This is a genomic window from Pseudomonas cistanchae (assembly GCF_054483635.1).
Map to the genome: position 1 here is coordinate 1 of NZ_JBTLWN010000005.1, position 230686 is coordinate 230686.

Here is a 230686-nt window from a genome sequence, read left to right on the forward strand (position 1 = left end):
GCCGCGTTCCTTGAGGACAGCAAAGCGAGCATCGAAGCGCGCAATTTCTATTTCAACCGTGATTTCCGCGAAGACGCCGGCCAGTCCAAGCAGGAAGAATGGGCGCAGGGCTTTCTGCTGCGTCTGGAATCCGGCTACACCGAAGGCACCGTCGGTTTTGGCGTCGATGCCCTGGGCACCCTGGGCTTCAAGCTGGACTCCGGTGACGGCACCTCCGGCAGCGGCCTGCTCAACCCGGATCGCTCCGGCGGTTCGCAGGACTACTACGGCGGCCTGGGCCTGACGGCCAAGGCGAAGATCTCCGAAAGCGTGCTCAAAGTCGGCTCGCTGCAGCTGAAGAACCAGGCCATCGGTTCCAGCGACAGCCGCCTGCTGCCGCAGGTGTTCCGCGGCGGCAACATCGTCTCCAAGGACATCGCCGGGCTGACCCTCGACGCCGGTTACCTCGACGAGGTCAACAACCGCAACTCCGCCGATTACGAAGACATGACGCTGAATCAGTTCACCCTGAGCGGAATTACCTTCGGCGGCAATCCCAACCAGTCGAACGAGTTCATCTTCGCCGGCGGCAACTACAAGCTCACCGACAGCCTCACCGGCGGTTACTACTACAGCAACCTGGAGGACATGTATAAGCAGCATTCCTTCAACCTGGTGCACGTGCTGCCACTGGGCGACAAGCAGTCGCTGAAAACCGACCTGCGCTACGCCCGCTCCACCGATGACGGGGTGAGCAATGTCGACAACAAGGCCTTCGGTGCGATGGTTACCTACGCGCTGAGCGGCCACAGCCTCGGCCTCGGCTACCAGAAGATGAGCGGCGACACCGGCTTCGCCTACGTCGGCGGTACTGACCCGTTCCTGGTCAACTACGTGCAGATCGGCAACTTCGCGGCCAAGGACGAAACTTCCTGGCAGGCGCGTTACGACTTCAACTTCGCCTCCATCGGCATTCCCGGCCTGACCTTCATGACCCGCTACCTGACGGGCGACAACATCGACCGCGGCGCGCTGGCGGATGGCAAGGAATGGGAACGCAACATGGACATCGCCTATGTGGTTCAGGAAGGCACCTTCAAGAACCTCGGCCTGAAATGGCGTAACGCGACCATGCGCAACAACTTCGGTCGCGATATCGACGAGAACCGTCTGATCGTCAGCTACACCCTGCCGCTGCTGTGACAGGCTGGCGGTGATGAAAAAAAGCCCGGCACTGCGCCGGGCTTTTTATTGCTTGCGCGGTGCCTAGTCCTGGCTGACCGCACCGATCTTGTGCACCGACAGGTCAGCGCCGTAGTACTCCTCTTCCTGGCTCAGGCGAATGCCGATCAGCGCCTTCAGCACGCCGTACACCAGAAAGCCGCCGATCAAAGCGATCAGCACACCCAGGCCGGTGCCGACGAACTGACTGGCCAGGCTCACGCCACCCAGGCCACCCAATGCCTGCTGACCGAAAATGCCACAGGCGATACCGCCCCAGACACCGCAGATACCATGCAGCGGCCAGACTCCGAGCACGTCGTCGATTTTCCACTTCACCTGGGTTGCGGTGAATGCCCAGACAAACAGCGCACCGGCGATCGCGCCAGTTACCAGCGCGCCGACCGGATGCATCAGGTCAGAACCGGCACATACCGCTACCAAGCCAGCCAATGGACCGTTGTGCAGGAAACCTGGGTCGTTGCGACCGACCACCAGGGCGGCCACGGTGCCGCCGACCATGGCCATCAGGGTATTGACCGCCACCAGGCCACTGACGCTGCCCAGGGTTTGCGCGCTCATTACGTTAAAGCCAAACCAGCCGATGATCAGAATCCAGGAGCCAAGGGCAAGGAACGGAATATTCGACGGCGCGAACGCGACTAGACGTCCCTCACGGTAACGGCCATCGCGACGGCCTAGCAGAATCACCGCGCCAAAGGCCAGCCAGCCGCCCATGGCATGCACTACCACCGAGCCGGCGAAGTCATGGAAAGTCGCGCCGAACTGCGCCTCCAGCCAGCTTTGCACGCCGTAATTGCCGTTCCAGATCATGCCTTCGAAAAATGGGTAGATGAACGCGACGATCAACACGGTGGCGCATAACTGCGGGCCGAACCTGGCGCGCTCGGCGATACCGCCGGAGATGATTGCCGGTATGGCAGCCGCGAACGTCAGCAGAAAGAAGAACTTCACCAGCGCATAGCCATTACCCTCAGTCAGCACGCTGGCAGGCGCAAGGAAGGTGACGCCGTAGGCGATCCAGTAGCCGACGAAGAAGTAGGCCAACGCCGACACGGCAAAGTCCGAGATGATCTTCGACAGGGCGTTGACCTGATTCTTTTGCCGCACGGTGCCTACCTCGAGGAAGGCAAACCCTGCGTGCATCGCCAGCACCATGACGGCGCCCATCAGGATAAAAAGGGTGTTGGACCCATGAATCAGGGTCTCCACGGCACTGTTGATGTTTTCCATCAGCATGAGGCTCCGTAAGCGGAATAAGCACCAAAGAAGAACAGCGCTAACGGTAAGCGCACCATAAGGCAGCACAAGCACGAGGATCACCCCGCCGCGCCCGCCCCAAAACGGCTCACCCGCACTGCGGATCTGAAATACTTATCTCTTGTTGATCAGTGAGTTATGGATGCACCACCTCAACGGGCGGGGCGCTTTAAAGGCTCTATTACAGGGCGACGCTAGATGTGTACGCACCAGGTTAATGCAAGCGCTATACCAGCAGCGTGCCATCACGTGATATCAAATCAAGCGGAACCGCGTGCCAGTGATGGCACTCGAACAGGTGTCGGTTCATCAATATGCCGAAGGGCTGAAGCCGTCGCTTCCCGCGCCACATGTAGCCTCCCCGTTCACCGGGTACCGCGCTGCCTAGGATTAACTGCAACGGCATCGCGCTAAGCCCGGTAGACTCACACCGACTCATGGAGAGAAACCTTATGTCCCGTAGCAAAGCCACCCCGTCCAGCCAGGAACAACTGATTCAGGAATTTCAGGCGCTGGTGAGTGACACCGAAAAGCTCCTGCAAACCTCGACCACCCTCGTAGGCGAACATGCGGAAGAACTGCGCGAACAGATTCGCGGCAGCCTGGGTCGTGCTCGCGGCACCCTGCACAATGCCGAGAACAACCTGCGCGAACGCGGTCAGGCGGCGGTCAACGCCACCACCGACTATGTGCAGACCCATCCTTGGCATTCCCTCGGCATAGCGGCAGCCATCGGCCTGTTACTTGGCATGCTGATCACGCGACGTTAAGAGAACGACATGGACGACGCGACACCTGACTCCAGCATCGGCCGCGGCCCCTCGCCGCGGCGTTTTGCAGCTGCCCTGCTAGGCCTCGCCCACGGCCATATCGCCTTGCTTGGCGAGGAGCTAAAGGAACAGCAGGGCGCTACCCTGCGGCTGCTTGCGCTTGCCAGCCTCAGTCTGTTTTTCGCCTTGCTGCTGATCATCGGATTGTCCGCAGCGTTATTGATCAGTCTTTGGGACAGCTACCGGCTGGCGGCAATTGGCGGCCTGTGCCTGGTCTATGGCCTCGGACTGCTGTGCTGCCTGATGGCACTGCTGTCGCAGCTGCGCAACGCAACCCCGCCCTTCAGTGCCAGCCTTGAAGAACTGGCCCGTGACCGTGAGCAACTGCTGCCATGAACCTGCCTGATAACGCCAGCCGGCGCGACATGCGCAAGGCACTGCTGCGCATGCGCCTGGAACTCAGTCGCCAGGAACTCCGCCACGAAGCATTGGTGATGCTGCAGCCGTTGCGACAGGCGCAACAGTTCAGTCATCGCTGGCGTGAGGAGCTTGGCAACAGTACTGCGCCATTCTGGGTTGCTGGCGGCGCGTTAGCGCTCGCGGCCTGGGGAATCAAGCAGGGCAAGTGGCGCAGCTGGGTGCGGGTTGCCTTGATCGCCTTTCCGCTGCTTAGACGCAATCAACCCAGACGCTCCAGCCCGCCAGCGACCGCTGCGCCTGATCCCATGACTGGTGATAACGGCTAAACGCGGTTGAGCGGCGCGACTTCCATGCGGTTGCGGCCGCTGCGCTTGGCCTGGTAAAGGGCCTTATCGACTCGCTCGATCAACGCAGGAATTTCTTCCTGCAGGTCGTAATGCGCCAGGCCAATGGAGGCAGTAATCCGCAAGTCAGCGGGCAAACCCGCATAGGTCGCGGTCGAGATCGCCGCCTGAATCCGCTGAACGCAGCGCCTGGCCATTTCCAGCGTGGTGTGCGGCAGAAACAGCAAAAACTCTTCGCCGCCGAAGCGCGCGAACAGATCAGTACTGCGCAGTACCGACTCGATGGTACTGGCGAACACTTTCAACACCTGGTCTCCCGCCTGATGGCCAAGGGTGTCGTTAACATTCTTGAAGTGATCGAGATCGAACAGGCAGATGCAGAAACTTCCACCACCGCGGTCAGCCCGATTCTTCTCGTGCTTGAGCATTTCCAGAAGGTAGCGCCGGTTGTACGCGCCGGTCAGCTCGTCGTGGGTGGCAAGTTCGGTGACCTGTTGCAGGGCGACCTGCAATTTCGTGTTGCTCATTACCAGGCGCTTGCGCAATGCACTGATGCTGCCGCCAAGCACCGACACGAAGGGCAGGAAGGCCGAAAAGCTGCACCAGAGCGTCGCCTCCACTGCCAGGTTGAAGCGGTCGCCTTCGACGATGCGCACCAGTGGCAGCGTCAGACCGTACGTCAGCACCGCCAACACGCTGATAAGGAGCAGCTGCCGCGTATGCAGCTTGAAACTGCCGAAAACCATGATGATGACCAGTACCACCAGATAAGCCCCACGCGCCTGGCCCGCATAGATCTGCGTCAACAACACCATGACGATCGCCACCAGCATCTGGGCGATCGTCAGGCTGGGGTCCTTGAAGCGCAAATTGAGGTTGAACCGAAACGCCAGGTAAAAGCCAAACTGGATCAGCGCAGCGGCGCACGCCCAGCTGACCAGCACCCAGCCGGGAAAAATGCCGCCGTAATAGGAAATGATCTGGGGCACGCTGGCGAGCACATACATCGCCACACTCATCAGAAATCGACGGATACGCAGCTGCTGCTGGTCGTCTTTGGGCATGCCGGTCAGTACCACTAGACTCACCTTGTTCTTATTGTAATTAGCCTGACCTTAGCACCGGGCCTGGTTCTCGCCACCGCCCCCTCATCGCAACGGCCGCTTGCAGGCAATGGCGCGAACCCGGAAGCTAAGCGCAACGGCCACTGAATGGCGAGGAACAGCTTTGGATTGGCAGACCCTACTCACCCGCGAACGGCTTGGCAAACCGACCCACAGTGCCGATGAACTTGGCCGCAGCCCCTTTCACAAGGATCACGACCGGATCATCTTCTCCGGCGCTTTTCGCCGGCTGGGCCGCAAGACCCAGGTGCACCCGGTGTCGAGCAACGACCACATCCATACCCGCCTTACCCACTCGCTGGAAGTCAGCTGCGTGGGTCGCTCGCTCGGCATGCGCGTCGGCGAAATGATTCGCGACGACTTGCCGGCCTGGTGTGAACCGAGCGACCTGGGCATGGTGGTGCAGTCCGCCTGCCTGGCCCACGACATCGGCAACCCGCCTTTCGGCCATTCCGGCGAAGACGCGATCCGCCACTGGTTTCAACAGGCGGCCGGCCGCGGTTGGCTCGACGCCATGAGCGAGGCGGAGCGCGGTGACTTCCTCAGCTTCGAAGGCAACGCCCAGGGCTTTCGCGTGCTCACCCAGCTGGAATATCACCAGTTCGATGGCGGCACCCGGTTGACCTACGCAACGCTCGGCACCTACCTGAAATACCCCTGGACGGCCCGCCACGCCGAAGCACTCGGCTACAAGAAGCACAAGTTCGGTTGCTACCAGAGCGAACTGCCGTTGCTGGAACAGATCGCCCAGAAGCTCGGCTTGCCGCAGCTGGAAGCGCAGCGCTGGGGTCGCCATCCGTTGGTCTACCTGATGGAGGCGGCGGACGACATCTGCTACGGCCTGATCGACTTGGAAGACGGTCTGGAAATGGAGCTGTTGGACTACAGCGAGGTGGAGGCACTGTTGCTCGATCTAGTCGGCGACGACATACCCGAAACCTATCGCCAGCTTGGTCCGCAGGACTCGCGGCGGCGCAAGCTGGCGATCCTGCGCGGCAAGGCGATCGAGCACCTGACCAACGCCGCGGCCCACGCCTTCGTCGAACAGCAGACCGCCCTGCTGGCCGGCACGCTGCCGGGCGATCTGGTCGAACACATGCACGGCCCGGCGAAACGCTGCGTGCAAAGCGCCAAGGCCATGGCCCGGCAGAAGATCTTTCAGGACAAACGCAAAACCCTGCATGAAATCGGTGCCTACACCACCCTGGAAATCCTCTTGAACGCGTTCTGCGGTGCGGCATTGGAACAGCAAGGCGGGCGAACCCCGTCGTTCAAGAACAGGCGCATCCTGGATTTGCTCGGCAACAACGCACCGGACCCGAGCTGGCCGCTGTACACCTCGTTTCTGCGCATGATCGATTTCATTGCCGGCATGACCGACAGCTATGCAACTGAAATGGCACGGGAGATGACCGGCCGTTCGAGCCCGGTCTGACGATGAAAGCGATCCTCAAACAAGCCTTCAGCTGGCATGCAGGGCCGCCCGCCTGGGGGCCGGCGATAGTCGCCGGTTTTGGTTGCGCCTTGCCGCTGCTGCTGGGCCTGTTCAGCGCCCACCCGGGGTTTCTCTGGGCATCGGCAGGTGCGTTCCAGGCGGCACAGGCCAACCCGCTGCACCGCCTCGGCATGTTGCGCATGCTCATGCTGTGCGGCCTGGGTGCCTGCAGTGCGGGATTGGGATTCTGGTCGGCCAGTCACCCGCTGATCAGCTTCTGGCTGTTCGCCGCGTTCGGCTTCCTGCTCGCCTGGCTGCAGCGCTTCGGCAGCGAAGCGGGCAAGCTGGGATTGGGGCTCGCCATCTGCCTGTGCCTGGGTCAGGGCCAGTATGGCCTGGGGGCGCTCAACAACTCTTATGCCATCGCGATGCTGTTCATTCTCGGCGGGCTCTGGGTCATGCTGCTGGCATTTGGGCTGCGCGGCATGCACGGACTACGCATGTGGCCGTACATGCCGCGCTTCATCAGTATTCTCAAGGTCCTCAGGCGCCACGCCAAACGCATGCCGCGGCGGCAATGGCGTCTGCATGCGCTGGGTTGCACGCTGGCGATGGCGCTCGCCGGTTTGGTGGTCAACCTGGCGGGGCTGGAGCGCGGCTATTGGCTGACGCTGACACTGGTTACCACCCTGCACCTGGAATTTCAGGGCAGCCTGGTGCGCGCCTTGCAAACCAGCCTGGCAAGTCTCGCCGCCGCAGGTTTGCTGATTCTGCTCGGCCACAGCCTGCAGAGCCCGGGGATGATGGTGGCGACCCTGCTGCCCCTGATCGCCCTCAGTCGCGCCTTGCAGGCCAATCACTACGGCCTGTTCGTGATGCAGACCACCGTGTGCTTCGTGCTGCTCGCCGAAAGCCTGGCCAAGGATTGGCACCTAGCCGAGGTCCGTTTGCTCAATGCACTGTTCGGCGTGGTACTCGCCCTGCTGGTTGCGCTGCTGGTTCACGGCATTCGCCAGTTGCTTGAGCGCCGCTCCGCCAGCGTTCACCGCGCCGGGTAAAGCCTGGCAAGCAGCCGTTAAACACGGCTGCTTCGGTAATTCGCGCGGCGGGACTTCATCCGTCGGCAAATCCCCCACCGTTCACTATGCTTTTCGGGTTCGCAGCGCAATTCAAGGAGTAACCGCGCTATGCCCTCGCCCCGTCGCCTTCCCCTGCAACGCCGCTTCCCCTTGCATGTGCATATCAGCGTGCTGTTCACCTTGCTGTTGCTGCTTACAGGTGTGGTACTGGGGCTGTTCAACTACCGGCAAACCAGCGAGATCATCTTTGCCAGCAGCGCGCAGCTGTTCGCGCGGATTCAGCTGGATGTTCAACAGGACCTCGATTACACCTATCAGCCGATTCGCCATTTGCTCAGCCTGATCGCCCTGAACGAGGCCACCCAGGCGAGCGATCTGGAAACCCGCGTGCAGTTGCTCAAGCCCTTCGCCCAGGCGCTGCGCGACAACCCCAAGCTGGCCTCGCTGTACCTGGGCTACGCCGATGGCGATTTTTTCATGGTCAGGCCGCTGCGCAGCGATGCCCTCAAGCAGCGTTTCGATGCGCCCGCCAACGCGGTGTTCCACGTCTGGTCGATCGACCGCAGCGACACCAGGGTCGCTGCGGATTACCTGTTTTACGATGGCTCGCTGAACCTGATCAGCAGGCGCCAGCGGCTCAATGAAGACTACGACCCGCGCAGCCGCAACTGGTACCAGAGCGCGCGCAGCGACGGCGGCCAGATCACCACGGCGCCCTACGTATTTTTCTCCAGCGCCGAAGTCGGCACCACCCTGGCCCGCCGCGCCGGACTGACCCATGTGCTGGCGGCCGACCTGACCCTGGGCGACCTGTCGGCCACACTGGCGGAACATCAGATTTCCCCCAGCAGCGAAGTAGTGCTGATCGACCCCCAGGGCAATGCTGTCGCCTATCCCGACAACGACCGTCTGATCAGTCCCGCGGCCCCGGATCGCTTGATCAAGGCCCGCGACCTCAGTCCAACGCTTTCGGCGCTGCTGGCCGAGGGCTCCGACTACAAGACGGCCAGCGTGATGCAGCTCAACGGCCGGCGCTGGGTCGTTTCGCACCGTCACCTGCCCGAAGGCGGACCCCAGGGCCTCGATCTGGCGCTACTGGTGCCGGAAGACGAGTTGCTCGCCAAGGCGTATCAAATACGCTGGCAAGGCGCGCTGCTGACGCTGACGACCCTGCTGCTATGCATACCGGTTGGCTGGGCGACCTCGCGCATCATCGTCAAACCGCTGCGGGCATTGGTGCTGGAAGCCGAAGCGATTCGCCGCTTCGACTTCGCCTACCCAGCCAGCGGTCGCTCGCCCGTGCTGGAGGTCGACCAGTTGGCCGTATCCATGGCGCGAATGAAGGAGACCATCTCCAGTTTTCTGGAAATCGCCGCCAGCCTGTCCGGCGAAACCCGTTTCGACACCCTGCTCAAGCGCGTGCTGGAAGAAACCATCGAGATCGGCGACGCCCACGGCGGCCTGCTCTACCTGATCGACAATGACCGCCTCGAGCCCCATGCGCTGTTTATCGGCGGTGAGCAGCACAACCTGGAGCGTCATGCGATTCCCGGCTATGCCCGTGGCAGCGAACAACTGCCACCCTGGCTGCATCAACCCGCAGAGGGCGGCCCGAGTGCCGTGGCGTCCATCGGCTTCGATCAGGCGGGCGACTACAAAAGCCTGCTGCGAACGCTCGACAGCCCGCGCGTGCACCTGGTGGCAACCGGACTGCACAATCGCCAGGGCGCAACGCTGGGTGTGCTGGTATTACTGCATTGCGACCACGGCGACGAGTCCGATCGCCTTATGCAACGCCCGGAGCGGGTGGCCTTTATCGAAGCGGTCTCCGGCGTCGCCGCACTGTGCATCGAAAGTCAGCGTCTGCTTGAACGACAAAAGCACCTGCTGAACGCATTCATCCAGTTGCTCGCCGGCGCCATCGATGCGAAAAGTCCCTATACCGGCGGCCATTGCCAACGCGTACCAGAACTGACCCTGATGCTCGCCAAGGCAGCAGCGGCGAGCAATGCGCCGGCGTTCAGCGCATTCCAGCCCAGCGAAGACGACTGGGAAGCCATGCACATCGCCGCCTGGCTGCACGATTGCGGCAAAATCACCACGCCCGAATACGTGGTGGATAAAGCCACCAAGCTTGAAACGCTGTACGACCGCATCCACGAAGTCCGCACCCGCTTCGAAGTGCTCAAGCGCGATTGCTGGGTGAGCTACTGGCAGGGCTGCGCCGAAGGCGGCGACGCACAGAGCCTGGCGGTGCAACGTGAGCAGGCGCTCGCCGCCCTGGATGACGACTTCGCCTTCATCGCCCACTGCAACCTGGGCAGCGAGGCCATGGCGGAGCCTGATCTGGAGCGCCTGCAGCGGATCGCGCAGCGCACCTGGACCCGCACCCTGGATGACCGGCTCGGGGTTTCCTGGGAGGAGTCCAGACGCCAGGCGCGTCACCCGCCCACGGTTCTGCCGGTGCAGGAACCGCTGCTTGCGGACCGCCCCGAACACCTTATCGAGCGGGCAGCGTCTGATGTCATTGCCCAGGACAATCCCTGGGGAATCAAACTCGAAGCGCCCGCCCACAAATTCAACCGCGGCGAGTTGTACAACCTCGGCATCAAGCGCGGCACCTTGACGAGCGAGGAGCGCTACATCATCAACGACCACATCGTGCAAACCATCCTGATGCTCGACAAACTGCCCTTCCCCGCGCATCTGCAACAGGTGCCCGAAATCGCGGGCGGTCATCACGAAAAGATGGATGGCAGCGGCTACCCCAAACGCCTGCTGCGCGAGCAGATGAGCCTACCGGCGCGGATGATGGCGATTGCCGACATCTTCGAGGCACTGACGGCGGTGGACCGGCCCTACAAGAAAGGCAAGTTGCTGTCCGAGTCGCTGGAGATCATGGCGGGCATGTGCAAGCACGCACATATCGACCAAGAGCTGTTCGCGCTCTTTGTGCGTGAGAAGATCTATCAAGTTTATGCGGAGAAATTCCTACAGCCTGGGCAGATCGACGCGGTCGATGAGGCAGCAGTGATGGTGAAGGCGGGGTTGGCGTTGTAAAGGTTCGGGCGGGAAAACAGCGGCCGGCTGCGCGATGCAGACCGGCCAGCGTAACGTCAGGCCGGGTTGATTGCGTTTTCCGGGTACCAGACGTCCATCAGCGGGCTGGCGGTGAAATCGACCACCTCGCTGCGGCCTTTCAGCCAGGCTTCAACCAGGCTGCGCTGCTCTTCGCTCACGGAGCCGCGCTTGCTCAGGCAGACCAGACCGAAGTCGTCGCCACCTACATAGCCCAGACCGTTGGCGGTCATGGCGTCGCGCAGGAATGCCTCGAGGAAGGCGTCGACCGCCTTTTCGCTCAGGTCTTCCTTCAGATTCAGATTCAGCTCAAAACCCAGCTCTTGGAATTCATCCACGCAAAGTTTTTTACGCAGACGGCGGGAACGGTTAGTAGCCATGGAACAATCCTCAAGAGTGATAACGCGCGGCACTCTAGCAGCTTGGCGCCGGATTTGCTTGGCTGCGCGCGGCTACTCCGCCTCTGCGGCCGAAAAAAGCCCGTGCCGGCTTATCCGAAACGGTCCTGGCAGCGCGGGCTTGGGGCATAATGCGGGCAACTTTCAAACGCCCCAGCGCTCATAAATCTATCCACGCTCAAAGCGCCCGCCTCAAGGTTGTCCGTCCAATGTTAAAAACCCTGCGTCATCTTGCGATCGCCACGTTATTGATTCCTTCCGCACTGCCTCTCCACGCTGCCGTCAGCACCACCTTACCGACCAAGGTGCAGCAGGCGCTGAAAGCCAACAAGATCAGCCCGCAATCCATTTCCGTGGTTACTCTGCCGCTCAACGCGCGGGGCAACGGGACGGTGTTCAATGCCGATGTGTCAGTCAATCCGGCCTCGACGATGAAGCTGGTCACCACCTACGCCGCGCTGGAACTATTGGGCCCGACGCACCAGTGGAAAACCGAGTTCTATGCCGACGGTCCGCTCAAGGATGGGGTATTGAACGGCAACCTGTTCCTCAAGGGTGGCGGCGACCCAAAGTTGAACATGGAGAAACTCTGGCTGCTGCTGCGCGACCTGCGTGCCAATGGCGTGCGTCAGGTCAGCGGCGACCTGGTGCTTGATCGCAGCCATTTCAATCAGCCGGCGCTACCGACATTCAACGACGACGGCGGCGACGCCAACAAGCCGTTTCTGGTCAAGCCGGACTCGCTGCTGGTCAACCTCAAGGCGCTGCGTTTCATCGCCCGCACCGAGGGCGGCAAGGTCCAGGTCGCGATCGAGCCGCCGATCGCCGATATCCGTATCGATAATCGCGTCAAAGCCCTGCCCGCCGCCAAGTGCCCGGGCTGGCCGGATGTGCGCTACAACCCGGTCACTGAATTCGACGGCACCACGGTCATCGTCACCGGCAAGCTGGCCGAAGGCTGCAGCTCGCAGACGTACCTGTCGCTGCTCGACCATCCCAGCTACGCCGCCGGCGCCATCCGCGCCATCTGGCAGGAACTGGGTGGTAGCATCATCGGCGCCGACCGCCTGGCCGAAGTGCCGAAGGACGCACGACTGCTCGCACGCACTTTTTCGCCGGACCTGAGCGAGATCATTCGCGACATCAACAAGTACAGCAACAACACCATGGCTCGTCAGTTGTTCCTCAGCATCGGCGCGCAGTTCCGCAACGAGACCGATGCGGACGACGCGATCGCGGCGCAGCGGGTGATCCGCAGTTGGCTGGCGCGCAAAAACATCATCGCGCCGCACTTGGTCATGGAGAACGGCTCTGGCCTGTCGCGGGCCGAGCGAGTCAGCGCCAACGAGCTGGCGAAAATGCTGCAGGCCGCCTGGAAAAGCCCCTACGCTGCCGAATTCATGAGTTCGCTGCCGCTGGTAGGCATGGACGGGACAATGCGCAAACGCCTGCGCAACACACCGCTGCTCGGTGAGGCGCGGATCAAGACCGGCACACTGAACAACGTACGCGCGATTGCCGGTTACAGCCGCGACAGCAACGGCAACAGCTGGGCGGTGGTGGCCATTCTCAACGACCCCCGGCCATGGGGCGCGTCCTCGATTCTCGACCAGGTGCTGGTCGACCTGTATCGCCAGCCCAAAGTTAAATAGCCACCAGGCGTCATTCGCGGTTTGCGCGGATGACGCCGCTGCTACGGTTTAGTGCTGCGCGCTGATGCGCCAGGCCCGGTGGATTTTCGGGTTGCGGATGAAGTCCTGATCAATGGTCGATGCGCTGATGTCCTCGACCACGTAGCGAGTGGCCAGCCCCTCATCGAGCTGGAACTTGCGGAAGTTGTTGGAGAAATACAGCACGCCGCCCGGCGCCAAACGGGCCATGGCCAGGTCGAGCATCTGCACGTGGTCACGCTGGATATCAAAGATGCCTTCCATGCGCTTGGAGTTGGAGAAGGTCGGCGGGTCGATGAAGATCAATTCGTACTCACCACGATCCTCTGCCAGCCAGGCCATCACGTCGCCCTGCTCCAGCCGATTCTTGTCTGAATAACCGTTGAGCGACAGATTGCGCCGCGCCCAGTCCAGGTAGGTTTTCGACAGATCGACACTGGTGGTGGTCCGCGCACCGCCCTTGGCCGCATGCACGGTCGCCGTGGCGGTGTAGCAGAACAGGTTGAGGAAGCGCTTGCCGGCGGCCTCCTTTTGAATGCGCAGGCGCAGCGGACGGTGATCGAGAAACAGCCCGGTATCCAGGTAGTCGGTGAGGTTGACCAGCAACTTCACCCCGCCCTCGCTGACTTCCATGAACTGGCCCTGGGCACTCTGCCGCTGGTACTGCTTGGCGCCGCTCTGGCGCTCACGGCGCTTGATCACCACTTTGCTCTTGTCGACGCCCAGGGTTTGCGGAAGCGCTGCGATGGCGTCAAACATGCGGGCCTTGGCTTTTTCAGGATCAATTGACTTGGGCGCGGCATATTCCTGCACATGCACCCAATCGCCATACAAATCGACTGCCATGGAGTATTCCGGCATATCAGCGTCATACAGGCGGTAGCACTGGATGTCCTCGCGGCGCGCCCACTTGCTCAGCAGCTTGAGGTTCTTCTGCAAGCGATTGGCAAACATCTGCCCGCCTTCGCTCAAGCGCGCTTGCTCGACCACAGGTTCGGGGACGGGTTTGATCGGGTTGCCGTTCTTGTTGTACTGGCGCTCCAGGGGCTCCAACGGCGCCTTGTCGGCTTGGGCCTGTTCGCGCTCGCGTTCACGCTGCTCGGGGGTGCGGCGCTCGCCGGTGACGAATTGCTCGGGCTGCACCTTGATCAGCAGCAACTTGCACGGCAGAGCGCCGTTCCAGAAGGCGTACTGCTTGTGGCTGCGAATGCCCATGCGCTTGCCCAGGTCCGGCGCGCCGGTAAACACCGCCGCTTCCCAGCCCATGCAGGCCTGACGTAGACGCTCGCCGAGGTTCTGATAGAGGTAGAGCAAGCTGGCTTCATCACCCAGACGCTCGCCGTACGGCGGATTGCAGATCACCAGACCTTTCTGATTCTGATCCGGGCGCGGCTCAAAGGTCGCCACTTCGCCCTGATAGACCTTGATCCAATGGCTTAGGCCAGCACGCTCGATGTTATTGCGCGCGGGTTGAATCAGCCGCGGATCGGCCTCGTAACCGCGAATCCACAGCGGCGGCTTCGCCATGCCCTCGGCCGCACGCTGCTCGGCTTCGGCCTGGAGTTTTTTCCACAGCGCCGGCACATGCCCCAGCCACTTGCTGAAGCCCCACTGCTCGCGGGTCAGGTTGGGGGCGATGTCGGCGGCGATCATCGCGGCCTCGACCAGGAAGGTGCCGACACCGCACATCGGGTCAGCCAGTGCGCCGCCTTCGGCCGCAATACGTGGCCAGCCCGCGCGGATCAATACCGCGGCGGCAAGGTTCTCCTTCAGCGGCGCAGCGCCTTGCTGCAAGCGATAGCCGCGCTGATGCAGGCTGTGGCCGGATAGATCAAGCGACAGAATCGCCTCGCCGCGATCCAGACGCAGGTGCACGCGCATGTCCGGATTGAGCTTGTCGACCGAGGGCCGGGTGCCATCGGCCTGGCGAAGCTTGTCGACAATTGCATCTTTGACCTTGAGGGCGCCGAAATGGGTGTTGTCGATGCCCGAACCATTACCGCTGAACTCCACCGCCAGACTGCCGTGAGGCTCCAGGTGTTCGAACCAGTCGACTTCCAACACGCCTTCGTAAAGAGTTTCGGCGTCCTTTATCGGGAAACGCTTGAGTACCAGCAGCACGCGGTTGGCCAGCCGCGACCATAGGCACAGGCGATAGGCAATTTCCAGGGTCGCAAAACCGCGGATGGCCGAGGTGTGTTCGCGCGCCTCTTGCAGCCCCAGCGTGCCCGCTTCTTCAAGCAACAGGCCTTCGAGCCCCTTGGGGCAGGTGAGAAAGAGTTCGTAATGATCCGACATGGTGATCCAGTGCCTATGGGCAAAAAAGCGTGCTGCTGATCGAGCACGGGCAAAAATAGGTGACAAAGGCGCACATTGCGACATTTCGTCTGAATAAATAACACTCGCAACTGCGAGCGATTCGCGATGGCGAATTACCAGCATGCGCTGCAGGCCCCGGCTCATCTAGCTTGGCCCGAATCAGCAGAGGCGTAGGGCATGGCCTTATGGTCCTACCGGCAAAAGCATTACGTCCTTATTACAAAACGATCATTCACAGCGACCCGAGCATTCGTTAGAAATCAACTCAGGCCGTCACCGCAACGGTGACGGCACTGGAGGCTCGCGACGCCGGCAGCGGACTCCAACGGCAGAATTTCTGCCTGACCTTGCTAAAGGTCTAAGGGAATCAACAGTCCACATTGAGGGCAACACCCTATGAGAAGACTTAAGCGTGATCCGTTAGAAAGAGCTTTTTTGCGCGGTTATCAATACGGCATCCATGGAAAATCCCGCGAGCTTTGTCCATTTACTCTTCCGTCTGTACGGCATGCCTGGCTAAACGGCTGGCGCGAAGGCCGCGGCGACAACTGGGACGGACTGACCGGCACCGCTGGTATCCATCGACTTAACGAACTTCACGCAGTCAGCTAATTCGCAACTCAACGACTCAATCGAGACCGCTCCATTCGAGCGGCGGGCGCAAGCCCAGGGGCTCCTTATGGAGCCCTTTTTATTGCCCGCACAGTAGGCGATCAAACCCCAGTTGAGTTGGCAAGCGGCGCAATTCAGCGAGGTAAACCGGCAATTGCATCCACTGCCTCGCGAATCAGCGCCGGCCCTTTGTAGATAAACCCGGAGTAGATCTGCACCAGGCTGGCACCAGCGGCGATTTTCTCAGCCGCATGCTTGCCTTCGGTAATCCCGCCCGCGGCGATGATCGGCAAGCGCCCGGCCAGTTCGCCAGCCAGCACCTTGACGATATGAGTGCTCTTGTCGCGCACCGGGGCACCGGACAAACCACCGGCCTCGTCGGCACATTCAAGGCCCTTAACGCCGTCGCGGCCCAGGGTGGTGTTGGTGGCGATCACCGCGTCCATACCTGCCTGCACCAACGCATTGGCCACCTCCAGGGTTTCCTCATCACTCATGTCAGGGGCAATCTTGATTGCCAGGGGCACCCGCTTGCCGTGCCGCTGGGTCAAATCCTCCTGACGCAGACGCAAGGCTTCGAGCAGTTGCTTGAGTGAGTCACCGAACTGCAAGCTGCGCAGCCCCGGCGTGTTGGGCGAGCTGACGTTGACGGTCACATAGCTGGCGTGCTGATAGACCTTGTCCAGACACAGCAGGTAGTCATCCACGGCTTGCTCGACCGGCGTATCGAAGTTCTTGCCGATATTAATGCCCAGCACGCCGTTGTACTTGGCTGCCTGTACCCGTGAGAGCAGATGATCGACACCGTGATTGTTGAAGCCCATGCGGTTGATGATCGCCTCCGCTTCGGGCAGACGGAACAACCGGGGCTTGGAATTGCCCGGCTGAGGCCGCGGCGTCACGGTGCCAATTTCAATGAAACCGAAGCCCAGCTGGGCAAACCCGTCGATAGCGTCGCCATTCTTGTCCAACCCTGCGGCCAGGCCTACCGGGTTGGCGAACTCCAGTCCCATGACCTTGACCGGCAAACTGGCAGGCGCCTTGTTCAGCAGCGCATTCAAGCCCAGTCGGCCGCCGGCACCGATCAAGTCGATCGACAGCTCGTGGGAGGTTTCCGGGGAAAGTTTGAAAAGCAGCTCGCGGGCCAGGTTGTACATGGGCAGGCTTAGCTCGAGTAGTCGAAGGCGGAAGGCCGGCGATTATACAGGCGCAGCAGCCTTGCAGGCGAGGCGCGTGGTCCGCTCAGGACAGTCGCCGCAGGTTTATTAATTCACCAGCCACGCTAAATTCCATCTCGAAGGAACCGTAGACGCCTTCACGAGTCAAAAAGGGCCGAAAATGGTAGGCCGGCACGCTGACCTTCCGACCATCGCGACTGCGCGCTAGGATGCGGTTGGCCCGACCTTGATAGACCGCCATAAATCGTTCGGCCGATACAGCGACATCCAGTACTAGACTGGGCATGGAGGCACCTTTGCAGAGGAATGCGATAATTTTGCCACACGCGCTATTTTATACTCGCAAAACCCCGCTCAAGTTGGCCGGCAAAGCCTGTGCACCGGCTACCATGCTCTGCCACACTTGTGACGATCACCCTAGAGTGCTCATTTGGCCATGAGTCTGTCCGAACAGTCGTCCACGTTAAGCTCGCGCCTCGCTGGCCTGGCACAGCGCCTGGGCATCATCGGTCGTGCGCCGAAACAGATCCTGGCGCGCGCCAGCGCCCTGCGTCTGCCGTTCAGCGCCCTGCCTGCCGCCACGGAAAGTATCTGCTGGCTCGACGGTGCCCCGCTTCACCGCCTGGTTGACCTGCCGCGCAACGCGCTATCCGGCCCCGTGCAGGAAGACAAGGCCCAGGCCCATGCCGCACTGGCCAATGTCGTCGAGCAGCAACAACAACGACTGACCTCATTCGACCTGCGTCTTATCAACGGCTTATCCCACTGCGCTTCAGACCATGCAGGTTTTGCCAGTTTCGAAGACTATGCCGCCTGCGAAAATTGCCGGCAGGTGCGCATCATCAGCTACAAGGATTTCGTCAAGACCATCAGCCTGGCACTGCCTCGTTTCATGGCTGGCGAGGCAATCGAGCTGCGGCAGGCCAGCTGGCGCGGTGATCGAGTGTTCTGGGCGGGAGAACACCACAGCGAAGCGTTTGCCTGCGCGGTCGCCTATGCCCGACGCCGCGAACTGGAAGTGACGCTTCCCGCTGAATTCACCCGCTATCAACTGAGTCGCGCCGGCCTGGCCGAGCTGGAGCAGCGCTACCATGTGCTGGCGATGCCCGCCGCGGCCTGGAGCGATCCGACCTTCATGGGCTTGCTGCTGGATAACGGCCTGCCTTACGCACGTCTGGCGCTGCTGCGTAAACCAGGCGCACCGGAAGCCCTGCTGCTGCCCAAGCATTCCAGCGAGGCCAACGCGCTGGGCGAGGGCCTGCGGCTGGCTGGCGCGCCGGACGTGATCGCCTACATCGAGCACTTGGCTCCGCTGCACTGAAATTAGCGAATCACTGCATCGCCGCTCTTACCTCTCTGGCTGCTGCCAATGAAAAACTATTTCTCCCTACTCTGTTGCGCTTAGGTATCGGCGCCCAGGTATAAGGGGCTAATTCGTAGGGTGCGAAATCGAGGATGCACGCCGCCTGTGCAGTGCGCACAAACGTCAATACCAGCAGACGCTGGTGCGCACAGCGCACCCTACCGATGGCGAGCGCTGTACTTCCCTGGGCGCCCCGTGTAACCCGCAAGGGTACATAGCAATAAAAAGCCCCGCACTAGGCGGGGCTCAGGTGTAGCTCGATCAGCCGTTCAGGAACCACCTACCCCGCGCTGAGCACTCTGGGCCAGGTCCATCAACTCCCGGTTCGCCACCGCATACATGGCGTAATCGGTCCCTGTGGCAGCACGCAACTCGGCGAGCATGGTTTTCCAGCGCTCAACCAGGCGACGATGCTGCTCCAGCCAGCCCACCACACGCACTTCGATATCCGCGGGGCTGTCGACCATCTGCAGCAGCGATACGGTAATCGCCCGCTGCTGCCAGTCCAGGTCATCGCGGAAGGCTTCGCGCGCCAGCGCCTGCCAGTTGCTTTCCACCGGCAAGTTGGTGATCTGCTGCAGGTACCAGGACAACTCCAGCGCACTGCCTACCGCAAAGTAGGCGGCAGCTACACGGGCAGGATCCTGACCGGTAACGTCCGAGGCTTCGATGATGGGCAGCAGCGTATACAGATGGCTGGTACCCGCCACCACCCGCGCCAGTTCCTCAGGCACACCGGCCTCGACATAACCCTGGTAGCGCGCCTGCCATTGCTCACGGGCCGGGCCTTCGAGCAACTCGTCCAGCCGCAGCGCCAATGCTTCGATACGCGGGCTGAAATGTGCAACGTCGTGGGCCGCATCCAGCTCGTTGCGGCGGCTGCGCAGGAACCAGCGGGTGGCACGGCGCCCCAGGCGCATCAGCTCATCCATCAGCGCCAGTTGCAGCTCGGCCGGCACCTTGTAGTCCAGCGCCTCGATCTGCTTCCACCAGTGCGGCAGACGGAACACATCACGCACGATGACATAGGCACCTGCCACGTTGGCAGCGCTCATGCCGGTGGACTCCTTCAGCCGCTGAACGAAGGTAATGCCCATATGGTTGACCAGATCGTTGGCGATCTGGGTGCTGACGATTTCGCGCTTCAGCCGGTGGCGGCGCATGGCATCACCGAACTTCTCCGCCAGCAGCGGCGGAAACGCAGTCTCCATCTCGCGCGCCAGGTAATCGTCGTCCGGCACCAGGGATTTGAGCAGCGACTCCTTCAGGTCGATCTTGCTGTAGGAAATCAGCACCGACAGCTCCGGCCGCGTCAGGCCCTGACCATTGGCAGCACGCTCGTTCAGCTCCTCGTCTGACGGCAGGAATTCCAGCGCACGGTCCAGCTTGCCGGCCGACTCCAACGCCGACATCAGCCGCTTGTATTCGCCCAAACGCTCGCGAGCGCGGCGTTCGGCCAGCGACAGTGCCTGGGTCTGCTTGTAGTTGTTGCCGAGTACCAGGCCGCCGACCGCATCGGTCATCTGGGCCAGCAGGACATTGCGCTGCTTGCCGGTCATGTCGCCCGCGGCCACGATCTCGTTGAGCAGGATCTTGATGTTGACCTCGTGGTCCGAGCAGTCCACGCCGCCGGCGTTGTCGATGAAGTCGGTGAAGCTGGCGCCGCCGTTGAGGCCGTATTCGATCCGCCCCAGCTGGCTCATGCCGAGGTTGCCGCCCTCGCCGACCACCTTGGCGCGCAGCTCGCGACCGTCGACCCGCAGGGCATCGTTGGCCTTGTCGCCCACATCCGCGTGGCTTTCCTTGCTCGACTTGACGTAAGTGCCGATGCCGCCGTTCCAGATCAGGTCGACCGGCGCCTTGAGCAGCGCGTTGAGCAACTCATTCGGTGCCAGCTTGTCGGCGCTGATGTCGAAGCGCGCTTTCATCTCTGGGCTGATCGCGATGCTTTTCGCGCTGCGCTGGAAAATTCCGCCGCCAGCGGAGATCAACGCGCTGTCATAGTCGGCCCAGCTGGAGCGCGGCAGGTTGAACAGGCGCTTGCGCTCGACGAAGCTCTTCGCCGCGTCCGGGTTCGGGTCGATGAAGATGTGCAGGTGGTTGAACGCTGCCACCAGTTGCAGGCTTTCCGACAGCAGCAGGCCGTTGCCGAAAACGTCGCCGGCCATGTCGCCGATGCCGACCACGGTGATGCTGTCCTTCTGCACATCGATACCGCGCTCGCGGAAGTGCCGCTGCACGCTGACCCAGCCGCCCTTGGCGGTGATGCCCATGCCTTTGTGGTCGTAACCGGCAGAACCACCGGAGGCGAACGCATCGCCCAGCCAGAAGCCGTATTCGCCGGCAATTCCGTTGGCGATGTCGGAGAAGGTCGCGGTGCCCTTATCGGCCGCAACCACCAGATACGGGTCGTCCTGATCATGACGAACCACGTTGGCCGGCGGCACGACGCTGCCTTCCTTGAGGTTGTCGGTGATATCGAGCAGGCCGCTGATGAAAATCCGGTAGCAGGCAATACCTTCGGCCAGCACCTCGTCGCGGCTCGCGCCCACCGGCATGCGCCGCGGAATGAACCCGCCCTTCGCGCCCATCGGCACGATGACGGCGTTTTTCACCTGCTGCGCCTTAACCAGGCCGAGCACTTCGGTACGGAAATCCTCTTCCCGATCCGACCAGCGCAGGCCGCCGCGAGCAACGTCGCCGAAGCGCAGGTGCACGCCCTCGACCCGCGGCGAGTAGACGAATATTTCGAATTTCGGCACCGGCTTGGGAATTTCGGGAATGGCCCGCGGATTGAGCTTGAAGCTGAAGTAGGACTTGCTCTGCCCGGCTGCGTCGGTCTGGTAGAAGTTGGTGCGCAGGGTGGCCTTGATCAGGTCCAGGTAGCGGCGCAGGATACGGTCTTCGTTGAGCACCGCGACGTTGTCCAGGGCGTTGAGAATCGCCTGCTCAAGCTTCTGCTGCTTGTCTTCCAGATCATCCGCACTGAGCTTGCGCGCCAGGTAAAAACGGGTCTTGAACAGGCGCACCAGTTCCTTGGCGATATCGGCGTGGTTGACGAGGGTGCCGGCAATGTAGCTCAGGTCGAAACCCAGGCGAATCTGCTTGAGGTAGCGGGCATAGGCCCGCAGCAACGCCACGTCGCGCCACGGCATCGCCGCGGTCAGCACCAGGCGGTTGAAGGCATCGTTCTCGGCCTCACCGCCGACGATATTGACGAAGGCGTCCTGCAGCGTGTCGTTGAGCTGCTGGATATCCACGTCCAGGCCTTCGGCATAGGTGAAGGCGAAATCGTGAATCCAGAACTCGCGGCCGTTCAGCTGGTGCAGGCGATACGGGAACTCGCCCAGCACGCGCAGGCCCAGGTTCTCCAGGATCGGCAGCACGTCCGACAGCGGCAGCGGCGTGTCGGCGTGGTAGAGCTTGCAGTGCAGCTGCTGGCCATCTGGCGACAGCGGTTGGTAGAAACTCATCACCAGCGGGCGCTTGGCGCTCAGGTTGAGCAGGTGCTGCATGTCCACCACCGCCGAATGCGGGGCGAAACGTTCGCGGTAACCAGCCGGGAAACCCGTCGGGAAATCGGCCAGCACATTGGTGCCCTGGGCTTCGCCGAAGGTTTCCACCACTAGGCTCGCGTAATCGTCCTTCCATGAACGGCACGCCTGAATCACTTCTTTTTCCAGACGCGCCGGATCGATCTGCAGCTTGTTCTTCGGATCGACCCGCAGAATGAACTGCACCCGCGCCAGCACCGACTCGGAGAAGAACGTCCAGAACTCGCAGTCGGTCGCTAGCAGGCGCTCCATCAGCACCTGCTGGATCTTCAGGCGTGTTTCGGTGGAGTACACATCGCGCGGCACGTAGGCCAGGCAATAGCAGAACCTGCCGTAAGGATCGCGGCGCAGGAATACCCGAATCTTGTTGCGTTCCTGAATCTGCACGATCGCCAGCGCGGTGTCGCACAGGTCGTCGACCGGCGTCTGGAACAGGTCATCGCGTGGCAACACTTCCAGAACCTGAGCCAGTTCCTTGCCCAGGTGCGCCTTGCTGTCGAAACCGGCGCGCTGCTCGATGACTGCCACCTTGCGACGGATATAAGGGATATTCCACACGCTTTCGGCGTACACCGCCGAGGTGTAAAGGCCCATGAACCGGCATTCCTTGACGACCCGTCCCTTGCTGTCGAGTTCGCGAATCGACACGAAATCCGGGTAGGCCGGACGGTGCACACGGCTTGGCACCGCAGCCTTGGCGAACGACAGCAATAGGGGTTCGCGCAGGTAATTCAGGGCTTCCGGTTCGATATGCAGGTCGTCGCTGCTCAAACCGCTACGTAGGCGTTTGGACAGACCGAGCAGGGATTTCTCGTCGTAAACGATAGCGCCGCCGCCCGGGGCTTCGGTCACCGTGAATTCTTCATAGCCAAGGAAGGTGAAGTGGTCGTCCAGCAACCAATTGACGAACACCTTGATTTCTTCCAGTTCGGCGGCGTCAACATTGAGTCCGGCCTGACCTGGCTTGACCTTGGCCAACCAGGTCAGCAGTTCCTGGGCCTTGGCCTTCATGGGCCGGAAGTCAGCCACGCTCTGGCGTACCTCGGCGAAGACGTCATGCAGCGCCTTCTCAATGGTTTTCATCTCGCTGGTGCTGGCGCAACGGTCGATTTCGAGGAACATCAGCGCTTCTTGCTTGACGTCTTCACCCTGCGAGCCCTTAGGCAGGATCTCCAGCAGCTCGCCCTTGGGATTGCGGCGAACGCTGAACACGCTGTTTTGCAGGGTGTGGATGCTGTAACCGTGACGGTTCAGTTCCATGCGCACCGAGTCGACGAGAAACGGGATGTCGGCGTGGAGAATCTCGACGGCGGTGTGAGTCGACTGCCAGCCGTGCTTTTCGTAATCGGGGTTGAAGACGCGGACTTCGGTCTTGGCGGGGTCGAACCGCTCGAGCAGACGCCAGGATGACAGGGTGCAGCCAACCAGATCGGAAAGCCGGCGTTGGGTCAGTTCGTCGAGGGCGATGATGCCGAAGAAATGCTCGGCGAACAGGGCAATTTGTGGCAATGCCTGTTCACTAACGTGCTGCGCCAGTGCCGCTTGCAGATGGTGCTGAAAGTCGGCTTTGCTGGCCGCCGTAAAGAACGCCATGTTTTTTATGCTCCGTTTGGCTGGGGATTCGACTAGGGGCTGTCATGAGTTGCAACTGACGGCGCAATGTCTCGGTTCAACGTTAGTTCAGCGGGCAGCGATTGCATAAAAGCGGCTGCCTCGGAACGTTGGCGACATCAGCGACTCACCGGTCACAATTTGCTGGTCGAGCTTAACGAGGGAACGCCGTCAAGCGCTTGCCGCGCTGCGACATTTTCTTTCAACTGCGCCACCCCAGCCGCTGAAACCGGGCAAAACCTCGGCGCGGGTCTCACTAACAGAGCTGCCAGCACGGCAAACCCGGCTCATTACCCTGCTCACCCGTTGCGCCTGCGCGCTATCCTTGCGAACCCGGTTCCAGGCGCGCTGCGGTAACCCCTGATGCGCGCTTGATGACATTCACTGCCATGGACCCTGCATGAGCGCACCCGTTCCGACACTCGAAATAGCCGGGATCGACAGCCTGATCCTGCGCCTGTTCGACAGCATTGATGAATGCAACATGCCCTGGATACTGGCCGCCAGCGAGCGGCTGCGTGCCGCCTTCGGCGCTGCGCTGATCGACCTGGTGCCGTCCTACACCACGCTGCTGCTGCACTATGATCTTCAACGCGTCACGGCGGCACAGGTTCGCGAGCTGATCGCCGAGGCATTTATCGACCTGCAACCGGCCAGTGCTGAAGGCGGCCGCTGCCATGACCTACCGACCTGGTATGACCGCAGCGTCGGCCCTGAGCTGACGCTAGTGGCCCAGCGCTCGGGGCTCAGCGAGGCGCAGGTGATTCAGCGCCACAGCGGTCGCACTTATCAGGTGTTCGCCTTGGGTTTTGCGCCCGGTTTCGCCTTTATGGGATTGGTGGAAGACGCTCTGACAGCACCGCGCCTGAGCACACCGCGTAAGCGCATCGCACCGGGCAGCGTCGGTATCGCCGAGCGCCAGACCGCGGTCTATCCAGCCGCGTCGCCGGGCGGCTGGAACCTGTTGGGCCGCTGCCCGACCACCCTCTTCGATCACTCGATTGATGGCTACAGCCTGCTGCAGCCGGGCGACCGGGTGCGTTTCGTGCCTATCGACCATGCCGAATTTATCCACCTGGGCGGCGACGACAGCCCGCTGGAGGCGCTATGAACAGTCCCGTTCGCGGTGCCGGTTTGCAGGTCGAACGCAGCAGCCCGTTTATCCTGCTGCAGGATACGGGACGCTTCGGCGTACGCCATCTGGGGGTCACCCAGAGCGGCGCGCTGGACTGGATTTCCATGTACTGGGCCAACTGGCTGCTGGGCAATCCGCTTGACGCGGCCGTGGTGGAAATCACCCTGGGCAACTTCGAACTGCTGTGTCAGCAGGACGGTGTCCTTGCAGTCGCCGGTGCAGACCTGGGCGCCACCCTGGACGGCGCACCGCTGCCACCCTGGAGTGCTTTCAGCGTTCGACAAGGCCAACGCCTGCGCTTCGCGCAGCCACGGCTGGGTGCCCGCGCCTATCTCGCCGCACCTGGCGGCTTCGATGCGCCGCCGGTACTTGGCAGCTGTTCAAGCATGACGCGGGAAACACTCGGCGGGCTCGACGGCACCGGCAAGGCGCTGGCGGCGGGCGATCAGCTGAACTGGTGCGCCGACATACGGGTGCAACGCAGCATGGCCACGTCGCTGATTCCGCGGTTCTCGCCTGCGCCCTGCCTAGAGCTGATCATGGGCGCCCAGCTTGGCGACTTCAGCGGGCAGAGCCTGTTTGACGTGTTCAACAGCAACTGGAAAATCGACTCGCGCGCTGATCGGATGGGCATGCGCCTGCTTGGCCCGAGCCTTTGCAGCAAACGCCCGGCGATGATTTCCGAAGGCATTCCGCTGGGAGCGGTGCAGGTACCGCCGGATGGCCAGCCGATCATCCTGCTGAATGACCGGCAGACCATCGGCGGCTACCCCCGCCTCGGCGCGCTGACTCCCCAGGCCGTGGCGCGGCTGGCGCAATGCATGCCGGGCGAAACGCTGCGCTTCAAGCCAGTCCTGCAGGAAACCGCCCAGCACGCCCATCTGCGCCTGCTCAAGCAATGGCAGCCAGACTAGGGGCGCCATACGCTCGCCTATTTGCTGTGCTCGGGCGAGCTCGGCCCTTCGACCACACCGCGCGGCCCAGCAATACCCCAGGCAATCAAGCCGATGACCGGCAACAGGCTAATGCCGATCGCCCATAAGGCCTTGGTATTCACATTCTTATTGCTGCGAAACACGCTCAGAATTGCCCACAGGTCGAGCAGGATGACGATCACCGCCACCGCGATGGCAAACAGCATTGCGAAGTCAGACATGGCCTTGCTCCTCGTGAGTACCTATAGGTCTGGCCATCCCGGCTCACCACAGGTTCCAACCATTTACTGGAAGCACGGCCCGATAGCCGAGTCGCTCAGGGCGCTCGCCCCATATAAAATTCGTGCGCGCCGTCAGTACGACGCGCCCCGCAGTTATGCGACCATGGCGCCTCACGCCGCCCCGCGGCTGGAGTTCAACACGACGGTCAGGCCAAACCAGCGGCAGGACCTCTGTTCGGCGACGCGGACTCTCCGGGGCGAATCGGTATACACAGGGTGTCGGGAACATGACTGAAGAGACAAAAGGCGCACAGCATCGCGGCGCGCTGCTTGAGTTGCGGCAATTTCTTTCAACCCAGATTCTTGGTCAGGAAAAACTCATCGAACGGCTGCTGATCGCCCTGCTCGCCGATGGCCACATGCTGGTCGAGGGCGCGCCGGGGCTGGCCAAGACCAAGGCGATCAAGGAACTGGCCGAGGGCATCGAAGCCGAGTTCCACCGCATTCAGTTCACGCCCGACCTGCTTCCGGCGGATATCACCGGCACCGAAATCTATCGGCCCGAGACCGGCAGCTTCGTGTTCCAGCAAGGGCCGATTTTCCACAATCTGGTGCTGGCGGACGAAATCAATCGCGCTCCGGCCAAGGTGCAGTCGGCGCTGCTCGAAGCCATGGCCGAACGCCAGGTCAGCATCGGGCGCAGCACCTACAACCTGTCGCCGCTGTTTCTGGTGATGGCGACGCAGAACCCGATCGAACAGGAAGGCACCTATCCGTTGCCGGAAGCCCAGCTCGATCGCTTCCTGATGCACGTGAAGATCGGCTTCCCGGACGCCAGCGTCGAGCGCAAGATCCTCGCCCAGGCCCGCGGCGAAGCGCTCAATGGCGAAGCCAAGCCCGAGCACCGGGTCAGCCAGCAGGCGATCTTTGCTGCTCGCAAGGAAATTCTCGGCCTGTACATGGCCGATGCGGTGGAGGAATACCTGGTGCAGCTGGTGATGGCGTCACGCACGCCAGGCAAGTTCGACCCTGAGCTGGCCGAGTGGATCGCCTACGGCGCCAGCCCGCGCGGCTCGATTGCACTGGATCGCTGCGCACGCGCGCATGCCTGGCTCGCCGGACGCGACTTCGTCAGCCCGGAAGACATCCAGGCCGTGCTGTTTGACGTGTTGCGCCACCGCATCATCCTGTCGTTCGAAGCGGAAGCTGCCGGCATCGACCAGGACCGCGTGGTGCAACGCATTCTCGATGTGGTTGCCGTCGCCTGACTTCTATGCACGCCCTTCCCACGCAACCCGGTATTCGCGTCAATCTCGCCGAGCTGATCGAGATGCGCCACCGCGTGCGCGAGGTCCAGCTGTTCTCCACCCCGGCCCAGCGCAGCCCGCTGATCGGCCTGCACCATTCCAAGCTGCGCGGGCGGGGTGTGGACTTCGACCAGGTGCGTGTCTATCAGGCGGGCGACGATGTGCGCACCATCGACTGGCGCGTTACCGCACGCACCCAGGAGCCGCACACCAAGCTGTTTCATGAAGAGCGCGAACGGCCCATCTACATCCTGGTGGAGCAGAGCCAGCGACTGTTCTTCGGCTCCGGACTGATGTTCAAGTCGGTGCTCGCGGCGCAGGCGGCCAGCCTGATCGGCTGGGCGGCGCTGGGCCACAACGATCGCATCGGCGGGCTGGTGTTCGGCGACCTGGAGCATCACGAAATCAAGCCGCGGCGCAGCAAGCAGAGCCTGCTGCAACTGCTCAATCGCCTGGCGCGGGCCAACCAGGCGCTGTCCAGCGAAGCCCAGCCAGCGCGCGACAGCTTTGGCCTGGCGCTGCGACGCGCACGAGAGGTGCTGCGCCCCGGCAGCCTGGTGGTGGTGATTTGCGACGAACGCACCCTCAGCGACGGCGGTGAGCAGCAACTGATTCTGCTGGCGCGGCATACCGACCTGTTATTGCTGCCGGTGTCTGACCCGCTGGACCACGCCCTGCCCGCCGCTGGCTTGCTGCGTTTTGCCGAGCGCGGCGCGCAGTTGGAGCTCGACACCCACAATGCCGAGCTGCGGCAGGCCTATCGCAACCAGGCCGATGCGCGTCAGGCCCGCTGGCAGCGCCTGGCACAGAAGCTCGGCGTACCGCTGTTGTCTCTGAGCACCCAACGGGAAATGATCGAGCAACTGCGTGATCACCTCAACGCACGGCCGGGGAAGAAGCCATGAACCCGCTCGACCAGCTCGAACCGCTGATCGCGCCCGCCGCCATTGGCTGGTGGCCGCCGGCGCCTGGCTGGTGGCTGCTCGCGATGCTGCTGCCACTGCTGCTGTGGGGGTTGGTTCGCCTGCTCAAGCGCCTGCCGGGTAAACGCCAGACGGTGGTGGACGAGCAGAGCCTCGATCCGCTGCGGCTGGCCGCCCTGAGCGAACTCGAGCGGCTGAGCAAGCCCTACGACGGTGCGCCCGCCGGACCTTGGCTGCAGCAGCTAAACGGCGTGCTCAAGCGTTTGTGCCGCGAGCGGTATCCCGACAGCCACAGCCATATCCTCAGCAGCCGTGCCTGGCTGGCCTTCCTCGACAGCCGCTGCCCGGCCGCCGGTCTGACCCGCTGGATGATTCTGGTGGAAGGCGCCTACCGTCCGCGCTGCACGCTGCAGGACAAGGCTGTCGACGAGCTCAATCAGGCCGTCGCGATCTGGATACGCAAACATGTTTGAGTTCACCTGGGCCTGGGTCTTCCTCCTTGCGCCGCTGCCCTGGGTGCTGCGCCTGCTGCTGCCTGCGGCGGACAGCGGTGAAGCGGCGCTGAACGTCAGTTTTCTCGCCGAACTGGAAGGCCTGGCCGGGCGTCGTGCCAAAGCCAGCCTGCCGGGCTGGCGCCAGCAATTGCCGTTTCTGCTGGTCTGGCTGCTACTGCTGTGCGCGGCGGCCCGCCCCGAATGGGTCGGCGAGCCGCTGCCCTTGCCCGCCAGCGGTCGCGATCTGCTGGTCGCGGTCGACGTGTCGGGCTCGATGAGTTACGCCGACATGCGCTGGAACGATGAGGAAGTCGACCGCCTGACCCTGGTCAAGCACCTGCTCGGCGATTTCATCGAAGGCCGCCATGGCGACCGCGTCGGCCTGATCCTGTTCGGCAGCCAGGCCTATCTGCAGGCGCCGCTGACGTTTGACCGGCTGACCGTGCGCACCTGGCTCGACGAAGCGGTGATCGGCATCGCCGGCAAGAACACGGCCATCGGCGACGCCATTGGCCTGGGGGTGAAACGCCTGCGCCAGCGGCCTGCACAGAGTCGCGTGCTGGTACTGGTCACCGACGGCGCGAACACCGGCGGCGAGATCGATCCCATGACCGCTGCGCGCCTGGCGGCGGAGGAAGGCGTCACCATCTACCCGATCGGTATCGGCGCGGACCCGGAACAAGGCGGCGTCCTTGGCATGTTCGGGCTCAACCCCGGGCTTGACCTGGACGAACCGACCTTGCGCGGGATCGCCGAAATGACCGGCGGCGAATACTTCCGCGCGCGCGACAGCGAAGAGTTGCGCGCCATCGAGGCGACCCTCGACCGACTCGAACCTGTGGCCCAGCAATCGACCCTCGCGCGACCGGCGCTGGCGCTGTATTGCTGGCCGCTGGGCGGCGCCTTGCTGCTCAGCGTGCTGCTGGTGCTCCGCTCGCTGTGGCCGCAACTGCAACAGCAGCGCAGCCGGATCTACCAGCGCCTGCGCCGGAGGTCGGCATGATTGAAGACGTCGTGCAGATGCTCTGGCCTCACTGGCTGCGGCCCTATTGGCTGCTGCTGGTGCCCGTGCTGGCCTGGCTGCTCTGGCAACTGTGGCACCGCGAAAAACGCATCGGCCGCTGGCAGACCCTGCTGCCGTCAGCCTTTCATGCCGTGCTGCTGAGTGGCGGCAGCGGCAAGACCAGCCGCCTGCCCTGGATCGCCCTCGGCCTGGGCTGGTTGCTCGCGGTACTGGCGCTGCTTGGGCCGAGCTGGCAGCGGATCGAGCACAACAACCTGAAACCGGCCGATCCGCTGGTGGTGCTGCTCGAAGTGACGCCGCAGATGCTCGCCAGCGACGCTGCGCCCAACCGGCTGGCACAGGCCAAGCGCAAACTGCTCGACCTGCTGGAAGCACGCCGCGATGCGCAAACTGCAATCGTGGTGTACGCCGGCAGCGCCCATACCCTGGTGCCGCTGTCCGACGACCTGGCGACCAGCCGCAACCTGCTTGAGTCGCTGAAACCCGCGATCATGCCCGAACCGGGGCGGCGCGCTGAACTTGCCGTGATCCAGGCGCTGACCCTGCTCGAACAGGGCGCCCAGGGTAAAGGCCGGCTGTTGCTGATCGGCAGTGCGTTGGACGAGCAGGAACGCGCAGGCATTCGCCAGGCCTTGGGCGAAGACGGCAAGCGCCTGCAGATACTGGGCATCGGCACGCCCCAGGGCGCGCCAATCCTTCAGGAAGACGGCAGTTTTCTCAAGGACAAACAAGGCGCGATTCTGCTTCCGCAACTCGACAGTGTCGGGCTCAGCCGCTTCGCCAAGGAGATTGGCGGGCGCTACCGCCAGGCCCGGCTGGATGATCGCGACCTGCGCAGCCTCGGCCTGCTCGATGGCCCATCACAACTGCGTGAAGACGGTGAGCAGATGAGCCTGCAGGCATGGGCCGACCAGGGTCACTGGCTGCTGCTGCCGCTGTTATTGCTCGCGGCCTGCGCCGGCCGCCGCGGGTGGCTGCTGTGCCTGCCGTTGCTGCTGTTGGGCACACCGCAACCCAGCTACGCGCTCGAGTTCGACGACCTGTGGCTGCGCGCCGATCAACAAGGCCAGCGCCTGTTGCAGGACGGCCAACCCGCCGAGGCTGCGAAGCGTTTCGTCGACCCTCAGTGGCAAGGCCAGGCGCTCTATCAGGCCGGCGATTACGCAGCGGCAGCGGAGCGTTTTGCCCGTGGTGACAGCGCCGCGGCGCACTATAACCGTGGCAATGCCCTGGCCCACAGCAACGAGCTGGAAGCCGCGCTCGAAGCCTATCAACAGGCGCTCGAGCTGCAACCTGACCTCGCCCCCGCGCTCAGCAACAAGGCGCTGGTGGAGGAGCTGCTGCGTCAACGCGAGCAACAACAGAACCAACCCTCACAAGACGACGAAGCCGAGCAGCAGCCGCAGGAAGGCCAGCAGCCTCAGCAACAGGGGCAAAGCGCGCCAGGCGAGCAGAACGCCGATAGCCAGCAGCCGTCAACGCCCGCGCCACCGGGCGAAAACCCGCAACCACCGGAAAGTCCCGAGCCCGGCGATGCGGAACAAACGCCAGCCGAGCCGAGCCCGCCCGACGATACCCAGGAAGGCGAACAGCAGATCGCCAACGCCGGCGAAGCCCTTAGCGGCGAGCGCAAACAGGCCCTGGAACAATGGCTGCGGCAAATCCCCGACGACCCGGGCGAGCTGTTGCGGCGCAAATTCTGGTACGAACAGCAACAGCGTCAGGAACAACGCCAATGACTCGCCTGCTCTGCACTTTTTTCCTGCTTCTGCTGGCCTTTTCGAACAACGCACAGGCGGTTAGCGCGAGCGTCGACCGCACGCGCTTGAGCCTCGACGAAACGGTCGAGCTGACGCTCGAATCCGACGATGTCGCCTCGTTCGACATGCCGGACCTGAGCCCGCTCCACACACTGTTCACCGTCGTCGACACGCGACAGGTCAAACAGCTGAGCACGTTCAACGGCAAGGCCCGCGCCACCAGCCGCTGGATCGTAATCCTGCAGCCCAAACAGAGCGGCGGCGTGGTGATTCCGCCCTTGCAAGTAGGCGACCGGCAGACCGTCCCCATTACCCTGCATGTTCAGGAAAGTGGCAGCGCCAGCTCGCTTGCGGCGGTTTTCATCGATGCCAGCGTGGATCAGGAAAGCCTTTACGTACAGGCACAGACCGTGCTGACGCTGCGCATCTACCACTCCGTTTCGCTGTACGACGACAGCAGCCTGACGCCGCTGCAAATGCCCGAAGCGCGAATCGAGGCGCTTGGCGAGCCGCGCACCTACGAGAAGGAAATCAATGGCGTGCTGCATGGCGTCATCGAGTTGCGTTATGCGATTTTTCCGCAGCAGAGCGGCGAGTTGATCATCCCCAGCCAGACGTTCAGCGCGACCTTGGTCGACCGGTCGCGAAGCAACGATTACCTGCCGTTTGGCCCACCACCAGGCAAGGTCACCCGGGTGGAATCGCCGCAGATTCCGTTGACCGTCAAGGCCAAGCCCGCCAGCTATCCAAGCGATGCGCCCTGGCTGCCGGCCAAGGCCCTGAGCCTCGCCGAAGCCTGGAGCCCGGAGCCGGAAAACGTCAAGGTTGGCGACTCGCTGACGCGCAGCCTGATGCTCAAGGTCGACGGGTTATCCAGCGCCCAGCTGCCCCCGCTGCCGGCCACCGAAGCGCAAGGCTTGCGCCGGTATCCTGACCAGCCGCAGCTGGCCAATCAGTTCAGTGAAAACGGTGTGATCGGCAGCCGCGAGGAGCGCGAAGCGCTGGTGCCCAACCGTGACGGAGAGTTCACGCTCAAGCCCGTGGAAGTGGTCTGGTGGAATACCCATGAGGACCGCCTCGAGCGCACCAGCCTGCCCGCTCGCACGCTCAAGGTGGCGCCTAACCCCAGTCTGATGATCGAGACGCCGGTCGAACAGAGCCAGCCTGCCGCTCTGGCCCAGGCCGACGAACTCTGGCCTTGGCAACTGAGCACCGTACTGCTGACGCTGACCACCGCGCTGGGTTTCGGTCTGTGGTGGCGCGCCCGGCGCCAACCCGCCGTACAGCGAGCGGCACAGACGGGGCCGAGCCCCCGTACGCTGCTCGACGACCTGAAGCGGGCCTGCCTGGCCAACGACACCCAGGGCACGCGCCAGGCGCTGGACGCCTGGGCGCGCCAACAACCGGAAACCCTGGCCGATATGGCGGCACGCTTCGCGCCCCTGTCCGACGCGCTCGATGGGCTCAACGGCGCGCTGTACAGCGAAACCGGGCAACAGTGGCAAGGTCAGGACCTCTGGCAAGCGATCCGCAGCCTGCCTGCCATCGAAGCCACTGACAGTACCTCCGCCCAGGAAGCAAGCCCGCTGCCACCGCTGTATCCGCGGTAACAAGCAAGCGGCATAGATGACTGCGGCGATAAACGCGGTGCACAGCAACCAACGCATGCTGGCAATCTCGCCATAGAAGCATGGGTTACGCGGTGGTCACGCTTGTAGCCGCCACGATCGAACTTGCTGTCCGTGTTCCCAAGCTCGTACGCACTGACGCAAGCGTTGACGACGCTTCGTCGCTGAAGCAATTGCAATACAAGCCGGTGCGCATGGCGCACCCTAACGCCAGGCGCATCAACCCGTAGGGTGCGCTGTGCGCACCGATGATTACCGCCTGCAAAATCGCAGGCAAAAAAAACCGCAGCCTAGGCTGCGGTTTTTTATTGCTCCCGATTTAGTGGGAGAACAGCGAGTTGCCGACCTTGCCCGCCAGTTTCTCGGGCTTGATCAGGAAGCGTGCCAGGGCTGGCAGCAGCCAGAGCGCGCCGAACATGTTGACGATAAACATGAAGGTCAGCATCAGACCCATATCGGCCTGGAACTTGATCGCCGAGAAGATCCAGGTGGCAACGCCGATCGCCAGGCACAGCCCGGTGAACAGCACAGCTTTACCGGTGGACTTGAGCGTCTGGTAATAGGCTTCCTGCAACGGCAGCCCGGCGCGCAGGAAGGTTTCCAGGCGGCTGTAGATATAGATGCCGTAGTCGACCCCGATACCGACACCCAGCGCGATTACCGGCAGGGTCGCGACCTTGACGCCGATGCCGAGGAACGCCATCAGCGCATTGCCCAGAATCGAGGTCAGGATCAGCGGCAGCACGATGCAGATCGTCGCAGCAAACGAGCGGAACGTGATCATGCACATCACGCCAACGCAGATGTAGACCAGCACCAGAATCAGCAGCTCGGATTTGGCGATGACTTCATTGGTGGCCGCTTCGATGCCGGCGTTGCCGGAAGCAAGCAGGAACTCGAGACCGTCCTTGTTGTTTTCCTCGGCGAAGGCCTGCACGGCCGAAACGGCGCGCTTGAGGGTTTCGGCCTTGTGGTCCTGGAGGAATACCAGCACCGGTGCGACCGAACAGTCGGCGTTATACAGACCATCGGCACGGGCGATCGAGTTGTTCAGAACGTCCTGGTTGCGCGACAGGGTCTCCCACTTCAGGTTGCCCTCGTTCATGCCCTTGATGAGCTGACGCGAAACGGAAACCATGGAAATGGCCGACTGCACGCCCGGCGTGTTTTCCATCTTCCACATCAGCTCGTCCATCGCGGCCAGGGCCTCGTAGGTGGAGCATCCTTCCGACGAGGTCTTGACCATCACCACCAGTACGTCGGAGCTGGTGGAGTAGTTCCTGATGACGAAGTCATTGTCCTGGTTGTAGCGCGAATCCGGACGCAGCTCCGGCGCACCCTGATCGAGGTCGCCGATCTGCAGGTTCTGCTGCTGGTACCAGAAGCCGCCAATGCCCGCTGCCAGTGCAATGACCACCGAAATCGGCGCCACCACCGGATGGGCGAAGTTGGACAGCAGCCGCCAGAATGGCTGGTCGCGTACCGCATCGCGCTTGCTGCGCTCCACCGCCTTCTTGCTGATACCGACGTAGGAAATCGCCACCGGCAGCAGAATCAGGTTGGTGAAGACGATAACCGCCACACCGATGGATGCGCCAATCGCCAGTTCGCGGATCACGCCGATATCGATCAGCAGCAGCGTGATAAAGCCCACGGCGTCAGCCAGAATCGCGATCATCCCCGGAAGGAACAGCTGACGGAACGTGCGTCGCGCGGCCATCAGGGAGTTCTCGGCCTCGCTCGACTGCAGCGCGATACCGTTGATCTTCTGTACGCCGTGGGAAATGCCGATGGCGAAGATCAGAAACGGCACGAGCATCGAGTACGGATCGAGCCCGAAGCCGACGGTGTGCATCAGACCCAGCTGCCAGCCCACTGCGATCAGCGTGGTGAACAATACGGCGACGGTGCTGCGGATACACCAGGTGAACCAGTACAGCAGCACGAAGGTGACCAGCAGCGCGACGCCGAAGAACAGCACGACCATCAGCAGGCCATCGATCAGGTCGCCCACTTTCTTGGCGAAACCGATGATGTGGACTTCAACGTTGGGGTTCTGGGCCTGGTATTTCTCGCGAATCTTTTCTTCAAGCTGGTGGGAAAACTCCTGGTAGTTGAGTTTGACCTGCTTGCCCTGGTCATTAGGGTCCGGATAGGACTCCAGCAGGGGAACGTCGACGATGCTCGACTTGAAGTTGTTCGCCACCAGGCGGCCAATCTGGCCGGACTTGAGCACGTTGTTGCGCAGCTCATCGAGGCTTTCCGGGCCACCGTCGTAGGTTTGCGGAATCACCTCGCCACCGGCAAAGCCTTCTTCAGTCACTTCGGTCCAGCGCACACTGGGGCTCCAGAGCGACTTGAGGCCTGAGCGATCGACACCCGGAATGTAGAACACTTCGTCGTTTATCTGACGCAGCGTCTCCATGTACTCCTTGGTGAAGATGTCGCCCTCTTTGGCTTCGACCGAGATACGTACGGTATTGCCGAGGTTGGCCAGATCATTGCGGTGCTCCATCATCTTCTGAATGAAGGGATGGGACAGCGGAATCATCTTCTCGAAGCTGGTGGAAGGCCGGACCTGCGTGGCCTGATAGAACAGAAAAATGCTAACCAGCAGGCAGATCAGGATGACCGCGGGCCGGTTGTTGAAAATCAGGCGCTCGAGAAAGCTCGCCTTGTCCTGGTGATGGTTACTCATCAAACACTACCCCAGCTTATTATTGTTGGCCCAGATTGGCGCCGGTCGGCGAGGAAACATGCACACCGCCCTGCCCTACAAGAATCAAACGCCCTTCGCTGTCGGCGGTCACGGCCGCCAACGATAGGCGATCGGGACGATTCAACACGCTGAAGCTGCGCCCGTTGTCGGTGCTCTTGAGAACGCTGCCACCATGGCCCACGACGACAATGGTGCCGTCTGCGAGCAAGGTGCCATTGGCCAGACCGAACTCGAGCGGACCACCGTTGGCGGCCTTGAGCGGGATCTCTTCCCAGGTGGTGCCAAAATCGCTTGAACGGAACAAGTGACCGCGCAGACCGTACACCAGCAGCGTGCCGCTTTCGCCTGTTGCCAGGGCGCCGAACAGCGAGCCTTCGTATGGGCCCTGGACGGTTTCCCAGGTTTCGCCCATGTCCGCGGAACGGAACATGCCGCCCAGTTCGCCAACGGCAAACAGGCCTGCGTCCTTGACTTCGATAATGCCGTTGAGGTGGTAACCGTCTTCGCTGTCCAGGCGGTCGCCGACATCGTTCCAGGTCTTGCCGCCATCGCTGGTGGTGAACAGCGCGCCATACGCGCCGACCACGAAACCGGTGTTCTGGTCCTTGAACCAGACGTCCAGGAACGGAGCTCCTTCCTCACGCTCCCGGTCTTCGAACTGCTTGACCCAGGTCGAGCCGCCGTCGACGCTGGCGAGAATCTGCGCGTCATGGCCAACGGCCCAGCCATGGCTGTCGTCGACAAAATAGACGGCCGTCAGCATCTGCTTGGTCGGCACCTTGGCCTGGGTCCAGGTGGCTGCATTGTCGTCGGAGTAGAGGATATGACCGCGATCGCCCACGGCAACCAGGCGTTTGCCCACCTGAACGACATCCAGAAGCAGCGAGGTCTGTGCTTTGGCCGACTCGATGGAATAGCTGGATGCAGGATCGCCCGCTGTTTGCGCATGCAAGGGCGCAGCGAAACTGACGATAGACAGTAGACCGCACAGCGAAAGCGTTTTAGCCAGCTGCGAGTGGACACGTAGCGCCGGCGTGCAGAGCAATCCTGCAGCAAGACCGGTCTGGGTGCGCCGCATAACGGGCTCACTCATATACCTTCCCCCTTATTCTTATAGGTGGTACTGCCTGATGGCAGACAGTCTATGCTATCGGGCTTTCGGAAGAGCTGACAATCAACATGCGGTTATGTTTTGTTAAAGCCAACCGGCATGGTTGACGGCTTGCGCGCGAAATTGGCGAGCCGCTACCACGGTAGCGGCCTTTGGCCAGCCTCTGGTAAAGCATAGCGACGTCAGACGACCCCGCCACACTTCGCCTGCCCCTCAAACAAAACTGGCGCTGACCTGCCGGTCACGCCGCCAGTCGCTTTATCAGAGTCGCTAGGCGAGGCTTTTGCTGACTACTTCATACACATCACTGGACAGCTCACCGGACGCCAGAATGCGCTCCAATTCGGCCTTCATCAGCGCCTGGCGGGCGCTGTCGTACTTGCGCCAGCGGGTCAATGGCGCCAGCAGGCGGGACGCGATCTGCGGATTGAGCGCATTCAAGACGATCACCTGATCTGCCAGGAAGCGATAGCCACTGCCATCGGCCTGGTGAAAGCCGATCAGATTCTGCCCGGCAAAGGCGCCGATAAGCGCACGAACCTTGTTCGGATTCTTCAGCGTGAACGCTGGATGCTTCATCAGCTGCTCGACCCGCTGCAGCGCGCCCGGCAACCCGCTCGCCGCCTGCACGCTAAACCACTGGTCCATCACCAGCGGGTTGTCCTTGAAGAACTCGGCGAAACTTGCCAACGCCCTGGCCTTGGCGTCCTCGAACGGCGAGTTGACCAGCACCGCCAGCGCCGCCAGACGCTCGGTCATGTTGTCACTGGCGTCGAACTGATCGAGACAGGCGGCGAGCACATGTTCCTTGCCGCTGAGCATCAGATAAGACAGGGCAATGTTCTGCAAGCTGCGGCGGGCGAAATGCTCGGCCTCGGCAACGTAAGGGGTCTTGAGTGAGACCTCGCGGTTGCGCTGATATCGCCGCCATAGCGGCTCGTACAGCGCTTCGGCCAACTGGGCACGGGCAAATTCGCGAGCAGCGTGGATCGCATCGACATCGGCGACTTCACTGATCTCGGTCAGGTAGGCCTCCCCCGGCAAGGACAGCATTTCAGCGACCATGGCCTGGTCCAGTTGCTCGTTCTCCACCACGCTTTGCAACGCCACGACCAGGCGCTGATCCAGCTGCAGAGGTTCGCCGCGCTGGTGCTGGCCGATCAGTTCCTGCAGTACCTGGACCGACAGCTGCTGACCTGCATCCCAGCGGTTGAAGCCATCGCTGTCATGCTGCATGAGGAACATCAGCTGATCGCGGCTGTACGGAAAGCTCAGTTTGACCGGTGCCGAGAAGCCGCGCAGCAGTGACGGCAAGGGCTGCTCGGGCACATCAACGAACGTCACCACCTGCTCGGCTTCGGTGATTGCGATCACCCGTGACAGCGCATCGCTCGCCGCCTCGCCCTGCAGGCGTACCGGCAATGCCTGACCCTGGGCGCCGAGCAGGCCAAGTTCGACGGGAATCACGAACGGCTGCTTCTCGCTCTGCCCCGGGGTGGCCGGGCAGCTCTGCCTGAAGGTCAATCGATAGGTCTGGCTTGCGCCGTCGTACGCTTCGCTGACGACCAGGCGCGGCGTGCCGGCCTGACTGTACCAGCGCTTGAACTGGGTCAGGTCCGTGCCGTTGGCATCTTCCATCGCCTTGACGAAATCATCCACGGTGACGGCCTGGCCATCGTGGCGCTCGAAGTACAGGTCGGAGCCCCTGCGAAAACCCTCATCGCCCACCAGGGTCTGGATCATCCGCACCACTTCCGCGCCCTTTTCGTACACGGTCAGGGTGTAGAAATTGGAGATTTCGATAAAGGCATCGGGCCTGACCGAATGGGCCATGGGCCCGGCATCCTCAGCAAACTGGTGGGTGCGCAGGTAGGCCACATCCTCGATGCGCTTGACCGTGGCCGAATTCATGTCGGCGCTGAACTGCGCATCGCGGAATACCGTGAAACCTTCCTTGAGCGACAGCTGGAACCAATCGCGGCAGGTCACCCGATTGCCCGACCAGTTATGGAAGTATTCATGGGCGACGATCGCTTCGACGCGCTGGTGGGCGGCATCGGTCGCGGTTTCGGCGCGGGCCAGCACGGCGCTGGAATTGAAAATATTGAGGCCCTTGTTTTCCATGGCGCCCATGTTGAAATCGTTGACCGCAACGATCATGAAGATATCCAGATCGTATTCGCGGCCGTACGCCTCTTCATCCCACCGCATAGACTTCTTCAGGCTGTCCATTGCGTGCTGGCACTTGTCGATATTTTCCGGCTCGGTGTAGATGCGCAGGGCTACTTCGCGCTGGCTCATGGTGGTGAAGCTGTCCTCCACGCACCAGAGATCACCCGCCACCAGGGCGAACAGATACGCCGGCTTCATGAACGGGTCTTCCCAGGTCGCCCAGTGGCGGAGCCCATTTCCTGATTCGCTCTGCTCGCTGCCACTGGCAATCGGGTTGCCGTTGGACAGCAGCACCGGGTAGCGGTGTTGCTCCGCGCTCAGCGTCGTGGTGAAGCGGCTCATCACGTCCGGCCGATCGAGGTAGTAGGTGATCTTGCGAAACCCTTCGGCTTCACACTGGGTGCAGAACATGCTGCCGGACTTGTACAGGCCTTCCAGCGCGGTATTGCTCTCCGGATGGATGCGTACGCTGCTGTCGATGACAAAGCGGGTCTGGGTCGGCTGCAGGGTTAGGTGGCTGTCGCTCAACTGATAGTCGCCGGCACCCAGGACGCGATCGTCGAGCGCCAGCGACAGCAGCTCCAGCTGCTGGCCATCCAGCTGCAAGGGCGGCAAGCCTGCGCCCGCGTCTGGGTTGCGCCGCATCATCAGCTGCGCATGGACCAGGGTGTGGTCTTCGAACAACTCGAATGTCAGGTGCGTCTCGTCGATCAGATAGTCCGGCGCCTGATAGTCCTTGAGGTAGATCATTTTCGGTTGTTCGGTACGCATGGCTTATGGCCCTTCAGGTTCAGGCCCGGTCGGCCTGTTGGCGAAATGGGATGTGCGCTTACTGATGCACCGCCAACTGGTAGGCGGTGTATTTGCGGATATTGATCACGCCGGTGTCGAACATCAGGTACTGGCCCTTGATTCCCAGCAACGTGCCCTCGGCGATTGGGTTCTTGTCCAGGTTGAAGCTGTTGATCTTGGCCGGGTAAGCCTCGATCGGGTAGGCAATCTCGACAACCGGCTGGTCGTTCAACGGCTGGATCGCCTGGATACCAAAACGCTGCTGCAGCTCCGTCAGCCCGGCGCCGCAGCTGGCGAGCAACTGATCGCGCACGGCGAGCAGGTCAACCGGCGCGGCGTGGCCCTTGAGCAGGGCTCGCCAGTTGGTTTTATCCGCCACCTGGCTGCGCAGCAGGTCTTCGACGAAACCGGACTGCTGGCGCGTCGCGACCCGCAAAATCGGCAGGGCCTGGGTCGCGCCCTGGTCGATCCAGCGAGTTGGAATCTGCGTCGCTCGGGTGATGCCGACCTTTACCCCGGAAGAATTCGCCAGGTAGACCACATGATCGGTCATGCAGAACTGCTCGCCCCAGCTCGGCTCGCGACAGGTGCCAGCCTCATAGTGGCAGCGCTCGGGACTCATGATGCACAGGTCGCATTGCGCCAGCTTCTGCATGCACGGGTAGCAGTAGCCCTGACTGAAACTGCTCTTCGTGCGGCGGCCGCAATGGTTGCAGTGAATGGCGCCGAGAAACTCCAGCCGCAGTGTTTTGCCGACCAGCGGGTTGACGGGAATTTCCTCGTCGCCCAGGCGAAAGCTATAGTGCACGGGCAAGTCCAGACGCGTCTTCATCTTGCTCAGGGTGCCGCGAGCCAACTCGATCATCAGTGCAGAGTATCCGAGGACTTGAACAACAGATTAGCAATCGGCTCGGACTTGGAGCTGCATTCCTGCGGGCCCATGTAGCCGATGCGTTGATCTTCCGGCAGGTTCTGGATCTCCCAGGCGATAAGCGCCTGCAGGGTCAGCTCCTTCTGCTCCTGGGTCAGCTTGCGGCCGTCCGGCCATTTGCCGATTTCGACCGCAAGCTTGAGGCTCTGGTAGATCTCGGGGGTGATGTTGTCGATAGCGGCGAGAAAGGACGACATGGTGACTCCGAATGGTTACCGTCGAATGCGATGGGTCAGTTTACCGGTGCCGGCGCGCCAGCGCACCGCCAAGCAGCCCCGTCAGGCAGCCGGCGAGCAAGCCGCCGACATGGGCAGCGTTGGCAATGGCGCCAAATTGCAGCAATTCGAAAATCCCGGTCATGCAGATCAGCAGCCAGGCCAGCATCATCACCAGGACGCCAGTGGGCAAGCGGTAAACCGCCGTCGGTGCGAGGCGCTGGAAAATCCAGCAGTGGCCGAGCAACCCATAGAGCACCCCGGACAACCCGCCGAACAACGAAGGGCCGCTCCACAGGTATTGGGCGAAGTTCGACGCAAGGCTGAACAACAGGGTCAAGGCCAGCAGCGCCAACGCACCCTGACGCGCCTCGATACGCCGGCCCAGTTCCCAGTACCAGAGCGCATTCATCGCCAGATGAAGAATGCCGAAGTGGATCAGCATCGGCGTGACCAGCCGCCACCACTGGCCTAGCGCCAGGGTTTCGTCCAGCTCGCTGAAATAGATGTACTGACCCTGAATGCGAAAATCGATAAAGCTCAGCCAGCGAATGGTGACGAAGTTGTCGCCCAGCATGGTCACCGCCGCAGCCAGCAAGGTGGTTACCAGCAGCGCGGCGGTCAGCGGGCTCGTCCGCAATTGCCGGGCGAAGCCGCCGCCCTGACCCTGGCTCTCTGGGCTTTCCGACACCTGCAACGAGGCGTCGCCCAGCGGATAGCGCGCATACAGGTCGCGAACCTGTTCGGCCAGCGCATCGCCTGGCACCCACAGCACCTGCTCCCCGGCCTCTTCCGCGACACGGTGCGGAACCTGCCCGCGCTGGAGCATGGCGATAAACCCGCTCAGGTTGATGTGCGCCGGCACGCGCAATGCCGCCACCGGGCTCATTGCAAGAACTCCGGGCTCAGCTCCACCCAGACGAACTTGCCCGGGTCCAGACGTTTCTCCTGATCCAGACGGTATGCCACCAGCTTGCCGTTCAACACCGCACTGTAATCCAGGCAAGCAAGGTTGGGACGGATCGGCGCTGGCTTGCCGCTGCGCCAGTAATGCCCCACAAACAGCAGCGGTTCGTCTGCCGCATATTTCAGCAGTTCGACTTTCTGCACCTCGCTGAGCGGCATCTGGGCGGCGAGCTCTGGCAGGGCGTCGGGCTGAAACACGATATCGCCATAGGTCTGCGGGTCTTCCTCCCAGAATTTGGTGCGGAAATGCGCGCGGGTGAAACCGTCGCCGCCAGTCACGGTCAAGCCATGCGGCAGGCGCATGTCGGTACCGCGCAACAGTCGGTCCAGCGCGGTATTGGCAAAGCTGCCGGGCACAGCGGACGCCTGGAGAAAATGCTCATCAATGCAACCGTCAGGAAATTGCGCACGCAGCGACTCGATCAGGCCCGCATCCCAGCACGCGTGCACCACGCGAAAATGGCCCGCGTCGATAAACAGCGGCAGCTCGTAGAACCAGTCGAGAAAAGCGCGCCACTCCGCCGGGTAAGTGGCGAACTGCTCAAGGGTTTGCTTGTTCAGGCGGGCATGCCGGGCGCTGTGCTCGCGCACGAACTGGCGACCACTGCCGGGCGGTGCGGGCGTGCTCCAGCCGAGCGCATTGAATTCATGATTGCCCATGATGCACAGCGCTTCGCCCGCCGCGACCATATCGCGTACCAGGTGCAGCGTTTCGCGAATCTGCGGGCCGCGGTCGACCAGATCGCCGAGAAAAACTACCTGGCGCCGCGGATGACGCCAGACGCCGCCATGGATCCGGTAACCGAGCCGGTCCAGCAACTGCTCGAGGGCAGCGGTACAGCCGTGAATGTCACCAATCAGGTCATAGCCGCGGGAAGGATCGAGCTGCATCAATCGCCTCCGCCACCGAGGCGACTGCCCCACCCCAGCTTGGTGCGGCACACCTCGTAGTAATTGTGATCCAGCGGATGAATCAGGCAGAGCTTCTGCGGCTTTTTACCGATGGTGATGGTGTCGCCGGGCGCACAAGTGAAATGGTTCTGCCCATCGCAGGACACCAGCGGGTAGATCTGCAGGTCCTGCGACACGACGATTTTCAGCTCACTGTTGCCGTCGACCACGATTGGCCGGCTGGACAATGTATGCGGGTACATCGGCACCACCACGATGGCGTCGAGCTTGGGGTGCATGATCGGCCCACCCGCCGACAGCGCATAGGCGGTAGAGCCCGTTGGGGTAGCCACGATCAAGCCGTCGGCCTTCTGGCTGCAGACAAACTGCCCATCAATGAATAACTCAAACTCGATCATCCGCGTCGATTTGCCAGGGTGCAGCACCACATCGTTGAGCGCATCACCCTGACCGATGGCCTCACCGCTGCGGCGCACTTCCGCTTCCAGCAGAAAACGGTTCTCGGTGAGGTAGTTGCCTTCGAGCACCTGGGCCACTTTGAGTTCCAGCTCATCCGGCCGAATGTCGGTAAGAAAGCCCAGGCTGCCGCGGTTGATGCCCAGGACCGGGACCTTGTGTCTGGCCAGCGCCCGGGCGGCGCCAAGCATGCTGCCGTCGCCGCCCACGACTATCACCAGGTCGCAGACTTCACCAAGGATCTTGCGCGACGAGGTCTGCAGGCCATGGCCAGGCAGCACTTCGGCGATGGTGTCCTCGAGAATCACATGCAGATGACGGTCGATCAGGAACGTTTTCAGCCGGCGAATGGTGTCGAGCACCTGGGGACTGCCCAACCGACCGATGATGCCGATGTTACGAAACTGCTCCATGGTGCACTCGCAAGCTCTGCTCTAGAGCGTCCGATTATGGGCGAAAGCCAGCAGCAGCGGCAAACTTGCAGCTACAGCAGTCCCCGCGCGCTAATCCTGCTTCCGTCAGTCAGGCTGTTTGACGCTATGCTCGCAGCATGAAGCCCTTCCCTTCGCTCGCTGAGCTGCCTGACCAACTGCATACCGCTGCGGTTCGCGACCTGGCCTGGGTGCTGCTTTCGCCGCCCCTGCTGAGCGTCACGCCACAACCACAGCGCCATCCCTTGCAGGCCAGCCGGTGGTCACACACGCCCGGGTTGCTGGCTGACTGGCTGCTGCAGCTCGATGGCGACAGCGGCGAGCTGGACACTTGGCTGGCGCAACGCTCGGTGCGCCGTCTGGGGCTGTATTACGAGCGCCTCTGGCAGTTCGCCCTGCGGGCGGCGCCGGACGTGCACATCCTCGCCGCTAATCTGCCAGTGCGCCGTGGCGGTCATACGCTTGGCGAACTGGACTTGTTGCTGCGCGACGAACAAGGCGTGCACCACCTCGAACTGGCGATCAAGCTCTACCTCGGACCGGCGCAGGGCGGCGGCGAGCAACCAGCACGCTGGCTCGGCCCCGGCAGTCATGACCGTCTCGATATCAAGCTCGCCCACCTCGATCAGCATCAGCTGCCCTTGTCGGCCAGCGTCGACGCACGCCCGCTGCTGGCTGAGCTGGACATCCATTCGGCGCAACCGGCGCTGTGGCTGGGTGGTTATCTGTTCTATCCGTGGGCTTGCGGTAGCGCCGCCCCGCATGGCGCCAATCCGCAGCACTTGCGCGGGCACTGGCTGCACCGGCGTGATTGGCCGCTGTTCGCGGCACAGCGTGGCGAGGGTTACTGGCAGCCGCTGCAACGCCACGCCTGGTTGGCCGCGGCGCGAATCGAGCCGCAGGACCTGTGGCCCACCGCGCAGTTGGACGCCTGGCTGACTACGCTGCCGGCGCATGCCAATGCTCAGTTATTAGTGAGGCTGGTCGAGGGGCCTGCTGGGAAATGGTTCGAGACAGAGCGCGTGTTTCTGGTCAGCGACCTGTGGCCGGCACAACCTGAAAACAAGGAATAAGGTCGTTGCAACAGCGAGCCGCCTGAGGCGGCACGCTTGCTTCAGCGGCTGCGTTCGGTGCGACCGCCCGAACGGGCCAGATAGCCTGAGCCACTTTCACACAGCAGGCCATCGCGCTGCACGGCAGGCAAAGCATCCAGACCATCACGCAGCACGTAAGCATTGAAGCCCAGCTGGGACAACAGGAAAACTGCGCTGGCACTGCGTTTACCGCTGTCGCAATAACACAGGTAGGCACGGTCCTTGTCCAGCAGGCGCGCCTTCAAACGCAGCAGTTGCAGCGGCATGTTCAAAGACTCCAGAGCATGGCCGCGCTCGTACTCTTCCTGCAAGCGCACGTCCAGCCACTGCGCGCCGGCGCTCAACAGGCGCGCGGCTTCACCCAGCGATACCTCGTTGACCACCGGCGCCTTGAGCAGGGAGAAAAAGTCCTGGCGATCAAGCCGCAGCACCACGCCGTCTTCGAGCAAGGTCACGGTGGCATTGCGCGGGCGATCCGCCAGCAAGGCTTCCTCGCCAAAGCAGGCGCCAACGTCGAGTTCGGCCAAGACCTGATGCGCGCTGTCGGCATTGCGGATCACCTCCAGCCGACCGCTCTTGAGAAAGTAGCAGCAGTCGCCGACATCGCCTTCATGCAGGACAGTGCTACCGGCTGGCAATTCGATGCGCTGCAGGCGCGTCAACATGGCGCGCACGTTGGAGGGCGGCACCTTGGCAAACAGCGGGTTGGCCAGCAGCCGCTCCAGCCACTCGACTTCTTCGTGGTTCTGCCCGAGCTCAAGAAGCAGATCTTGGTATGCCAATCGCCAGGTGACCAGCCGATTGAGGGTGGCACTGTCGAGCGCAAGCACGCTGACATCGCTAACTGCGCGGGCTTCGTGCAAACGAGGCAGGCTCGGCGACAACGGATGACAACTGGCCTCGCTACCGGCACGCAGGATGCGCTGCTGCCCGTCCGCATCGTGCAGTGCCAGGTCGCCGGCCAGCAGGTAGTAGGTCAGGCGCGCCTGGTCACCCTGGCGAAACAGCAACTGCCCGGCCAGCAGCGGTTGCGGGACCAACTGGCTGCGCAGCTCCCGCCACTGCTGTTCAGAGAGCACATTCAGCGGCGTCAGGCTGCGCAGTTGCTCGGGATTAAGAGGTTCACTCATCGCAATTTCCAGGTCCCGCGGATCGAGGTTCAGTGTAGCCGGCCAATGAAGTCGGTGGGCTTAACCCCGCCGTGCTTGCGCAGTGCAGTGTCACGCCCTTGTAATCCACCGGTGTGTAAGAACACCAGACGATAACCGCGGGCAAAGGTACCGGCCGCCACTTGCTGGCGCAATGCCATTAACGCTTTGCCGGTATACAGCGGCTCCAACGCGAAACCCAATGCGGCCTCGCTCTCCTCGATAAAAGCCAGCAACTGCGCGTCCACCTTGGCAAACCCACCGCGGCTCGCCTCGATCAGAGAATAGTTTTCATCCGCCAGCCCCGCCTCGGCCAACACCGTACGCAGCAGTTCAGCAACTCCATAATCAGCCGGTACCGCCAGCGCGCCATACACCGGGTGAGCGCCAGCCTCGCCCATCAGCAAGCCCGCCATGGTGGTGCCCGTACCGGCGGCAACCCAGATACCGTCGTAGTCAGCCCAGCCCAGGGCAGGAAGCTGTTCGCGCACCCGCGCTACCAGTTCGGCGCAGCCGCTTGCACCCAGCAAGCCACCACCGCCTTCAGGCACTACCGCAAAATCAGCATAGCGCTCACGCCACGGCGTCCAGAATCCAGCCTCATGCCGGGCCCGATAGCCCGCGTATCCAAGCCAGTGCAGCTGCATGCCGAATCGCTCGAGATCGCGAACGGTGGGGGTATCCTGCGCATTCCCGCGAACCAGACCAACGGTTGGAAAGTCGAATCGGCGGCCCGCTGCCGCCAGCGCGTGCAGGTGATTGGAATAAGCACCGCCAAGGCTGATGACACCTTCAGCGCCTGTGGCCGCAGCAGCGCGCAGGTGCGGCGCAAGCTTGAACCACTTGTTGCCGCTGATCAGCGGATCGATCAGGTCCAGACGAAGAACGGCAAGTTCGATTCCTGCCTGGCTCAGCCAATCCAGGTGCACGGGCTGGAGCGGCACATCGCCGGCCCAGTCGGCGAATGCAAGCGGCAAGATCAGCTGACGGTGCGGAGGCGGCTGCTTGCTTTGTGTCGCGCGCAGCAATTGGAATCACCCAGGGTAAAACGGCTGGGTGTATCGATGCGGTCAATCGGGATGGCGCAGCGCTCGCCGCTGGGGAGCTTGGCCTCGCAGCTTGGCTGTTGATAGTGGCCCAGCCACTGACGGTACTGCTCTTCGGAGACGAAGCATTTGGCCGACACGTAGGCCATCGGGTTGTCCTGATAGCGGGCAATGTCCTGCAGCGCGATGGTCAGATGACCGGCGCCTGGGTGGTAGACCACGAACACCACGCCCAGCTTGGCCAGCCGCTCCAGAATCTGGTCGCCGCTCTGCCCAGCCAATTCATTGCGCTCACGCTTGAGACGTTCGATCTCCTGCAACAGCTGGCTGTCCTGCTCCTTGCGGTAGGCCAGCTCCACATCACGAATGGCGATCTGTTCCTTGTACTCCACCACTGCCGAGGCGATTTTCGCCTGCAGTTCGGACTCCAGCTGGGCCCGCACCAGGTCACTTTCGCTCCGGCCCTGGCGCTCCAGGGTGCGCAATTGCTCGGTCATTTCCTCGCGCGATGTCTGGATGCTCGCCGCTTGCGCCGCCAGTTGCGCCTTGAGGCTGGAATTCAGTTCTTCCTGCTGGCGCAGCGCCTGGTGCAGCCCGTGAATCTGCGCCTGGAGATTCTTGCTCTGTTCATCATTGAGCAGTTTCAGCTTGGCCAGCTCTTCTTCGTGCTGCTGACTCAGGCTGGCGATGCGCAGGCGCTGCTGTTTGATCAGTTGGGCGGCCTTCTGCCGCTGTTCCTGATCGACCTTTTCGGCGGCCTGCTCAGCAGCCTTGTCGGCACTTTCCTGGGCAGGATCGGCGGCGTACCACTTGTCCTCCGAGGCCATTTGCAGCCGCTCGGGCGCCAGGGCCTGGGACGCATCGTCTTCGATCAGCAAACCAAGCAGATTGCGTTTGACCACGTCCCGCAGCAGAACCAGATCATTCTGCCCCGGCGCCAGGCTTGGGTCCCACAGGTGCATTTGGTGCCAGGACACCGGGCACTGGCTGCGGCAGGCCAGACGAATGGGGCCGGCACCCAGGTCAGGACCACGCCCGGCACGTTCGGCGAGGTGTTGCAACGGGATATTCCAGCCAGTATCCGGCGCGCCGTTTTCATCGAAATCGAGGTAGAAGAATACGGCGGATTTGATCAGCAAACGGGGATTGATCAGGACGAATGCGACACGCATCTGCTGATCGGCGAACTCCGGCATATTCACTACGCCATCAAGCAACGCCTCAAATTCGGGAAAGAGCATTTCCTTGCAGATACCGCCGCGTTCCGAAAAGAACATCACGGCCTCAACCATCTGCGGTTTGTTCTGCATGCTCATCGGTTCCCCTCTAGGCCAAAACGGTGGAATCCGCTCAAGCGGGTGCGCCCAGCGATCTGGACTGACCCTGTAATTCAGGGGCATTGCCCACGTGGAAGCAAGTCTAGGGGAAAAACCAACGCCAGCAATGTGACTGGGTTGGCAGTCGCCTCTGCCGCCAAACCTGGGCAGGCCGGCGACAGCGCGAAAGTGTGATGGGATTAGTGCAACGAATCAGCGCTTTGCGGCCGCCAGGAACGGCCCTAGGCGCGCGCCCATTTCCTCGCCAAGCGCCTGCAAACCGCTCATGGGGCGGATCATCACCTCGAACTCGACGATCTTTCCCTGCTCGTCGAACCGAATCATATCGATGCCCTTAAGCTCGCGGCCATTGACCTCGGCGCTGAATTCCAGCACCACACTCAGGCCATCTTCGCTGACAAGCTCACGGTAGTAGGTGAACCCTTCAAACACCTTGCTCACGGTGTTGAGGATCATCGACACCACCGGCGCCCCGGCATAAGGCTTGAAGGCCATCGGCGAGCGAAACACCACCTGCGGATGCAGGAGGCCCGGCAAGGCACTCAGGTCATTCTTGGCGATCAGGTCATGCCATTGCGCAAGCGTAACGGCAGCCTGAGGTTGCACGGCTAGAGCGGACATACACGGCACCTCTTATGGTTATGAACCTTTTTGTTGTTGTGAGCGGTGCAAAAGCTCGGTGCCAGCCAGCGTTAAACCTGATCAGGATCTCGCACGCCAGCACCGGGCAGGATTTAAAGCGCCGCCGCCAAGCGCGAGCCCTGATTGATGGCGCGCTTGGCATCGAGCTCGGCCGCTACATCGGCGCCGCCAATCAGGTGCACGTTCTGCCCCGCCGCGACCAGCCCGTCCTGCAGCTCGCGCAGCGGGTCCTGGCCAGCGCAGATGATCACCGTATCCACCGGCAACAGCTGCGGCTCGCCTTCACCGACACGGATATGCAAACCGTCGTTGTCGACCTTCACGTACTCGACGCTGTTGAGCATCTGCACGTTCTTGTTCTTCAGGCCGGTACGGTGAATCCAGCCAGTGGTCTTGCCCAGGCCGTCGCCGACCTTGGACTTCTTGCGTTGCAGCAGATACACCTGGCGTGCCGGCGCGTGCACGTCAGCCTGAATGCCGGCGACGCCGCCACGGGCTTCGAGCTGGGTGTCGATCCCCCACTCTTTCCAGAAAGCTTCACGGTTGAGGCTGGTGGCTTCTCCCTGGTGGGTGATGAACTCGGACACATCGAAGCCGATGCCGCCGGCACCGATCACGGCGACCGTCTGCCCCACGGGCTTACGCTGCAGGATGGCGTCCAGGTAGCTGATGACTTTTGGGTTGTCGACCCCTGGAATTTCCGGCGTGCGCGGAGCGATACCGGTGGCCAGGATGATCTCGTCAAAGCCGCCCTTGGCCAGGTCATCTGCCGAGACGCGGGTGTTCAAGCGCACATCGACACCAGTGGTTTCCAGCTTGCGCTTGAAGTAGCGCAGGGTCTCAAAGAACTCTTCCTTGCCCGGCACGCGCTTGGCCACGTTGAACTGGCCGCCGATTTCGCTGGCCGAATCGAACAGGGTCACGCTATGGCCACGCTCGGCGGCCACAGTAGCCGCGGACAGGCCCGCCGGACCGGCGCCGACCACGGCGATCTTCTTCACCGCGGTGGTGGGGATGTAGTTCAGCTCGGTCTCGTGGCAGGCGCGCGGGTTGACCAGGCAGCTGGTCAGCTTGCCACCGAAGGTGTGATCCAGGCAGGCCTGGTTGCAGCCGATGCAGGTGTTGATCTCATCGCTACGGCCTGCGGCAGCTTTGTTGACGAAATCCGGGTCAGCGAGAAACGGCCGGGCCATGGAGACCATGTCGGCGTCGCCTTCAGCCAAGACTTGTTCGGCCACTTCCGGCGTGTTGATGCGGTTGGTGGTAATCAGCGGAATGTTCACCTCACCGCGCAACTTGGCGGTGACCTTGGTGAAGGCCGCGCGCGGCACCTTGGTGGCGATGGTCGGGATACGCGCTTCGTGCCAGCCGATACCGGTGTTGATGATGGTCGCGCCGGCCTTTTCGATGGCCTTGGCCAGCAGGACGATCTCGTCCCAGGTGCTGCCGCCTTCGACCAAGTCGAGCATCGACAAACGATAAATGATGATGAAGTTCGGGCCGACGGCCTCGCGCACGCGGCGGACGATTTCCACCGGCAGGCGCATGCGGTTTTCGTAGCTGCCGCCCCAACGGTCGGTACGATGGTTGGTGTGGGCCGCCAGGAACTGGTTGATGAAGTAGCCTTCCGAACCCATGATCTCGACGCCATCGTACTCAGCCTGTTGGGCCAGCAGCGAACAGTTGATGAAGTCCTTAATCTGCTTCTCGATGCCTTCCTCGTCCAGCTCTTTGGGCTTGAACGGGTTGATCGGCGCCTGAATCGCGCTCGGCCCTACGGATTTCGGGCTGTAGGCGTAACGACCCGCATGCAGGATCTGCATGCAGATCTTGCCGTCTGCTTCATGCACGGCGCGGGTGACGATCTTGTGTTTCTCGGCTTCCTCGACGGTGGTCAGTTTCGCCGCGCCGGAATAAACCCCCCCCTCCTCGTTAGGGCCGATACCACCCGTGACCATCAGGCCAACCCCACCACGCGCACGCTCGGCAAAATAGGCCGCCATCCGCTCGAAGCCGTCGGGCTTCTCTTCCAGGCCGGTATGCATGGAGCCCATCAGTGTGCGGTTCTTCAGGGTGGTGAAACCAAGGTCCAGCGGAGCAAGCAGGTGCGGGTAATGGGCGGTGGTCATAGGACTCTCCACATCGATCGGCATATTTCACGGAAGTGCCGTGACCTCCAAGGGCCACAGTCGGTATGCGCTAGACGATAAAGAGCCATGCGAAACGGCTCAATGACCCAAAGTGACAACTTATTGATCTTAAGTTACAGCCCGCCTTGGCAATCCCCTGCGAAATACTTACCCTGAGAACGCAGCGCGTAAGGCGCCGATATTGACTCGAGGCGGCACCCCACCATGAAAACTCCACGGGTTCGCCTGGGCGATCTTTCCGTTGGCTTTATCCATAGCCTGGCCGATGCGATGACCCAGCTTGGCCAGGACCCTCAGCCGCTGCTGGAGCGCTATGGCTTCGACGCCGCGCGGATGGCCGAGGCGCGCGCACGCTTATCGATCCCGCGGTACATGCGCCTGGGTTACAACGCCATTCAGCAAACCGGCGAACCCGCCCTGGGTCTGCTGATGGGCCAGCTGACCCGACTGAGTCAGGCGGGCCTGGCCGGACTCAGCGCCGCGCAAGCGCCCACGGTGAGGGACGCGGCCTGGGCACTGACCCGCTTCGAACCTTTGTACGCTTCTAACTACCGCGGCCAATCCAGCCTGAGCGAAGACAGCCAAGGCGCCTGGCTGCGGTTCTATTCGATCAGCCCCTACAACGCCTACAACCGGTTCGTGGTCGATTCGGTGCTGAGCAGCTGGATGCAGCAGTTGGGGAGTCTCACCGGCCAGCGCCTGCCAGTGGAGAAAGTGCAGATCGAATTCGCTCAGCCCAGCTACAGCGAACGCTACGCGGAAGCGTTCGGTTGCGCCGTCGAATTCGGCTGCGCCGACAACCGTCTGCGCCTGAGCAAAACCACCCTCAACCTGCGCAACCCCGAACACTGCCCAAGCACTTGGAAACACATGATCGAAATCTGCGAACGCGAGCTGGAACAGCTGACGCGCACCCGCAGCCTGCGCGAGCGCATCACTCAATTGCTGGGCCCACTGCTGCATGGGCGCGAGCCGGACCTGTCGGAAGTCGCTGCGCGTCTGCAGCTGCCAAGCTGGACGCTGCGCCGCAAGCTGGCCGAAGAAGGCACGCAGTTTCGCACCATCCTCAACGAAACCCGCCGCGACCTGGCCATGGCCTATATCCGCGACACCGAACTGGCGTTCGGCGAGATCGCCTATCTGCTCGGCTTCGCATCCGCCGAGGCGTTCCAGCGCGCGTTCAAACGCTGGAATCAACAGACCCCAGGCGAGTTCCGCCGTACTCAGCGTAAGAACGCCTGAGAACACGCGGCAGCTGCACGAGCCCACCAGCGCGAACATCCGGAACGGCTGCGCAACGGGCGCTAAAGCTCGGTAGCGTCTTCCACCGGTTCGAGCCCATCCTCATCGAACGGGCGCGACTCCAGCAGCTCTTCCTGATAATCGTCCATAGAAAACTCTCAGATAATTAACGTGGCAAACAATGACCACCTGATAAGTTTAAAAGTCCCGGATGAATAAGCGATGACGATAAATCGCACGCAATAAAAAACCCTCAGGTATCGCTACCTGAGGGCTTCATATATGGCGCAGCGGACGGGACTCGAACCCGCGACCCCCGGCGTGACAGGCCGGTATTCTAACCGACTGAACTACCGCTGCGTGTCGGTGGACTTGCGTCCGTAGAACTCTTGCTTCTGGCCAGGCAACCATCCGGTTGTTTGACCTCATACCGAGCGAACTCGACATGGAAAATATGGCGCAGCGGACGGGACTCGAACCCGCGACCCCCGGCGTGACAGGCCGGTATTCTAACCGACTGAACTACCGCTGCGCGTCGGTCGGACTTGCGTCCGAAATTTTCGATCTTAAATCCGCAAAGAGTGGTGGGTGATGACGGGATCGAACCGCCGACCCTCTGCTTGTAAGGCAGATGCTCTCCCAGCTGAGCTAATCACCCATCGCTTTGCGAGGCGCGCAATCTACTTGGCGGCCTCACCTAAGTCAACACTCGGCTTAAGTTTTTTCTCGTATCGCGAGATAAAAAAGCCAGCGAAAACAACCATGCCGCTACGGCAGTCGCTGCCATCGCAGGCGGATTCATCCTTAGCCGCCCACGCCGGATTCAGGGCGCAACGCGCAGGTTGAGGCGCGCCGCTACCTGATTTTCTTCACCGCGATCCAGACCCGCCTCGGCAATCTGCACGCCCTGCTCTTCAAGCACGGCGAACCAGCGCAGCAGTTGAGCGAAAGGCGCTGCCTGCAAACTGACCTGCACCGCACCATCACCGTCGCTGTCCATTCGCTCGATGGAAAGACCTTGTTCGGCAGCGCTGGCGGTGACCAGACCCTGCAGCCTCGCCGGATCGACGCTAACCTTCGGCTTGCTGACCAGGTTGCGCGCCTGCGGCGCCTTGGCCTGCAGATAGGCATACAGGTCGCGCTGCTGTTCGAACGCGCTTTGCGCGGCAGCCACCCGCTGCTGAACCGGCTGCCAGAGCAGCAGGTACAGCACCACCAACCCGAGAAACAACCCCAGCAAACCGAGCGACATTCGGTCTCGCGGCGCCAGGCCACGCCAGCGTTGCGCCAGCTGAGAATTTTCCAGCTGTGCCGTGAATGGCGATGTCAACGCATCCAGTCCCATGTTCATCCTCCTATCACCAGGCGCGCGCTGACACCGGACTCTTCCTGACTGGCCGACCCCATCTGCACCGCCAACCCGGTTTCTTGCAGGCGCTCACGCAAACGCTCGAGCTCGGCAAAACCCGGCGCACGAACCTGCATGGCGAGATCGCCGCGGATGTCACTGAAATCCAGCTGCTCGATCTGCACAGGTGCACCTTCAGCACCCAGCGCCTGATTGACTTCCGCCAGCAGGCCGAGCAAGCGACCCTGGCCGCTGCCACTGGCAGCCTCCAGGTGCTGATCCAGCTGCGCACGCAGGTTGATCAGCTTGCTGTCCTGTGGAAACAACTCACGGTAGAGGTCGGTACTGGCCTGGGCATAGCTGTCGGCCTGGCGCTGCAGATGCCAGCCCTGGGCCAGGTTGAAGCCCCATTGCAAAACCAGCCACAGACCAAGCAAGCCGACCAGCGGCCGCCAGCGCTGCCAGTCGCCGCTGCTTTGCTGGGTAGCGAAATCGCCCTGCGCCAAGTTGTTGGTGACTTTCTGCTGCGCCAGAAACCGGTACGCGTCCTCGATAACCGGGGCCTCATCGACTGCCGCCAGTTCTTCCTGCTGCGCCGCTCGGTAGGCGATATGCGGATGTGGGCAGATGCCCGCCAGCCCAGCCCACTCCTCGCCCGCGATAGCCATACGGGCAACATCGACGCCGCCAAGCAGCCAGCGCGACTCCGCCTGCAACAACTGGGTTCCTTCATGGGGCAGCAGATCGGCATCCACGGCAATCGACTGTGGTGATGTCGGGCATAGCGCCAGCCAATCCGCGAGCCAGGCGCGGCGCACGGCAAACACCCGGTGACGGCCGTCCTCCAGCACATCGCCCAACGCCAGGTGCAACTGATCGACGTCCTCGGCGAGCAGCTCTTCTACTGCGAACGGCAGGGCCTGGCGTAACCAACGGGCCTTCTGTGTCGGCAGACGCACGGCGCAGGCGGTGACCGCCTCAACTGGCAGCACCAGGGTCCAGGCGCTGTCGAGTTCGGCAACCGCCTCGGCAAATGACAACCGCTCACTGATGTCCGCCTGAACCCGCTGCACGGGTAGCTCGGCGTCCGCACCAAGACTGGCAATGGGCGGCAAAAATACACACGATTGACTCATTGCTCGACTTCCTCGATGGGCGTGGGCGTAATGCCGCCCTGCCCCAGATCACGGGCTATAACAAACACTTTGCCATCGCTGGCGCGTTGCAGGGTGCTGCGTAAAATCTGCCGGCGATCCCCAACGGTGACCTCGCTGATCACTTGAAAATATTGGCTGCCGAGTGCAATCGCCTGCCCTTGCAGATCAAGCCCCTGCAGTTGCCGTTTAAAAGCCTCCAGGTCCCGGTAACCCTGCTTGCCGCGGTTTGCCACCACTGCCTCGGCGGTGCTCAGGGGAATGCCATCCGCCAGGCTGGCGATCACCCGCGCCGGCGCGGTGTTGACGTTCAGGCTCGTATCAGCCGGCAATGCGCTGACGAAAGGCAACAGACGCCGGTAATCGACTTCGCTCATTTCCAGCAGCAGGCGCAATTCCGACACGTCAGCCAGGGCCCGGTTTGCGGCCCGGTATGGCGGCTTGGCCAATAGGTATTGGTTATCTTCCGCGCCGTAGCCACCGTTTGGCTCCTGATCGGCATCCAGCCAGTCCACCAGGCGGTCGGCGTAAGGTTGCTCGATCTGCAACCCCAGCAGCAGACGGCGGAACTGCGCCACCGCCGCATCGTTGCTCGGCGCGTCCTCACGCACCAGGCTATTGAGATTGAATCGCCCACTGGGGTCTTCGATGCGAACACTCAGCTCGCCGCCTTCATCCAGGCTGAAAGACGCCAAGGGCCTGGCCCACAGTTCACCGAGATGATCGATCGGCGGCCGCGATTCATCCTCGCGCAGGTCGCGCTTCAGCACCGCTTTCGCCAGGGTTTCACCACCCAGGGCGTAATGCCAGGCCTGGCGCACGTGCAGCTGATTCGCGCTGCTGCGAATCGACAGCTGCTGACGCGCAATGATGCCGGCGCACACCACAGTCACCACCGCCACCACCAGCATTACCGTGATCAGGGCCATGCCCCGCTGGGTTCTCATGGCGCCGGATCCCGGGGCGGTTCATCGACCGGTTCGCCTGTTCCAGGCTGCTCATCCGAGGGTGGCTGCTCAGTTTGTTTCGGCAACACATCGGGCAACCGCAGAACCCGGCGCAGCTCGCCATAACGCCGGTGTTCCAGTATCAGCTCCACGGCGATGGGCAGCTGAGCGAGCTGTTCGTCGCCGCTTTGCTCGTTGGACGGCCACCCCGTTTGCCAGTTGCCGTCGTCGTCCAGGTAGCGCAGCTCGAGTCGGGTGACGCCATCGAGCACCTGCTGCACCTGGGGCTCGCTGTCCTGGGCCTGATCGAGCACGTTCCAATAGCGCCGCTGCAACTGCTCGCCGCTCAGCTGCCAACGGACCCGCTGCAACGTCGCACGCGGTTGCCCCAGCGGGTTACGCCAGCCAGTACGGGTCAGCTCGATCGCGACGTTTTCGCCTTCTTCGCCCAACAGCGCGGGACGCGACTCGCCGAATGGATCCCGTGCGGGACGGGTGATGACTTGCAGAATGTCGCGCTCGAACGCCGCGATCCCGCGCACCAGCTCACGCAGCTGCAACTCATGGGCGCGGGTAGTGGCGTCGGTGCCCAGCACGCTGTCGAGCATGCGGTAAGTGGCCAACCCGAGCAGGGCAAAGATGGCGATCGCTATCAGCAGCTCAAGTAGGGTGAATCCGGCGGAGCGCTTCATTGCGGCGCCCCAAGAAAGCCGCTCAGGCTGACTACCGAACGCTCGCGCAGATCGCCGCCAGTCGCACCGCGCTCGGGCCGTGGCGCCACCCACAAGGTAACCCGGCGCATGCTCGGCTCGCTGGTTGCCTGTATTTCGCTTTGCCACTGCCAACGACGGCCGGCGAATTCCAGCTCACCTTGATCCCTGCCATCATCAGCCGGCGATTCGGCCAACTGCAGCTCGGTGAGACGGTTATCGGCGATCCACATCGCCAGGGTTTTATCTTCCAGTTTGGCGGCGGTTTGCAGGCTGCGCCCGCTGGCCGTCAGCACGCTGGCGGCGACCAAGGCAAAGATTGCCAGGGCGACCAGCACTTCAAGCAGGGTGAACCCGCGGCACGATTTCATCCGGCACGGCCCTGCTGGCCTTCCACTTCGACGGTGGGCAGACGAAAGCCATCGCTGGACAGCACCAGGCGCATGCCATCCTTACGCCGCTCGCTCAGGCGCAAGCTGAACGGGCTGATTTCGCCGCTCGAGAGCATCAACAGCTGAGGCGTTTTCGCCGCTTTTTCATCCTCCTCGCCGGCGGGCTGAGGCAGTTGCAGCGCGTCCCCCTCCAACTCGACCCGCAGCTCGGCCCAGGCGGGAATGCTGTGGGGCTCGTCATCGAGCGCACGCCACTTCGCGGTTTGCGGGTCGTATTGCAGTACCTGGTAGCTTTTGTCGGTCAGGTACACGCCGTACTCGCGGTTATCCAGCACCGCTTCCTCCGCCAGTACGCCAATCAGGCCGGCCAGCCGTTCGGCTTCATTGCGCAGTTCGCGAGACGGCCCGGCTATGCCCATGCTGAGCGTAGCCAGGCCGATCAGCGCGCCGATAATCACCAGCACGACCAGCAGCTCGATCAGGGTGAATCCGCGGGTCGCGCGCATGCCGCTTAGAGGTCCCAGTTACCGATGTCGCTATCCTGCTCGCTACCGCCTTCCTTGCCGTCGGCACCGAGCGAGTAGAGGTCGAACGCGCCCTTGGTACCGGGTGCCAGGTATTGATAAACGTTGCCCCACGGGTCGACCGGCAGACGCTTGAGGTAACCGTCGCGGTTCCAGTTCTTCGGTTGCGGGTTGCCGGACGGCTTCTTCACCAGCGCTTCGAGACCCTGTTGGGTGCTTGGGTAGGCATGGTTGTCCAGCTTATACATGTCCAACGCCGCGGCCACGGCCTTGATGTCGCCCTTGGCCACGGTGATCTTGGCCTGGTCTGGCCGGCTCATTACCTGCGGCACCACCAGGGCGGCGAGGATACCGAGAATGACCACGACGACCATGATTTCGATAAGTGTGAAACCCGTTTGACGCTTATTCACCCTAATTACCCCACCAGTTGATTGAGAGACAGAATTGGCATCAGGATGGCCAGAACGATGACCAACACCACTGCGCCCATGAACACCAGCATGAAAGGCTCGAACAGCCCCACCAGTAGAGACACCTGGGCACCCAAGTCGTTTTCCTGATTGCGCGCCGTACGCGCCAACATTTGATCCAGTTCACCTGAACGTTCGCCGCTGGCGATCATGTGCATCATCATTGGCGGGAACTGTCCGCTGGCCTCCAGCGCGCGAGTCAGGCTGCCACCCTCGCGGACCTTCTGCGCGGCGATCACTACTTCGGCGCGGATCACCCGGTTGACGATCACCTCAGCGCCGATGCCCAGGGCCTCGACCAACGGCACCCCGCTTTGGGTCAGAATCGCCAGGGTAGAGGCGAAGCGCGCGCAATCGGTAGCGCGAATAAGCTTGCCGACCAGCGGGACGCGTAACAGGAAGCGGTGCCAACGCAGCTTCACCGCGTCGTCACGCAGGGCGAAGCGCATGGCGAAAAAGCTCAGCACGGCGACAATCACCGCCAGCCAGCCCCAGTTCTTCACCCATTCGCTGAGGGCGATCAGGCCGCGGGTAAGTCCCGGCAGGGTTTGTCCGGAATCGACGAATACCCGCACGATATCTGGCACCACGTACCCGAGCAGGAAGCCGACGATCAGCAGCGAGGCGCACATCAGGATCATCGGATAAAGCAGCGCCAGTTGAACTTTCTGCCGCGACTGCTGGCGCTGTTCGGTGTAATCGGCCAGCTGTTCCAGCACCGGGCCCAGGTGGCCCGCATGCTCGCCGGCCGCTACGGTGGCGCGATACAACTCGGGGAAGGCTGCGGGAAACTCCTTGAGACTACTGGCCAAGTCATGGCCTTCCAGCACCCGCGCGCGCACCGCCAGGAGCATGCCCTGGATGCGCGGCGTACCGGCCTGGGCCGCCGCGGCACGCAGCGCTTCCTCGATCGGCAGAGCCGCCTGCACCAAAGTCGCCAACTGCCGGGTGAGCAGCGCCAGGTCCCGTGCAGACAACCCGCGGGTAAAACTGAAATGGCTGCCACCGGCCGCGTTCCCGCGGGTGCGCGTGGCTTTGACGTCGAGCGGCGCGAGCTGCCGTTCGCGCAAGATCTGCCGCACCTGACGGGCACTATCGGCTTCCAGCACGCCTTTCTGCTGACGGCCTTTGCCGTCGAGGGCGAGGTATTCGAACGCGGCCACGCGCTAGTCCTCCCGCGTCACGCGCAATACTTCCTCGATCGTGGTCGCGCCTTCGAGCACCTTGCGCCGGCCATCATCGCGGATGCTCGGCCCCAGTGCACGGGCGTGGCGGGTCATGTCCTGCTCGGAAGCCGCGTTGTGGATCAACGTGCGCAGGCGGTCGTCGAACACCACCAATTCATAGATACCGGTCCGGCCGCGGTACCCCTGCTGGTGGCATTCGCTGCAGCCACGGGCGTGATAGAGCGTCGGCGGCTGATCGGGCGACACCGCCAGCACCGCGCACTCGGCCGCATCAGCCTGATAAGCCTCTTTACACTGTGGGCACAGCACACGTACCAACCGCTGCGCGAGCACCCCCAGCAACGAGGAGGACAGCAGGAACGGCTCAATACCCATGTCCACCAGACGGGTGATGGCGCCGATCGCGCTGTTGGTGTGCAGCGTCGATAGCACCAGGTGACCAGTCAAGGACGCCTGCACGGCGATCTCGGCGGTTTCCTTGTCGCGAATCTCGCCGACCATCACCACGTCCGGGTCCTGACGCAAAATGGCGCGCAGCCCGCGAGCGAAGGTCATGTCGACCTTGGGGTTGACCTGGGTCTGGCCGATGCCTTCGAGGTGGTATTCGATCGGGTCTTCAACGGTAAGAATATTGCGCGTGCGGTCGTTCAGACTGACCAGGCTCGCGTAGAGCGTGGTGGTTTTACCAGAGCCCGTGGGACCGGTGACCAGCAGGATGCCGTGGGGCTTGCGTACGGTCTCCTCCATCACCTGACGGTCCCGCGCGCTCATGCCCAGATGCTGCAGATTCAGGCGCCCGGCCTGCTTGTCGAGCAAACGCAGCACTACCCGCTCGCCGTTGGCCGACGGCAAGGTGGACACGCGAATATCCACCTCGCGCCCACCGACCTTCAGGGAAATGCGGCCGTCCTGGGGGATACGCTTCTCGGCGATATCCAGGCGCGCCATAACCTTGATCCGCGATACCAGCAACGCGGCCAACTCGCGCTTCGGCTCAAGCACTTCACGCAGCACACCATCGACACGGAAACGCACGACCAGGCGCTTCTCGAAGGTTTCCAGGTGAATGTCCGATGCATCCTCTTTGATCGCTTCGCCGAGGATGGCGTTGATCAGACGAATGATCGGCGCGTCGTCTTCCTGCTCAAGCAGATCTTCGGTTTCCGGCACCTGCTCAGCCAACGCGGCGAGGTCCAGACTGCCCCCTAGCCCTTCGGCCAGTTGCATGGCGCCAGACTCATGCTGATACGCCCTTGCCAACGCCTGCTCGAATGCCTCGATGGGCAGCATGCGCAACGGTAACTGGCGACCAACGAAACGCTGTGCCTCGGCCAAGGCGACCAACTCGACCTGAGGACGGTGCGCTAAACAGGGGGGAGTGGCATCGATCAGCAGAACTACGCCGTGGCGTTTGGCAAAGCTGAACGGCAGGCGGCGCAGAGGAGTCTGATAGAGCGAAGCATTCATCCAGGAAGGCCTTAAGACTAAAAAGTGAACACCATACCGGGCTGCAGACCCGATAACGGTGATGTACCGCCGTTAATGATTGATGAGAGTTGTAGTCATTTAACGCAAATGCGGCACTATCTTTAGCACAACAGTGTCGCAGGTTACACCACCCCGACAGGGGGGCTGTCAAATGCGCGCCAAGTGTCTATCATCGGCGCGCGATACACACCACACAAGAAATCTAACGGAGTGACGCCCTTGCCTCTTTTGGCTACTCAGCGCTGGATAAAGTTGCACGCCACCAGTCTGGTAGCGATAGCGCTGATCCTGGCCATGAGTATCAGCTTGGCCTGGCAGACGGCTAACTGGTTGCGCGTGCTACGCGCACCGACAGTTGCCGACGAACAAGGCCTGCAGCAGCAACCCGAGGTTGCCGCCTACCAGAACCTCGACCAGTTGTTCGGCAGTAGTAGCCAGAGCAGCGATGGTGCGGCGCCCGCCACCCAGATGAACCTGACCCTGCTTGGCAGCTTCGTGCATGCCGATCCAGCGCGCTCCACCGCTATTATTCGCCGCGAAGGCAGTGATCCACAGCGCTATGGCATTGATGCCGAAGTCACTGGCGGCGTTCGCCTGTCTGCGGTTTTCACGGACCGTGTCGAACTGATGCGCAACGGCCGCAGAGAAAGTCTGGCGTTCCCTCAGCGTCAGGCCAGCGATGACAGCATGATTTACGTCCCCGCCGATGAGACCCGCAGTTCGGTCGAGGAACTTGACGAAATGGAAGCCGAAGACATGTCCCTACTGCGTGAACGCATGGATGCCTTGCGTCAGCAGATGGAGGCTTCTGGTACCTTGCCGACCGATGTCGAGCCCACCGATCAGCCTACGGAAAGCGACTGAACCCATGCTCCCGATCTTTTCACGCCTCTCCTTCGCCCTGCTTGCTGCAGGTCTTGTCATCACCCCGCTGCCACTGAGCGCCGCCATCACGCCAGCGCCGCAAAGCACCAATCAGCAGGAGGAATCCTGGACGATCAACCTCAAGGGTGCGGATATTCGTGAATTCATCGACCAGATCGCTCAGATCAGCGGGGAGACCTTTGTCGTCGACCCGCGGGTAAAGGGCCAGGTCAGTGTGATCTCCAGCACACCGCTGAACTTGAGCGAGGTGTATCAGCTGTTTCTTTCGGTCATGGCAACCCACGGTTTCAGCGTGATCACCCAGGGCGACCAGGCGCGCATCGTGCCGAACGCGGAAGCCAAGGCCGACGCCGGTAGCGGCAATCCTGCACCTGACCGCCTGGAAACCCGCCTGATCCAGGTTCAGCACGGCTCGGCGACCGAGCTGATTCCCCTGCTGCGCCCGCTGGTTCCGCAATATGGCCACCTCGCCGCGGTGACCTCTGCCAACGCCATCATCATCAGCGACCGCAGCGCCAACATCGAACGAATCGAAGACCTGCTCAGGCAGCTCGATCAGAAGGGGCAGAACGATTACAGCGTCCTGGACCTCAAGCACGCTTGGGTCATGGACACCGCTGAAGTGGTGAGAAATGCCCTGGAACGAGGCCAGGCCAAAGGCGCGACGGGCACCCAGGTCATCGCCGATGCCCGCACCAACCGCCTGATATTGCTCGGGCCGCCTGCAGCCAGGGCGAAGATGCTGGCACTGGCGCAGTCCCTCGACACGCCGACCAGTCGCTCGGCCAACACTCGGGTGATTCGCCTACGGCACAACGACGCCAAGGCACTCGCGGAAACCCTGGGCGAGATATCGGAAGGATTGACCACGCCAGAAGGCGGCGAGGCCGCAACTGCGCCTACCCAGAACATCCTGATTCGTGCGGACGAAAGCCTCAACGCACTGGTGCTGCTGGCGCCACCAGACCTGGTCGCGACGCTGGAGGACATCGTTCGCCAGCTCGACGTACCACGCGCTCAGGTCATGGTGGAAGCAGCCATCGTCGAGGTGTCCGGCGACGTCACTGATGCGCTGGGTGTGCAATGGGCGGTGGACGCGCGCGGCAGCACCGGCGGCCTGGGCGGGGTCAATTTCGGCAACACCGGGCTGTCGGTAGGTACGGTGCTGCAGGCCATTCAGGACCGCGGTAACGATACCGATAGCGCCGATGGCACATCGTTGAACCTGCCCGACGGCGCGATCATCGGCCTTGGCACCGACAGCTTTGGCGTGCTGATCACCGCGCTCTCCTCCAACACCAAGAGCAACCTGCTGTCGACACCTAGTCTGCTGACGCTGGACCATCAGAAGGCGGAGATTCTGGTGGGGCAGAACGTCCCGTTTCAGACCGGCTCGTTCACCACCAGTGCCTCTGGCGCGGACAACCCCTTTACCACCATCGAACGCCAGGACATTGGCGTGACGCTCAAGGTCACCCCGCACATCAATGACGGCGCAAGCCTGCGGCTGGAGATCGAGCAGGAAATTTCGTCGATTGCGCCAACCACTCAGGGCGTCAATGCAGTTGACCTGATTACCAACAAGCGCTCGATTAAAAGCACCATCCTAGCCGAGAACGGCCAGGTCATCGTGCTGGGCGGACTGATTCAGGATGACGTCACCCAGACCCACTCGAAGGTCCCACTGCTGGGGGATATTCCGCTGCTGGGCAAGCTGTTCCGCTCGACCCGTGACACCCGGATCAAACGCAACCTCATGGTCTTCCTGCGGCCAACGGTAATTCGCGATGCGGCGGGCATGGCGGCGCTTTCCGGGCAGAAATACAGCGACATTCGCGTCCTTGGCGACATCCGCGAGGACTACAAGCCGGGAGTTCTGCCCGTCGAAGCGGAAACACTGTTCGATTCGAGCGGCTCGACGTCGAATGGCTCGCAAGCGCCGACCATCGATTTGCGCCAGTAGTCGGCAGGCATAAAAAAGCCTCGGTCACTGCCGAGGCTTTTTTGTCTGCGCTGCGGCTTACAACGCCGCCAGACCACGTGCCAGATCCGCTTTCAAGTCCGCAAGGTCTTCCAACCCAACCGCCACTCGAATCAGGTTGTCGCGAATCCCGGCATTGGCGCGCTCAGCCGGTGACAAGCGGCCATGGGAGGTTGTAGCCGGATGGGCGATGGTGGTTTTTGTGTCGCCCAGGTTGGTGGTGATGGAAATCACCCGGGTCGCGTCGATGAAACGCCACGCCGCTTCCTTGCCCCCCTTGACCTCGAAACTGACGACCGCGCCAAACGCCGATTGCTGCCGCTTGGCCAGCTCGTGCTGCGGATGGCTGGGCAGCCCGGCATAGTAGACGTGCTCAACACCCGGCTGCTGCTCGAGCCACTCGGCCAACTGCTGCGCACTGGCGCAATGGGCTTGCATGCGCACGCGCAACGTTTCCAGGCCCTTGAGGAAAATCCAGGCATTGAACGGACTGAGCGTCGGCCCGGCGGTCCGCAGGAAACCGACCACTTCCTTCATCAGCTCCGCGCGGCCCGCCACCACACCACCCATGCTGCGGCCCTGCCCGTCGATGTACTTGGTCGCCGAATGCATGATGATGTCCGCACCCAGCTTGATCGGCTGTTGCAACGCAGGCGTGCAGAAGCAGTTGTCCACGGCTAGCAGCGCGCCTTTGCCATGGGCGATCTCGGCCAGCGCGGCGATATCGACCAACTCGGCCAATGGGTTCGACGGCGACTCGACGAACAGCAATTTGGTATTGGGTTTGAAGGCTTGTGCCCAGGCGGTTAAATCCGCCAAGGGGACATAATCGACCTGTACACCAAAGCGCTTGAGGTACTTCTCGAACAGGCTGATGGTCGAGCCGAACACACTGCGTGAGACCAGCACATGGTCGCCCGCACTGCACAGACTCATGACCATGGCGAGAATGGCGGACATGCCAGACGATGTGGCGACTGCCTGTTCAGCGCCTTCCAGCGCAGCGATGCGCTCTTCGAAGGCCCTTACGGTGGGGTTGGTGTAACGCGAGTACACGTTGCCGGGGACTTCGCCCGCAAAGCGCGCCGCAGCGTCGGCAGCGGTACGAAACACATAACTCGAGGTCGGAAACAGGGCCTCGCTGTGCTCCCCTTCGGCTGTGCGATGTTGCCCTGCGCGCACGGCCAGGGTGTCGAAACCGACCCCTTCCAGGTCGCTGTCGAGGCGGCCTGCATCCCACTCTTGCGTCATAGCACTACCTCACCCAAAGCGAAGCCCGGGCAGATCCGGGCACCTGCAGCGCCAGCCTCTATCGAGCCTGGCGTGCGCATTCAGTTGTTATACAGATCAATGATCGCACTGACCGCCTGAGACTTGACCTTGGTCGCGTCGTTGCGCGCCTGCTCGATCTTGTTCAGGTAATGCTCGTCGACATCACCGGTGACGTACTTGCCATCGAACACCGCGCAGTCGAACTGTTCGATCTTGACCTTGCCGCCACCGACCGCTTCGACCAGATCGTTGAGGTCCTGGTACACCAGCCAATCGGCGCCGATCAGCTCGGCCACCTCTTCGGTGCTGCGATTGTGGGCGATCAGCTCGTGGGCACTCGGCATGTCGATACCATAGACATTCGGGTAACGCACTGCCGGCGCCGCCGAACAGAAATACACGTTCTTCGCGCCTGCTTCGCGGGCCATCTGAATGATCTGCTTGCAGGTGGTGCCGCGCACGATGGAATCGTCCACCAGCATCACATTCTTGCCGCGGAACTCCAGCTCGATGGCGTTGAGCTTCTGCCGCACCGACTTCTTGCGCGCAGCCTGCCCCGGCATGATGAAGGTGCGGCCGATGTAGCGGTTCTTGACGAAGCCTTCACGGAACTTCACGCCCAGGTGATTGGCCAGCTCAAGTGCCGAGGTCCGGCTGGTATCGGGAATCGGGATGACCACATCGATATCGTGGTCCGGCCGCTCGCGAAGTATCTTCTCGGCGAGCTTTTCGCCCATCCGCAGGCGCGCCTTGTACACCGAGACGCCGTCCATGATCGAGTCGGGACGCGCGAGGTAGACGTGCTCGAAGATGCAGGGCGAGAAATGCGGATTGCTTGCGCACTGACGGGTCGAAAGCTTGCCGTCCTCGGTGATGTACACCGCCTCGCCCGGCGCCAGGTCGCGGATCAGGGTAAAGCCGAGTACGTCCAGCGAAACGCTTTCCGAGGCGATCATGTACTCCACGCCTTCATCGGTATGACGCTGGCCGAAAACGATCGGACGGATACCGTTGGGGTCGCGGAAACCGACGATGCCGTAACCGGTAATCATCGCCACCACTGCATAACCGCCGCGGCAACGCTCATGCACGTCGGTGACAGCAGCGAACACGTCTTCCTCGGTGGGTTGCAGCTTGCCGCGCTGAGCCAATTCGTGGGCGAACACATTGAGGAGCACTTCCGAATCGGAATTGGTGTTCACGTGGCGCAGGTCGGACTCGTAAATTTCCTTGGCCAACTGCTCGACGTTGGTCAGGTTGCCGTTGTGCGCCAGGGTGATGCCGTAGGGCGAGTTGACATAGAACGGCTGCGCTTCGGCCGAGCTGGAGCTGCCGGCTGTCGGGTAGCGCACGTGGCCGATGCCCATGTGCCCAACCAGACGCTGCATGTGACGCTGATGGAAGACATCCCGCACCAGGCCGTTGTCTTTGCGCAAGAACAACCGGCCGTCATGGCTAGTAACGATACCGGCAGCGTCCTGGCCGCGATGCTGGAGGACGGTCAGGCCGTCGTACAGCGCCTGATTGACGTTCGATTTACCGACGATGCCGACAATGCCACACATGCGACGCAACCCCTACTTGAGTGAAACAGGCGAAATCCGACGCGCTTATGGCTGTTTAGGCTGCATAAGTGCGTCTGTGAACGGCAGCTCAGCAGGTGCACTGATGCCGCTAGCAAGCCACTGACTGGACATCCCCAAAATGAGGTTCTTCGACCAGTCCGCAACCATTAAAAAGTGCGGCAACAGCGTGGACTGCTGCCACCAGGGATCTTCCTGTACCGGCGCCAGGCTGAGCAGCCCCACCAGCACTACAACCAGCAAACCGCCCCGCGCGGCGCCGAACACCATGCCGAGAAAGCGATCCGTGCCGGATAAGCCCGTGACACGAATCAGCTCGCCGATCAGATAGTTGATCAGCGCACCCACCAGCAGGGTGACGATAAAGAGTATGGCGCAGGCGGCGATGACTCGAGCCGAAGGCGTCTCGATCAACCCGCTGAGATGATGCGACAGTGCGCCGCCGAACATCCAGGCAACCACCCCGGCGATGATCCAGGTGAGCAGGGACAGGGCTTCTTTAACGAAACCACGACTCAGACTGATCAGACTCGATACGGCGATGATGGCGATAATCGCCCAATCGACCCAGGTGAATGCCACGATGCAGGTTACCGACGGAAAAGGCGCTGCATTTTATCAGAGCCCCTGCCCGGGGGTAAGCAAAGGATTGGCTAGCCGTCGAAAAGCGACCCAGGTGGATGACGGGCCTGCTAGCCGTGCTCAGGCTGAAAGCGCACGACAAACCCGTTGAGCTTGTGCTGACGATTCAGTTGGTCACGCAACCGATCGGCTTCGACGCGCTCAATCAAAGGCCCGACAAAAACCCGGTTCATTCCATCGACCGAACGGATGTAGGCGTTGTAGCCCTGGCTACGCAGCGTCTTCTGCAAGCTTTGCGCACCTTCCTTGCTGGAAAGGCTGGCCAGCTGCACCGACCAGCTCACCGGCAGGCTGTTGGCATCCAGACGACTCGCCGGCGGTGCTACCGGCGCGCTTGGCTGCGCGGTTTCGGCGACGGGCGCAGGCGTCTCGACCGGTGCGGCGACGGCAATAGCCGGGTCCGCAGGAACGGGTTCGTCCGGTAATACTTGCGGCTCGGGCACGATAACCGGCTGCATTTCAACCTCAGGCATGCTCGGAGCCTGCGGCATTGCAGGCGCATCAACTGCCACACGACGCAACTCGTCTTCACGCGAAAGCAGCATCGGCAGAAAAATGACCGCCAGCGCCACGAGCACCAGTGCCCCGACCATGCGCTGTTTCAACCCTTTATCCAGCAAAGCCATCCTGCACATCCCCATTGGCGTGACGGGCCAACCATTCCAAGGCCTCGGCAACGCAGTAAAAAGATCCGAACAGCAGAATTTCATCGTCCGCCGAAGCGCGCTCGCATTGTGCCTCCAATGCCGCCAGAACGGAGACATGAGCACTCGCCTGCGCGCGTTTATTCTGCAGGTGCACCAGCAATTCGGCGGCTGAACGGGTGCGGCTGGTCAGAAGAGGCGCTACGGCCCATTCCGCCACCTCGCTTAAAAGCGGCTGCAGCACGCCTGCCAAATCCTTGTCGGCCAGCAAGCCGAACACCGCCAGACGCCTGCCAGGGATGACCCGCGACGCTAGGCGCTGTGCCAGAAAATCAGCAGCGTGGGGATTATGCCCAACATCAAGCAGCAGTGTGAGCTGCTTGCCGTGCCAGTTGATCTGTCTGCGATCTAGCCGGCCAGTTACCCGCGTGCGCCGCAAGGCTTCGACAATGGACTCTTGCCGCCAGGGCAACCCCAGCAATGCATACGCCTGAATGGCAAGGGCAGCGTTTTCCATGGGCAAATCAAGCAATGGCAGCGCGTCCAGACGCAGAACCTGCCCATCTGCGGATAATCCGTACCAGTGCCAGGCATTCTCGCTGATGCTCAGGTCGTAGTCGCGCCCGCGTAGAAACAGGGGCGAATCCAGAAGCGCAACCTGTTCCAGCAGCGGTAACGGCGGATCGAGGTCGCCACATAATGCAGGCAGACCAGGGCGAAAGATCCCGGCCTTCTCGTAAGCAACTGATTCACGGGTATCGCCCAGCCACTCGGCATGGTCCAGGCCAATGCTGGTCACCAGCGCCAGGTCCGCATCAATCAGATTGACCGCATCCAGCCGCCCGCCCAGACCGACCTCCAGAACGACTACATCCAGCGCTGCTCGCTGGAATAGCCAGAAAGCTGCCAGGGTGCCCATCTCAAAGTAGGTCAACGAGGTGTCGGCGCGGGCGGCCTCGACTGCGCAGAACGCTTCGCATAATTCGTCGTCGCTGGCCTCACGACCTGCAACCTGCACGCGCTCGTTGTATCGCAACAAATGGGGCGAACTGTAGACGCCCACCTGGAGTCCCTGCTCACGCAGCAGCTCAGCCAGGAATGCGCAGGTCGAACCCTTGCCGTTGGTACCAGTAACAGTGATCACCCGAGGCGCAGGCTTGCCGAGACCCAAGCGCTGCGCCACCGCCCTGCAGCGCTCCAACCCCATCTCAATCGTTGTTGGGTGCAGGTGCTCCAGGTACGCCAGCCAATCGGCCAGGGATCTTTCGATCATGCAGTGACCGGCAGCGTGACGGGTGATGGTAGGTGCATCAGTTGTGCGAGCAGCCGGGCAAGACGCGGGCGCAATTCTTCACGGTGGATGATCATGTCGATCGCCCCATGCTCCAGGAGAAACTCGCTGCGCTGGAAACCTTCCGGCAGTTTTTCACGCACGGTTTGCTCGATCACGCGCGGACCGGCAAAGCCGATCAGGGCGCGCGGCTCCGCAACAATCACATCGCCCAGCATGGCCAGGCTGGCAGAAACGCCGCCGTATACCGGATCGGTAAGCACAGAGATAAAAGGAATCCCCTCTTCACGCAAACGCGCCAGCACCGCGGACGTCTTGGCCATCTGCATCAAGGAGATCAACGCCTCCTGCATGCGTGCGCCGCCCGAGGCGGAAAAACATACCAAGGGGCACCGCTGCTCCAGGGCTACATTGGCGGCACGCACAAAGCGCTCGCCAACGACAGCACCCATCGAGCCGCCCATAAACGAAAACTCGAAAGCACAGGCGACTACCGGCATGGACTCCAGGGTGCCGCGCATGGCGATCAGCGCATCCTTTTCACCCGTCTGCTTCTGCGCACCGACTAAACGATCCTTGTACTTCTTGCTATCACGGAACTTCAGCCGGTCAACCGGCTCGAGCTCAGCGCCGATTTCCTCCCGCCCATCGGCGTCAAGGAATATATCCAGACGGGCGCGGGCATCAATACGCATGTGGTGATTGCATTTCGGGCAGACATCCAGAGTCTTTTCCAACTCCGGTTTATATAGCACGGCATCACAGGATGGACATTTATGCCATAGCCCTTCAGGAACCGAGCTCTTCTTGACCTCGGATCGCATGATCGATGGAATCAGCTTATCTACCAACCAGTTGCTCATGCTCTCGATTCTCCAAAACAGTAGCTGGCATATACGTTCGGCAACGAGGCCAAACATATGCAAGCGAATTCACGGGCAGTCTCAGCAGGGGCCGGTATGAAACCCGCCACCCAGGACCACAAAAAAAGCGCTGCTGCAGCGTTCTACAACTGGGTTATGGACGGCAATGCCTGGAATGCCGTCACATCTCATCAGACCTTAAACGGAGTTGACGGCGTGCAGGAATGCTTTGATTTTTGCGGGGTCCTTGAGCCCTTTGCCAGCCTCGACTCCCCCGCTGACATCCACAGCATACGGCCGCACCTGTTCGATAGCGGCGGCAACATTCGCTGGCGTCAAGCCCCCCGCGAGAATGATCGCGCGCTTCGAACCGCGCGGCACCAACGCCCAATCGAACGCCTCACCAGTACCGCCAGGCACTCCCGGAACGAACGTATCGAGCAGGATTCCCGAGGCACCGGAATACCGGGCAATTTCTGCGTCTAGATCACCATCCGGCTTGACCCGTAACGCTTTGATATACGGGCGGTTGAAGCTTTCGCAGAACGTTGGCGACTCATCACCATGAAACTGCAGAAGGTCCAGCGGTACCGCTGCAAGCACCTCGTCCAGCTCAGCGCGGCTGGCATCTACAAAAAGCCCGACTGTGGTGACGAAAGGTGGCAGCGCGGCAATTATTTCCTGCGCTTGTCGAATAGTCACCGCACGCGGGCTGGCCGGGTAAAACACCAACCCAATGGCGTCTGCGCCGGCCTGGGCAGCGACGAGTGCATCTTGTATGCGGGTAATCCCACAGATCTTGCTACGAACGGCTGACAACTGGCGACAACTCCAGCTAAAGGATGGTCGGATGGTAGCAAATGACGCCCTACCCGTCAGCCGCTACATCCGGTAACCCGGAAAGGAAGTGAGGACCCAGATAGCGTTTGGGCAAATCGAACTCGGCTGGGTAGTCGACTTGCACCAGGTAGAGCCCGTAGGGGTGCGCCGTCACCCCGCCAGTGCGCCTTATGCGAGTCTCCAGCACTTCCCGCGCCCACTCCACGGGGCGCTCGCCCGCGCCGATCGTCATCAGAACACCCGCAATATTACGTACCATGTGATGCAGGAACGCGTTGGCGCGAATGTCCAGAACGATAAAACGGCCGTGCTGAAGCAGCTTGAGGTGATGGACTGTCTTGACCGGAGACTTCGCCTGGCATTGCCGGGCGCGAAACGCGCTGAAGTCATGGGTACCGACAAGGGCCTCGGCCGCTTCGCGCATCCGCTCGATATCCAGCGGACGATGATTCCAGGTAACCTCTTCGGCCATATGCGCAGGGCGGATCTGATCGTTGTAGATCACATAGCGATAACGTCGCGCCATGGCGCAAAAGCGCGCATCGAAGTGCGCAGGCATGAGCTTGGCCCAGGTCACGCTGATGTCGGCAGGTAAATTCATATTGGCGCCCATCACCCATGCATGGGTGGAGCGCTCGACCGGTGTGGTGAAATGCACCACTTGAGCGCTGGCATGCACCAACGCATCGGTGCGACCGGCGCAACTCAAGGTTACCGAAGCGCCTCCAGCAACTTTGCTGAGTGCTTTTTCCAGCGACTCCTGAATTGAAGGCACACCCGCCCGCTGGCGCTGAAAGCCACGGTAGCGCGAGCCTTTGTATTCAACACCGAGGGCGACTTTATAAACGCCAACGGCAGCCGATTCGGCTGCCGTTGTAGGAGTTGCATCAGACATGTATCAAACCAGTTTGCCAATCAACTCGCGTGCTTCCTGCTGCTGACCATCATTGCCTTCGGCAATCACCTCATCAAGGATATCGCGGGCACCTTCGGTATCACCCATGTCGATATAGGCACGTGCGAGGTCGAGCTTGGTAGCGGTTTCATCCGTACCGGAAAGGAAGTCGAAATCGTCGTCGCTTTCGTCAAGGCTGACCGGCTGCGGCGAACTGGCGACCGGCTCGTCGAAGGCATCGGCAGCAAATGGCTGGTCCAGGCTTTCGGACAGCTGATCAAGGTCTGCGGTTACTTCATCGAGCTGAGCGGCGAAGCTGTCGGCGCTTGGCTGCGCTGGCGCTTCTTCGTTCAAGGACAGATCGAAATCGGCAGGCAGATCGAACTCGTTGTCTGCGGCAACGGTGCTTGGCGCATCCGAACCCAGCCCGGCGAAGTCATGGCCTGCATCTGGCTCATCCAGGCTGAGCAGGAACTCGTCTTCGGGAGCCGCGGCTGCAGGCTTGCTTTCAGCATCCAGGTCCAGGCTGAAGTCAGCCAGATCGGAACTGAATTCGTTGCTGTCACTAGTGGCCGGCGCATCCAGCATGAAATCGAGGTCGTTTGTCTTGTCGGCAGCAGGCGCAGCCGGGGTATTGAAATCCAGGTCGCTGTCGAGAGAGAAGCTATCCAGATCGGCCAAGGAATTGTCGCCAGAGGCCTGCAGGTCACGGTCTAGCTCGGATTCGAGATCATCCAGGCTTAAGTCAAACTCGTCATCAAGGTCGCTAGCAGCAGTAGGCTGACTTGGCGCTGGCTCGTCCAAAGTCAGGTCATCCAAGCTGAACGCGTCGATATCGTCAGCAACTGAGGCGCCAGCAAATCCCGCTCCAGCAGCCGCAAGTGCCATTGCCGGATAACGGCCTTTAAGCTGCTCGATTTCCGGATTCACCCCACCGATTTCGCGCAGCTCGCTTTCCTGGCGGGCGAATCCGTCGCGATCGCCCAGTTCGGCATGAACCTCCATGAGTTTCAGCCGCAGGTCGCTGCGCTGAGGCTCATCATTGATGGCGTTCTGCAACAGCTCGGCAGCCTGATTGAAACGGCCATAGGCAATGTAGATATCGGCTTCGCCCAGAGCGTCGCCAGTTTGCGCGGTTACCCGCTCTTCACCGGCCTCACGGTCGAACTCACTCTCGCCCAGCTCATCTGGAAAGCTCTCAAAGCTATCGGCCGGCAGCGTGGAGTCAGCGGTGTAATCAATATCGTTGCTGCCAGCAGCCAGCTGCTCCTGCAGCTCAGCTTCCTTCATGGCGTTGCGACGCGACAGCATCATCAACCCAACCAACAGCAAAAGCAGGGCCCCGCCACCCGCGACGCCCAAGATCATTGGGTTGGCAAGAATATCATCGAAGGGGCCCGCTACCGGCTCATCAGCTACTGGAGTCACTGCCGGGGCAGCTGGGGCCGGAGTTGCGGGTGTCACTACTGGAGGAGCAGCAGGCTCTGCCGTGACAGGCTCCACAACTTCAGCAGGTGGGGTAGTGGAATCTACAGGGGACTCAGTTTTTTTTTCTACTGGCTCTTCGCTGTAGTTGAAATCGGTCGCCTCGCCCTCGGGCGCAGCAGCCGGCGGCGCAACTGGAGCCTCCGGCGCTGTAGGCGTGGTCGCGCTTGCAGGAACAGCAGGTGCGACCTCGGCAGCAGGTGGCGTGACTGCAGCCGGAACCTCTGCCGGCTTGCCAAGTTCGGCTTGCAGCTTGGCGAGCTGGTCATCCTTGAGCTGAATCAGACGCTGCAGTTTTTCCAGCTGACCCTGAAGATCATCCATCCGACCTTTCAATTCGTCGTTTTCACGGCGGGTCGAATCCAGGCTCTCCTGGGTAACAGCCAGTTTGTCGGTCAGCGCCTTGCTATCCGCCGCACCGGTATCGCTGCCGGCTGTGGATTTACCGCTGTCCGGCGAGACCAGTTTCAGGCTGTCCTGGGCTTTGGCCTCGGCAGGAGCCGCGCCAGCCGTGGTGCGCTTGGTTGCATCCAGTTGACGCGTGCCTGCGGCGACGCTGCGACCTTCGCGCCAGGCATTGTTTTGCTCGGTAACCTGAGCAATGGCTTCAGCCCGGCTGCGGCTCTGAACCTGCTGACCTTCCGGCAAGCGCAGCACCTGGCCATTTTTCATGCGGTTGATGTTGCCGCCAATAAAGGCATTCGGATTCAGATCCTGGATTGCCAGCATGGTCTGATGAACGCTACCGCCGCCTACACGCTGGGCAATCTCCCAAAGCGTGTCGTTCGACGTAGTTTTGTACTCACCACCTTGTAGCGCGCTTGGCGCGGCAACAGGCGCGCGCGGAGCAGGAGCATTGACCGGAGCGGCTGGACGCGGAGCGGGGCTAGCCGCCTGCGGCCGCGGCGCTGGAGCGGCAATCGGCAGTTGTGGCGCGGCTGCAATGACGGTTTGTGGCGAGTAGAGCGGCGGGTCTAGCAACAGGGTGTATTCGCGCAACAAACGACCGTTGGGCCAAAGGACTTCCACCAGGAAGTTCACATAAGGCTCACGCACCGGTTTGCTGGAGGTCACTCGAATGACGCTTTTGCCATTCGGCTTAAGTACGGGAGTGAACTTGAGATCGGTCAAAAAGAACTGACGGTCAACCCCCGCCTTGTTGAATTCTTCAGGAGACGCCAGGTTCGGCAGCACCTCGTTGGAGGCAAGATCGCGCACTTCCAACAATTCTATTTCAGCCACCAACGGCTGATTAAGCGCGGACTGCAGAGTTACCTCACCCAGCCCAAGCGCGTGCGCCATACCGGAGGACAGCGCCGAAGCAGCTGCGATTGCCAGCACCAGTTTGCGAACCCGAACCATAGCGTTATCCCTTGTTTTATCTTTTTTTCTCGGCATGCGAGAGGGCCTTGATGATCACTGCCTGCTGCGTCCGCAGACGTGTCCCCATTCAGCGATCAACTTAGACAGTATTGCCAAGCTCGAAAGATTCTTCAAATTTCTAGGTAAGTATCTTTTACAGATAGTGTTTTATCAATAACTCAGCTAATTGCACAGCGTTCAACGCAGCGCCTTTTCTTACATTATCAGACGCAATCCACAAATTGAGTTCTGCTGGGTCGTCCAACCCGCCGCGAACTCGGCCGACATACACGCAATCCTGTCCGACTGCGTCGCCTACCACGGTCGGATAGTCGCCCGCCTCGACGTATTCCAATACAGCAGAGGATTGCAATGCCGTCTTAACCGCAGCCACATCAACAGCCTGCGTTGTTTGCAACGACACGCTCAGGCTATCGCCAAAAAACACTGGTGCTTGAATGCAACTTGCCGAAACCTTCAATTGAGCGTCGCCCAACAACTCCTTCAACTCGCTGCTCAGGCGCTTTTCCAGCACGCCGTGCCCCTCGTCGTCAGGCGTATCCACCTGAGGAAGCAGATTGAAAGCGATCTGCTGATCAAACAGACGCGGCTCCAGCGGACGCGCATTGAGCAGCTCGGCAGACTGTCGCGCCAGTTCTGAAACGCCCTCGCGACCACGGCTGGAAACCGCCATACAGGCAGTAACGGTGACGCGCTGCAGCTGCACATGCTCGCAGATCGCTGCCAGAACCAGGGAAACGGCAACCGCTGATGCACTAGGGCTGGTCAGCAGATAAGGCGGCGCTAGCCTCTTGATGACCTCCGGGTTGACTTCCGGAACGACGCGCGGCGCAAGTGCTGCCGGAAACGCCGCTGACAGATCGATGATCGCGCAACCAGCAGCCTGCGCCTGCTCGATATAGAGACGGGAGGTGGTCTCGGCCACGGCAAAGAACACCAGCTGAACGGTGGAAAAATCGAACCCTTCAGCCGTGCGCACTCGCAGATTCTTGCCCTTGAAGGTCAGCGAGCGTCCAGCTGACTCGCCGCTGGCCAACACGTGCAGCGTTGCCACCGGCAGCTCACGCTCTTCCAGCAACTGCACCAGGGTTTCACCGACACTGCCTGTGGCGCCGATCACGGCAATATCAAAGGAACGGGTCATGGTCAGGCTCTAGCAAAATAAGTCAGGCACTGTATAGAGCGGCGGCGCAAAAGCATAGAAGCGAACCCGCGAGCACCTGAAGAACATGTTCAGATACCCGCGAAGTTCGCTTCCTATGAGTTCATCAGCGCAGCCGCCGAGTGGCGACCGCTGGTTGATTACCGCTCGAGCAGGATTCGCAGCATGCGCCGCAGCGGCTCAGCAGCGCCCCACAGCAACTGATCGCCGACAGTGAAGGCGCCCAGGTACTGCGAGCCCATGTTCAGTTTGCGCAGACGACCGACCGGGACGTTGAGCGTACCGGTGACGGCAGTCGGACCCAGTTCGCGGATACTCGCTTCACGCTGGTTCAGCACCAGCTTGACCCAGGGGTTGTGCTGGCTGATCAGCCCTTCGATGTCCGACAGCGGTACATCCTTGTTCAGCTTGATGGTCAATGCCTGGCTGTGGCACCGCATGGCACCGATGCGCACGCACAAGCCATCGACCGGGATCGGGTTCTTGAAGCGACCAAGAATCTTATTGGTTTCCGCCTGGCCTTTCCATTCCTCGCGGCTCTGGCCGTTTGGCAATTCCTTGTCGATATACGGAATCAGGCTGCCGGCCAGAGGCACGCCGAAGTTGTCCACCGGGAACGACTCGCCGCGCATGGCTTCGGCGACCTTGCGGTCAATATCCAGAATGGCGCTGGCCGGGTCAGCCAGGTCATCGGCGACCGATGCGTTGATCGCACCCATCTGCCTGATCAGCTCGCGCATGTTCTGCGCACCGGCGCCGGATGCTGCCTGGTAGGTCATGGCGCTCATCCACTCGACCAGGCCAGCCTCATACAGGCCACCCAGCGCCATCAGCATTAGGCTGACGGTGCAGTTGCCGCCGATGTAGTTTTTTACGCCACCTTCGAGCGACTGATCGATCACCTTGCGGTTGACCGGATCGAGCACGATCACCGCGTCATCTGCCATGCGCAGGGACGAGGCAGCGTCGATCCAGTAACCCTGCCAGCCCGCCTCACGCAGCTTGGGAAAGACTTCGCTGGTGTAGTCACCGCCCTGACAGGTGAGGATTACATCGAGGCTTTTCAGCTCGTCAATGCTGTAGGCATCCTTCAGCGCAGCCGTGTCCTTGCCAATGGCAGGACCCTGGCCGCCGACATTGGAGGTGGTGAAAAACACGGGCTCGATCAAGTCGAAGTCCCGTTCTTCCAACATGCGCTGCATCAGCACGGAACCCACCATGCCACGCCAACCGATCAAACCTACACGCTTCATAACCACTACACCTTTATAAACAAGCAGACCGCCGGGTTTAGCGCCGGCGGGCGAAAAAGATTACAGACTGCGCAGTGCTTCGACTACCGCATCGCCCATCGCAGCCGTGCCGACCTTGGTCATGCCTGGCGAATAAATGTCGCCAGTGCGCAGCCCCTGGTCGAGCACCTTGCTGACCGCCTGCTCAATGGCCGCGGCTGCCGCGTGCTGGGCGAAGCTGTAACGCAGCATCATCGACACCGAAAGGATGGTCGCCAACGGATTGGCAATGCCCTGCCCTGCGATATCCGGCGCACTGCCATGGCACGGCTCGTACATGCCCTTGTTGTTGGAATCCAGGGACGCCGACGGCAGCATGCCGATGGAACCAGTGAGCATGGAAGCCTCATCCGACAGAATGTCGCCGAACATGTTGTCGGTAACCATCACATCGAACTGCTTGGGCGCGCGAACCAGCTGCATGGCAGCGTTATCCACGTACATGTGGCTGAGTTCGACGTCCGGATAGTCCTTGGCCACCTCCTCCACCACTTCCCGCCAGAGCTGGCTGGACGCCAAGACGTTGGCCTTGTCCACCGAGCAGAGCTTCTTGCCGCGCACCCGCGCCATGTCGAAACCGACCCTGGCGATCCGGCGGATCTCGCTCTCACTGTACGGCAGAGTGTCGTAAGCCTGACGCTCGCCGTTCGCCAGCACGCGAGTCTCGCGGGGCTGGCCGAAGTAGATACCGCCGGTCAGCTCGCGGACGATCAAGATATCCAGACCGGCGACGACTTCTGGCTTCAGCGAAGAGGCATCGGCCAATTGCGGATAGAGAATCGCCGGACGCAGGTTAGCGAACAGGCCGAGCTGCGAGCGGATCTTCAGCAGGCCGCGCTCCGGGCGGATATCGCGCTCGAGCTTGTCCCATTTCGGTCCACCCACTGCGCCGAGCAGCACGGCATCGGCCGCCTTGGCGCGTTCGAGGGTTTCGTCAGCCAGGGGCACGCCATGTTTGTCGATGGCCGCGCCACCGATCACGTCGTGGCTGAACTCGAAGCCCAGAGCGAACTTATCGTTGGCCAACTCCAGCACCTTGACCGCTTCGGCCATGATTTCCGGGCCGATACCGTCGCCGGGGAGAATCAGAATCTGTTTGCTCATTGCATTCCTCAATTTTCCGTAGGGTGGATGACGCTGTTTTCATCCACCGACACTACGCAAGGTGGATGGATGAAGCGTCATCCACCCTACGCCTCATGTATTACTTGATCGCGCCGAACAGCCAGGGGCTCTTCTGCTGATAACCGGCCTCGAAGGCCTTGATCGCGTCACTGTCCTGCAGGGTCAGACCGATGTCATCTAAACCATTGAGCAGACAATGCTTGCGGAAGGCATCAACCTCGAACGCGTATTGCTTGCCGTCGGGGCAAGTGACCGTTTGCGCTGCGAGGTCGACGGTCAGTTGATAGCCCTCACAGGCTTCGGCCTGCTCGAACAACGCATCGACGTCCGCTTCGGCGAGAACAATCGGCAACAGGCCGTTCTTGAAGCTGTTGTTGTAGAAGATATCGGCATAGCTCGGCGCAATGATCGCGCGGAAACCATACTCTTCCAGCGCCCAGGGCGCGTGTTCTCGGCTGGAGCCGCAACCGAAGTTTTCCCGCGCCAGCAGTACGCTGGCGCCCTGGTAGCGTGGCGCATTCAGCACGAAATCATGATTGAGCGGGCGCTTGGAGTTGTCCTGATTTGGCTGACCGACATCCAGATAGCGCCACTCATCGAACAGGTTCGGGCCGAAGCCGGTGCGCTTGATCGACTTGAGAAACTGCTTGGGAATGATCTGATCGGTATCGACATTGGCGCGATCCAAGGGCGCAACCAGGCCGGTGTGTTGAGTAAACGCTTTCATTTTCGAACTCCTCAGACCTGGATCAATTCGCGCACATCGATAAAGCGACCGGTTACCGCTGCCGCCGCCGCCATGGCCGGGCTGACCAGGTGAGTACGACCACCGGCGCCCTGGCGGCCTTCAAAGTTGCGGTTGGAGGTGGACGCGCAATGCTCGCCACTGCCCAGCTTGTCCGGATTCATCGCCAGGCACATGGAGCAGCCCGGCTCGCGCCATTCAAAACCGGCTTCGACAAAAATCTTGTCCAGCCCTTCCGCCTCGGCTTGCTGTTTCACCAGGCCGGAGCCCGGCACCACCATCGCCTGCTTGATAGTCGCGGCCACCTTGCGGCCCTTGGCGACTTCGGCGGCAGCGCGCAGGTCTTCGATCCGCGAGTTGGTGCAGGAGCCAATAAACACGCGGTCCAGCTGAATGTCGGTGATCGCCTGATTGGCGCTCAGCCCCATGTACTTCAACGCGCGGACGATAGAGTCGCGCTTGACCGGATCGGCTTCGGCGGCCGGGTCCGGCACGTTCTGGTCGACGGCCAATACCATTTCCGGCGAAGTGCCCCAGCTGACCTGCGGCTTGATCTCTTCGGCCTTCAGCTCGACCACCGTATCGAAATGCGCATCGGCATCGGAGACCAGTTGCCGCCACTGCGCCACCGCCTCGTCCCAATCGGCGCCCTTGGGCGCGAACGGCCGGCCTTCGACATAGGCGATGGTCTTTTCGTCCACCGCCACCAGGCCGACGCGAGCGCCCGCCTCGATCGACATGTTGCAGATGGTCATGCGCCCTTCCAGCGACAGGTCGCGAATCGCGCTGCCGGCGAATTCCAGTGCATGGCCATTACCGCCAGCGGTGCCGATCTTGCCAATCACCGCCAGCACGATGTCCTTGGCCGTCACGCCGAACGGCAATTTGCCTTCCACGCGCACCTGCATGTTCTTCATTTTCTTCGCCACCAGGCACTGGGTCGCGAGCACATGCTCGACCTCCGAGGTGCCGATGCCGTGGGCCAGCGCGCCGAATGCGCCGTGGGTTGAGGTGTGCGAGTCGCCGCAGACCACGGTCATGCCTGGCAAGGTCGCACCCTGCTCCGGGCCAACCACGTGAACGATGCCCTGGCGGATGTCGTTCATCTTGAACTCGAGGATGCCGAAATCATCGCAGTTCTCATCCAGGGTCTGCACCTGGATTCGCGACACCTCGTCGGCGATGGCTTCCAGCCCACCCTGACGCTCGGCTTTGGTGGTTGGCACGTTGTGGTCAGGGGTGGCGATATTGGCGTCGATGCGCCACGGCTTGCGACCGGCCAGACGCAGCCCTTCGAAGGCCTGGGGCGAGGTCACTTCGTGAAGAATATGCCGATCGATATAGATCAGTGACGAGCCGTCGTCGCGGCGCTTCACTTCATGCATTTCCCAGAGCTTGTCGTACAGCGTTTTGCCGGCCATCAGCTTTCCCTCGTCAGCGTTTATATGCCTGGGCGAATAGCCCTTTGGCTTATGGGGTAATCCTATGGGCTCACTTCGAATTACTCAAATTCATATTTTTTATTTGAAGGATTCCAGCTAGGAATACAAATAGGGTATTAACGCTGTGAAGAATTTGCCGGAGCACGGACATGGACCTCGCCACTCTCAACGCGTTTATCGCCATTGCCGAGCTCGGCAGCTTTTCCGATGCCGCGGAACGCCTGCACCTGACCCAACCGGCCGTCAGCAAGCGCATCGCAAGCCTCGAACAGCAGCTGAACGTGCGCCTGTTCGATCGCCTCGGGCGCGAGGTCAGCCTGACGGAAGCGGGCCGCGCGTTGTTGCCTCGTGCCTATCAGATTCTCAACGTTCTGGATGACACCCGCCGCGCCCTTACCAACCTGAACGGCGAAATCAGTGGCCGCCTGACGCTCGCGACCAGCCATCACATCGGCCTGCACCGCTTGCCGCCGCTGCTGCGCGCCTTCACCCGCGCCCATCCCCAAGTCGCCCTGGACATCCAGTTTCTCGACTCCGAAGTGGCCTATGAAGAAGTGCTGCACGGTCGCGCCGAGTTGGCGGTCATCACGCTTGCGCCCGACACGCGGGAGCCGGTGCATGCGGTCCCGGTGTGGGACGACCCGCTGGATTTCGTCGCTGCGCCGGAACACCCGCTCGCCCGCAATGACAGGGTCAACCTCAGTGAAGTGGCGCTGCACCCTGCGGTATTTCCGGGCGGCAACACCTTTACCCATCACATCGTCCGGCGTCTGTTCGAAGCCCAGGGTCTGACCCCGAACATCGCCATGAGCACCAATTACCTGGAGACGATCAAAATGATGGTGTCCATCGGACTGGCCTGGAGTGTGCTGCCGCGCACCATGCTCGACGAGCAGGTCGCTCGCCTGCCGATTCCGGGCATTCAGCTGAGCCGGCAACTGGGCTACATCTCCCATACCGAGCGCACGCTCTCCAACGCGGCACGGGCATTTATGCAACTGCTAGACGGCCATCGCGACAGCCTTGCGCTGGCCCACACTCAAAGGCTAACGTGAAGCCAATAACGATAAGAAGGCCGCTGCATGACGCATTCCAGCCGAGTTTTCGCAGAAGTTCCGCGTTTACCTGTCACAGGTAGGGCCGCCAATGGCCAAATCCGATAATCCTCTCCCGCCACTGCCGTTCATCCCGGCGCTGGATCCCGCAGAATTCGAGAAAGCCTGGAGCGATGCCCCACGCCTGCTGGCGGCACTCAACGGTGCGCGGCTGGGCGCCTGGTACTGGGACATCGAGAGCGGCCGGGTCAATTGGTCGCGCGGTGCACAAGCACTATTCGGCCTGGACCCGAAGCATCCGCTGCCCAAGCAGGTCAACTACATCGATTTCATTCCCGACGAAGACCGCGGCGACATCATCCGTCTGTTCAAGCGCGTGCTCGACGGCAACCCCACCACCAGTGCCTTTCGCCACCGCATCCACTGGCCGGACGGCAGCCTGCACTGGCTGGAAATAAGCGGCAGCCTGCAGCACGACGCCGATGGCAAACAGCGGGTCATGGGGGTTATTCGCGACATTACGCAACAGCAGGCCCGAGAGCAGGCGCTGATCAATTCCGAACAGCGTTTCTCCAATCTTTTTCATCTGAGCCCCGAAGTCATCATCCTGGTGCGCTTTGCCGACAGCGTCATCACCGAAGCCAACCATCACTTCACCACCACCTTTGGCTGGCCCATCGAAGAAGCCATCGGCCGCTCGACCCTCGACCTCAACATATGGGTCCATCCGCATCAACGCGCCGTGCTGCGCAGCACCGAAGGCAACAGCCACGAACCGCGGGTACAGGAAGTTCAGATGCGCACCCGCGACGGGCGCGTGCTCGACGGGGTGATTTCCAGCCAGCACATCGAACTGGATGGCCAGGCTTTTCTTCTCACCTCGTTTCTCGACACCACCGAGCGCAAGCGGGCGGAAGCGGCGCTGCGCAGCAGCGAGGAGAAGTTCTCGCAAGCCTTTCGTCATACCCCTGACGCGGTGGTGATAACGGAAAAGGACAGTGGCCGCTTCATCGAGGTGAATCCCAGTTTCGAACGGCAGTTCGGCTGGACCGCCGCCGAAGCCATTGGCCGGACCTCGGTCGAACTCGGCGTCTGGGCCAACCCCGATGACCGCAACAGAATGGTCGAGGCGCTGCAGAAAGGCAGCCTCGATGCTCTGGAAGTGCAGCTCTACGGCCGTGATGGCGCAATCAGCGACAACCTGTTGTTTGGTGGCGAAATCCAGCACGACGGCCGCAGCTGCCTGGTGCTTACGGTGCGCGACATCACCAAGCAACGTGCCCAGGAAATGGCACTCAAAGACAGCCAGGAGCGCCTGAACCTGGCGCTCGAATCCGCCGATCTCGGCACCTGGGACTGGCACATTCCCAGCAACATCCTGTTTGGCTCAGCCCGCGCGTCCATGCTCCACGGCCTGCCACTGGAGCCCTTCAACGATGACTTCCGCAAGTTCTTCAGCAACGTCCCGCTGGAGGATCGCCATGCCATGCGCAACATCTACAACGAGCTGGTCAAGGGCAGCCGGCACGATTACCAGGTCACCTACCGGGCCGTCTACGCCAATGAACAGGTGCACTACCTGGAAAGCACCGCCAAGCTCTACCGCGATGAACGCGGCGAACCGTTGCGCATGGCCGGCACCCTGATCGACATCAGCGAACGGGTGCTGCGTGAGCAACGGCTGAAAGCATCCGAAGAGAAGTTTTCCACCCTGTTCCAGGCCAGCCCCGACCCAGTCGCCTTGACCACCTTGCCTGATGGCATAGCGGTGGAAATCAATTCCAGCTTTAGCCAGGCCTTTGGCTGGCAGCCTGAAGAAATCGTCGGCCGAAGAATGGTCGACATCAATCTATGGGTTGACCTGGAAGAGCGCGCCCGGCTGTTGAGCAAGCTCGAAGAGCACCAAGGGGTGACTAACGAGATTGCCGATTTTCGTGACAAACAGGGGCACACCATCACCTGCGTGGTTTCATCAAGACCCATCAATGTCAGCAACCAGCGCTGCATCCTCACCACTTTTCGCGACATCAGCGAACGGCAACGCGCGCAAGCGGCGCTTCAGGCCAGCCAGGAGAAGTTCTACAAGGCGTTCCAGTCGAGCCCGGACGCCATCACTATCACCGTGCGCAATACCGGCCGGCACATCGAGGTCAACGAGGGTTTCAGCCGGCTGACTGGCTACAGTGCCGAGGAAGTCATCGGTCGCACCTCCAGCGAACTGAACATCTGGGCCGATGACGGTCAGCGCCAGATACTTCTCGACACGCTAAAAGCCCAGGGGCGCGTGCACCGCCTCGAATTGCTGGCCAGAGACCGACATGGCAAACGTCTGCAGGTCGAGGTCTCGGTCGAGCAGATCGAACTGGACAACGAAGCCTGTCTGTTGCTGACTGCCCGCGATATCGGCGAACTGAAAGAGGCCCAGGCCCAGGTGCAACACCTGGCGTACCACGACCCCCTGACCAACCTGCCCAACCGCGCGCTGCTGATGGACCGTCTGACCCAGCAGATTTCCCTGCTCAAGCGCCATCAGCTGCGCAGCGCCCTGCTGTTTCTCGACCTGGACCACTTCAAGCACATCAACGATTCCCTTGGCCATCCCGTTGGTGACTCCGTGTTGAAGATGGTCACCGCGCGCCTGGAAGCCAGCGTGCGCCTCGAGGACACCGTGGCCCGCCTGGGCGGCGACGAGTTCGTCGTGCTGTTATCAGGGCTGGAAGGCAAGCGTTCCGAGGTGACCCGCCAGGCGCGAACGATCGCCGAAAAGCTTCGCCAATTGCTTGCCGAACCGATGCTGCTGGATGGACATCACCTGCAGATCACCCCGAGCATCGGCATCGCCTTGATCCCCGATCATGGCAACACCCCGGCGGACCTGCTCAAGCGCGCCGATATCGCCCTGTACCGGGCGAAGGACTCCGGGCGCAACGCCATTCAACTGTTTCGCAGCAGCATGCAGGAAGCCGCCAGCGAGCGCCTGCGCCTTGAAAGCGACCTGCGCATGGCGCTTGCTCGCGAAGAATTCGAGCTGTACTTCCAGCCCCAGGTCGACGCCCGCAGTGGGCAGATCATCGGTGCCGAAACCTTGCTGCGCTGGTTCCACCCGACCCTCGGCGCGCAGTCGCCGGCGGTATTCATCCAGGTGCTCGAAGAAACCGGACTGATTCTGGACGTCGGCGGCTGGGTGCTGACACAAGCCTGCCATGCCTGCGCCCAGCTGCTCAGCGACGACCTGATCAACGCCGACGACTTCAGCCTGTGCGTCAATATCAGCCCGCGGCAATTCCGTCAGAACAATTTCGTTGAGCGGGTCGAGAACAGCCTGGTCGATAGCCACCTGCCCAAGCCCATGCTCAAGCTGGAAATCACCGAAGGCATCGTCATCCAGAATATCGAGGACACCATCGCCAAGATGAACCGGCTGAAAAGGCTCGGCATCAGCTTCGCCATGGATGACTTCGGCACCGGTTACTCGTCGCTGACCTACCTCAAGCGGCTGCCAGTGGATGTGCTGAAGATCGACCAATCCTTCGTGCGCGACGCCACCCACGACCCGAACGGCGCGGAAATCATTCGCGCCATCGTCGCCATGGCCCGCAGCCTGGGCCTGGAGATGATCGCCGAAGGCGTGGAACAGCAGGATCAGCTGGATTTCCTGCAACAGCAGGGATGCCACCAGTACCAGGGCTACCTGTTCAGCAAGCCGTTACCCCTGGACGAATTCCGCGCCCTGCTGCTGCGCTGTCAGCAGCCATAAGAAACGCCAAGGGCGCCCTGAAAGCGCCCTTGGCGAACCATCGATCAGCACTTCGACGGTCTTCCTCAGCTGTTCAGAGCCGGATGCACGCCGCTGATCGGAATACGCTTGGGCTTGGCCTCTTCCGGCACCAGACGCACCAGATCGATATTGAGCAGGCCGTTGACCAGATTGGCGGCCCGAACCTCGATATGATCGGCCAAGCGGAACGACAGCTTGAATGCGCGCTGGGCGATGCCCTGATACAGGTAGGTGACGTTCCCGGCAGAGGTGTCACGCTTGCCACCCGACACGGTCAATACGCCGCGCTCGACCTGCAGCTCGAGGTCTTCCTCCTGAAAACCGGCGGCCGCAACGACGATGCGGTACTGGTCGTCGGCGTACTTCTCGACGTTGTAGGGTGGGTAGCTGCTGCCCGACTCGTTGCGCATCGCCGACTCGAACAAATCGTTGAAGCGGTCGAAGCCGATCGACTGACGGAACAGCGGGGTCATGGAAAATGCAGTGCTCATAACAATCTCCTGATTTCAGCGAGTGGTGTAAGTCGCGGGACCCGCTTTCGGCATCCCACATGACCGAAAATGTGGATGCCCAGGTGTATTTCAAGTGTCTGAAAAATTTTCTTACAGGGATACCGGCCATGAACAAAGTGATGCTGATCACAGGCGCCAGCCGCGGCATTGGCGCCGCCACCGCGCGGCTCGCAGCCGCTCGCGGTTATGCGTTGTGCCTCAACTATCATCAGCGCCGGACGGCCGCCGATGCGCTGGTCGCGGATATCGTCCGAGCCGGCGGGCGCGCCATCGCGGTGCAGGCCGACGTGGCCGATGAGGCTCAGGTCGCGCGGCTGTTCGCAGAACTGGACCGAGAGTTCGGACGTCTGGATGTGCTGGTCAACAATGCCGGCATGCTGGAACAGCAAATGCGCCTGGAACAGATGGACCTCGGCCGCTGGCAGCGTGTATTCGCCGCTAACGTATTCGGCAGCTTTCTCTGCGCGCGGGCGGCGATAACGCGCATGTCCACCGCCAACGGCGGAGGTGGTGGTGCAATCGTCAACGTCTCCTCGGTGGCCGCCAGGCTGGGCGCGCCGGGCGAGTACATCGACTACGCAGCGGCCAAAGGCGCCATCGACAGCATGACCCTGGGCCTGGCGAAGGAAGTCGCGGCCGAGGGAATTCGGGTGAACGCGGTACGCCCAGGCGTGATAGATACCGACATTCACGCCAGCGGCGGCGAGCCGGGGCGCGTTGCCCGGGTCAGCCAGAGCGTGCCCATGGGCCGCGGCGGACAGGCGCAGGAAGTGGCCGAAGCCATCCTCTGGCTGGCCAGCGATCAGGCGTCTTACACCAGCGGCGCGTTGCTGGACGTTGCGGGCGGCCGCTGAGCCCGGCGTTGCGTTGCCTGTAGGCGCCGTTAAGCGTCTCGCTCAGGCGGGTTGGGTACCACCCCGAGCAGGGCATCGATACGCAGGCAGTCGGTTTCCCGGCGCAGCAGATTGAACACCTCGACCGCCTCCGGGTAGCTGCGGGTCAGCATCGCCAGCCACTGTTTCAGTCGACCGGGAGCGTAGCGCGGCGACATCTTGCGCCGCGCCTGCAGCCAGAAGTCCGCCAGCAATGGCTGCAGCTCCACCCAGGTCATTGCCGCTACTTCGCGCCCGGCCCGCGCAGTTGCGATCTGCCTGGCCAGGTCCGGTCGCGCCACCAGGCCACGGCCCAGCATGATGTCCTCTACGCCGCTGACTTCGCGACAGCGTTGCCAATCCTGCAACGTCCAGATCTCACCGTTGGCGTAGACCGGCACCTTGACCCGCTCCTGCACGCGCGCCACCCACTCCCAATGGGCCGGCGGCTTATAGCCTTCGACCTTGGTCCGTGCATGCACGACCAGTTGCGCGGCGCCGCCTTCGGCCAGGGCCTGGGCGCACTCCAGGGCGTCGTCCTTGTGCGCAAAGCCCAGCCGCATCTTTGCAGTAACCGGGATATGCGCGGGCACCGTGCGGCGCACTTCGCGAACGATGGCGTGCAGCAGTTCCGGCTCCTTGAGCAGCACGGCACCACCTCGGGACTTGTTCACGGTCTTGGCCGGGCAACCGAAGTTGAGGTCGATGACCGGCGCACCCAGGGTGCAGGCGAAGGCCGCGTTGTCCGCCAGGCACTGTGGATCCGAACCGAGAAACTGCACCCGCAACGGCGTACCGGCACGGGTCTGGGCAGCACTGAATAGCTCAGGCGCGAGTTTCGCGTAGGTCGAGGCTGGCAACACGCGCTCGGTTACCCGGATGAATTCGGTCACGCACCAGTCGATGCCGCCCACACGGGTGAGCACGTCGCGGAGAATCTCGTCGACCAGGCCTTCCATCGGCGCGAGTGCAATGTTCATTCGGCGGGTTTCCCGGAAAAAAGCGGCGCAGTGTAAGCGGCGCGCTGGCCGCTGAGAACTACCGCAGGGCAAACACGGCCAGGTAATGCAGGGAACATGGCCAGCTTCAGGTAGTCCACATCGGACAGTTCGACGGATTGGAGCAGAAAATGCGAATACTCATGGTGCTTGGCAGCCTTTATCTTTGCCTGGGGCTTGGCGTGAGCCACGCGGAACCAATGACCGAAGCCGACACCTCGGCTCCGGCAAAGATGGCGCAACTGGTGATCGGGCGCGACGCCAAGGTTCCCGACACCTGCTCGGTGGAGCTGTCACTGGAAGAAAAACCGGTTGCCGAATTGCCCGCTGGCGAATCGGTGAAACTCGATGTGCCGGCCGGGACGCATTACCTGCGGGCCAAGCTGGCGCCTGCGGAGGACTGCAACGCCGTTGGCCTGGCCAGTGGCCAGTCGATTCTGCTGGCGCCGGGGGAGACCCGTGAGTACCAGCTGATGCTGGACAACGACGCGCTATTTCTGGCGCCCCAGCACCAATAACGCGTGATCACAGCTCCGCAGCAAGCGAGGGTTGCAGCGCTCGGCCGTAGCCTTCGACGAATTCAGGCGGCATCCGCTTAGGCCTGCCGCTGGACAGCTCGATACAGACGAACGTGGTTCTGGCGCGCAACAGCGTCACCCCGTCCTCAGGTCGCACGAGCTGGAAGCAGCGATCCATCTTCAGGCGCTGATCCGACTCGACGATCCAGGTCGCCATCTGCAGCGACTGCTCTTCGTATGCGCTGGCCAGGTAGTCGATTTCATGGCGCACCACGGCCATGGCGCGGTCGAGCCGACGGTACTCGCTCAGATCAAGGCCGAGAAACTGCGAATGGCGCCAGGCGCAACGCTCCAGCCAGCTGACATAGACCGCATTGTTGGCATGCCCGAGGCCGTCGATGTCATCGGCGCCCACCACAATATCGATAACGAACGGATTGGCGAGATCCCAACTCATGCGCGCTGCTCCAGGGTAGCCGGCGGACGAATCGTCGCCGGCGAGATGACTGTGATCGCCGGCGCGCATGCGCCGGTTATTCGCTGCAACCTTACAGTTGCCAGGTGCGCCTTGGAAGCCAGGACGCTCGATCAAGCCACGTTGTAACCCGAGACGCCTAACGACTGGCGACATCCGCTGGCGCTTGTCGGGTAGTCGCCAGCAGCTGCAGGACGGCCTCGTGCAGCCTTGGATCGGCCAAGACTCGCTGATGCCCTCCGCTCTCCACACGCAACAGGCGGCTGTCGAACCAGGCCTCGTGGATCGCTTCCGCCTCGCTGAAAGGTACTTTCTGGTCATCCAGCGCATGCACGATCAGCCCAGGGAAATCCAGCCGATAGCGATTCACGTCGAGCTGACCGGCCGGCATTCCGGCTTTCTCCTCGACCAAGCGGATAAAGTGCGCCCGCGCTTGAGCCGGCAAGCGGACGAAACGCGAGAATTGCCGCAGCATCGTGAGTATCCGGCTCGGTGCGGCAATGCTGACCACCACCTCGGCGCGCAACCCCAGCTGGGTGGCAAGCAGCGCGCTCGCACCCCCCATGGAATGACCGATCAGGGCTTTCAATGGCGGAAGCTCGCCGGCCGCCTCGAGCAATGCCCGGGCGAACAGCACAACATTGGCCTCGTGGCCCGGCGAGCGCCCATGGGCGGGTGCATCCAGCGCAACAACGCCGTAACCGGCGTCGACCAGTGCCTTGATCAAGCCTGCGAATTGCGTCGGCCGCCCTTCCCAACCGTGCATCAGCAGCACCGCCGGACCACTGCCCCAGCGCAGCGCCGACAACCCGAAGCGCAGCGTGATGCGCTCGGCTTGGGCCAGCAGCGGTAGCTCCCACTCACGGGGCGGCAACTCGCGCGGGGTCATGAACTCTCGGCGCATTCTGTTGGCCACCGTACGCGGCGCCAGCAAACCGACCGACGCATTGAAACCACGAATCCACTGCAAGCTGCTCATTGCATTCTCCTCAGACGATCGCCGACTTGGCGGCACGCAAAACCCGGTCGGACAACTCGCCAGGCCCCAATGCCCGCGCCAAAGCCAGACCACCAACCATCAACGCCATGTCGGCGAGTACCTTGTCTGCGTCCTCGGCGCTCGCCGCCATCTGCGCCACCATCAGTTCAAGGTGCTCGGCCAAAGCCGCACGGAAGTCCTCCGGCAGGCGCGTCAGCTCGCCCAGCGAGCTGGGCAGCGGGCACCCCTGATCCTGCGTGTCGCGGTGCTTGCGCGACAGGTAGAAAGCCGCCAGCAACACCCGGCGGTCCTCGGCCGGCAGCGTGTTGTCTATTTCCGCGATCAACGCCCGACGCTGACCGAGCAACTGGGTGAAGGCCTCCAGCATCAGCGCATCCTTGCTGCCGAAATGCGCATAGAAGCCGCCAACCGTCAGCCCCGCGGCGCCCATGACCTCACCGACGCTCGGCTCTGCAGGCCCTCGACTGATGAGTGCGGAACTGGCAGCAGCAAGAATTCGTTCGCGGGTTTGCGCTTTTTTGTCGTTCATAACGGCCTCCATATATTACGAACGTAATATTACATCCGTAATTAATAATGCCAAGGCGAACAGCTGACCGCCGGTCGGTAATAGGAAGAAGGGAATAATTCGGATGCGGAAAAACAAAAGGGCCACTCCGTTAGGAATGACCCTTCAAAATCCCGCAGAGCGGGCAAAAATGGCGTCCCCTAGGGGACTCGAACCCCTGTTACCGCCGTGAAAGGGCGGTGTCCTAGGCCACTAGACGAAGGGGACGAAACCTTCGATGAACAAGGCCAGCACTAGGCTGGCCTGTCGTGGATTGGTGGAGCTAGACGGGATCGAACCGTCGACCTCTTGCATGCCATGCAAGCGCTCTCCCAGCTGAGCTATAGCCCCGGATTTAACGTCTCTCGACACACAATGCCGAAGCACTGCGGCTGGAAATAGTGGCGTCCCCTAGGGGACTCGAACCCCTGTTACCGCCGTGAAAGGGCGGTGTCCTAGGCCACTAGACGAAGGGGACGCAGATACCCTTCAAAAACTCAGCCAACTCCGGGAGTCAGCTGTGGCAAGCCTTTACGGCTTTGAGATTGGTGGAGCTAGACGGGATCGAACCGTCGACCTCTTGCATGCCATGCAAGCGCTCTCCCAGCTGAGCTATAGCCCCATCTCAAGGACGGGGCGCATCTTAAGTGCGCCCCTGGGCACTGTCAACAACATTTTGCCCGACAGACGGATTCTTTATGCTGACAGAACAATCACTTACCCCGCCCTGCGTGAATCGCGACGAGACGCGTCTCAGGCAATCGCGGTGAGCAGTTTTTCCCACTCCTTGTTTTCCTTCTTCGACACGCCACCGAGCAACTCAATGGCCTGACGCAGACGGAAACGGGTGAGGTCCGGGCCGAGAATCTCCATGGCATCAAGCACCGACACCGAGCTGGCGTGGCCGGTAATGGCGGCAAACATCAGCGGCATGGCATCCCGCAGTTTGAGTTCCAGGTGCTCGACAACCGCCTGGATGCAGCCAGTGATCCTGTCCTTTTCCCACTGACGCAACGCTTCGAGCCTCCACAGGATCAGCTGCATGACCTGGCGCACCTGATCGGTCGAGAGCTTCTTGTGCTCGAACAATGCGGCATCCGGCGCAACGCCACCGGCGAAGAAGAAACTGGCCAGCGGTGCGATCTGGCTGAAGGTTTCCACCCTGCCCTGCACGTGCGGCGCGATACGCATCAGGTAGTCGCTGTTGAATGCCCACTTCTGCGCGCCCGCGGCGAACTCCTCGACGCTCAGCTCGCGCATCCACTGGCCGTTGAGCCAGGAAAGCTTTTCCAGATCGAAAATCGGCCCGCCGAGGGAGACACGCTGGATATCGAAGTGCTCAATCATCTCGTCCAGGGTGAATTTCTCGCGTTCATCCGGCATCGACCAGCCCATGCGGCCGAGGTAGTTGAGCATCGCCTGGGGCAGGAAGCCCATGCGCTCGTAGAACGTGATGGAAGTCGGGTTCTTGCGCTTAGACAGCTTGCTCTTGTCCGGGTTACGCAGCAGCGGCATGTAGCACAGCTGCGGCTGCTCCCAGCCGAAGTACTCGTAGAGCTTGATCAGCTTGGGCGCCGACGGCAGCCATTCTTCGCCGCGCAGCACGTGGGTGATGCCCATCAGGTGATCGTCGACCACGTTGGCGAGAAAATAGGTCGGCAGGCCATCGGTCTTCATCAGCACCTGCATGTCCATCCGATCCCACGGGATCTCGACATCGCCACGCAGCATGTCCGGGACCACGCAAACGCCTTCGCTCGGCACCTTCATGCGCACCACGTTCGGCTCGCCCGCGGCCAGACGTTGCTGCACGGCATCAGCCGTCAGGTGCATGCAGTGGCCGTCGTAACGCGGGGTCTGCTTGGCCTCCGTCTGCTCGGCGCGCAGCTTGTCCAGGCGTTCCGCGCTGCAGAAGCAATGGAAGGCGTGGCCTTTATCGACCAGTTCAGCGGTGTACTGCTTATAGATGTGGCCCCGCTCGCTTTGCCGATACGGACCGTGCGGACCGCCCACATCGGGGCCTTCGCTCCACTCGATACCGAGCCAGCGCAGAGCGTCGTATATCTGCTGTTCCGACTCGCGGGTCGAGCGCACCTGATCGGTATCCTCGATCCGCAGGATGAATTCACCCCCATGCTGACGGGCAAAACACAGGTTGAACAGGGCGATATAGGCGGTGCCTACGTGCGGGTCACCGGTGGGCGACGGCGCGATGCGGGTACGGACGGTGGTCATGGCAATTCTCGGACAAGCGAAGCAGGTGGACGGGCAGATACCGGCGCTGGCGAAACAGCGCCTTGGCCCATGATCAGGGGCGCGATATTAACAGCCCAACCGCTGCGCCCTCCAGCCCGCACGCGCCAGCGGCAATTAAGCGACGATCACACCTGCAACAGGCGATCTCGCAGCTTCTGGATCTCGTCGCGCATCTGCGCCGCAGCCTCGAACTCCAGGTCGCGGGCCAGTTGATACATCTTCTCTTCGAGCTGGCGGATGCGCTTGGTGATCTCGCTGGGCGAACGCAGTTCGTTCTCGTAGCGCGCGCTTTCCTCAGCGGCCTGCGCCATGCCCTTGCGCTTCTTGCTCCGCGACCCAGGTACCACGGCGCCTTCGAGAATGTCCTGAACATCCTTGAATACGCCACGGGGGGTGATGCCATTGGCTTCGTTGAAAGCGATCTGCTTGTTGCGCCGCCGCTCGGTTTCGCCAATCGCGCGCTCCATCGAGCCGGTCATGCGGTCGGCATACAGAATCGCCCGGCCGTTGAGGTTGCGCGCGGCGCGGCCGATGGTCTGAATCAGCGAGCGCTCGGAGCGCAGGAAACCTTCCTTGTCCGCATCGAGAATCGCCACCAGCGACACTTCCGGCATATCCAGACCTTCACGCAGCAGGTTGATGCCGACCAGCACGTCGAAGGCACCGATGCGCAGGTCGCGGATGATCTCGACCCGCTCCACGGTGTCGATATCCGAGTGCAGGTAACGCACCTTGACGCCGTGATCACCCAGGTAATCGGTCAGGTCCTCGGCCATGCGCTTGGTCAAAGTCGTTACCAGCACGCGCTCTTCGAGGGCCACGCGCTTGGCGATTTCCGAGAGCAGGTCGTCGACCTGGGTGCGCGCCGGGCGCACTTCGATCTGCGGATCGACCAGCCCTGTAGGACGCACCACTTGCTCGACCGTTCGCCCGGCGTGGTCCGCCTCATAAGGGCCCGGCGTGGCCGATACGAAGATGGTCTGCGGGCTGGCGGCCTCCCATTCCTCGAATCGCATCGGCCGGTTGTCTAGTGCCGAGGGCAGACGGAAACCGTATTCGACCAGGGTTTCCTTGCGCGAACGGTCGCCCTTGTACATGGCGCCGACCTGCGGCACCGAAACGTGGGACTCGTCGATCACCAGCAGGGCATGATCCGGCAGGTAGTCATAGAGCGTCGGGGGCGGCTCGCCCGGCCCGCGCCCGGAGAGGTAGCGCGAGTAGTTCTCGATGCCGTTACAGTAGCCGAGCTCAAGAATCATCTCCAGGTCGAAGCGGGTGCGCTGCTCCAGACGCTGGGCTTCCACCAGCTTGTTGGCGCCGCGCAGGTACTCGAGGCGTTCGGCCAGCTCCACCTTGATCTTCTCGATCGCCTCCAGCAGCGTGTCGCGCGGCGTGACGTAATGGCTCTTGGGGTAAAAAGTGAAGCGCGGCAGCTTGCGAATGACCTCGCCGGTCAGCGGATCGAAGGCCGACAGGCTCTCGACCTCGTCATCGAACAGCTCGATGCGGATCGCTTCCAGGTCCGACTCCGCCGGGAAGATGTCGATCACATCGCCGCGCACGCGAAAGGTCGCGCGGGCGAAATCCATGTCGTTGCGGGTGTACTGCAGGTCGGCCAGGCGACGTAGCAAGGCGCGCTGGTCCATTTTGTCGCCGCGGTCGACGTGCAGCACCATCTTCAGATAGGACTCGGGGCTGCCCAGACCGTAGATGCAGGAAACGGTGGTGACGATGATCGCGTCTGGCCGTTCGAGCAGCGCCTTGGTTGCGGACAGGCGCATCTGCTCGATGTGGTCGTTGATCGAAGCGTCCTTCTCGATAAAGGTATCCGACGACGGCACGTAGGCTTCGGGCTGGTAGTAGTCGTAATAGGAGACGAAATACTCCACCGCATTGTTCGGAAAGAAGCTCTTGAACTCGCCGTACAGCTGCGCCGCCAGGGTCTTGTTCGGCGCCAGCACCAGGGTGGGCCGCTGTACCTGGGCGATCACGTTGGCGATGCTGAAGGTCTTGCCGGAGCCGGTCACGCCAAGCAGCGTCTGGTGGGAAAGCCCAGCCTCGATGCCTTCGACCATCTGCCGAATCGCCTCCGGTTGATCGCCGGCAGGCTGGAAACGGGTGACCAGTTCGAACTTGGACATGAAGAACCTCGACAAACGGCTGTGACGCGGCGGAAAAGCCTACGTCAAACCAGGCGAAAAGCGTGAGCCTGCTGTCGCGGCGCACGATCCGGGTCGTTATACTACCGGGCCATTTACGCAACCCCTAGCAAGCATTGAAAACTCCTGCGTCGGGCCGCGCGCAGATCAAAACAAATGCCGCACGCTGGCGCGCAGCAGCTGTTTTTATCGAGCCTCACGGCCGCTTTGTTTTCGATGTTGTTCTAGCCCCATAGTTGCAGGGGATTGCTCGCCAACCACCTCACTCTCCGAGCTGCCGCATCCATGAGTCTGTTCTCCGCCGTCGAAATGGCTCCGCGCGATCCCATCCTGGGCCTCAATGAAGCATTCAACGCTGACAGCCGTCCTACCAAGGTCAACTTGGGCGTTGGTGTCTACACCAACGAAGAAGGCCGCATTCCGCTGATGCGTGCAGTCGCCGAAGCCGAGCAGCAGCGGATTGCTGCCCACGCCCCGCGCGGTTATCTGCCGATTGACGGCATCGCCGCCTATGACCAGGCCGTCCAGACCCTGCTGCTTGGCCGTGACTCGCAACTGATCCGCGAAGGCCGGGTACTGACCACCCAGGCGCTTGGCGGTACCGGCGCGCTGAAGATAGGCGCCGATTTTCTCAAGCGCATGCTGCCCGATGCCGTGGTTGCCATCAGCGACCCAAGCTGGGAAAACCACCGCGCATTGTTCGAATCCGCCGGCTTCGCCGTGCACAACTACCGTTATTACGATGCGGCCAGCAACGGCGTAAACCGCGCAGGCATGCTCGACGACCTGAAAAACCTTCCCGCCCGTTCGATCGTGGTGCTGCACGCCTGCTGTCACAACCCGACCGGCGTGGACTTGAGCATGGAAGAATGGAAGGCAGTGCTTGAGGTACTGCGCGAGCGCGAGCACGTGCCCTTCCTCGATATTGCCTACCAGGGCTTTGGCGATGGCATCGAAGAAGACGCACATGCCGTGCGCCTGTTCGCCGAATCCGGGCTGACGTTCTTCGTTTCCAGCTCGTTCTCCAAATCGTTCTCGCTGTACGGCGAGCGGGTCGGCGCCCTGTCGATCATCACCGGCTCCCAGGAAGAAGCTGGCCGCGTGCTGTCGCAGGTCAAGCGGGTGATTCGCACCAACTACTCCAACCCGCCAACCCACGGCGCCAGCGTGGTCGCCAGCATCCTCAACAGCCCTGAGCTGCGGGCGATGTGGGAAGCCGAACTGGGCGAAATGCGCGAGCGTATCCGCAGCATGCGCATGGCGATGGTCGAGCAGCTGGCGGCCCTCGACTGCAAGCGCGACTTCGGCTTCGTGGCCGAACAACGCGGCATGTTCTCCTATTCGGGGCTCACCGCCGAACAGGTCGAACGCTTGAAGAGCGAGTTCGCCATCTACGCCGTTGGCACCGGCCGGATATGTGTCGCCGCGCTGAACACGCGCAACCTGCCTGTGGTTACCCGGGCCATCGCCCAGGTCCTGTGATGCGCATGGGGAGTCGGGCGCACCGGCTCCCCATTCGATCAGTTCTAACGCCATCCCCCGGCAGCGCGATGAAGTGGATCGCTGGTTGATCAGCGCGAATCGCCCACGCTAATCCGCTAAGATGCGCAGCTCGCTCACCACCCGCACCTGACCATGACCGCCATCTCCCGCGTTTCTCTGCTGCCCTACGTTCTCGCCTGCTGCCTCGGATTACTGGCGTTGTCGGCCCTCTGGTACGGCATCGGCAAACCTGTGCAGCTGGCCGATGCGGCGACACCCACGCACAAGCTGCAATGCGCGTCCTACACACCGTTCGACAAGCATCAATCACCGTTCGATCAGCCTCTGCAACTGAGCGAAGCGCGCATGGACGCTGACCTTGCCCTGCTCAGCCAGCGTTTCGACTGCCTGCGAACCTACTCGGTGACCGGCCTGGAAGCGCTGCCCGACCTGGCCCGCAAGCACGGCCTGAAATTGATCATCGGCGCCTGGGTCAGCCGCGATGCCCACGCCACCGCGATCGAGATCGACGGGCTGATCGCCACCGCCAATCGCCACCCGGACGTGGTCCAGGCGCTGATCGTCGGCAATGAAGCCTTGCTGCGCAAAGAGGTAACGCCGGGCCAGCTGGTCGCGCTGATCGACCAGGTCAAGGCACGGGTCGAGCAGCCGGTCACCTACGCCGACGTTTGGGAATTCTGGCTGAAGCACCCGGAGGTGGCGCCGGCGGTGGACTTCATCACCATTCACCTGCTGCCTTACTGGGAAGACGACCCGGCCGGTATCGACAGCGCACTGGCAGAGGTGGCGGAAGTTCGCCAGCAGTTCGGCCGCGCATTTGCGCCCAAGGACATTCTGATCGGCGAAACAGGCTGGCCCAGCGAGGGCCGGCAACGGGAAACGGCATTGCCGAGCCAGGTGAACCAGGCCCGATTCATTCGCGGCTTCGTCGAAATGGCCGAACAGAACGGCTGGCGCTACAACCTGATCGAAGCGTTCGATCAACCCTGGAAGCGCATCAGCGAAGGCGCAGTGGGCGGTTACTGGGGACTTTACGACGCCGACCGCCAGGACAAATCGATCCTCGCAGGTCCGGTTTCCAACCTGCCGCACTGGCCGATGTGGCTGGCTGGCAGCGTTCTGGTGTTCGCGGGCGCCCTGCTTCTGGCCGGGCGCCCCTGCTCGCGTCGTGCTGCGCTGGTGATGCCGCTGCTGGCGGCGCTGGGCGCGGCCTGCATGGCGCTGTGGCTGGAACTGGCCCTGATCACCAGCCGCTACGTCGGCGAATGGCTGTGGGCCGGCGCGCTGCTGGGGTTGAATCTGCTCGTGCTTGCCCATGGGTTGCTGGCGTTGGCCGCCAAGGGCGGCTGGCGCACGCGGTTGTTCGACTGGCTGCAAGCGCGCGGCGGCTGGTGGCTCGCTGCCGCAGGTTTTGCCGGTGCGGTGATGATGCTGGCGCTGCTGATGGATGCCCGTTATCGCAGCTTCCCCAGCGTCGCTCTGCTGCTGCCGGCGCTGGTGTACCTGTGCCGCCCGGTGCATGGGCCGCGCCGGGAGCTTGCCCTGCTCGCCCTGTTGATTGGCGCGGCAATCGCACCGCAGCTGTATCAGGAAACCCTAGGCAACCTGCAGGCGATCGGCTGGGCGCTGGTCAGCAGTCTGCTCGTCGCGGCGCTGTGGCGCAGTCTGCGCTGGCGCCCGGCTTAAACGGTGCGCGCGCGCGGTGCCCGCACGAGTCGCAACAAGGCCAGCACCAACGCGAACACGGCGAGGCTCGCCGAGTAAAGCACCATGGCCGGCAGCGCGAGCAGCAGCGCCGGCACTGCCAGCCAGGTGCCCCATGCGCCTGGCAGCACGAACGCGGCGACCGCCAGCAGCACGGCCGCCCACGCCATCAGCCGCATGTGAATCAACCAACCCAGGCCCGCCCTGAGTTCACAGGCCCACTGCTCGGGGCTTTCCACGCAACGCCCGACCCATTGATCACTCTCCATCAGGCTGAAACGCAGCCCGTAGCTTGCCGCCAGGCAAACGACCACGGCGATCAACAGCAGGCCCAGCGGGAGAAAGCGGCGCATATGCGGCTCCAGTCAGAAAATGGCGCCCAGCATAATGCCGTACCGGTCGGATTCAAACGACAGAGTTGCCGTTTATCGCCTCGCCCGGCATGCTCGATGCAATTCACAGGTAAGGGAATGACGATGCCGCAGACACAGGTTCGCAGCGCTGAGCGCGGGGATATCGAGTTGATTCTGGGTCTTGTTCGGGAGCTCGCCGAGTACGAAAAACTCAGCGATCAGGTTGTCGCCGACCCCGAGCAGATGGCCGAGCACCTATTCGGGCATCGTCCCTACGCAGAAGTGCTGGTCGGCGAAGTGGATGGCCGACCCGAAGGCTTCGCGCTGTTCTTCCACAATTACTCCACTTTTCTCGGCAAGCCCGGTATCTATCTCGAAGATCTCTATGTACGCTCCCATGCCCGCGGTTTCGGCCTGGGCAAGGCGTTGCTGGCCGCACTGGCGCAGCTTGCGGTGACTCGCAAGTGTGGACGGCTGGAATGGTCGGTACTGGACTGGAACGCCCCCGCCATTGGCTTCTACGAGCAACTCGGCGCCAAGCCACTGGATGCATGGACGGTGTACCGCCTGACTGGCGCGGCATTGGAAGATATAGCAGAAAAATCGCGATGAACGGCACCTGTTTGCCAAACCGTGGTCACATTGCCACTACACCCATAGCCTGCGTTCTTCCTGAGAGACTTAGTTATGCTGTTTTTTTCGCGCCTTGCCGCACTTGTTGGCACGCTACTGCTGTGCCTGCCGCTGTCGGCGGCAGATATAGATGCACAGAGTTACGGCTACCCACTGACCAATCCATTCGAGGCGACCATCGCCACGACGCCGCCGGAGCTACGCCCCGAGTTGCCCGCCGATGAGGACATCGACCAGGACGACTACCAGGTCAAGCTGCGCCCGGAACGTGAGTTCGAGCTGCCCGACAACTTCTGGCCGGTCAAGAACCTGCGTTATCGACTGGCCGAACAGGACGGCGAGGCGCCGCTGATCTTCATCATCGCCGGTACCGGTGCGCACTACTCCAGCAGCACGCCGGAATACCTGAAGAAGCTGTTCTACGGCGCCGGCTATCACGTCGTCCAGATGTCCTCGCCGACCAGCTACGACTTCATGGTATCGGCGTCGCGCTTCGCTACGCCGGGCTACACCAGCGACGATGCGGACGATCTGTACCGCGCCATGCAGGCCGTGCGCGCGCAACACCCGCGCCTCAAGGTCAGCGACTATCACCTCACCGGCTACAGCCTGGGTGCCCTGCACGCGGCGTTCGTCAGCCAGCTCGATGAAACCCGCCGCAGCTTCAACTTCAAGCGGGTGCTGCTGCTCAACCCACCGGTCAACCTCTACACCTCGATCACCAACCTCGATCGTCTGGTGCAAACCAAGGTCGAGGGCGTCACCAACAGCACCACCTTCTATGAACTGGTGCTGGCCAAGCTCACCCGCTACTTCGAAGAAAAGGGCTACGTCGACATCAACGACGCACTGCTCTATGACTTCCAGCAATCGGACGAGCAGCTGACGGACGAGCAGATGGCCATGCTGATTGGCACCTCGTTCCGCTTCTCCGCGGCCGACATCAGCTTCACCTCGGACCTGATCAACCGCCGTGGCCTGATCACACCGATCGATTACCCGATCGAACAGAGCACCAGCCTGACGCCGTTCTTCAGGCGCTCGCTGCAATGCGACTTCGACTGTTACATCACCGAGCAGCTGATCCCGATGTGGCGAGCGCGCTATGGCGGCGGCAGCCTCAGCCAGCTGATCGATCAGGTCAGCCTCTACGCCGTCGAGGACTACCTGAAGAACACCAGTAAGATTGCCGTGATGCACAACGCCGACGATGTGATCCTCGGCCCTGGCGACCTCGGCTTCCTGCGCCGCACCCTCGGCGACCGTTTGACCGTCTACCCGCTGGGCGGGCATTGCGGCAACCTTAACTACCGCGTCAACAGCGACGCCATGCTGGAGTTCTTCCGTGGCTAAGCCTTTCCATATCGCCTTACTGGCTGCTCTGCTGCTTGGCAGCGGCACGGTTCACGCCCAGCATCCCATCGATGAAGATGGGTTCAAGCAACCGATGCAGCACCTGGAGTTCAACCCAGGTCTGGACCAGCGCGAGTTCGAGCGCTCCAGCCTCAACGCGCTGCAGGTCTATGATCCGCTGGAGTCGTGGAACCGCCGGGTGTACCACTTCAACTACCGCTTCGACGAGTGGGTGTTTCTGCCGATCGTCGATGGCTATCGCTACGTGACGCCGACGCTGGTGCAGAAAGGCGTGAGCAATTTCTTCAGCAACCTGGGCGACGTGCCCAACCTGGTCAACAGCCTGCTGCAATTCAAGGGCAAGCGCTCGCTGCAGACCACCGGGCGGCTGTTGCTCAATACCACGGTTGGCATCGCCGGCCTCTGGGACCCCGCCACACGCATGGGCCTGCCCAAGCAGAACGAGGACTTTGGCCAGACCCTGGGCTTTTATGGCACCCCGGCCGGGCCTTATCTGATGTTGCCGCTGTTGGGCCCGTCGAACCTGCGCGACACCGGCGGGCTGGTGGTGGACTTCAATGTGGAGTTCCACGCCAACCTGCTTAACGTGGCCGAGGCCAGCCGCAGCCACCCTGAGATCAGCCTGCTGGAAGTGGTCGACCAACGCTCCACGGTCAACTTCCGCTACGGCCAGCTCAATTCGCCGTTCGAATACGAGAAACTGCGGTTCTTCTACAACGAGTCGCGCAAGCTGCAAATCGCCGAATAGCGGTCGGGCTTGACCCAAGGGCCGCCCCAGGGTTTTAACCTGGCGCGGCCTTTTTGTTTGAGAGGGATCACCTATGCGTGTCGCGCAACTGGCCAAAGCTGCGGGCGTCAGTGCTGAAACCGTCCGCCATTACACCGACCTGAGCCTGCTGCGCCCTTCGCGCGATCCAGGCAACGGCTATCAGCTGTTCAGCCACGACGACCTCCAGCGCCTGCGCTTTATCAGCCGTGCGCGGCGCCTTGGCTTCAGCCTGAAGGATGTTCAGGCCATCCTCGCCCGCGCCGAAAGCGGTGCAGCACCCTGCACCGAGGTGCGCGACCTGTTGAGCGGTCGCCTGCTGGCGCTGCAAGCGCATATCGACGAATGCCAGCGCCTCGCGCGGGTTATGCAGGACGCGCTGAGCGACTGGGCGCGACGCCCCGAATGCGCCCCAGACGCGACGGCGATCTGCCGCCTGATCGAGGACTTCGAACTGGGTGATGAAGTGCGTCCGGCACAGCCTTGCCCCGCCCATTAAACATCGACAAAATCGATGCTTATCTCTGATATTTTGCGACCATCAATCTAATTGACAGGCATAGGATAGCTTCATCACCTGTGGAGGTATCCGATGAATCTACGTCATGTCCTTGCCGTTCAACCTGGCCAACCGGCTTCCGATGGTGCTGGCGTGCGCCTGAACCGAGTGATCGGCGGCCCCGGAATCGAACGGTTCGACCCCTTTCTGATGCTCGATGAATTCGCTTCCGACGACCCGGACGACTACATTGCCGGTTTTCCACCTCACCCCCACCGCGGTTTCGAGACCATCACCTACATGCTTGAAGGCCGCATGCGCCATGAAGACCACCTGGGCAATGTCGGCCTGCTGCAAAGCGGCGACGTGCAGTGGATGACTGCCGCACGCGGCATCATCCACAGCGAAATGCCTGAGCAGGAACAGGGCACCATGCGCGGCTTCCAGTTGTGGCTGAACCTGCCCGCGCAGGACAAGCTGGGCGAGCCTGGTTATCGCGACATTCCCGCAAGCGCGATCCCACGGCTGAAAACTGCCGCGGGCATCGAGGCGGTGGTGATCGCCGGCCTGTTTGACGATGGCGAAGTGCAGCAGCCGGGCGCCGTGCACAAACCGCATACCGAACCGCAGCTGTTCGACCTGCGCATGCCCGCCGGCAGCCGGTTAGCCCCGCGCCTGGCGGATGGTCACCGGGTGATGCTGTATGTCTACGAGGGCGAGCTGGAAATAGCCGGCGCGAAGGGTCAACCGATCAAGGCCGGGCGACTGGTGCGCCTGTCCGACCTGGGCGAGCTGCAGCTTGAGAGCAACACAGGCGCCAGCTTGCTGTTGATTGCCGGCAAGCCGCTCGGCGAGCCCATCGTGCAATACGGCCCGTTCGTGATGAATACCCGTGAGGAGATCGAACAGGCACTGCGGGACTTTCGTGACGGCGCACTGGCTTGAACATGTCGCCGCTGGGCTCGGCCCACCGGCCTGCACAACCACCCGCCAGGTACCAATCCGTACCGCGCCTACTGGGCGTAACGGCGATACAACCCTGGCGGCACGCCGCTGCTGTCGGTCGGCTGCCACGGGCCCTGCGGGTTGTTGGCCCAGCTCCAGCCACCGTCCCAGCGGTAGTAGGTGCGCTCGCGGTAGTACAGGTCGCGGGTGCCGCCCACGACGTACACGCTCAGGCCCGCGTCCCAGTGGCTTGCCACACCGGGCGGCGGTGCATAGCGCGGGTGCGACTTGCTCGTCGTTGGGCTTGGCGGAGTAACTGGCGCACTGCTCTGCACCGCACAACCGGCGAGGCTGAACAGCATCATGGCCAGGGCTATCTTCATCGTCGAATTCATTGTGCTTGGCCATCCGCCGTATCGATGATCAGCTGTTGCGGCTCGCGCGTACTGCTGGCCAAGGGTTGGCTACGGCCGACCCACTCCCCCGCCGTCGCGTCGCCGCTGCGGGAAATCCGCGCCACCAGTTGCACCTGCTCGAAGCCCGAAAGTTTCAGTTGCGGCATCATTGCGTCGCTGTCCGAAAGGCTCACCTGCGTCGGCAAGTCGGCAACGCTCAGGCGCTTTACCGCCAGCGGCATCGGCGGCCCGGTCACGGCGCGGGCGAAGACGAACACCGCATCGCCTGGCTGCACCTGGTCCCGCAGCGCAGCAGCCAGCTCGACCTTGACGGTCAGTTGCGCCTCGACCGCCACCGGGTTGGCCGCACTCTGCGGATCAAGACGCTGTTTAGCTCGGTCAATGCCGCCCTGGATCGCCAGGCGCGAAGGGTCCTGCTCCGGCAATACTGCCACCAGCCGTTGCCAATGATCGATGGCCTGCTGGAAGCGCTCGTCTTCATAGGCGGCAATTCCCAGCAAACCGAGGCTGGTGACTTCTGCCGGATCGCCCTGCAAGGCCTCGTCGGTCAGTGTCTGCAACTGCTCGGTCCACTGTTTGTCGCCGGCGAAGTACAAAGCCTGGGCCCACTGGCCGAGCAACTCAGGCTGGCGACCGGCAAGGGCTACCGACTTTTCGAACGCGTTGGCGGCGTCACCTGCACGCTCCTGCGCCATGTAGGTCCGACCGAGGAAGTACCAGCTTTCAGCGGATTTCGGGTCGCTCTTCACCGATGCCTCGAGGCGTGCCGTCATTTCCTCAAGGGTCTTCGGCTGCTGTGCGGCCATCGTCTGCGCCCGCTCGAGGTCGTCGATCGCGCCCCAGTTCAGGTACAGGCCGTAGCCCAGCAGTGGCATCATCAGGGCCGCGATCAGCGGGATCTTGCCGCCGAGCCGGCGCGAGTCGGCACCGACCTGCGCACCTTCGGTATCGGCGAGCAGCTCGCGGGCAGCCTCGTCGCGGCCCAGCTGCAGTTGCTGATCATCCAGCGCGCCTGCCGCGTGCTGCGCCTGCAGCTCGTGCAGGCGCTCCTGATAAAGGGTCACGTTGAGTGCAGTGCGATCTTCTTCCGCCTGGGCCTTGCGCCCGCGCACCACCGGAATCAGCAGAAAAGCCAGGGCTGCGAGCAACAACAGACCGGCGCATAACCAGAATTCATTCATCAGTCGTTCTTATCCACAGGCGTTTGGGTGAGCAGGACGGTCAGTCGGCGTTGCTCGTCATCGGATAGCCCGCTGGGCGCGACACGCTGCTTGCCGCGGCGGCGCAACACGATGACGCCCAGCAGGACGAAGCCGCTGACCAGCAAGCCGGCCGGGCCGTACCACAGCAGCAGCGTGCGCGCGGTGACCGGAGGCTTGTAGAGCACGAAGTCGCCATAACGGCTGACCAGAAAATCGATGATCTGCTCGTTGCTCTGGCCTTCTTCCAGCATGCGGAAGATCTGCGCACGCAGGTCCATGGCGATCGGCGCATCGGAATCGGCGATGTTCTGATTCTGGCACTTGGGGCAACGCAGCTCTTCCACCAGATTGCGGTAACGCTCGCGCTCGGCTTCGCTGGCAAATTCGTAGGTATCGATAGCCGCTTGCGCGCTGCCTAACAACGCCATGCCCAATACAGCGGCAACCAGCAAGCGCTTCATGGCTGCACCTCATCGACTAACTCTTGATAAAGCGGTGCCAGTTTCTCGCGCCAGACCTTGTCATCGATCACGCCCACGTACTTGTGGCGGATGATGCCGGCCTTGTCGATAAAGAAGGTTTCGGGCGCCCCGTATACGCCCAGATCCAGGCCCAGGGTGCCGCGCGCATCGTTGATGTTGAGCTGGTAGGGATCGTGGAACTCGACCAGCCACTTCTGCGCGGCAGGGTTGTCGTCCTTGTAATTGACCCCGTGGATGGTCACGCCCATCTCGGCCAGCTTGTTCAGCACCGGGTGTTCGATGCGGCAGGCCACACACCAGGTCGCCCAGACATTGACCAGCGCCGGCCTGCCCTTGAGCTGCGCCTCGGTGATGGTCGCGCCGTCCGCGACGGCAGGCAGGGAAAACGCCGGAAACGGCTTGCCGATCAGTGCGGAAGGCAATTCGGTCGGGTCGAGAAACAGGCCCCGATAAAGCAGCACGGCGATCGCGAGAAACAGTGCCAGCGGTAACAGCAGCAACAGACGCTTCATGCCGTTGCCCCCGCCATGCCGAGCGCATCGCGCACACGGGTTTTCACCTTCATGCGGTAGCGCTTGTCACTTGCGGCGAGAAACCCGCCGAGGCCCATCAGCAATGCGCCGAACCAGATCCAGCGGACGAAGGGCTTGATGTGCACGCGTACCGCCCAGGCGCCGTTTTCCAGCGGCTCGCCGAGGGCGACGAACAGATCGCGAGTGATCCCGGCGTCGATGCCGGCCTCGGTCATCACCGACTGTTGCACGGTATACAGGCGCTTTTCCGGGTGCAGCAAGGCGATTTGTTCACCGTCCTCGAGGATGCGCACCGTGCCTTTGTCCGAGGTGAAGTTCGGCCCCTCGAAATGCTCGGCCCCCTCAAAGACGAAGCGATAACCGCCCATCTCCATCGACTCGCCCGGCGCCATGCGCATGTCGCGTTCAAAGCTGCCCATGCTGGTGAGCACCACGCCCAGGGCGCACACGGCCATACCCAGGTGCGCGGTCTGCATGCCCCAGTAACTGCGGGTCAGGCTTGGCAGACCGCGGAAAAAGCCCTTGTGCCGGGTCTTCTCGACGATGTCGCGCAGCCCGGCCAGCACCACCCAGGCAGACAGTAGGCAAACGCCGAGCACCGCCCAGTTGAAGTCGCCGACCAGCAGGGTCGCCACCACCGCCAATACCACGCTACCGATCAGCACCGGCGTCAGCATGTTCAGCAGCCATTGGAGCGGCGTCTCTTTCCAGCGCACGATCACGCCGACCGCGATCATCGCCATCAGCAAGCCCATCAAGGGGACGAACAGCGCGTTGAAGTACGGCGGCCCGACCGACAGCTTGGCGCCGGTCATGGCATCCAGTACCAGCGGATAGAGGGTGCCGAGCAGAATCATCGCGGCGGCTACCACCAGAATCAGGTTATTCACCAGCAGCAGGGTTTCCCGCGACCACAGGCCGAAGCCGACCTGGCTTTTGACCACAGGCGCGCGAACGGCGAACAACGCCAGCGAGCTGCCCACCACCAGCAGCAGGAAGGCCAGGATAAATACCCCGCGCTCAGGGTCGCTGGCGAAGGCATGCACCGAGGTCAGCACCCCGGAGCGCACCAGGAAGGTACCGAGCAGACTGAGGGAAAACGCGGCGATGGCCAGCAGCACGGTCCAGCTCTTGAACACGCCGCGTTTCTCCGTCACGGCCAGGGAGTGGATCAGTGCCGTGCCGACCAACCAGGGCATGAATGAGGCGTTCTCCACCGGGTCCCAGAACCACCAGCCGCCCCAACCGAGTTCGTAATAGGCCCACCAGGAACCCAAGGCAATACCGATACCGAGGAAGGCCCAGGCAACGATGGTCCACGGCCGCGACCAGCGCGCCCAGGCGGCATCCAGCTTGCCGCCGAGCAAGGCGGCGATGGCGAAGGCGAAGGCCACGGAGAAGCCGACGTAGCCCATGTAGAGCATCGGCGGGTGGATAATCAGGCCGAAGTCCTGCAGCAGCGGGTTGAGGTCACGGCCATTGGTCGGGGTATCGAACAGCAGCCGTTCGAAGGGGTTGGAGGTGACAATCAGGAACAGCAGAAAGCCGATGCTGATGATCCCCATCACGCCCAGCACCCGCGCAAGCATTTCCTCGGGCAGCTGCCGCGAAAAGATCGACACGGCAAAGGTCCAGCCGGCGAGAATCAGCCCCCACAGCAGCAGCGACCCTTCGTGGGCGCCCCACACGGCGCTGAACTTGTAGTACCAGGGCAGCGCGCTGTTGGAATTGTTGGCCACATAGGCAACGCTGAAGTCGTCGACCATAAAGGCGTAGGTCAGGCAGATAAACGAGAACAGCAGAAAGGCAAACTGGCCCCAGGCCGCCGGCTGCGCCAGGCTCATCCACTGCCGGTCGCCGCGCCAGGCGCCGATCAATGGCAGCGTCGCCTGCACCAGCGCCATGCACAGCGCCAGGATCATGGCCAGATGGCCGAGCTCGGGAATCATTGCCCGCCCTCCTGTTGGTAGGCCTTCTTGGTGGCCTGCGCCGCGTCGTGCTGCTGCTTCATTCCGCTTTGCTCCAAGGCCTGCATGACTTCCGGCGGCATGTAGTTTTCGTCGTGCTTGGCCAGCACTTCATCGGCGATCAGCACGCCACTTGCATCAAGCTTGCCCATGGCGACGATGCCCTGCCCTTCGCGGAACAGGTCCGGCAGGATGCCGCTGTAACGGATGGTCACGCGCTTGGCGCCATCGGTGACCACGAAATCGGTGTCCAGGGAATCGCTGGAGCGCTTTACGGAACCCTCCTCGACCAGGCCGCCGGCGCGGATGCGGGTGTCCTGCGGAGCTTCGCCATGGGCGATCTGCGTGGGGGTGTAGAACAGGTTGATGTTCTGCTGCAACGCGCTCAGGGCCAGGGCCACGGCAATGCCGACACCGGCGATGATCGCCAGGACGATATACAGGCGCTTCTTACGCACGGGGTTCACTTCGACTCCTCCCGGCGCAGACGACGCGCCTCGTCTTGCAAGTATCGGCGGCGCGCTAGGATTGGCAGCGCCACGTTCAGCCCGAGCACGGCCAGGCTGATGGCATAACAGGACCAGACATAAGGGCCGTGGGTGCCCATCGCGATGAAGTCGCTGAAGCTGGCAAAACTCATCGGCCTTTCTCCCCCAATGCTTTAGCGGCAACCTCGATTTCAGCTTTTGCCCAACTGCTACGCGCCTCGCGCTTGAGCACTTCCAGACGCATGCGCATCAGCAGTACCGCGCCGAAGAAGCAGTAGAAGCCCAGCACCATGATCAGCAGCGGCATCCACATTTCGAACGGCATGGCCGGCTTGGCCACCACACTGAAGGTGGCGGGCTGGTGCAGGGTGTTCCACCACTCCACCGAGTATTTGATGATCGGGATATTCACCACGCCCACGATGGCCAGCACCGCACAGGCTTTGGCCGCGCTGTCGCGGTTGGTGATGGCCTGACCCAGGGCGATCACGCCGAAGTAGAGAAACAGCAGGATCAGCATCGAGGTCAGCCGCGCATCCCACACCCAGTAAGTGCCCCAGGTCGGCTTGCCCCAAATAGCGCCTGTCACCAGCGCGATCACGGTCATCCAGGCGCCGATGGGCGCCGCCTGCTGCAGGGCGACGTCGGCCAGCTTCATCTTCCACACCAGGCCGACGATACCGGCAACCGCCAGCATCACGTAAATCGACTGGGCCAGAAACGCCGCAGGTACATGGATGTAGATGATCCGGAAGCTATTGCCCTGCTGGTAATCCGGCGGCGCAAACGCCAGGCCCCAGACCAGGCCAACCACCAGCAGCGACGCCGCGGCGACCGCCAGCCAAGGCAGCCAGCGCGCGCTGATCTGGTAAAACCACTTGGGCGAGCCCAGCTTGTGAAACCACGTCCAGTTCATCAACTCACTCATCGGTCGTCGGGACGATGTCAGGTAGCGCTGGCCTCAGCTGGCCAATCCCGGGAACCTCCCGGCTACCTCCATCGTCCTCAGTGTTACGGTTGCTGCTCACTCGGCGACACTGATGGTCAGACCGGCGGCAATGGCAAAAGGCGTCAGGGTCACCGCCAGGGCGGCAAGGCTGGCCAGCCACAGCAGGTGGCCAACTGCCGGCAATCCCTGCAGACTCGCTTGCAAGGCACCGCTGCCCAGAATCAGTACCGGGATGTACAGCGGCAGTATCAGCAGCGCCAGCAACAGGCCGCCACGCTTTAGACCTACCGTCAGCGCCGCGCCCACTGCACCCAGCAGGCTCAATACGGGCGTACCCAGCAGCAGCGACAGCATCAGCACCGGGATGCAGCGGCCCGGCAAGCCCAGCATCACTGCCAGCAGGGGCGCGACTATGACCAGCGCCAGCCCGGAGAACAGCCAGTGTGCCAGCACCTTGGCCAGAACCAGAAGAGCCAGGGGGTGCGGCGAAAGGACCCACTGCTCCAGCGAGCCGTCTTCGAAATCACTGCGAAACAGCCCGTCGAGCGAGAGCAGCACGGCCAATAGCGCCGCCACCCAGATCAAGCCTGGCGAAAGGCTTTGTAACAACTGGGATTGCGGACCGACGGCGAGCGGGAACAGAGCGATCACGATGGCGAAAAACACCAGCGGATTGGCCAGCTCTGCCGGGCGGCGATACAGCAGACGTGCTTCACGGGCGAGCAGCAAGGTGAATACGCCGCTCATGACGCGCGCTGCCCAAGGTCGAGTTCGCGGTAGCCGGCAGGTTTGGTCGTCAGCGTATGGTGAGTCGTGAGCACTACTAGACCGCCCTGCTCGCAATGCTGGCTGAGATGATTTTCCAGCTGTGCCACGGCCTCTTTATCCAGGGCGGTAAAAGGTTCATCCAAGACCCACAGCGGCGGCCCCGGCAGGTACAGGCGCGCCAGCGCAACACGACGCTGCTGGCCTGCAGACAGGGTATGACAGGGAACGTCCTCGAAACCACGCAGGCCCACGGCCTCCAGCGCTTGCCAGATGGCCGCTCGCGCCGCCGGATGATGCAGGGCGCAAAGCCAGGTCAGATTTTCTTCGGCGGTGAGCAAGCCCTTGATGCCGGCGGCGTGGCCGATCCACAGCAGCGTGCGGGCCAACTCGGCGCGCTGGGCCTGCAGTGGCTTGCCATTCAAGCGTATCTCCCCGCCAGTCGGCTGCATCAGGCCAGCCAGCAATCGCAGCAGGCTGGTTTTACCGCTGCCGTTGGGGCCGCAGACCTGCAGCATCTCCCCCGGAACCAAGCGCAGCTCGAGCCCCTCGAAAAGTACACGCCAGTCTCGCTCGCAGGTGAGCGCCTCGGCTTCGAGATGGGGACTGGTCAAGAGCATGGGTACCGACGGTTGGTGGATGTTGCGGCATTTGCCAATTGTGGCGCCGGAGTATCGACAGGCGCTCGGCCTATTCAAGTCGGCAGCGTCTTGGCCGCTATACTGACGCGAGTTGAATGCGCAGCCGAACCCAGACGGGGCGCGATTATACATGCCATGCCCCACCTCCCGCAGCGGGCATTTTCGACAGGGTGTAACCCCGCCAAATGAGCGAAATCAGTAGTCCCCGGCCTATTCCTCCAGCCCCTATGGCGACCCGACCCAACGCGGTGGCCAATGAGCTAGCGCTTAAGCTGCTGCAGCCCCTGCAAGGGCTTCTGGCCAGCGGCGAGACGGCCCAGGCGGAAGTGGTAACCGTCAAGGAGGTGGCGCAAAGCTTCCAGCTACTGCTGAAGCTGACCCTCGACAACGGGCGCCAGGCAACCCTGCAGGCCAACAGCCCTCGCCTGCTGGCCCAAGGAACCGCGCTGGCCGTGACCGCCCTCTCGGAAACCCAGCTGGCGGTGGGATTGCAGGCGGGCGGCAACAAGGCGATGACCAGCCTCGACCTTGAGTTGCTACCCGTCGGCACTCTGCTCCAGGGCAAGGTGGTGGCCAGCGAGCAGCTGGCCCAGAACAAATCTCAGCAAGTCATCTACAAAGTGCTGGTCAGCCTGCTCAATACGCCCCTGGCCGGCAGCAAACTGTCACTGGAAACGCCACTGGCGTTGCCGCTGGGCAGCCTGCTCAGTGCCCAGGTGCAAGGCAGCCAGGCGTTGAATTTCCTGCCGTTGAGCGGCCGCCTTGATCAACTTGCCCTTGCTCAGCAGTTGGGCAACCAGCAGAGCCGGCAAGGCTCGCTGGAAGGCCTGTTCAAAGCACTGCAAGGATTGAGCGGTAAAGAGGGCCTGCCTGACAGCTTGCGCACCAGCATCGACAAGCTGTTCGGCGCCATGCCCGACGCGACCCAGTTGAGCACCGCCAAAGGGCTGGGTACGGCTTTGGAAAACAGCGGGCTGTTTCTCGAAAGCAAGCTGCTGGCCGGTCAGGCCAGCGCGCTGCCCGCGGACATGAAAGCCAACCTGCTGCGGCTGATCACCCAGTTGCTGCCTCACCTGCCCGGCAGCGCGCCACTCAATGCCGCCAATGCGGGCGCGGCCATGGCCCAGGCGCTCCCAGCGTTTGCGCGAAATCTGCTGGGTTCGCTCGGGCAACCCAATGCGCGCCAGCAAGCGCTGACCTTTCCCCTGCCGTCGCGCCTGCTACAGGGAATGGATGGCGAAGCCGACCTGGAAATGCTGCTGAAGATGGCGGCTGCAGCCGTTTCGCGCCTGCAAACCCATCAGCTCTCAAGCCTGGCGCAGAGCCAGGTCGGCCCCGACGGCAACCTGGTGACCACCTGGCAGATGGAAATCCCCATGCGCAACCAGCAGGAGCTGGTGCCATTGCAGGTCAAGATCCAGCACGAGGAGCCACAGAAATCGCCGGCTAAGGAACAGAAAGAAACCCTGTGGAAAGTCGAGCTGGCGTTCGACCTGGAACCGCTGGGGCCGCTGCAGGTGCAGGCGCAACTGCTGCGTGGCAGCCTGTCCAGCCAGCTATGGGCGGAGCGCTCGGATACCGTCGACCTGATTGCCGCGGAAATGAGCACCTTGCGCGAACGCCTGAATGCCGCCGGACTGGAGGTTGGCGAACTGGCCTGCAATCAGGGCACACCGCCCCAAGGCCCGAAAACCTCGCTGGAACAACGCTGGGTGGACGAAACCGCATGAAAAAAACAGCCCCCCGCCAGGCCATCGCGCTGAACTACGACGGCAAGAACACCCCCCACGTCAGCGCCAAGGGCGATGATGAGCTGGCGGAAGCGATCCTGGCGATCGCCCGCGAATACGAAGTGCCCATCTATGAAAATGCGGAATTGGTGCGGCTGCTGGCGCGACTGGAACTGGGCGATGCGATTCCCGAGCAGCTATACCGCTGCATTGCCGAAATCATCGCATTCGCCTGGTACCTGAAGGGGAAGTGCCCGGATGGTTTCAATCAGGAGCGCGATCGCGACATAACCCCGCCTCTAGCGTTGCTGGAAGGGCCTCGCCGCTAGCGTCCGTTAACGACCCCTGGGTTGATTCAGTTTGCTGACCAGCTCGGCTTCGGCCTTGGTCAGACCACAGGACTGGGTCAGGTCATCGACACTGGCACCCAACCCAACCAGGCGCGCGGCCTGGGTGAAGGAAACGCTGCTGGGGTCGCGCTGCTCGATCTGGGTGAGTTTGTCAGGCAGTGGCGTGACGATCCGGCGCAACTCCTGTAATTCCTCTCCCATGCGAATGCTGCCGGTCAGGTACGCATCCAGGCGCTTACGCAACTCGCCAATGCGCGTATCGCGGGCAGCATCGCGCTCGGCTTGCAGCACGGCCATGTGCCGCTGCTGCATCACCAGCCACACACAGGTGCCGACCAGCCCCAGGCTGATCAAGGCAAGTACGACAAGGGCTACCTCGAGTATCAATCAGATGCTCTCCAGCTCTGACCACTCTTCTTCGCTCATCATCTTGTCCAGCTCGACCAGAATCAGCAGTTCACCGTTCTTGTTGCACACGCCCTGGATAAACTTGGCCGACTCGTCGTTGCCGACATTCGGTGCGGTTTCCACTTCCGACTGGCGCAGATACACCACCTCGGCAACGCTGTCGACCATGATGCCGACCACCTGCTTGTCCGCCTCGATGATGACGATACGGGTGTTATCCGACACCGGCGCTGAGTCCAGGCCAAACCGCTGACGGGTGTCGATGACGGTGACGACGTTGCCGCGCAGGTTGATGATCCCCAGCACGTAACTCGGCGCGCCCGGCACCGGAGCGATCTCGGTGTAGCGCAACACTTCCTGGACCTGCATCACGTTGATGCCGTAGGTCTCGTTGTCCAGACGGAAAGTCACCCATTGCAGAATGGGATCTTCAGAACCTTGTGCAGAGCTTTTCTTCATGTCCCTAGCCTCGTCGTAAACCGCGCGGTGCGGCGTGGCGGTCAACCCGCCTGTAAAACCCGGAAGGGTGCCGCTGGAGCACCCGATGTTGAATCATGAATCAGTGAATCTGGCCGTTGACCATCCGCTTGGTTGCACCGCTGGCGATCAACTCCGCCAGCGCGGCGATATCCAGCAGCGCACACATGTGTTCAATGACGGTGCCCGCCAGCCAGGGTCGCTGGCTACGCTGAGTACGCCATTTGATTTCCGCGGGGTCGAGACGGATCGAACGGTTGACTTGATGCACCGCCAGGCCCCACTCGTAGCCTTCCACAGAAATCACGTATTGCAAACCTTGACGAAAGTCGTCGCGATACCGCTCGGGCATGACCCAGCGCGCGGTATCCAGCACCTTCAGATTGCCGCCCTGGCTCGGCAGGATACCGAGAAACCAGTCGGGCTGACCGAACAGCGGCGTCAGCTCCTGCCCGGCCAAGGGATAGATCGAGCCCAGGCACACCAGCGGCACGGCCAGGGTTAGCCCGGCCACATCGAACAACAGACACTCGAAAGGCTCTTCTGCCCACGCAGGGCGCCCTTCCAGGGGCTGCCTGGACGGCTCGGGCGTCGGCACCAGTGCAACCTCGACCTGTGCAACCGGCACCTCTACTACCGCTGGCACCTCCGGCATGCGCAACTCGATGGTCGGCAGCACCTTCGCTTTGGCCTCGGCCACCACGGTGGTCTGCACCATCACTGGCGCGGCCACAGGCATCGTCACGCGGGCATCGCGCGCCTGCTCTTCACGAACCGCCGCCTCGAACTCATCAATGCTGATGCTATCGGCCAATTCGACGGCAGCTTCCTGCAGCAAGCTGTCCAGATAGGACTGCAAGGCCAGTTGCGGACGTGAGGCAGTGGCAACGATACGACTCATAAAGCAAACCTGCAGAAATTACCTTCATAGCTTATCGGCCGCAGCAACGGCAGACTTGAGCACTTACGCTCAGCATAGACGCTCATATCAGGCGACCTTGGTTGCCGACGGATTGGCAAGCAGATGTTTGAGCAACGCGCGATAGGCAATGACCCCTCGGCTGTTGGCATCGAACTGCGACGGAGTAAGCCCGGCCCGGCTGGCATCACGCAGGCGCGTGTCGACTGGCACATAGGCTTGCCAAAGGTGTTCGGGGTAACTGTTGCGCAATACGCGCAGCGTGCTCATCGACGCCTGGGTACGACGGTCGAACAGGGTCGGCACTATCGTGTAAGGCAGGGCCTGCTTGCGCGAGCGATTGATCATCACCAGGGTGTTGACCATCCGCTCAAGCCCCTTCACTGCAAGAAACTCCGTTTGCACCGGAATCACCAGCTGCTGACTCGCCGCCAGTGCGTTGACCATCAGCACGCCCAGCAAGGGTGGGCTGTCGATCAATGCATAGTCGAAGTCCTGCCACAACTGCGCCAGACTCTTGGCGATCACCAGACCCAGGCCGCTCTGCCCCGGCGATTGACGCTCCAGAATGGCCAAGGCGGTGCTCGATGGCAGCAGCGAAATACGTTCATTGCTGGTCGCCAACAACAGCTGCCTGGGCAGGCCTTCGGGGACATTGCCCTGATTCTGGAACAGGTCGAAGTTGCTGCGCTCGAGGGTGTCGGGATCATGGCCGAAATAACTGGTCATCGAACCATGGGGATCGAGATCGACCACGACCACGCGTTTGCCGGCATCGGCCAGCAGGCCCGCCAACGCGATGGTGGTGGTGGTCTTGCCGACGCCACCTTTCTGATTTGCTACTGCCCAGACTCTCATCTTCTTTAATCCTGCCGGTACGGGCTAGGCCTGACCGAGAACAAGCGCCGCCTCATGGGGTTGGCGACGGTGGATTGACGGCACCTGCTTGCGGTACCTGCACCGCAGGCGCCGCTGCAGGTTGCGTGCCAGCGCGCTGCAAGGCGTCATCGGGCTTGGCATTGGCACTGCCGACGCCGCTGACACTGCGGCGCACATCGAGGTTGCGCGACACCACCAACACCACCCGCCGATTGCGCGCGCGCCCCTCGGCAGTAGCGTTATCGGCGACCGGTTGAAACTCGCCGTACCCCACCGCCGCCAGTCGGCCCTGGTCGACGCCGTCCATTGCCAACATGCGCACGATACTCGCGGCGCGAGCAGTGGAAAGCTCCCAGTTGGTCGGGAACTGCGAAGTCTGGATTGGCAGGTTGTCAGTAAAACCTTCCACGTGAACGGGGTTTTCGTATGGTGCCAGGATTTTGGCGATCTTCTCGATGATGTCGAACGCCGCGTTGTTCGGCAGCGCATCGCCACTGGGGAACAGCAAACTGGAGCTGAGCTCGATCTCAATCCACAGCTCGTTGCCACTGACCTTCAACTGGTTGCTTTCGATCAGTTCGCCAAACGCCTCGCGCACCCGCGCGGCTATGCCCTCGAGCGACTCGGCGGAACCCTGGCTGACTTCCTCATCGACCTGGGAAAGATCAGGCTCTGTGGTGCGCGGCCGCTCTTCGCCCACCGGGATCGGCTTGATCGCACGGTCCTGCTGGCTGAATACGCCGGTCAGGCTGTCGGAGAGAATCTTGTATTTGCCCTCGTTGATCGAGGAGATCGAATACATGACCACGAAAAACGCGAACAACAGGGTAATGAAGTCGGCATAGGAGACCAGCCAACGCTCATGGTTTTCATGTTCTTCGTGATGACGACGACGGGCCATAGCTCACTCCATCAGTCCATGAAGCCTTGCAGCTTCAACTCGATGGAGCGCGGGTTTTCACCCTCGGCGATGGACAATATGCCCTCCAGCAACATCTCGCGGTAACGCGACTGACGCTGGGCAATCGCCTTGAGCTTGTTACCGATGGGCAGCAGCAGCAGGTTGGCGAACCCGACGCCGTAGATGGTCGCCACGAAGGCAACGGCAATGCCACTGCCCAACATGCTCGGGTCGGCCAGGTTGCCCATGACATGGATCAAGCCCATTACGGCGCCGATGATGCCGATGGTCGGCGCGTAGCCACCCATGCTTTCGAAAACCTTGGCGGCCTGGATATCGCGACCTTCCTGGGTGTACAGATCGACTTCCAGAATACTGCGGATGGCTTCCGGCTCGGCTCCGTCGACCAGCAGCTGCAGGCCCTTGCGGGCATACGGATCTGACTCGGCGTCGGCCACTGTTTCCAGGCCCAGCAGACCTTCCTTGCGCGCGACCATGCTCCAGCCGACGACCCGGTTCACGCCGCCGGCCAGGTCGATATGCGGCGGAAAGAATATCCAGCGGATGATCATCAACGCACGCTTGAACACATTGACGGGGGCCTGCAGAAACGCAGCGCCCAAGGTACCGCCGATGACGATCAAGGCTGCCGGACCGTTCAACAGCGCCGCCGCATGGCCGCCCTCGAGGTAGTTGCCGCCGAGAATGGCGACGAATGCCAGGATGACGCCAATCAGGCTTAGTACATCCATTACACGCAGGTCTCCGCCAGATGCTTGCCGATCTCATCCAGCGAATACACCGCGTCGGCCAGGTTAGCCTTCACCACCGCCATGGGCATCCCGTAGATCACGCAGCTGGCTTCATCCTGAGCCCACACCTGGCTGCCGCTCTGCTTGAGCAATCGCGCACCTTCGCGACCGTCGGCGCCCATACCGGTAAGCACCACAGCGAGAACCTTGTCGTGATAGGACTTGGCTACCGAGCCGAAGGTGATGTCGACGCAGGGCTTGTAATTCAGGCGCTCATCGCCCGGCAGAATCCTTACCGTGCCCCGCGCGTCAATCATCATCTGCTTGCCGCCAGGTGCCAGCAACGCAAGGCCGGGACGCAGCAGGTCCCCATCCGCCGCTTCCTTGACGCTGATCTGGCACAGCTTGTCGAGACGCTCGGCAAACGCTTTGGTAAAGGCCGCCGGCATATGCTGAATCAGCACCAGCGGCGCCGGGAAGGACGCGGGCAGCTGGGTCAGCACACGCTGTAGCGCCACCGGGCCGCCGGTCGACGTACCGATCGCCACCAGTTTGTAGGCCTTGCGCTTAGGCGGTGTGAAACTTGGCGACGCACTGGGAGCTGCAGCGGGCGCTGATGCCACCGGCCGCGGCGCTGCAGTGCGCGGCATCGCCGGCCTGGACAACCCAGCGGGAGCGGCTGGCGGCGCCGCGACGATACTGTGGCGATTGGTGCGCGCTATGGTGTGCACCTTCTCGCAGAGCATCTGCTTCACCTTTTCCGGGTTGCGCGAGATGTCCTCGAAATTCTTCGGCAGGAAATCAACCGCACCGGCATCCAGCGCGTCGAGCGTCACCCGAGCGCCTTCATGGGTCAGCGAGGAAAACATCAATACCGGGGTGGGACAGCGCTGCATGATGTTTCGTACAGCGGTGATGCCGTCCATCATCGGCATCTCGTAATCCATGGTGATCACATCCGGCTTCAGCGCCAGCGCCTGATCAATGGCTTCACGTCCATTGGTGGCCGTGCCGACCACTTTGATATTCGGATCGGTAGCAAGAATTTCCGAGACACGCCGGCGAAAGAAGCCGGAGTCGTCCACTACCAACACCTTAACAACCATAAACACTCCCAAGTAGCCGGGTTCTGCCCGGCTACTAACAATCACATCCGCCGTGCGTAACGCTTAAGCATGCTGGGCACATCAAGGATCAGGGCAATCCGCCCATCCCCGGTAATGGTGGCGCCCGACATGCCGGGAGTACCTTGCAGCATTTTCCCCAGCGGCTTGATCACGACCTCTTCCTGACCGACCAACTGATCGACGACAAAGCCGATACGCTGGCTGCCCACCGTGAGAATCACCACGTGACCCTCGCCCTGCTCCACATGAGCCGCTTTGCTGACCAGCCAGCGCTTGAGGTAGAACAGCGGCAGGGCCTTGTCCCGCACGATCACCACTTCCTGGCCGTCGACCACATTGGTACGGGAAAGATCGAGGTGGAAGATTTCGTTCACGTTGACCAGAGGGAACGCGAACGCCTGATCGCCCAGCATGACCATCAAGGTCGGCATGATCGCCAGCGTCAGCGGTACCTTGATGATGATCTTCGAGCCCTGGCCCTTGACCGAGAACACGTTGACGGTGCCGTTGAGCTGGGAAATCTTGGTTTTCACCACGTCCATGCCCACGCCGCGGCCGGACACATCGGAAATCTCGGTTTTGGTCGAAAACCCCGGCGCGAAAATCAGGTTGTAGCATTCGAATTCGTTCAGTCGATCGGCAGCGTCCTTGTCCAGCAGGCCTTTTTCCACGGCCTTGGCCCGCAGCTGATCGGCATCCATGCCTTTGCCGTCATCGGATATCGACAGCAGAATATGGTCACCTTCCTGTTCCGCTGACAGCACCACCTTGCCGCCGCGCTGCTTGCCCGCCGCTTCGCGCTCTTCAGGGGTCTCGATGCCATGGTCGACCGCGTTGCGCACCAGGTGCACCAGCGGATCGGCCAGCGCCTCGACCAGGTTCTTGTCGAGATCGGTCTCTTCCCCGACCAGCTCCAGATTGATCTCTTTCTTCAGGCTGCGCGCCAGATCGCGAACCAGGCGGGGAAAACGCCCGAAGACTTTCTTGATGGGCTGCATGCGCGTTTTCATGACGGCCGTCTGCAGATCGGCAGTAACTACGTCCAGGTTGGAGACTGCCTTGGACATGGCTTCGTCGCCGCTATTGGAACCCAGACGCACCAGGCGGTTACGCACCAATACCAGTTCGCCGACCATGTTCATGATCTCGTCCAGGCGCGCGGTATCCACTCGTACAGTGGTTTCGGCCTCGCTAGGCGGTGGTGCTTTTTCCGCTGCAGCCGCAGGCGCCGGGCTTGCGGCAGCTGGCTTGGCCACTTCCTTCGCAGCGGGTTTGGCTACAGGTTTTGCAGCTGGCTTGGCGGGCTCGACTGCAGCAGCGGCCGGCGCTTGGATCGCCGCAGGCTCGACGAACTTGCCTTTGCCATGCAGTTGGTCAAGCAGCGCTTCGAATTCGTCATCGGTGATTTCATCGCCAGCGCGGGGCGCACTTGGCTCAGCCGCCGCTGGCGCAGCCGGTTCAGGCGCCGAGAACTGGCCTTTGCCGTGCAACTGATCCAGCAGAGACTCGAATTCGTCATCGGTAATTTCGTTGCTTGCACTGGCAGCGGGAGCCGCAGGCGTAGCCGCCTGTGCAGGTGCTTCGGCGGCAAACTGGCCCTTGCCGTGCAACTGATCCAGCAACGACTCGAACTCGTCGTCGGTGATTTCATCAGACGCGGCGGCTGCAGCCGGGGCAGCGCTGCGCTCTTCGTCCATCGCATCGAGCAACTGGTCGAATTCGCTGTCGGTGATATCTGCTGCGGGAGGGGCGACGTTCGTCTCGACCACAGGAGCTACCGGTTCAGCACCGGCAGGCTCGGCCAGACGGGCAAGTGCGGCCAGCAGTTCAGGAGTCGCGGGAGTCGGCTCGACCCGCTCACGTACCTGCGAGAACATTCCGTTGACCGCGTCCAGCGCTTCCAACACAACGTCCATAAGCTCGGAATCGACGCGCCGCTCACCCTTGCGCAGGATGTCGAACACGTTTTCGGCGATATGACAGCACTCCACCAGCTCATTGAGCTGAAGGAATCCGGCACCACCCTTGACGGTATGGAAGCCGCGAAAAATCGCATTTAGCAGATTCATATCGTCCGGGCGGCTTTCTAGCTCGACCAACTGCTCGGACAATAATTCGAGAATCTCGCCGGCCTCTACCAGGAAATCCTGAAGGATTTCTTCATCGGCGCCGAAGCTCATAGACGTGCTCCTAAAATCCTAGGCTGGAAAGCAGATCGTCGACGTCATCCTGATTAGAAGCGACGTCTTCACGCTTATCGGCATGAATCTGCGGACCTTCACCATGGGAAGGCTGTTTTTTTTGTTCTTGTTCGGCACGTAACTCGACATGGTTGTGTTGAACCCCGGCCAAGCGGTCGACCTGGCTGGCCATCAACACCAGTTTCAGCAGGTTGCTTTCAACCTCGGTAACCAGCTGCGTGACCCGCTTGATCACCTGGCCGGTGAGGTCCTGAAAATCCTGGGCTAGCAGAATATCGTTCAGGTGACCTGACAGGGCTCCGCTGCTGCGTTCACTCAAGGCAAGAAAATGCTCGATGCGCTTGGCCAGCTCACGGAAGCCATCGGCGCTCAGCTCGCGTCGCATGAAACGGCCCCACTCCGCGCTCAAGGCCTGAGCCTCGTCGCCGATGCCATTGACTAGCGGTGCACTCTGCTCGACCAGATCCATGGTCCGATTGGCCGCTTTCTCGGTCATCGTCACCACGTAGTTCAGGCGCTCGGTCGCGTCGGTTATTTGCGACACTTCAGTGGCATGAGGTACCCGTGGATCAATCTGAAAATTGACAATGGCGTTATGTAATTCGCGGGTCAGCTTGCCCACTTCAACGTACAAGCCATGATCGCGGGTCTTGTTGAGTTCGTTAATAACCTGAACCGCTTCGCCAAAGTTGCCTTGTTCAAGGCTATCAACCAGCTGGCGAGCGTTGTGTTTCAAGGACGACTCGAAGTCGTCCAGGGGATGATCATCATGTTCCATAAAACCCTCGCGGCAGACATCAGCCGTTAACCCGCTCAAAGATTTTCTCAATCTTTTCCTTCAGCACTTGGGCCGTGAAGGGCTTGACCACGTAGCCATTAACCCCCGCTTGAGCAGCTTCGATAATTTGGTCGCGCTTGGCTTCCGCGGTCACCATCAACACCGGCAACTGCTTCAGGCGCTCATCCGCCCGTACCGCGCGCAGCAGATCGATACCGGTCATGCCGGGCATGTTCCAGTCGGTCACCAGAAAATCAAAACCGCCGCTTTGTAACATCGGCAGTGCCGTGGTGCCGTCATCGGCTTCCGCGGTGTTGGTGAACCCCAGATCACGCAAAAGGTTCTTGATGATCCGTCGCATCGTCGAAAAATCGTCAACGATGAGGATTTTCATATTTTTGTCCAAGTCGACCTCCGTACCGTCCCGAACGTAACCAGCACCTGGCTACGCCTTTTAATCATGAAACCGGCCTGGCGGGCCGTTGCAAAAAATCTGTATGGCTAAATCGACAAGCCAATATCTACCAGCCCGCTCTGCAACGACCGCTGCTTTCTAGTTCGCGCGCCACTCACCCAGGCGTGCACGCAACCGCGCGGCGCACTGGCTATGCAACTGGCTGACACGCGATTCGCTAACCCCAAGTACTTCACCAATTTCTTTCAAATTCAGTTCTTCGTCGTAATACAGCGCCAGCACCAGGCGCTCGCGCTCTGGCAGGTTGGCAATCGCATCGGCCAGGGCCGTTTGAAAGCGTTCGTCTTCCAGATCGCGAGAAGGTTCGGTGTAGGCGGAGCTGGCATCTTCACGCAACCCGTTGTGCTCGCCGTCCTGCAGAAGGTCGTCGAAACTGAACAAACGGCTGCCTAAAGTGTCCCCCAGAATGCCGTAGTAATCCTCGAGACTCAATTGAAGTTCGGCCGCAACCTCTTGATCTTTAGCGTCGCGGCCCGTTCTGGCCTCAATTTTTCGGATGGCGTCGCTGACCATGCGGCTGTTGCGATGCACCGAACGCGGGGCCCAGTCGCCTTTGCGAACTTCGTCGAGCATCGAGCCACGTATGCGAATGCCGGCAAAAGTCTCGAAACTCGCGCCCTTGCCGCCGTCGTATTTTTTTGACGCTTCGAGCAGGCCGATCATGCCGGCCTGAATCAGATCATCAACCTGCACACTCGCCGGCAAGCGCGCCAGCAGGTGATAGGCGATGCGTTTTACCAGAGGCGCGTAGCGCTCGATCAGTTGATGCTGGGAATCCTGTGCTTGCGCTTTGCTGTACATAAGGAGTCCAGTAGCTGCTGTCATGTGGCCGAATCCGCAATCGGTTGGCGTACCAAGCGTTCGACGAAAAACTCCAAATGACCGCGTGGGTTGGCCGGCAGCGGCCAGGCATCGACTTTCTGCGCGATCGCCTTGAATGCCAATGCGCATTTGGAGCGCGGAAATGCTTCGTAAACCGCACGCTGTTTCTGTACGGCCTTGCGTACCGATTCGTCGTACGGCACGGCACCTACGTATTGGAGGGCCACGTCGAGAAAACGATCAGTAACTTTAGTCAGCTTAGCAAAGAGATTGCGTCCTTCCTGGGGACTGTGGGCCATATTGGCCAGAACCCGAAAACGGCTCATGCCATGGTCACGATTGAGCAGTTTGATCAGCGCATAGGCGTCGGTGATCGAGGTCGGTTCATCGCAGACAACCACCAGCACTTCCTGAGCCGCGCGCACGAAGCTCACCACCGAGTCGCCGATACCGGCTGCGGTGTCGATGATCAACACGTCGAGATTGTCGCTGATGTCGCTGAACGCCTGGATCAGCCCGGCATGCTGCATATGGGTCAGTTGCACCATGCTCTGGGTGCCCGAGGCTGCCGGCACGATCCGAATACCGCCCGGGCCCTGCAGCAGCACATCGCGCAGCTCGCATTCGCCACTGATGACATCTTCCAAGGTGCGCTTGGCGGTCAAGCCGAGCAGCACGTCGACGTTGGCCAGACCCAGGTCAGCATCCATCAGCATCACTCGCCGCCCCAGATCGGCTAGAGCAAGGGACAGATTCACCGACACATTGGTCTTGCCGACGCCACCCTTGCCGCCGGTCACCGCGATCACCTGTACGGGATGCTTACCCATGTTATCTACACACCTTGTCTATCTTCGACTGAAGCCATGTGGCTGCTTGCGCTGCAACGAACCACGACACGAACATACTATGCCTGATCTCAACGACCACGGCTGCGCTAGCAATCAACCTGCACGACGCGCTGGCTGCTGGTAGAGCCCGGCAAACACCTCGGCCATTGCATCTTCGCTTGGCGCCTCGTCGGATTGCAGGCCAACTGCGCGGCTCACCAACTGGTGGCTGCGCGGCACTTGCAGATCATCCGGAATACGCGGGCCATCCGTCACGTAGGCTACCGGCAGGCGCTGGCCAATGGCCAGACTTAAAACTTCACCGAGGCTGGTGGCCTCGTCCAGCTTGGTCAGAATGCAGCCGGCCAGGCCGCAATGCTTATAACTATGGTAGGCCGCTTTAAGTACCTGGCTCTGGCTAGTTGCCGCCAATACTAGGTAATTCTTCACTTTTAGGCTGCGCGAGGCGAGGCTTTCCAGTTGCATGCGCAGTGCTGGATCATTGCCCGGCAAACCTGCGGTATCGAGCAGCACTACGCGCTTGCGTGCCAAGGGGGCGAGTGCCTGGGTCAGCGATTGCGAGGCGTCGACCTGGGTCACCGATACATTGAGAATACGGCCCAGGGTTTTCAGTTGCTCCTGGGCACCGATGCGGTAGCTGTCCATGCTGACCAGCGCGACGTTCTGAGCGCCGTACTTGAGTACGTAGCGCGCCGCCAGTTTCGCCAGAGTCGTGGTCTTACCCATACCCGCAGGGCCAACCAGGGCAATCAAGCCACCCTCTTCCAGCGGTTCCTGTTTCGGCGTCTGAATCGCGTGGGCAAGATGTGCCAGCAGCATGCGCCAGGCCTGACGAGGCTCGGCGACCTTGTTGACCCGCTCAAGCAGTGCACGCGACAGATCGGCCGACAACCCCATGCGCTGCAAGCGACGCCACAGATTGGCCTGCTGCGGCCGCTGGGTTTGCATCTGGCCCCAGGCGATGGAGCCCAGCTGCACTTCGATCAATTCACGCAGGCCATGCAATTCGAAGCGCATGGCTTCGAGCGCTTGCTGATTCGCCGGAGCGGGCGCTGCAGCAGCGGCTGCAGCCTGAGATTTTTTCAGGACCGCGGCCAGGCTGTCAGCGGGCACGTCAGGCTTTGCGCCAATAAGCTGGCGATCCTTGGTGCTATCACTGTTCTCGCGTGTTGCCAGTTCTGCCTGGGCCGACGCGATACGCGCCTGGGTCTTGCGCAATTCGGCTTCTAGCACCGGGTTCGCTTGGCGGGCAGGCGCAGCGGGGATCTGGTAATCCAGCGCGGCGGTCAATTCAACACCGCCCGCTACCCGGCGATTGGCAATGATCGAGGCGTCAGCGCCTAACTCATCACGCACCAGTTTCATGGCTTGACGCATATCGGCGGCGAAAAAGCGTTTGACCTGCATAGCCTGTTACCTCGGTTAATTCTGCCCCACCGTCGCAACGATGGTGACCTGCTTGTTGTCCGGAATTTCCTGGTATGCCAACACATGCATACTCGGGACTGCCAACCGCGCGAACCGTGAGAGCATTGCCCGAACCGGACCGGCCACCAACAGAATCACTGGCTTGCCGAGCATTTCCTGGCGCTGTCCTGCTTCCACTAGGGATCGCTGCAGCTTCTCGGCCATGCCAGGTTCCAGGAGGATGCCATCCTCGGAGCCCTGACCGGCCTTCTGTAGACTATTGAGCAATATCTGTTCCAACCTTGGTTCCAAGGTGATCACAGGCAGCTCCGGCTCTAGTCCTGCAATGCTTTGCACGATTGCGCGGGCCAGCGAGACACGTACCGCAGCCACCATCGCGGCGGGATCTTGACTCTTGGGAGCGACGTTGGCGATGGTTTCGGCGATGGTGCGGATGTCGCGAACCGGCACCTGCTCCTGCAACAGTGCCTGCAGCACTTTGAGCAGGGTCGACAAAGAGACCATGCCCGGTACCAACTCCTCGGCCAACTTCGGTGAGCTTTTCGCCAGCAACTGCATCAGCTGCTGCACTTCCTCGTGGCCGAGCAGCTCGTGGGCATGCTTGTGCAGAATCTGGTTGATGTGGGTCGCCACCACAGTGCTGGCGTCCACCACGGTGTAGCCGAGGGATTGCGCCTGGTCGCGCTGGGTCGGATCGATCCATACCGCCTCCAGCCCAAACGCCGGATCCTTGGCGGCCACGCCATTGAGCGGGCCGAACACCTGACCCGGGTTGATCGCCAGCTCGCGATCCGGGTACACCTCCGCTTCGGCCACGCTGACGCCCATCAGCGTCAGGCGGTAGGCGTTAGGCTGCAGATCGAGGTTGTCGCGGATATGCACCGAAGGCATCAGGAAGCCCATTTCCTGGGAGAGCTTCTTGCGCACGCCCTTGATCCGCGCCAGCAATTGCCCGCCCTGATTGCGATCAACCAGCGGGATCAGCCGATAGCCGACCTCAAGGCCGACCATGTCCACGGGCATGACGTCATCCCAGCCGAGTTCTTTGACTTCCTGGGCGCGCTGGGCAGGCAGCAGTTCCTGCTGGCGCTGGACCTCCTTGACCTCGTTTTCCTTGGTCGCGCGCTGCTTGTTGGCAATCCAGTAGGCTGCACCTGCAGCCACTAGGCCCAGGCTGATGAAGGAGAAATGCGGCATGCCGGGTACCAGACCCATGGCAATCATCACTGCCGCCGTGACCGCCAGCGCTCGCGGCGAGGCGAACATCTGTCGATTGACCTGGGCGCCCATGTCCTCGGAGCTGGAAACTCGGGTCACCATAATGGCCGCAGCGGTCGACAGTAGCAGTGACGGGATTTGCGCCACCAGACCGTCGCCGATGGTCAGCAAGGTGTAGATGCGCCCTGCTTCGGCGAAAGGCAGGTCATGCTGCAGGATGCCGATGGCGATACCGCCGATCAGGTTGATGAACAGGATCAGCAAACCGGCGACGGCGTCACCGCGGACGAACTTGCTGGCGCCGTCCATCGAGCCATAGAAATCCGCTTCCTGAGACACTTCAGAGCGCCGTTTCTTCGCTTCGGCCTGGTCGATCAACCCGGCGTTGAGGTCCGCATCGATCGCCATCTGCTTGCCGGGCATGGCATCGAGGGTGAAGCGTGCCGACACTTCGGAGATGCGCCCCGCACCCTTGGTTACCACCACGAAGTTGATGATCATGAGGATCGCGAACACCACGATACCCACGACGTAGTTGCCGCCGATCACCACCTCACCGAACGCCTGGATCACCTTACCGGCCGCGTCGTGACCGTCCTGGCCGTTGAGCAGAACCACGCGGGTGGAGGCTACGTTAAGCGCCAGGCGCAACAGGGTCGCCGCCAGCAGAATGGTCGGGAATACCGCGAAATCCAGCGGCCGCAGCGCATAGATCGCGACCAGCAGCACCACGATCGACAGCGCAATACTGAAAGTGAACAGGACGTCGAGCAGAAACGGCGGAATCGGCAACATCACCATGCCGAGCATGACCAGCAGCAACAGCGGAATGCCCAGGTTGCCCTGGCGCAATCCGGAAAGATTGCTGCGCATGTTGTCGACTACTTGTGTGCGATCTACTGCCACAGTCTTACCCCAGCTGGTTCAAACTTTTGACGCCGCAGCGCCTCTGCCGGGTTGATTGCAAGAAGCTGTCCAAGTCGCTTTGTCGACTGAAAAAACGCCAGGCACTCGAGTAAAACCGCGAACCTCCTGAGCCGTGGCCAGTCCCAACTGCTGTTGCATATTTCCTTCCAACCAGCAGGAGTACCCCATGAAAAAATGGATGATTGGCGCATGTGCCGGCTGTTTCGCCATCACTGCCCATGCCGCCGCTCTGACCGCGCAACTGCACAGCGTCAGCGCTGACGGGCAAGGCGCGGCCATTGGCAGCGTCAGCATCGAGCAAAGCGCTCACGGCCTCATTTTCACGCCGCAACTGCAGGGTCTAGAGCCAGGCGTGCATGGCTTCCACCTGCACGCCAACCCCAGCTGCGCCCCCGCCGAGAAGGATGGCAAACCGACTGCCGCTGCAGGCGCTGGCGGGCACTGGGATCCGAAGAAAACCAACAAGCACGACACGCCTTGGGGCGAAGGCCATCTGGGTGATCTGCCGGCGCTGCTGGTCACCGAAGATGGCAAAGCCAGCCAGCCCGTATTGGCGCCACGCATCAAGCAACTGGAAGAGGTGAAGGGGCTGGCCATCATGGTCCATCAGGGTGGCGACAACCACGCCGACCACCCCAAACCGCTGGGCGGTGGCGGCGAGCGCATCGCCTGCGGCGTGATCCAGTAAGCGCCGCCTGTGTGCTGAAAGCCTGACAGCCGGTCAACTGTCGCGGCGCAGGTCCGGCGGAATCGGCAGGTCGGGCAGCGGCGCAGGACGCTTGCCCTTCCCCGACTTGTATTGGCGTAGCTGGTAGACGTACGCCAATACCTGGGCAACCGCCAGGTACAGGCCGGCGGGAATTTCCTGATCCAGTTCCGTGGAATAGAACACCGCACGGGCCAACGCGGGCGACTCCAGCAGCATGACCTTATGTTCCTGGCCGATTTCGCGAATCTTCAACGCGGTGAAGTCACTGCCCTTGGCCAGCAACATTGGCGCACTACCGGCGGCCGGGTCGTATTTCAGGGCGACGGCGAAGTGGGTCGGGTTGGTGATGATCACATCGGCCTGGGGCACCGCCTGCATCATGCGTCGCTCGGTCATCTCCCGCTGCAGCTGGCGAATGCGCTGTTTGACTTCCGGCTTGCCCTCGCTGTCCTTGTACTCGTCGCGCACTTCCTGCTTGGTCATCATCAACTTCTGCTTGTTGCTCCACAGCTGGAACGGCACGTCCACCGCTGCGATCAGCATCAGCCCGCACGACATCCACAGCGCGCTCCAGCCAACCACCTCGAGCGCATGGATGATCGCCACTTCCACCGGCTCATAGCCAATGGCAAGCAAATCGTCCTTGTCGGCAGCCAGCACCACCAGCGCCACCATTAGAATCACCACGAATTTGGCGAATGCCTTTACCAGTTCCGCCAGGGCCTGCAGGGAGAACATGCGCTTGATGCCGGACAGCGGATTCATTCGGCTGAACTTCGGCGTCATGGCCCCGCCCGAGAACAGCCAGCCGCCGAGGCCGATGGGACCGACGATGGAGGCGATCAGCAGGGCGACCAGCAACGGCATGATCCCATCCAGGGCAATCCTGCCAGCGGCCAGCAGTAGAATCGCCATGTTGTTTTCATCCATGACCACTTCTCGGGTCAGGCTGAAGTTGTTCTGCATGATGGCCAGCAGTGCGTTACCCAAGCTGCCGCCAGAGGCCAGCAGCGCACCTGTGCCCGCCAGCATCACGGCAAGGGTATTGAGCTCTTTGGAACGGGCGATCTGACCTTTCTCGCGAGACTCGCGCAGGCGTTTCGCCGTGGGTTCCTCGCTTTTATCGGCACCGCTGTCGGATTCAGCCATATCTGATCCTCAGCTCGCTTGAGCCATTTCACGGAGAAACTGCAGGGCTTCGGTGGCGAACACCTGGTAATGCGCGAGGATATCGGCCATGCCGATCCACACGATGATGAAGCCGAGCAGGAGTGTCAGCGGGAAGCCGATGGAGAAAATGTTCAACTGCGGCGCCGCCCGGGTCATGACCCCGAAGGCCAGGTTGACCACCAGCAAGGCGGTGATCGCTGGCAGCACCAGCAGCAGCGCCGCGCCGAATACCCAGCCCAGCTTGTTGGCAATCGTCCAGTAATGGTTGGTGAGCAGGCCGGTGCCGACCGGCATGGTGACAAAGCTCTCGGCGAGCACCTCGAACACCACCAGATGGCCGTTCATGGCCAGAAACAGCAGGGTTACCAGCATCATGAAGAACTGGCCGATCACCGGCACCGAGATGCCATTGGCCGGGTCCATCATCGAGGCAAAGCCCAATCCCATCTGCCCCGCCAGCAGTTGCCCGGCAATCACGAAAGCCTGAAAGAACAGTTGCAGAACGAACCCCAGCATCACCCCGATCAGCACTTCCTGGGCGATCATCACGAACGACTGCACGCTGATCGCATCGACCTCAGGCATCGGCGGCAACGTCGGCATGATAACCATGCACACGGCCAGCGACAGGTACATGCGGATGCGCGTGGGCACCAGCTGGGTTCCGATGATCGGCATGACCATGAACATCGAGGCGATGCGAAACAGCGGCAGTACGAAACTGCCTACCCAGCCGCCGATCTGCGCATCGCTGAGCTCGAGCATGTCAGCCGATCAGCATCGGAATATTCATGAACAGGTTCTGCGTGTACTCCATCAACTGGCGTACCAGCCAGGGCCCGAGCCAGATGAGCACCAGCAGAATCACCAGCAAGCGCGGCAGGAAACTCAAGGTCTGTTCGTTGATCTGGGTGGCCGCCTGGAACATCGCCACCACCAGGCCCACCAGCAAGCTGGGCACTACCACCACAGCGACGATCACTGCCGTCAGCCAGAGCGCTTCGCGAAACAGGTCGACCGCGACTTCCGGCGTCATGGCTAAGTCCCCCCGAAGCTGGCGGCCAGGGTGCCCATGATCAGCGCCCAGCCATCAATCAAAACGAACAGCATGATCTTGAACGGCAGGGAGATGATCAGCGGCGAAAGCATCATCATGCCCATCGCCATGAGGATACTGGCCACCACCATGTCGATGATCAGGAACGGGATAAAAATCATGAAGCCGATCTGGAACGCGGTTTTCAACTCGGAGGTGACGAATGCCGGGACCAAAATGGTCAAGGGCGCCTCATCCGGTGTGGCGATGTCGGTGCGCTTCGACAGCCTGACGAACAACTCAAGATCGCTTTCGCGGGTCTGCGCCAGCATGAAGTTCTTCAGCGGCACCTCCGCCCGGCTGAGCGCCTCTTGGGCGGGGAGTTGTTCATTGAGGTAAGGCTGCAGCGCCTCGCGGTTAATCTGATCGAACACCGGCGCCATGATGAACAGCGTCAGAAACAGCGCCAGCCCCACCAGAATCTGGTTCGACGGTGCCTGCTGTAGACCTAGGGCCTGACGCAGGATGGAAAACACGATGATGATGCGGGTGAAGCTGGTCATCAGCATGACGAACGCTGGAATGAAACTCAGCGCGGTCATGATCAACAGAATCTGCAGGCTGACCGAATATTCCTGCTGGCCTTCGGCGTCGGTGCTCAGGGTGATCGCGGGGATGGACAGCGGGTTATCGGCGCCCAGCGCCATGGGTGCAAGCAGGCTGAACAGCAGAACCAGCGCAAGGCGCAATGCACTCATCAAGACTTGTCCTTCTGGTCCTTGCCCAGCAGCTCCATCAGGCGCTGGGCGAACTCGGTACTCGCCGGCTCGCCGTCAGGCAAATGAACCGGCTCGCTCATCACATGCAACGGGGTGATTCGACCAGGCGTGAGCCCGAGCAGGATCTGCTCGCCGCCAATCTGTACCAGCACCAGCCGATCCCGCGGGCCAAGCGCCTGCGTGGCCATCACTTTGATCACCTGGCCGCCGCGCGGAACGATCTGCTGCACGCGCCGCATTACCCAGGCCAAGAGAAAGATCAGGCCGATCACCACCAGCAGGCCCAGCAGCAGTTGCCCCAACTGGGCACCCACTCCGGAACCACCTATGGGCTTGGCGGCCTGCGCGGCAGGCTCAGCGGCAAGCACGGTGAACGGCAACAGCAGGCACATCACGAGCAATTTATTCATGGCGTCAGCGCAGCTTCTGGATGCGTTCGCTCGGGCTGATCACGTCGGTCAGACGGATACCGAACTTCTCATTGACCACCACCACTTCGCCATGGGCGATCAAGGTGCCGTTGACCAGCACATCCAGCGGTTCGCCGGCCAAGCGGTCGAGCTCGATGACCGAGCCCTGGTTGAGCTGCAGCAGGTTGCGGATGGTGATGTTGGTGTTGCCAACCTCCATGGAAATCGACACCGGGATATCCAGGATCACATCCAGGTTCGGCCCTTCCAGATTGACCGGCAGATTGGCTTTGGCGACGCTGCCGAACTCCTCCATCGGCGCACGAGGGGCGGCTGGAGCGGTTACCCCACCGGCGGCGAGCATCGCATCAATGTCGTCCTGTCCGGCGTCGTCGCCGGCCTCGGACAGCGCAGCGGCCCACTCATCGGCCAGTGCCTGCTCTTCGGGTGTGGTGCTTTCTTCATCTGCCATCGTCTGTCCTCGGCTGGCTCAAAGGGGTTACAGCACTGTCGGTCAGCGCTGACGGTCAATCGGTTCAAGTACCTGGAACGCCAGGTTGCCCTTGTGCGCCCCCAGCTTGACCTTGAAGGCGGGCACGCCATTGGCGCGCATGATCACGTTTTCCGGCAACTCCACGGGAATCACGTCGCCCGGTTGCATGTGCAGAATGTCGCGCAGCCGCAGCTGCCGCTTGGCCACCGTGGCGCCGAGCGGCACGCTGACGTCGAGAATGTCTTCGCGCAACGACTTGACCCAGCGCTCGTCCTGATCGTCGACATCGGACTGGAAGCCGGCGTCGAGCATCTCGCGAATCGGTTCGATCATCGAATATGGCATGGTGATGTGCAGGTCGCCGCCACCGCCATCCAGCTCGATGTGGAAGGTCGAGACGACGATGACTTCGCTGGGGCTGACGATGTTCGCCAACGCTGGATTCACTTCCGAATTGACGTATTCGAAGTTGATATCCATCACCGCATGCCAGGCTTCTTTCAGGTCGATGAATGCCTGATCGAGCACCATGCGCACTACCCGCAGCTCGGTCGGGGTGAATTCGCGGCCTTCGATCTTGGCATGACGGCCATCGCCGCCGAAGAAGTTGTCCACCAGCTTGAACACCAGCTTGGCATCCAGAATGAACAGGCCGGTGCCGCGCAACGGCTTCATCTTCACCAGGTTGAGGCTGGTCGGCACATAGAGCGAGTGCACGTACTCGCCGAACTTCATCACCTGCACGCCGCCGACGGCGACATCGGCGGAACGCCGCAACAGGTTGAACATGCTGATCCGCGTGTAGCGGGCGAACCGCTCGTTGATCATTTCCAGGGTCGGCATGCGCCCGCGGACGATACGGTCCTGGCTGGTCAGGTCATATTGCTTGACGCTGCCAGGCTCGGCGGCGTCCTCGGTATCGACCAGTCCATCATCGACGCCATGCAGCAGCGCATCGATCTCATCCTGGGACAGAAGGTCTTGCACAGCCATGCTCGGCTCCTGACTATTGCAACACTAGATTGGTGAACAGCACGCGCTCTACCGCCAAGTTGCCGGTTTCCTTCTGCGCCAGCTCCTGCACGCTGGCAGTGGCCTGCTGCAGCAGCATTTCCTTGCCCACCGGAGTGATCAAGGATTCGAAATCCTGACTGGAAAACAGCATGACCAGCCGATTGCGCAACACCGGCATATGCACCTTCAGCGCATCCAGCGCAGCCTGATCGCGCGCCATCAATGCCACGCTGACCTGCATGTAGCGGGCACGACCTTTGTGATTGAAATTGACCACGAAAGCCGGCGCCAATTCTTCATAAATTGCCGCCTGCTTGACCGGTGCGGCGTTCGCCGCAGCTTCCTGTTCCTGTGCGGCCTTCTCGGCGCTTCCCTTGTTCAGAAAAAACCAGGTGCCCCCCACCGACAGACCCACCGCCACCAGCAACACCACAACAATGAGAATGATCAACTTCAGCTTGCTGGCCGGTTTTACCGCCTGAGCCGCGGCTGGTTCCTGCGGCGCGTTTTTCTTAGCCATGCCAATAATCCGTCACGTGTCAGAGTTCTATACGCTTTCAAAGGGTTAGCAGCAAGTGTTATGCCAGCTTGTCAGGTCTGTTGACCGCAATTCCGACTGGAGATGCGACCCCATTGACTCGAGTCAAAAAACCGCGGCCCTCAAAGCAAGACGCCCGGCGCTCTTTCGAGGCCGGGCGAGATGCAGTTTAGTTCAGTGCGGCAGTGGACTACAGCGCTTAGCGATCTACGCGTAGAAATCCACCATGCCACGTCCACCGCTCAGCGGGCTGTGCTTAAGTTCGACGGCATGGCCTGTCAGGTCACTCTCGCTACCAGCAAGCAGCTCGCTGCCCGAACTGCCACGACCTCGGCCGTCATTCTCCTGCCCCTGCCACCCACGATTGAGCGACTGATCGGATACGTTGGCGTCCATGGTCATGCCCTGCTGGGCAAACATTTCGCGCAAACGATGCATCTGCCCTTCCAGTGCTTCCCGCACGTTGGCGTTCGGGCTGGCAAAGGTCACCTGGGTCTGATCTTGGTTAACGCTAATGCGCACATCCAGACGACCCAGCTCGGCCGGGTCGAGCTGAATTTCGGCCGACTTGAGGTTCTGGCTGGACAACAGCATGACCCGATCCACGACCGCCTCGCTCCATCCGCCCTGGTGCATGGCGATCGGCTGCCCCGGTGCCAGCGGAGTACGCGGCGCCTGCGCGGCCTGTTGACCAATCGCCTGGCTCAAGGCGCTGAGCTTGCTAACAAAGTTTTCGGGGCGCGTATCCGCCGAGCTCTCCTTGAGGGCTTCCAGGCCTTCGCGGGTCAGCTCCAGCAGCGGTACATCAAGGCTGTCTTCGGGAGGAGCGTCCAGTTGCTGGCTGCCCATCGCCGCCATCGCGCTGGCGAAACTCTGCCCGGCACTGAGTGTTGCTTGGTTTGCCTGTCCGGTTGGTGATGCCTGTTCGGCTGCAGCGGCCTTCGCTTTGGCGCCCAGTTCAAGCGCCATCTGTACGGCAGGCATCTGATTGAGCGCGTCGATCTCGGGGTCGAAGCTGGCGTCGGTCATGCTGGCTGGCCCTGAACTGAGCAAGCTCGAATTGGCCACCATGGCCGGATCGGCCTGCGCCTCGCTACCCAGTTGCAACGCCGGGTCTGTGCTCACCTCGGCCGGCGGCTCGGCCATCCCCATACCCAGCAGGAGCAACGGATCCAGCACTGGCTCGTCGCTCTCGGCCTCGGTCGGCAAAGCCTTGCCGCTATCGGCAACAACCGGTTGTTCCACGGCATCGCCAGGAACCACGCTGGCGTCTCCCTTGGGCTCCGGCTGGGCGTTTCGATCGGCCTTGGCAGCACCTTCGGCGCGCTCGGCCGACTTCGCCTGACGCTCCTTGGCATACACCTGAGCGAAGCTGGAGGCCTCGTTCTTGCGCGGCTCAGCTGGCCTTTCCGGCGTTTTGGCGGCGCTCGGCCTGGGCTTTATTTCGGGTGCCGACTTGAGCAGCATATCGGGAGCGACGGACATGGATAGTCTCCGTTCGGGATGGTTCGTAACGGAGAGATAGCAAAGGATGGGCCAACTCTGCTCAGCACCGCAAAGCAGGCAATGGCGGTTACAGGCGGTAGCGTTGCCGATCGGATTTCAACAGGATGCGAACGATGGCGAACTCACGCTCGACCTGCTCAATCAGCTCGGGCGCCTCGTCCATCAGCTCGCGCCGACCGACTTCTTCGAGGTGCTTGCACAGATTGGCGAGCATCAGCGCGCCCATGTTGCTGCAGCTACCTTTGAAGCTATGCGCCGCCAGCCGCAGACCCTGTGCATCGCCGGTGGTGTTGGCGTGACGAAGCAGGCGCAGACGTTCTTCCGAATCGGCCAGGAAAGTATCCAACAGCACCGGATACTCGTCTTCCATGACGTCCTGCAATGAAGCCAGAACAGCGCTGTCGAGATGAATATCGGACAAGGGGTTACTCCCCGGACGGAAAGCGCTGGATTATGCCTCAGCGGACCATGAAAACTCCACGCAGATGCCCCGGCCGTCGTCGCCCAAGGTACACCGTTCGCTCAACTGCTGAACCAGCGCCAGGCCTCGGCCAAACAGGCTGTTGGCGTGCAGTCGCTGCTCCATGACGCGGTTTCTGTCGAACCCGGCACCGCTGTCCTCGACCCGCACGATCAGTCGCCCGCCCTTAGCTTCCGGCACCAGTTGCAGGTGAAAACGTACGTAGCCGTCATCCAGCTTGGCGAGGCGCTCGCCGCGCTGCTGGTAGTAATCGGCAAAGCCCTCGGCGTTGCATTTAAGGGCCGAGTCCAGCCCCAGCACACCGTGCTCCAGGGCATTGGAATACAGCTCGGCGAGCACGCTGAACAGCGCTCCAGCCTGCGGTCGCAGTCCGCGTACCTCCAGCAGAAGTTGAAGCAGGAATGGCAGCGGATTGAAGCGTTTCAGGGTTTCGCCGCGAAATTCAAACGTGGCCGACCAGTCCGATGGGCTGCTTTGCCCACTGTCGGCGAAGCGCAAGAGCGGTCGATTCAACACGACCTCCTCGACCATGCTCACTTCAACCAGACTGACATCGTCCTGCTGCTCGCCCCTGAACAGCGCGAGGGCTTGCTGAATCTCGGCAAACAGCTGGTCCGGCACCTGGCTATGGGCAAAGACCTCAAGCAGGCGTGCCTCGCCGAACTGCTCGGCCTGGTCGTTGCACGCTTCGAGCACGCCGTCGGAAAGCAGCAGAACGCGGTCACCGGTATGCAGCGGATAGACCTCGTACGCATCGTTGAACTGCTTTGGGTCGAGAATGCCCAGTGGCAAGTGACGCGATACCAGCGGCGTATGCTGGCCGTCCTTGCGCAGCAGGTAGCCATCCGGCAGCCCGCCGTTCCACACCTCGACCACTTGCCGCTGAAAGCTGATATTGAGCACGGTGGCGCAGCAGAATACGCCCATCGGCAGGATGTGCTTGAGCTTGGCGTTGATCTCGCGAAGGATTTCCCCCAGGTGATGCCCCTTGGCGGTCATGCCATAGAACACCTCGGCCAGCGGCATCGCGCCAATCGCCGCCGGCAGGCCATGGCCGGTGAAATCGCCGAGCAGCACGTGCATACCACCCGAGGGGTTGTAGGCGGCCAGCAACAGGTCGCCGTTGAACAGCGCGAACGGCGACTGCAGGTAGCGGATATTCGGTGCGTCCAGGCAGCCGGAATGGGCCACCTTGTCGAACACCGCCTTGGCCACGCGCTGTTCGGTAAGCAGGTGTTCGTTATGCATGGCAATCAGGTCGCGCTGCTGCAACACCGTTGCCTGCAAACGGCGCAGGCGATCCATGGCCTTGATCTTGGCTTCGAGAATGACGCGGTTATAGGGCTTGGCGAGGAAGTCGTCCCCCCCCGCATCCAGGCAGCGCACCAGCGCCTCGCCTTCGGTCAGCGAGGTCAGGAAGATGATCGGAACCAGCGCCTCGCCGGCGATCTCCTTGATCCGGCGCGCGGCGTCGAAGCCATCCATCACCGGCATCAGCGCGTCCATCAGCACGAGCTGGGGACGCTCCTGCTCGAACAGCGCAACCGCCTCCAACCCGTTGCTCGCAGTCAGGGCTCGATGGCCCTGGCGGCTGACGATGGTCGAGAGCAGCATGCGGTCCGCCGCATTGTCCTCGGCGATCAGAATGGACAGGCGCGCCGGCATGATCGAGGACTCGCTTAAGCGATCTGGAAGAGTTGTTCGAAATTGGAGATGGCGAGGATCTTCCGGACATCCGGGTTGCAATGCAGCAAGCGGATCTGGGCCTGATCACCGCCGGCATGATCGCGCAGCAGCAACAACATGCCGAGTGCGGAACTGTCGAGGTAAGTGGTGCCCTTGAGATCGACCACGTAGCTTTTCGGGGTTGAATTGACGCGCTCGTAGGCGTCGCGAAATTCCTGATGGGCACCAAAATCGAAACGCCCCTGAATAACGATGGTCAGCTCTTGCCCATCCGACGAGGGCAGCGAGGTGATGGCCATGAACCACTCCTTAAATCCGGCAGATAAAATCGACGATTCGCGTCTAGGTCGCCGTTTGCGGAAACTACCGACGCACAAGCCGTATGATCAAGATGTAGCACCCAGAGTCCCATGCGGCAACTGCAATCAACTCAAATCGCGACCCGACAGACGTTGCGCCAGTTCGTCGAGCAGTTTTTGCTCGCGCTTGTCCTCAGCACGACGCGCTTCATCCAGGTAGCGCTGCACCAATTTGCGCAACCCTTCCAGACGGGCGTAGCGCTTCTGCCAGACCTCGCGAACCTGCGCCACGTTGTTGCGATGCCAGTTCACTGTGTTGCGTTGCTGACCGATGGCCACTTCGAGCTGGGAAAGAAACCGCTGGTAGTTCATCAGCCACTGACCTGAGACACCGCGTTGGCCTTCATTGATCCACTGTTGTTGATAGTCGCCGCGGTAAATTTCCAGCTCGCCGAGTTTCACCTCGGCCTGGCTGAGCAATCCCTGGCTATGGCCAAGCTGCAGCGCCGCCTCGCGCTCGGCACGCTCGGCCATTTCCACCACAGGCCCGAGACGGGCGGCGCGGCTCTGCGACACTGGTTAGGAGGCCGGCGCAGCAGGGTTGATGGTGGCCGCCAGCAGCTCGCTGCTGCGCTGCAGGTGTTCGCTCTCGCGCAGGCCCTGGCGCAGGTAACGCACCATTGCGGGTTGGCGAGCGATGGCCAGGTCGGTGTCGGCGTCGCCGCCGGGCACGTAGGCACCCACACTGATCAGGTCGCGGCTTTGCTGGTAACGCGACCACAGTTGTTTGAAGCGTTGGGAGTTCTTCAGGTGTTCGGCGGAAACCACCTGCGGCATCACCCGGCTGATCGACGCTTCGATATCGATGGCCGGGTAATGCCCTTCCTCGGCAAGGCGACGCGACAAGACGATATGCCCGTCGAGAACGCCTCGGGCCGCATCGGCGATCGGATCCTGCTGATCATCGCCTTCGCTGAGCACGGTGTAGAAAGCGGTAATCGAGCCGCCGCCTTTCTCGGCATTGCCGGCACGTTCGACCAGCCTTGGCAGCTTGGCGAACACCGACGGCGGATACCCCTTGGTTGCGGGCGGCTCACCGATGGCCAGGGCGATTTCGCGCTGGGCCTGGGCGAAGCGGGTCAGCGAGTCCATCAGCAGCAGCACGTTCTTGCCCTTGTCGCGGAAGTATTCCGCGATCCGGGTGCAGTACATCGCGGCGCGCAAACGCATCAACGGCGCTTCGTCCGCGGGCGATGCCACCACCACGGAACGTTTGATCCCCTCCTCGCCGAGGATTTCGTCGATGAACTCCTTGACCTCACGGCCACGCTCACCGATCAGGCCGACGACGATGATGTCCGCCTCCGTAAAGCGGGTCATCATGCCGAGCAGCACGCTCTTGCCGACCCCAGTACCGGCAAACAACCCAAGCCGCTGACCCCGACCAACCGTAAGCAAGCCGTTGATACTGCGGATGCCCACGTCCAGCGGCGTGTTGATCGGGTTGCGGTTGAGCGGGTTGATCGTCGGGCCGTCCAGCGGCACCCAGTCCTCGGCTTTCATGCCGCCCTTGCCATCCAGCGCGCGGCCGGTGCCGTCCAGCACCCGCCCGAGCATCGACATGCCCATGGGCAGACGGCCAGTGTCGGGCAACGGCACCACCCGCGCACCCGGCGCAATCCCGGCCAGGCTGCCGACCGGCATCAGGTAAATCTTGCCGTTGGAAAACCCCATGACCTCCGCCTCAACCTGTACTGGCTGATAGCTGTCGTCGTTGATCACCAGGCAGCGATTGCCCAGGGCCGCTCGCAGGCCTTCGGCTTCGAGGGTCAGGCCCACCATGCGCAGCAGGCGGCCTTCGACCACCGGCTGGGTGGGCAACTGAATGGCGGTGTTGTAGCCCGCCAGGCGCTTGGCAAAACTGGTGCGCTCAATGCGCATCGGTCGAGTCGCCGGCAGCATCGAGATTGATCGAGATATCGGCAGCAGGCACCTGAGTCGCCTGTTCGCGACGTTGCTCGAAGAGTTGCTTGAGTACCTGGCTGAGACGGGTTTCGGTGCTCGCATCAATTCGGCTGTGCTCGCTTTCGACGCGGCAACCACCCGCCATCAGGGAGTCGTCTTCGAGAATGCGCCAGCTTTCCTCGTGACGGTCGCGCAGGGCTTTGACCATCTCAAAATCCTGCGGGTTGAGGTGAATGCGCACATTGCTTGCGCCCATGGGTAACAGCTTCAGCGCCTCGCGCAACACTTGGCGAATCTGCGAGGAGTCGGTGCTCAATTCCCGCTGGATGACCTGACGCGCCATGTGGCTGACGAGCTCGACCAGCGCAGCTTCGACCTGTTGGTCCTGCTCGGCGATTGGATCGAACAGCTGGCCCATCAGTTGTTCGAGACCGGCGAGCCTGGCATTCAGAGCAACCTCAGCTTCCTGGCGGGCCTTCAACTGACCGGCACGAAAGCCGTCCTTCTCGCCGGTGCTGAAGCCTTCGTTATAGGCGTCCTGACGAATCGCCTCGAGCTCGTCCAACGTCAAGGGTTTGACGTCCTCCAGCAGGACGTCTTCGACCTCCTGGGGCGCTTCGGCTGGGCTTGCCGCCGCAGCCGGTTCGGGGGAATGCACCTCGCTGGCTTCTGTGGTTTCGCCGTGCTCGTCGAAACTGGGCAGCGACCAGCGATCAAAGCCGCCGATGTCCTTCGCGCGAATCAGTTCGCTGGGCACTTCCTTGGAAGCCATGCTCAATATCCTTCAGTTAGACCATTTCTTCGCCGCCCTTGCCGCCAAGGACGATTTCCCCGGCTTCGGCCATACGGCGGGCAATGGTAAGGATTTCTTTCTGCGCCGTTTCCACGTCGCTGACCCGCACCGGGCCCTTGGCTTCCAGATCGTCGCGCAGCAGTTCGGCGGCGCGCTTGGACATGTTCTTGAAGACCTTTTCCTTGATCGCTTCGTCGGCGCCCTTGAGTGCCAGCACCAGCACGTCGGACGACACTTCGCGCAGCAGTGCCTGAATGCCGCGATCGTCGACATCGGCCAGGTTGTCGAAGACGAACATCAGGTCTTCGATCTGCGAGGACAGGTCTTCGTCGACTTCGCGGATCGAATCCATCAACTGACCTTCGATCGAGCTGTCGAGGAAGTTCATGATGTCGGCCGCCCGCTTGACGCCGCCCATGGACGCGCGAGTGGTGTTGGAGCTGCCGGAGAACTGCTTCTCGAGAATCTGGTTGAGTTCCTTCAGCGCCGCTGGCTGCACGGTATTCAGCGACGAGACACGCAGAACGATATCCAGCCGCACCTTGTGATCGAAATGGCCGAGTACTTCACCGGCCTGATCGGGATCGAGGTAAGCGACCACGATCGCCTGGATCTGCGGATGCTCGTAGCGGATCACATCGGCCACGGCACGCGGCTCCATCCATTTCAGGCTGTCGAGGCCGCTGGTGCTACCGCCGAGCAGAATCCGGTCGATCAGATTGCCGGCTTTGTCTTCACCGAGCGCCTGGGTGAGCATCTTGCGAATGTAGCCGTCGGCGCCAACGCCCAGGCTGGTCTGGTCGCCGACGATATCGACGAACTCGCCCATCACCTGCTCGACCTGCTCGCGATGGATGTTGCGCATGCCAGCCATGGCGACGCCGACCCGCTGCACTTCCTTCGGCCCGAGGTGTCGCAGCACCTGCGCTGCGTCGGTTTCGCCGAGCGAGAGCAGAAGGATCGCGGCTTTGTCGACCTTGCTCAACTTGCTGATACGGGCGTTGTCGTTACTCATCGGCGTTGATCCACTCTTTTACCACTTGGGCGACGCGGCCCGGGTCTTCAGCAACCAGGCTCTTGATCGCATTCAGTTGTCCATCATACCCCTCGCTCGGGCTGGGCAGGAGGATGCTTTGCGGGCCACCGAGGCTCACCCGATCTTCGGACAGCTCGCCATCCAGCCCACCCATCTCACCCAGTTCGACGTCGCGCCCACCATTACTCGCCAGGCCCCGGTTCTTACCGCCACCGGTAATGTTGTTCAACACCGGACGCAGTACACCGAATACCAGTACCAGGATGAACAGCACACCGAGCACTTGCTTGACGATGTCCCAGAACCACGGCTGGGTGTAGAACGGAATTTCGATGATCTCTTCGCCAGCGCTGGCGGCAAACGCGGTGTTGATCACGCTGACGCTGTCGCCACGGCTGGCGTCGAAGCCGACCGAGTCCTGAACCAGGCGAGTGAAACGCGCCAGTTCGTCACTGGTCCACGGCACGCGGCTGGTTTCGCCGGTAGCCGCATCAACAACCACCTGGTCGTCCACCACCACGGCAACCGACAGCCGGCGTAAACGGCCCTGCTGCTGCTTGGTGTAGCTGATCGAGCGGTCCAGTTCAAAATTGCGGGTGGATTGTTCGCGCTTGTCGGCCGGGTAAGGGGCGAGCATCGGCTGACCGGTTGCCGGGTCGACCACCTGTTCGCCGTTGGCATCCAGCAATGGCTGGCCTGCCGCTACCGGACCGGCGATCGCCGCGGCGCCGCCCGCTTGTTCTGGCGCTGCAGCCGCACCGGGCGGTTGATTGCTCAACGCACCGGGAACGCCCTGGGGGCCGGAACTGCTGGTGCGCTGCTCGTTGACCTGCTGCTCGCTGCGCAGTGCCGGTTGATCGGGGTTGAACATTTCCGAGGTCGATTCGACCGCGCTGAAATCCACATCCGCGGACACTTCCGCCTTGTAGCGGCCTGCGCCGAGCACGGGCTGCAGAATGTTGTGCACGCGTTGGGTAAACAGGCTTTCCATGCGCCGGCTGTAATCGAACTGCTTGCCAGCCATGCTCAGTTCGGAAAGCTCCTGCTGATCGGACAGCAGATTGCCTTTCTGATCGACGACCGTGACCTGGCCCTTGTCCATTTCCGGTACGCTGCTCGCGACCAGATTGACGATGGCCATGACCTGGCTGGGTTCCAGACTGCGTCCAGAGTACAGCTCGACCAGCACCGAGGCACTCGGCTTGCGCTCGTCGCGGACAAACACCGAACTCTTCGGAATGGCCAGGTGCACGCGCGCCGCCTTGACGTTGTTCAGGCTCGAGACGGTACGCGCCAGCTCGCCTTCCAGGCCGCGGCGGTACTGGGTCGCTTCCATGAACTGGCTGGTGCCGAGCCCCTGCTCCTTGTCGAGAATCTCGAAACCGACGTTGCTGTCGCTTGGCGCCACACCGGCTGCCGCCAGACGCATGCGAGCCCGCGCCAGGTCATCGGACTTGACCAGCAAGGCACCGGAATTCGGCTCGACGGTAAATTGAATGTCAGCGGCGGTGAGGGTTTCCATCACCTGGGTGGAATCCATACCGTCCAGGCTGCCATACAGCGGACGGTAATCTGGCTGCTGCGACCACAACACCACGGCAAAGCCGATGGCCACGCTGGCGGCCAGGCCGACCAACAGGCCGATCTGCCGCAACATCGACATGTCGGAAAGATTTTCCAGAAAGGTCAAACCAAAGAGTGGTTTCTTTGGTTCATCGCCACCCAGGGTGGCGGGTACGGTTGCAACGACTGCTTCGGCCATGATCTAGAACCCTACCCGTTAAACCGGCATCTGCATGATGTCTTGATACGCCTGGACCAACTTGTTGCGCACCTGCGTCATGGCCTGCATCGACACGCTGGCTTTTTGCGAGGCGATCATCACGTCAGTCAGGTCGATACCGCTGTTGCCCATTTCAAAAGCCGTGGCCAACTGGGTGGACGCTTGCTGGGTCTCATGAACCTTGTTCACTGCCTGACCGAGCATTTCCGAGAAACTCGGAGCGCCGGGCTCAGGTGCGCTGGTCACGGGCTTCTGCCGCGCCATCGCTTCGGTCTGCATGGAACGCATTTCCAACATCAGACGATTGAATTCAACACCTTGGCTCATGACCTTCCTCCACGTCCGCAGTTTTTTGACGCTGTGCGGCTAGTAACAGGGAGATTGCAACAAGGATGCCAGGTAATGGCGAAGGGGATATTAAAGGCTTGAAGCGCCGGCAGAAGCCGGCGCCATGCGCGCGAGAGAGAGGTGACGGAGATCCAGCAGCGAGGCGTTGCGGGCTAAGCGGTCACTCCTGAAAGCTGAATCCACGCTCCATGACCTAGGCCCGAGACTTACCGTTGACGGTGAAGCGCGAGATTGGCGGTCGGACTATTCGAGGGGTAACGCGACGCGCAACCCATTTCAGATCCTGATGCGCATGACGCTTTTAGCTGGCGAAAAGATAAGCCTCCACATCCATGCCGGCATCGCGCATCTGCGCCAGCTTGTAGCGCAGCGTGCGCGGGCTGATGCCCAGCCGCTCAGCGGCTTCCTTGCGGCGCCCGCGCTCGGAGCGCAGGGTATCGATGATCATCTGAAATTCGTGACGGCGCATGTCATCGCCAAGCGCACCCGCCTCTCCGGCCGACTCCATTGCTACCGGAGCAGGCATACTTGCCGGCACCATGCTCAGCAGCGGTGGCGTGATCGGCGCCTGGCTGCCGATAGGAGCGGTCAGGCACAAGTCCTGGGGCTGGATCAGACCGCCCTGCTGCAGAATCAAGGCCCGCTGAATGGCGTTGTCCAATTCGCGCACGTTGCCTGGCCAGGCGTGCGCCGTCAGGCTGGCTTGCGCCTGCGGAGAAAAGCGCACGGGGGCGTGATTCATTTTTTTGACGTATTTACCCAGCAGCCGCTCGGCCAGCGGCATGATGTCCGCCGGACGCTCGCGCAGCGGCCGCCACGCCAGCGGAAACACCGAAAGGCGATAGTAGAGGTCCTCGCGGAAACGACCCGCCGCCACTTCGCTCGCCAGGTCGCGGTTGCTGGTGGCCAGCACGCGAATGTCGAGGATGATCGGCTTGCGCGCTCCCACTCGCTCGACCTCGCGCTCCTGCAGCACGCGCAACAGCTTGGCCTGCAATCCCAGCGGCATTTCGGAAATTTCGTCGAGCAAAATGGTGCCGCCTTCGGCCATCTCGAACTTGCCAGGCGCACTGGCAATCGCGCCGGTGAAGGCGCCCTTTTCATGGCCGAACAGCGTGGCCTCGAGCATGTTGTCGGGAATGGCTGCGCAGTTGATGGCGATAAACGGTTTGGTTGCTCGCCGCGATTGCTGGTGGATATAGCGCGCCAGGACTTCCTTGCCGGTGCCGGACTCGCCAGTGATCAGCACCGTCGAATCGCTTTGCGCGACGCGGGTCGCCAGTTCCAGCAATTGCAGACTCGCTGGCTCGCGCGCAACCGGGCCATCCTGGTCGTTGCTGCTCAATCGGCCGAGGGCGTGACGCTCCACCAGCGTCAACAACGCCTTGGGCTCGAAAGGTTTGACCAGGTAATCCGCTGCGCCCTGGCGCATGGCATCCACCGCGCGCTCGACGGCACCATACGCCGTCATCAACAGCATTGGCAGTTGTGGCTGGCGCTGGCGAATCAAGGCCAGCAACTGGTGGCCATCCATGCCCGGCATGTTGACGTCGCTCACCACCAGGCCGAACGGCTCTTCGGCGATGGCCAGCAGCGCTGCTTCGGCGCAATCCACCGCGCGGAACTCATGGCCGGCGAGGCTCAGGGTGTCGGCCAGGGCTTCGCGCAGGGCGCGGTCGTCTTCCACCAACAGAACTTTGGCAGCCATGATCAATACTCCTGAAGCGAAGGGTGCGCCGCTGCGATGAGCGGCAATATCAACAAGGCGCAGGTACCGCGATCTGGGCGCGAACGCAGCTGCAGCTCACCCTGGTGGGCACGTGCAACCGCTTTGACCACTGCCAGGCCGAGCCCGGTGCCGGTGGTCTTGGTCGTGAAGAAGGGTTCGCCCAACCGCGCCAGGGTGGCAGGCGCTATGCCGGGGCCGTTATCGCTGACACACAGACGCAGGGTGCCGCCACGCTGATACAGGTGAATCTTCAGCTGAACCTCGCGGCCGCCGGCCTGGATGGCGTTTTCCAACAGATTGAGCACAGTGCCGACCAAGGTGTCGCGGTTGCACAACAACTCGCCAACGCGGCTGTCGCACTGCCAGCGAACGTCCATGCCCTGCACATGGGGCTCGGCCGCCGCGCGCAGTGAGTCGAACAATGCGCTGGGCGCGATACGATCCGGCAGCGGCAGGTCGCCACGGGCAAAAATCAGCATGTCGCGCACCTGGTGTTCAAGCTCATGCAAGCGCTCTTTCAGGCGGCCGGCGAAACGCTGCTGCTGTTCGGCCGGCAAGACCTGCTCGGTCAGATGACTGGCGTAAAGCAACGCGGCCGATAAAGGCGTGCGGATCTGATGGGCCAGCGAAGCGACCATCCGCCCCAAAGCAGAAAGGCGCTCATGGCGAGACAACTGATCCTGCAGGCGACGGGTTTCTGTCAGGTCGGTCAGCAACACCAATTGCCCGGGCTCGGCATTCAGCGAGCGAGTGGCGATCGACAGCCGCCGGCCGTCCTTCATGGATATTTCGTGGCCGTCATCTTCCCGAGGGGCAAAATTGCGGGCGATGACCTCGCGCCAGAGCATGCCAGCCAAGGGTTTGCCCAGTTGGGTACGGGCGGCCGGGTTGGCTTCCCGCACCACACCTTGCCCATCGATGACGATCACCCCGCCTGGCAGTAGATCGAGCAGGCTCTGCAGGCGATTGGCCAGGCGCTCTTTCTCGGCAAGCTCCTGCATGCGCTGGGCGCTGACCAATGCCAGCTGCCCCTTGAGCTCGGTCACGCGCGCCTCGAGCATGCTGTACGACTCATTGAGCTGGGTCGACATCTGGTTGAACAGGGAAAACGCCTGCTCCAGGCCAGCACGGCTCGCGTCCTCCAGGGGAGCGGCCTGAGCGGGTTCAGCATTCAGCGGGGTCACGGATGGTTTCATGGTTCTCTCTCGCGCAGCGAGCCGTCATAAGACAGTCAGTTGCAAGAGAGATAGCAATACCCGTGCCTAAAAATTAATCCTTATTTATCAATTGCTTGATAAATACAGCCGGGGAATTCGTCAATCCTTCGGCTTTATTCGGCAGGCCCGCGCCAAGGTACTGACAGCGGGAGGGTGAAGGGAGCGCAAGCGTTGCGCCGTTCTTGATGGCGCAACGCCCCGGTAAGGACAATAGATTCGCTTATTCGTCGAACTGGCCTTCGTCATCGCGACGGCCCATACCGTATTTGCGCATTTTCTCGACCAGGGTGGTTCGCCGAATACGCAGCCGTTCTGCAGCCCGCGCCACGATACCGTTGGCATCGTCCAGGGCTTGCTGAATCAACCCCTGCTCAAGGTTGCCCAGGTAGTCTTTGAGGTCCAGCCCTTCCGGTGGCAGCATGGCGGGCGAATCCAGGCCCGGCAGACCGGCCACAATGGCTGCGCGCTCTTCTAGTTCATCGCGCAGGCTGGTTACCAGGTCCTCGTCTTCATCGTCGACATGGCGAAACTTCTTCGGCAACTCACCAACCCCGATCACGCCGTAGGGATGCATGATCGCCATGCGCTCCACCAGGTTGGCCAGCTCACGCACGTTACCCGCCCAGTCGTGGCGACACAGCGACATGATGGCAGCGGAGTTGAAACGGATCGAACCACGCTTCTCGAACTCCATGCGCGAAATCAGTTCGTTCATCAGCAGCGGAATATCTTCGATACGCTCACGCAGCGGCGCCATTTCGATGGGAAACACGTTCAGGCGGTAATAAAGGTCTTCGCGAAAGCTGCCCGCCTCGATCATCTGCTCGAGGTGCTTGTGGGTTGCCGCGATGATGCGCACATCGGCATGCTGGGTCTTATTGCTGCCTACGCGCTCGAATGTGCGCTCCTGCAATACCCGCAGCAGCTTGACTTGCATCGGCAACGGCATGTCGCCAATTTCGTCAAGAAACAGGGTGCCGCCATTCGCCAGTTCGAAACGGCCGGAGCGGCTGGTAATCGCTCCGGTGAACGCGCCCTTCTCATGGCCGAACAGTTCGCTTTCGAGCAGCTCGGCAGGGATGGCGCCGCAGTTCACCGGCACAAAGGGCCCATCGCGACGCTTGGAGTGGTAATGCAGGTTGCGCGCGACTACTTCCTTGCCCGTACCGGACTCGCCCAGGATCAGCACGCTCGCCTCGGTATCGGCAACCTGCGCCATCATCTGGCGAACCTGCTGAATCGCGCGGCTGGTACCCACCAGGCTGCGAAACAAATTGGTCTCGCGCTGCCGTCCGCGGTCCCGGGCCTGGTCGTACATCTCGCGATAAACCTGGGCACGGTGCAGCGAGTCGAGCAGCTTGTTGTAGCTCGGTGGCATTTCCAGGCTGGCGAGAATGCGTCGACGCAACTCATCCGGCCAGTCGGGAGCCGCCTGCTCGCCGAGCAACAGCAGCGGCAGGAATTCATCCCACTCCTCGACCTGCTTGAGCAGCTCCAGGGCACCGCCCCTGCCTTGTACCTCGCCAAGCAGGACAGTAAGAATTTCGCGACTGGACGATAGCGATGCCACTTCGTCCTGCCAGGTTTTGCTATCGCAGGCGAGGTGATCTTCGCCGAGGAAGTTCAGGATGACGGCCAAATCTCGCCGGCGCTCCTGATTGTCATCAATCAACAGAATTTTGGTTTCACGCCACATAGTGTTTGATCTGGCCCAGGGAGTGAAAGAAACGACGCGATCAGACCGATCCAGCCGCAAGCAATTGGCCAGTAGTTAAGTCAATTTTTTGGATGCAGTCAATTTTATGGCGTGCTTTTTTGCATGATCCGACAGACAACCTAAGCGGCTGTTTGGAATATCAGGAGCGCTGGACAGGCGATAAGAGCACGCAAAATCTGCGGCGCGCACAGGAGTGCGCGCGGGGGATGAAAATGACTGCTCAGGCTTAACCGAACAACTGATAAACCTTGGCACCCTGCTGCGAATGGTTCAGCTGCAGAAGCTCCGCAGCCAAGCGCTGCTGTTCGGACTGGCAGACAGTCACCAGCTCGCGATACAGATCGAGAAGCTCCTGCATACGGGCACGCAGCATGTCCTGATCAGGCGTGGCATCGACCATCGCCTCATCGACTGCCTGACGGCACTGTATATCGAGCGCACCGATGGCGGCCCAATCCTTAGTCGCCAATGCAGTGCGTAGTGCGCTACCGGTTTCTTGCAGACGCTGAACAGACTGACTCATGAAACATGCTCCTCAAACGAAACGCCATCACTGACTGATTGCGTCCCAACCGGTCTTTACATCACGCAGAAGACTCGCCACTTCATCCAGAGGAGCGGCTTCGTTTTTCAGGTTAGCCTCAACCAGGCGCGAAATCATGTACTCGTAGAGCCTGTCCAGATTGCCGGCCACTTCGCCGCCTGCTTCCAGATTCAACCCTTCGCGCAGCCCACCGATGATACCGATGGCCTTGCCAATCAGCTCGCCTTTGAGCGCCGTCTGATTACGCTCTACCGCACCGCGGGCTTGCGCCAGGCGAGTGAGGCCGCCCTCCATGAGCATTTGGATCAACCGATGCGGGCTGGCTTCAACGGCTTGGGCGTGGGTATTGACGTTTTGATATTGCTTGAGGGCAGCCATTGCGTTCATCGTTGATCCTCGCTGTTCATCATTGCCGATACTATTTATATCGGCGAACAGCGGGATAACTTTAGCTACGTTTAGCCCGCCGAAGGCTCAACTTCGCTGCCTATGGCAGCCCAAGCGTCCTTGATTTGAACGAGCAGCGCTTCGACCTCTTCAAGGCTTTTCGCCTCGCGCTCGAGTGCCACGCCCGCGAGTTTGCGGGTCATGTATTCATACAGCGCGTCAAGATTGCCGGCGATTTCACCGCCCTGCTGCTTGTCCAGACTGGCCTGGAGAATACCAAGAATCGTGATGGTGCCACCTACTGCCAAGCCGCGCACTTCACTGTTACCTTCGACCTGCGCCTGCCGCGCCAGCAGCACGCGTTCGATAGCGCCATCTAGCAGCATCGCCACCGCACGGTATTGAGATACATCCTGGCTGGTCTTTACTTTCTTGTAGGTATCGATTGGCTTGCTCATATCATCAATCTCTCTTTGCAACGCCTGGCAGACTGGACAACGCACCGGCCAACCAATCGCTGGTGCGGCTAAGCTGGCCAACGAGGCTGTCCATTGCGTTGTATTGCGAATACAGCCTGGCCTGTATCGAGGCCACGCGGGTGTTCAGGGCGGTTTTCTGCTCATCCACATTGCTCAGGGTCTGCTGCAGCCCACTGACGCGCTGCTCAAGCACCCCCCCGGACTTCACATAACCGGAGATGCGGCCATCCAGGCGATTCATCAGCCCGGTTTCACCAGTGACAAAGGCACCGACGGCGTCATAGTTTTCTTTCAGCGCTGCATCGAGCTTGGTGTCATCGATTTTCAGCTTGCCATCTTTCTGCGTGGTGATACCCAGATCGGTCAATGCCCGCAGTTCACCGTTGGCAGGTGAACCGATTTCGGTACGAATGCCGCTGAGCAGGTTGCGGATCGATGAGTCACCAACCAGCCCGCCGGTGACGGGTTCTTTGCCCTCGCCGACCGACACGACGCTGGTCAAGCTGTTGGTTGTAGAAATCAGCTTGTTGTAGGAATCGACAAATTTCTTGAGGCTGTCCTTGACCGCCGAGGTGTTGTCGCCGACGGTCACGGTGACGCTCTTGCCCTCTTCTGCCTTGACCAGATCGAAGGTCACGCCTTCGATCACGCCAGAAACCGAGTTAGTCGCACTTTCCAGTTCGAGCCCGTCGATCTTGAATTTGGCATTTGCAGCCACGCTGAGCGCGGCTGGCATATCAGTCACCAGGGCCTGCAAACCTGCGCCGTCGGCGCTCAGGGTCAGGTCCTTGCCGGCGCCAGTTTTGTTTGAAGACAACACCAGACGAGAGGTATTGGCCACAGGGTCGGTAACGATATTGGCGCTGATGCCCTGATCTTTGAGCGTAGTATTGATGGAGTCGCGCACCTCTTTGAGAGTAGCGCCGTCTGCGACATCAATATCGTAGCTGTCAGTGCCCAACGAGACGGTAAGCTTTCCACCAGTCGTGAACGCGGCAGCGGAGGTTCCCGCCACCGAACCGGAAGCGATCTTGCTAGCAGACGCCAGCGTCGTCACTTCCATGGAATAGTTGCCCGCAAGGGCGGTTTTACTGGCAGATACGGTCACTTTTGCCGTATCGGACGATGTGGCCTTGCGCGTATCGAACAGGCTCAGGTCATTGAGGCTCTTGAGCGCGGTTTGGAATTCGCTCAGGGCGCCCTTGAGGGTGCCCAACGAGGAAATCCTGGAGGTCGTTGCCGACTCCAGGCGCTTGAGCTGCGCGTCTTTGGGTGCCCGTTCTGCGCCGACCATAGCTTTGACGATTTGATCAATGTCAACGCCAGATCCAATACCTGTAATGCCTGCCATGTTCTTAGCCTCGCCAAAGGGTTGACACCCTATTCCTGTTACCAGAATGGTAAACAAGTTTCATGCCAGTGATTCTAGGCCTCCGCCTTAAACAACAGACTGCGTACTTCGGATAAATTCTCGGCAAGCTTCAGCGCTTCTTCTGAAGGTATCTGCCGAATCACATCCCCGGAACTGGCATCCGTCACCTTTACCACAACGCGGCCGTTGCCATCGTCGAGAGAGAAGTTGATGTCGCGACGCACGGACTGCACGAACTCCTGAATATTGTTCATGGCCTTTTCCAGTTCCGCGCGACTCCCAGGCTTCTCTGGACGTTCGCTTTCAATGCCTGACTGCTTCGCTAACGCTTCGGCATCCGCGCCTGAGGCATTTGATATTTCCTGCTGTCTAGCCGTTAGCACATCGGCCGGCTTGATGCCCGGTTTCAACGAATCGCGTATCGAACCAATGTCCATAATTTTTTCCTCGGAATGAGGTAATGGGGGGAAGGTTGCCCTGCCCCCCATCGACGCTGCCTTTAACTTAGCCCAGGAGGCTAAGGACCGCCTGTGGCAACTGGTTGGCCTGGGCCAGAATCGCAGTACCTGCCTGTTGCAGAATCTGGTTCTTGGTCAGGTTAGCCGTTTCTGCTGCGAAGTCAGTATCCTGAATCCGACCGCGAGCTGCCGATACGTTTTCCGAGATGTTCTGCAGGTTACCGATGGTGTTTTCGAACCGGTTCTGCACCGCACCCAAGTCAGCGCGCTGCGCATCGATGGCCTGGATCGCCTGGTCGATGACCAGTACTGCTTTTTGCGAGCCCAGTACATCGGTGATGTCGATGTCGTCGACCAGGTTGCCGTCGGTGACTTCGCTTACCGCGATATCGGTAGTAGCAGCAGTTTTAGCCGCATCGACTGTGGCGCCGGAACCGAAGGTGAAGCTTTCGATCTTGTTGGCAGCCTGGCTGGCGGAACCAGAACCCAGTGCGGTTACCAGATCGATGCTGCCGTCTTCGTTCATGTAGGCACCGACACCGATGTTGGCATCGTTGATCACGGTGGCCAGAGCCTGAGCCTGCTGCGCTACGGTCGCACCGCTGGCGAAGGTTGCGGAGAAGGTACGCTCGGTACCACCTTCCAGAGTGACCTTGACCGCGATGGCACCCGAGGCACTTGCAGCGCTGCCGGCAACGCTCGACGCAGCGATGGAACCGGAGCTGAACGAACCCTTGAGGGATTCGGTGCTCATCTCGTCGATGGTAACGCTGATGGTTTCGTTCGCCGCACTACCGACCTGGAAGGTGGTGGTTTCGAACGAGCCGTCCAGCAGCTTTTTGCCACCGAAGGACGTGGTGTTGGAAATACGGTTCAGTTCTTTCTTCAGCTCGCTGACTTCGGAGTTGAGCGCCTTACGCTCTTCTTCGCTGTTCGAACCGTTAGCCGATTGCAGCGACAGATCACGCATACGCTGCAGAATGCTAGTGGACTGCTGCAGCGCGCCTTCAGCGGTTTGCGCAATCGAGATGCCGTCGTTGGAGTTCTTCACCGCAACATTCAGGCCGTTGATCTGGCTGCTCAGGCGGTTGGAGATTTGCAGGCCTGCCGCGTCGTCTTTGGCGCTGTTGATCCGCGAGCCGGTCGACAACCGCTGCAAGGACACATCCAGGGCTTTGGAAGAGGTGTTCAGGTTGCGCTGAGTATTCAGGGAAGCAATGTTTGTGTTGACTGTAAGAGCCATGATGTATGTCCTCCATCGGACCTAGCTTATTTGCCTGAGGCTGCGAAACCCGACTCTGCAGTTCTCAGGCAGCCATTGAGTTCGCATTCGTATTGCTTATCGGCTTGTGCAACCGGAGCTTTAGGGGAAAGTCGAAATTTTTTTCTTTTGCCTTGACAGGCTTCGGAACCATCTCGCTTTCGGCGTATTCCCTTGCACCTGACCACGCTATCGGCCGCTGCGTCTGTAGCTTTAGGAGCGCCGATAATGCGTTGACGAGGCTTGTGTATCAGCCATTGCACGGCCGAAGCGGCGCCTGAGGGCGTGCTATTCTCGGCAAGCCGTGCTGCGCAGATGCTCGTTCAAGGCCAGCCGCAGCGCGATCGAATCGCGCACCTCGTCCAGGTGACGCCAACCGGCTATCAAGAGGGCCATACATGGGAATCTATGCGGAGTTCATGTCCGAGCTGCAGGGTCAGTTCAAGGATTTCGGCTACAAGTGGACCAAATCTAAGGAGCTGTCCTGCGACTGGATTCTGCGCCGGTTGCCGGCCGGTACCGGGGTCGATGTGGGCGGCACCAGCTACCTGGTTAAGAAAGCCCTCGAACAAGGCTGCGACATCACCTACTTCGATTACTTCCCGCCCGCGGACAAGACCATCACCCGCTTTATCGCCGCTGACATGTCCGAATTCGCCGAGCACTTCCAGCCGCGCAGCCTGGACTTCATCAGCACCCGCCATACCCTCGAGCACTCGCTGAACCCGCTTTACCAGCTCTGGCAATACAACCGCACGCTCAAGGACGACGGCGTGCTGGTGGTCATCGTGCCGCAGCATTCCAAGGAATGGGTGTGGTTCTACTCGCACTTCAGCTGCGTGCCGATGGAAAACTGGCTGATGCTGTTCCACCGCGCGGGGTTTTCCATCAAGGAAGTCACGGCGGGAAGCTGGTGGAACGAGCACCCCGAATACATCGAATACCGTTTCGTGCTCGAGATAGAAAGCCGCGGCCTGCGCCTCGACAACCCCGAGCCGCGCCCCTGCTAGTCTGGTGCTATACGCCCACGGCTCCAGGCCGCGGGCCTGCAGAAGATGAAACGCTTAATCCGGCAACCAGGCCGCACGCCAGTTTTTCAGGTTCTTGCCGTCAAGCATCCAGTCACGCAATACGGTGTCGCGCAACTGGTCGCCGGCCTTGGCACAGGCGTCGAGATCGGCGATGTGCATGCGGATCGCCTCGACCCAATCGCGGAAGCGGTTCTTCACGCGCGTAACCGGCAAGCCATCCTGATAGCAGCGCACGTCGCTGCAGATCACCGGAAAACCGCAGGCGCCGTATTCCAAAAGGCGCAGGTTGCTTTTGCACTCGTTGAACAGGTTCTGCTCCACCGGCGCCAATGCAAGATCCAGGTTCAGCGCCGCGAGAGCCTGGGGGTACAGGCCAATATCGACACCTGCATGAACCTCCTTGACGAACGGACGAATGCTCTCAGGGCACATGCCGAAGAACACCCAGTCCACCTCATTGGCCAGTTCCTGAACCACATCGGCAATCAACTCCAGATCGCCGGTATGGCTGGAGCCCCCTGCCCAGCCCACCCGCGGCCGCGGTCCGCTCTGACGCTTGGCCTGTAGCCCCTTCCACCAGGTGGCCGGCAGACGGTTTTCGACGACCCGGATGTCCGGGTGCAGCCCGGCAAACGCCTCGGCCAGCGGCTGGGTCGAAACCACGAAGCGATCGACAAACGCCAACCCGCGCCGCAGCGACTTGAGAATGTCCTTGGGCATGTGCTGACGATGCACATTCTTCAACGGCAGGTTTGGCAGGTAATCGTCCAGCTCATAGACCTTGAATGCGGCGGAAAACGCGCGCATGCGCCGCATCGCTTCGAGCCGTGCTTCGCCGATCTGGCGTTGCAGCACGATCGTGTCGGGTTCGAACCGCTCCAGATCGGCCACATGCATCAGACCGCTGGACAATACGCCGTCGACGAGCCCCGCATCCTTCATTGCCATGAACGGCTGAATGACCCGGTAGTTGCCGCAGCCGAACAGGTCGGCCGGGTGTGCAAGCACGGTGGGCAGCGGCCGCCAGGCCTGCAAGGGCCGCCACGACAATTGCGGGTCGGCCAGTTTGAAGCCTTGCTCGGCCTGCAGTGAAAACCCTGGGTTATAGGCAGGGTCACGGGCCAGAATCGGCAGCCACTTGGCGTACATCGCATCTTCCTGGGCGGGGCTAGGCGCGGGCAGAGCCTGGGCGTCCATCAGCACTTTCGCTCTGGGCGTCCATACGTTCAGGTAGCCGGCCTGGCGGGCCTTGAGGCAGAGGTCGACATCTGCCCAGCGCGCCAGTTGCCGGTCCTCATCGAAACCGCCCAGCTCGATGAACAGCTCGCGCCGCAGCATCAGGCATTCGCCGCTGAGCGCCGAATAATTCTGCTCGACCTGCAGGCGCTGCATATAGCCGCCGGCATCGAACGACAAGCCTTCGAACGCCCGGCCTGCTGGCCCTTGCAGACCAAGCAGCAAACCGGCGTGGCGAACTCGACCATCGGCGCTCATCAACAGACCGCCGACCGCCCCGACCTCCGGTCGCATCGCGTGATTGAGCAGTTGCTGCAGCCACAGTGGGTCGAACAGCCCCGCCCCGGCGCTCAGCCACAACAGCATGTCGCCACGGGCCTCGGCCACCGCTTGGTTGCAGATGGTCTCGTTGCCGACGTCCTCGAAGCGCAGCACGCGAATGCGACCTTCACCCACCGCCTCGACCGCGGCCAGCCAGGCGTCGGTATCCGCCTGCTGCGGCCCCTGGGCCAGCAGTAGCACTTCGTAATGGGGATAGGCGGTGTTTTCCAGCAGGCTTTCCAGGCAGCGCTGCACCCGGGCCAGTTGGTCCTTGACGACGATTAGGATGCTCACCTGTGCCTGCTGCGCGTGCCCATAGTCAAGCTGATAGCAGCCTGGCGCGCTGCTGATGGCCTGCGGCTGCTCATAACCGCGGCTGCGCAGGTGGCGTTCGATCACCGCGCGCTCCTCGGGGTTGTCCTGCAAAAGCCCAAGATTGGCAGTCAGCAGCGGTTCGCTGATATGCCCGAGGCCGCCGAGGCCATATTGCTCAATCAGACGCAGCACGTAGGCGAGTTCAAAGGCCTGCTCGAACTCGGCCTCGAACCCGCCCTGCTCAAGCAGCAGGTCGCGGCGAAATAGCCAGTGGCGGGCCATACCGGCGGGAAAGCTGAGCAGCAGGTCGAGGTTGAAATCGGGCCGTAGCGCCATCCCCCGCTCACCGTCCGCGCCGAGCAGGATCTCATCGGCGTAGACCACCTGGCAGCCAGAAGCGCCGATCAGCTCCAGCGCCACGATTCGCAACCCGTTGGGGGTGAACTCCGCTCCCGCCTCCACCAGCAGTACCCAGTCGGCCTCGACCTTGCGAAGCGCGGCGTTGATGGCGGCAACCTGACGCCCCTGCTCCAATGAGATTACTTCGATAGAGTCGGTTGCCGGAGTGGCGGCCGTGATGGAAAGCAGTCGCACTTCAAGCGAGCCATGAAGATCATTCTGTGTAAGGCTGACAAGCGTCCGTTCGACCGCAGCGCCATCGCCCTGCTGGTCCAGCACCATCACTGCGATCCGCGGCCCGCCGTCGTGCTCTGCCAGCCGCTGCTCGACCAATCGCTGTTGCACCGGCGTCAGCTGCCGCGCCGCCAGCCAATCCTTCAGGGAAACGCCGCTCTGCCCGGCGGCTTTGTAGATCGCCCCGAGAATATCCATCGGTTTGAACACCCGCGCCTTGAGCCGGGTAATGGGCGCAACGTCGACGAAGCGGTTGCCTTCATTGCGGTACCAGCCCAGGTCGCGGATCGCTTGGCGGAAGTCCGCATGAGCCTTTTCGCCGATGCCTGGCGTATCTCGACCCAATTGGCTGAATTGCTCGCGGGACACGCGAAAATCAGTCAGCGGTTTGGCAAGCATGCCCAGATGACCGCGCTGCAGCAGCTTCACGTAAAGCGCAAGGTCAGCTACCCAGGTGATCCGTACGCCATTGAGCACCGCCATTTGCTCGCCGAACTCCAGCAGATCGGAACGCCGGCACATGACTGTACTGGGCTCGCCGATAAAGTTGACGGTGTAATCGGCTAGAAAGCTGCTAAGCCCCGGACCATCGATCAACACGTCTTCGCGGAACGGAAATACCGTGGCCAGGATGTCGGGCAGCGGGTTGCCCTCTTCGTCGATCAGTCGTCGGCGCGAGCTGACCAATGCAACGGATGGGTCCGCTTCCATCACCGCCAGCAACGACTCGATGCACTCCGGATGCAGGCGATCATCATCGTGCAGAAACTTGATGTAACTGCCTGACGCCAGCGTGACACAGCGAGTGGTGCTGCGTACCTCCCATAGACGCGTCTCGTTGCGCTGGTACAGCACCGGGAAATCCGCCACTGCGCGAAAGGCGTTGACCAGCGTTTCCACTTCATCCGTGCGCGAATCATCGCAGATCACCAACTCCAGCGGCCGGTAGGTCTGGCGCAGCAGGCTGTCGAGCGCTTCCTGCAGATAAACCGCCTTGTAGGCGGGCATGGCGACACTGACCAGCGGCCTGTCGTTGTTGTTAGTCATCTCAGCCACCTAGTGCCCCTTGGCGATTAGCGATTTCAGGCGACCGACCACCCGCGCGGAATTCTGGTCGTCGTGAAAATTGAAAAAGAATTTTTTCGTCAGTTGGTAGTGGCGGCTGCGAACCTGCTCCGGAAGGCTCAGTTCGCTGTCGAGTGCGGCCAGCAGGTCGGCAAAGCCCTTCACCACCGGCCCGGGAAACGCCAGGTCGATGTCGTACAGCAGCCCGTTCTGTTGCGCCTGGTAGTGCTCAAGGTCGTAGGCGAAGCTGAATACCGGCTTGTCGATATAGAGCGCATCGATGTACACCGAGGAGTAGTCGGTCACCACCAGATCGGACTCGCGCAGCACGGGCGCGATCTCGTGGATCACCTTGTGGCCGAGGTCGATGATGGTTTCGCCGTCGATGAAGCGCTCCATGTTGAACAGCTGCTCGCCTTTGCGGAAATAGTGCATGCGAAAACCGAATATCGCGTTGTGCTTGCTCATCAGCGCGCGCAGCTGCTGGATTTCGGCGTCGCTGAACTGATAGCACTGGGCAGCTTCCACGTCGCTTTCACGGAACGTTGGCGCGTAGGTAACGAGGCGGCGTTCGCCCTTGCAACGCCTTACCGCATCGACCTCATCACGCAGAAATGCGGGTAGATCCGGGTAGGCCATGCGCAAGAAATCGTTACGGGGCAACCCGGTCAGCCATAACCGGGAATAGGCGATGGGGTGGAAAATCGCGGCCATGGCGTAGCTGTCGACGTCGGACGAGCACACCAACCCCTGATAATAGGCGCGCTCCACCCGGCGAAAGCCGGTGCGGTCGGCACTCTTCTGCAAGGCCGGATTCGCCAGCACGAACAGGCGCTTCAACGGAATGCCATGCCACAGGTTGATGACGATACGCCGGGTCAGGTTGGCCCTGAGCAGCGAGAAGCCGCCATGCCTCCAACGCCAGGACATATCCAGGGCAATCGAGTTGGTCAGCAGATAAACCCCGCAGCGGGCCAGAGCGAGCAGTCCGGCCAGGCTTTGCAAATCCACCAGGTGGGTATTGCTCGTCGCTTCAAGACGCAGGTCGATGCCGGGTTCGCCACGGGTGAAGATCAGCTTGCGAATCGACGGGTCGCCCTTCACCTGCTCGAACACCGCCCGTGAGTTCTCGATGAACTGATCGCCTTTCAGCGGGTGGATAAAAAAGCCCCAGTGGTCGTGGCGCTTGGGCAGCACCTGATCGAACAGCCACCACAACGGCAGCAGCAGCCACTCGGCCAGCCGACGCGATACAACGTGCGCATGCCAGACCGACCTCAAGGCGCGACACTCGCGGTGGGCAACAGTTGAACGGCGCACAGGTGCAGCATTATCTGGTTGGCGGCGCTGATCACGACGCACTCGCCGCGATGATCAGGTCGCAAATCGCCTGCACGTCGTCCAGCGACAAGTCCGGGTAAATCGGCAGGCACAACACGCGCTGCGCCGTCGCACTCGCCACGGGCAGGTTGCCGGGCGCAGCCGAAGGTAAACCGCGGTACATCGGAAATTCGCTGATCAGCGGGAAGAAATAGCGCCGCACCATGATCCCCTTGTCGCGCAGCAGCTGGAACAGCTGATTGCGGTTCAGGGCAAAGCCATCTTCGACCAGCACCGGGAAATAGGCGTTGTTCGCCTGGGTCCGCGGCACTGGCGCAACGCAGCGCAGACCGGGAAGCGCGCCCAGCAACTCGCGGTACAGCTGATCGATTTCCCGGCGCCGGGCGAATGCCTGATCGATGTAGTTGAGCTGTAGCAAGCCGAAGGCCGCATTGACCTCGCTCATCTTGCCGTTGATTCCCGGCGCCACCACGGTGACCTCATCGACGAAACCGAAGTTCTTCAAGTGATTGATGCGCTGCTTGGTCTTTGCGTCAGGGCAGATGATGGCGCCGCCCTCGAAGGTGTTGAACACCTTGGTGGCGTGGAAGCTGAGCACGCTGAGATCGCCATGGCGCAGCACGCTACCGCCTTCATCGCCCACGGCGAAGGCATGGGCCGCATCGTAGATGACGCGCAGGTTGTAGTTGTCGGCGATGCGCGCGATTTCTTCCACGTCGCACGGGTTGCCATAGCAGTGCACAGGCATGATCGCGGTGGTTTGCGGGGTAATGGCAGCCTCGATCTTGGCGGGATCGAGGTTCAGGGTGACCGGGTCGATATCGGCGAACACCGGCTTGATGCCGTTCCACAACAACGAGTGGGCGGTGGCGACGAACGAATAAGGTGTGGTGATCACTTCACCGGTGATGCGCAGTGCCTGCAACGCGGTCACCAGCGCCAGGGTGCCGTTGGCAAACAGGGCGATGTGCTCGACGCCGAGGTACTCGCACAGCGCCTTTTCCAACGCCTGGTGCATGCTGCCGCCGTTGGTGAGAATGCGGCTGCTCCAGATTTTCTCCAGATAAGGGATGAATTCCTCAAGTGGAGGCAGCAAGGGGCTGGTGACAGGAATGATCTTGTTTTTCATTGGAGACACCCGGCGCTATTAAATGAATCGGCTGCAGCAAACAGCACGGCGCCAGAAAAACGGCGCGAGAGGCAAATAAAACCGCCCCTGGTGCTTCTTTGCAAGCAGCGTACCTATTCGCTCGCGTCGTCGCTCATGGCGTGCTGGCCGGCTAGCACAGCGATTCCGCCGGCCTCCAGCGAGTAGAGCAGCTGCGCTCCAGTATCGGACGACATCGGCAAAGCTGCCAGGACAGAGGCCGTCAAAAGGCTGCCACCAATGCGGTAGCGGCCGCTGATGTCGCCGCTGCGATAGTTGAGGATCAGGCCATGCAGCCCGTTCAGTTGTTCGCCGACCAGCGCAAGATCGAGGGCAAAGCCATACACATGTTCGCGCTGCCGCCCCAGCGGTTGCAGGGGCAGCGAGCTTTCGCCGTAGACGCCCTGCAACTCGAAGCCCACCGTGCAGCGGGCCATGATGGCGTCGTGCAGCGTCAGTTCCAGCGAAAGTTTCGAGCCGGACAATGACAATGCACACAAACGGAAAAAACCGATGGTCGGGAAGTCGATTCGCGCCACGTCCCGCGCAATGGCCAGCTCGTGGTTGTCGAGGAATGGCTGGCTCCAGTAACAGTCGCCGTCCACTTCTACGGTCTTGCCGTCCACCGGCAGTGCCAGCAGGTAGCACAACCCCTCGATCTCGTTTCGCTTCAGCAATTCGAGATACAGCGAACGGCGAGCACCCAGCGCCCGATAATCCAGGTCGCCATACAGGGTAAGCAGCCGCTGCATCCCGGCAACGAACACCTGGCGAAACGACGGCGAGCCAACGATCGCCTGAACCACGTGCAGGGCGCGTTGCAGGTTGGTGATGGCGATAAGACGGCGATACCAGTCGCCGCCCTCGACGCCGTCGAAATCATTCCATTCGATCGCCACCGAGCGCATGCGGTCATTGAAGTTCGACGCCACCGCGGTGTTCTGGGTAATCGAGGTCTGTGAACCCGCGGCACGAGTACGCCAGAGGTAAACCAGGTCGGTGATGATTGCGGTCTTTCGGCTGAGGAAATACGCGCGGTGCATGAAGGGCCGGTCGGCATACAGCAGGCCCGGCACCATGCCCAGGTTGTGCTCGCGCAGAAAGGCCAGGCGGAACACCTTGTTCCAGTAGAAGCCATCGTGAATCAGGTCAGGAAATTCGCTGACACTGCCAATCACCTGGCGCCGACTCCAGACAAACGGCTCGTAGAGAAAGGATACGGCCGACACCACACCCTCGGTCAGGCGTGCCGCACGCCCGATGACGATGTCGGCATCGGTGGCCAGCGCCTCGTCCATCAGCAGGCGATAGCCATCCGGCGTGACCAGGTCGTCCGAATCGACCAGCGCCACGTATTCGCCACGTGCGAGGGACACCCCCAAGTTACCGGATACCGCACCGCCCTCGTTGGTTTTGCTCAGGCAGCGGAAGTTGGCGTGCCTGGCCTCGTAAGCCCGGCAAATCTCCAAGCTGTTGTCGGTGCTGGCATCGTCGACCGCAATGATTTCGATATTGCGGTAGCGCTGCCCCAACAACGAATCGAAACAGGCCGGCAAGTATTCGGCGGTGTTGTAGACCAGCACAACGATTGAAAGCAGCGGTTGCATCGCGCATCTCCAGCGGCCCGCGGGCGGTTGCGGCGGCGGGCTCAGGCGCGCCAGTCGAGTAGTTGTTCGACGGCGTCCAGGTCGAACACCGGGATGCCGACGACCTGGCTGACATCCAGACGCTCGCGGAAAGAGTCGTCGATAAACAGCGAGCCCGCGCGTTTCTCGATGACCCGGCTCTTTGGCGAGCCATCGACGATATGGATGATTTCGCAGAACAGCTCGGGGCTGATCCGGTACTTGGCGAGGGTTTCCCGCGGGCAATGGGCATGGCGGGTAATCAGGACCACGGACACACCTCTGCCCATCCACTGATACAGCAGCGCCATCAACAGCGAATTGACCTGGCCGTTGATCACCAGGGTGTCGTCCAGGTCGAGGTACACGCGGTCGTATTCCAGGCCGATCTTGAAGCAGTTCTTCAGCGCGCGGTCCATCTGGATCGGGTAATCCTGCGCCAGCACGGAAAACGCCAGGCCCAGGTAGGCATACACGCTGAGCAACGGATAGTTGATGCCCAGGTTGCGCGACAGGCCCATGGAGCCGGCGATTCTCGGCGCGACCTCAAGCAGCTTGGCGCGGCCCTGACGGTCACGCTTGACCTGGAAGAACCAGGCGCCCTTGAACTGGAACGTCTGCGCAATGGCCGTTGCCATCGCCTCGACATCGGCTTCCAGCGGCACCGGCTGGGTGCGCACGCTGATGCCCGACTTGACCCGCGTGCGCTCGCGCGGCGAGGCCCGCAGCAATTGCCCTGCACCATCCGAGATGCAATCCACGGTGTACTCGGCGCCGGGCAGGTATTCGGAGAACACGAATTCCACCCCGCACTCGAGCAACTGCTGATGGCGCGCCGGGTCACGGATGATCTCCGCACCCTGGGAGCCCTGCCCGACCGCCGGCTTGGCGAAGATCGGGTAGGCCTCAGCCAGGCCATGAATGCTCGCGGGAATGAAATCGAAATGGGCAAGGTGCGCGTAGGTGGCGTTCTTGTTGCGGCAGATGCTGGCGCCTTCCAGTGCCGGCACCGCCGCCACGGCCTGCAACTGCTCGCGGCACTGCGCCAGTTTGAGGATCACGCTGTCGTGGGCCGGCACGACGATATCGATGTCCCACTCGGCGATCAGGCCGTTCAGTTGCGCGATGAAATCCGCCGAATCCACGTGCGCGTCGATCTGCCGGTAGCGGGCGTAGACGAACTCGCCGTGGTCGGAAACCGACGCGACCCCATACACCTCCACCGCTTTGCTGTACTTCAGCGCCGCATGGATCTCCAGGCCGATCTCCGACCCGCAGGGAAACACCAATACCTTAATTGCCAATGCCGCCCCCAAACACCGCCTGAATGACTCGCCGTGTCACCTGGCCATCGTTCAGCGCACAGAAGCGCTGGCGAAACCCGGTGTACCGCGATGCATAACGCTGCGCCACGCCCTGCACGTCCTGCAACAGCGCGATCAGCTGCTCGGTGGTTTGCGCCACCGGCCCTGGCAGATCGGTGTCGACGTCCAGGTAGAAACCGCGGATCTGCGAGGCGTACAGCGCCAGGTCATAGCAGTAGAACAAAATCGGTTTGCCGGTGACGGCAAAATCGAAGAACACCGAAGAGTAATCGGTGATCAGCACGTCGGCGATCATGCACAGCTCGTTGATATCGTCGAGGTGCGACATGTCGATCACGTTGCTCGGCAAGCTGGCCGCATCCAGCGCCTGCGACACCAGGTGATGGGCCTTGATCAGCAACACCTGATCGGGGGCGAGCGACGCGGCGAAGGCCTGCAGGTCGAGCTGCAGATCGAACTCGTGCTGCCAGGCGCCAATGGCCTTGTGATCGCGCCAGGTCGGCGCGTAGAGAATGAAGCGCATGCCGGCTGGCAAGCCAAGCCGTTCGCACAGCGCCGGCTGGTCTTGCGGCTGCAGCAGCGGATCGGTCAGCGGGTAGCCCAATTCGAGGATCGGCCCGGCATAACGGAAGGCCCGTTGAAACACCTCGGTCGAATAGGCGTTCTCGCTCAGCAGGACGCTCCAGGCACGGGACTCACGGTAGAAATTGTCGCGGGCGTTGACTTCCGGCCCACTCACTTCGATGTCGAACGACAGCCTTTTCAGCGGCGTGCCATGCCAGGTCTGCAGGTAGACCGTTTCCGCCTTCTTGCCGTGCCCGGCGAACAGCACATTGTTGACCCGGTATTTGGCCTGGGCCAGCAGCCTGAAATACTCGGGTGAACCGCGCTGAATGATCTGCGGGTTGCCCGGGATCGTCTGCCGCCCGCTGTACGCCCAGACGCAGCGCAGGTCCGGCCTGAGCGTGAGCAGCGCCTCATAGATATAGCGCGGGTTGCCCGAATAGCTCTTGCCGAGAAAGCTTTCGAACAGCACCAGATTTTCAATAAGGGGTAATTCCTGCAAATAGCGCGAGAAGCCAAACCTAGCGTTCTCCGATGCGGTTACGCCGGCATGTACCTCGGCGGCATCAACATACAGCGCTAGCGAACTCACGCTTTCGGTCAGGTAAGCCGATACGCCTGTCCCGCCGATTGTGGCTTGATAAAAATGCTTGGGAGCAGCGAGATCGACAACGCCATGCACCCGAGCGGGCTCGGCGGCTGCCTGACCTATGGGAGTTATCCATACATCCCATCTTCCGAAGGCGAGCGTGCTGATCTCGGCCAACACGGCCCTTGTGCCGTTCTCATCTTTGACGCAGGGCAGCAACACACGCTGCTTATCTGAGCGGGCAACTAAATGCAGAACACATTCCTGACTAACCGTGTCGCCTAAATCCAACGCGATGGTTAGGCCATTACCCAATGCACTTAACTCAAGTACAGTAACTGATGTTGTTTGGCCGCCACTGGTCAAAAATCTCTCCTCCGCATCAAACGATTCTGCTCTTCTGTTCTGGCGCTGATTTAGGAGTCAATAAAATAACACCTTCAGTCCCGAGCTTAAGCTGAACCCATTTGAACTCATACTCGTATTCAAAGCTCAAGCTATCCAAAAAAGCAGGAATTGTGACCACATCATCCCACTTATGATAGAGACACAGCGCCATTCGGGGCCGGAACCTTTCTATTGTTTCACGGGCGCCCTCCAAGGCCGGTATTTCTGCCCCCTCTATATCAAACTTAATAAAATCGATACGATCCAGACCGCGTTCCTTGACGTAATCATCCAAGGTAATCGTATTGACCTTGACTTCCCCCGGATACATTAACGACATCGACGCCTGCAGCTTTGTCAGCGCAATCGAGATCTCAACGCCACTGGTGTCAGCCAGGGCCAACTTGTTGATAAAGACCTTATCTGCAATCCCATTGCTTCTTACGTTGTGTTCCATCAGCAGCAAATTTTCGTCAAGAAGTTCAAATGCATGAACTTCGCAGTTACCACCCGCCTTTTCATTGAAAAGAACCGCGGTGTCGCCGATAAAAGCACCGCCATCAATAATGACATCACCGGCTTTGACGTCGAAATTCTCAGTTGCGTACTGATCAAAATGAATATCATGAACGCCAGTGAACCAGTCATAACCCAACAAGGAAAAGTTGTATCCCGCCTCCTTGTAATGTCTGACGCTGTACCTCACCCCGTTTATGTCTTCCTGGCCATGAACGGCGAACGACTGTTTTACCACATCATAATAGGCGTCACGCTCCGCTGGATCGACAATATCGATTTTGCCCCAGCGTTTCAGAAACCACATGATAAACCTGCGCTGCTGAACAGCATTCAGACGACGATAAACCCCACTGGATATGGACTCGAACGCATCTTTATATTGTTCTTGCAACGCAGAAAATTTTACCGACTCCTCGTCATTGAACGTTACGCTGGTCTTCAACAAATCCGCTAAAAAATCCATGGCATACTCGACTTTATTTATTATCACCTATGGAGCCAGCATAGCACTGACATCGCTATCGCTCTTGGTTAACGCTGCGCCTCGACATAAATCCTATGTATTCCTTGATCAAGGCAATACAACGAAGCTGAGCAACCAGACAGCATAGATGTCCGCGCACTGTTTCTGTAACCGCACTCGCTAAGACGCTTGATCAACGTTGCACTATCATACAGATAACGATGCCCCCAATTCCTGAACACCGCATTGATGTATTCAGCGGCTGTAGTAACACCTTCTTTTTTGACCCAGGGAAAATCAACCCATGTGCCTTTGCTTACTGTATCCAGAATTCTATCGATATCCGATGTCGCGATACGATGAACGCCGCCCGGTTTGAGTAAACCAATAATGGACTTGAGATACTGCTCGAATTGAATTGAGGTCATGCGTTCTGCAACTGCATCACTGTAAATACAATCAAACGGCATCGACGATGCATTGATCACCTCCCCCGACTGCACATCGAGGAAGTGCAGAGGGTCACCTGCGTCGAAAGTAGCTACTGTCCAGTTAGAATCTAGCTGGCGAGCCTGCATCCCGATGTATAGACACCTTTGAGTTTTATTGACAATGCCATATGAAGCATCGAGGGGTAGTTCTACTCCAGTCGAACTGACAAAGCCCTCGCTGTACACCAGGTAATTGGGCCCTTTTGCTGAATTGATGCGTTCTACTTTCTGCCTGACACCATCTTTCGATTTGAAAAAAAACCACATCAAGGCTTCATGGCAATAAACGGACGCCGCATAACTCCACTGCATCAACAATCGGCGCATGCTTTCCCAATTGTGAAAAGCACAATGCACAGGCAGTAATATATCCAACTGGGGTCTGCTGGAATTTCACGCGGTATAAGTAGATGGACACCCAGAACACCCTGCGGCGCCACCAACCGCTCAATGGCATCAAGCTCGGCACGATCCTTCAAGTGTTCAAATACAGCTGCCGCGGTCACCAGCGAAAACGACTCTGGCTGCGGGATGCCTGAGAATCGATTAACCAAAGGGGTGATGTATTCATCGTAACTAAACATATGTCGTTCGCGCTCAAGCAGCTCCGCTGCAAGGTCGCCGGTGCCTGATCCCCAGTCCAGAAGCGGGAGCCCCTGGGTGATCAGGCCGTGCTCTAACATGATATCGATGGCGGCAGCTTGACCCGCCAGGCGCCCTGCTCGGTTGTAGGGGTCTTCGGTGCCCTGATAAATCTCGGTATGGAACCGATTGTTCAGCGTTTCCCAATCCTTATCGGACATTCGAAGAAGCGTTGCGCAGACAGCGAAACCACAGTCATCACACTTCTCATAATCAAGCGACGTGAGCCCCCAGCTGTCGAAGTTCTTTGAAAAGAAATATTGCATGTTGCCGTTGCACACCATGCAACGCCCTTCATAGCTATAGTTCTTATCGCTGCTATTGGACCTGTCTCGGGGGCCAAGCTCTCTCACGTCCAATCCCATCATTTATTCCTTTGGGTGATTCTGAGCTTACGATCAACTTATACATAATCAACCAGGGCAGCGGAGCAGGAGTATTTCTATCAAGGCAAACTGCGACGCAAGCCATCAAGAATGTCCAAGTCGCTGGGCACTCCCTTGCCGTGCCCCTCAACCAGACGGCCTAATGCGAGTTTCAGCTCTGAGGACGAAATACCTTGCGTACGGGCCAGGTACTGCACCTCACAATGACTTTGTAGAAAATCGAATTTTCCTGTCCAGTCGTCGCCTATAGCAAAAATATCAACTTCATATCTGACGATATCTTCGACCTTCTGCTCCCAGGAAACTTCAGGGATTACCAGGTCGACGTATTTCAGCGCCTCGACTATTTCATAGCGCTGCTGATAGGGAATCAGGGTCCTTTTACCTTTTTGTGCATTAAATTCGTCGGTGGAGACGGCGACAATAAGCTTGCCGCCGAGCTGATGTAGCCGTTTTATTAGATTGAGATGGCCGATATGAAACATATCGAAGGTGCCATAGGTGATGACGGTTTTTGACATGGGAATAATTCCGGCTTGCAGTTCGCGATCAGATAAGCAGGGCAACTGATAGGCTCTTTAAGTCCGCCGGCAGCAAAATAACCGGCGATAGGATTAAGAACGTATAGCCGCTATTGGATGGTCGCGATACCAACGTCACATCTTGTTGAACAGATTCAGGCTGGCGATCTTCACGTAACTCTGCTGCGACGCTTCCAGGATGATCGACTGAAAGGACAGCCGCGACAGCGCCTCGGGATAGTCGAGCTCGCGCAGGTCGGCCTGGATGCCCTTGTTGACCAGGGACACGTCTTCGTTGTCGGTCAGCGTGGTCTCGATGACGTTGAGCCGCGCGCCGACCGAGCCGCGTACGCTGTCCACGTTGATCATGCCGTTATCGAGGTTGGTCAGGCCGACGGCGACCGTGTCGCGGATCTGCGCGTTGCTGCTGAGGGGGTCTTCCAGCGCACGACGCAATGCGGCAACGGTGTCGAGGATGCCCTGCTTTTGCCGTGTCGGGTCGACGGTCACCTGCAGGTTTTCGCCACCGACCGCTTCGCCGTCGAACAGGATGCTGACGCCGCGGAAAACCAGCTGGTCCTGGGTATCGGGATCGTCGTCCAGCGAGCCGCTGGCAAGCACCGGCGCCGGCGCGACCGCGCCTATCTCGAACACTTCGTAGCTGCTTGCGTCGGGGTTGCCGAAGATGATCTCGACGCCCGCATCCGGGAATCGCGGCGTGCCGGAAAATGCAACTTCGTCCTGCACCAGCGGCGCCGAGGCAGCCAGGGTCGAGCCCACAGCCGCACTGAGGTCCAGGGTGCTGTCCAGCCGGCCGGCGTTGGTGATGTTCTGGAAAATCGCCTTGCCGCTGTCGCTGATGGCGACGTTCTGCGAGCTGGCGATCTGCAATTTGCGCTGGCCCTCGTCGCCCTGGTAGCTGTAACTGCCGTCGCCGTCGCGCACGAACGCCTGGGTCTTGCCCTGGAAGCCAGAGAACAGGTACTCACCGCGTGCGTTGCGGGTGTTGACCAAGGAGAACAGCTCTTCCTCGCGCTCGCTGAGTTCGGCGGCGATCGAGTCACGATCCTGCACGCTCAAGCTGCCGTTGCCAGCCTGCACCGCCAGCTCACGCACCCGCTGCAGCACAGTGTTGACTGAGTTCAGGGTCGCCTCTTCCTGTTTCAGGCTGTTGTCCGCCGCCGCCAGGTTGTCCTTGTATTGGGTGAGGACGTTCTGCTGCTGCTCCAGTTGCAACAGGCGCACCGACGCAACCGGATCATCGGCAGGCGTGAGGATGCGATTGCCGCTGGCAATCTGCTCCTGCGTGCGGGTGACCTCGGCATAGTTACGCTGCAGGCCGGAAACCCCGTTGTTGAATGCCTGTATCGTCGAAATGCGCATGGAACCTTACCTCTTGGGTGGCCGGGCGTGCGCTCGGCGACCACTGTCTGTTCGCCAGCACGCTGGCTCTTACACGAGAACGGGTGCGTTGTGCAGCGGCCGTTATCTGAATGCGCCTATCAGGGTATCGAACAAAGAGCGCGCAACTTGAATCACTTGTGCCGAGGCGTTGTAGTACTGCTCGAACTTGATCAGGTTGGCGGCTTCTTCATCCAGGCTCACCCCGGACAGCGAATCGCGATTGTCGGTCGCCTGTTTAAGGATAGCGCTTGTGGCAGTACTGTCCTGCCGTGCCTGCGCGGTCAGGGTGCCCACACGTTCGACCATGTCGCCGTATCCGTCGGTAAAGCTGGAGCCGGTGCCGATCGTCGTCACGGTCGGGTCCACGCCGACGGTCTGTTTCTTTTGCAGGTCCACCAGCTTCAGCGCATTGCGGTTATCCGACACGCCGTTCTGGTTGAAGGCCACGGAGAAGGTGTCGCCCTCCTCCGGCCGACCGCCAAGGGTCATGCGCAGGTTGCTGCCGTCCGCCAGGGTCAACTCATAAGTGTTTTGCTGGCCGGGCTGGAAGGTCGCGGGCGTCGCCGGTGCACCAGTGTTCGGGTTGATCCGGGTCAGCGTCGCACCAGCAGGCACGGTGAAGTCGCTGGCCGTCGCGTCGTAGGTCAGGGTAACCGGCAACGCACCCTGCAGCGCGACGGGGTCAATCGCGACACCCGTGCTCTGCAGCTCGGGTTGACCGATGGTCGCGTTGCCGCGGTTCTGCAAGCCGGCATCGGAGCGCACCGGCGCAGCGAATGCGAGTTGATCGGGTTGATCCAGCACGGTCGAAATCGCCGTGGCGCCGCGGCGGGTCGGTTGCAGCAGATAGCGATCACCATCGTCGGCAAGCGCCAGCTCAGCGGCGCTGAACGACACCTCGAAACCCTGATCGCGCGGCGGCGAAGGTGCGATCACGTTGGGGTCGGCAAAACTCAGGGTGTAGTTGCCCGAACCATCGTCCGTGGCGGTAACCGTGATATCCGCCCCATCGGTCAACCGCCGCGCGGTGAAGGTCGGCGGCGGGCCGCCGGCATCCAGGGAAAGACGGTAATCGCTGGTGGTCAGGATGCTGGTGTCGGTGATGTTCAGCAACGGCTGGGCATTGCCGGTGTTGGTTGCGGAGGAACGCACCCGCAACGCAGCCGCTTCGGCGGTGTTGAAATCGCCGAACAACGCAGTGCCGACCTGGCCTTTCAGGTCCAGGCCCTGGGCCAGCTGGCTGTTGACCTGATCGCTGACGGCCAGGGCGATACGCCCGAGGGAGTTCAGGGTCGGGTCCAGGGATTCGGAACGGTAGCGGATCAGCCCGCCCAGCTCACCGCCGGTGAGCAGCGAAGTCACGCCCTGACGCGAGTTGCCGCTGACGAAGTCGATCTCGAAACGGGTGGGATCGTCGCGCCCCGGCACCGCTTCCAGACGGCTGGTAGTGCTGCCGACGACCAGCGGCTGGCCCGAGCCGACGAACAGGTTCAGCGAGTTGTCGTCCTGCGGCACCACGGTCACGCCGATAAAGGTGGACAGCTGACGTACCGCCTCTTCGCGGGCATCCAGCAGGTCGTTGGGCTGCTTGCCGTTGGCGGCAGCAATGGCGATCGCATCGTTGTAACCGGCGATCGAAGACGCCAGCCGATTGACCTGCTCGGTCACCGCCGACATCTGTTTGTTGATGAATTCGTTCTGCTCGTTGATACGGTCGTAAACCGTATTGAAGCGCTTGGCCAAGCCCTCAGCTTCGGACAGCACCAGCTGCCGCGCCGGGATGTTGGCCGGGTCTTCCGCGGCGGTCTGCATGGCCGAAAAGAACGACTGCAGCGATGGCGTGATGCCGGTGGTCTTGCCGGCAAGCAGCGAGTCGAGCTGCTCGATCTGGCTTCTGTACGCCTCCACATCGGAGCTCAGCGCCGTGCTGCTGCGTACCTGGGTGGTGAGAAACTCGCTGTACGAGCGGCGAATATCGACCAGGGTGGTACCGGAACCGATATAGCCGACCCCACTGAATTGCGGGTTGTTGGTCGCCTGCACCGCGTCCTGCCGGGAGAAGCCCGGCGTGTTGACGTTGCTGATGTTATGGCCGGTGACCGCCAGCGACGTCTTGTTCGCGGACAATCCTGAGAGGCCAATTTTAAGGAGGTCAGCCATGGTTCATCATCCGTTGGTGGACGGCGTGCTGACGGCCGCGACGGTTTGATAGGTCTGCATCTGCCGGGCTATCTGATTGATCTTGCGAGCGTACTGCGGGTCGGTGGCGTAACCGGCCTGCTGCAATTCACGGACGAAACGCTCGGGGTTGTCCGTGGATTTCAGCGCGCCCTGGTAGCGACCGTTGTTCTGCAGGAAGCTCACGTAGTCATCGAAACTGCTGGCATAGGAGTCGTAGGCGCGGAACGAGGCCGCTTCCTTGACCGGCTTGCCGCCCTTGTATTCGGTGGTCAGCACCCGTGCCGAATCGCCGTCCCAGCTGTTGTGGGTCTTGATGCCGAACAGGTTATGGCTGCTGGAACCATCCTGCTGACGGATGATCGACTTACCCCAACCGGTTTCCAGCGCGGCTTGTGCCACCAGGTAGCGCGGGTCGACACCGATCTTCTCGGCGGCCTTCTCGGCCATCGGCAGCATGGTGGCGATGAATTCGTCCTTCGAGCCGAACGCAGCCTTGCCCGGTGCCAATGGTGGTTGAGCCAAACTCCGGCCCGTGATGGCATCGCTGCCGCTCAGGCTCAGCGTCTTGTCGTTGGGGGCGGCAAATGCCTTGGCGGGAATCCAGTCGTTCTGTGCCAGCGGCTGCCCATCGGCGCTGCCGGCCGACGGAACGATGCCCGCCAACAGCCGATCGGTCAGCTTGCCGGGTAGCGACAGGCGCCGCTGATTGATCAGAGACGAATCATCACGCCCGCCCTCGACCTTCGCCATGGGCTTGCTTGGCGCACTCGGCACCGGCTCATCGACCTGGGCGAATGGGTTCGGCCGGCTGTCGGCGTCCCGCATCTTCGACATCTGCCGCACCAGCACATCGGCCAGGCCAATGCCGTTCTGGTGATTGGACATGGTCACGGAGAGCTGCTGGTCGTACATGTCCTGGTAGCTTTTGCTCTCGTTGCTGTTCATGAAGTTGCCTTCACCGAACCCTTCGTTGGCTGAGCGCATGGCCTTGAGCATTTCGTTGAGGAACAGCGACTCGAATTCCTGAGCCGTCTTACGGATGTTCTGTTCGCTGTCGCCGCCAACCTTGAATTGCTGCAGGCGATTCAGGTCATTGAAAGAGCCGCTGTCTATCGGGCTTTTGCCCGAGCCAAGCAAACCGGCGGAGAGTCGAGAGTCCATCGCGTGTGCTCCCTTTTTTAGATAACGATCAGGTCAGCCTGAAGGGCGCCAGCTTGCTTGAGCGCCTCCAGAATGGCCATGAGGTCGGAAGGTGCGGCGCCCACCTGGTTCACCGCGCGGACGATTTCATCCAGGGTCGTGCCCGGGCCGAACTTGAACATTGGCTTGGCTTCCTGCTCGGCGTCCACCCGCGAACGCGGCACCACGGCGGTGGCGCCACCCGACAGGGCTTCGGGCTGGCTGACGATCGGGTCTTCGGTGATGGTCACGGTGAGGCTGCCATGGGTCACGGCGGCTGGCTGCACACGCACGTTCTGGCCTATGACGATGGTGCCGGTGCGCGAGTTGATGATGACCTTGGCCACGGCCTGGCCGACATCCACTTCGAGGTTTTCCAGGATCGATAGGTAGTCCACCCGCTGATTCGGATCGAGCGGTGCGCTGACCCGAATCGAGCCGCCATCGAGCGCCTGAGCCACGCCCGGGCCGAGCAGTTCATTGATGTGGTCGACGATATTCTTGGCAGTGGTGAAGTCCGGACGGTTGAGGTTCAGGGTCAGGGTGTTGCCCTGGTCAAACCCGCTCGGAACTGGCCGCTCGACGGTCGCGCCGCCGGGTATGCGTCCGGCCGACGGAATGTTGACGGTGATCCGCGAGCCGTCGCCGCCTTCGGCGTCGAAGCCGCCTACCACCAGGTTGCCTTGGGCGATGGCGTAGACGTTGCCGTCGATGCCCTTCAAGGGCGCCATCAGCAGGCTGCCGCCGCGCAGGCTCTTGGCATTGCCGATCGAGGAAATGGTGATGTCGATGGTCTGGCCCGGCTTGGCGAACGGCGGCAGGTCGGCATGGATCGACACCGCAGCGACGTTCTTCAGCTGCACGTTGCCACCTTGCGGCACCTTGATGCCGAACTGCGCCATCATGTTGTTGAAGGTCTGCACGGTGAACGGTGTCTGGGTGGTCTGGTCGCCGGTGCCGTTGAGGCCCACGACCAGGCCGTAGCCGATCAACTGGTTGCTGCGCACGCCCTGGATGCTGGCAAGGTCCTTGAGCCGCTCAGCTTGAGCGGTAGTGGCCAGCAGCAGTGCGATCACCGCGATGATTGATTTGAACATGCGCATGCTCCCCAGCCTCAAAACGGCCACAGCGGGCTGATAAAGAAGCGATCCAGCCAACCCGGCTGAGCCGCGTCGGCAAAGGCGCCAGTACCCGAATAGGTGATACGCGCATCGGCGATCCGGGTTGAAGGTACGGTGTTGTCAGTGGAAATATCATCGGCGCGAACCAGGCCGGAAACCCGCACCAGCTCGTCGCCGGTATTGAGCGTCATCCACTTCTCGCCGCGCACCGAGAGAATGCCGTTAGGCAGCACTTCGGCAATGGTCACGGTGATCGAACCGCTCAGGCTGTTGCTCTGCCCGGCTTGACCGGAACCTTCGGTTTCGCGGTTGGCTTCGTAACTGGAGTTCAGGCCCAGGTTGTCGGCGCCCATGCCCAGCGCGCCGAGACCTTTAAGCGGATTACTCGGCGTGACGGCCATGCCGAACAGGGTCGGCAAGCCAATGTCGGTGGCGCTGTCCTTCTGGATCTGGCTGTTGGCGTTCTTGCTGGCCTGGGTCCGCTCGTTGAGCGTGATGGTGATGATGTCGCCCACCCGGTGCGCCTTGCGATCATCGAACAGGCTGTTTTCGAAACCGGCCTGATAGATGGCGCCATTGGTCTGCGCGGCTGGTAGCGGGGTGCGCGGCAGCACCGGCGCGTAATAGGGATCGTCCGGCTTGGGCGCGGGCGCCATGCAGCCGCTCAAGAGCATCGAGCCACTGACTGCGAGAAGAATCAAAAGCCGGTTCATAACCACTACCTCACGGCGTATCACTGCATGTATGTCAGGGCTGAGCGGATGCCTTACCCCAGGTGTTGAAAATCAAGCGTTAAAGGTTCTGCGAGATGAAGCCGAGCATCTGGTCAGCGGTGGAAATGACTTTCGAGTTCATTTCATAGGCGCGCTGCGTGGTGATCATGTTGACCAGTTCCTCAACCACGCTGACGTTGGAGTTCTCCAGGGTGTTCTGCAGCGTGGTGCCGAGGCCGTTGAGGCCAGGGGTGCCGACCTGCGGCGCGCCGCTCGAGGCGGTTTCCAGAAACAGGTTGTTGCCGATCGATTCAAGACCCGCCGGATTGATGAAGTCGGCGGTTTGCAGGTTGCCGATCACCTGCGGCTGCGGGTTGCCGGTGGTGGTTACCGAGACGGTGCCGTCTTCACCAACGGTGAAAGTGCGCACCTCATTGGGCAGCACGATGGCCGGCTCCAGCGCGTAGCCGCTGGAGGTCACGACCTGGCCATCGGAGTTGAGGTGAAAGCTGCCGTCGCGGGTATAGGACACGGTGCCGTCAGGCATCAATACCTGGAAGAAACCACGGCCATTGATCGCCATGTCCATCGGTTGTTCGGTGGTTTGCAGGCTGCCAGCGGTGAAGATCTTCTGGGTGCCGACCACGCGCACACCGGTACCGAGTTGCAGACCGGATGGCAGTTCACTGTCCTGACTGGACTGACCGCCAGGTTGCCGGCGGATCTGGTACAGCAGGTCTTCGAACTCGGCGCGATCGCGCTTGAAGCCAGTGGTCGAAACGTTGGCAAGGTTGTTGGAAATGGTGGTCAGGTTCATGTCCTGGGCGGACAGACCCGTCTTGCTGACCCACAGTGCCGGAAGCATATCGATTCTCCTCGGGTGCCGTTTTAACGGCGCCGCGTGTTGGTAATTAGCTCATCTGCAAAACGCGCGCCATTGCTGAAGAATTGTCTTCGGCGGTGCGCATCATCTTCACTTGCAGTTCAAATTGGCGGGACAACGAGAGAATCGCCGTCATCTCTTCCACGGCGTTGACGTTGCTCGATTCGAGAAAGCCCGAGGTGACCTGCACGGTGGCGTCCGGCAATACCGGCTGCTGGCCCTTGAAGCGGATCATGCCGTCGGCGCCCTTCTCCATCTGCTTGGGATCGGGGTTGACCAGCTTCAGGCGGTCGACTTCGGCTAGCACGTTGGGCGCCTCACCCAGCGCGCGAATACTGATGGTGCCGTCCTGGCCAATTTCGATTTTCTGCTCGGGCGGTACGGCGATAGGGCCGGCGTTGCCCATCACCGGCAAACCATTGCCGGTACGCAACACGCCGAGGGCGTCGACATTCAGGCTGGCAGTACGCACATAGGCTTCGCTGCCATCGGCTGCCTGCACCGCCAGCCAGCCCTTGCCGCCGATTGCAACGTCCAGATCGCGTCCGGTTTCCTGCAGCGAGCCTGGGGTGAAGTCGGTACCAGGGCGCTCGCTCATCGCGTAGACCCGGGTCGGATGACCATCACCGAACGCCGCCATCGAGCGAGCCTGCTCGAAGTCGCGGCGAAATCCGTTGGTGGAAATGTTCGCCAGGTTATTGGCGTGGGTCCGCTGGGCAACGGTGTTGTTGTGTGCTCCGGTCATGGAGACGTACAGCATTTTGTCCATGGTCAATTCTCCGCGATGGGCTTGGCGCCCTGTGCTCTGTAACTCTTACAAAGCAATCGTCGTGCCACTGACTAACGAACAATTTATCTATTTGAATTTAAAGAAATTATTAAACAGAAAAGACTCCTGGGCGGAGTCTTCTCAAGGGGTACTGGCGGGATTTTGCCGCTAGCGGCAGGTCAGTGACCCGCCGCTGCCATTAACGCAGGTTGATGATGGTCTGGGTCACGGCGCTTTCAGTCTCGATCGTCTTGGCGTTGGCCTGGTAGTTACGTTGAGCAACGATCAGGTTCACCAACTGGTCGGACAGTTCGACGTTGGAATCTTCCAGCGCGCCGGATTGCAAGGCGCCCTGGGTACCGCTGCGCGGTGTGCCGATCACCGGCTCGCCCGAGGCAAAGGACTGCACCCAGCCGGTTTTGCCCACCGGCGTCAGGCCTTGAACGTTGGCGAAGCTGGCGAGGATCACCTGCCCCTGCACGTTCGACTGACCGTTGGTGTAGCGGGCGAATACCACGCCGGTGTCGTCGATCTCGACGCCTGCCAACTGGCCGGTGGTGTAACCATCCTGGCTGACCGCGTTGACCGCGAACGAGCTGGAAAACTGGGTCGAATTGCGCAGGTCGATATTGACCCCGGTCGGGCTGGCAGCGGCGCCGTTCGCCGACCACACCGGTGGCGTTGCGCTGTCCGGCGCGGCAGGTACCCAGGTGGTGAGGTCGATGGTGCCGTCAGGGCGAACCGAAAAACCGGCCGGCGTGGACGCAACCAGCGCCGGGATATCGAGCTGACCCGCCGTGTTGAATTCCAGCGCAACACTGGAAGGCGTGGTCAGCGTCGGGTCGTCCGGGTTACGGCCGTCGATCAGCACGTTCATCTGCCATTCGTTCGGGCCGGTTTTCAGGAAGTACTGGGTGAAAACGTGAGCATTGCCCTGGGTGTCATAGATGTTGGTCGAGGTCGACGAGTTGTAGGACGTGGGGTCCGTCGGGTCGAACGGCACCGTGGCTGGAACGGTATTGGTCGAGTTCAGGTTGAAGGTCTGGTCCAGGTTGCTGGTCGGCAGTGGCGCCTGGCTTGCGGTCTCGATGCGCAGGTCGGTGACGATGCCGTTCTGCAGGTTGTTGTTGGCATCGACGCCGTAGCCCTGCAGGCGATAACCGAAGTTGTTGACGATGAAGCCATCGCGGTCAGTGCCGAAATAACCGGCACGGGTGTAGCTGACCTCGCCATTGTTGCTGGTCTGGAAGAAGCCGTTGCCGTTGATCGCCAGGTCCAGGGAGTTCTGCGTGTAGTTGATGTTGCCCTGGTTGAACAGCTGCGAAACGTTGCCGAGCAATACGCCGCTGCCCTGGGGATTGGACCCGGAGCCGTTGACCGAAGCCGCGTACACGTCGGCAAACTCAGCGCGCGACTGCTTGAAACCGGCGGTACCGGCGTTGGCAATGTTGTTGCCGGTCACGTTGAGGTCGCTGGTCGCTGCGCGCAAGCCGCTAAGACCGATATTGAACGCCATGGGAGACTCCTTGCCGGACGACCGGCGAATAAAACCTGTTAATTACTGACCGATAACCTGTACTTGCGACATCGGCACCGTGCCAAGGCCCGCAAGGTTGAGCATCAGCTCGCTGCCGCCCAAGGTGACGCTGTCGACGTTGGCCGGAAGCATGGTGTAGAGCGCCTTGGTTTCTTTGCCGTATGCCGCTTGAGCTTCGAACTTGTAAGTGCCCGGCGGCATGATGTTGCCGCTCGAGTCTTTGCCGTCCCAGATGAAGCTGACGTTGCCGGCAGCTTGCTCGCCCATGTTGATTCGATTCACCACGGAGCCGGCCTTGTCATACACGTTGACGTACACGTTGCTGCTGCTGGACGGCAGCACCAGGCTGGCCTTGAAGCTTTCGCTGGTGTCGACCACCGCTTTGTCCGTTGGGACGATAACCTTGCGGCCTACCAACGATGACGCTTGCAGTGCCTGGGAAGACTGATAGCCGGACAGCAGCGAAGACATGCTGGTGTTGAGCTTCTCGATGCCTTCGACCTGGCTGAACTGTGCCAGTTGGGCGATGAATTCGCCGTTGCCCTGCGGTTCCAACGGATTCTGGTTGTTCAACTGGGCCACCAGCAGATTGAGGAACTCGTTCTTGCCCAGTTCCTTGTTCGATTTGGTCTCGCTCTTGATCTGGTATTGATCAAGTGCCGAACCGGCTACATCGCCAACAGTACTCATGTTCGTGCGCTCCTTTTCTGAGGCTTACTGACCGAGGGTCAATACGCGCTGCAGCATCTGCTTGGCGGTATTCATCATTTCGACGTTGGTCTGGAAGGCCCGGCTGGCGGAAATCATGTCGGCCATCTCTTCAACCACGTTGACGTTGGGGTAGTACACGTAGCCATTGCCGTCCGCGGCCGGGTGGTTAGGCTCGTAGCGCGGCATCAGGGTGCTCTGATCCTCGACGATGCCCAGCACCTGCACGCCTTGGCCGGCCTCGTCCTGCTCGGCGAACAGCGAACCACTGCCGCCGTTCTGTGCCTGCTGGAACATGGTGGCGAACACCGGATGGCGGGCGCGGTAGGTCTGGTCGACGCTCGACGACACGCTTTCGGCGTTGGCGATGTTGCTGGAGATGGTGTTCAGGCGAGTGCTCTGGGCACTCATGCCGGTACCGGCGATATTGAAAACACTGGCGAGTGACATGGCTTCAGGCTCCTTTATTCTCCGCGCAGGGCGCTGACGAGCCCTTTGAATTTGCCGTTAAGCAGGGTAAAGCTGGCTTGAAAATTGACTGCGTTTTCCGCGTAGTTGGATTGCTCGATCTGCAAGTCCACGGTGTTCTGGTCAATCGAAGGGCTGGTCGGGTTGCGGTAGAAAAGACCGGCGTCGCCCATGCTCATCGCCTCTGCGGAGATGTGCAGGTTATCGGTGCGGTTCAGGCTGACTGGGCCGCGCTGTGTTTTGCCGGTTTGCTCGGCAAGCATCGAGGCGAAGTCCAGATCACGCGCCTTGTAATGCGGCGTATCGGCGTTCGCGATGTTGTTGGCCAGCACCTCAGCCCGCTTGGCGCGGAAACCGAGTGCTTCTTCATGGATGCCGAGGGCGCGATCGAAACTGATACTCATGGTCAGGAACCTTTGCTGTTGAGCTTGCCTGTTGTCCGTGCAAGACATTTAGCAAAGGCCGTGCCATTTTATTTTATTGTTAATAATCAAAGACTTGATTAGAAGGCAAAGCCTTTTTTCACGGTAGGCGGCAATCCATTTCCGCCTGCCGGCAATGCAAAGCGGCAATTCGCGGGGAACATTGCATTGGCGCGCCAGCTAAAGACCTCGAAACGAAAACGGGAGGCTCATAGGCCTCCCGCTCGCGATGTTGCTGGAATCAACTTACTGAAAAATGGACGCTGAACGGCTATTTCGCCTTGTAAACGATTCCCGGGCTGCACTGCACCATCTGGTAATGATTTGGCAAGCCATTGAGGGCTTCCGATGCCCCCAGCACCAGATAACCGCCGGGCTTCAACGAAGCGTGGATGCGCGTGAGGATGTCCTTCTTCACCTCTGCGGAGAAGTAGATCAGTACGTTGCGGCAAAACACGATGTCGAATTTGCCAAGCGCGGCGTAGCTGTCCAGCAGGTTCAATGGGCGAAATTCGACGCGGCTTTTTATCGCCGGCTTGACCACCCAGCGCCCCGGCCCCAGCGGGTCGAAGTAACGCTGCAGGCGTTCCTGGGAAAGCCCACGGCCCATCGCCAGGCTGTCGTACTCGCCCGACTTGCAATTGGCCAGCATCGATGGCGACAGGTCGGTGGCGACAATCTGCACGCCGCCCTTGAGCTGTCCGATGTTGGTTTTCTCGAATTCATCGATGCTCATCGACAACGAAAACGGCTCCTGCCCGGACGACGAAGCCGCAGACCAGATACGCAACCGCTGCCCCGGATTGGCCTTGATCATCTCGGGCAGAATCCGGGTCTTGAGCACTTCGAAGGGGTAGGTGTCACGAAACCACAGGGTCTCGTTGGTGGTCATGGCGTCCACGACCTGTTCACGCAGGCCGCTGCGCGGCTGGTTCTGCATGCGCTGCACCAATTCCCCGAGGGTTTTGATGCTGTTCTGCTCCATCAACTTGTTCAGTCGACTGGATACCAGATACTGCTTATTGCTACCCAGCACGATGCCGCAAGCTTTTTCCAGGAATGTCCGGAACTGCTCAAAATCCAAATTACCTGAAGACACTAGCGAGGCCTCGACGCTCATAGTCAAAACCGAGGGACAACGCCCTCAGTCCCCATCTGCCAAATTGATACGTTCCGCCACCCGTGCAGCCAAATCATCGGGGCGGAATTTGGCGAGAAAATCATCTGCCCCCACCTTCTTCACCATAGCCTGGTTGAACACACCCGAAAGCGAAGTATGCAAGATGATGTGCAGCTTTTGCATGCGCGGGTCGGCGCGAATTTCCGCAGTCAGCGTGTAGCCGTCCATTTCCGGCATCTCGATGTCGGAAATCAACATCAGAAACTCTTCGTGAGGCTTCCTGCCTTCAGCCACCATGGCCTTCAAGTAATCCAGCGCCTGGCGGCCATCATTCAGGGCGACGACCTCAACCCCGACAGTCTGTAGACAGCGGGTGACCTGTTTCCGTGCGACCGAAGAATCGTCGCAGGTCAGGACCTTTTTGCTGATGGCTTTCGCTTGCGTCTGCTGGTCCAGCACGCCGACGGAAATCACCTCCGAGGTTGGCGCCACTTCGGCGAGCACTTTCTCCACATCGATGATTTCCACCATCTTGTCATCGAGGTGAGTCACTGCCGTCAGGTAGTGATCGCGCCCGGTGCCCTTGGGTGGCGGATGGATGGCCTCCCAGTTCATGTTGACGATGCGCTCCACCGAATGCACCAGAAAGCCCTGAACCTTGGTGTTGTATTCAGTGATGATGACAAAACTGTTGGTGATGTTTTCCAGCGGCGCGTTGCCCGTGGCCATCGACAGATCAAGAATAGGGATGGTGCCACCGCGAATATTCGCCACACCGCGCACCACCGGGCTGGACTTCGGCATCACGGTAAGTTTGGGGCATTGCAGCACTTCTTTGACTTTGAACACGTTGATGCCATAAAGCTGATTGCCACCCAGGCGAAACAGCAGCAACTCGAGGCGATTCTGCCCCACCAGCTGAGTTCGCTGGTTAACCGAATCCAAAACACCGGCCATGCCAAACTCCTCTTATGAGTCATGCGCGTGTTGGTTAGCGTAGCAGGCGGCACGAGCCTTGCTTTTCACTCAACATGAACGCACAAACGACAATTTATCGACGCGCAGTGACAAAAGACCGTTATTGGCGGGCAGTTCTGGCTGCTTGGGTTTTACTCGGGTGCAGCAACGTCGCCACGGCCGCGATTACTTCACCTGAGCAGCTTATCGGCACCGCCCAGAAGTTTCTTGAGCAGGCCGTTGCCGACTACTTGCAGCGTAGCGGAATAGCCGGCCGCCATGAAATTGAAATCAGCCGTCTGGATTCGCGCCTGCGGATGCCGGCTTGTGACAAAGAATTGACCGCTACGCTGGAAAGCCCCGCCCAACCGATCGGTCGGGTCACGACCCGGGTACGCTGCGACGGCAGCGGCCCTTGGACGGTTTTCGTGCCTGGCCACGTGCGCCTGTACCGTGAAGTGGTGACTTCCACTCGTCCACTGAAACGCGAAAGCGTGGTCACGGCCATGGATGTGACCCTCGCCGAGCGCGACGTGGGCCTGCTCAAACAGGGCTATCTGACCGCAGTGAAACAAGCCATTGGTAAAAAACTGACGCGACCACTCCTCCCGGATCAGATTCTTGCGCCGATACATGTCGAGCAGGCCGAAGTCGTAAAGCGAGGGGATCAGGTAGTCATCAGCGCACACAGCGGCGGCATCAGCGTGCGCATGCCGGGTGAGGCATTATCGGATGGCGGCATAGGCAAGCAAATAAATGTACGCAACCAACGCTCACAACGCGTGATCAAAGCCCGTATAACCGGTCCTGGCCAGGTCGAAGTGCTGATGTAGTGCGTAACCACGGCCGCCGGCAGATATTTGCTGACGATTTTTTGATCGGTGTTTTAGACTGTTGGCTGACGCACAAAAATTTCGCCTAAAGTTTTTTTCGATGCAGCCGACAAGCTAGGCAAGCGTCCATACACTGTCCGAGGTTTAGCATCATGGTTATCGACTTCAATCGGCTCAACAATGCCGCAACGCCCGCTAATTCGGGGCGTGCCGGCGCTGCTCAGTCTGGTGGTCGCAACGAAGCCATCAGTACCAAGCAGCCCACCACTGCACCCGCAGCTGCTGAACAGGCTGAAGCCAGCAAGAGTGGCGAATCCGTTCAGTTCAGCCGTGAAGCGCAGCAATTGCAGAAAATCAGCGACAAGCTGCGTGACCAGCCCAATGTCGATAACGAGCGCGTCGCCCAGCTGAAACAAGCCATTGCCGACGGCAGTTACAGTGTCGACAGCAAGCGCGTTGCCAGCAGATTGCTCGATTTCGAATCCCAGCGTTAGTCACCACGCCGCGCTGGGGATGTTTGACGCCTGTCGGCGGATTGCGCGATGCATTGCCCAATCTGCTGCACACCCCAAGAGCATGCGATGCACGACACTACTCTGCTTGATCTCTTCACCCAGGATATCGGCACCGCCGAGCAGTTGCTTGAGCTGATCGACAGCGAATTTCAAGCGCTCAGCGAGCGTGACCTGCCTCGCCTGCAGCAGATTCTGGAAAACAAACTGCCCCTGCTTACTCAACTTGAGCAGCACGGCAAGCAGCGCGCTCAACTGCTACTCGACCTGCAACTGAGCGCGGACAGCGCCGGCTTGCAGGCATTCGCGGCAACCTCCAGCCTGGGCCCGGACCTTCTCGCCCGCGGCGATCAGCTAAGCGCGCTGTTAGAGCAATGCCAGCAAGCGAACGTGCGCAACGGCCGTTTGATCCGCTCCAGCCAGGCATCGACCAGCAGCATGCTGGGTATCCTGCGCGGCGGCGATACGCCAAATCTCTATGACAGCCGCGGCAGTACCGCTAGAATCGGCCAGCATCGCCCCCTCAGCCAAGCCTGAGAACCTATAACCAGGCACAGGGACATGCCGGCACAATGCCAGTATGCTAGTACCTAAGTTTATGCTCGGAGAGTACTGGACCGTGTCCAATCCCTTTATCGAGGAGGATGGCCCACAACCACCCAAGGTGCTGAAAACGCCGGTGGAAGTCGTCGCCAACCTCCGCCAGTTGCAGCAGAATCACGACCCGCTGATCATTACCTTTCACGAGCGAAGTCAACGCTTCCAGAGCTATCTGATCGACGTAGACCGGGACAGGAATCGCCTGGTCCTCGATGAAATGATCCCCCGAGATGGCGAGCGTTTTCTGCAGAACGGCGAGCCCTTCCACATCGAAGCGTTCCATGAAGGTGTCCGCGTGGCCTGGGAGTGCGTGCACAGCTCCGAGATCACCGAGCACGAGGGCGCGCGCTGCTACATCAGCCCGATGCCCGAGGAAGTGCACTACCACCAGCGGCGCAACGCGTACAGAGCCCCGGTCAAGCAGGGGGAACAGGTGGTCGTCGAGCTGGCGGGGGACAAGCTCAGCAAGGCGCTGAGCGGCCATCTGCTGGACATTTCTGCTACCGGCTGCAAGTTGCGCTTTGCCGGCAACATTGCCGCCAGCCTACAGTCGGGCCAGGTGTATCAGCGACTTACCGTTCGTCTGCCTTTTGGCGCAATGACCACGGCAATCGAACTTCGCCATGTGCAATACGCGGAAAAGGTCGATACCACCTTCGCTGGTGCCCGCTTCTACCGCATGAGCGGCCTGGAACAGCGTCAGGTCGAGCGGTTCGTCTACCAGTTGCAACGCGAAGCCCGCCGAGTCGACAGCGACGGGCTGTTCTGACGTTGAGCGCTCAGCCGACGTGAATGCCGAGACCTGCCAGACGCGGCAGGTCCTCGGGACGGTCCACGTCCCAGAGCACTGGCAGCAAGTGGTAATCCCAGTTCAACTGGTTCAGTCGTTCCCGAGTTAGCGCCAGCACCTGATCGGTGCCCCAGGGGAGATCACTGAACAGCGTCGCATCGACGCGCCGCAGCCCCAGCAGCACATAACCACCGTCCTCGGCCGGGCCTATCACCACCGGGTGGCGCTGCAGCGCTGCCTGAGCGCGAGCCATATAGTCGCCATCGAGTGCTGGGCAGTCGTTGCCGACCAGAATCACCGCATCACTTTCCGCCAGCCCCAGGGTCGCGATACGCCGCATGCGTACCCCCAGATCGCCAGCCGGCTGTTCCACTAGCGTCCAGCCCAACTGATCGGCCAGTAGCTGTAGTACCTCATTGGGGCCGTCGTCTAGCCAGAGGAAACGCTGACTGAAACCACCGTCCGGAAGGTGCAAGGCACGTTCGAGCAGCAGCCGCTGCAAGTCACACGCACCCTCCTCGCCCAACGCCGGGATCAAGCGGGTTTTGACTCGCCCCGGCACAGGCGAGCGGGCGAGCAGGTGCAACGAGATGGTCAGGTTCATAAGGGCGGCTCTTGCTGATATTGGCGCGCCAACCGCTCTGGCTCGACACCACGATAGTAAGCCAGGCGCAGTCGCCACATGAGCCATACAGTACGCCAAACCCCATGACGCTCCCAGCGTCGACTGGAGGTCGTCAAGGGCGGACGCAGGCAACGCGGGCGCGCCTGCTTTTTCAAGCGGCGGCACAGGTCGAGGTCCTCCATGAGTGGGATCTGCGCATACCCACCGAGCGCTTCGAAGGTTTCGCGCGCCAGGAAAATCGCCTGATCGCCACTCGCCACGCCCGTCAGTCGTGATCGCAGGTTGATCATCGATCCGATCACCCGCAACGCCAGGCCGTTCCCAGAGAGCCGCACGTCAAATCGCCCCCAGCACGGGCGCTCCGCCAGCACTCTGAATAAACGCTCGATGGACGATGCGCCAATACGGGTGTCGGCATGCACGAACCACAGGTAATCGCCATTGGCGGCCGCCGCACCGGCATTCATCTGTGCGGCACGCCCCGCTTGCGCGGTCAGCAGCAGGTCGACATAAGGCGCTGCAAGCTCGCAGGTGGCGTCGCTGCTGCCGCCGTCGACAACGATCAGCTGGGCACCTGCCGTGCGCAACGGCGCAAGGTCCTGCAACAGCCGCGGCAATGCATCGGCCTCATTGCGCACCGGAATGATCACGCTCAGAGCGCTTGCCCTCATGGGCGCGGACCCTGCTCGGCATCCGGTTCGTGCACAGTAGTGTGGTCAGGCGCAACCGGATCGAGCATCTGCTCCTGCACCACCTGTTCATCCACCCGCGGATCAAGCGCGGCGATCAATGGCGAGCCAGTCATGTTGTCCGGCATGGGAATGTGATGCAGCGGTGCGTCTTCCACCTGGTGCAAGTGAGTGACGCTTGCCGGCCGCACGCGCCAGACCAGAATGAGCGCGCAGGCACAGACAAAGGCGTAGAGCATGTTGGCGCCAAAGAAGCGCATCAGCAGCCCGCCGAGCAAAGGTCCCAGGCTTGCGCCTACGCCAAAGGTGACCAGCAGGGTGGCGGTCAGCGACACCCGACGCTCGCCTTCGACATGGTCGTTGGCAAACGCAACGGCCAACGGATACAGGCTGAACATCAGCAAACTGACGACAAAGCCGATACCCATCAACAATGGCAACGCGACCTGCGGCATCAGCGCCAGAGGCAACGCCGCCAATGCCAGCAGGCCGGCGCAGATGCGGATCAGCCAGACCCTGTCGCTGCGGTCGGACAACCACCCGAGCGGCCATTGCACCAACAGGCCGGCCAGGATGCAGCAGCCCATGAACAGGCCGACCTGTTCGGTCGGCAAACCCATCCGGGTCGCATACAGCGGCGCCAGGCCGTAGAACGAGCCGATCAGCAACCCCGACACCGCGATGGTGGTCAACGACAGCGGAATGCGCGCGACGAAAAAACGCAGGTCCAACGGCGCCGGGTGCAATGGCGCGGGGTGCAGCCGCCGCGTCAGCGCAACCGGCACCAGGCAGAGCGCGAAGCACAGCGCGACCAGCATCAGCAGCTCCAGACCAAGGGTCGGATGGACCACCAGCACCAGCTGGCCAAGGATCAGCCCCAGGTAGGACGCGCCCATGTAACCGGCAAATACCTGGCCCCGCTGCTGGGTTTCCGCCTGTTCGTTAAGCCAGCTCTCGATCACCATGTACTGACACATCATGCCCAGGCCGACCACCATGCGCAGCACCAGCCAGCTCGGCAGCCAATCGCTGAGCCCATGGCCAAGCACCGCAGCCGTGACCACCCCGGCGCAGGCCACATAGGCGCGAATATGGCCGACCCGGGCGATCAACCGGTGGCCGACCTTGCCGCCCAGCACCAGGCCGATGTAATTGGCCGCCATCAACGCGCCGACCCACAAGCCGTCCACCGTCTGCGCCAGGCGCAAGGCCAGGTAGGTCCCCAACAAACCGGAACCCAAGAGCATCAACAGGGTGGCGAAATACAACGAACTGAACGGCTTTAAAATGCGGCTCATGGGCTGGGAAAAACTCCTTATGAAATGAACGGATGACCAACAGACTTATACATGAGCGGCAAGCACACGCCGCTCCCAGGGGCTGATTTCATCGCAGTAACTGCGCAACTCCAGGGTCTTGCTGGCGATGTAGCCTTCGATGAACTCGCCCCCGAACAGTTCCAGTGCCAACGGGCTGCGCTTCAGCCGCTCGATGGCCGCGTGCATGGTGCACGGCAGCGTCAGCTCGTCCGTCACGACGAACTCGCCTTGCAGCGGCTCGCTCGGCTGCAACTGCCGCTCGATGCCATGCAGGCCTGCGGCTAGGCTGGCCGCCAACGCCAGGTAGGGGTTGGCATCCGCCCCCGGCAGGCGATTTTCCACCCGCCGTGCGGCCGGTGAGCTGGCGGGAATACGCAGGCCTGCGGCGCGATTGTCTTCCGACCAGCAGGCATTGTTCGGCGACGCGAAGGGGTGGCAAAGCCGTTGATAGGAATTCACATGGGGGGCAAACAGCAGCGTCAGGTCAGCCATGGCCGCCTGCTGGCCACCGATGAAGTGGTAGAACGCCGGCGTGGCCTGGCCGTTTTCGTCACTGAAGATATTGCCACCGCTGCCGTGCGCCACCAGGCTCTGGTGAATATGCATGGAACTGCCGGGCGTATGCGGGAGCGGTTTGGCCATGCACACCACGGTCAGGCCGTGTTTGAGCGCCACTTCCTTGAGCAGGTGCTTGAACAGGAACGTCTGGTCTGCGAGCAGCAGTGCATCGCCATGCCAGAGGTTGATCTCGAACTGGCTGACGCCCATCTCGTGCATCACCGTGTCGCGCGGCAACCCCAGCGCCGCCATGCATCGGTAGACCTCGGCGAAGAACGGCCGCAGGCCGTTGTTCGAGCTGACGCTGAACGCCGATGCGCCGTCCTCGCGCCGGCCGTCCAGGCCCACGGGCGGAACGAACGGCTGCTGGGGATCGGGGTTCGGCGCAAAGATGAAGAACTCCAGTTCGGTCGCCACCACCGGCTGCAAACCCTGGTCAGTGTAGCGCGCCAATACCTGCTTGAGCAGACCCCGGGTGGACAGACCGGAGCTGCGCCCGTCCAGCTCGTCGGCATCGCAAATCGCCAGGGCTCTTGGGCTGCTGCTCCAAGGCAGGCGATAAACCTGCGCGGGATCGGCGTTGAGTACCAGATCGCCATCATCGCGGCCGTAGAACTTCGCCGCCGGGTAGCCGCCCATGATGCACTGCAGCAGCACGCCCCTCGCCAATTGCAGGCGGCGCCCTTCGAGAAAGCCTGCGGCGGTCATCACCTTGCCCCGCGGTACGCCATTCAGATCCGGGGTTACGCACTCGACTTCATCAACGTCACTCAACAGCGCTTGCAGCTCGGAGCGACTCGGAATGTTCATGGCGGGCTGTCCTTGGAAGCATGGGCGGGATCGCTGTACAAAATACGCATCGACCGTTCGATATTTCAAGCATGCCAGCAAACTCGTCAGCTCACCGTGGCGCCGATTCCGGCGGCTCGCTCGTGCGCAGGCACGCGACACTAGGGCTTGCCGTTGCGGCTGAACATTATCGACTACGTCGATAATTACCATGCCTAGCCTGCACTTCTGCAGCAGAGGCTCCTACGCGATAGTGGCTCGCGTACCCACATTCGCCCCATTGAGGAGCCGAACATGAAAAAGCAACTATTGACCGCCTTGATTCTTGCCAGCCTGTCCGCAGGCGCGTTCGCACTGCCGCAAGACGACCCGCAGCCCCTGTTGGGCGAAGCCAAAGACAGCCGAATTGAACCGGTGATCCAGACAGGCCTGATGCCGCTCGCCAAAGGTGGTGTAGATCGTGTCGGAACGAACCGCCTGGCTGAGGGGGGTGCAGATCGCCTGCAGGAACGCCTGCGAGTCGCCGAAGATGGCGCGGACCGTACCGGAGCGAATCGTCTGGCGGAAAGCGGTGCGGATCGTCTGCAAGAGCGTCTGCGCATCGCCGAAGGTGGCGCTGAGCGTACCCTTAGTCAACGTGCAGGTTGAGGTGGCTATGCCAGGACTCACGCGACATTTCATCTACGCCAAAGGCGCCACCGGGGCGCCTTTGCTTTTTAGTGCCTGAGGCTATTCCAGCTCGGCGAGCTTCTGCTCCAACGCCGCCACCCGCGCTTCCAACGCCTCCATACGCGCCTCCTGACTGGCGCTCGTCGCCCTTACTGGCTCGCTCGCCCGCGCTTCCAGCGCCGCCTGCAAATCAGCCGGGTCACCCAACATATGCATGTAGCGGTCTTCGCGCTGCCCGGCCTGCCGCGGCACCTGGCACACCAGGCCACGGCTGATCATGCGTTCAAGATTGTGCTGGAGCTGCTCGGTGTCTTCGAAATCATGCATGCGGTTGCTGCGCGTCAGCAGCTCGTTGATTGTCTGCGGGCCGCGCAACAGCAGCAGGCCGAGCACGATCACCTGCGGCATCACCAGCTCCAGGGTCTTGTCGCAGCGGTGCTCCCACCGATCCGCACGGCTGCCCATCAGCAACCGTGCCAACCCGCGGCCCTCGAGGCTGCGCAGGCCCTGACCGACCTGGCCGGCACTGAGGTTCATCAGCGGCTCGCGACTGGTTTTCTGGTTGCAGGCCAGCACCAGGGCGTTGGCTGTCAGCGGATAGAGTTCCGGCGTGGTCGCCTGCTTCTCGATCAGGCATCCGAGAATGCGCGCTTCGATGGCGCTCAGTGAAATATCGGTGTGTTCGACGCTGGTCTCGCGGGTCATTGCAGTGCTCTCTGGTTCATCCATTGCGCTAGCCTAGCCTGACTGGCAAAGGGTTGATACGCGCACGCATGGATCGCCCCTCGCTGCGACCGGCCTGGCGCGGTTGTGCTAGAGTCGCGCGCTATTTTTCAGGCTCGACACGCCCACGGCCTGTTCAATCCCCAAGCTGCCCGACCGCTGGCCTGTTCCGCGTCGACTGGCACCCGCTCAACTCAGTCGAGAGTCGTCATGACCCAAGCCCTAAGCCCCCTCCTGAACCTGCTCAACCGCACCAGCCTGGTCGTGCAGATCCTCGTCGGCCTGATCGCGGGCATCGCCCTGGCCCTGCTGTTTCCGCAAGCGGCGAAGAGCGCCGGGTTTCTCGGCACGCTGTTCGTTTCGGCATTGAAGGCCGTGGCGCCAGTGCTGGTATTCATCCTGGTGACCGCGTCGATCGCCAACCACCAGCGTGACCAGCAAACCCACATCCGCCCGATCCTGCTGCTGTATGTGCTGGGCACCTTCAGTGCCGCACTGCTTGCGGTGCTCGCCAGCTTCCTCTTCCCGTCGAGCCTGACCCTGGTCAGCGACGCCGCTACGCTCACGCCGCCGGGCGGCATCGCCGACGTCCTGCAAGCGCTGTTGCTGAGCGTGGTGGACAACCCGGTGAATGCGCTGCTGCAGGGCAACTTCATCGGCATCCTGGCCTGGGCGATCGGGCTGGGGCTGGCCTTCCGTCACGCCGCGCCAGGCAGCAGGCAACTGCTCGCCGACCTGTCGGATGGCATCACCAGCATCGTCAAACTGGTCATTCGCCTCGCGCCGCTGGGTATTTTCGGCCTGGTTGCGGCGACGCTGGCCGAATCGGGCATGGGCGCACTGCTCGGCTATCTGCACCTGCTGCTGGTGTTGGTCGGCTGCATGCTGTTCGTCGCCCTGGCGATCAATCCGGCCATCGTGTTCTTCAAGATCCGCCGCAACCCCTACCCGCTGGTGTTCACCTGCCTGCGCGAAAGCGGCATTACCGCATTCTTCACTCGCAGTTCGGCCGCCAACATCCCGGTCAATCTGCAGCTGTGCAAGCGCCTGGGTCTGCATGAAGAGACTTATTCGGTATCGATTCCGCTGGGCGCCACCATCAACATGGCCGGCGCGGCGATCACCATCAGTGTGCTGACCCTGGCGGCGGTACATACCCTGAACATCGCCATCGATCTGCCGACCGCCCTGCTCCTGAGCCTGCTCGCGGCGATTTGTGCCTGCGGCGCTTCGGGTGTGGCCGGTGGTTCGTTGCTGCTGATCCCGCTGGCCTGCAGCCTGTTCGGCATCCCCAACGACACCGCCATGCAGGTGGTCGCGGTGGGCTTCATCATCGGCATCGTGCAGGACTCGGCGGAGACTGCACTGAACTCCTCCACCGACGTGCTCTTCACCGCCGCCGCGTGCATCGCCGAAGAACAGCGAGGCGCGGCGAGCTGAGCCTCGACCCAGAAACGAAAAAAGGCTTACGCAATGCGTAAGCCTTTTTTATTTGGCGTCCCCTGCTGGAGTCGAACCAGCATCTAGCCCTTAGGAGGGGCTTGTTCTATCCATTGAACTAAGGAGACATGTTTCGCTAACTCGTCAGCGGGCCGCATCTTAGCGAGCCTGGGCGATTTTGTCATGCCGCTGCCATCTTGCCTTGGCCATACTGCAGATCAAAATGCCTGCGGAGATCGGCCCATGAGCCAAGCACGTTTATCGAGCCCGCCAAATTCGCCGTTCGCCAGCTTCAACCTCCGCGCCGCTAGCGTCACCGATGCACCGGCCCTCGCGGCCTTGTTGCAGCAACTGGCGCCGGACGAGCCACGTATCGACAGCCAGCTGCTGGCGCTGCAGCTTGCGCAACTGCCTGCCAGCCGCGAGGTGCTGGTCGCTGAACGCGACGGCAAGCTACTCGCCACCTGCACGCTGAACTTGATCGAGCACCTGGCGCATAACTTCGCCCGCTCGGCGATTCTCGAAGACGTGGTGGTGGCCGAAGATGCCCGCGGCCTTGGCATCGGCCGCGCATTAATGGCCAAGGCCATCGAGCGCGCCCGTACCTGGGGCTGCTACAAGGTCGCCCTGTCGAGCCACCATAGCCGCGAATCGGCCCATGCCTTTTATGCCAGCCTGGGCTTCAAGCCACACGGCATCAGCCTGGCGATTACCCTGGACTAACGGCGGAAACGCTCCTCGGCTAGGCGATCGGCGATTTCCACCGTGCTGCGGCCTTCCAGCTCGGCGCGCTGGAAGATCAGGTGCAGGGTTTCGCCAATGCCTTCGATATGCGCCTTCAGCTGCGCGGCGCTGCCACCCGTGCGCTCGTAGCAGACGTCGATGATGCCGCCGGCGTTGATCGCATAGTCCGGTGCATACAGGCATTCACGGCGACGCAGTTCCTGGGCCAGTTCTGCGTCGGCCAGCTGGTTATTGGCCGCGCCGGCGATAATCGGTGCGCGCAGTGCTTCGAGCGTCTGCCGGTTGATGATGCCGCCCATGGCGCAGGGCGCGAACACGTCCACATCGAGGCTGAAGATGTCCTGCTGGGCAACCGCCCGCGCACCCAGTTGCTCGACGGCGCGGCGCACGTTCAGCTCGACGATATCGGTCACCCACAATTCAGCGCCTGCATCCTTGAGATGCTTGGCCAGGCTGAAGCCGACCTGTCCAACACCCTGAATGGCGACCTTGAGGCCGTACAGGTCATCGCGGCCGAGGCGCTGCTTGACTGCCGCCTGAATGCCGATAAATACGCCATAGGCGGTGGACGGCGACGGGTCACCGTTGCGCATGCCCCCGTCGAAGGCTTCGCGCTGGCCGGCGCCGGATACATGGCGGGTGCGCTCGGCCATGATCTGCATTTCGGCAACGCCGGTGCCGGAGTCCGCTGCGGTGATATAGCGCCCACCGAGGCTGTTGACGAAACCGCCCATGGCCTGGAACAGCGCCTCGCTCTTGCCGGTGTGCGGATCGCCGATGATCACCGCCTTGCCGCCGCCCAGAGGCAAATTGGCCAGCGCGGATTTGTAGGTCATGCCGCGGGACAGGCGCAGCACGTCGCGCAGCGCTTCGTCGTCGCTGGCGTAGGGCCACATGCGGCAGCCGCCCAGCGCAGGGCCGAGGTTGCTGTTATGGATGGCGATGATCGCCTTGAGGCCCGAGGCCTTGTCGTGGCCGTAAACCACCTGTTCGTGATGATCGAACTCGACGTGAGAAAACACCGACATGGGACTTCCTTAAACGATTGTTGTTATTCGGGATTCGAGTAGGCGCCCCGCCGGCTGACGATTCCTCATCGTCGGCCGGCCAGCGCCTGTGCGTGAATTACCTGGGTTACGCGGCCGGTTCGAACAGCCGCACCGTCTGGATTTCGCTGACCAGCATGCGTGCCTTGAGCTGCTGGCTCTGTTCGCGCGCCTTGGCCACGTTGGCTTCCTTGATGTGGCCATAGCCGCGGATCTGCTCGGGGAGCTCGGCCAGCGCCACCGCCGTGGGGTAGTTGCCGGGGTTGAGTTCCTTGAGCAGGTAATCGACGCTCTGCTCGTAGTCTTCGATGAGCTCGCGCTCCAACTGGCGATCGGCGCTGTGGCCGAACGGGTCGAGCAGCGAACCGCGCAAAAACTTCAAGCGCGCCAGCACGCCGAACGCCTTGAGCATCCAGGGGCCGAACTGGCGTTTGCGCGGCGCACCGGTGTTCGGGTCCCGCTGGGTCAGCCAGGACGGCGCCAGGTGGAACTCCAGGCGGTAGTCGCCCTGGAACTGCGCTTCCAGTTGCTTGATAAAGGTGCCGTCGCTGTACAAGCGCGCCACCTCGTATTCGTCCTTGTAGGCCAGCAGCTTGAAGTAGTAACGCGCCACCGCCTGGCTCAGCGCCTGATCGGGCTGGCGATCCGCAGCACGCACGCGCTGCACCAGCTCCAGATAGCGCTGCGCGTAGGCGGCGTTCTGATAGGCCGTCAGACGGGCCACACGGTCACTGATCAACTCATCCAGGGTCGCGCTGCGCGGCGCTTCGGCAATCGCTGGCTTGGCCAGTTTTTCCACTGCGGCCAGGTCATGGGCGGCGCGACGCCCCCAGAGAAACGCCTGCTGGTTCAGTTGCACGGCAACGCCGTTGAGCGCGATGGCTTTGTCGATGGCTTCGGCCGACACCGGCACCAGCCCCTTCTGATAGGCGAAGCCGAGCATGAACAGGTTGGTCGCGATGCTGTCGCCCAGCACCCGAGTCGCCAGGCGCGTGGCGTCGACGAAGTGGGTCTTGTCGGCACCCACCGCCTCGATCAGCGCCTCGCGCATGGCCGCACCCGGCACCTCGGCATCGGGGTTGCGGGTGAATTCGGCGGTGGCCGCTTCATGACTGTTGATCACCGCGTGGGCGATGGTGTCATTCAGTTTTGCCAGGGCCTCTTCGCTGGCCGACACCACCAGGTCGCAGCCCAGCAGCAGGTCGGTTTCACCGGCGGCGATGCGCACGGCAAAGATATCGTCCTGCTTGGCGGCGACGCGGATATGGGTGATCACCGGGCCGAACTTCTGTGCCAGACCGGCCTGGTCGAGCACGCTGCAGCCCTTACCTTCGATGTGCGCCGCCATCCCCAACAGCGCGCCAACGGTGGTCACGCCACTGCCGCCGACGCCTGGCAAAAGGATATTCCACGGCCGCGCCAGCGATGGCTGTTGCGGTTCCGGCAACGCAATGAACAGCGCATTGGCACCGACCGCCTCGGGCTGACGCAGACCGCCGCCGTGCACGGTAACGAAGCTGGGGCAGAAACCATCGACGCAACTGAAATCCTTGTTGCAGGAGTTTTGGTCAATCTCGCGCTTGCGCCCCAGTTCGGTTTCCAGCGGCAGCACCGACAGGCAGTTGGATTTCACGCTGCAATCGCCGCAACCCTCGCACACGGCCGGGTTGATGAACGCGCGTTTCTGCGGGTCGACCAGCTTGCCGCGCTTGCGCCGACGGCGTTTCTCGGTGGCGCAGGTCTGGTCATAGATGATCACCGAGGTGCCCTTGAATTCGCGCAGTTCGCGCTGCACGGCGTCCAAGTCACGGCGATGATGGAAGGTCACGATGGGCGCAAAGGTGTTGCGGGCCGGGTACTTGTCCGGCTCGTCGGTCACCAGCGCGATGCGCTTCACGCCTTCTGCGAAGACCTGCTGGCTGAGCTGATCAACACGCAGCTCGCCGTCGATCGGCTGGCCGCCGGTCATGGCCACGGCATCGTTGTAGAGAATCTTGTAGGTGATGTTCACCCCGGCCGCGACCGCTGCGCGCAGGGCCAGCTGGCCGGAGTGGAAGTAGGTGCCGTCGCCCAGATTCTGGAAGATGTGCGGGGTGTCGGTAAACGGCGCCTGGCCGATCCAGGTCGCGCCCTCGCCGCCCATCTGGGTGAAGGTATCGGTGTTGCGGTCCATCCACTGGGTCATGTAATGGCAGCCGATGCCGCCCTGGGCGCGGCTGCCTTCCGGCAGTTTGGTCGAGGTGTTGTGCGGGCAACCGGAACAAAAGTGCGGCGTACGCGCGGTGGTGTGCTTGGGCGCCGCCAGGGCTTTTTCCTTGGCGGCAAGAAAGGCCAGGCGCTCTTCGATGGTGGCACTTGTGTAAATCGGCGCAAGGCGCTTGGCGATGGCGCGGGCAATCATCGCCGGGGTCAGCTCGGACAGGTTCGGCAGCAGCGAAGCGCCCTGCTCGTCGAACTCACCGACCACCACCGGACGCTTGCCGACGGGCCAGTTGTACAGCTGACCGGTGAGCTGGTCCTCGATGATGCTGCGCTTCTCCTCGACCACCAGAATCTCGTCCAGACCTTCGGCAAACTCGTGCACCGACACCGGCTCCAGCGGCCAGCTCATGCCGACTTTAAGTACCCGCAGGCCGACCCGCGCGCAGAGTTCTTCGTCCAGGCCGAGGTCTTCCAGAGCCTGGCGTACGTCCAGATAGGACTTGCCGGTGGTGACGATACCCAGGCGCGGATTCGGCGAATCGAGCATCACCTGATTGAGGTTGTTGGCGCGGGCGAAGGCACGGGCAGCGTAAATCTTGTAGATGTTGAGGCGTTTCTCCTGAACCAGGGGTGGGTCCGGCCAGCGGATGTAGACGCCGTCTTCCGGGAGTTCGAAATCCTCGGGAATCTTCACCTGCATGCGCAGCGGGTCGACGTCCACCACGGCCGAAGAGTCGACGTTTTCGGCGATGGTCTTCAGCGCTACCCAGCAACCGCTGTAGCGCGACAGCTCCCAGCCGATGATGCCGTAGTCGAGAATTTCCTGGACGTTGGCCGGGTTGAGCACCGGAATCGAAGCCGCGATAAATGCATGCTCGCTCTGGTTGGCGATGCTCGAGGATTTGCAGCCATGGTCGTCACCGGCCAGCAGCAGCACGCCGCCATGCTCGGAGACACCGGCCGAGTTGCCGTGCTTGAACACGTCACCGCAGCGGTCCACACCGGGGCCCTTGCCGTACCACATGGCGAATACGCCGTCGTAGCGCGCGCCGGGAAACAGGCTGGTCTGCTGACTGCCCCACACCGAGGTGGCAGCCAACTCTTCGTTGACGCCGGGCTGGAAGTGGATGTGATTGTCCTTGAGGTACTGCTTGGCGTCCCACAGGCTCTTGTCGAGGTTACCCAGCGGCGAGCCACGGTAGCCGGAGATAAAGCACGCGGTATTCAGGCCATGGGCCGCGTCGCGTTGCTTCTGCAGCATCGGCAGACGCGTCAACGCCTGGGTGCCGGTGAGGTACAGGTGACCAGTGGCAAGGCGGTACTTGTCATCCAGGCGGATTTCGGCCAGAGACATGTCTGCGCTCCTTTTATTGTTTTGGTGAGCGGGAGAGGCACCGGTTAATGCCTCCCGTGTTCTGTCCTGCCCAGGATCACCAGGCAAAACGACTGACTAGAATATGACCGACCGGTGGCGCTTTTTTCTTTCTATTTTTCAGGCGAAAAGCCAATACTGCACATGAACCAACCCATAACTACAAAAATCCGGAAAAGATCATGCAAGACAAGCTCAGCCCCATTGATCGCAGAATTCTTCGCCTGCTGCAGCACGATGCCGACCTTTCTGCCGCCGAGATCGCTGAGAAGGTCGAGCTGTCGCAGTCGCCCTGCTGGCGACGGATTCATCGGATGCAGGAGGAAGGCCTGATCGAGCGCAAGGTCGCCCTGCTCAACCCGAAACTGCTGGGCTTCAGCATTACCGTATTTGTCGATATCAAGCTCTCGGCCCATGGCCGCAGCAACCTGGAAGAGTTTGAACAGGCGGTGGTCGGTTATCCCGAGGTGCTGGAGTGCTACACCATGGCTGGCGGCTCGGATTACCTGCTGAAGGTGGTGGCCAAGGACATCGCCAGCTACGAGCGCTTTCTGCGCGACCATCTGCTGCAACGCCCCCATGTGCACGAAGCGCATTCGCACATCGCCATGAGCGAGGTAAAACGCACCACCGAATTGCCGTTGGATTAAACCCGCGAAGAGCCTGCTCTATGGCGATCGCTGGCTTGTAGGGTGCGCCTTGCGCACCAAGTTGTCCTTATCCTCGGTGCGCACAGCGCACCCTACCCGGTTGGCATTCGCCCACCACAATGCCAGCGGACCGAGTAGCAGGAGCAGGCCCATCAGGGCGAATGCCGCCCACCAGCCAAGCAGGGTCTTGTCACCCAGCGCATCCAGGGTGATGCCGAACAGCAACGGGCCGAGGAAGGCGCCGGTAAAGCCGGTGCAGGAATACAGCGCCATGGCGGCGCCGCGATGGCTGGCAGGGGCGACGGCGATCAAGCCGGCGGTCATTGCCGCCGAGTCGGCGGTAACGGTGACGCTGTAGAGCAGCACCAACAGCAGCATCAGCCAGAACGGCAACGCCGCACTCAGGCCGATCAGCGCAGCCAGTACGGTTGAACTGAGCATCACCGCCACCAGCCAGCGCTGCCGGCCGAAGCGCAGGGCGAACTCGTTGCCGAGGATGCTCGCTGGCATGCCGATCAGGGTCGCCAGCATCGCCACCCAGGTGCCGGACAGCCAGGGCGACTGCCCCTGAAACTGCCCGGAGAACACTAGGAATGCCACCAGCCAGGCGCGCAGCGCGAACAGTTCAAGGTTGTGCACCGCGTAGGTCAGGCAATAGGCGAGCACCGGGCGGCTTTTCAGCGGCGCCAGTTCGAGCATCCGGCGCGGCGCATGCTGTTCCACCGGTTTACATTCGAGGCCCCAATACACCAGCGCCCAGGCCAGCAGCGCGCATCCGCCGCTGAGCAGGGTCGGCAACTGCCAGCCGGCGAACTTGGCCAGCTCGCCGGCGAGAATGAACGACAGCGCAGTACCCAGCCCAAAACTGGCGGTGTAGAAGGCAATCGCCCGCGACTGCGCCGGCCCCTCGATGCGCTCGGACAATGCCTTGAGGCCCGGCATGTAGGTGCCGGCCAGGCCAACGCCGGCCAGCACCCGCCACGCCAGGGCGGACCAGAAGCCATCGGCGAAGACGAAGCCGGCATTGGCCACCGCGGTCAGCAGCATCGCTGCCAGGTAAATCAGCCGCGCGTCGTATTTGTCGGTCAGCCCGGTAAGGATCGGCACCGCGACCATATAACCGAGAAAGAAACCGCCACCGATCCAGCCCGCCTGGGTATTACTCAGCCCCCACAGCGCCTGAAAGTCCGGCAGCAAGGCGGCGAACAAGGCAAAGCCGGCCATGCCCAGGGTTTCCGCGCTGCACAGCAGCAGCGTCAGCCGGCGGGCATTCATCGGGTTGCTCCGGTGCATGTAGAAGCGGCCGGGCAGCGCTGCGTGTCCTCATAGGGTGGGTTAGCGACGCCGAACACCGCTCGGTAATCCAACTGCGGTAACGCAGCGTCGCGTAATCCAAGTCGCATGGCGCCCGGCAAGCGCAGTACGCGGCTAACCCACCCTACGAACTGCAAATCGCGGCTAAAGCGCAGCGCCGCCCGGCACCTCCCACAGATATGTGGCGAACTCATACCACTCGCCCATCAAAGGCCAGGCTAACCCCCGCTGGCAACGCATCAGGATGCTCCAGCAGCCAGGCGTCGAAGCTGTGGCCGATATGGGTCAGCACGGTTTCCCTTGGCTGCAGATGCTCGACCACCTCCAGCGCACGGGTCAGGTCGTTGTGGTTGCGCGGGGCAATGGGTTGCGGTGCGGTGGAGCAGTCCAGCACCAGCACATCCAGCGGCTGTTGTCGCAGCACCTCGGCACTGGCGTCCGGCACGCCGAGGGTATCGGTGAGGTAGGCGATACGCCGCACTTTCCCCTCAAGTCCCTGCCCTTCGAACAGGTATCCAACGGTCGGCCTCGAGTGATTCAGCGGCAAGGCGGTGACGATCAGCTCGCCCAGTTCACGGCGCTCGAATGGCTGGAACGGTCGGGAAAAATCGAGAATGCCAGGATGCTTGTAGAGGTCGGCAAAGCCTTCCGGATCGTCCGGCCCGTGCACCGGTATCACCAGGCCCTGGCCCCAGCGCAGGTGCAATAGACCCTGAGCATGGTCGGCATGGTAATGGGTTTGCAGAATGCCGCTCAGGCGATGGGGTGGGAAACGCTCGCACAGATCGGTCAGGCCCGAGTCGATCAGCCAGCGCTGCGCGCCGCATTCAATCAGCGCACAACACGGCCCACGGCGCCGCACTGGACTCCCCCGCGCGCTGGCGCAGGCCGGGCAGTCGCAGTTATACACCGGCACCTGGCGCGCATCGCCGGTGCCGAGCAGGGTCAGGCGCATGCGCGCGTATCGCTAAGCAGTTGCAGCAGCTGGGTGACAGTCTGGTCGAGTGGGCCGGAGTTATTTAGCAGGTATTGCGAGTCGACCTCTCCCCTCACCCCAGCCCTCTCGGCTTGAGCATCCTGCGTCGCCCTACCTCCTGCATCCCTGCAGTCGTCCCCAGAGGGTAGAGGGAGCGGTTGCAGTTCGCGGCTGCGCGCCAGGCGGGCCTCGATCTGCTCGGCGCTTTCCCGGCCGCGCGCCTGCAAGCGCTGGCGCAGGGCTGCTTCATCCACCTGCAGCAGAATCGCCAGCAGCTCGGGATAACGCTGCCGGGCCTGGGCCAGATGCCCGCGCGAGCCGTTGACCAGCACATCCTGCCCCGCCGCCAGCCAGTCATCGATCTGCGATGGGATGCCATAGGCCAGGCCGTTGGCGCGCCAGCTCAGGGCAAAGGCGCCAGCGGCTTCCTGCTGGTCGAACTCGGCAGTCGACACGCCGATGGCGTCCTCGCCCACCGCCTCGGCCGAGCGAGTGATGACCCGGCGGGCGATCAGGCAACCACGTTCGGCCAGGCGCGCGCGCGCTGCATTCAGCAGGCTGTCCTTGCCCGAGCCAGAAGGCCCCATCAGATAGATCAACCTGCCGCCCATCAGAACACCCTTTTTGCTTGTCGCCAGACCTGCCGGATGACCGCCTGGCCTTCGTGAACCCGCGCCTGCAGCAGATCGGCCCGCAAGCCGACCCGGATCTCGCCGCGGTCATTCAGCCCGGCTGCCTGCGCAGGCACCTGGCTGACCGTCGCAATTGCCCGAGGCAGATCATAGCCGTTGTCCTGCCCGGCAAGCAGTAGCGCGGCCTGCAACAGGCTGGCTGGATAATAGTCGCTGGAGAGGATATCCAGCACGCCGTGGCGGGCCAGTTCCGCGGCAGCGATATTGCCCGAGTGGGAACCGCCGCGGACGATGTTCGGCGCCCCCATCAGCACTTTCAGGCCTGCTGCGTGGCTGGCCTTGGCGGCTTCCAGGGTGGTCGGAAATTCGGCGATCGACATACCGAAACCCGCCGATTCCTGCACGTGGGCCAGGGTCGCGTCGTCGTGGCTGGCCAGGGCCAACCCGCGGCTGTGACAGTCCTCGACAATCGCGCGACGATGACGGTCGCTGAACGCCTGCGAATTCGCCACCTGCTCAGTGATGAACGCCTCCATCTCGGCAGGACTGAGGTGGTACTTGCCCATGTAGTACTCGCGGTACTTCGCTTCGTTGGCGAACTGGCGCTGGCCCGGCGAGTGGTCCATCACCGACACCAGTTGCACCAGCGGGTGTTCGACCAGGTCGCGGAACACGCTGAGGGTGTCCGGGTGGCACAGTTCGCAGCGCAGGTGCAGGCGATGCTCGGCACGGGTGTGGCCTGCCGCTTCGGCCGAGGCGATGGCATCGAGCATCGCCGGCAACTGTTGCATGCGCTTGCCGCGCGGGTTGACGTCGCCGATGGCGAGGGCATCGAACACCGTGGTGATGCCAGCTGCGACGATCTGCGCGTCGTGGGTCAGCACCGCCGACGCCGACGGCCAATCCACCCCAGGCCGTGGGCTCATGTGCTTTTCCAGGTTATCGGTGTGCAGCTCGATCAGGCCCGGCATCAGGTAATCGCCACCCATGTCGACCGCCTGCGGCACGCGGCTGTGGCCCTCCTCCACGTCGCTGAACACGCCATCGCGCAGCACCAGGGTGCCGATAAATTCACGTTCCGCGGTGACCACGCGGGCGTTGGTCAGAATCTGTTCAGCTGGCATAGATGTATTCCTGCTTGGCTGACGCCTCGGGCGTCATGTCGAGGTAACGGTCGGCAATCGCTTCGCGGGCCGCGCGGTCGTGGAAGATGCCGATCAAGGCGGCACCCGCGGCCTTGGCTTCATTGATCAGTTCCAGCACGACCTGGCGGTTGCTGTCGTCGAGCGAGGCCGTCGGTTCGTCCAGCAGCATCAGCGGCCAGGGAACCATGAAGCCGCGGGCGATATTCACCCGCTGCTGCTCACCGCCGGAGAAGGTGCCCGGCGCCAGTTGCCACAGCGCGGCCGGGATATTCAGACGGGTCAGCAGGCGCTTGGCCCGCGCTTCGGCGTCGGCCTTGCTCCAACCCCGGGCCAAGGCCGGTTCCATCACCACATCCAGAGTCGCCACCCGCGGAATCACCCGCAAGAACTGGCTGACGTAGCCCAGGGTTTGCCGGCGCACCTCCAACACCTGCCGCGGCTCGGCGCCGACCAGCTCGACCCATTCGCCGTTGTGCCACACGCGAATGCTGCCGCCAGCGGCCAGGTAATTGCCGTGTAGGGTGCGCAGCAGTGTCGACTTACCGGCCCCGGACTGGCCATGCAGCACTAGGCACTCGCCCGCGCGCACGATGAAACTCAGCTCGCGCAGTACGTTAAGCACCACGCCGTGCTGCTGATGCAGGGTGAAGGTCTTGCTGAGGCCGGAGACCTCGATAAGCGTATTCATATAAACCTCGAGCTTCGTGCGAACGGATGTGATCCGGCGCGAGAGTCCTTTCATAGGGTGGATGGCGCTTTATCCATCCACCGATGGCGGCATCGTTGGTGGATGAAAAGAGCGTCATCCACCCTACCCAGCGTCAGGGTTGCAGTACCGACGACACCAGCAACTGCGAATAGGGATGCTGCGGGTCATCGAGAATCTGATCGGTCAGGCCGGCCTCGACCACGTGGGAGCGGCGCATCACCATCAGCCGGTCGGCGAGCAGGCGCGCCACCGCCAAGTCGTGGGTAACGATCACCACCGCCAGGTCCAGCTCGCGCACCAGGCCACGCAGCAGGTCGAGCAGGCGCGCCTGCACCGACACATCGAGGCCGCCGGTGGGTTCATCCATGAACACCAGGCGCGGGCTGGAGACCAGGTTGCGGGCGATCTGCAGGCGTTGCTGCATGCCGCCGGAAAAGGTGCGCGGCAAGTCGTCGATCCGCAGCGGGTCGATCTCTACCTGTTTGAGCCAGTCGATGCCGGCGGCGCGCAACTCGCCGTAATGACGCACGCCCTGGGCCATCAGCCGCTCGCCGATATTCGCGCCGGCCGACACGCCCATGCGCAGACCGTCACGCGGGTTCTGCTCGACAAAGCCCCACTCGGTACGCAACAGGGTGCGCCGCTGGGCTTCGCTGGCGCTGTACAGATCGGCCCAGTTGCCGTCCTGGCCACGGTAGGCAACCGTGCCGCGATCGGGCGGGCAGCGCCCGGACAACAGGCTGAGCAGGGTCGACTTGCCCGAGCCGGACTCGCCGACGATGCCCAGCACCTCACCCGGATAAAGGTCGAACGACACGCCCTGGCAGCCTTTTTCCGGGCCGTACAGACGGGTCAGGTCACGCACGGAAAACAGCGGCTGGGCCGGCTCGCTGCGCACCTGCAGTTGTTCGGCGGCATTCATTGCACGGTCTCCGATTGGCCCACGTCGCGGCGCTGCATGCAGTAGTCGGTGTCGGAGCAGACGAAGCGCTTGCTACCGGCGTCGTCGACGATCAGCTCGTCGAGGTAGGAGTCGTGGCTGCCACAGAACGCGCAGTTGTGCTCCCAGCGCTGCACTTCGAACGGGTGGTCGGCGAAATCCAGGCTCACCACCCGGGTGAACGGCGGTACCGCGTACAGGCGCTTTTCGCGGCCGGCGCCGAACAGCATCAGCGCCGGGCTCATGTTCAGCTTGGGGTTGTCGAATTTGGGGATGGGCGACGGGTCCATCACGTAGCGTGCGTCCACCGTCACCGGGTAGGCGTAGCTGGTGGCGATATGGCCGAAGGTGGCGATGTCCTCGTACAGCTTGACGTGCATCACGCCGTAATCCTCCAGCGCGTGCATGGTGCGGGTTTCGGTTTCCGCGGGCTCGATAAAGCGCAGCGGCTCCGGAATCGGCACCTGATAGACCATGATCTGATTGTTGGTCAGTGGCGTTTCCGGGATGCGGTGGCGGGTCTGTATCACCGTCGCTTCGGGGGTGCGGGTGGTGGTCTTGACCCCGGCCGTGCGGGCGAAGAAACGGCGGATCGACACCGCGTTGGTGGTGTCGTCCGCACCCTGGTCGATCACCTTGAGCACATCGTCGCTGCCGAGGATCGCCGCGGTCAGCTGCATGCCGCCGGTACCCCAGCCATACGGCAGCGGCATTTCGCGGCCACCGAACGGCACCTGATAACCGGGAATCGCCACGGCCTTGAGCAGGCCACGGCGGATCATGCGTTTGGTCTGTTCGTCCAGATAGGCAAAGTTGTACCCCGCCTCGCCGGCTGCTGCGCCCGCAGGACTCGCGGGCGGGCGGTGCTCGGCATCCTCATGTACAACGCCAGCGCTCCGGCCGCCCATGACTGCAGCAGGCTCGCTACGCGTGTAGATTTCATTGGCATTCATGCGCGTTGCTCCTTAGCGGCGTGCTGCTCAGGCTCCTGCTTGCGCAGCTTGCGGATCAGCTCCAGCTCGGATTGGAAGTCGACGTAATGCGGCAGCTTCAGGTGCGAGACGAAGCCGCCCGCCTCGACGTTGTCGCAGTGCATCAGCACGAACTCTTCCTGCTGCGCCGGGCCCTGCACTTCTTCGGCGTACTCAGCGGCGCGCAGGGCGCGATCAACCAGGGCCATGCCCATGGCCTTGCGCTCGGCATAGCCGAAGGCCAGGCCATAGCCACGGGTGAACTGCGGGTCGACGCCTTTGCCGCCGACGAACTGGTTGACCATTTCGCATTCGGTGACTTCGATATCGCCAAGCGGCACGGCAAAACCCAGCTCTTCGGGCTCCAGCCACACCTCGACCTCGCCGATGCGAATCTCTCCGGCGAATGGGTGGTTACGACCGTATCCACGCTGGGTGGAATACCCCAGTGCGAGGAGAAATCCCTCGTCACCGCGGGCCAGGGCCTGCAAGCGCTCGGCGCGTTTGGCCGGGAAGTCCAGCGGCTCGCGGGTGATGTCCGGCACGGCCGCACCCTGGTCCTGCTCACGGGCCATCAGGCCTTCATCGGCGAGCAAATCCAGCACCCGCGGGCACTCGCTCGGCGGCGCGTCGGCCACTGTCGTCGGCCCCGGGTATTCGCCGTCGGCTAGCAGGGCGAAGTCGAGCAGGCGGTGGGTGTAATCGAAGGTCGGCCCGAGCAACTGGCCGCCCGGCAGGTCCTTGAAGGTGGCCGAGATGCGCCGGCTCAACTGCATCTGGCTGGTGTCCAGCGGCACACTGGCGGCGAAGCGCGGCAACGTGGTGCGGTAGGCACGCAACAGTAAGATCGCTTCCATCAGATCGCCCGCGGCCTGCTTGATGGCCAGCGCGGCAAGCTGCGTGTCGTAGAGCGAGCCTTCGCTCATCACCCGCGCTACGGCCAGCGGCATCTGCTGGCGCACCTGCTCGACGCTCAGCTCCGGGATGGCGGTATCGCCACGGCGCTTTTTTGCGAGCAGCACATGGGCATTGTCGATGGCGCGCTCGCCACCTTTGACGGCTACGTACATCAGGCGGCCTCCTCTGCATTTTGGGTATCGTCCAGCACCCGGGTGCTGCGCGGCAGGCCGAGCACCTGTTCGCCAGCTGCGAAGAATGCATCCAGACCACGGGGAAACGCGCTGCGCGCACTGCGCTCGCGCCAGAATTCGGCCGTCAGCGGCAGGTCGACGTCGCGCACGGTTTCAATGCCCGGACCGCGCCAGTGCAGCAACGGGCCACCGTCGAGTGCGTCAAGCTGAATCAGCAGCGTGCAGGACTGATCCGGGTAGCGTTCGCTGCCGTTGTCGAAGCCGGACAGGTCGCTCAGCTGCGCCGCATCCAGCAGGGCGAACAGCGCCTGCTCGCGCTCGATGACGATCGGGCAGCCGCAGTGGAACGACAGGTTGGCGCGGATCGCCGGCGTGTCGAAGCGCGGTGCCAGCCACAGCGGGGTATCACCATCGAGAAAGGCCAGGCACAGGGCGTAGGTCGCCGGGTGCATGGCATCCAGTGCCAGGGCGCGGTCCAGCGTGCGCACCAGGCCCGGTTCAGCCAACGCCTTGAGGGCGGCACGAAAGCTGGTCTGTGCATCCAGCACCGGGTCGTTGAAGGCCGGTTGCAGCCATTGCGAGCTGTTTGCAGCATCCATCAGTCTTCTCCTCTGACCAGGGTGAAGAATTCAACCTGGGTGGTTGCGGTTTCTGCGGCAGCGGCGGCGCGGCGCTCGCGTTGGGCATCGGCCAGTGGGCCGATCAGGCGGTTAAGCCAGTGCTGCTGTTGCGCGCCCTGCAGGTGCGCATCGGCCAGCGCGGCCAGCTCGGCGTGTTGTTTGTCGCGACCGGCCACGTAGCTGTAACCGGTGCGACCATCGGCCAGGCGCACCACGCAGCGGGTGACGCTCATCTCGCCCAGGTTGAAGGCCGCGCCGGTGCCGCCCATGCGTCCGCGCACCAGGGTCATGCCGACCTCAGGGGCGCGGATCAGACGGTAGTCGGCGTCCTTCAACTGCGGCTCGAATGCCCGCAGCTGCTCGCCGGCGCGGGCCAGTACGCCCATCCAGCGCTGGCGCGAAGCGAGTTGCGGATCACTGCTGAGGGGGCTGCCCTGGGTGCTGCAATTCATGGCGCGGTGGTGCATGACGACATCCTCCATCAAGGCGCGATCTGGTACTGGAAACGGTCGGCACGGCTGGTCGACAGCGACAGCTCTACCGGCCGACCGGCCAGATCGCGGGAAAGGGTGAGCACCGTGAGCAAGGGTGCGTGTTTGGGCATCAGCAGACGCGCCGCTTCTTCGCGGCTGGGCAAGCGCGCGCCGATCAAGCTGAAGGTGCGGGTCAGCGGTACGTCGCGCTCGGCCAGATAGCGACGTAGCGATCCGCCTTGGTAGTCCGCGAGCAAGGCGGCACGGCTGGCGCAGAAGCGGTGGCGGATCAGGCTGAGTGGCTGCTCCTCGATCAAGCGTAAGGTGCACAGCTCGAGCACCTCCGCATCGGGAGCGAGTTCCAGGTAGCGGCTTTCCTCACGGCTGGCGGCATGGCGGCTGCGCTCAAGCAACTGCGCATCAACCTGGTGCCCGAGTGCCGACAACGAATCGCTGTAGGCGCTGCCGGCCTGCATGGGATAAACCAGCGGCTTGGCCAATACCTGCGTGCCCTTGCCCTGCTGTCGCAACAGGCGCCCTTCCAGCACCAGCTCGTCCACGGCGCGGCGCAGCGTATGACGGTTGACCGCATAGCGCGCCGCCAGCTGCACTTCGCCAGGCAGGTAATCGCCAGCGGCAAACTGCTCCAGCTCCTTGCGCAGCACGCCGGCCAACTCCAGGTAGAGCGGCTGCTGGCTGAGGCTGTCGCGGCAACGCGCGCCATCTTGTCTAGACAAGTTCATGCCGGAAAAAAGGCACGCAGGCGCCCCCTCGTTCAGATAAATTGCTTACGCAAGCGCTGCGACAGAATGTCGAGCAGGCTCACCACCAGAATGATCACGATCAACAGCGCGCCGGTCTGGGCGAACTGGAAACCCCGAATCGCTTCCCAAAGAATCACTCCGATACCGCCCGCGCCGACCATGCCGACCACCGTCGCCGAGCGCACGTTGGATTCGAAGCGGTACAGCGCGTAGGAAATCCACAGCGGCAGCACCTGCGGAATGACCCCGTAGATCACTTCCTGCAGGGCGCTGGCACCGGTGGCGCGCACGCCCTCGACGGGCCCTGGATCGATGGCTTCCACCGCTTCGGCAAACAGCTTGGCGAGCACTCCGGTGGTACCGATGAACAGCGCCAGTACGCCGGCGAACGGCCCCAGCCCAACGGCCACCACGAACAGCATGGCGAAGACCATTTCGTTGATCGAACGACAGGCATCCATCACCCGTCGGATCGGCTGATACACCCACCAGGGCGCGATGTTCTCGGAGCAGAGAATGCCCAGCGGAACCGCGCAGATGATCGCCAGCACCGTGCCCCACAGGGCGATCTGCACGGTCACGATCATCTCTTTCAGGTAGAGCTTCCAGTTGCTGAAGTCCGGTGGAAAGAAATCGGCGGCAAAGGTCGCCATGTTCCCCGAGTCGCGGATCAGCCCGAGCGGATTCATCTCGGCGCCCTGCCAGGACCAGGCCAGCACGGCCAGTACCAGGCCCCAGCCGATCAGCTGGGTCCAGGAGCGCTTGCCGGTGGCTGCCGAAGTGGCGGTAGTCGCTAAGGTCGTCATAACGGCTTAGCCGGCACTGGTCGGCGTTTGCTGTTGCAGCTTCGCCATGCGCTGTTCCAGATCGGCCAGTTCGGCATCGATTGCCTTGAGCTGCGCCTGCTTGTCGTTGTCGGAAAGCGAACTGTTGGCGGCGACTTCCGAGCGTTTCTTGAACAACTCGAGCTGGCGAATCGGCAGCAGCTGGTCGTCGCTGGAGGCTTTGAACTTGGTCCACTGCAGGTTATTCAGCACATCCATTTCGCCCGGCTGGTCGCCGTAGCTCATGAAAAAGGAGCGCAGCTTCTGCTTGGTGGCGTTGTCGAGGTTCTTGCGCCAGACCATCGGGTCGGAGGGGATCAGCGGCGAGGTCCAGATCACTTTCAGCTGCGCCGCCTTGTCCGGTGCGGTGACCTGCAAGCGCTCCATGCTCTCGCTGTTGAAGGTGCCGACATCGACCTGCTTGTTGGCCACCGACAGCGCATTGACTTCATGGCTGCCATTCAACGAACGCTTGAAGATCGCGTTGGCGTCGACGTTGTTCTTGGCGAACACGTAATAGCCGGGCACCAGATAGCCTGAGGTCGAGTTCGGGTCGCCATTGGCAAAGGTCAGGCTCTTGGCGTTTTTCAGCATGCTGTCGATCGAATCGATCTGGCTGTCCTTGTGCGCCACGATGTGGCTGTAATAACCCTGCGAGCCGTTGGCCGCGACCGTCTGGGCAAAGACTTCGCCGCCTGCACGGTCCACCGCTTCCATGGCCGACTTGTTGCCGTACCAGGCGATATCGACCTTGTCGAAACGCATGCCCTGGATGATCCCGGCGTAATCAGGGGCGAAGAAGGCATTGATCTTCAAGCCAGTCCGCTCGCTCATATCAGCCAGGAAGGGGTCCCACATGGTGCGCAGGTTCTGCGACGACTCGGTGGAGATGATGCCGAAGTTGATTTCCTGCTCGTCGGCATGGGCAGTACCGAGAACGGTACCGGCCAGTAATGCCGATGCAGCAACAAGCTGACTGATGCGTTTGAACATGCAATGCACTCCTATGCGGGTTGGCTATTGGGCTATTCGAGGGTGGGCGATCGCGTTCAGGCCTTGGCCAGACTTAACGGCGCCTTGGCGATGCGCGGCCGGCTGCGTTTGCCGGCTGGCAATGCGTCCGCTTCCAGCTCGGCGCCATACAGGTCGTCGAGAAAGCGCGGGTGCAGATCGGCGGCTGGACCATCGAAGTGAATCCGCCCCGCCTTGAGCGCCACGACGCGTTGGCAATAGCGCATGGCGTAATCGACTTGATGAAGGGTGACGACCACCGTGGTGCCGTCTTCGCGGTTGATATCGGCGAGTATCTGCATGACCTTGCGCGCCGATTCGGGATCGAGCGACGCGATCGGCTCATCGGCCAGGATGACCTTGGCCCGCTGGGTCAGCGCTCGCGCGATCGCCACGCGCTGCTGCTGGCCACCCGACAAGGTCGAGGCGCGTTGCTGCGCCAGGTCGGCCAAGCCGACACGCGCCAGCGCCTGCAGGGCACGTTGTTTTTCGTCGTTGTTGAACAGGCCCAGCGTCCCGCGTAAGCGCGGCATGCGCCCCAGGGACCCGAGCAGGACGTTTTGCAGTACGCTGAGGCGTCCGACCAAATTGAACTGCTGGAAGATGTAGCCGATGTCGGCACGCAGCCGCCGCACGTCACGGTTGAGCTGGCCGCTGGTTTGCATTTCCTGGCTGAGTACGCGAACGCAGCCGCCTTCTCGACGGTCGCAACGGGCCAGACCGGCCACATGACGCAGCAAGGTGGATTTACCCGAACCTGATGCGCCGATCAGCGCGACCATTTCGCCCGACTCGACCGACAAGGCCAGATCGAACAGCGCCTGCTTCTGGCCGAACGTCTTGTTCAGCCGCTCCACCTGGATAACTGCACCCATGGAAAGTACCTCCTGTAGTTGCGGTTACACCACAGCGCTGCGGCTTTCTGGTGTAGACCAACTCAAGGTAGGTACTGGCCATGTCAGCCCAGTGAAGATGGCGTGACGCTTCGGTGACAAATGCCTTTATTTTTGAGGCAGCGGCTCTAAAATGCACCTTTGTGGGGAATGACTCGCATTTCTGACAATCGGTGCTGGCAGAAAGCCTGCACTCGATGCAATATCGACATGTATTTGGCGTCAAAGAAATGTTCTTTGTGGGCAAAACCCGCATTGAAACGAATTGCGATTCTGACGGAACGGCCAGTGCTAATGTTGGTCAAAACGGTGTCCTTCAAGTAGCTCATTGCCAGTATCGCCTTCCTGAACTAACCGGTTTATTGTGTGCGCCCTATGAAACAAGCTCTCTACTCCAGCCGTACGGCTGACAAGTTCGTCGTTCGCCTACCTGATGGTATGCGTGAGCGTATTGCTGATGTCGCACGTAATCATCATCGCAGCATGAACTCGGAAATCATCGCCCGTCTTGAGCAGAGCATGCTCCAAGAAGGCAGCCTTGGTGATGACCTGAACATGCGCCTGGACAGCCCTGATCTGTCCCTGCATGAGCGCGAGCTGCTTCAGCGTTTTCGCCAACTGTCTCGTCGCCAGCAAAATGCCCTCGTGGCACTTATTGCTCACGACGCCGAGATGGCTGCCGAAGAAGCTTAAAACGACGCAAGCATGAAAACCGGCTCTTGGCCGGTTTTTTTGTTCGTAAAAAACCGCCTCGTTAGGCGGTTTTTTATTTACGGCTGCGGTTAGCCGACAAAATTGAGCAATACCCCCGCCGCCACCGCTGAGCCGATTACGCCAGCGACGTTGGGTCCCATGGCATGCATCAGCAGGAAGTTCTGCGGGTTGGCTTCCAGCCCTACCTTGTTGGAAACGCGCGCGGCCATCGGCACTGCCGATACCCCGGCCGAGCCGATCAGCGGGTTCACCTTGTTGCTGCTGAAGACATTCATCAGCTTGGCCATCAACACCCCGGCTGCGGTGCCCGCGCAGAACGCCAACATGCCCAACACCAGAATACCCAGGGTCTTCAACTGCAGGAAGGAATCGGCAGACAATTTCGAGCCTACGGTCAGCCCCAGGAAAATGGTAACGATGTTGATCAGCGCGTTGCGCGAGGTATCGGCCAGGCGCTCGACTACTCCACTTTCACGCAGCAGGTTGCCGAAGGCGAACATGCCCACCAGCGGCGCGGCGTCTGGTAGAAACATGCCAACCAGCAGGCAGAGTGCAATCGGAAAAATGATCTTCTCGACCTGCCCGACCGGACGCAGTTGCTGCATGACGATGGCGCGCTCTTCCTTGGTCGTCAGCGCACGCATGATCGGTGGCTGAATCAGCGGCACCAGCGCCATGTAGGCATAAGCGGCCACAGCGATAGGCCCCAGCAGATGCGGCGCCAGTTTGGTGGTCACGAAAATGGAGGTCGGGCCGTCCGCGCCGCCAATAATGGCGATCGAGGCTGCCTCCTTCATCGTGAACTCCAAGCCTGGAATACCGAGTGAGGTGAGGGCCAACGCCCCCAATAGCGTGCCGAAGATGCCGAACTGCGCGGCGGCACCCAGCAGCAGCGTCTTCGGGTTGGCCAGCATCGGGCCGAAATCGGTCATGGCGCCGACGCCCAGGAAGATCAACAGTGGGAACACGCTGGTCGGCAAGCCAACCTGATAAATCATGTGCAGAAAGCCTGCGCCTTCAGCCATGTTCGCCACGGGAATGTTGGAGAGCAAGCCGCCGAACCCGATGGGGATCAGCAACAGCGGCTCGAAGCCTTTCTTGACCGCCAGGTAGATCAGCAACATGCAGATCGCGATCATGAAAATCTGGCCGGGCTCGATGTGGTAGAGGCCCGTGCTCTGCCAGAGTTTGAGGAGCTTTTCCATAGCGCGCCCCTTAGCCGATGACCAGCAAGCTGTCGCCCACCGCCACCGCATCGCCCACCTTGACGTTGACCGCACCGACGGTGCCTGCCTTGAACGCACGAATTTCCGTTTCCATCTTCATGGCCTCAAGAATGATCACCAGCTGACCCTCCTCGACGAGCTGCCCGGCCTGCACCATGACCTTGAAGATGTTACCGGCCAACGGCGCGTTCTGCGCCTCGCCAGCACCAGCCGTCACGCCAGCCGCCGAAGAAGCAGCCGAGCCAGCGCCGACGGGTTTCATACCGGTGATATCGCCACCCTCGTTGACCTGCACCACAAAGGTTTTGCCGCTCACCTCTATGGTATAAACCTCAGGGGTGCCGGGGTCGGCAATGGTTCGCTCCTTTCCGGTTGGGACAGGCTCGAACGCCCCCGAATTGCCGCGGTTTTCCAGAAACTTCAGACCGATCTGCGGAAACAACGCGTAGGTCAGCACATCGTCTATTTCATCTTTCGCCAGTTGGATGCCCTTCTCCTTGGCGATGCCCTTGAGTTCCGCGGTCAGCTTGTCCATTTCCGCGTCCAGCAAATCGGCCGGACGACAGGTTACTGGCTCGGCTCCAGCCAGCACGCGGGCCTGCAGCTGTGCGTTGAATGGCGCAGGCGCAGCACCGTACTCGCCCTTGAGGATGCCGGCGGTCTCCTTGGTGATGGATTTGTAACGTTCCCCGGTCAGCACGTTGATCACCGCCTGGGTGCCAACAATCTGCGAAGTCGGCGTCACCAGCGGGATAAAGCCGAGGTCTTCGCGTACCCGTGGAATTTCCGCCAGCACCTGATCGAACTTGTCCTGAGCGCCCTGTTCCTTCAGCTGGCTTTCCATATTGGTGAGCATGCCACCGGGCACTTGGGCAACTAGAATGCGCGAGTCGACACCTTTGAGATTGCCCTCGAATTTCGCGTATTTCTTGCGTACTTCACGGAAGTAGGCGGCGATCTCTTCGAGCAATTCAAGATTCAGCCCTGTGTCGCGCTCGGTGCCTTGGAACATGGCCACCACCGATTCGGTTGGCGAATGCCCATAAGTCATTGATAGAGAAGAAATAGCCGTGTCGACGTTATCAATACCGGCCTCCACCGCCTTGAGTATGGCGACAGACGACAGCCCTGCCGTGGCATGGCACTGCATGTGAACCGGAATGGCCAGACTTGCCTTGAGCCGCGAGACCAGCTCGAAAGCGGTATAGGGGGTAAGAATGCCGGCCATGTCCTTAATGGCAATCGAATCGGCGCCCATGTACTCGATTTCCTTGGCCAGATCCACCCACATTTCGAGGGTATGAACTGGGCTGGTCGTGTAGGAAATCGTGCCCTGGGCATGTTTGCCCTGTTGCTTGACCGCCCGCAGCGCCGTTTGCAGATTGCGCGGGTCGTTCATCGCATCGAACACGCGGAACACATCGACACCATTGACTGCGGCGCGCTCGACGAACTTCTCCACGACATCATCGGCGTAATGCCGATAACCCAGCAGATTCTGGCCGCGCAGCAGCATCTGCTGGCGCGTATTGGGCATGGCTTTTTTAAGCTCGCGGATGCGTTCCCATGGGTCTTCGCCAAGGTAGCGGATGCAGGCATCGAAAGTCGCGCCGCCCCAGGACTCGACCGACCAGAAACCCACCTGATCAAGCTTGGGCGCAATCGGCAACATATCCTCGAGGCGCACCCGGGTGGCCAGAATCGACTGATGGGCATCACGCAGCACTACATCGGTAATTCCGAGCGCTGTTTTTACAGTTGTCATACAGGTGCTCCCTTTCGAACCTGACTCAACCGCAGCGAGCGCGGTGCTGGTGAATGGCGGATTGGATGGCGGCGAGCACCTCAGCACTGGGCTCGCCAACGGCGGCCGCAGGCTTGGGCGTCTGCGCAACAGGAATTGGCGTTTTCGAAGCGAACGAGTCGATCACCCGCGACATAACGCGAATCACCAACACCAAGAGAAGAAGGAAGGTAAAGACGAAGCCCATGCCGAACAGCATGAGTTCCACACCCTCGAGCAATAGTTCACTGGGGGTCATGATGGAGCTCCCTTAGGTGTGGCTTAGGCCACATCATTATTGATCTTTTGTTCTATCGAGGAGCGCCCAGGGCCAGCCTGGGCAGAGCTGGCGAACCTTAGCGTGAAACGATCGTTTGAGGCAAATCACCAGACCACGATATGCGCCGCTTAGCAAACTAAACGCGACCTCGCGCAGAGGCCGCGTCTTACAGCAGAAATAGCGTGGCCAAACCGAGGAAAATGAAAAAACCGCCGCTGTCGGTAACAGCCGTAATCATAACGCTTGCGCCCAGCGCCGGATCGCGCCCCATGCGCACCAGCGTCATCGGGATGAGCACGCCCATCAGCGCAGCCAGTAGCAGGTTGAGCACCATCGCCGCGGTCATCACAACACCCAGCGACCAGCTGTCATACAGCAGGTAAGCCACCACACCGATCACGCCGCCCCAGACGATGCCGTTGATCAAGCCGACCCCGAGCTCCTTGCGGATCAATCGGGACGTATTGCCCGTACTGACCTGATCGAGCGCCATCGCCCGCACGATCATGGTGATGGTCTGGTTACCGGAGTTGCCACCAATCCCCGCAACGATCGGCATGAGCGCCGCCAACGCCACCAACTTTTCTATCGAGTCCTCGAACAGCCCGATCACCCGCGAAGCCATGAAGGCGGTAATCAGGTTGATGGCCAACCAGGCCCAACGGTTACGCAGGGACTTCCACACCGAGGCAAAAATATCCTCTTCCTCGCGCAGACCTGCCATGTTGAGGACTTCGCTTTCGCTTTCTTCACGAATCAGGTCGACCATTTCGTCGATGGTCAGACGGCCGATCAGCTTGCCGTTCTTGTCCACCACGGGCGACGAAATCAGGTCATAGCGCTCGAATGCCTGGGCGGCATCGTAACCATCTTCATCGGGATGGAAGCTCACCGGGTCGGTCGCCATCACCTCACTGACCAACTTCTCCGGATCATTGACCAGCAGCCGCTTGACCGGCAGCACACCCTTGAGCACGCCGTCGTAATCGACCACGAAGAGTTTGTCGGTATGCCCAGGCAGTTCCTTGAGGCGCCGCAGATAGCGCAAAACCACTTCCAGGCTGACATCTTCGCGGATGGTGACCATCTCGAAGTCCATCAGCGCGCCGACCTGATCCTCCTCATAGGACAAGGCTGAACGCACGCGCTCGCGCTGCTGCGCATCCAGGGATTCCATGAGCTCATGCACGACGTCGCGCGGCAGCTCCGAGGCGAGATCTGCCAGTTCATCCGCGTCCATTTCCTTGGCCGCGGCGAGGATTTCGTGATCCTCCATGTCAGCGATCAGCGTCTCGCGTACCGAGTCGGACACTTCAAGGAGGATATCGCCGTCGCGCTCGACCTTGACCAGTTGCCAAACGGTCAGGCGGTCTTCCAGCGGTAGGGCTTCAAGGATATAGGCGACGTCGGCGGAGTGCAGATCATCGAGCTTGCGCTGTAGCTCGACGAGGTTCTGCCTATGTACCAGGTGCTCCACGCGCTCGTGGTGTGGACCTTCCTGACGATGGGTCAGGTCTTCGACCACTTTTTGCCGATGCAGCAGCTCAACCACCTGGGCAAGGCGATCCTGCAGGCTTTCTTGCGGCTTCTTTGCTTCTACTTCAGTCATGGCGCGCTCCACCCCCAGCGGCGGCGCGAGCCACTAGAGGGTCAATCAATCAATACGTGATTGCACAATTGGGATTCAACGTTACTACTGGGTAAGTCCACGGTGGTTTTCCACAAGCCTCGGCGAGGCTGACGGGCCAGATGATAACACCGCGTTGTCAATTTACGCGTGTCAAAACCCTGCTTAGACAAGACTTTGCATCACATACCTAAGCACTTTTGACCAGTTGATACTCCGACGCGCTGGAGTTCTTGCGAGGCACTGGCGCCAGCAATCTTCTGGGCTACGCTGGAAGGACTGTCACGGAGGACACGACATGCACGGACTGCACCGCGCGCTTGCCTGCGCCATTCTGCTTTGCCCGACCACCCTGTTCGGATCGACCGTATTCCGCTGCGAAGACGCCAAAGGACACGTGACCTTTACCCTGCAGGGTTGCCCGACCGAACAACAGCAATACCTGCAGGACGCCCACAACGCCACGCCTGGCAGTGGCAAGCCAGTGCCAATGGCCAAGAAAGCCAAGGCCGTCACACGCAGTAAAACCGAAGCGAAAGACGGCGGCAGCAAGCTTGTCGTCGTGGGTGAGAAGCAGGATGGCTGCGGGAATCGCGTCACCGGTAGCGAGCGTCGGGACGCGATGGTCCGGCAGCAAGTACACAGCGGAATGACTCGCGAAGACGTTGAAAGCAGCCTGGGCAAGCCAGATAAAGTCAGCAGCCAAAACGGCCAAACTCGCTATCACTATCGCGATCAGAAAGGTAACAGCCGCCAGGTCAGCTTCGACGAAGCCGGCTGCGTCAAAGGCAAGCGTTAGCCAATGGCACCAGCGCACATGATCGCGCTTTTCCAAAGGCAAATAAAAAGGGCCTGCATAGCTGCAGGCCCTTTCAATTTGGTGCACTCAGGAGGATTCGAACCTCCGACCGCTCGGTTCGTAGCCGAGTACTCTATCCAGCTGAGCTATGAGTGCAATGGCGCTTTTAAACCAGATCACCGCTGGCTGAAACAAAATGGCCTGCATCGCTGCAAGCCATTCGAATATGGTGCACTCAGGAGGATTCGAACCTCCGACCGCTCGGTTCGTAGCCGAGTACTCTATCCAGCTGAGCTATGAGTGCATTGAGCGTGCGCATTATAAGGAGCTAGTTACGATAATCAAGCGTTAAACCGAGCAGTTTCAATAACTTATCGCTCTAACACTGACACCACACCTCATAACGCAAATATGGCGGAGAAGGGGGGATTCGAACCCCCGACACCCTTTTGAGGTGTACTCCCTTAGCAGGGGAGCGCCTTCGGCCACTCGGCCACCTCTCCGCAACACGGGGCGCATGATACTCATCTTTGCCCCGCTTGCAAAGCCAAAAATTAGATAAAAATTAGTGGCTTGGTTCTTCGTCTTTCTCTTTCTGGATGCGTTGGTAGATCTCTTCTCGGTGCACGGCAACCTCCTTCGGCGCGTTAACGCCAATGCGCACCTGATTACCTTTAACGCCCAACACGGTGACCGTGACTTCGTCACCCACCATCAGGGTCTCTCCGACCCGGCGAGTCAGAATCAGCATTCCATTCTCCTTACGGATTTCAGTTCAAACACAGTCTGCAAAAAATAAAAGGGCTGCAGCTGCGCCAATGTAGAAGCCCAGCGTTCACCTAAGTATTGACCAGTGTAGCCAGAATGATAGTTCCGCCCACGCCAACCAAAAAAGACAAAAGGCGCAGTTTAAACCGCGCCTTTTGGGTAATGCTTCAATCGCCCTGTCGGGCCGGAGCATCCAGTTCAAAAGCAGTGTGCAGGGCGCGCACCGCCAACTCCAGATATTTCTCCTCGATTACCACGGAGACCTTGATCTCAGAAGTCGAAATCATCTGGATATTGATATTTTCCTTGGCCAGCGCTTCGAACATGCGGCTGGCTACGCCGGCGTGGGAGCGCATGCCGACGCCCACGATGGAGACCTTGGCAATCTTGGTGTCGCCGATCACTTCGCGCGCACCCAGCTCGCGAGCGGTGTTTTCCAGCACTTGCTGAGCAGCGTTGTAATCGTTGCGGTGCACGGTGAAGGTGAAATCGGTGGTGTTATCGTGCGCCACGTTCTGCACAATCATGTCCACTTCGATGTTGGCGGCACTGATCGGACCGAGGATCTTGAACGCCACGCCCGGGATGTCCGGTACGCCACGAACAGTCAGCTTGGCTTCGTCGCGGTTGAAAGCGATGCCGGAGATGATCGGCTGTTCCATGGTTTCCTCTTCATCAAGGGTAATGAGGGTGCCTGGACCCTCTTGAAAGCTGTGCAACACGCGCAGCGGGACGTTGTACTTGCCGGCGAACTCGACCGAGCGGATCTGCAACACCTTGGATCCGAGACTGGCCATCTCCAGCATTTCTTCGAAGGTGATTTTCTCGAGGCGTTGAGCCTGTGGCACCACCCGTGGATCGGTGGTGTAAACCCCATCGACATCGGTGTAAATCTGACACTCGTCGGCCTTCAGCGCCGCCGCAAGAGCTACGCCCGTGGTGTCGGAACCGCCACGCCCAAGGGTAGTGATGTTGCCGTGCTCGTCGACGCCCTGGAAACCGGCGACCACCACCACACGACCGGCCTTGAGATCGGCACGCAGCTTCTGGTCATCAATCTGCAGGATGCGCGCTTTGTTGTGCGCGCTGTCGGTGAGGATGCGCACCTGATTGCCGGTGTAAGACACCGCAGGCACATCCAGCTTGATCAGCGCCATGGCCAGCAGCGCAATGGTCACCTGCTCGCCCGTGGACACCATCACGTCCAACTCGCGTGGAACCGGCTGATCGCCGCTGATCTGTTTGGCCAGATCGATCAGGCGATTGGTTTCGCCGCTCATCGCGGACACCACCACCACGATGTCATCGCCGTTCTCGCGGAATCTCTTCACCTTCGCCGCCACTTGCTGAATGCGTTCAACAGTGCCGACAGAGGTGCCGCCGAATTTTTGTACGATCAAAGCCATTTCAAAGCCGCCTCAGCCCGTGAAGGGCGCCCATTAAACATACAAGTCTGCCCACTGCCAAGGTCTGTCGGGCTCGCCATTCGGCTGCAGTCGAGCCTCAGAGGCCGTGTTCGACAAAAGCCTGGGCCAATGCCAGCGCCGCATCCAACGCAGCGGCATCGGTACCACCGCCTTGCGCCATGTCCGGCCGGCCGCCACCTTTGCCGCCCACGGCTGCCGCCGCCTGCTTCATCAGGTCGCCCGCCTTGAGCCGGGCGGTCAGGTCCTGAGTCACGCCGGCCACCAGCACGACCTTGTCGTCCTGCACGCCGCCGAGCAGGATCACCGCGCTGCCGAGCTTGTTCTTGAGCTGGTCGACCATCGCCAGGAGCGCCTTGCCGTCCAGGCCGTCGAGACGCGCAGTCAGCACCTTGACGCCCTTGACCTCGACGGCTGAGCCTGCCAGGTCGTTACCCGCCGCGCTGGCGGCCTTGGCCTTGAGCTGCTCCAATTCCTTCTCCAGCTGACGGTTGCGCTCCAGCACAGCCGACAGCTTGTCGATCAGATTCTCGCGGCTGCCTTTAACCAACGCGGCAGCCTCTTTCAACTGCTCTTCGGCGCCATTCAGGTAGGTCAGCGCCGCGCCACCGGTGACGGCCTCGATGCGCCGCACTCCAGCCGCAACGCCGCCTTCGCTGATGATCTTGAACAGGCCGATATCGCCAGTGCGGGTCACGTGGGTACCGCCGCACAGCTCGACGGAGAAATCGCCGCCCATGCTCAGCACCCGGACCTGATCGCCGTATTTTTCGCCGAACAGCGCCATGGCGCCTTTGGCCTTGGCGGTTTCGATGTCGGTTTCAACCGTCTCGACCGCGCTGTTTCTGCGCACCTCGCCATTGACGATATCTTCGAGCGCCTTGAGCTGCGCCGGGGTGATCGCCTCGAAATGGCTGAAGTCGAAACGCAGGCGCTGGCTGTCGACCAGCGAGCCCTTCTGGCTGACGTGTTCGCCAAGCACCTGACGCAAGGCGGCATGCAGCAAGTGCGTGGCGGAATGATTGAGTGCCGTGGCCTGACGCACCGAGTCTTCGATCACGGCCTCGACCTGGCTGCCGACTTCAAGCACGCCGCTGTCAAGCACGCCATGGTGGAGGAACGCGCCGCCCGCCTTGGTGGTATCGTGCACGTCGAAGCGCATACCGCCGGCCTCATCGGCCAGGAACCCGCAGTCGCCGATCTGACCGCCGGATTCCGCGTAGAACGGCGTCTGGTCGAGGACCACAACGCCCTCCTCGCCTTCTTTCAGGCGTTCGACCGCCTGGCCGTCGCGGAACAGCGCAATCACCTTGCCGTTACCGCGCGTGGCCTGGTAACCAAGAAAAACCGTGTCGCTGTCGACCTTGACCAGGCTGTTGTAATCCATGCCGAAGGCGCTGGCCGAGCGAGCGCGTTCGCGCTGTGCCTGCATCTCGCGCTCGAAGCCTTCTTCATCAAGGGTGAGCTCGCGCTCGCGGGCGATGTCGCCGGTGAGGTCCATGGGAAAGCCATAGGTGTCGTACAGCTTGAAGATCACCTCGCCAGGGATGACGCTGCCTTTCAGCTCGCTGAGGTCCTGCTCGAGAATCTTCAGCCCCTGCTCCAGGGTCTTGGCGAACTGCTCTTCCTCGGTCTTCAGCACGCGCTCGATATGCGCCTGCTGCTGTTTCAGTTCGGGGAAGGCTTCGCCCATCTCGGCCACCAGCGCGGCGACGATCTGGTAGAAGAAGCTGCCCTTGGCGCCCAGCTTGTTGCCGTGACGGCAAGCGCGGCGAATGATCCGGCGCAGCACGTAGCCACGGCCTTCGTTGGACGGAGTCACGCCATCGGCGATCAGGAAGCCGCACGAGCGAATATGGTCGGCGACCACTTTCAGTGACGCCTGCGCCTCGTTGGCACAGCCGATAGCCTGGGCGGCAGCGTTCAGCAGGCTCTGGAACAGGTCGATCTCGTAGTTCGAGTTGACATGCTGCAGCACCGCGCTGATGCGCTCCAGCCCCATGCCGGTATCCACGCTCGGCGCCGGCAGTGGGTGCAATACGCCATCCGCGGTGCGGTTGAACTGCATAAACACGTTGTTCCAGATTTCGATGTAGCGGTCACCGTCTTCTTCGGGCGAACCGGGCGGGCCACCCCAGATGTGCTCGCCGTGATCGAAGAAGATTTCGGTGCACGGACCGCACGGGCCGGTATCGCCCATCGCCCAGAAGTTGTCCGAAGCATACGGCGCGCCCTTGTTGTCGCCGATGCGGATCATCCGCTCGGCCGGGATGCCGACTTCCTTGTGCCAGATGTCGTACGCCTCGTCGTCGCTGGCGTAGACGGTGACCCAAAGCTTTTCCTTGGGCAGGTTAAGCCACTTGTCACCGGTCAGGAATTCCCATGCGTAGGAAATCGCGTCGCGCTTGAAGTAGTCGCCGAAGCTGAAGTTGCCGAGCATTTCGAAGAAGGTGTGGTGGCGCGCGGTGTAGCCGACGTTTTCCAGGTCGTTGTGCTTGCCGCCGGCACGCACGCACTTCTGGCTGGTGGTGGCGCGGCTGTAGGCGCGTTTTTCCAGCCCGAGGAAGCAGTCCTTGAACTGGTTCATCCCGGCGTTGGTAAACAGCAGGGTCGGGTCGTTGCTCGGAATCAGTGAGCTGGAAGCGACACGGGTGTGCCCCTTCTCTTCGAAGAAGCTGAGGAACGCTTCGCGGATTTCTGCGCTTTTCATAGGGTCATCCAAGGAGACGGGCGGCCACGGCAACGCCGGCAAAGGGCCGCATTATATAGGGCCAGCCGCATCGGTACAGCGGGTTTTACCATAGATAGCGGCTATCGCCAGCGCTGCCGACGACCAGGCAACGCTGACGGCGTACTAGCGGCGGGCGAATGCCGCGAAGGTATCCAACACCTGGCCGATCTGCTCGGCGCTGATATCCATATGCGTGACCATACGCAAGCGCGGCGCGGCAGTCAGCTTGATTCCGCGCTCGGCGCAGAACGCCTTCAGACCCGCGCCACGCTCGCCAACCTGGGCGTACACCATATTGGTTTGAACGGGCTCGACCTGATAACCCAGCTCGCGCAAACCCGCGGCCAGGCGTTCGGCATTGGCGTGGTCATCGGCCAGACGCGCGACCTGATTTTCCAAGGCATACAGCCCGGCCGCCGCCAGCATACCGGCCTGACGCATGCCGCCGCCGACCATCTTGCGCCAGCGGCGCGCCTTGCCGATCAGCTCCTCGCTGCCGCACAGCACCGAGCCCACAGGCGCACCCAGGCCCTTGGAGAGGCACACCGAAACCGAATCGAAATGCTCGGCAATCCGCCGTGCCGGTACGCCCAGCTTGACCGCGGCGTTGTACAGTCGCGCGCCGTCGAGATGCAGCGCCAGGCCGCGACGGCGCGTCAAGTCGCGCGCAGCTGCCAGGTATTCCAGCGGCAGCACCTTGCCTTGCATGGTGTTTTCCAGCGCCAGCAGGCGGGTGCGAGCAAAATGGAAGTCATCCTGCTTGATGGCCGCCTCGACCTTACCCAGATCGAGCGAACCGTCGGGCTCGCCATCGATAGGCTGCGGCTGGATGGAGCCCAGCACCGCGGCACCGCCGCCCTCGTATTTGTAGGTATGCGCCTGCTGGCCGACGATGTATTCATCGCCGCGCTCGCAATGGGCCATCAAACCCAGCAGGTTGCTCATGGTGCCAGTCGGCACGAACAGCGCGGCGGCGAAACCCAGTTCGGCAGCCAAATGCTGTTCTAGCCGGTTGACCGTAGGATCTTCGCCATACACATCGTCGCCCAGTTCGGCGGCCAGCATGGCCTCGCGCATGCCAGGCGTCGGCTGGGTGACAGTGTCGCTACGCAGGTCGATTACAGGCATCGGCAGCCTCTCTGGAATTCACGAAAAGCCCGATGCTAAAGCGCTGCGAACAGGCGAACAAGGTACAGATGGACCCAATCCTTTGCGCACAGATGGCAATACATCTGGGGCCACCAGTTTGTTGCGCAAACGCGGCATAGCCGCTACGCCAGTTGCACATCCTCGGCGGGAACGATGAGGATGCCGGCGCGCAGGCCGTTCTTGACCTTGGGATTGGGGAAAATGATCCGCGCGCCCGGCTCATCGACAACCCAGCGGGTGTCTGCGACGTCTTCGGCGAGCAGATAACCCAGCGGCAGTTCGCTGAAGTTCTCCACATCGGCCGGCAGGTGCAGCTGGAACTCGTCGCTGCGCTTGATGATTTCGCGCGCCACGGCAAACAGCTGCAGCGCGCCGAGTCCATTTTCCACCGGCGGCTCGCGCCCTTCGATGATGGCGCACAGGCGCTGCTCAAGCAGATCCAGGTTGACCAGTTCGTTCTGACCGAATGGCCGCGCCTTGCCCAGTTCGAGGGTGAAGGCTTCCGCACCGAGCTTGGAATAGGTGAAAGCGCTGAAGGTAATCGACGTCTTGTTGTGCAACAGCACCGCGTCAATTCCCGCCGCGCTAAGCCGTGACAGCTCACGGGCACTGCGCGGGCGATCCGGCTGCCAGGGGTAAAGCGCGAACTGCTCGATCTTCGAGCCACGAATGGCGGTATGCAGGTCGTAGTGCAGGCGGATGCGGTCCGGCTTGCTGAAGAAGTTGCTCGCCAGGTGTTCCAGCTCACAGGCGCGAAGGGCCTCGACGCCGGTGTTTTGCTCGTGCACGCCGTTGAACAGGCGGTTGATGTCCTGCTCGATGTAGCGCTCGCCGCGGCGCATGGCGCTCGGGTTGCCAAACAGGAACAGCATGCGCGCGCGCGGCTTCAGCTCGTGGCGGGCGATGCCGCGCAACAGGCGGTCGAGCAGCTCGATGGGCGCGGTTTCATTGCCATGAATCCCGGCGGACAAGAGCAGGTCCAGCCCTGTATCGAGCGCCTCGGGCGGGGTGATTTCCAGCGCGCCTTCGGCCAACCAGCGTAGCCGCGCGCCCTCGGGCGTCAGCTGAATCTTCGCTGCCGGTTCATGGCCGGCCAGGGTCAGTTCGAGCAGTTTGCCGAGGGCGAGCATAGGGCTACCTCAATCGTGGTGGCAGTCGGGGCCATGGACATGTTCGTCGTCATCCGCGCCGGCCGGTTCCATTTCTAGCTCCAGGCTGACCAGATTGGTGGCCAACGGACGCAGCAGCAGGTTGGCATACTCGGCAGCACCCTCCTCCACGTCCACACCGATCATCAGCTGGTTGTTACCCACCTGCTGGAACCAGATTTCCTGGCCCTGCCAGATCACGGCAAAACGTGTGCAGGAGGTTTCCAGCTGGGTGCCGTCAGTGTCTTCGAGGATCAGTTGCAGGGCGTCGCTCATAAAATCTCCACAGTGTTGGACATAGGGTGGATGTCGCTTTTTACATCCACCGGTGGGTCAATAAAGCGAGACCCACCCTACTCAAGCTAATTGGAAGGGATAGACGGCGCCCAGTTTAAGGATCTGCGTCAGTTCATCCAAGGCGGTTCGGCATTCGTTGAGCAACTGCGGATCGGCCAAATCGCTTTCGCTGAGGCGATCGCGGTAATGGGTGTCGACCCACAGGTTGAGCGTGTCGTACAGACTCGCCGTCATGATCACGCCGGGGTTGACCGCCGCCAGCTCCTGTTCCTTGAGCGCCACGCGCAAGCGTAGGCATGCCGGGCCGCCGCCGTTCTGCATGCTCTGCTTGAGGTCGAACACCTGCACGTCCTTGATAGGACCGCCGGAGGCCGTCAGGCGTTGCAGGTAATTCCACACGTTGGCGTTGTTGCGACACTCCTCCGGCACGATCAACAGCATGCCGCCGTCAGCGCGGCTGAGCAGCTGACTGTTGAACAAGTAGGACTTCACCGCGTCCTCCACGCTCACCGCTTCGCGCGGCACGCAGATCGCCTGCAGATTGCCGCCACGGCGCGCGAGCTTGTCGCCGAGCTCGGCCAGCACCTTGTCCGTGTCGAGGAAGGCATCCTGGTGATAGAACAGCACCTCGCCGTTGCCCACCGCGATCACATCGTTGTGGAACACACCCTGGTCGATCACCGCAGGGTTCTGCTGGGCGTAGACCACGCCGTCGTCGCTCAAACCATGCAGCCGCGCAACCGCCTGCGAAGCCTCCAGGGTTTGCCGTGCCGGGTAGCGCTGCGGCGCCGGGAAGCGGCCGTCAAAGGCGCTGCGGCCAAAGACGAAGAACTCCACCCCAGCATCGCCGTAGCCTTTGCAGAAGCGCGTATGGTTGGCAGCGCCCTCATCACCGAACTGCCCGACCGCAGGCAACGCCGCGTGGTGGACGAAGTGTTGCTCATTGGCGAACATCGCACCGAGCACGCGGCTGGTGGTCGGGTGCTCGATGGAACGGTGAAATTTGCAGTTGAGGTTGGCGGCGGTGAAATGCACGCGGCCATCGGCGGTGTCAGCGCTTGGGCTGACGGTGCAGGCATTGGCGGTCCACATGCTCGAGGCCGAGCAACTGGCAACCAGCAAGGGCATGGCATCCTTCGCCGCTTTCTCAATCACCTGCGCGTCGGTCCCGGTGAAACCCAGGCTGCGCAGCACGGCGACGTTCGGTCGCTCCTGCGGGGCCAGCACGCCCTGCTGGAAGCCCATATCCATCAGCGCCTTCATCTTCGCCAGGCCCTGCTTGGCGGCTTCCTTCGGGTTGGAACCGGCCTGGCTGTTGCTCTGCGACGCGACGTTGCCGTAGGACAGGCCACCGTAGTTATGCGTCGGACCGACCAGGCCGTCGAAGTTCATCTCAAAAGCGGACATCTCATACGCAGACATTACAGACTCACTCCCGGGGTCAGGCTGGCAGGCAGGCTCAGGTTGTCGGATTCCAGCGAGGCGACCGGGTACGCGCAGTAATCGGCCGCGTAATAAGCACTGGCGCGGTGGTTACCTGACGCGCCGATGCCACCAAAGGGCGCGCTGCTGGCAGCACCGGTAAGCTGCTTGTTCCAATTGACGATACCGGCACGGCTCTGCAGCCAGAACTGGTCGTAACGCGCCCTGGAGTCGGACAGCAGACCCGCCGCCAGACCGAACTGGGTGTTATTGGCCTCGGCAATGGCCGCGTCGAAATCGGCATAGCGGATGACCTGCAGCAGCGGGCCGAAAAATTCTTCATCGACGCGCTCGCTCAATTCGCTGACATCGATGATGCCCGGGGTTAGCAGCGCCGCACTGGCGAGCGGCTGGGTCATCTCCAGCAGCGGTTTGGCGCCTTTTTCCAGCAGGCGCTCCTGTGCCTTGAGCAAATGCTGAGCCGCATCTAGGGAAATAACCGAGCCCATGAATGGGGCAGGTGTCTGGTCGAACGCGCCGACCTTGATGCTGGCCGCCACGTTGACCAAACGTGCCAGCAGGGCATCGCCCCATGGGCCATTGGGCACCAGCAGACGGCGCGCACAGGTGCAGCGCTGCCCGGCAGAAATGAATGCCGACTGGATGATGGTGTAGACCGCAGCGTCGAGATCCGCGACCTGATCGACGATCAGCGGGTTGTTGCCGCCCATTTCCAGCGCAAGGATTTTCTCCGGGCGACCGGCGAACTGGCTGTGCAGCAGATTACCGGTGCGACTGGAGCCGGTGAAAAACAGCCCGTCGATGCCCGGATTGGCGGCCAGGGCGATGCCGGTTTCCTTGGCGCCCTGCACCAGGTTGAGCACCCCGGCTGGCAAACCGGCTTCGATCCAGCACTGGACCGTCAGCTCGGCGACCTTGGGCGTCAGCTCGCTGGGCTTGAACACCACCGCATTACCGGCCAGCAGCGCCGGCACGATGTGTCCATTGGGCAGATGACCAGGGAAATTGTATGGGCCGAACACCGCGACCACGCCGTGGGGCTTGTGCCGTAGCACCGCCGTGGCATCGCCCAGCGGACCACTTTTTTCGCCGGTCCGCTCGCGATAGCTCTGCACCGAGATGGCGACCTTGTTGATCATGCTGGTGACTTCAGTGGCCGATTCCCACAACGGCTTGCCGGTTTCTTCGCCAATTGCATGGGCCAGTGCGTCGCTGTGCGCTTTCAGGCAGACGGCAAACTGCTCAAGCACGCCGATGCGCGCCTCCAGGGAACGCGACGCCCACTCGGGGAATGCCGCGCGGGCGGCCTGGACAGCCGTCTCGACCTGCTCGGCAGTGGCGCCTTTGCCGCTCCAGATGCATGCCTGACTGACAGGGTTCAACGATTCCAGGGCTTCACCCTGGCCCGCACACCAGCTACCGGCAATGTAATGAGTGTTCATGTTGTTCTACCACTCCAAGCAGTTGCAGCCGGCCTTGCGCCGGATGGTCAATCGATTTCTCCACACCCGCACAAGGCATGCGGAGCGCCCTGTATCAGCCTCGCGCCGACAACGAAACAGCGCGTACCTGATCGCCCGCCGACAGCTGCAGGCGCTTGGCGGTGGCCGGGTTCACCACCAGCGTTCCCGCGGCAACCCGCGCCGGGCCAACGGTAATCCGGCAGTCTTCGCGCTTGCGGTTGTGAATCAGGAAAGGCGGCGCATCGTCGCCCGGCGTACCAATCGCCAGCACCAGGCTGCGGCTATCGCGCACCGCGCGGATCTTCGCGGTTTCCGCCTCGATGGCCGGGCCGGCGTCGAAGATGTCGACGTAGCCCTGGTAGCTGAAGCCTTCGGCCTTGAGCATCGCCAACGCCGGCTCGGTGTCGGCATGCACCCGGCCGATCACCGCACGCGCCTCTTCAGACAGGAAGCAGGTATAGAGCGGGAACTTGGGCATCAACTCGGCGATGAACGCCTTGTTGCCCACCCCGGTGAGGTAGTCGGCTTGGGAAAACTCCATCTTGAAGAAGTGCCGGCCCAAGCTCTCCCAGAAAGGCGAGCGACCGTCGTCATCGGACATACCGCGCATCTCGGCGATCACCTTGTCGCCAAACAGCTCGCGGTACTCGGCAATGAACAGCAACCGTGCCTTCGACAGTAGGCGGCCGTTGAGCCCGGTGCGGTGATCGGCGCGCAGGAACAACGAGCAGAGTTCGGAGTTGCCGGTCTGATCATTGGCCATGAACAGCGTGGGGATCTGCCGATGGATGTTCAGTTCCTGGGATGCGCTGACGGTCAGGCCCAGGCGGTAGTTGTACCAGGGCTCGCGCAAACCCACCGCGCCCGCGACCGCGGAGATGCCGACCACCTCACCCTGGTCGTTTTCCAGCACGAACAGATAGTCCGCATCGGCACGCTCGGCGGCGCCACGAAAGGCCTTTTCCGCCCAGCCGACGCGATGCGCCAGGCGCTCCTCGTTGGCTGGCAGCGTGGTCAGGCCGGTCCCGGTGCTACGGGCAAGCTCGATCAGGGCCGGAAGGTCGGCGCTGCGTACGGGACGAACGATCATGCGTTAACTCCTTAAACCGCGACCAGACGGACACTGGCGCCTTCGCCGACGCCCAGGGCCTCGGCCGCTTCAAGACCGAGGGTGAGCGGTTTGCCAGGCACCCAGTCAAGTTCCGCGACCACGGCGCGAAAATCCTGCAACAGCCCATTGCTGACCAGGTACGGTCGCCCGCCCTTGCCCGGCTCGCCGAAGCGCACCGGCACCATGCGGCTCTGGGCAATCGAGCGAATGCCCGAGGTGCGCGCATGGAGGGTCGGACCGCCGTCGAAAATATCGATGTAATGGTCGGTCTCGAAGCCTTCGCGCATGAGAATGTCGAAGGTGATCTGTGCCCGCGGGTGCACCTGCCCCATGGCTTCCTGCGCAGCATCGGGCAGCAGCGGCACGTAGATCGGGTAATGCGGCATCAGCTCGGCGAGAAAGGTGCGGCTCTTCAAGCCACAGATCCGCTCGGCCTCGGCGTAATTCATATCGAAGAAGTTGCGGCCCACCGAATCCCAGAACGGCGAATCGCCCGCTTCGTCGCTGTGGCCGACGATTTCCACCACCATGCCGTCGGCGAACCGCTCGGGGTGAGCGGCAACGAACAGCAGGCGGGCGCGGGAATTGAGCTCGGAAAACTCGGTATTGACGAGTGGCCGCTCGACGTAAAAGCTAGTCAGCAGGCTGTTACCGGTAAGGTCGTGGCACAACGAGAGCACATGGATCTTGTTGTGGATCTTCAGCTCGCGGGAATTGTGCACGAAGGTTTCGTTGCGAAAGCTGTAGAAGGGTTCGGAGTAGCCGGCCGATGCGACTATGCCCGAACAGCCGACCAGGCGGCCGCTTTCGCTGTCTTCGAGAACGAAGAAATAACTTTCTTCACCGTTGAAGCTCACTTCTGCGGCGAACGAGGCTTCCGACGCCGCGATCTTGTCGCGCAGACGATCGGCATCGTCCGGTAGCGAAGTCACACCAACCGGGCTGTCCGCGGCCAAGCGCTGCACTTCAGCGAGGTCGGCCATTTGCGCGGGGCGCATCACCAGCATGGTGCCACTCCTTTCAATAAAAGCTCCAAGCAACCGTCGATAGGCCACCTGGAGAAAGCCGCAAGCCAGAGGCCGCAGCACACACAGAGACGCTCATCCGTGAAGATTCGCGCAACCCATCCATGGGTCGGGCAAGTGCCTGCGCCAGCGATTGCCGGCGCAGGCCGGTCAAGCCTGGGTCAGTGCCGCGATTGCGCGCTGCAGACGTACCAGGCCTTCGTCGATATCGGCATCGTCCACCACCAGGCTCGGGGCAAAGCGCACCACGTCCGGGCTGGCCTGCAGGACCATCACGCCTTCCACTGCCGCAGCGTCGAGAATCGTTTTGGCCTTGCCTTTCCAGGCATCGGAGAGCACCGCGCCGATCAACAGGCCGAGCCCGCGCACTTCGCTGAACACGCCGTACTGCTGGCCGATCTGCTCCAGCTTGGTTTTGAAACGCTGATGCTTGGCGTTGACGCCGGCCAGCACTTCAGGGGTGTTGATGGTGTCGATCACTGCCTCACCCACCGCGCAGGCCAACGGGTTGCCGCCGTAGGTGGTGCCGTGGGTGCCGACCGCCAGGTGCTTGGCCAGCTCGCTGGTGGTGAGCATGGCGCCAATCGGGAAACCCCCACCCAGGCTCTTGGCACTGGAGAGAATGTCCGGGGTCACGCCGTAGTGCATGTAGGCGAACAGCGAGCCGCTGCGGCCCATGCCGCTCTGCACTTCGTCGAACACCAGCAGCGCGTTGTGCTTGTCGCACAGCTCGCGGGCCGCTTGCAGGTAAGCCAGGTCAGCCGGCAGCACGCCGCCCTCACCCTGGATCGGCTCCAGCACCACGGCGCAGGTCTTGTCGGATACCGCGGCCTTCAGCGCCTCGATATCGTTATATGGAATGTGGCTGATGCCCTGGATTTTCGGGCCGAAACCATCGGAATACTTCGGCTGACCGCCGACGCTGACGGTAAACAGGGTGCGCCCGTGAAAGCTATTGGTCGCCGCGATGATTTCGCACTTGTCTTCGCCGAACTTATCGAACGCCACGCGACGGGCCAGCTTGAAGGCAGCCTCGTTGGCTTCGGCGCCGGAGTTGCAGAAGAACACCCGCTCGGCGAAGGTGGCATCGACCAGCTTCTTGGCCAGACGCAGGGCCGGCTCGTTGGTGAACACGTTGGATACGTGCCAGAGCTTGTTGGCCTGCTCGGTCAGCGCGCCGACCAGCGCCGGGTGGCAATGACCCAGCACGTTGACGGCGATGCCGCCGGCGAAGTCGATCAGCTCGCGACCACTTTGATCCCAGACTCGCGATCCCTCGCCGCGCACCGGAATAAAGCCGGCGGGGGCATAGTTGGGCACCATCACCTGGTCGAAATCGGCGCGCTGCACCGGGTCGAGCTGAACGGACATCGGAAGTCTCCTGACGAAGGAACGCCCACAGTGAGCAGCAGGCGATGTGAAGGATTGTAGGGATTGATCCAGGGCCGGCATTGCCGCCATGCGACAACTTCTTATAGCGCCAACCCCAGGAAAACCGGAGCTTTCGCAAATGCGACAGAAAGCGTCGGGATGGCGCAGTTTAAACGCAGTTCGGCGAAACGGCGCAGTGCCCACGTTATTTCTGCAGCACTGGGAAAGCGGCTTTTCAGGGCGCTGAGCGACAGGATTGCTAGGCGGGACCTCGCTGCTACACCGGGATCGAGCGGCCCGGTACGGGCAGCGGCACCGCCAGGCTGAGAAAGTCGCTCAAGGCGGCTTTTTTTGCCATCGCATCCTGATAGCCCAGTTCGATCAACTCGTTGCAGTAGCCGGCCTCGAACAGCAGGTAACTGAGCACTCCGGCGCCGCTGGCTTTGGTCGCCCCCGGGCCACGCAGGAACACCCGCAACGCAGCCGGCAGCTGGTGCCGATGGCGCGCGGCAATGACTTCAAGTGGCTGACTCGGCGAGATCACCAGCACCTCGACCGGCTTTACCCCCAGCGCCCGGGTGTTCTGGTCGGTGGGGATCAGACGGCTCATGTGGTTGAGTCGCTCGATCAGCTCGATATCGCCTTCCAGGCTGTCGATAAAGGTGCTGTTGAGCATGTGGCCGCTGATTTGCGCAAGGGTCGGCGGTTTGCCAGTCTGCGGCCGCAGCACTTCCCTGGGCTGACCGGTTTGCAAGTTGCCGCTGACGCCGACCACCAGCACCCGGGTCGCCCCCAGATGCAGCGCCGGGCTGATGGGCGCCGACTGACGCACGGCCCCGTCGCCGAAGTATTCACGGTGGATCTTCACCGGCGGAAAGATCAGCGGGATGGCGGCGCTGGCCAGCAGGTGATCGAGCGATAGGCGGGTCGGCACACCCACCCGCCGATGGCGAAACCAGGGGTCGATGGTGGCGCGGCCTTGGTAGAAGGTAACCGCCTGCCCCGATTCATAGCCGAACGCGGTAACCGCTACCGCGCGCAGTTGACGCTGGCGCACCGCGGCGGCGATACCGGAGAAATCCAGCTCGCGCGCCAGCATCTCGCGCAACGGTGCGTTATTGAGCAAGGCGACCGGCACCTGGCTGCCCAGGCCGAGCAGGCTGTGACCGATAAAACGACTGGCCTGACGCAGCACGCCCGGCCAATCGCTGCGATACACCTGATCAGTATGAAAGCCCTGCCAGACATTGGTCAGCCGGCGGATCGCCTCGCTGAAATGCATCGCCCCGCAGGCCAGCCCTACCGCATTGATCGCCCCGGCCGAGGTGCCGACGATAACCGGAAACGGGTTGTGCGCCGCATCCGGCAGAAGATCGGCAATCGCCGACAGCACGCCCACCTGGTAGGCCGCCCGGGCACCGCCGCCGGAGAGAATCAGCCCGGTAATCGGCTGGGGGCTGTTGGCGAGTTGCGTCATGGGCGGCTTCCGAACGGTTTTGTGCAGTATAGAGAGCAGCGCCCAGGTTACTGACGGCGCTTCTTATAGACCGAGGCTTCGCCCGGCGGACGAGTCTTGAAGCGTCGATGGGCCCAGAGGTATTGCTCGGGTTGCTGACGGATCGCGGTTTCGATCCATTGATTGACCTGCAGACAATCGGCCTCCTCGCTCTCCCCAGGGAAGTCGGCCAGCGGCGGGTGCACCACCACTTTATAACCCGAACCGTCGGCCAGGCGGGTTTGCAGGAACGGGATCACCCGGGCGCGCCCCAGGCGGGCGAATTTGCTGGTGGCGGTCACGGTTGCCGCGGTTACGCCGAACAGCGGCACGAACACGCTGCGTTGGGCGCCATAGTCCTGATCCGGCGCATACCAGACCGCGGCCCCGGCACGCAGCAACTTGAGCATGCCGCGCACTTCGTCGCGCTCGATCGCGCCCAGTAATCGCTGCTCGCGGCCGCAGCGCTGGACGTAGTCGAACACCGGGTTCTTGTGCGGCCGGTACATGCCGTACATGTTCTGCTGCTGGCCAAGCAGCGCGCCGCCCATTTCCAGGGTAGTGAAGTGCAACGCCATGAGAATCACGCCCTGCCCCTCCATCTCGGCCTGGCGCAGATGCTCCAGCCCTTCCACGGTTCCCAGCTTGCGCAACCGTGCGGCCGGCCACCACCAGCTGATCGCCATTTCGAAAAATGTCATGCCGGTGGACGCAAAATTTTCCCGCAGCAGGTGCTTGCGCTCGAGCGCCGTCATCTCCGGGAAACACAGCTGCAGGTTACGCGCCGCGATCTTGCGCCGGCGGCGCGCCAGGCGATACATCAGCCAGCCGAGCCCGCGCCCCAGGCGCATCAGCACCCGGTAAGGCAACAGCGACAATAGCCGCAGCAACCCCAGCCCCAGCCAGAGCAGCCAATAGCGGGGGTGTAGAAATGCGGTCTGAAAGACGGGACGATCCATGAACGATTCCGGGCAGTACGCAAAGCGCGGCATTCTATCAGGACTTGCCGAAGACTCGGCCTGCTTGCGGCTCATCGACGTTATCGCTATAAGTCCGGCTACTTTCGCTACCGCCCCCGACGATAAGGCGCATCAGGCATGAGCCAAGCTGATCTTCTCGACCAAGACCCCGTATTCCAGCTCAAGGGCAGCATGCTGGCCATCACCGTGATGGAGTTGGCGCACAACGACCTCGCCCGCCTCGACCAGCAACTGGCGGAAAAAGTGGCGCAAGCGCCGAACTTCTTCAGCAACACGCCGCTGGTGCTGGCACTGGACAAACTGCCCGAAGGCGAAGGCACGCTCGACCTCGCTGCACTGATGGCGGTGTGCCGCGCTCACGGCCTGCGCACCCTGGCGGTACGCGCGGTGCGCGAGGATGACATTGCCGCGGCAGCCGCGCTGGATCTGCCGGTTCTACCGCCCTCGGGAGCCCGCGAACGGCCGGTCGACCCAACGCAAGGCAACGCGAAAAAGCCGGAAAAACCCGCCGAACCCGAAATACGCCCGAGCAAGGTGGTCACCAGCCCGATACGCGGCGGCCAGCAGGTGTACGCCCAAGGCGCCGATCTGATCGTTCTGGCGCCGGTCAGTGCCGGTGCGGAACTTCTCGCCGACGGCAATATCCATGTTTACGCGCCGATGCGCGGCCGCGCGCTTGCCGGGATCAAAGGCAACGGCTCGGCACGCATTTTCTGCCAGCAAATGGGCGCCGAATTGCTCTCGATCGCCGGTCATTACAAGACTGCAGAAGACCTGCGACGCGACCCTTTATGGGGCGAGGCCGTGCAGGTCAGCCTGGCGGGCGACGTGTTGAACATCACACGCCTTTAACGGATACTGCCGCCACTTTTCAGCACACAAATAGGGCATCCGGAAGCGCTTATCGACTCCGGTTCCCCGCGTTATTTTCATATTTAGGGTGAATTGCCTTGGCCAAGATCCTCGTAGTCACTTCCGGCAAGGGTGGTGTTGGTAAAACGACCACCAGCGCCGCCATCGGCACCGGCCTCGCTCTGCGCGG

General features: G+C 61.6%; 213 protein-coding genes and 11 tRNA genes (1 of these 224 cut by a window edge). 49 read left to right on the plus strand and 175 right to left on the minus strand.

The window, feature by feature from the left end; translation table 11 throughout:
* The coding region (locus ACX0MV_RS14365; protein ID WP_458983210.1) for an OprD family porin at positions 1-1182 on the plus strand (1182 nt) is incomplete at its 5' end.
* Positions 1183-1245: 63 nt separating this feature from the next.
* Here ACX0MV_RS14365 and ACX0MV_RS14370 read toward each other — a convergent pair.
* Positions 1246-2454 carry an ammonium transporter gene (locus ACX0MV_RS14370; protein WP_458983556.1) on the minus strand — a complete coding sequence of 403 codons (1209 nt, stop codon included), beginning with the start codon at positions 2452-2454 and terminating at the stop codon, positions 1246-1248.
* Between the two features lie 479 nt (positions 2455-2933).
* On the opposite strand from ACX0MV_RS14370, the gene ACX0MV_RS14375 reads away from it, so the two are divergent.
* From ACX0MV_RS14375 to ACX0MV_RS14385, 3 genes are read left to right on the plus strand one after another with little or no spacing between them, the layout of a single operon-like run.
* A complete protein-coding gene (locus ACX0MV_RS14375) occupies positions 2934-3251 on the plus strand; it encodes an ElaB/YgaM/YqjD family protein (RefSeq protein ID WP_458983211.1) in 318 nt (105 codons plus the stop codon).
* A 9-nt stretch (positions 3252-3260) separates the two neighbouring features.
* On the plus strand, positions 3261-3647 hold the full coding sequence (locus tag ACX0MV_RS14380) for a phage holin family protein (protein ID WP_458983212.1): 387 nt from the start codon (positions 3261-3263) through the stop codon (positions 3645-3647).
* A complete protein-coding gene (locus tag ACX0MV_RS14385) occupies positions 3644-3997 on the plus strand; it encodes a hypothetical protein (RefSeq protein ID WP_458983213.1) in 354 nt (117 codons plus the stop codon). Before ACX0MV_RS14380 ends, ACX0MV_RS14385 begins: the two co-directional genes overlap by 4 nt.
* Here the strand turns inward: ACX0MV_RS14385 and ACX0MV_RS14390 are convergent.
* On the minus strand, positions 3994-5103 hold the full coding sequence (locus ACX0MV_RS14390; protein ID WP_458983214.1) for a GGDEF domain-containing protein: 1110 nt from the start codon (positions 5101-5103) through the stop codon (positions 3994-3996). The two genes, ACX0MV_RS14385 and ACX0MV_RS14390, sit on opposite strands and share 4 nt — an antisense overlap.
* A gap of 139 nt (positions 5104-5242) precedes the next feature.
* Here ACX0MV_RS14390 and ACX0MV_RS14395 point away from each other — a divergent pair, with 139 nt between their 5' ends.
* The 3 genes from ACX0MV_RS14395 to ACX0MV_RS14405 all read left to right on the plus strand — a co-directional run bounded on the left by ACX0MV_RS14395 (position 5243) and on the right by ACX0MV_RS14405 (position 10713).
* Positions 5243-6574 carry a deoxyguanosinetriphosphate triphosphohydrolase gene (locus ACX0MV_RS14395; protein WP_458983215.1) on the plus strand — a complete coding sequence of 444 codons (1332 nt, stop codon included), beginning with the start codon at positions 5243-5245 and terminating at the stop codon, positions 6572-6574.
* A 2-nt stretch (positions 6575-6576) separates the two neighbouring features.
* On the plus strand, positions 6577-7632 hold the full coding sequence (locus tag ACX0MV_RS14400) for an FUSC family protein (RefSeq protein ID WP_458983216.1): 1056 nt from the start codon (positions 6577-6579) through the stop codon (positions 7630-7632).
* Between the two features lie 129 nt (positions 7633-7761).
* A complete protein-coding gene (locus tag ACX0MV_RS14405; RefSeq protein ID WP_458983217.1) occupies positions 7762-10713 on the plus strand; it encodes an HD domain-containing phosphohydrolase in 2952 nt (983 codons plus the stop codon).
* Between the two features lie 56 nt (positions 10714-10769).
* Here ACX0MV_RS14405 and ACX0MV_RS14410 read toward each other — a convergent pair whose 3' ends face one another.
* Positions 10770-11111 carry a YggL family protein gene (locus tag ACX0MV_RS14410; protein WP_458983218.1) on the minus strand — a complete coding sequence of 114 codons (342 nt, stop codon included), beginning with the start codon at positions 11109-11111 and terminating at the stop codon, positions 10770-10772.
* Between the two features lie 227 nt (positions 11112-11338).
* On the opposite strand from ACX0MV_RS14410, the gene dacB reads away from it, so the two are divergent.
* On the plus strand, positions 11339-12781 hold the full coding sequence (dacB, locus tag ACX0MV_RS14415; RefSeq protein WP_458983219.1) for a D-alanyl-D-alanine carboxypeptidase/D-alanyl-D-alanine endopeptidase: 1443 nt from the start codon (positions 11339-11341) through the stop codon (positions 12779-12781).
* A gap of 48 nt (positions 12782-12829) precedes the next feature.
* On the opposite strand, the gene rlmKL is transcribed toward dacB, so the two are convergent.
* Complete coding sequence (rlmKL, locus tag ACX0MV_RS14420) at positions 12830-15097, minus strand: bifunctional 23S rRNA (guanine(2069)-N(7))-methyltransferase RlmK/23S rRNA (guanine(2445)-N(2))-methyltransferase RlmL (RefSeq protein ID WP_458983220.1); 2268 nt, start codon at positions 15095-15097, stop codon at positions 12830-12832.
* 417 nt (positions 15098-15514) lie between these two features.
* Here rlmKL and rmf point away from each other — a divergent pair, with 417 nt between their 5' ends.
* On the plus strand, positions 15515-15730 hold the full coding sequence (rmf, locus tag ACX0MV_RS14425; protein WP_458983221.1) for a ribosome modulation factor: 216 nt from the start codon (positions 15515-15517) through the stop codon (positions 15728-15730).
* Positions 15731-15864: 134 nt separating this feature from the next.
* Here rmf and ACX0MV_RS14430 read toward each other — a convergent pair whose 3' ends face one another.
* Positions 15865-16887, minus strand: coding sequence for a quinone-dependent dihydroorotate dehydrogenase (locus ACX0MV_RS14430; RefSeq protein ID WP_458983222.1), 1023 nt, complete (start codon positions 16885-16887; stop codon positions 15865-15867).
* A gap of 85 nt (positions 16888-16972) precedes the next feature.
* Complete coding sequence (locus ACX0MV_RS14435) at positions 16973-17194, minus strand: DUF2835 domain-containing protein (RefSeq protein ID WP_458983223.1); 222 nt, start codon at positions 17192-17194, stop codon at positions 16973-16975.
* Positions 17195-17344: 150 nt separating this feature from the next.
* Here ACX0MV_RS14435 and ACX0MV_RS14440 point away from each other — a divergent pair, with 150 nt between their 5' ends.
* Complete coding sequence (locus tag ACX0MV_RS14440) at positions 17345-18229, plus strand: DUF6685 family protein (protein WP_458983224.1); 885 nt, start codon at positions 17345-17347, stop codon at positions 18227-18229.
* A gap of 311 nt (positions 18230-18540) precedes the next feature.
* Here the strand turns inward: ACX0MV_RS14440 and ACX0MV_RS14445 are convergent, their stop codons facing one another.
* Positions 18541-23418 (minus strand): NAD-glutamate dehydrogenase, encoded by a 4878-nt coding sequence (locus ACX0MV_RS14445; RefSeq protein ID WP_458983225.1) that lies wholly within the window; start codon positions 23416-23418, stop codon positions 18541-18543.
* Between the two features lie 418 nt (positions 23419-23836).
* On the opposite strand from ACX0MV_RS14445, the gene pxpB reads away from it, so the two are divergent.
* Positions 23837-24547 (plus strand): 5-oxoprolinase subunit PxpB, encoded by a 711-nt coding sequence (pxpB, locus tag ACX0MV_RS14450; RefSeq protein ID WP_458983226.1) that lies wholly within the window; start codon positions 23837-23839, stop codon positions 24545-24547.
* Complete coding sequence (locus ACX0MV_RS14455) at positions 24544-25485, plus strand: 5-oxoprolinase subunit C family protein (protein WP_458983227.1); 942 nt, start codon at positions 24544-24546, stop codon at positions 25483-25485. Before pxpB ends, ACX0MV_RS14455 begins: the two co-directional genes overlap by 4 nt.
* 17 nt (positions 25486-25502) lie before the next feature.
* On the opposite strand, the gene ACX0MV_RS14460 is transcribed toward ACX0MV_RS14455, so the two are convergent.
* Positions 25503-25727 carry a PLD nuclease N-terminal domain-containing protein gene (locus ACX0MV_RS14460; RefSeq protein WP_458983228.1) on the minus strand — a complete coding sequence of 75 codons (225 nt, stop codon included), beginning with the start codon at positions 25725-25727 and terminating at the stop codon, positions 25503-25505.
* Between the two features lie 287 nt (positions 25728-26014).
* Here ACX0MV_RS14460 and ACX0MV_RS14465 point away from each other — a divergent pair, with 287 nt between their 5' ends.
* Genes ACX0MV_RS14465 through ACX0MV_RS14490 form a run of 6 tightly spaced genes read left to right on the plus strand, consistent with a single transcriptional unit; the run spans position 26015 to position 32845 of the window.
* Positions 26015-26995: an AAA family ATPase gene (locus tag ACX0MV_RS14465; protein WP_458983229.1), complete on the plus strand. Its 981-nt coding sequence runs from the start codon at positions 26015-26017 to the stop codon at positions 26993-26995.
* Positions 26996-27000: 5 nt separating this feature from the next.
* Entirely contained in the window at positions 27001-27939 is a 939-nt protein-coding gene (locus ACX0MV_RS14470; protein WP_458983230.1) for a DUF58 domain-containing protein, read from the plus strand.
* Complete coding sequence (locus ACX0MV_RS14475; RefSeq protein ID WP_458983231.1) at positions 27936-28430, plus strand: DUF4381 domain-containing protein; 495 nt, start codon at positions 27936-27938, stop codon at positions 28428-28430. The genes ACX0MV_RS14470 and ACX0MV_RS14475 overlap by 4 nt, the downstream gene beginning before the upstream one ends.
* A complete protein-coding gene (locus ACX0MV_RS14480; RefSeq protein ID WP_458983232.1) occupies positions 28423-29454 on the plus strand; it encodes a vWA domain-containing protein in 1032 nt (343 codons plus the stop codon). Before ACX0MV_RS14475 ends, ACX0MV_RS14480 begins: the two co-directional genes overlap by 8 nt.
* An 11-nt stretch (positions 29455-29465) precedes the next feature.
* Positions 29466-31214, plus strand: coding sequence for a VWA domain-containing protein (locus ACX0MV_RS14485; RefSeq protein ID WP_458983557.1), 1749 nt, complete (start codon positions 29466-29468; stop codon positions 31212-31214).
* Positions 31211-32845 carry a BatD family protein gene (locus ACX0MV_RS14490; protein WP_458983233.1) on the plus strand — a complete coding sequence of 545 codons (1635 nt, stop codon included), beginning with the start codon at positions 31211-31213 and terminating at the stop codon, positions 32843-32845. Before ACX0MV_RS14485 ends, ACX0MV_RS14490 begins: the two co-directional genes overlap by 4 nt.
* A gap of 337 nt (positions 32846-33182) precedes the next feature.
* Here ACX0MV_RS14490 and ACX0MV_RS14495 read toward each other — a convergent pair whose 3' ends face one another.
* The 8 genes from ACX0MV_RS14495 to ACX0MV_RS14530 form a co-directional block, all read right to left on the minus strand.
* Complete coding sequence (locus ACX0MV_RS14495) at positions 33183-35561, minus strand: efflux RND transporter permease subunit (RefSeq protein ID WP_458983234.1); 2379 nt, start codon at positions 35559-35561, stop codon at positions 33183-33185.
* 19 nt (positions 35562-35580) lie between these two features.
* Complete coding sequence (locus ACX0MV_RS14500) at positions 35581-36675, minus strand: YCF48-related protein (protein WP_458983235.1); 1095 nt, start codon at positions 36673-36675, stop codon at positions 35581-35583.
* A gap of 288 nt (positions 36676-36963) precedes the next feature.
* Entirely contained in the window at positions 36964-39636 is a 2673-nt protein-coding gene (gene pepN / locus ACX0MV_RS14505; RefSeq protein ID WP_458983236.1) for an aminopeptidase N, read from the minus strand.
* 58 nt (positions 39637-39694) lie between these two features.
* Positions 39695-40522 carry a DUF2797 domain-containing protein gene (locus ACX0MV_RS14510; RefSeq protein ID WP_458983237.1) on the minus strand — a complete coding sequence of 276 codons (828 nt, stop codon included), beginning with the start codon at positions 40520-40522 and terminating at the stop codon, positions 39695-39697.
* Positions 40522-40785 (minus strand): YeaC family protein, encoded by a 264-nt coding sequence (locus ACX0MV_RS14515; protein WP_458983238.1) that lies wholly within the window; start codon positions 40783-40785, stop codon positions 40522-40524. The genes ACX0MV_RS14510 and ACX0MV_RS14515 overlap by 1 nt, the downstream gene beginning before the upstream one ends.
* Before the next feature lie 40 nt (positions 40786-40825).
* On the minus strand, positions 40826-41692 hold the full coding sequence (locus tag ACX0MV_RS14520; RefSeq protein ID WP_458983239.1) for a rhomboid family intramembrane serine protease: 867 nt from the start codon (positions 41690-41692) through the stop codon (positions 40826-40828).
* Positions 41689-42660 (minus strand): metallophosphoesterase, encoded by a 972-nt coding sequence (locus ACX0MV_RS14525; protein ID WP_458983240.1) that lies wholly within the window; start codon positions 42658-42660, stop codon positions 41689-41691. The genes ACX0MV_RS14520 and ACX0MV_RS14525 overlap by 4 nt, the downstream gene beginning before the upstream one ends.
* Positions 42660-43550: an NAD(+) kinase gene (locus tag ACX0MV_RS14530; RefSeq protein WP_458983241.1), complete on the minus strand. Its 891-nt coding sequence runs from the start codon at positions 43548-43550 to the stop codon at positions 42660-42662. Before ACX0MV_RS14530 ends, ACX0MV_RS14525 begins: the two co-directional genes overlap by 1 nt.
* Positions 43551-43687: 137 nt before the next feature.
* Between ACX0MV_RS14530 and ACX0MV_RS14535 the strand changes: the two genes are divergently transcribed.
* Positions 43688-44641, plus strand: a complete 954-nt coding sequence (locus ACX0MV_RS14535; protein WP_458983242.1) for a DUF1853 family protein — start codon at positions 43688-43690, stop codon at positions 44639-44641.
* Positions 44642-44682: 41 nt separating this feature from the next.
* Here the strand turns inward: ACX0MV_RS14535 and ACX0MV_RS14540 are convergent, their stop codons facing one another.
* The 5 genes from ACX0MV_RS14540 to ACX0MV_RS14560 form a co-directional block, all read right to left on the minus strand.
* A complete protein-coding gene (locus ACX0MV_RS14540) occupies positions 44683-45792 on the minus strand; it encodes a cyclic nucleotide-binding domain-containing protein (RefSeq protein ID WP_458983243.1) in 1110 nt (369 codons plus the stop codon).
* A gap of 29 nt (positions 45793-45821) precedes the next feature.
* Positions 45822-46793 (minus strand): 1-aminocyclopropane-1-carboxylate deaminase/D-cysteine desulfhydrase, encoded by a 972-nt coding sequence (locus ACX0MV_RS14545; protein ID WP_458983558.1) that lies wholly within the window; start codon positions 46791-46793, stop codon positions 45822-45824.
* Positions 46790-48172 carry a chromosome partitioning protein ParA gene (locus tag ACX0MV_RS14550; protein WP_458983244.1) on the minus strand — a complete coding sequence of 461 codons (1383 nt, stop codon included), beginning with the start codon at positions 48170-48172 and terminating at the stop codon, positions 46790-46792. The genes ACX0MV_RS14545 and ACX0MV_RS14550 overlap by 4 nt, the downstream gene beginning before the upstream one ends.
* 213 nt (positions 48173-48385) lie before the next feature.
* Positions 48386-48814, minus strand: a complete 429-nt coding sequence (locus ACX0MV_RS14555) for a nuclear transport factor 2 family protein (protein ID WP_458983245.1) — start codon at positions 48812-48814, stop codon at positions 48386-48388.
* Between the two features lie 113 nt (positions 48815-48927).
* Positions 48928-50964, minus strand: a complete 2037-nt coding sequence (locus ACX0MV_RS14560) for an oxidoreductase (protein WP_458983246.1) — start codon at positions 50962-50964, stop codon at positions 48928-48930.
* Between the two features lie 225 nt (positions 50965-51189).
* Between ACX0MV_RS14560 and ACX0MV_RS14565 the strand changes: the two genes are divergently transcribed.
* Positions 51190-52227 (plus strand): AraC family transcriptional regulator, encoded by a 1038-nt coding sequence (locus ACX0MV_RS14565; RefSeq protein WP_458983247.1) that lies wholly within the window; start codon positions 51190-51192, stop codon positions 52225-52227.
* A gap of 283 nt (positions 52228-52510) precedes the next feature.
* On the opposite strand, the gene ACX0MV_RS14570 is transcribed toward ACX0MV_RS14565, so the two are convergent.
* The 12 genes from ACX0MV_RS14570 to gspE all read right to left on the minus strand — a co-directional run bounded on the left by ACX0MV_RS14570 (position 52511) and on the right by gspE (position 60429).
* Positions 52511-52587 (minus strand) — tRNA-Asp (locus tag ACX0MV_RS14570).
* A gap of 95 nt (positions 52588-52682) precedes the next feature.
* A tRNA-Asp gene (locus tag ACX0MV_RS14575) sits at positions 52683-52759 on the minus strand.
* A gap of 50 nt (positions 52760-52809) precedes the next feature.
* Positions 52810-52885 (minus strand) — tRNA-Val (locus ACX0MV_RS14580).
* 165 nt (positions 52886-53050) lie between these two features.
* Positions 53051-53572, minus strand: a complete 522-nt coding sequence (locus ACX0MV_RS14585; protein ID WP_458983248.1) for a type II secretion system protein M — start codon at positions 53570-53572, stop codon at positions 53051-53053.
* 2 nt (positions 53573-53574) lie between these two features.
* Entirely contained in the window at positions 53575-54711 is a 1137-nt protein-coding gene (gspL, locus tag ACX0MV_RS14590) for a type II secretion system protein GspL (RefSeq protein ID WP_458983249.1), read from the minus strand.
* Positions 54708-55676, minus strand: a complete 969-nt coding sequence (gene gspK / locus ACX0MV_RS14595) for a type II secretion system minor pseudopilin GspK (protein WP_458983250.1) — start codon at positions 55674-55676, stop codon at positions 54708-54710. Before gspK ends, gspL begins: the two co-directional genes overlap by 4 nt.
* Complete coding sequence (gene gspJ / locus ACX0MV_RS14600) at positions 55673-56368, minus strand: type II secretion system minor pseudopilin GspJ (RefSeq protein WP_458983251.1); 696 nt, start codon at positions 56366-56368, stop codon at positions 55673-55675. The genes gspK and gspJ overlap by 4 nt, the downstream gene beginning before the upstream one ends.
* Positions 56365-56757 (minus strand): type II secretion system minor pseudopilin GspI, encoded by a 393-nt coding sequence (gene gspI / locus ACX0MV_RS14605; RefSeq protein ID WP_458983252.1) that lies wholly within the window; start codon positions 56755-56757, stop codon positions 56365-56367. Before gspI ends, gspJ begins: the two co-directional genes overlap by 4 nt.
* On the minus strand, positions 56754-57284 hold the full coding sequence (gspH, locus tag ACX0MV_RS14610) for a type II secretion system minor pseudopilin GspH (protein WP_458983253.1): 531 nt from the start codon (positions 57282-57284) through the stop codon (positions 56754-56756). Before gspH ends, gspI begins: the two co-directional genes overlap by 4 nt.
* 5 nt (positions 57285-57289) lie before the next feature.
* Positions 57290-57721 (minus strand): type II secretion system major pseudopilin GspG, encoded by a 432-nt coding sequence (gspG, locus tag ACX0MV_RS14615; RefSeq protein ID WP_458983559.1) that lies wholly within the window; start codon positions 57719-57721, stop codon positions 57290-57292.
* Complete coding sequence (gene xcpS, locus ACX0MV_RS14620; protein ID WP_458983254.1) at positions 57721-58938, minus strand: GspF family T2SS innner membrane protein variant XcpS; 1218 nt, start codon at positions 58936-58938, stop codon at positions 57721-57723. Before xcpS ends, gspG begins: the two co-directional genes overlap by 1 nt.
* Positions 58939-58941: 3 nt before the next feature.
* Complete coding sequence (gene gspE / locus ACX0MV_RS14625; protein WP_458983255.1) at positions 58942-60429, minus strand: type II secretion system ATPase GspE; 1488 nt, start codon at positions 60427-60429, stop codon at positions 58942-58944.
* Between the two features lie 231 nt (positions 60430-60660).
* Between gspE and ACX0MV_RS14630 the strand changes: the two genes are divergently transcribed.
* Together ACX0MV_RS14630 and gspD are read left to right on the plus strand one after the other, a co-directional pair.
* Positions 60661-61314: a type II secretion system protein N gene (locus tag ACX0MV_RS14630; RefSeq protein ID WP_458983256.1), complete on the plus strand. Its 654-nt coding sequence runs from the start codon at positions 60661-60663 to the stop codon at positions 61312-61314.
* Between the two features lie 4 nt (positions 61315-61318).
* Positions 61319-63298 (plus strand): type II secretion system secretin GspD, encoded by a 1980-nt coding sequence (gene gspD, locus ACX0MV_RS14635; RefSeq protein ID WP_458983257.1) that lies wholly within the window; start codon positions 61319-61321, stop codon positions 63296-63298.
* Between the two features lie 57 nt (positions 63299-63355).
* Here the strand turns inward: gspD and ACX0MV_RS14640 are convergent, their stop codons facing one another.
* The 14 genes from ACX0MV_RS14640 to leuC all read right to left on the minus strand — a co-directional run bounded on the left by ACX0MV_RS14640 (position 63356) and on the right by leuC (position 79959).
* On the minus strand, positions 63356-64567 hold the full coding sequence (locus ACX0MV_RS14640) for an O-succinylhomoserine sulfhydrylase (RefSeq protein ID WP_458983258.1): 1212 nt from the start codon (positions 64565-64567) through the stop codon (positions 63356-63358).
* An 80-nt stretch (positions 64568-64647) separates the two neighbouring features.
* On the minus strand, positions 64648-66153 hold the full coding sequence (gene purF / locus ACX0MV_RS14645) for an amidophosphoribosyltransferase (RefSeq protein WP_458983259.1): 1506 nt from the start codon (positions 66151-66153) through the stop codon (positions 64648-64650).
* Between the two features lie 45 nt (positions 66154-66198).
* Positions 66199-66753, minus strand: coding sequence for a CvpA family protein (locus ACX0MV_RS14650; protein ID WP_458983260.1), 555 nt, complete (start codon positions 66751-66753; stop codon positions 66199-66201).
* A gap of 110 nt (positions 66754-66863) precedes the next feature.
* Positions 66864-67439: an SPOR domain-containing protein gene (locus ACX0MV_RS14655; RefSeq protein WP_458983261.1), complete on the minus strand. Its 576-nt coding sequence runs from the start codon at positions 67437-67439 to the stop codon at positions 66864-66866.
* On the minus strand, positions 67423-68730 hold the full coding sequence (gene folC / locus ACX0MV_RS14660) for a bifunctional tetrahydrofolate synthase/dihydrofolate synthase (RefSeq protein WP_458983262.1): 1308 nt from the start codon (positions 68728-68730) through the stop codon (positions 67423-67425). The genes ACX0MV_RS14655 and folC overlap by 17 nt, the downstream gene beginning before the upstream one ends.
* Positions 68727-69611 (minus strand): acetyl-CoA carboxylase, carboxyltransferase subunit beta, encoded by an 885-nt coding sequence (gene accD, locus ACX0MV_RS14665; RefSeq protein ID WP_458983263.1) that lies wholly within the window; start codon positions 69609-69611, stop codon positions 68727-68729. The genes folC and accD overlap by 4 nt, the downstream gene beginning before the upstream one ends.
* A gap of 198 nt (positions 69612-69809) precedes the next feature.
* Positions 69810-70430 carry a phosphoribosylanthranilate isomerase gene (locus ACX0MV_RS14670; RefSeq protein ID WP_458983264.1) on the minus strand — a complete coding sequence of 207 codons (621 nt, stop codon included), beginning with the start codon at positions 70428-70430 and terminating at the stop codon, positions 69810-69812.
* Positions 70431-70479: 49 nt separating this feature from the next.
* On the minus strand, positions 70480-71346 hold the full coding sequence (gene truA / locus ACX0MV_RS14675) for a tRNA pseudouridine(38-40) synthase TruA (protein ID WP_458983265.1): 867 nt from the start codon (positions 71344-71346) through the stop codon (positions 70480-70482).
* A 3-nt stretch (positions 71347-71349) separates the two neighbouring features.
* Entirely contained in the window at positions 71350-74193 is a 2844-nt protein-coding gene (locus ACX0MV_RS14680) for a motility hub landmark protein FimV (RefSeq protein WP_458983266.1), read from the minus strand.
* Positions 74194-74347: 154 nt separating this feature from the next.
* Entirely contained in the window at positions 74348-75358 is a 1011-nt protein-coding gene (locus tag ACX0MV_RS14685) for an aspartate-semialdehyde dehydrogenase (protein ID WP_458983267.1), read from the minus strand.
* Between the two features lie 158 nt (positions 75359-75516).
* Positions 75517-76629 (minus strand): aspartate-semialdehyde dehydrogenase, encoded by a 1113-nt coding sequence (gene asd / locus ACX0MV_RS14690; RefSeq protein WP_458983268.1) that lies wholly within the window; start codon positions 76627-76629, stop codon positions 75517-75519.
* A gap of 60 nt (positions 76630-76689) precedes the next feature.
* The gene (gene leuB, locus ACX0MV_RS14695; RefSeq protein WP_458983269.1) at positions 76690-77772 is read right to left on the minus strand and encodes a 3-isopropylmalate dehydrogenase; all 1083 of its coding nucleotides are present in this window, start codon (positions 77770-77772) and stop codon (positions 76690-76692) included.
* Positions 77773-77872: 100 nt separating this feature from the next.
* Positions 77873-78520, minus strand: a complete 648-nt coding sequence (gene leuD, locus ACX0MV_RS14700; RefSeq protein WP_458983270.1) for a 3-isopropylmalate dehydratase small subunit — start codon at positions 78518-78520, stop codon at positions 77873-77875.
* A gap of 11 nt (positions 78521-78531) precedes the next feature.
* A complete protein-coding gene (gene leuC, locus ACX0MV_RS14705) occupies positions 78532-79959 on the minus strand; it encodes a 3-isopropylmalate dehydratase large subunit (RefSeq protein WP_458983271.1) in 1428 nt (475 codons plus the stop codon).
* Positions 79960-80129: 170 nt separating this feature from the next.
* Between leuC and ACX0MV_RS14710 the strand changes: the two genes are divergently transcribed.
* Both ACX0MV_RS14710 and ACX0MV_RS14715 read left to right on the plus strand, forming a co-directional pair.
* Positions 80130-81035, plus strand: a complete 906-nt coding sequence (locus tag ACX0MV_RS14710; protein ID WP_458983272.1) for a LysR family transcriptional regulator — start codon at positions 80130-80132, stop codon at positions 81033-81035.
* 91 nt (positions 81036-81126) lie between these two features.
* Positions 81127-84792, plus strand: a complete 3666-nt coding sequence (locus ACX0MV_RS14715) for a PAS domain S-box protein (RefSeq protein WP_458983273.1) — start codon at positions 81127-81129, stop codon at positions 84790-84792.
* Between the two features lie 65 nt (positions 84793-84857).
* Here ACX0MV_RS14715 and ACX0MV_RS14720 read toward each other — a convergent pair whose 3' ends face one another.
* A complete protein-coding gene (locus tag ACX0MV_RS14720) occupies positions 84858-85304 on the minus strand; it encodes an Hsp20 family protein (protein WP_458983274.1) in 447 nt (148 codons plus the stop codon).
* 128 nt (positions 85305-85432) lie between these two features.
* Between ACX0MV_RS14720 and ACX0MV_RS14725 the strand changes: the two genes are divergently transcribed.
* Positions 85433-86179, plus strand: a complete 747-nt coding sequence (locus ACX0MV_RS14725; protein ID WP_458983275.1) for an SDR family oxidoreductase — start codon at positions 85433-85435, stop codon at positions 86177-86179.
* Positions 86180-86208: 29 nt separating this feature from the next.
* Here the strand turns inward: ACX0MV_RS14725 and ACX0MV_RS14730 are convergent, their stop codons facing one another.
* Positions 86209-87177: a tRNA dihydrouridine synthase gene (locus ACX0MV_RS14730; RefSeq protein WP_458983276.1), complete on the minus strand. Its 969-nt coding sequence runs from the start codon at positions 87175-87177 to the stop codon at positions 86209-86211.
* A gap of 149 nt (positions 87178-87326) precedes the next feature.
* On the opposite strand from ACX0MV_RS14730, the gene ACX0MV_RS14735 reads away from it, so the two are divergent.
* On the plus strand, positions 87327-87713 hold the full coding sequence (locus tag ACX0MV_RS14735) for a hypothetical protein (RefSeq protein ID WP_458983277.1): 387 nt from the start codon (positions 87327-87329) through the stop codon (positions 87711-87713).
* 7 nt (positions 87714-87720) lie between these two features.
* Here the strand turns inward: ACX0MV_RS14735 and ACX0MV_RS14740 are convergent, their stop codons facing one another.
* The 9 genes from ACX0MV_RS14740 to uvrB all read right to left on the minus strand — a co-directional run bounded on the left by ACX0MV_RS14740 (position 87721) and on the right by uvrB (position 94132).
* Positions 87721-88170 carry an acyl-CoA thioesterase gene (locus ACX0MV_RS14740; RefSeq protein WP_458983278.1) on the minus strand — a complete coding sequence of 150 codons (450 nt, stop codon included), beginning with the start codon at positions 88168-88170 and terminating at the stop codon, positions 87721-87723.
* A 157-nt stretch (positions 88171-88327) separates the two neighbouring features.
* Complete coding sequence (locus ACX0MV_RS14745; protein ID WP_458983279.1) at positions 88328-89167, minus strand: alpha/beta hydrolase family protein; 840 nt, start codon at positions 89165-89167, stop codon at positions 88328-88330.
* Between the two features lie 10 nt (positions 89168-89177).
* Positions 89178-89717, minus strand: a complete 540-nt coding sequence (locus ACX0MV_RS14750; protein WP_458983280.1) for a TetR/AcrR family transcriptional regulator — start codon at positions 89715-89717, stop codon at positions 89178-89180.
* 170 nt (positions 89718-89887) lie between these two features.
* A tRNA-Glu gene (locus ACX0MV_RS14755) sits at positions 89888-89963 on the minus strand.
* Positions 89964-90010: 47 nt separating this feature from the next.
* Positions 90011-90086: transfer RNA gene (locus ACX0MV_RS14760), tRNA-Ala, on the minus strand.
* A gap of 51 nt (positions 90087-90137) precedes the next feature.
* Positions 90138-90213 (minus strand) — tRNA-Glu (locus tag ACX0MV_RS14765).
* A gap of 68 nt (positions 90214-90281) precedes the next feature.
* Positions 90282-90357 (minus strand) — tRNA-Ala (locus tag ACX0MV_RS14770).
* A 131-nt stretch (positions 90358-90488) separates the two neighbouring features.
* Positions 90489-91970, minus strand: coding sequence for a glutamate--tRNA ligase (gene gltX / locus ACX0MV_RS14775; protein ID WP_458983281.1), 1482 nt, complete (start codon positions 91968-91970; stop codon positions 90489-90491).
* 146 nt (positions 91971-92116) lie between these two features.
* Positions 92117-94132, minus strand: a complete 2016-nt coding sequence (uvrB, locus tag ACX0MV_RS14780; protein ID WP_458983282.1) for an excinuclease ABC subunit UvrB — start codon at positions 94130-94132, stop codon at positions 92117-92119.
* A 303-nt stretch (positions 94133-94435) separates the two neighbouring features.
* On the opposite strand from uvrB, the gene ACX0MV_RS14785 reads away from it, so the two are divergent.
* Together ACX0MV_RS14785 and ACX0MV_RS14790 are read left to right on the plus strand one after the other, a co-directional pair.
* Positions 94436-95632, plus strand: a complete 1197-nt coding sequence (locus ACX0MV_RS14785) for an amino acid aminotransferase (protein WP_458983283.1) — start codon at positions 94436-94438, stop codon at positions 95630-95632.
* Between the two features lie 153 nt (positions 95633-95785).
* Positions 95786-97339: a glycoside hydrolase family 17 protein gene (locus ACX0MV_RS14790; RefSeq protein ID WP_458983284.1), complete on the plus strand. Its 1554-nt coding sequence runs from the start codon at positions 95786-95788 to the stop codon at positions 97337-97339.
* Here ACX0MV_RS14790 and ACX0MV_RS14795 read toward each other — a convergent pair.
* Positions 97336-97710 carry a hypothetical protein gene (locus ACX0MV_RS14795; protein WP_458983285.1) on the minus strand — a complete coding sequence of 125 codons (375 nt, stop codon included), beginning with the start codon at positions 97708-97710 and terminating at the stop codon, positions 97336-97338. The two genes, ACX0MV_RS14790 and ACX0MV_RS14795, sit on opposite strands and share 4 nt — an antisense overlap.
* Before the next feature lie 123 nt (positions 97711-97833).
* Here ACX0MV_RS14795 and ACX0MV_RS14800 point away from each other — a divergent pair, with 123 nt between their 5' ends.
* From ACX0MV_RS14800 to ACX0MV_RS14820, 5 genes are all read left to right on the plus strand, one after another.
* The gene (locus ACX0MV_RS14800) at positions 97834-98322 is read left to right on the plus strand and encodes a GNAT family N-acetyltransferase (protein ID WP_458983286.1); all 489 of its coding nucleotides are present in this window, start codon (positions 97834-97836) and stop codon (positions 98320-98322) included.
* A 75-nt stretch (positions 98323-98397) separates the two neighbouring features.
* Positions 98398-99696, plus strand: a complete 1299-nt coding sequence (locus ACX0MV_RS14805; protein WP_458983287.1) for an alpha/beta fold hydrolase family protein — start codon at positions 98398-98400, stop codon at positions 99694-99696.
* Positions 99689-100465, plus strand: a complete 777-nt coding sequence (locus ACX0MV_RS14810; protein ID WP_458983288.1) for an MlaA family lipoprotein — start codon at positions 99689-99691, stop codon at positions 100463-100465. The genes ACX0MV_RS14805 and ACX0MV_RS14810 overlap by 8 nt, the downstream gene beginning before the upstream one ends.
* Before the next feature lie 73 nt (positions 100466-100538).
* On the plus strand, positions 100539-100982 hold the full coding sequence (locus ACX0MV_RS14815; RefSeq protein WP_458983289.1) for a MerR family transcriptional regulator: 444 nt from the start codon (positions 100539-100541) through the stop codon (positions 100980-100982).
* Positions 100983-101075: 93 nt separating this feature from the next.
* Positions 101076-101927, plus strand: a complete 852-nt coding sequence (locus tag ACX0MV_RS14820; RefSeq protein ID WP_458983290.1) for a pirin family protein — start codon at positions 101076-101078, stop codon at positions 101925-101927.
* 68 nt (positions 101928-101995) lie between these two features.
* Here ACX0MV_RS14820 and ACX0MV_RS14825 read toward each other — a convergent pair whose 3' ends face one another.
* From ACX0MV_RS14825 to ccmA, 10 genes are all read right to left on the minus strand, one after another.
* Positions 101996-102292 (minus strand): hypothetical protein, encoded by a 297-nt coding sequence (locus tag ACX0MV_RS14825; protein ID WP_458983560.1) that lies wholly within the window; start codon positions 102290-102292, stop codon positions 101996-101998.
* A 26-nt stretch (positions 102293-102318) separates the two neighbouring features.
* On the minus strand, positions 102319-103524 hold the full coding sequence (gene ccmI, locus ACX0MV_RS14830) for a c-type cytochrome biogenesis protein CcmI (protein WP_458983291.1): 1206 nt from the start codon (positions 103522-103524) through the stop codon (positions 102319-102321).
* Positions 103524-104006, minus strand: coding sequence for a cytochrome c-type biogenesis protein (locus ACX0MV_RS14835; RefSeq protein ID WP_458983292.1), 483 nt, complete (start codon positions 104004-104006; stop codon positions 103524-103526). The genes ccmI and ACX0MV_RS14835 overlap by 1 nt, the downstream gene beginning before the upstream one ends.
* The gene (locus tag ACX0MV_RS14840) at positions 104003-104539 is read right to left on the minus strand and encodes a DsbE family thiol:disulfide interchange protein (RefSeq protein WP_458983293.1); all 537 of its coding nucleotides are present in this window, start codon (positions 104537-104539) and stop codon (positions 104003-104005) included. Before ACX0MV_RS14840 ends, ACX0MV_RS14835 begins: the two co-directional genes overlap by 4 nt.
* Positions 104536-106509 (minus strand): heme lyase CcmF/NrfE family subunit, encoded by a 1974-nt coding sequence (locus ACX0MV_RS14845; protein ID WP_458983294.1) that lies wholly within the window; start codon positions 106507-106509, stop codon positions 104536-104538. The genes ACX0MV_RS14840 and ACX0MV_RS14845 overlap by 4 nt, the downstream gene beginning before the upstream one ends.
* Positions 106506-106994 carry a cytochrome c maturation protein CcmE gene (gene ccmE, locus ACX0MV_RS14850; RefSeq protein ID WP_458983295.1) on the minus strand — a complete coding sequence of 163 codons (489 nt, stop codon included), beginning with the start codon at positions 106992-106994 and terminating at the stop codon, positions 106506-106508. The genes ACX0MV_RS14845 and ccmE overlap by 4 nt, the downstream gene beginning before the upstream one ends.
* Complete coding sequence (ccmD, locus tag ACX0MV_RS14855) at positions 106991-107167, minus strand: heme exporter protein CcmD (protein WP_458983296.1); 177 nt, start codon at positions 107165-107167, stop codon at positions 106991-106993. The genes ccmE and ccmD overlap by 4 nt, the downstream gene beginning before the upstream one ends.
* On the minus strand, positions 107164-107934 hold the full coding sequence (locus ACX0MV_RS14860; protein WP_458983561.1) for a heme ABC transporter permease: 771 nt from the start codon (positions 107932-107934) through the stop codon (positions 107164-107166). Before ACX0MV_RS14860 ends, ccmD begins: the two co-directional genes overlap by 4 nt.
* A 105-nt stretch (positions 107935-108039) precedes the next feature.
* A complete protein-coding gene (ccmB, locus tag ACX0MV_RS14865) occupies positions 108040-108711 on the minus strand; it encodes a heme exporter protein CcmB (protein WP_458983297.1) in 672 nt (223 codons plus the stop codon).
* Complete coding sequence (gene ccmA, locus ACX0MV_RS14870; protein WP_458983298.1) at positions 108708-109349, minus strand: cytochrome c biogenesis heme-transporting ATPase CcmA; 642 nt, start codon at positions 109347-109349, stop codon at positions 108708-108710. Before ccmA ends, ccmB begins: the two co-directional genes overlap by 4 nt.
* A 206-nt stretch (positions 109350-109555) precedes the next feature.
* Here ccmA and fliK point away from each other — a divergent pair, with 206 nt between their 5' ends.
* Positions 109556-111100 carry a flagellar hook-length control protein FliK gene (gene fliK, locus ACX0MV_RS14875; protein ID WP_458983299.1) on the plus strand — a complete coding sequence of 515 codons (1545 nt, stop codon included), beginning with the start codon at positions 109556-109558 and terminating at the stop codon, positions 111098-111100.
* On the plus strand, positions 111097-111429 hold the full coding sequence (locus tag ACX0MV_RS14880; protein ID WP_458983300.1) for an EscU/YscU/HrcU family type III secretion system export apparatus switch protein: 333 nt from the start codon (positions 111097-111099) through the stop codon (positions 111427-111429). The genes fliK and ACX0MV_RS14880 overlap by 4 nt, the downstream gene beginning before the upstream one ends.
* Before the next feature lie 6 nt (positions 111430-111435).
* Here the strand turns inward: ACX0MV_RS14880 and ACX0MV_RS14885 are convergent, their stop codons facing one another.
* From ACX0MV_RS14885 to flhA, 14 genes are all read right to left on the minus strand, one after another.
* Positions 111436-111834, minus strand: coding sequence for a DUF2802 domain-containing protein (locus tag ACX0MV_RS14885; protein WP_458983562.1), 399 nt, complete (start codon positions 111832-111834; stop codon positions 111436-111438).
* Positions 111835-111837: 3 nt separating this feature from the next.
* Positions 111838-112317: a chemotaxis protein CheW gene (locus ACX0MV_RS14890; RefSeq protein ID WP_458983301.1), complete on the minus strand. Its 480-nt coding sequence runs from the start codon at positions 112315-112317 to the stop codon at positions 111838-111840.
* Between the two features lie 100 nt (positions 112318-112417).
* Complete coding sequence (locus ACX0MV_RS14895; protein ID WP_458983302.1) at positions 112418-113236, minus strand: CheW domain-containing protein; 819 nt, start codon at positions 113234-113236, stop codon at positions 112418-112420.
* 87 nt (positions 113237-113323) lie between these two features.
* A complete protein-coding gene (locus ACX0MV_RS14900) occupies positions 113324-114112 on the minus strand; it encodes a ParA family protein (RefSeq protein ID WP_458983303.1) in 789 nt (262 codons plus the stop codon).
* A gap of 52 nt (positions 114113-114164) precedes the next feature.
* Positions 114165-115034: a flagellar motor protein MotD gene (motD, locus tag ACX0MV_RS14905; RefSeq protein ID WP_458983304.1), complete on the minus strand. Its 870-nt coding sequence runs from the start codon at positions 115032-115034 to the stop codon at positions 114165-114167.
* Positions 115035-115045: 11 nt separating this feature from the next.
* Complete coding sequence (locus tag ACX0MV_RS14910; protein ID WP_458983305.1) at positions 115046-115786, minus strand: flagellar motor protein; 741 nt, start codon at positions 115784-115786, stop codon at positions 115046-115048.
* Entirely contained in the window at positions 115786-116892 is a 1107-nt protein-coding gene (locus tag ACX0MV_RS14915) for a protein-glutamate methylesterase/protein-glutamine glutaminase (protein WP_458983306.1), read from the minus strand. The genes ACX0MV_RS14910 and ACX0MV_RS14915 overlap by 1 nt, the downstream gene beginning before the upstream one ends.
* A 41-nt stretch (positions 116893-116933) precedes the next feature.
* Entirely contained in the window at positions 116934-119093 is a 2160-nt protein-coding gene (locus ACX0MV_RS14920) for a chemotaxis protein CheA (protein ID WP_458983307.1), read from the minus strand.
* A gap of 10 nt (positions 119094-119103) precedes the next feature.
* Positions 119104-119892, minus strand: coding sequence for a protein phosphatase CheZ (locus tag ACX0MV_RS14925; RefSeq protein ID WP_458983308.1), 789 nt, complete (start codon positions 119890-119892; stop codon positions 119104-119106).
* A 19-nt stretch (positions 119893-119911) separates the two neighbouring features.
* A complete protein-coding gene (locus tag ACX0MV_RS14930; protein ID WP_458983309.1) occupies positions 119912-120286 on the minus strand; it encodes a chemotaxis response regulator CheY in 375 nt (124 codons plus the stop codon).
* Positions 120287-120445: 159 nt separating this feature from the next.
* On the minus strand, positions 120446-121192 hold the full coding sequence (fliA, locus tag ACX0MV_RS14935; RefSeq protein WP_458983563.1) for an RNA polymerase sigma factor FliA: 747 nt from the start codon (positions 121190-121192) through the stop codon (positions 120446-120448).
* The gene (gene fleN / locus ACX0MV_RS14940; RefSeq protein WP_458983310.1) at positions 121189-122019 is read right to left on the minus strand and encodes a flagellar synthesis regulator FleN; all 831 of its coding nucleotides are present in this window, start codon (positions 122017-122019) and stop codon (positions 121189-121191) included. The genes fliA and fleN overlap by 4 nt, the downstream gene beginning before the upstream one ends.
* Positions 122020-122133: 114 nt before the next feature.
* A complete protein-coding gene (gene flhF, locus ACX0MV_RS14945; protein WP_458983311.1) occupies positions 122134-123447 on the minus strand; it encodes a flagellar biosynthesis GTPase FlhF in 1314 nt (437 codons plus the stop codon).
* Between the two features lie 15 nt (positions 123448-123462).
* Positions 123463-125559, minus strand: coding sequence for a flagellar biosynthesis protein FlhA (flhA, locus tag ACX0MV_RS14950; protein WP_458983312.1), 2097 nt, complete (start codon positions 125557-125559; stop codon positions 123463-123465).
* Positions 125560-125779: 220 nt separating this feature from the next.
* Here flhA and sodC point away from each other — a divergent pair, with 220 nt between their 5' ends.
* Positions 125780-126301, plus strand: a complete 522-nt coding sequence (gene sodC, locus ACX0MV_RS14955) for a superoxide dismutase [Cu-Zn] SodC (RefSeq protein WP_458983313.1) — start codon at positions 125780-125782, stop codon at positions 126299-126301.
* 33 nt (positions 126302-126334) lie between these two features.
* Here the strand turns inward: sodC and flhB are convergent, their stop codons facing one another.
* The 27 genes from flhB to ACX0MV_RS15090 form a co-directional block, all read right to left on the minus strand.
* Positions 126335-127471: a flagellar biosynthesis protein FlhB gene (gene flhB / locus ACX0MV_RS14960; RefSeq protein ID WP_458983314.1), complete on the minus strand. Its 1137-nt coding sequence runs from the start codon at positions 127469-127471 to the stop codon at positions 126335-126337.
* A gap of 9 nt (positions 127472-127480) precedes the next feature.
* Entirely contained in the window at positions 127481-128257 is a 777-nt protein-coding gene (fliR, locus tag ACX0MV_RS14965; RefSeq protein ID WP_458983315.1) for a flagellar biosynthetic protein FliR, read from the minus strand.
* Position 128258: 1 nt separating this feature from the next.
* A complete protein-coding gene (gene fliQ, locus ACX0MV_RS14970) occupies positions 128259-128528 on the minus strand; it encodes a flagellar biosynthesis protein FliQ (protein WP_458983316.1) in 270 nt (89 codons plus the stop codon).
* 2 nt (positions 128529-128530) lie between these two features.
* On the minus strand, positions 128531-129286 hold the full coding sequence (gene fliP / locus ACX0MV_RS14975; protein WP_458983317.1) for a flagellar type III secretion system pore protein FliP: 756 nt from the start codon (positions 129284-129286) through the stop codon (positions 128531-128533).
* Positions 129286-129717, minus strand: coding sequence for a flagellar biosynthetic protein FliO (gene fliO, locus ACX0MV_RS14980; protein ID WP_458983318.1), 432 nt, complete (start codon positions 129715-129717; stop codon positions 129286-129288). The genes fliP and fliO overlap by 1 nt, the downstream gene beginning before the upstream one ends.
* A gap of 4 nt (positions 129718-129721) precedes the next feature.
* Positions 129722-130189, minus strand: coding sequence for a flagellar motor switch protein FliN (gene fliN, locus ACX0MV_RS14985; protein WP_458983319.1), 468 nt, complete (start codon positions 130187-130189; stop codon positions 129722-129724).
* Positions 130190-130231: 42 nt separating this feature from the next.
* Positions 130232-131203: a flagellar motor switch protein FliM gene (gene fliM / locus ACX0MV_RS14990; RefSeq protein ID WP_458983320.1), complete on the minus strand. Its 972-nt coding sequence runs from the start codon at positions 131201-131203 to the stop codon at positions 130232-130234.
* A 13-nt stretch (positions 131204-131216) separates the two neighbouring features.
* Entirely contained in the window at positions 131217-131744 is a 528-nt protein-coding gene (gene fliL, locus ACX0MV_RS14995) for a flagellar basal body-associated protein FliL (protein ID WP_458983321.1), read from the minus strand.
* A 225-nt stretch (positions 131745-131969) separates the two neighbouring features.
* Complete coding sequence (locus tag ACX0MV_RS15000; RefSeq protein WP_458983322.1) at positions 131970-133247, minus strand: flagellar hook-length control protein FliK; 1278 nt, start codon at positions 133245-133247, stop codon at positions 131970-131972.
* A gap of 88 nt (positions 133248-133335) precedes the next feature.
* The gene (locus ACX0MV_RS15005) at positions 133336-133689 is read right to left on the minus strand and encodes an Hpt domain-containing protein (protein ID WP_458983323.1); all 354 of its coding nucleotides are present in this window, start codon (positions 133687-133689) and stop codon (positions 133336-133338) included.
* A 30-nt stretch (positions 133690-133719) separates the two neighbouring features.
* Entirely contained in the window at positions 133720-135414 is a 1695-nt protein-coding gene (locus ACX0MV_RS15010; RefSeq protein WP_458983324.1) for a SpoIIE family protein phosphatase, read from the minus strand.
* Positions 135415-135428: 14 nt separating this feature from the next.
* Positions 135429-135734 carry an STAS domain-containing protein gene (locus ACX0MV_RS15015; RefSeq protein WP_458983325.1) on the minus strand — a complete coding sequence of 102 codons (306 nt, stop codon included), beginning with the start codon at positions 135732-135734 and terminating at the stop codon, positions 135429-135431.
* A gap of 126 nt (positions 135735-135860) precedes the next feature.
* Complete coding sequence (gene fliJ / locus ACX0MV_RS15020; protein WP_458983326.1) at positions 135861-136310, minus strand: flagellar export protein FliJ; 450 nt, start codon at positions 136308-136310, stop codon at positions 135861-135863.
* Between the two features lie 3 nt (positions 136311-136313).
* On the minus strand, positions 136314-137675 hold the full coding sequence (gene fliI, locus ACX0MV_RS15025; protein WP_458983327.1) for a flagellar protein export ATPase FliI: 1362 nt from the start codon (positions 137673-137675) through the stop codon (positions 136314-136316).
* Positions 137665-138471 carry a flagellar assembly protein FliH gene (gene fliH / locus ACX0MV_RS15030; RefSeq protein WP_458983328.1) on the minus strand — a complete coding sequence of 269 codons (807 nt, stop codon included), beginning with the start codon at positions 138469-138471 and terminating at the stop codon, positions 137665-137667. The genes fliI and fliH overlap by 11 nt, the downstream gene beginning before the upstream one ends.
* A gap of 16 nt (positions 138472-138487) precedes the next feature.
* Entirely contained in the window at positions 138488-139507 is a 1020-nt protein-coding gene (gene fliG, locus ACX0MV_RS15035) for a flagellar motor switch protein FliG (RefSeq protein ID WP_458983329.1), read from the minus strand.
* The gene (fliF, locus tag ACX0MV_RS15040) at positions 139500-141290 is read right to left on the minus strand and encodes a flagellar basal-body MS-ring/collar protein FliF (RefSeq protein WP_458983330.1); all 1791 of its coding nucleotides are present in this window, start codon (positions 141288-141290) and stop codon (positions 139500-139502) included. The genes fliG and fliF overlap by 8 nt, the downstream gene beginning before the upstream one ends.
* A gap of 18 nt (positions 141291-141308) precedes the next feature.
* Entirely contained in the window at positions 141309-141638 is a 330-nt protein-coding gene (fliE, locus tag ACX0MV_RS15045; RefSeq protein WP_458983331.1) for a flagellar hook-basal body complex protein FliE, read from the minus strand.
* Between the two features lie 322 nt (positions 141639-141960).
* Positions 141961-143367, minus strand: coding sequence for a sigma-54-dependent response regulator transcription factor FleR (fleR, locus tag ACX0MV_RS15050; protein WP_458983332.1), 1407 nt, complete (start codon positions 143365-143367; stop codon positions 141961-141963).
* A gap of 2 nt (positions 143368-143369) precedes the next feature.
* A complete protein-coding gene (locus ACX0MV_RS15055; protein ID WP_458983333.1) occupies positions 143370-144584 on the minus strand; it encodes a sensor histidine kinase in 1215 nt (404 codons plus the stop codon).
* 241 nt (positions 144585-144825) lie between these two features.
* Positions 144826-146301 carry a sigma-54 dependent transcriptional regulator gene (locus tag ACX0MV_RS15060; RefSeq protein ID WP_458983334.1) on the minus strand — a complete coding sequence of 492 codons (1476 nt, stop codon included), beginning with the start codon at positions 146299-146301 and terminating at the stop codon, positions 144826-144828.
* A gap of 247 nt (positions 146302-146548) precedes the next feature.
* Positions 146549-146845 (minus strand): flagellar protein FliT, encoded by a 297-nt coding sequence (locus ACX0MV_RS15065; protein ID WP_458983335.1) that lies wholly within the window; start codon positions 146843-146845, stop codon positions 146549-146551.
* Between the two features lie 27 nt (positions 146846-146872).
* Entirely contained in the window at positions 146873-147253 is a 381-nt protein-coding gene (gene fliS / locus ACX0MV_RS15070; protein ID WP_458983336.1) for a flagellar export chaperone FliS, read from the minus strand.
* Between the two features lie 71 nt (positions 147254-147324).
* Positions 147325-147711, minus strand: a complete 387-nt coding sequence (gene fliS, locus ACX0MV_RS15075; protein ID WP_458983337.1) for a flagellar export chaperone FliS — start codon at positions 147709-147711, stop codon at positions 147325-147327.
* Between the two features lie 4 nt (positions 147712-147715).
* Entirely contained in the window at positions 147716-149083 is a 1368-nt protein-coding gene (fliD, locus tag ACX0MV_RS15080) for a flagellar filament capping protein FliD (RefSeq protein WP_458983564.1), read from the minus strand.
* A gap of 74 nt (positions 149084-149157) precedes the next feature.
* Entirely contained in the window at positions 149158-149541 is a 384-nt protein-coding gene (locus ACX0MV_RS15085; protein ID WP_458983338.1) for a flagellar protein FlaG, read from the minus strand.
* Positions 149542-149608: 67 nt separating this feature from the next.
* A complete protein-coding gene (locus ACX0MV_RS15090) occupies positions 149609-150805 on the minus strand; it encodes a flagellin (protein ID WP_458983339.1) in 1197 nt (398 codons plus the stop codon).
* A gap of 416 nt (positions 150806-151221) precedes the next feature.
* On the opposite strand from ACX0MV_RS15090, the gene ACX0MV_RS15095 reads away from it, so the two are divergent.
* Complete coding sequence (locus ACX0MV_RS15095) at positions 151222-151833, plus strand: methyltransferase domain-containing protein (RefSeq protein WP_458983340.1); 612 nt, start codon at positions 151222-151224, stop codon at positions 151831-151833.
* Positions 151834-151887: 54 nt separating this feature from the next.
* Here the strand turns inward: ACX0MV_RS15095 and ACX0MV_RS15100 are convergent, their stop codons facing one another.
* The 23 genes from ACX0MV_RS15100 to ACX0MV_RS15210 all read right to left on the minus strand — a co-directional run bounded on the left by ACX0MV_RS15100 (position 151888) and on the right by ACX0MV_RS15210 (position 178886).
* Positions 151888-155406, minus strand: a complete 3519-nt coding sequence (locus ACX0MV_RS15100) for a glycosyltransferase (protein WP_458983341.1) — start codon at positions 155404-155406, stop codon at positions 151888-151890.
* Positions 155407-155415: 9 nt separating this feature from the next.
* A complete protein-coding gene (locus ACX0MV_RS15105) occupies positions 155416-156744 on the minus strand; it encodes a CDP-glycerol glycerophosphotransferase family protein (RefSeq protein WP_458983342.1) in 1329 nt (442 codons plus the stop codon).
* Positions 156745-156775: 31 nt separating this feature from the next.
* Complete coding sequence (locus tag ACX0MV_RS15110; RefSeq protein ID WP_458983343.1) at positions 156776-157894, minus strand: DegT/DnrJ/EryC1/StrS family aminotransferase; 1119 nt, start codon at positions 157892-157894, stop codon at positions 156776-156778.
* A gap of 113 nt (positions 157895-158007) precedes the next feature.
* Positions 158008-159519 (minus strand): glycosyltransferase, encoded by a 1512-nt coding sequence (locus ACX0MV_RS15115; protein ID WP_458983344.1) that lies wholly within the window; start codon positions 159517-159519, stop codon positions 158008-158010.
* A gap of 41 nt (positions 159520-159560) precedes the next feature.
* Positions 159561-160841, minus strand: coding sequence for an ATP-grasp domain-containing protein (locus ACX0MV_RS15120; RefSeq protein WP_458983345.1), 1281 nt, complete (start codon positions 160839-160841; stop codon positions 159561-159563).
* A complete protein-coding gene (locus ACX0MV_RS15125; RefSeq protein WP_458983346.1) occupies positions 160831-162018 on the minus strand; it encodes a CDP-glycerol glycerophosphotransferase family protein in 1188 nt (395 codons plus the stop codon). Before ACX0MV_RS15125 ends, ACX0MV_RS15120 begins: the two co-directional genes overlap by 11 nt.
* Before the next feature lie 379 nt (positions 162019-162397).
* Positions 162398-163384, minus strand: a complete 987-nt coding sequence (locus ACX0MV_RS15130; protein WP_458983347.1) for an FkbM family methyltransferase — start codon at positions 163382-163384, stop codon at positions 162398-162400.
* A gap of 68 nt (positions 163385-163452) precedes the next feature.
* Positions 163453-164202 (minus strand): hypothetical protein, encoded by a 750-nt coding sequence (locus ACX0MV_RS15135; RefSeq protein WP_458983348.1) that lies wholly within the window; start codon positions 164200-164202, stop codon positions 163453-163455.
* Positions 164187-164882, minus strand: coding sequence for a class I SAM-dependent methyltransferase (locus ACX0MV_RS15140; protein WP_458983349.1), 696 nt, complete (start codon positions 164880-164882; stop codon positions 164187-164189). The genes ACX0MV_RS15135 and ACX0MV_RS15140 overlap by 16 nt, the downstream gene beginning before the upstream one ends.
* Positions 164883-164962: 80 nt before the next feature.
* Positions 164963-165424, minus strand: a complete 462-nt coding sequence (gene tagD / locus ACX0MV_RS15145; RefSeq protein WP_458983350.1) for a glycerol-3-phosphate cytidylyltransferase — start codon at positions 165422-165424, stop codon at positions 164963-164965.
* Between the two features lie 135 nt (positions 165425-165559).
* Complete coding sequence (gene flgL, locus ACX0MV_RS15150) at positions 165560-166807, minus strand: flagellar hook-associated protein FlgL (protein ID WP_458983351.1); 1248 nt, start codon at positions 166805-166807, stop codon at positions 165560-165562.
* Positions 166808-166909: 102 nt separating this feature from the next.
* Positions 166910-168988 (minus strand): flagellar hook-associated protein FlgK, encoded by a 2079-nt coding sequence (gene flgK, locus ACX0MV_RS15155; RefSeq protein ID WP_458983352.1) that lies wholly within the window; start codon positions 168986-168988, stop codon positions 166910-166912.
* A gap of 6 nt (positions 168989-168994) precedes the next feature.
* Positions 168995-170170 carry a flagellar assembly peptidoglycan hydrolase FlgJ gene (flgJ, locus tag ACX0MV_RS15160; protein ID WP_458983353.1) on the minus strand — a complete coding sequence of 392 codons (1176 nt, stop codon included), beginning with the start codon at positions 170168-170170 and terminating at the stop codon, positions 168995-168997.
* 17 nt (positions 170171-170187) lie between these two features.
* Positions 170188-171291: a flagellar basal body P-ring protein FlgI gene (locus ACX0MV_RS15165; RefSeq protein WP_458983354.1), complete on the minus strand. Its 1104-nt coding sequence runs from the start codon at positions 171289-171291 to the stop codon at positions 170188-170190.
* 11 nt (positions 171292-171302) lie between these two features.
* Positions 171303-172022: a flagellar basal body L-ring protein FlgH gene (gene flgH / locus ACX0MV_RS15170; RefSeq protein WP_458983355.1), complete on the minus strand. Its 720-nt coding sequence runs from the start codon at positions 172020-172022 to the stop codon at positions 171303-171305.
* Between the two features lie 79 nt (positions 172023-172101).
* Positions 172102-172887, minus strand: coding sequence for a flagellar basal-body rod protein FlgG (gene flgG / locus ACX0MV_RS15175; RefSeq protein ID WP_458983356.1), 786 nt, complete (start codon positions 172885-172887; stop codon positions 172102-172104).
* Positions 172888-172933: 46 nt separating this feature from the next.
* Positions 172934-173674 (minus strand): flagellar basal body rod protein FlgF, encoded by a 741-nt coding sequence (locus ACX0MV_RS15180; protein WP_458983357.1) that lies wholly within the window; start codon positions 173672-173674, stop codon positions 172934-172936.
* A 199-nt stretch (positions 173675-173873) separates the two neighbouring features.
* Positions 173874-175190 carry a flagellar hook protein FlgE gene (flgE, locus tag ACX0MV_RS15185; protein WP_458983358.1) on the minus strand — a complete coding sequence of 439 codons (1317 nt, stop codon included), beginning with the start codon at positions 175188-175190 and terminating at the stop codon, positions 173874-173876.
* A 42-nt stretch (positions 175191-175232) separates the two neighbouring features.
* Positions 175233-175901: a flagellar hook assembly protein FlgD gene (gene flgD / locus ACX0MV_RS15190; protein WP_458983359.1), complete on the minus strand. Its 669-nt coding sequence runs from the start codon at positions 175899-175901 to the stop codon at positions 175233-175235.
* Between the two features lie 24 nt (positions 175902-175925).
* Positions 175926-176369, minus strand: coding sequence for a flagellar basal body rod protein FlgC (gene flgC / locus ACX0MV_RS15195; RefSeq protein ID WP_458983360.1), 444 nt, complete (start codon positions 176367-176369; stop codon positions 175926-175928).
* 14 nt (positions 176370-176383) lie between these two features.
* Entirely contained in the window at positions 176384-176791 is a 408-nt protein-coding gene (gene flgB / locus ACX0MV_RS15200; RefSeq protein ID WP_458983361.1) for a flagellar basal body rod protein FlgB, read from the minus strand.
* Positions 176792-177080: 289 nt separating this feature from the next.
* Positions 177081-177908, minus strand: coding sequence for a protein-glutamate O-methyltransferase CheR (gene cheR / locus ACX0MV_RS15205; protein WP_458983362.1), 828 nt, complete (start codon positions 177906-177908; stop codon positions 177081-177083).
* 45 nt (positions 177909-177953) lie between these two features.
* A complete protein-coding gene (locus ACX0MV_RS15210; RefSeq protein WP_458983363.1) occupies positions 177954-178886 on the minus strand; it encodes a chemotaxis protein CheV in 933 nt (310 codons plus the stop codon).
* 74 nt (positions 178887-178960) lie between these two features.
* Between ACX0MV_RS15210 and flgA the strand changes: the two genes are divergently transcribed.
* The 4 genes from flgA to ACX0MV_RS15230 all read left to right on the plus strand — a co-directional run bounded on the left by flgA (position 178961) and on the right by ACX0MV_RS15230 (position 181600).
* Entirely contained in the window at positions 178961-179719 is a 759-nt protein-coding gene (flgA, locus tag ACX0MV_RS15215) for a flagellar basal body P-ring formation chaperone FlgA (RefSeq protein ID WP_458983364.1), read from the plus strand.
* Positions 179720-179871: 152 nt separating this feature from the next.
* Positions 179872-180213 (plus strand): flagellar biosynthesis anti-sigma factor FlgM, encoded by a 342-nt coding sequence (gene flgM / locus ACX0MV_RS15220; protein WP_458983365.1) that lies wholly within the window; start codon positions 179872-179874, stop codon positions 180211-180213.
* A gap of 87 nt (positions 180214-180300) precedes the next feature.
* Entirely contained in the window at positions 180301-180768 is a 468-nt protein-coding gene (locus ACX0MV_RS15225; protein WP_458983366.1) for a flagella synthesis protein FlgN, read from the plus strand.
* 61 nt (positions 180769-180829) lie between these two features.
* On the plus strand, positions 180830-181600 hold the full coding sequence (locus ACX0MV_RS15230) for a flagellar brake protein (RefSeq protein WP_458983565.1): 771 nt from the start codon (positions 180830-180832) through the stop codon (positions 181598-181600).
* A gap of 10 nt (positions 181601-181610) precedes the next feature.
* On the opposite strand, the gene ACX0MV_RS15235 is transcribed toward ACX0MV_RS15230, so the two are convergent.
* Genes ACX0MV_RS15235 through ACX0MV_RS15250 form a run of 4 tightly spaced genes read right to left on the minus strand, consistent with a single transcriptional unit; the run spans position 181611 to position 185520 of the window.
* Positions 181611-182225, minus strand: a complete 615-nt coding sequence (locus ACX0MV_RS15235; protein ID WP_458983367.1) for a TIGR04282 family arsenosugar biosynthesis glycosyltransferase — start codon at positions 182223-182225, stop codon at positions 181611-181613.
* Complete coding sequence (locus tag ACX0MV_RS15240) at positions 182222-182917, minus strand: TIGR04283 family arsenosugar biosynthesis glycosyltransferase (protein ID WP_458983368.1); 696 nt, start codon at positions 182915-182917, stop codon at positions 182222-182224. The genes ACX0MV_RS15235 and ACX0MV_RS15240 overlap by 4 nt, the downstream gene beginning before the upstream one ends.
* Positions 182914-184233, minus strand: a complete 1320-nt coding sequence (locus ACX0MV_RS15245; RefSeq protein WP_458983369.1) for an MFS transporter — start codon at positions 184231-184233, stop codon at positions 182914-182916. Before ACX0MV_RS15245 ends, ACX0MV_RS15240 begins: the two co-directional genes overlap by 4 nt.
* 45 nt (positions 184234-184278) lie before the next feature.
* The gene (locus tag ACX0MV_RS15250) at positions 184279-185520 is read right to left on the minus strand and encodes a glutamine synthetase family protein (protein ID WP_458983566.1); all 1242 of its coding nucleotides are present in this window, start codon (positions 185518-185520) and stop codon (positions 184279-184281) included.
* A 375-nt stretch (positions 185521-185895) separates the two neighbouring features.
* Between ACX0MV_RS15250 and ACX0MV_RS15255 the strand changes: the two genes are divergently transcribed.
* The gene (locus ACX0MV_RS15255; RefSeq protein WP_458983370.1) at positions 185896-186249 is read left to right on the plus strand and encodes a phage infection protein; all 354 of its coding nucleotides are present in this window, start codon (positions 185896-185898) and stop codon (positions 186247-186249) included.
* A gap of 81 nt (positions 186250-186330) precedes the next feature.
* Here the strand turns inward: ACX0MV_RS15255 and ACX0MV_RS15260 are convergent, their stop codons facing one another.
* Complete coding sequence (locus ACX0MV_RS15260; RefSeq protein ID WP_458983567.1) at positions 186331-186975, minus strand: YceH family protein; 645 nt, start codon at positions 186973-186975, stop codon at positions 186331-186333.
* A 228-nt stretch (positions 186976-187203) separates the two neighbouring features.
* Here ACX0MV_RS15260 and sstT point away from each other — a divergent pair, with 228 nt between their 5' ends.
* Positions 187204-188433 (plus strand): serine/threonine transporter SstT, encoded by a 1230-nt coding sequence (gene sstT / locus ACX0MV_RS15265; protein WP_458983371.1) that lies wholly within the window; start codon positions 187204-187206, stop codon positions 188431-188433.
* A 53-nt stretch (positions 188434-188486) separates the two neighbouring features.
* Here the strand turns inward: sstT and ACX0MV_RS15270 are convergent.
* Positions 188487-188561: transfer RNA gene (locus tag ACX0MV_RS15270), tRNA-Arg, on the minus strand.
* Between the two features lie 115 nt (positions 188562-188676).
* Between ACX0MV_RS15270 and ACX0MV_RS15275 the strand changes: the two genes are divergently transcribed.
* A complete protein-coding gene (locus ACX0MV_RS15275) occupies positions 188677-189156 on the plus strand; it encodes a GNAT family N-acetyltransferase (protein WP_458983372.1) in 480 nt (159 codons plus the stop codon).
* Here the strand turns inward: ACX0MV_RS15275 and ACX0MV_RS15280 are convergent.
* Both ACX0MV_RS15280 and ACX0MV_RS15285 read right to left on the minus strand, forming a co-directional pair.
* Positions 189153-190205, minus strand: a complete 1053-nt coding sequence (locus ACX0MV_RS15280; RefSeq protein WP_458983373.1) for a Glu/Leu/Phe/Val dehydrogenase dimerization domain-containing protein — start codon at positions 190203-190205, stop codon at positions 189153-189155. The genes ACX0MV_RS15275 and ACX0MV_RS15280 overlap by 4 nt on opposite strands.
* A 106-nt stretch (positions 190206-190311) precedes the next feature.
* Positions 190312-193779, minus strand: a complete 3468-nt coding sequence (locus ACX0MV_RS15285; RefSeq protein ID WP_458983374.1) for an indolepyruvate ferredoxin oxidoreductase family protein — start codon at positions 193777-193779, stop codon at positions 190312-190314.
* Between the two features lie 200 nt (positions 193780-193979).
* On the opposite strand from ACX0MV_RS15285, the gene ACX0MV_RS15290 reads away from it, so the two are divergent.
* On the plus strand, positions 193980-194447 hold the full coding sequence (locus ACX0MV_RS15290) for an Lrp/AsnC family transcriptional regulator (RefSeq protein ID WP_458983375.1): 468 nt from the start codon (positions 193980-193982) through the stop codon (positions 194445-194447).
* Positions 194448-194465: 18 nt separating this feature from the next.
* On the opposite strand, the gene ACX0MV_RS15295 is transcribed toward ACX0MV_RS15290, so the two are convergent.
* The 14 genes from ACX0MV_RS15295 to phnC all read right to left on the minus strand — a co-directional run bounded on the left by ACX0MV_RS15295 (position 194466) and on the right by phnC (position 206792).
* Positions 194466-195722: an MFS transporter gene (locus tag ACX0MV_RS15295; protein ID WP_458983376.1), complete on the minus strand. Its 1257-nt coding sequence runs from the start codon at positions 195720-195722 to the stop codon at positions 194466-194468.
* A gap of 229 nt (positions 195723-195951) precedes the next feature.
* Positions 195952-196716, minus strand: a complete 765-nt coding sequence (gene phnP / locus ACX0MV_RS15300) for a phosphonate metabolism protein PhnP (protein WP_458983377.1) — start codon at positions 196714-196716, stop codon at positions 195952-195954.
* Positions 196707-197348, minus strand: a complete 642-nt coding sequence (gene phnN / locus ACX0MV_RS15305; RefSeq protein ID WP_458983378.1) for a phosphonate metabolism protein/1,5-bisphosphokinase (PRPP-forming) PhnN — start codon at positions 197346-197348, stop codon at positions 196707-196709. The genes phnP and phnN overlap by 10 nt, the downstream gene beginning before the upstream one ends.
* The gene (locus ACX0MV_RS15310; protein ID WP_458983379.1) at positions 197348-198493 is read right to left on the minus strand and encodes an alpha-D-ribose 1-methylphosphonate 5-triphosphate diphosphatase; all 1146 of its coding nucleotides are present in this window, start codon (positions 198491-198493) and stop codon (positions 197348-197350) included. The genes phnN and ACX0MV_RS15310 overlap by 1 nt, the downstream gene beginning before the upstream one ends.
* The gene (phnL, locus tag ACX0MV_RS15315) at positions 198483-199202 is read right to left on the minus strand and encodes a phosphonate C-P lyase system protein PhnL (RefSeq protein ID WP_458983380.1); all 720 of its coding nucleotides are present in this window, start codon (positions 199200-199202) and stop codon (positions 198483-198485) included. The genes ACX0MV_RS15310 and phnL overlap by 11 nt, the downstream gene beginning before the upstream one ends.
* Positions 199203-199335: 133 nt before the next feature.
* Entirely contained in the window at positions 199336-200145 is an 810-nt protein-coding gene (phnK, locus tag ACX0MV_RS15320) for a phosphonate C-P lyase system protein PhnK (protein ID WP_458983381.1), read from the minus strand.
* On the minus strand, positions 200142-201071 hold the full coding sequence (locus ACX0MV_RS15325) for an alpha-D-ribose 1-methylphosphonate 5-phosphate C-P-lyase PhnJ (RefSeq protein WP_458983568.1): 930 nt from the start codon (positions 201069-201071) through the stop codon (positions 200142-200144). Before ACX0MV_RS15325 ends, phnK begins: the two co-directional genes overlap by 4 nt.
* Positions 201072-201112: 41 nt before the next feature.
* Positions 201113-202204 carry a carbon-phosphorus lyase complex subunit gene (locus ACX0MV_RS15330; RefSeq protein WP_458983382.1) on the minus strand — a complete coding sequence of 364 codons (1092 nt, stop codon included), beginning with the start codon at positions 202202-202204 and terminating at the stop codon, positions 201113-201115.
* Positions 202204-202824 (minus strand): phosphonate C-P lyase system protein PhnH, encoded by a 621-nt coding sequence (gene phnH, locus ACX0MV_RS15335; protein ID WP_458983383.1) that lies wholly within the window; start codon positions 202822-202824, stop codon positions 202204-202206. The genes ACX0MV_RS15330 and phnH overlap by 1 nt, the downstream gene beginning before the upstream one ends.
* Entirely contained in the window at positions 202824-203297 is a 474-nt protein-coding gene (phnG, locus tag ACX0MV_RS15340; protein WP_458983569.1) for a phosphonate C-P lyase system protein PhnG, read from the minus strand. Before phnG ends, phnH begins: the two co-directional genes overlap by 1 nt.
* A gap of 29 nt (positions 203298-203326) precedes the next feature.
* Positions 203327-204061 (minus strand): phosphonate metabolism transcriptional regulator PhnF, encoded by a 735-nt coding sequence (gene phnF, locus ACX0MV_RS15345; RefSeq protein ID WP_458983384.1) that lies wholly within the window; start codon positions 204059-204061, stop codon positions 203327-203329.
* Positions 204062-204093: 32 nt separating this feature from the next.
* Positions 204094-204888, minus strand: a complete 795-nt coding sequence (gene phnE / locus ACX0MV_RS15350; protein ID WP_458983385.1) for a phosphonate ABC transporter, permease protein PhnE — start codon at positions 204886-204888, stop codon at positions 204094-204096.
* Between the two features lie 6 nt (positions 204889-204894).
* Positions 204895-205899 carry a phosphonate ABC transporter substrate-binding protein gene (phnD, locus tag ACX0MV_RS15355; RefSeq protein ID WP_458983386.1) on the minus strand — a complete coding sequence of 335 codons (1005 nt, stop codon included), beginning with the start codon at positions 205897-205899 and terminating at the stop codon, positions 204895-204897.
* Positions 205900-205955: 56 nt separating this feature from the next.
* A complete protein-coding gene (phnC, locus tag ACX0MV_RS15360) occupies positions 205956-206792 on the minus strand; it encodes a phosphonate ABC transporter ATP-binding protein (protein WP_458983387.1) in 837 nt (278 codons plus the stop codon).
* Positions 206793-207176: 384 nt separating this feature from the next.
* Between phnC and ACX0MV_RS15365 the strand changes: the two genes are divergently transcribed.
* Positions 207177-207503 (plus strand): Arc family DNA-binding protein, encoded by a 327-nt coding sequence (locus ACX0MV_RS15365; RefSeq protein WP_458983388.1) that lies wholly within the window; start codon positions 207177-207179, stop codon positions 207501-207503.
* 89 nt (positions 207504-207592) lie between these two features.
* On the opposite strand, the gene ACX0MV_RS15370 is transcribed toward ACX0MV_RS15365, so the two are convergent.
* The 4 genes from ACX0MV_RS15370 to mgtE form a co-directional block, all read right to left on the minus strand.
* Positions 207593-208729, minus strand: a complete 1137-nt coding sequence (locus ACX0MV_RS15370) for a sodium ion-translocating decarboxylase subunit beta (protein WP_458983389.1) — start codon at positions 208727-208729, stop codon at positions 207593-207595.
* A 10-nt stretch (positions 208730-208739) separates the two neighbouring features.
* A complete protein-coding gene (oadA, locus tag ACX0MV_RS15375) occupies positions 208740-210515 on the minus strand; it encodes a sodium-extruding oxaloacetate decarboxylase subunit alpha (RefSeq protein WP_458983390.1) in 1776 nt (591 codons plus the stop codon).
* Between the two features lie 25 nt (positions 210516-210540).
* The gene (locus tag ACX0MV_RS15380; RefSeq protein ID WP_458983391.1) at positions 210541-210792 is read right to left on the minus strand and encodes an OadG family protein; all 252 of its coding nucleotides are present in this window, start codon (positions 210790-210792) and stop codon (positions 210541-210543) included.
* Positions 210793-210979: 187 nt separating this feature from the next.
* Positions 210980-212422, minus strand: coding sequence for a magnesium transporter (gene mgtE, locus ACX0MV_RS15385; protein ID WP_458983392.1), 1443 nt, complete (start codon positions 212420-212422; stop codon positions 210980-210982).
* Positions 212423-212738: 316 nt separating this feature from the next.
* Between mgtE and ACX0MV_RS15390 the strand changes: the two genes are divergently transcribed.
* Positions 212739-213239 carry a DUF4124 domain-containing protein gene (locus ACX0MV_RS15390; RefSeq protein ID WP_458983393.1) on the plus strand — a complete coding sequence of 167 codons (501 nt, stop codon included), beginning with the start codon at positions 212739-212741 and terminating at the stop codon, positions 213237-213239.
* Positions 213240-213318: 79 nt separating this feature from the next.
* Here ACX0MV_RS15390 and ACX0MV_RS15395 read toward each other — a convergent pair.
* The 16 genes from ACX0MV_RS15395 to ACX0MV_RS15470 all read right to left on the minus strand — a co-directional run bounded on the left by ACX0MV_RS15395 (position 213319) and on the right by ACX0MV_RS15470 (position 229623).
* Positions 213319-213395: transfer RNA gene (locus tag ACX0MV_RS15395), tRNA-Arg, on the minus strand.
* 71 nt (positions 213396-213466) lie between these two features.
* Positions 213467-213543 (minus strand) — tRNA-Arg (locus ACX0MV_RS15400).
* Positions 213544-213651: 108 nt separating this feature from the next.
* A tRNA-Ser gene (locus ACX0MV_RS15405) sits at positions 213652-213742 on the minus strand.
* A 62-nt stretch (positions 213743-213804) separates the two neighbouring features.
* Positions 213805-213990, minus strand: coding sequence for a carbon storage regulator CsrA (gene csrA / locus ACX0MV_RS15410; RefSeq protein ID WP_010490393.1), 186 nt, complete (start codon positions 213988-213990; stop codon positions 213805-213807).
* A 184-nt stretch (positions 213991-214174) separates the two neighbouring features.
* Positions 214175-215413, minus strand: a complete 1239-nt coding sequence (locus tag ACX0MV_RS15415) for an aspartate kinase (protein ID WP_458983394.1) — start codon at positions 215411-215413, stop codon at positions 214175-214177.
* Between the two features lie 97 nt (positions 215414-215510).
* Positions 215511-218141, minus strand: coding sequence for an alanine--tRNA ligase (alaS, locus tag ACX0MV_RS15420; protein WP_458983395.1), 2631 nt, complete (start codon positions 218139-218141; stop codon positions 215511-215513).
* 144 nt (positions 218142-218285) lie between these two features.
* Complete coding sequence (gene ltaE / locus ACX0MV_RS15425; RefSeq protein WP_458983396.1) at positions 218286-219290, minus strand: low-specificity L-threonine aldolase; 1005 nt, start codon at positions 219288-219290, stop codon at positions 218286-218288.
* Positions 219291-219433: 143 nt separating this feature from the next.
* A complete protein-coding gene (gene astE, locus ACX0MV_RS15430; protein ID WP_458983397.1) occupies positions 219434-220441 on the minus strand; it encodes a succinylglutamate desuccinylase in 1008 nt (335 codons plus the stop codon).
* Positions 220442-220450: 9 nt separating this feature from the next.
* On the minus strand, positions 220451-220735 hold the full coding sequence (locus ACX0MV_RS15435) for a topoisomerase II (RefSeq protein WP_458983398.1): 285 nt from the start codon (positions 220733-220735) through the stop codon (positions 220451-220453).
* A gap of 81 nt (positions 220736-220816) precedes the next feature.
* The gene (astB, locus tag ACX0MV_RS15440) at positions 220817-222163 is read right to left on the minus strand and encodes an N-succinylarginine dihydrolase (RefSeq protein WP_458983570.1); all 1347 of its coding nucleotides are present in this window, start codon (positions 222161-222163) and stop codon (positions 220817-220819) included.
* A 14-nt stretch (positions 222164-222177) separates the two neighbouring features.
* Positions 222178-223641 (minus strand): succinylglutamate-semialdehyde dehydrogenase, encoded by a 1464-nt coding sequence (astD, locus tag ACX0MV_RS15445; RefSeq protein ID WP_458983399.1) that lies wholly within the window; start codon positions 223639-223641, stop codon positions 222178-222180.
* 94 nt (positions 223642-223735) lie between these two features.
* On the minus strand, positions 223736-224752 hold the full coding sequence (gene astA / locus ACX0MV_RS15450) for an arginine N-succinyltransferase (RefSeq protein ID WP_458983400.1): 1017 nt from the start codon (positions 224750-224752) through the stop codon (positions 223736-223738).
* 11 nt (positions 224753-224763) lie between these two features.
* Complete coding sequence (gene aruF / locus ACX0MV_RS15455; protein ID WP_458983401.1) at positions 224764-225780, minus strand: arginine/ornithine succinyltransferase subunit alpha; 1017 nt, start codon at positions 225778-225780, stop codon at positions 224764-224766.
* Positions 225781-225948: 168 nt separating this feature from the next.
* Entirely contained in the window at positions 225949-227169 is a 1221-nt protein-coding gene (locus ACX0MV_RS15460) for an aspartate aminotransferase family protein (protein WP_458983402.1), read from the minus strand.
* A gap of 277 nt (positions 227170-227446) precedes the next feature.
* The gene (locus tag ACX0MV_RS15465) at positions 227447-228646 is read right to left on the minus strand and encodes a patatin-like phospholipase family protein (RefSeq protein ID WP_458983403.1); all 1200 of its coding nucleotides are present in this window, start codon (positions 228644-228646) and stop codon (positions 227447-227449) included.
* Between the two features lie 47 nt (positions 228647-228693).
* Positions 228694-229623, minus strand: a complete 930-nt coding sequence (locus ACX0MV_RS15470) for a lipid A biosynthesis lauroyl acyltransferase (RefSeq protein WP_458983404.1) — start codon at positions 229621-229623, stop codon at positions 228694-228696.
* A 138-nt stretch (positions 229624-229761) separates the two neighbouring features.
* On the opposite strand from ACX0MV_RS15470, the gene minC reads away from it, so the two are divergent.
* Positions 229762-230496 (plus strand): septum site-determining protein MinC, encoded by a 735-nt coding sequence (gene minC / locus ACX0MV_RS15475; RefSeq protein WP_458983405.1) that lies wholly within the window; start codon positions 229762-229764, stop codon positions 230494-230496.
* A 98-nt stretch (positions 230497-230594) separates the two neighbouring features.
* Positions 230595-230686 carry the beginning of a septum site-determining protein MinD gene (gene minD / locus ACX0MV_RS15480; protein WP_458983406.1) on the plus strand. 724 nt of this gene lie beyond the right edge of the window, so the window shows 92 of its 816 coding nt (coding positions 1-92); it begins with the start codon at positions 230595-230597; its stop codon lies beyond the right edge, outside the window.

Coding starts and splice junctions, on each gene's coding strand:
- ACX0MV_RS14925 (WP_458983308.1), bottom strand. CDS start 119,892: ATGGAACATGATGATCATCCCCTGGACGACTTCGAGTCGTCCTTGAAA.
- ACX0MV_RS14500 (WP_458983235.1), bottom strand. CDS start 36,675: ATGAGTGAGCCCGTTATGCGGCGCACCCAGACCGGTCTTGCTGCAGGA.
- flgA (WP_458983364.1), top strand. CDS start 178,961: ATGAACGCACAAACGACAATTTATCGACGCGCAGTGACAAAAGACCGT.
- ACX0MV_RS14585 (WP_458983248.1), bottom strand. CDS start 53,572: ATGGGACTGGATGCGTTGACATCGCCATTCACGGCACAGCTGGAAAAT.
- ACX0MV_RS14540 (WP_458983243.1), bottom strand. CDS start 45,792: ATGAGTGAACCTCTTAATCCCGAGCAACTGCGCAGCCTGACGCCGCTG.
- ACX0MV_RS14655 (WP_458983261.1), bottom strand. CDS start 67,439: ATGGCTTTGCTGGATAAAGGGTTGAAACAGCGCATGGTCGGGGCACTG.
- ACX0MV_RS14715 (WP_458983273.1), top strand. CDS start 81,127: ATGGCCAAATCCGATAATCCTCTCCCGCCACTGCCGTTCATCCCGGCG.
- ACX0MV_RS14430 (WP_458983222.1), bottom strand. CDS start 16,887: ATGTACAACCTGGCCCGCGAGCTGCTTTTCAAACTTTCCCCGGAAACC.
- fliS (WP_458983336.1), bottom strand. CDS start 147,253: ATGAACGCAATGGCTGCCCTCAAGCAATATCAAAACGTCAATACCCAC.
- phnH (WP_458983383.1), bottom strand. CDS start 202,824: ATGGATGCTGCAAACAGCTCGCAATGGCTGCAACCGGCCTTCAACGAC.
- ACX0MV_RS14495 (WP_458983234.1), bottom strand. CDS start 35,561: ATGAGTAACCATCACCAGGACAAGGCGAGCTTTCTCGAGCGCCTGATT.
- ACX0MV_RS15250 (WP_458983566.1), bottom strand. CDS start 185,520: ATGACCGCCGCAGGCTTTCTCGAAGGGCGCCGCCTGCAATTGGCGAGG.
- ACX0MV_RS14835 (WP_458983292.1), bottom strand. CDS start 104,006: ATGAAGCGCTTGCTGGTTGCCGCTGTATTGGGCATGGCGTTGTTAGGC.
- fliH (WP_458983328.1), bottom strand. CDS start 138,471: ATGGCTTCCAAGGAAGTGCCCAGCGAACTGATTCGCGCGAAGGACATC.
- ACX0MV_RS15225 (WP_458983366.1), top strand. CDS start 180,301: ATGCACGACACTACTCTGCTTGATCTCTTCACCCAGGATATCGGCACC.
- ACX0MV_RS14750 (WP_458983280.1), bottom strand. CDS start 89,717: ATGAACGACAAAAAAGCGCAAACCCGCGAACGAATTCTTGCTGCTGCC.
- ACX0MV_RS14520 (WP_458983239.1), bottom strand. CDS start 41,692: ATGAGCCCGGTGGCGGCATTGCGCGTGCCGGCGCACATCAACCTGAGC.
- flgM (WP_458983365.1), top strand. CDS start 179,872: ATGGTTATCGACTTCAATCGGCTCAACAATGCCGCAACGCCCGCTAAT.
- ACX0MV_RS15095 (WP_458983340.1), top strand. CDS start 151,222: ATGGGAATCTATGCGGAGTTCATGTCCGAGCTGCAGGGTCAGTTCAAG.
- ACX0MV_RS15415 (WP_458983394.1), bottom strand. CDS start 215,413: ATGGCTTTGATCGTACAAAAATTCGGCGGCACCTCTGTCGGCACTGTT.
- phnP (WP_458983377.1), bottom strand. CDS start 196,716: ATGCGCCTGACCCTGCTCGGCACCGGCGATGCGCGCCAGGTGCCGGTG.
- ACX0MV_RS14720 (WP_458983274.1), bottom strand. CDS start 85,304: ATGAGCACTGCATTTTCCATGACCCCGCTGTTCCGTCAGTCGATCGGC.
- ACX0MV_RS14815 (WP_458983289.1), top strand. CDS start 100,539: ATGCGTGTCGCGCAACTGGCCAAAGCTGCGGGCGTCAGTGCTGAAACC.
- aruF (WP_458983401.1), bottom strand. CDS start 225,780: ATGCTGGTGATGCGCCCCGCGCAAATGGCCGACCTCGCTGAAGTGCAG.
- ACX0MV_RS14410 (WP_458983218.1), bottom strand. CDS start 11,111: ATGGCTACTAACCGTTCCCGCCGTCTGCGTAAAAAACTTTGCGTGGAT.
- accD (WP_458983263.1), bottom strand. CDS start 69,611: ATGAGCAACTGGTTGGTAGATAAGCTGATTCCATCGATCATGCGATCC.
- ACX0MV_RS14560 (WP_458983246.1), bottom strand. CDS start 50,964: ATGACCACCGCCCATTACCCGCACCTGCTTGCTCCGCTGGACCTTGGT.
- truA (WP_458983265.1), bottom strand. CDS start 71,346: ATGTCTGATGCAACTCCTACAACGGCAGCCGAATCGGCTGCCGTTGGC.
- ACX0MV_RS15010 (WP_458983324.1), bottom strand. CDS start 135,414: ATGCCGGCGCGCCTGTCCATTCTGATCGCCGAGGACAATGCGGCGGAC.
- motD (WP_458983304.1), bottom strand. CDS start 115,034: ATGGCCCGTCGTCGTCATCACGAAGAACATGAAAACCATGAGCGTTGG.
- ACX0MV_RS14680 (WP_458983266.1), bottom strand. CDS start 74,193: ATGGTTCGGGTTCGCAAACTGGTGCTGGCAATCGCAGCTGCTTCGGCG.
- ACX0MV_RS15380 (WP_458983391.1), bottom strand. CDS start 210,792: ATGACCCCCAGTGAACTATTGCTCGAGGGTGTGGAACTCATGCTGTTC.
- fliO (WP_458983318.1), bottom strand. CDS start 129,717: ATGAATAAATTGCTCGTGATGTGCCTGCTGTTGCCGTTCACCGTGCTT.
- ACX0MV_RS15465 (WP_458983403.1), bottom strand. CDS start 228,646: ATGACGCAACTCGCCAACAGCCCCCAGCCGATTACCGGGCTGATTCTC.
- ACX0MV_RS14710 (WP_458983272.1), top strand. CDS start 80,130: ATGGACCTCGCCACTCTCAACGCGTTTATCGCCATTGCCGAGCTCGGC.
- ACX0MV_RS15275 (WP_458983372.1), top strand. CDS start 188,677: ATGAGCCAAGCACGTTTATCGAGCCCGCCAAATTCGCCGTTCGCCAGC.
- phnK (WP_458983381.1), bottom strand. CDS start 200,145: ATGAATGCCGCCGAACAACTGCAGGTGCGCAGCGAGCCGGCCCAGCCG.
- ACX0MV_RS15100 (WP_458983341.1), bottom strand. CDS start 155,406: ATGACTAACAACAACGACAGGCCGCTGGTCAGTGTCGCCATGCCCGCC.
- ACX0MV_RS14370 (WP_458983556.1), bottom strand. CDS start 2,454: ATGGAAAACATCAACAGTGCCGTGGAGACCCTGATTCATGGGTCCAAC.
- ACX0MV_RS15370 (WP_458983389.1), bottom strand. CDS start 208,729: ATGGAAAAGCTCCTCAAACTCTGGCAGAGCACGGGCCTCTACCACATC.
- fliE (WP_458983331.1), bottom strand. CDS start 141,638: ATGAGCCAAGGTGTTGAATTCAATCGTCTGATGTTGGAAATGCGTTCC.
- astE (WP_458983397.1), bottom strand. CDS start 220,441: ATGCTCGCCCTCGGCAAACTGCTCGAACTGACCCTGGCCGGCCATGAA.
- ACX0MV_RS15085 (WP_458983338.1), bottom strand. CDS start 149,541: ATGGACATTGGTTCGATACGCGATTCGTTGAAACCGGGCATCAAGCCG.
- flgK (WP_458983352.1), bottom strand. CDS start 168,988: ATGGCTGACCTCCTTAAAATTGGCCTCTCAGGATTGTCCGCGAACAAG.
- phnG (WP_458983569.1), bottom strand. CDS start 203,297: ATGAATTGCAGCACCCAGGGCAGCCCCCTCAGCAGTGATCCGCAACTC.
- ACX0MV_RS15260 (WP_458983567.1), bottom strand. CDS start 186,975: ATGACCCGCGAGACCAGCGTCGAACACACCGATATTTCACTGAGCGCC.
- ACX0MV_RS14730 (WP_458983276.1), bottom strand. CDS start 87,177: ATGAACATTGCACTCGCGCCGATGGAAGGCCTGGTCGACGAGATTCTC.
- csrA (WP_010490393.1), bottom strand. CDS start 213,990: ATGCTGATTCTGACTCGCCGGGTCGGAGAGACCCTGATGGTGGGTGAC.
- gspD (WP_458983257.1), top strand. CDS start 61,319: ATGCTCCCGATCTTTTCACGCCTCTCCTTCGCCCTGCTTGCTGCAGGT.
- ACX0MV_RS15165 (WP_458983354.1), bottom strand. CDS start 171,291: ATGCGCATGTTCAAATCAATCATCGCGGTGATCGCACTGCTGCTGGCC.
- fliP (WP_458983317.1), bottom strand. CDS start 129,286: ATGAGTGCATTGCGCCTTGCGCTGGTTCTGCTGTTCAGCCTGCTTGCA.
- gspL (WP_458983249.1), bottom strand. CDS start 54,711: ATGAGTCAATCGTGTGTATTTTTGCCGCCCATTGCCAGTCTTGGTGCG.
- ACX0MV_RS15135 (WP_458983348.1), bottom strand. CDS start 164,202: ATGCGCCGATTGTTGATGCAGTGGAGTTATGCGGCGTCCGTTTATTGC.
- ACX0MV_RS15055 (WP_458983333.1), bottom strand. CDS start 144,584: ATGAAACCATCCGTGACCCCGCTGAATGCTGAACCCGCTCAGGCCGCT.
- alaS (WP_458983395.1), bottom strand. CDS start 218,141: ATGAAAAGCGCAGAAATCCGCGAAGCGTTCCTCAGCTTCTTCGAAGAG.
- oadA (WP_458983390.1), bottom strand. CDS start 210,515: ATGACAACTGTAAAAACAGCGCTCGGAATTACCGATGTAGTGCTGCGT.
- ACX0MV_RS15245 (WP_458983369.1), bottom strand. CDS start 184,233: ATGAGCCGCATTTTAAAGCCGTTCAGTTCGTTGTATTTCGCCACCCTG.
- ACX0MV_RS14880 (WP_458983300.1), top strand. CDS start 111,097: ATGAAAAAAACAGCCCCCCGCCAGGCCATCGCGCTGAACTACGACGGC.
- ACX0MV_RS15295 (WP_458983376.1), bottom strand. CDS start 195,722: ATGAATGCCCGCCGGCTGACGCTGCTGCTGTGCAGCGCGGAAACCCTG.
- ACX0MV_RS14515 (WP_458983238.1), bottom strand. CDS start 40,785: ATGTCGTCCTTTCTCGCCGCTATCGACAACATCACCCCCGAGATCTAC.
- ACX0MV_RS15310 (WP_458983379.1), bottom strand. CDS start 198,493: ATGCCAGCTGAACAGATTCTGACCAACGCCCGCGTGGTCACCGCGGAA.
- pxpB (WP_458983226.1), top strand. CDS start 23,837: ATGAGCGCACCCGTTCCGACACTCGAAATAGCCGGGATCGACAGCCTG.
- sodC (WP_458983313.1), top strand. CDS start 125,780: ATGAAAAAATGGATGATTGGCGCATGTGCCGGCTGTTTCGCCATCACT.
- ACX0MV_RS15240 (WP_458983368.1), bottom strand. CDS start 182,917: ATGAGGGCAAGCGCTCTGAGCGTGATCATTCCGGTGCGCAATGAGGCC.
- rmf (WP_458983221.1), top strand. CDS start 15,515: ATGAGAAGACTTAAGCGTGATCCGTTAGAAAGAGCTTTTTTGCGCGGT.
- minC (WP_458983405.1), top strand. CDS start 229,762: ATGAGCCAAGCTGATCTTCTCGACCAAGACCCCGTATTCCAGCTCAAG.
- fliM (WP_458983320.1), bottom strand. CDS start 131,203: ATGGCTGTGCAAGACCTTCTGTCCCAGGATGAGATCGATGCGCTGCTG.
- phnC (WP_458983387.1), bottom strand. CDS start 206,792: ATGGGTGCAGTTATCCAGGTGGAGCGGCTGAACAAGACGTTCGGCCAG.
- flgC (WP_458983360.1), bottom strand. CDS start 176,369: ATGTCACTCGCCAGTGTTTTCAATATCGCCGGTACCGGCATGAGTGCC.
- gltX (WP_458983281.1), bottom strand. CDS start 91,970: ATGACCACCGTCCGTACCCGCATCGCGCCGTCGCCCACCGGTGACCCG.
- ACX0MV_RS14795 (WP_458983285.1), bottom strand. CDS start 97,710: ATGCGCCGCTTTCTCCCGCTGGGCCTGCTGTTGATCGCCGTGGTCGTT.
- ACX0MV_RS14915 (WP_458983306.1), bottom strand. CDS start 116,892: ATGGTTGTTAAGGTGTTGGTAGTGGACGACTCCGGCTTCTTTCGCCGG.
- purF (WP_458983259.1), bottom strand. CDS start 66,153: ATGTGTGGCATTGTCGGCATCGTCGGTAAATCGAACGTCAATCAGGCG.
- ACX0MV_RS15015 (WP_458983325.1), bottom strand. CDS start 135,734: ATGGCCATCACCTCGCTGCCCTCGTCGGATGGGCAAGAGCTGACCATC.
- gspE (WP_458983255.1), bottom strand. CDS start 60,429: ATGAATGCTTCGCTCTATCAGACTCCTCTGCGCCGCCTGCCGTTCAGC.
- ACX0MV_RS14900 (WP_458983303.1), bottom strand. CDS start 114,112: ATGAGAGTCTGGGCAGTAGCAAATCAGAAAGGTGGCGTCGGCAAGACC.
- ACX0MV_RS15090 (WP_458983339.1), bottom strand. CDS start 150,805: ATGGCTCTTACAGTCAACACAAACATTGCTTCCCTGAATACTCAGCGC.
- folC (WP_458983262.1), bottom strand. CDS start 68,730: ATGATCGAAAGATCCCTGGCCGATTGGCTGGCGTACCTGGAGCACCTG.
- flgJ (WP_458983353.1), bottom strand. CDS start 170,170: ATGGACTCTCGACTCTCCGCCGGTTTGCTTGGCTCGGGCAAAAGCCCG.
- ACX0MV_RS15330 (WP_458983382.1), bottom strand. CDS start 202,204: ATGTACGTAGCCGTCAAAGGTGGCGAGCGCGCCATCGACAATGCCCAT.
- leuC (WP_458983271.1), bottom strand. CDS start 79,959: ATGGCCGGCAAAACGCTGTACGACAAGCTCTGGGAAATGCATGAAGTG.
- ACX0MV_RS14820 (WP_458983290.1), top strand. CDS start 101,076: ATGAATCTACGTCATGTCCTTGCCGTTCAACCTGGCCAACCGGCTTCC.
- ACX0MV_RS15325 (WP_458983568.1), bottom strand. CDS start 201,071: ATGGGCGGCCGGAGCGCTGGCGTTGTACATGAGGATGCCGAGCACCGC.
- fliK (WP_458983299.1), top strand. CDS start 109,556: ATGAGCGAAATCAGTAGTCCCCGGCCTATTCCTCCAGCCCCTATGGCG.
- ACX0MV_RS14890 (WP_458983301.1), bottom strand. CDS start 112,317: ATGAAGAAAAGCTCTGCACAAGGTTCTGAAGATCCCATTCTGCAATGG.
- ACX0MV_RS14470 (WP_458983230.1), top strand. CDS start 27,001: ATGCACGCCCTTCCCACGCAACCCGGTATTCGCGTCAATCTCGCCGAG.
- flhB (WP_458983314.1), bottom strand. CDS start 127,471: ATGGCTGAATCCGACAGCGGTGCCGATAAAAGCGAGGAACCCACGGCG.
- ACX0MV_RS15180 (WP_458983357.1), bottom strand. CDS start 173,674: ATGGACAAAATGCTGTACGTCTCCATGACCGGAGCACACAACAACACC.
- fliS (WP_458983337.1), bottom strand. CDS start 147,711: ATGAGCAAGCCAATCGATACCTACAAGAAAGTAAAGACCAGCCAGGAT.
- ACX0MV_RS14465 (WP_458983229.1), top strand. CDS start 26,015: ATGACTGAAGAGACAAAAGGCGCACAGCATCGCGGCGCGCTGCTTGAG.
- astB (WP_458983570.1), bottom strand. CDS start 222,163: ATGTCCGCTTTTGAGATGAACTTCGACGGCCTGGTCGGTCCGACGCAT.
- gspH (WP_458983253.1), bottom strand. CDS start 57,284: ATGCGCGCGACCCGCGGATTCACCCTGATCGAGCTGCTGGTCGTGCTG.
- leuB (WP_458983269.1), bottom strand. CDS start 77,772: ATGAGCAAACAGATTCTGATTCTCCCCGGCGACGGTATCGGCCCGGAA.
- ACX0MV_RS14510 (WP_458983237.1), bottom strand. CDS start 40,522: ATGATCGAGTTGGCTCGCGGCACCCTGAGCAAGATGAAGACGCGTCTG.
- flgB (WP_458983361.1), bottom strand. CDS start 176,791: ATGAGTATCAGTTTCGATCGCGCCCTCGGCATCCATGAAGAAGCACTC.
- ACX0MV_RS14800 (WP_458983286.1), top strand. CDS start 97,834: ATGCCGCAGACACAGGTTCGCAGCGCTGAGCGCGGGGATATCGAGTTG.
- ACX0MV_RS14825 (WP_458983560.1), bottom strand. CDS start 102,292: ATGATGCTGTTCAGCCTCGCCGGTTGTGCGGTGCAGAGCAGTGCGCCA.
- flgH (WP_458983355.1), bottom strand. CDS start 172,022: ATGAACCGGCTTTTGATTCTTCTCGCAGTCAGTGGCTCGATGCTCTTG.
- ACX0MV_RS14805 (WP_458983287.1), top strand. CDS start 98,398: ATGCTGTTTTTTTCGCGCCTTGCCGCACTTGTTGGCACGCTACTGCTG.
- ACX0MV_RS14525 (WP_458983240.1), bottom strand. CDS start 42,660: ATGCAGCTCGATCCTTCCCGCGGCTATGACCTGATTGGTGACATTCAC.
- flgL (WP_458983351.1), bottom strand. CDS start 166,807: ATGCGCATTTCGACGATACAGGCATTCAACAACGGGGTTTCCGGCCTG.
- ACX0MV_RS14745 (WP_458983279.1), bottom strand. CDS start 89,167: ATGAGCAGCTTGCAGTGGATTCGTGGTTTCAATGCGTCGGTCGGTTTG.
- ACX0MV_RS14535 (WP_458983242.1), top strand. CDS start 43,688: ATGAAGCCCTTCCCTTCGCTCGCTGAGCTGCCTGACCAACTGCATACC.
- fliI (WP_458983327.1), bottom strand. CDS start 137,675: ATGCGCATTGAGCGCACCAGTTTTGCCAAGCGCCTGGCGGGCTACAAC.
- ACX0MV_RS14375 (WP_458983211.1), top strand. CDS start 2,934: ATGTCCCGTAGCAAAGCCACCCCGTCCAGCCAGGAACAACTGATTCAG.
- pepN (WP_458983236.1), bottom strand. CDS start 39,636: ATGCGTACCGAACAACCGAAAATGATCTACCTCAAGGACTATCAGGCG.
- ACX0MV_RS14725 (WP_458983275.1), top strand. CDS start 85,433: ATGAACAAAGTGATGCTGATCACAGGCGCCAGCCGCGGCATTGGCGCC.
- asd (WP_458983268.1), bottom strand. CDS start 76,629: ATGAAGCGTGTAGGTTTGATCGGTTGGCGTGGCATGGTGGGTTCCGTG.
- gspK (WP_458983250.1), bottom strand. CDS start 55,676: ATGAGAACCCAGCGGGGCATGGCCCTGATCACGGTAATGCTGGTGGTG.
- ACX0MV_RS15130 (WP_458983347.1), bottom strand. CDS start 163,384: ATGGATTTTTTAGCGGATTTGTTGAAGACCAGCGTAACGTTCAATGAC.
- ACX0MV_RS14445 (WP_458983225.1), bottom strand. CDS start 23,418: ATGGCGTTCTTTACGGCGGCCAGCAAAGCCGACTTTCAGCACCATCTG.
- ACX0MV_RS15140 (WP_458983349.1), bottom strand. CDS start 164,882: ATGGGATTGGACGTGAGAGAGCTTGGCCCCCGAGACAGGTCCAATAGC.
- ACX0MV_RS15255 (WP_458983370.1), top strand. CDS start 185,896: ATGAAAAAGCAACTATTGACCGCCTTGATTCTTGCCAGCCTGTCCGCA.
- phnF (WP_458983384.1), bottom strand. CDS start 204,061: ATGAACTTGTCTAGACAAGATGGCGCGCGTTGCCGCGACAGCCTCAGC.
- gspI (WP_458983252.1), bottom strand. CDS start 56,757: ATGAAATCGTGCCGCGGGTTCACCCTGCTTGAAGTGCTGGTCGCCCTG.
- ACX0MV_RS14845 (WP_458983294.1), bottom strand. CDS start 106,509: ATGATTCCCGAGCTCGGCCATCTGGCCATGATCCTGGCGCTGTGCATG.
- mgtE (WP_458983392.1), bottom strand. CDS start 212,422: ATGACTGAAGTAGAAGCAAAGAAGCCGCAAGAAAGCCTGCAGGATCGC.
- ACX0MV_RS15210 (WP_458983363.1), bottom strand. CDS start 178,886: ATGGCCGGTGTTTTGGATTCGGTTAACCAGCGAACTCAGCTGGTGGGG.
- ccmD (WP_458983296.1), bottom strand. CDS start 107,167: ATGAGTTTTGCCAGCTTCAGCGACTTCATCGCGATGGGCACCCACGGC.
- phnN (WP_458983378.1), bottom strand. CDS start 197,348: ATGGGCGGCAGGTTGATCTATCTGATGGGGCCTTCTGGCTCGGGCAAG.
- flgE (WP_458983358.1), bottom strand. CDS start 175,190: ATGGCGTTCAATATCGGTCTTAGCGGCTTGCGCGCAGCGACCAGCGAC.
- tagD (WP_458983350.1), bottom strand. CDS start 165,424: ATGTCAAAAACCGTCATCACCTATGGCACCTTCGATATGTTTCATATC.
- ACX0MV_RS14405 (WP_458983217.1), top strand. CDS start 7,762: ATGCCCTCGCCCCGTCGCCTTCCCCTGCAACGCCGCTTCCCCTTGCAT.
- ACX0MV_RS15235 (WP_458983367.1), bottom strand. CDS start 182,225: ATGAACCTGACCATCTCGTTGCACCTGCTCGCCCGCTCGCCTGTGCCG.
- ACX0MV_RS15280 (WP_458983373.1), bottom strand. CDS start 190,205: ATGTCGGTGTTTTCTCACGTCGAGTTCGATCATCACGAACAGGTGGTT.
- astA (WP_458983400.1), bottom strand. CDS start 224,752: ATGATCGTTCGTCCCGTACGCAGCGCCGACCTTCCGGCCCTGATCGAG.
- ACX0MV_RS15390 (WP_458983393.1), top strand. CDS start 212,739: ATGCACGGACTGCACCGCGCGCTTGCCTGCGCCATTCTGCTTTGCCCG.
- ACX0MV_RS14840 (WP_458983293.1), bottom strand. CDS start 104,539: ATGAAGCGTCTGTTGCTGCTGTTACCGCTGGCACTGTTTCTCGCGATC.
- phnD (WP_458983386.1), bottom strand. CDS start 205,899: ATGTTCAAACGCATCAGTCAGCTTGTTGCTGCATCGGCATTACTGGCC.
- ACX0MV_RS15285 (WP_458983374.1), bottom strand. CDS start 193,779: ATGTCTCTGGCCGAAATCCGCCTGGATGACAAGTACCGCCTTGCCACT.
- fliF (WP_458983330.1), bottom strand. CDS start 141,290: ATGGCCGAAGCAGTCGTTGCAACCGTACCCGCCACCCTGGGTGGCGAT.
- astD (WP_458983399.1), bottom strand. CDS start 223,641: ATGAACACTCATTACATTGCCGGTAGCTGGTGTGCGGGCCAGGGTGAA.
- ACX0MV_RS14930 (WP_458983309.1), bottom strand. CDS start 120,286: ATGAAAATCCTCATCGTTGACGATTTTTCGACGATGCGACGGATCATC.
- ACX0MV_RS14550 (WP_458983244.1), bottom strand. CDS start 48,172: ATGAGCATGCAGAACAAACCGCAGATGGTTGAGGCCGTGATGTTCTTT.
- fliL (WP_458983321.1), bottom strand. CDS start 131,744: ATGGCTAAGAAAAACGCGCCGCAGGAACCAGCCGCGGCTCAGGCGGTA.
- ACX0MV_RS15290 (WP_458983375.1), top strand. CDS start 193,980: ATGCAAGACAAGCTCAGCCCCATTGATCGCAGAATTCTTCGCCTGCTG.
- fleR (WP_458983332.1), bottom strand. CDS start 143,367: ATGGCTGCCAAAGTTCTGTTGGTGGAAGACGACCGCGCCCTGCGCGAA.
- ACX0MV_RS14735 (WP_458983277.1), top strand. CDS start 87,327: ATGCGAATACTCATGGTGCTTGGCAGCCTTTATCTTTGCCTGGGGCTT.
- ACX0MV_RS14530 (WP_458983241.1), bottom strand. CDS start 43,550: ATGGAGCAGTTTCGTAACATCGGCATCATCGGTCGGTTGGGCAGTCCC.
- ccmA (WP_458983298.1), bottom strand. CDS start 109,349: ATGCTCTTGACCAGTCCCCATCTCGAAGCCGAGGCGCTCACCTGCGAG.
- ACX0MV_RS14385 (WP_458983213.1), top strand. CDS start 3,644: ATGAACCTGCCTGATAACGCCAGCCGGCGCGACATGCGCAAGGCACTG.
- ccmI (WP_458983291.1), bottom strand. CDS start 103,524: ATGAATGAATTCTGGTTATGCGCCGGTCTGTTGTTGCTCGCAGCCCTG.
- ACX0MV_RS15000 (WP_458983322.1), bottom strand. CDS start 133,247: ATGTCCGTCGCTCCCGATATGCTGCTCAAGTCGGCACCCGAAATAAAG.
- dacB (WP_458983219.1), top strand. CDS start 11,339: ATGTTAAAAACCCTGCGTCATCTTGCGATCGCCACGTTATTGATTCCT.
- fliD (WP_458983564.1), bottom strand. CDS start 149,083: ATGGCAGGCATTACAGGTATTGGATCTGGCGTTGACATTGATCAAATC.
- ACX0MV_RS14380 (WP_458983212.1), top strand. CDS start 3,261: ATGGACGACGCGACACCTGACTCCAGCATCGGCCGCGGCCCCTCGCCG.
- fliA (WP_458983563.1), bottom strand. CDS start 121,192: ATGACAGCAGCTACTGGACTCCTTATGTACAGCAAAGCGCAAGCACAG.
- ACX0MV_RS15230 (WP_458983565.1), top strand. CDS start 180,830: ATGCTCGGAGAGTACTGGACCGTGTCCAATCCCTTTATCGAGGAGGAT.
- flhF (WP_458983311.1), bottom strand. CDS start 123,447: ATGCAGGTCAAACGCTTTTTCGCCGCCGATATGCGTCAAGCCATGAAA.
- ACX0MV_RS14640 (WP_458983258.1), bottom strand. CDS start 64,567: ATGACGCAAGAGTGGGATGCAGGCCGCCTCGACAGCGACCTGGAAGGG.
- ACX0MV_RS14460 (WP_458983228.1), bottom strand. CDS start 25,727: ATGTCTGACTTCGCAATGCTGTTTGCCATCGCGGTGGCGGTGATCGTC.
- ACX0MV_RS15065 (WP_458983335.1), bottom strand. CDS start 146,845: ATGAGTCAGTCTGTTCAGCGTCTGCAAGAAACCGGTAGCGCACTACGC.
- ccmB (WP_458983297.1), bottom strand. CDS start 108,711: ATGAGCGGCGTATTCACCTTGCTGCTCGCCCGTGAAGCACGTCTGCTG.
- ACX0MV_RS14480 (WP_458983232.1), top strand. CDS start 28,423: ATGTTTGAGTTCACCTGGGCCTGGGTCTTCCTCCTTGCGCCGCTGCCC.
- ACX0MV_RS14435 (WP_458983223.1), bottom strand. CDS start 17,194: ATGCCCAGTCTAGTACTGGATGTCGCTGTATCGGCCGAACGATTTATG.
- ACX0MV_RS14455 (WP_458983227.1), top strand. CDS start 24,544: ATGAACAGTCCCGTTCGCGGTGCCGGTTTGCAGGTCGAACGCAGCAGC.
- ACX0MV_RS15435 (WP_458983398.1), bottom strand. CDS start 220,735: ATGAGCGACGCCCTGCAACTGATCCTCGAAGACACTGACGGCACCCAG.
- ACX0MV_RS14895 (WP_458983302.1), bottom strand. CDS start 113,236: ATGAGTCGTATCGTTGCCACTGCCTCACGTCCGCAACTGGCCTTGCAG.
- rlmKL (WP_458983220.1), bottom strand. CDS start 15,097: ATGTCGGATCATTACGAACTCTTTCTCACCTGCCCCAAGGGGCTCGAA.
- phnE (WP_458983385.1), bottom strand. CDS start 204,888: ATGACGACCTTAGCGACTACCGCCACTTCGGCAGCCACCGGCAAGCGC.
- ACX0MV_RS14400 (WP_458983216.1), top strand. CDS start 6,577: ATGAAAGCGATCCTCAAACAAGCCTTCAGCTGGCATGCAGGGCCGCCC.
- fleN (WP_458983310.1), bottom strand. CDS start 122,019: ATGGGTAAGCATCCCGTACAGGTGATCGCGGTGACCGGCGGCAAGGGT.
- flhA (WP_458983312.1), bottom strand. CDS start 125,559: ATGCGCAGCAATCTTTCCGGATTGCGCCAGGGCAACCTGGGCATTCCG.
- ACX0MV_RS14555 (WP_458983245.1), bottom strand. CDS start 48,814: ATGTCCGCTCTAGCCGTGCAACCTCAGGCTGCCGTTACGCTTGCGCAA.
- ACX0MV_RS15110 (WP_458983343.1), bottom strand. CDS start 157,894: ATGAAAAACAAGATCATTCCTGTCACCAGCCCCTTGCTGCCTCCACTT.
- fliN (WP_458983319.1), bottom strand. CDS start 130,189: ATGGCAGATGAAGAAAGCACCACACCCGAAGAGCAGGCACTGGCCGAT.
- uvrB (WP_458983282.1), bottom strand. CDS start 94,132: ATGTCCAAGTTCGAACTGGTCACCCGTTTCCAGCCTGCCGGCGATCAA.
- ACX0MV_RS14740 (WP_458983278.1), bottom strand. CDS start 88,170: ATGAGTTGGGATCTCGCCAATCCGTTCGTTATCGATATTGTGGTGGGC.
- gspJ (WP_458983251.1), bottom strand. CDS start 56,368: ATGAAGCGCTCCGCCGGATTCACCCTACTTGAGCTGCTGATAGCGATC.
- ACX0MV_RS15460 (WP_458983402.1), bottom strand. CDS start 227,169: ATGTCCGTTCAGCTCGACCCGGTGCAGCGCGCCGATTTCGACCAGGTG.
- ACX0MV_RS14920 (WP_458983307.1), bottom strand. CDS start 119,093: ATGAGCTTCGGCGCCGATGAAGAAATCCTTCAGGATTTCCTGGTAGAG.
- flgD (WP_458983359.1), bottom strand. CDS start 175,901: ATGAGTACTGTTGGCGATGTAGCCGGTTCGGCACTTGATCAATACCAG.
- fliR (WP_458983315.1), bottom strand. CDS start 128,257: ATGCTCGAGCTCAGCGATGCGCAGATCGGCGGCTGGGTAGGCAGTTTC.
- ACX0MV_RS15470 (WP_458983404.1), bottom strand. CDS start 229,623: ATGGATCGTCCCGTCTTTCAGACCGCATTTCTACACCCCCGCTATTGG.
- leuD (WP_458983270.1), bottom strand. CDS start 78,520: ATGAAAGCGTTTACTCAACACACCGGCCTGGTTGCGCCCTTGGATCGC.
- ACX0MV_RS14440 (WP_458983224.1), top strand. CDS start 17,345: ATGAGTCTGTCCGAACAGTCGTCCACGTTAAGCTCGCGCCTCGCTGGC.
- ACX0MV_RS14785 (WP_458983283.1), top strand. CDS start 94,436: ATGAGTCTGTTCTCCGCCGTCGAAATGGCTCCGCGCGATCCCATCCTG.
- fliQ (WP_458983316.1), bottom strand. CDS start 128,528: ATGACGCCGGAAGTCGCGGTCGACCTGTTTCGCGAAGCGCTCTGGCTG.
- ACX0MV_RS14475 (WP_458983231.1), top strand. CDS start 27,936: ATGAACCCGCTCGACCAGCTCGAACCGCTGATCGCGCCCGCCGCCATT.
- ACX0MV_RS14685 (WP_458983267.1), bottom strand. CDS start 75,358: ATGACCCGTTCCTTTGATATTGCCGTGATCGGCGCCACAGGCAGTGTC.
- ACX0MV_RS14910 (WP_458983305.1), bottom strand. CDS start 115,786: ATGGATGTACTAAGCCTGATTGGCGTCATCCTGGCATTCGTCGCCATT.
- ltaE (WP_458983396.1), bottom strand. CDS start 219,290: ATGCCTGTAATCGACCTGCGTAGCGACACTGTCACCCAGCCGACGCCT.
- sstT (WP_458983371.1), top strand. CDS start 187,204: ATGACCCAAGCCCTAAGCCCCCTCCTGAACCTGCTCAACCGCACCAGC.
- ACX0MV_RS14490 (WP_458983233.1), top strand. CDS start 31,211: ATGACTCGCCTGCTCTGCACTTTTTTCCTGCTTCTGCTGGCCTTTTCG.
- ACX0MV_RS14790 (WP_458983284.1), top strand. CDS start 95,786: ATGACCGCCATCTCCCGCGTTTCTCTGCTGCCCTACGTTCTCGCCTGC.
- ACX0MV_RS15115 (WP_458983344.1), bottom strand. CDS start 159,519: ATGCAACCGCTGCTTTCAATCGTTGTGCTGGTCTACAACACCGCCGAA.
- fliG (WP_458983329.1), bottom strand. CDS start 139,507: ATGAGTAACGACAACGCCCGTATCAGCAAGTTGAGCAAGGTCGACAAA.
- phnL (WP_458983380.1), bottom strand. CDS start 199,202: ATGAATACGCTTATCGAGGTCTCCGGCCTCAGCAAGACCTTCACCCTG.
- ACX0MV_RS14565 (WP_458983247.1), top strand. CDS start 51,190: ATGAAAACTCCACGGGTTCGCCTGGGCGATCTTTCCGTTGGCTTTATC.
- ACX0MV_RS15060 (WP_458983334.1), bottom strand. CDS start 146,301: ATGTGGCGTGAAACCAAAATTCTGTTGATTGATGACAATCAGGAGCGC.
- flgG (WP_458983356.1), bottom strand. CDS start 172,887: ATGCTTCCGGCACTGTGGGTCAGCAAGACGGGTCTGTCCGCCCAGGAC.